Origin of the sequence: Sphingobacterium multivorum (genome assembly GCF_900457465.1) — a bacterium.
Classification (GTDB): Bacteria; Bacteroidota; Bacteroidia; order Sphingobacteriales; family Sphingobacteriaceae; genus Sphingobacterium; species Sphingobacterium multivorum.
On record NZ_UAUU01000002.1, the window covers coordinates 346,029 to 576,714 of the forward strand.

Consider the following 230,686-nt stretch of genomic DNA (forward strand, 5'->3'; position numbering starts at 1 on the left):
GATTGTTCTTTTAACATTTCAAACTGTATTGACATAACTTATCCCTATTTAACTTACAATGAAGATGATATCAAAACGAATCAAACCCACTATATGTAATGTAATAATAATATAATTTCAACAAAAGTTTTCCACATTTGTTAAATTGTGGAAAACTTCAACTATTGTGGAAAACTTACTTCTTATCTAAAAAACTTGCGTCATCGATTTCATTACCGTCTTTGATAAAACGTTTGAACCATGACAATAATCCTTGCTCCTTTTGTTGCTGTTCAGAAACTTCTTTTGTTGTCACCGTAGCGGCCTGCACTTTTTTAGATGGGGCGTGCATTTCTCTCCGGCTATCTTCCTCTTCCTCGTGCGACTGGATTCCCTTGATCAACAAGCCGATACTTGTTGCATACAACGGACTTTTCAATTCTTCAAACAACGGTTTTGGTAAAACCTCATTCTTAGAAAGATATTCATTCGGAAATCCGATACGACAATCTATTCCAGTAATATATTCAACAAGTTGTACCAAATGTTTTAATTGAGCACCACCACCGGTAATCACAATACCACCGATCAGTTTATTTTCATATCCAGAAGATTTGATTTCATAATACACGTGCTCAATAATTTCCTCCATTCTAGCTTGGATGATATAAGCTAGGTTTTTAACAGAAATTTCTTTTGGTTCACGACCTTTTAATCCGGGCACGCAAATCACCTCATTTTCTTTGTTTTCATCAGCTAAAGCTGATCCAAAGCGAGTTTTCAACAATTCAGCTTGGGAACGCAAAACAGAACATCCCTGACGGATATCTTCTGTGACGATATTACCACCTAAAGGAATCACGGCTGTGTGACGAATAATTCCTTCATGGAAGATGGCAACATCTGTGGTTCCACCACCGATATCTACTAATACAACACCAGCATTTTTTTCGTCTTCATCCAATACAGCTTCTGAAGACGCTAAAGGCTCGAGAATCAATTCAGCAACTTCCAGATTGGAATTATCAATACATTTTTTGATGTTTTTAATATCAGTTACACGTCCCGATATAATATGGAAATTTGCTTCAATACGACGCCCCGCCATACCGATAGGTTCGCGAATCCCCGGCTCGTTATCTACCGTAAATTCCTGTGGTAAAACATGTATAATTTCTTCTCCTGGAGGCAGTACCAGTTTATACATATCAGAAATCAGTCGTTCGATATCGCGTCGAATGATTTCGTCGTCACCATCGGTTTTGGTAAATATTCCACGGTGTTGAATACTTTTGATGTGTTGGCCAGCAATTCCCACATTCACCACTTTAATATCCACATTGGACTGTGCTTCGGCTATCTCAACAGCCTCTAAAATACTTCCCACAGTTTTCTGGATATTAGCAACTACTCCGCGGCTTACACCGGCAGAGTCCGCTTTCCCCACACCTAATAATTCAATTTTGTTTCCTGAGCTACGTCTCCCAACCGTAACACAAATTTTGGTAGTACCAATATCGAGTCCCACGATAATTGGGTTTTCTCTTTCAATTTCTGCTGCCTTTGAGTTCATAATTTCCTGTATTGTTGCTGTATTACTATAATGTATTATTTGCTACTTTTTTTGTTTGATCGCCTGAAAAACTCCAGTTTCCTCGTTTTTCACAGATGATCTGACCTCCATATTTCACATTGACAACACCGTAAGCATTTATACCTACCTTTGGCATGATCTGCGCATAAAAGGTCTTTAATAATTCAAATTTTTGTTCCAATGAATCTGCCGATCCAACAATTAATTGCTGTGTCCCTACACGAGGTACAAGTTCAATATCCTTATCCGAGTTCACATATATCTGCACAACCTGATTACTCCATAATTCGTCATTTTTGATAAATTCAACGACCTTAACCAAATCTTTAACCAATGGTGTTGCTATGGTATCCAATGCTTCATTATATCCTTCTGCAATATTACCTGTAGCAACCATGATGTGCGGTATATACTTCAACGTTGTCGGTATCTTCAATCCTTTGGGGTCTACATAAAATTCCTTGCCATTTTTGTTGATGATCCGCATGACAGCCTCGCGCTGATTAATGTTAATTCTGATCGTACCATCCATATCGGCATGTATACTGGCATCGGAAACATACGGTAATTTGCGCAAGGTTTTTTCAACCTTCTGAAAGGGGATTCCATTGACTTTCTTCCCCACGAAACTACCATAGTTCTGTTCGATCAATTTGGAGATATCAGCCTGATCAATAAAAGCTTCTGTGCCTTCAATGACAATCTTAATATCTTTACAAACCTGCTGCTCATCACGTTTCCCAACAATACTCATAATCACGACGACGACTATTACGCCGATAAAAAACAGCGTAAAGTAGAGGACACGATTCCATTGTATGTTACGTAATTTTTTAAGCATGCTCTAAAATCGCCTGTAACGGTTTAACCAATTTGTCAATATCACCTGCCCCAACTGTAACAATCAGTTCCGGCTTTTCATCGCGTGCGAATTCCAGGACTTCTTCTGCTGTTACAAGCTGTTTTTCCGTTGCCGTAATTTTATCCAATAACCAACTCGAATTGATCCCTTCAATGGGGAGCTCCCGTGCTGGATAAATTTCCATTAACAACAGCTTGTCAGCCATGGACAATACCTCGGCGAAACCATCCACAAAATCCCGAGTACGCGTAAATAAATGCGGCTGAAAGACCACATTTAACTTTTTCGTAGGATACAATTTCCGCATCGAAGTTAAAAATGCACGCAGTTCCTCTGGATGGTGCGCATAATCATCAATATACACCGCTCCAGGTTTACGGACAATATATTCAAACCTTCTTTTCACGCCTTTAAATGTCGTTAACGCTTTCTTAATAGCTTCGTCTGCAATTCCAAGTAAACGGGCTACCGCAATCGCAGCTACCGCGTTTTCAACATTGTGGATACCAGGGATACCCAAATGAATATCATCTATTCGTCCGTTGGTATCTTGGTAATCAAAAAAGAACTCTCCATCGCGTACATGCACATTGGAAGCATATGCATCAGCGATTTCATGGCCTGAATAACTTATTTGCCCCTCAAACTCGAGGCCTTTTTTTATAATACGTGTACCTCCTTCAACAACTTTATCCAAGAACATTTGGAAGGATTCAAGCAAATGGCTCCGATCGCCATAAATGTCCAGATGATCCGCATCAGAAGAAGTTACTATTGCGATATTGGGGTGAAGCGTCAGGAATGAACGATCAAACTCATCAGCCTCAACCACAACTGTATTATTATTTCCATAAAGCACATTGGTACCGTAGTTAGAACTGATTCCACCCAAAAAGGCCGAACAGTCGTAGCCCGAATCTTTCAATACATGTGCCACCATTGTAGAAGTTGTCGTTTTACCATGTGTACCAGCAACCGCTACTGTAAATCTACTTTCACTAATGATCCCCAAAACTTGAGATCGTTTATAGAGCGTATGTCTTTGTGATTCAAAAAAAGCTTTAATCTTCGAATCTTTAGGAATAGCCGGTGTAAAAATGACTAATGTCTCCGTCGTAGGTACGTTAAAAATAGCATCAATCGTGTTGATATCATCCTGATAGGAGATCGCGATCCCTTCCTTGACTAAGGTTTTAGTCAGCTCAGTTTCTGTACGGTCATATCCATTCACCTCACAGCCCAAATGCTTAAAATAGCGTGCAAGGCCACTCATGCCTATACCACCTATTCCGATCAAGTAAACTTGTTTTATTGCATCTAGATTCATACTTCGTCTATTTTTTTTTAACCAATTTATACACCTCCTCGGCAATCTGCACGTCAGCATTCAACTTACCGAGTTTTTTAATATTCCCACTTAATTGTGCGACATGAGCTGCGTCTTTTAATAAAGTTAAAGCAGCAGGTATTAAGTCTCTTTGTGCATCACTATCCTTCACCAGTAATGCAGCGCCTTTATTGACCAATGCCATTGCATTTTTGGTCTGATGGTCTTCGGCCACATTGGGTGAAGGCACAAGGATAACAGGTTTTCCAATCACACAGAGCTCAGAGATGGTACCGGCTCCAGCACGGCTAATAATCAAATCTGCCGCAGCATAAGCATAATCCATGCGCTGAAGAAAGGCCAGCATCTTGATATTACCTGGAAGTTTACCTGTCAACTCCGCGTGTAGGTTTTCAACATAGAAACTACCGCATTGCCAAATCAGCTGCACTTCTTCCTCCTTTAGCTCATTCAGGTAAGCAACAACACTTTCATTTAATGTTTTAGCCCCCAAACTACCGCCAAGTACCAAAATTGTTTTTTTGTGTGGATCTAACGCAAAGAACGCTAAGGCCTCCTCTCTTTTTCCTGCTATCGCAATAGACTCGCGTCTTATTGGATTGCCGGTGAGCAATACTTTGTCCGCAGGAAAAAATTGCTCCATCCCCTCATAAGCCACACATATTTTTGCTGCCTTAGCACCAACTTTTTTGTTGGTTACACCAGCATAGGAATTCTGTTCTTGCACGACTGTTGGCACCTCCAGCTTATTGGCCATCATTAGCAATGGACCTGAAGCAAAACCACCTACCCCTACAGCCACATCCGGTCTAAAATCCTTAATTATGCTTTTTGCTTTATTTAAACTTTTCATAAGCTTAAACGGCAAAAAGATATTCTTCCACAGCTGCTTTCTATTGATTCCCTGAATGTCGAGTCCAACAATCTTATATCCTGCTGCGGGCACTTTATCCATTTCCATCCGGCCATTGGCACCCACAAATAGAATTTCATTTGCAGGATCCATTGCCTTCAACGCATTTGCAATTGAAATCGCCGGAAAGATATGTCCTCCGGTTCCACCACCACTGATAATTACGCGAATTGCCATGCTTAATTTATTATTATGCAGGAATAGATCCTATAACCACTTTTTTCGGTTTAGGCTTTTCATCCAGCTCTTCTTTACCTTTTAATTCTTCAATATTTCTACTCACACTCAGGATGATTCCCAAGGCGACACTCGTAAATAAAATCGAGGTTCCTCCCATACTCACTAGTGGAAGCGGAACCCCCGTTACTGGTCCCAATCCGACGGCAACAGCCATATTGGCCAAAGCCTGAATTGTCAAACTAAATCCCAAACCCGCAGCCAGAAAAGTACCAAAAGCTTTGGGACTCATCGTGACAATACGTATACATCGATACATAAATGCCAAATACAGAAATAGCAGAATTACCCCCCCGACTGTTCCATATTCTTCAATGATAATCGCGTAAATAAAATCGGAATAAGGGTGCGGCAACACATTACGTTGCACACTATTTCCCGGTCCTTTTCCAAAAAGCCCACCAGTTGCTATAGCAATTTTCGCATTGTTTGCCTGATAATTTTTATCATCCTGGAAGGATACCGTTTTATCCACTTTTTCAGTATGAAAAAAAGATTTTACCCGGCTGATATAAGTCGTTCTACGGGGACCAAAGAAGATAACCATCATAAGGAGCACCCCTCCGCCACAACAAACAATGGCAATCTGCTTAAAACTAATCCGTCCGATCAAGAGCAATAAAACACTCACGCCAAACAGCATCAATGCGGTAGATAGATTGGCCAAGGCAATCAGAATAAACACACCACACACCGACCCCATAATGGGTAAGAACGATTTTTTCACATCTTTGATCTCTTCCTGCTTCCGGGATAACATCCTTGCAAGAAAGACGATAAGTGACAACTTTGCTAAATCCGATGTTTGAAAGGTCAAACCTATACCAGGGATAGTCAACCAACGACTAGCTTCATTAACTTTACTTCCGAACAACAGCGTAAACAACAATAAAGGGATTGTAATACCCATCATTATTTTGGATATACCCGCATAATACCGATAATCTAACTTGTGAGAAAGATACATCAGGACAAAGCCTATGGCAATAATAGAGAAATGCTTTAACAGATACATTTCAGTCCCTTTCCCTTCTTTATAAGCCAAGGTACCCACCGAACTGTATACAGCCAAAAGTGACCATCCCGATAAGATAATCACAATGATCCATATCCATCGATCACCCTTCAATTTAGACATTATATTCTGTAGCATATCCTTCCTCCTCTTATTGGGTTACACCATTTATAATTCCATTACAGCAGCCTTAAATTTATCGCCACGATCTTCATAATTCTTAAACCAATCAAAACTAGCGCAAGCAGGAGACAATAAGACGGTGTCACCTTTTTGAGCTAAGTGGGACGACAATACCACGGCATCTTGCATGGAGGTACTGTTGACAATAATCTCCACATCTTGTTCAAATGCTTTATGAATTGCAGCCGTATCTTTTCCTAAACAAACGATAGCGCGCACCTTGTCTTTGACCAAATCAGCAAGCATACTGTAATCGTTTCCTTTATCCACGCCACCCAACAACAACACGATTGGTGTAGAGAAACTTTCCAAAGCATACCATACCGAATTTACATTCGTCGCCTTTGAATCGTTAATGTAATTTACACCGCCGATACAGGCTACATGTTCAAGGCGATGTGGAATATTCACATACGATCCCATACTTTCTTTCATCACTTGATTTCTCAATTCCTGCACTTTCGCAATTAACCCAGAAGCCATGCTATTATAAATATTATGCTTCCCCTGCAATGACAATTCCTCAGCTCTCATAGTGAATGTATCGTTATTTGGTGTATTAATAATTATTGTTTTGTTGGCATTTAAATAAGCCCCCAATTCAACAAGTTGTTCTTGTGTAAAAGGCAAATAGGTCCCTTTACTATGATGTCTTTCCAATCCTTTAACTGTTTCCGGATCGTCCAGGCAGTATATAAAATAATCCTTCTCCGTTTGATTCTGAATCATTCTGAATTTTGAATCCACATAATTTTCCATTTTATGGTCATAGCGATCCAAATGATCAGGAGTAATATTCAGTATAACAGCAACATCTGCTCTAAAATGGTACATATCGTCCAGCATAAAGCTCGATATTTCCAATACATAGCAATCGAACTGTTCTTTAGCCACCTGCAATGCAAAGCTTTTCCCGATATTACCTGCCAATCCGACGTTTAAACCGCCATGCTTAAGCATTTCATAAGTCAACATCGTCGTCGTAGACTTTCCGTTTGACCCTGTAATACAGATTAACTTTGCATCCGTATATTGCGCCGCAAATTCAATTTCTGCAATCACAGGTATATTCTTTGCTCTCAATGCAACGACCAATGGTACGGTCGCTGGAATACCAGGGCTTTTTACAACCAGTGCAGCATTCAAGATACGGCCTTCGTCATGTTGACCTTCTTCGAAAGCTATTCCCTCCGCTTTTAGTTGTTCCTTATAGTGGTCTGCAATAAGCCCTTTATCTGACACAAATACATCAAATCCCTTTTCTTTCCCAAGAATCGCCGTTCCAACACCGCTTTCGCCTGCCCCTAAAATGACCAGACTTCCAGATTGAGGATAATATGTTGTTGCAATATTTGACATCATTATCTAATTTTCAATGTTACAATAGTAAGAATGGCCAATATGATTCCTACAATAACAAAACGTGTTACAATTTTCGCTTCATGATACCCCTTCTTCTGAAAGTGATGGTGCAATGGTGACATCAAAAAGATCCGTCTACCCTCACCATATTTCTTCTTCGTGTATTTGAAATACGACACCTGAAGAATAACCGAAAGGTTTTCCAACAGAAACACACCACACAAAATTGGGATCAATAATTCTTTCCGGATCAAAATAGCAAAGGCAGCAATAATACCGCCGATCGCTAAACTTCCCGTATCACCCATAAAAACTTGAGCAGGATACGTATTATACCATAAGAAACCTACGCAAGCGCCAACAAATGCTCCAGCGAAAATCACGAGTTCTCCGGAATTGGGGATATACATAATATTGAGGTAATCTGAAAAGATCACGTTACCCGACACGTACGCTAAAATGGCTAAAGTAACACCAATGATAGCGGATGTACTCGTGGCTAAACCATCGATACCGTCCGTAATATTTGCGCCGTTTGAAACTGCCGTAACGATAAAAATAACAACAACTAAAAAGACGATAAAAGTCAGATAATCGCTCTGTAGTCCAAATATTTTAAACACCTTGGCATAATCAAACTCATTATTTTTATAAAACGGAATATTCGTCTTCGATGATTTTACGTTTTCAGCGTAGGTCTTCTCACCTGTACCTTCATTGATAACCACTTCAACAGGCTTGGTAGAGGTTGGTTTATCGACCCCTTTTCGAACTACGATATCTGGATGAAAGTACATCGTACAAGCAATTATTGCTCCCAAGCCAACTTGTCCAACAACTTTAAACTTACCAGCTAAGCCTTCTTTATTATGTCGAAAGACCTTGATATAATCATCTAAAAATCCAATTGCGCCCATCCAAAGTGTTGTCACAATCATGATAATCACATAGATATTCGTCAATTTAGCAAATAACAAGGTAGGGATAAGAATACCTGCAATAATGATGATCCCACCCATTGTCGGCGTACCAGCTTTCTTTTTTTCTCCTTCAAGCCCCAAATCACGAATTGTCTCTCCAACTTGCTTATTATGCAAGAATTGAATCAATTTTCCCCCAAAAACCGTGGTAATAATCAATGAAGCGATTACAGCCATAGATGTCCTAAAAGAGATGTATTGAAACAAACCTCCTCCAGGTATATGAATATATTCGCTAAGCCACGTAAAAAGATGGTACAACATATTTCTATTGTTCGTTAAATGTATTCTCTAAAACTTCTTTATCATCAAAATGATGTTTTACACCATTTATATCTTGATATTTCTCATGCCCTTTTCCTGCAACCAGGATAATATCCCCAGGATTAGCCAGCTGATATGCTGTCCTTATCGCTTCCTTACGATCAGCTATAGAAAGCGTCTTCGCCTTTTGGTCTGCTGCTACACCGGCTTCAATATCTTTAATAATCTGATAAGGATCTTCTGTACGCGGATTGTCGGACGTAATCAAAAATCGATCACTATAACGCAGAGCCGCTTCAGCCATTTCAGGTCGTTTAGTTTTGTCCCGATCGCCTCCGCATCCCAATACGGTAATGATTTTTTGTTCCGGACGTCGCAATGAGCTAATGGTCTTCAACACATTTTCAACTGCGTCAGGAGTATGCGCATAGTCCACAATTCCAAAAACACCAGAAGTCGATTTCATCGTTTCAAACCGCCCCTCTGCCCCCTTCAAGGTACTGAGTGCAGTCAATACTTTCACCGTTTCCTGCTCAAGCAAGATAGCGGCACCATAAACCGCCAAAAGGTTATATGCGTTGAAATCGCCGATCAATTTTACCCATACTTCCTGTCCATCAACACTCATCAACATACCATCGAAATGGCTTTCGATCACCTTTGCTTTAAAATCCGCTCCAGAACGTAAGCCATAGCTTTTCCGATGTGCCACTGTATTTTGAAGCATGACCTGACCATTTCTATCGTCAGCATTCGTCAAAGCAAAAGCATTCGCATCCAGATCGTCAAAAAACTTCTTTTTCGCTTTAATATAGTTATCAAAAGTTTTATGGAAATCCAGGTGATCATGCGTAATGTTCGTGAATATTGCACCCGCAAACACCAAGCCTGCAATACGTTCCTGAACGACAGCATGCGAACTAACCTCCATAAACGCATAATCACAGCCATCATCAACCATATCCCGTAACAATTTATTCAATTGAACAGGGTCTGGTGTTGTATGCGTTGCTGGTATAATCTTTGTTCCAATTTGGTTTTGTACTGTAGATAATAAGCCTACATGGTAGCCTAGCTCAGTAAACAGCTGAAACAACAATGTGGCTACTGTCGTTTTACCATTCGTACCGGTCACCCCAACAAGTTTCAACTGCTCAGCAGGATTTTCGTAGAAATTAGCCGCAGCAACCCCTAAAGCATAAGCAGAATCAGCCACCAAGATATAAGCGACAGAGTCTAACGTCTCTTCGGGCAACTCCTCTACAATAACGGCTCTTGCTCCCGAGGTAATTGCCTTGTCTACAAACAAGTGACCATCTGTTTGAACACCCCGCACTGCGATAAACAAACTTCCAAACTCCACTTTTCTGGAATCAAAGCACAAAGAGTGCACATCAACCTCTTCGAGGTTCCCTACAACCTGCTGTACAGGGATAGCATGCAATACTTTTTTTAAATCCATCATTTACTTAAGTTCTAAATTTATCGCCGTTCCAAAAGGCAGTTTTTGCCCCGCAGCTAACGACTGTATTCCAACTCTTCCTTTTCCCGTCACGTGCGCCTTAAATCCGGCATTCTCCACAACATATAAAGCATCCATCAAACCCATGCCAACCACATTCGGAACAATTCCTTCTTTATATTTTAAATCCATAAATGGCACGCCTCGTGTAGAGGTATCCACCTCTCCCCGGGCAATTGTATCCCAATTCACGGTATTAATTCCCAACCTATCGTACACTTTTTTACTAGCTTCCTTCGAACCCTGCAAAGTCAATGGCATTCTTCCGCCTACATTGACCGCTTTAAACGTCTTTTTCCCCTCCATTTCCATATCGTTTGCATATACCATGTCTGCAAGTTCTTTAAACACGGGCCCTGCAATCGATGCACCATAGTATCCATTTCTCGGGTTACGGATTACCACAATAATGGAATATTTTGGATCTTCCGCAGGAAAATACCCCGCGAATGAAGATTGATATCGTCTGGCACCGTACCCCCTCGAACCATCAGCCATCTGTGCTGTACCTGTTTTACCACCAGAGCTATATAACGGACTAGCAACACTTCTACCTGTTCCTTCAGTCATAACACCTTCCATCATTCCCCTCACCTCTGCTAAAGCATGATCCGAAGCGATCTTTTCGTTAATCACTTTCGCTTGAAAGGTTTGAATAGTATTTCCTAAATGCCGAATTTCCTTAACAAATAGCGGCGCTATCAACTTTCCGTTATTTGCGACAGCATTATAAAATGTCAACGTTTGCAATGGTGTAATTTTCATTTCATAGCCGTAAGCCATCTGTACCAACGATAACCCACTCCAGCTTTTGCTTTTCGACGTTTTCACCAAAGGCACACCTTCCCCGGGAATCTGTAGATCGAGCGTCTTACCAAAACCAAAAGAATGTAGCTTTGATGTAAACTGATCCGGGTTATCTTTATAGGCTTGATATACAAACTTCGTAACACCCACATTCGACGACTCCTCAAAAGCCCTTTTCGCTGAAATTATAGACTTCTTAGGCGCATGTGAATCACGAATCGTATGCTTATAAATTGGCCAGTTACCATTACCAATATTCACAGTTGTACTCGAGTCTATTTTCTTATCATCGATCAAAGCCAGATAAGAAGCCAACTTAAATGTTGAACCTGGATCTGCACTTTGTGCTATTGCAAGATTGAACTTTTCACGGTAGACTCCGTCTTTATCGCGCATAAAATTAGCCACCGCACGCACCTCGCCTGTTTTCACCTCCATCATCACAACACAGCCCTCATCCGCATTACTCGTAATCATCTGCTTCTCCAGAGCCCTTTGCGCCATATCCTGCATATTCACATCAATAGTAGAGATAATATCAGACCCATCAACCGGGGCAACCTCAATATCTTTGTTAACAGGAATCCATACCCCACCAGCAATACGCTGCATTAACCTCTTTCCGCTTCTTCCGTCGATATATTCGCCATATGCCCCTTCCAAACCAACATGAATATTTTCTTTCACATTTTTATAACCGATGGTTCTCGCAGCGAGATTGACAAAAGGTAAAATACGCTTATTCTGCCTATCTGTAATCAAACAACTTGGAAAACGTTCTTTATTGACACGTGCAGATTTAAGTAAAGGGAATTGTTTTACCCGCTTTAAATCTTGGTGTGACACATTACGTTTGAGCAACAAGTAGCGCTGCTTTTTATTCCGTGCCTGTTTTAATAATGTCAAATACTGCCGAGATGATTTATCTTTAAAAAAATCAGCAAGTTTAATAGCCAAGGAGTCAACTTTCAAATTGAAATACTCTTCATCTTCTTCGGGAATCGCCATTGCATCAAAACGAAGCTCATATTCAGGCACCGAAGTAGCCAATAAGCTTCCGTCATTTGAATAAATATTACCACGAGCAGCTTCCACCTCCCGTTCCTGAATAGAAAGGCTATCAGCTAAAGCTTTCCAATGCTCTCCATCGACATATTGCAACTTGGCCATTTTTCCAAATACCAAAAACGCAAGTAGTACGATAAGCCCAAAAGCAAAATAGACACGCACAAGAATCGTATTTCTGATACTCATAACTCTTCCTATTTATCTTCTTTATTCTCTATAACTTCAACCTTGATCGGTGGTTCCACACGCTCTTTCAACCCCAAAGAATCGACACGTTTGGCAATTTCTGTCTGTGTAGACATTTTCATCAGTTCGGCAGAGAGAGACTTATGATCCCAGCCCAATTCCTTTACCTCTTTACTCACTTTATCGATACTCCGAATAGTTCGCTCTGCAAAATGACGATTGGAAATATACAGTAACATCAGAAAGGCAATAAAAGCTCCGAAAGGCAAGTAATGCAATATTTTATTTAACGAAAGGTCTCCAACGGTAAAAAGCGTTTTAATAAACGCTTCTGTTTCTTCCGCCTTTTCCTCGACAGTTTCTTGCAGTTCCTCCTGAACTTCTTCACTCAATTCTTTCTGTCTTATCGTATTTCTGCTCATCCTCTCGCTCCATTTTTAAGACAAATTCAACTTTTCAGCAATACGCAGTTTCGCACTGCGCGATCTATTATTTATCGCCAACTCTTGTGCAGATGCCGTAATTGCTTTACGGCTCAACACATGAAATGGCTTAATTTCATTTCCAAAAAAATCCTTTTCAACTTCCCCTTTAAACTTACCTTTGGCCATAAAATTCTTAACCAAACGGTCCTCCAAAGAGTGATAGGACATCACAGCCAATCGGCCCTCAACACGGAGTACATCAACTGTCTGCAACAAAAATTCCTGCAACGCCTCCAACTCGCGATTCACTTCGATACGAAGAGCCTGAAATACCTGTGCATGGTACTTATGTTCTTTACCCTTTGGAACCATACGTTGAATCACCTCTTTCAATTCAGCAACAGTCTGGATCGGCTGTGACAAACGCGCAGTAACAATTGTTTTCGCAAGCGATTTAGCGTTCATGATTTCACCATACATACCAAAAATACGATGCAGATCCTCCTCCGAATAGGTTGCCAAAAGCGACTTTGCATCCAAATCGCCCACCTGATCCATACGCATATCCAAGTCTGCATCAAAGCGAATAGAAAAGCCACGATCTGCAGCATCGAATTGATGCGAAGAAACACCTAGATCTGCTAAAATACCATCTACAGAACGTACACCTTCCAAACGAAGGCTATTCTTTAGAAACCTAAAGTTTTGGTGTATCAACGTAAAACGAGGATCGTCAACTGCATTTTCCAATGCATCCGGATCCTGATCAAAAGCAAACAACTTCCCCTTCGGCCCTAATCTCTTCAGAATCTCTCGAGAATGGCCACCACCACCAAAAGTCACATCCACATAAATACCATCCGGCTTAATAGCCAAAGCATCCATGCATTCTTGTAACATTACCGGAACATGATATACATTCTCCATACGCTTATAGTCCAAAATTAATATCTCCCATTACCTCCGCAGCCAAAGATGATATATCCTCTACACCGCCATCACCCATCAATTCCTCATACCCTTCTTTTGACCAAACCTCAATCTTATTAAACTGACAAGCCAAAACCAGCTCAGTGCTTATTCCTGCAAATTCCAGCAAACTTTTGGGTAACAAAACACGACCCGCAGCATCCAATGTCAATTCCGTAGCGCCACGCGTAAAAGCACGGACAAACGCCCGAACTTTAGGATCGAATTGATTCAATTTCGCCAGTTTAGCCGTCATCAAATCCCACTCTTCTCTTGGATAAAATACAAGATGTTTCTCAAAACCGCGATTCACCACAAGACCATCCCGCTCTACATGAGGCATTTGCCTCTTGAGCGCAGCTGGTAACACCATTCTTCCTTTGGCGTCTAACTTGCATTCGAATTCTCCGATCAACTGAGTCATGTCGTCAATTATCCTATTCTAATTTAAATGTAAAAGTATACACTTTCTCCCACTTTCCCCCACTTTATAACATAAAAAAGTTTTCCACATCAACAAATCGCTACAACAAACAGAAGTCGACTTCAAAAAAAACACATGTAAAACCTTATTTACAAGCAGTTAAAAGCCAATTTTCCTGAAAAATAAGCTATTACGCCAGAAGTGATTTTTTGCTCTTTTTTTTATCAAAATCAGCAATGAATTGTAAAAATTTCCTCTTTAGAAATTTAATTTTAGCCAATTTTTGCCCCAAAAGGGGGCAAAGTGGGAGGAGTCAAAAACAGAAACAAAAGATGTGGCAGAAAGTGGGAGAAGGCTCCTCAAATAACCTGAACAGAATTCGTTATTGTCGAGTAAAACCAATAATTTTGCGTCAAATATAATTTTCATAACGATATGCACAGAACACACACTTGTGGAGAATTAACACTAGCTGACTTAGGGAAAACGGTTACCCTAAGTGGATGGGTTCAAAAATCGCGCGATTTGGGCGGTATGACTTTCATCGATGTTAGAGACCGATATGGTATCACACAATTAACGTTCAATGCAGATGATGATGCGTCCTTGCGCGCAAGTGCCCGTGAGCTCGGAAGAGAATATGTCATCAAGGTAACTGGAGAAGTTATCGAACGCTCTAATAAAAATGCTAAAATCTCCACTGGAGATATTGAAATCAAGGTTTCAAATCTTGAAATATTAAATGCCGCTAAATTACCTCCTTTTACAATAGAAGATGAAACAGATGGTGGTGATGATATCAGAATGAAGTTCAGATACCTGGATTTACGTCGTAATCCTGTACGTGAGAACCTAATTTTACGTCATAAGACCTCTCAAGAGGTACGCCGTTATCTTGACTCCCAAAACTTTCTGGAAGTAGAAACCCCCTATCTGATCAAATCAACTCCAGAGGGAGCACGCGACTTTGTCGTACCTTCCCGTATGAATCCTGGAGAATTTTATGCGTTACCACAATCCCCACAAACCTTCAAACAATTATTGATGGTTTCAGGTTTTGATCGCTATTTCCAAATTGTAAAATGTTTCCGTGATGAAGATTTGCGTGCAGACCGTCAACCAGAGTTCACGCAAATAGACTGTGAAATGTCTTTTGTAGAACAGGAAGATGTGTTAAATATCTTTGAAGGTCTTGCAAAACATATCTTCAAAACAATCAAGGGAATTGACCTAGGTACCGTTCCACGTATGACTTACGCAGATGCGATGCGCCTATATGGATCAGACAAACCAGATATCCGTTTTGGAATGCAGTTTGTCGAACTAAACGACGTTGCCAAAGGAAAAGGTTTCCCTGTATTTGATGCAGCGGAGCTAGTGGTTGGTATCAACGCGGAAAATTGCGCGCATTACACCAGGAAACAACTGGATGCATTGACAGATTTTATCAAGCGTCCACAGATTGGCGCAACAGGCTTGGTATATGCGCGTGTGAATGAAGACGGTTCAGTGAAGTCGTCCGTTGATAAATTTTTCACACCAGAACAACTGTCGGCAATTGCAGAAGCGTTCCACGCGAAACCTGGCGACCTATTGTTAATTATGGCTGGTGGAACAGACAAAGTTCGCAAACAACTCAATGAATTACGCCTTGAAGTTGCGTCACAACTTGGTTCCGCAACAAAGAAACCTTTGCTCCATTATGGGTTGTTGATTTTCCACTATTGGAATGGGACGAAGAAAGTGGCCGTTTCCATGCCATGCATCATCCATTCACATCTCCAAAACCGGAAGACATCCCACTTTTAGATACCAATCCTGGAGAAGTAAGGGCAAATGCCTATGACTTTGTATTAAACGGTGTAGAAGTAGGCGGTGGATCAATCCGTATCCATGACAGAGACCTTCAATCGCTCATGTTCAAACATTTGGGATTCAGTCCTGAAGAAGCAAAAAAACAATTTGGATTCCTGATGGAAGCCTTTACCTATGGGGCTCCCCCACACGGCGGATTGGCTTTTGGCTTTGACCGACTCGTATCCTTATTGGCAGGTTTAGATTCCATCCGCGACGTGATTGCCTTCCCAAAAACAACTCGGGAAGAGATGTTATGATTGACGCACCGTCAACCATTCACCAAGAGCAACTGGACGAGCTAAGCTTAAATATTGCGATAAAAGCATAAATTATTTAACTCGATTTTCGAGAAACAATTTATTAACAGTATATTTAAAAGTTGGTAATTTTTACCAACTTTTTTTTGTGAAAAATTAGCAGATTAGATGACAGAGAGTACCGCTAATACGTTTATTAAGGAAAGTGCGCAAAAAGCATTTGACACCAAACACCGCGATATTATCAATTACAATATCGACAAATACAGCATGGCTTTCGAAAAAGGCAAGAGCAAATTTGCGGACCTTGAAAATAGTAAGATAAAAGCGAACCTGATCAAATGGAAGGTCATGGAAAATCTCGATCGCTATTTGTTGCAATTTGAAGCAAACTTCACGGCTCGAGGCGGAAAAGTAATCTGGGCCAATGATGCTACGGAAGCCTTGGACGAAATCTATTCGATCATTGCACGTAAAAAAGCAAAATCTGTCGTAAAGTCAAAATCGATGGCGACAGAAGAGATCGAGCTTAATCATTTTCTGGCCTCCAAAAATATTGAAGCCATAGAAACTGATCTTGGCGAGTATATCATCCAGCTGCTGGATCAAAAGCCCTATCATTTTGTTACACCGGCTATGCATTTGAGCCTGGAAGATATTGCCAAGCTTTTTCACGAGAAATTTGACACACCACTAGATGCATCTGCGGAGCAACTTACAATGAAGGCCCGTGAATTACTTCGAGATCGTTACCTATCGGCAGAAATTGGGATTACTGGAGCCAATTTCTTAATTGCCGAAACTGGAAGTATAGCAATTACCGAAAATGAAGGAAACGCCCGATTGACATCGACCTTCCCCAAAACACATATCGCCGTCGTTGGAATAGAAAAAATCATTCCCAATGTACAAGATTTAGAAGTCTTTTGGCCACTCCTGTCCACACATGGCACGGGTCAAAATCTAACAGTATACAATACGCTACTCACTGGGCCAAAACAGCCTTATGAATCAGATGGGCCCGAAGAAATGTATGTTATACTGCTTGACAATGGCCGCAGCAAGCTCTTAGCGCAAAAAGAACAACGTCAGGGTTTGTACTGCATTCGTTGCGGAGCCTGTTTAAATGTATGCCCAATCTACCAGAACATCGGTGGACATACCTATGAAACGACTTATCAGGGCCCAATTGGATCGCTCATATCGCCACATTTAAATGGCATGAAGGAATTCAAACACCTGAGCTACGCCTCCACACTCTGCGGAAAATGCACCGAGGTCTGCCCCGTGGGTATTGACATACAGCGCATGCTTCTCGTTAACAGAAAAGATTCAGTTGATCAGGGTCTGGCAACAAAAACGGAACAAAAAGTCTGGCAGTGGTTCACCTACGGGATAATGCGAAGAAAACTGATTGATTTCTTTGGCGGAAAATTCAAGAATTTCTTCCTCAAGAAATTCTTTCAGAAAACCTGGGGAGATCAACGAGAGCTACCCAAATTGGCCGATAAATCTTTCTCTAAACAATGGAAAGAACATCAAAAAAATAAAGAATAACAAAAAAGAAAGAGGGAACCAATGGTTCCCTCCTCTACTAACACTCACCACTATTTAATATGAAAACTATCCTTGTTTAATTGTTATGAAGCTTTTACTTCAGCATCATTTGTTTTATTCACTTCTCCTTTTCTAAAGTCCTTTCTTTTCAGCTGTCTGTCTCTTTTCCAATGTTCTTTGTGCATTTTACGATTTTCAGCATAGGAATCCTTTAACGTTTTTTGTTGCTCTGGAGTTAACATTCCCATCATTTTTTCATGTTCTGCCACACGTTGTTTTTTCACTTTTGCTCGATATTCTTTGGCGTTCAGCAGCTAATTTCTGATGGTCCTTTGCTTGCTTCAAATTAAAAGCATAGATATCTTTACGCTGTTTATCTGTAAATTTCAACTTTTGATCCATGCGATCAGTTTTCATTTTAGCAACTTCCTCTGGAGTTTTATTTTTAAAACTATCGTGCATTCTTCCTGTTTTATGTTTATGCATAGAAGCTTGCACTTCTTTCATTTCTGGTTTAACATCTTTTTTTTCTTGAGCGAAACCGGCTAAAATCAATCCAGATAGCGCCAAACTTAACATCAACTTTTTCATTTCTTTATTTTTTATAAAACCAACAATCATTCTTTTTAATAAGTACTCATTTTCAACTTATTTATCAGTAAGAGTCGTCTCGGCTATCGAAAGTTTAATTGATGATCTGTTAAATAAAGTTAAGAAGCATTTATTGGGAGACAGCACTTAAACGAATCGGTAAAGTATACGCTACACGTACTTTAAGCCCGTTTTGCACTCCTGGTTTCCATTTTTTCGCTTTCTTCAATAAGTTTATAGCAGCATCTCCCGTACCAAATTTCATATCACGTTTAACAGCAATATCTGTCAGTGATCCATCTTTCTCAACGACAAAAGAAACCTCTATAACACCCGAAACTCCTTGGTCTAAGGCCTGTTGTGGAAAGTTGTAATTCTCGGCGATCCACTTCATAAAAGCAGGCAGTCCCCCCACAGGTGTTGGCATAATTTCTACTGATGTAAATGTATTGTTAGCATTATCATCAGTTCCGCCTCCCGATAATGAACCATCTTTATAACCAGTAATATCACCATCTCTTTTTGAAGAACCAAATTCACCGCGCGCAATATATGTCCCCGATGGACTTGCTTTCAATGTGATCCTTGAGGTCATTGTATTGGGGTTTTTCAACTCATCCTGACTCACAAGCTCTTCGGTAACTCTGCTCGCTGCGGTCACTTTTATATCGGGCATCCGAACCAAATCAAATTTGGATACATCTTGGGCAACCTGCTGCGGGGCTTTTTCCTGCATCATAACAGGTTCTTCAGGAACCTCCTCTTTTTCCTCCACCTTCTTTTGAATTTCTTCCAGCATGTCGGGTCCAATATCTCGTACTTCATAAATCACGGCCGGAACAGTTTGCTTAAAATATTTATTATATGTATAGGATCCTGCAATCAGCAAAACTGCAAAAGAAACAACAATTCCTAACCCCATATTTGTTGCTCTATCAGAGAGATTTCGCAACTCGTAAGCACCGTACATTTTGTTGCGACCAGCAAAAATAACGTCCAGCCATTCTTTGCGGTAGATATTCAATTTAGAGTTCATCATAACATTAAAGTTTAAATCTTTTCATTATGATGAGCGAAAGCCTTATATTTCACAAAAAAATTCAAAATACTTATGAAGTCACTTTTTTCAGCTATTTTTCTACTTACATTGTATGCTTGCGGGAACAATCAAAATCAATCCAAAACTGCAATCAAGCACGAAAACAAGGAAAAGACTATTTCGCCATATTTTGGTTTTTTAAGCCAACAAAAAGATTCGCTTATCGCTTTACCTATGGATCAAGCGATGGAAGGACCTGAAAAATACAACTATGTGATTGTGGAAAATCAGGTAAGCCCGCTAGAATTTGTTCAGAATAAAATGGACAACAAAGAGAGTAACGGAAGACAGACCGCCCAGAACTTTGCGAATAGTGAAGGTTCGTTATTTAAAATTAGTGACGCGATCAAGTCTGGCGAATTTGGTATGCTTGTCAACAAAGCTTTTATAGATCAGTATAAAATTGAGAAGTTTACAAAAGTTCAAAAAGAAACTTCTCCAGAGATCAAGGAGCAGCTTGAAAAGAAATACAATAGGAAGATTAATAAAAGTACGACAGTTGCGATCCTCAGTGATCAGTCCGAGTTTAATCTTACGGTGTTTGAAAATCAACAAGACTCTGCTTTAGCTGTATTTTCCTACGCAAAGGACGAACAGCTGATCAATTTGGATTTCCCGGCTTTATACGATGATATCAGCACTTGGCGTGTTGATGATGGCGGTCAGTTTGACAACGAGGCTTTTCAGATACTAACCGTATTGCGTTCTGAGCAAGGAATTAGTTTTATCAGCATTTTTTGGGGTGCTGAGGGTTATGAACTGAACTTTTACCAGCCAAAGAAAAATTTATTTACCTCTGCGGCACAAGCTTATGGGTACAGTTCCCCCTTATAAATAAACAAGTTTAAGTTTCCCCGGCACCGAAGGACAGTGTCCGGGGAAACTCATATACCCGTATTAACTACAGATGCATCCTAGCCATAGGAGCAACGTCCTGACCAACGAAATCTTTCTTTAAAAACTTGTGATAACCTGCAATAGCAATCATCGCTGCATTATCGGTACAATATTCAAATTTTGGAATAAACACCCTCCAATTGTATTTCTCGCCCATTTCAATTAAGCTTTGCCTCAGGCCAGAGTTCGCCGAAACGCCACCCGCGATGGCAATATCCTTAACACCAGTTTCCTTTGCTGCTTTCTTCAATTTATTCAGTAGGATTGATACAATACGCGATTGTACACTAGCACATAAGTCGGCCATATGGTGTGTCAGAAAATCTGGGTTCTGCTTCAATTGATCTTGAACCAAATACAATATCGCAGTTTTCAATCCTGAAAAACTAAAATTAAGACCTGGAATCTGTGGTTCGGGCAGCTTATAAGCGGCTGAATTACCTTCTCTTGCAAATTTATCGATAAGCGGTCCACCGGGATAAGGTAGATTCAGGATTTTAGCTGTTTTATCAAAAGCCTCCCCTGCCGCGTCATCCAATGTTTCTCCCAAAAGTTCCATTTCAAAATAATCTTTCACCAATACAATTTGCGTATGACCACCAGAAACAGTAAGACATAAAAACGGAAAATTCGGCTTCGGATCCTCAATAAAATGAGCCAGGATATGCGCCTGCATATGATTTATGTCAATTAAAGGGATATTCTGTGCAAGTGCAAATGATTTTGCAAATGATGTTCCAACCAAAAGTGCACCTAATAATCCAGGCCCCCGCGTAAAACTCACTGCATCTATTTGATTTTTGCTTACTTTTGCTTGGCGAATGGCTTCTTCCACTGTTGGAATAATATTTTGTTGATGAGCACGTGAAGCAAGCTCGGGAATCACTCCACCATATTTTGCGTGGATTGCCTGAGTTGCAATAACATTTGAATGAATTTCACCGTTAATACAGATAGAAGCGGAGGTTTCATCACAAGAGGATTCAATCCCTAAAATAATAGCCATAGCTTGAGGTAATAAATTTTAATACAAAAGTATCAAAAAAATAATTAAAATAGTGTCAATAGTCCTTGGTAGTATATTCATTATACTGCTTGCATTGGCGTTATCACTACAGTTGAAACCGGTACAAAATTATGTTGCCCCAAAAAGCTGTCGACTATTTATCCAACGAACTAAACACTAAAATAAGCCTCAAAAGCATCTATTTCAAACCTTTTAAATCTATTGTAGTAGAAGATTTTCAACTCTATAGTCCACAAGGAAAAGAAATATTAAAATCAGGAAGGTTAGAAGCCAACGTCAACCTTTCTCAATTCATTGAATTGAACAAAATTGTGATCAACAAACTAACCATTGAAGATACCGAAGCCACTTTTGAGCAATTTCAGGACAGCTCCAATATCTCATTTTTAATCCGTTACTTTAACCCACCTAAAAAAGAAAAAAAGAAAAGTTCAAAAAAAATCATCTTCGATATAAAGGAACTGATTATTAAGAACAATACATTTAGCTATGTTAACCATAGACGTAAGCATTACAATAAAGTGGTCGATTTTGGAGATTTAGGTATTTCCAAACTTAACGCCCATTTTGATAAGATAAAAATAGATTCCAATCAAATTTCGGCGAACATAAAGACATTCAATCTGCGCGAAAAGAAAGGTCTAGTGATCAAAGGTCTTCTTGGACAAACGACAGTAAGCAAGACAAGCATTGAACTCAGCGAGCTTATGCTAGCCACCAACCGTTCTACATTCAAAAATTACATCAAGCTTAGCTACAACAGCTTTGACGATTTTTCGGACTTCATCAATAAAGTTCATGTAAAACTTCGTGCTCGGGACTCCCGTATTCACTCCGAGGATATTGCTTTCTTTTCCTCTCCTATGCACCAAGTCAAATTTGACGTGAATATCAAGCGCGCAAATTTAGAAGGAACGGTATCTTCCATCAACGCATCACAGGTCGATTTAACAATTGGAAAAAAAACCAGTTTGGCAGGTAAGCTTCAGATTATCGGTCTACCTGATATTGACAAAACTAAATTTATTGTTCCCAGTGTAGTAATTTCATCTGAGCACAAAGACTTAAATGACGTTATTAGCGATCTCGGAAATCTAAAAAATTTTAAACTCCCTGAAATTGTCCAGATATTCGACAAATTTTCATTCAAAGGTAGCCTAAATGGCCTATACAATAAATTTAAGACCAAGGGAGTATTCACGACTGCAATCGGTAATGTTGAGGCGGACGCCTTATTGGATATCCAGAAGGAAATAAAATATGCGGGAAATTTTCAATCTAAAAAGTTCGATGTAGGTAGGATAACAAAACTAAAAGATCTGGGAACTACAGGCTTCAACCTACAGGTTGACGGAACAGGTATCGACCCCAAGAAACTGAGCTTAAAGATAAAAGGAGATCTCAGCAATTTCAATTTCAAGAATTACAGCTATCAATATATACAAATTGAAGGAAATACAGCTAAACAGTTAGTTCTTGCTTCAGGGCAAATATATGATCCAAATTTAAAACTACAGTTTACCACAGATATCGATTGGTCTTTCAAACCCAACTATCACTTGGATGCTGATATCCAACAAGCTAATCTAAAAAAACTCAACTTCTTTCAGGGGGATTCCATCAATATTATTAACACGAAATTCCACACCAGTTTAATTGGGGACAACATCAATAATATTACCGGTGAATTTAAATCAGACAGTGTCAATTTCACTTCCTCTAAGGGTCAATTCGTCATCCGCGATATCAATTTCCTTGCCGAAGGAGATGAAAATGCACGCTCCCTTACCTTGCAGTCGGCTATCGGACACATTGATCTCAAAGGAAGAATAGACCTCAATACAATCGTTCCTTATTTTAAAGCTTTAGCCATGCGATACGCTCCGGCAATCGGGTTTGAAAACAACATTTTTAATCGCCAGGACTTTGACCTGAATATTAATATAACTTCTTTTAAACCAATCGCAACATTCTTCCGAAAGGACATTGCTTTAGACAGCGGCGCTACACTCAATGCAAAATTTGAAAGTGAAAAACAAACGGCCAGTTTTAATTTTTACGCACCCGAATTCAAATACAATGGTATTCGACTAACTCACCTGATTGTGGATCAAAATGCCAATTTGAAAAATATGGAATTGCAGACCTCCATCGATCGCATCAATTTCACCGACAGTACCTATATTAAAAACGTCAATATTTCAAATACCTTGGCAAACGACAGTTTACAATTTAACATCAAAATGTCGGAACTTGAAGCAAGCAATAGTCTGGATCTTAATGGCGTCATACGCTTTGCCCATGCCAAACCTGCTTATATCAATTTCTATCCATCGAATATCTTAATCAATAGAGAGCGGTGGCTTGTCAATAATGATGCGCAATTGAAAATATCGAAAGGAAAATGGTACTTTGAAAAAACTGACGCTGAGTCATGACGAACAAAATGTTCATATCGATGGCATCCTGTCAAACGAAGTCAGTGATCAGATCAATCTCAAATTTCAGGACTTTAATCTTACATCCTTAAACGGTATTACCAAGCCCCATGGTATCAATCTCTCCGGCAACTTAAACGGAAATATTTGAAGTTAATTCTGTATTCAAAGCTCCATTTGTTGTAGCCAATATAAAAACTTCACCTATCCTCTATAACAATATTCCCATCGGCTCACTAGCCCTGAGTGCCAACTACGACCCCGAGAATCAACTGGTAAAACTAGACAGCAAGATAGAGGAAGGAAATAAATTAATTCAGTTACAAGGTTCCTATAACCATTTAAGTGAAAACAATAAGCTTAATCTCAAAGCTAAACTCGTAAACACAGATGTGTTTGTTTTCCAGCCCTTTTTACGAAGCCTGGTATCCAATATTCAGGGCAAGGTCAATGCAGACCTCGATATCGAAGGCGATATCCTGAACCCCAAAATTACGGGTTCCGGAAAATTGGATAATGCTTCGATGGTTATCAATTACCTCAAAACACCCTACCGACTTTCTGACGAAATTGCGGTTACCAATAACCGAATTTTTTCTCACAGGGCTAAAAGTATACGATCCCAAAAACAATATAGCAACCATTGATGGCGTTGTAGATCTCAACAAACTGAGTGATCCCGATATCGATGTAACTGCAGAGACGAAGAATTTCCTGGTATTAAATACCACAATAAAGGACAATAATGTATATTATGGCACTGCTTACGCTTCGGGCACTTTTTCAGTTTAAAGGACTAACGTCTGCCATGAATATCAATATACGGGCTAAATCCGAAGAAAACACCGTTATTAACATTCCCTTTAATAGTGCCAGTACAATATCAGATACGGAGTTTATCTACTTTATTGAGAAAGACTCGACCAAACGAAGAAAAAACGTTAAGAAACGAGATTTCAACGGTCTGACGATGAATATGGACCTCTTTATCAACCCGAATGCAGAAATAAATCTATTCTCCAGTATGGGCGAGTTATCAGGAAGGGGAAATAGCAATCTCAACATGCGGATATCTTCATTGGGAGATTTTGAAATGTTTGGGGATTTTATTATAAACAGCGGAAAATTCAATTTCACCGCTCAAGATTATATCAACAAGATTTTTGATCTCAAAGAAGGCGGAACAGTACGATGGGCGGGAAACCCAACTGAAGCGAACATTAATATCAATGCCATCTACCAACAAAGAACAAGCTTAGCACCGTTGTATAATGCTGCAGGCCGGGAAGAAAACCCTGAACGTGTATTGGCACAGGCCGATATGATCCTAAAAGGGCAGTTAAGTCAGCCGGAAATCACGTTTGACATCAACTTTCCGCAAAACCCCGGAGTTAAGGATGAACTGCAGGGATACTTTTCAGATGCCAACAATGTCAATCAACAGGCGCTTAGTCTAATCGTGAGACGAAGTTTTACACCTGGCACACAGACAGACTTTGGTAAAGAAGTCAATAACACTTTGCTATCTGCAGGAACTGAAATAGCATTCAACCAAATCAACAACATCATAGCCCAATCGCTAAACATCAATTTCTTTGATATTAATATCAAATCTTTAAATGACGCATCTGCCTCACTACGTTTATTCAACGACAGACTTGTTTTGACAGGCGGTATCTCCGACCGTAGAAGTCAGGCGCTAACAGATTTGAATGTGTTTTCGGATCGGGTCTCAACCGATGCCGAGGCTATGTTTTATTTAAGAAAGGATGGACGCTTGGTCCTACGTGCTTCCAATCGCCTAAATACACGCAACTTTCTTCTTAGCCCCAATGACGGCGAATATATTAGTGCTTTCGGACTACTCTATCGGCAAGAATTCAACACCTTCTCGGAGTTCTTGAAAAGGCTATTCCCTTTTGGTAAGAAGACGATTACAACAGCTCCTGTTGAAACAAAGAAAAGCAAGGTCAATTAAGCTTGCTGAATAATCCCTTTGCTATTTCAATAGGTCTCTTGCCATTCCAGTAGGCTTCTTTCAATTCTGGCAGTCCACCTTTAATCCCAACCGCATTGCCCCTATTCTGAGCTCTGCCTCGATTCCACCAGTCGACCTTTCCAGCTCCATATAACTGCCGACACTGGCGGTCGGTGGATAATCTGAACAACTATAAACGAATTGTGCATAAGCCGCTACCAGGCTGCACCGCAATAAAAAAAGTCCCTCCAAATAAATGGAAGGACTTTTTTTTATTTAAAAAATTCGCTTATGCTAATTTCTCGAATTCTTTGTATTCAATGTCCGTAGCGTTCAATTTCACTAAACCTTTCAAGTGATCAAATACTTTTAAAGCTTTAGCTTCTTCGAACAAACGATTACCTTGCTCTCTATCTTGCAACAATTGAATTGCAAATTGGTTCAACTGCTCATCAGAAGGTTCTTCGTTGATGTTATACATCTTGATTTGCGCGTAGATACGTTCTTTTGCTAAATTGATAACTTCATCATATTTAACTTCAAGACCATTTTCAGTAACAACGCGGTTTTCGATGATTGTCCATTTCAAGTTGTTCAAGAAGTCAGCAAAACCTTCGTTCAATTCTTCTTCAGAAATGCTTGGGTTAGTTGCTTTCAACCATCTTTTCAAGAATTCTTCAGGGAAAGATACATCAACTTTCTCCATACCAAAAGTATACATATCATTACGTAATCTTTGATCTGAATTTTGTTTGAATAAGTTCTCAACTTCTTCTTTCACTTTTTCTGTGAATTGAGCTTCTTCTGTTACTTCACCTTCTGCGAATAATTTATCGAAAAATTCTTGGTTAAGATCAGCTTCCTCTAAACGGTTGATATTCTTAACAGTCAATTCAAATTTAGTGACGTCTAAAGCAGTTGCTTCCTCTTCAGTGATACCTAAGATACGTGCTAAATCTTCAGTTTTGAATGCTTTTTTAACATCAATCTTAACAACATCGTCCTTTTTAAGACCAACTAATGATTTTTTGATCTTAGCATCTTCTACGATATCTGTGCGGATAGAAGTTGTTTTTTCTAGACCTTCCTCTTTATCTTGTTTCAATGTTGCATATAATACATCACCTTCTTCAGATACTTCTGGATTAGTCATTTTTCCATAGCTACGACGCAAGTTCTTGATACGATCTGCCAATGTCTCTTCATCAGCTTTGATTTCGTACGAAGTAAATTCAGTCTCAGCAGTAAAAGGCAATTCAAAAGCAGGAGCAAGACCAATTTCATATTTGAAGTTGAAATTGTCTTTATAATCCCAGCTGTATTGTGCATCATCTTCCAAAGGAAGTGGTTGACCTAAAACTTCTAATTTATTTTCAGCAATATAATTGGTGATTTTCTCATTCACTAATTTATTGATCTCATCAAATAAAATAGATTTACCATAAGTACGTCTGATATGTCCCACAGGAACTTGACCTGGACGGAAACCTGGTAATTTTGCTTTTTTAGCTTGCGCTTTAATCTCTTTGTCGACTTGAGGATTATAATCTTCAGGTGCTAATGCGACGTTGACTACCGCATTGATTGCATCTACATTCTCGTGTGAAATATTCATACTCTTTTTAGCTATATCGCATTCATAAAAAAATCCTCCCGAGGTTTTAAGTTCGGGAGGACATCAAGTGCGGAAGAAGGGACTCGAACCCCCACGCCTTGCGGCGCCAGATCCTAAGTCTGGTGCGGCTACCAATTACGCCACTTCCGCATTAGGATTTCTTTTGATGCCACAAAGATAGAAACCAAACCTATATCCTGCAAGTATTTTCTACTCTTTTTTTTATTTTTTTTCAATATTCTCCCAACCCCTTGCATAATTCATTATTATTCATTTACTTTGAATATCAAAGTACTTTTATGGAGCAGAAAGATTTATTTAGAGAACTTGGACAGATCAGATCATTAATGGAAAAATCGTCCAAATTTGTTTCAATAAGCGGATTATCAGGTGTACTCATGGGCTGTTATGCTTTGCTGGGAACACTATTGGGATACTATATTCTACAGCAACCCGAAAGTACCGCGCTACTCTTGGGCGAAAATCTGAATAAGCCCCTACTGTTTTTAATGATTGCGCTCATCGTCCTCTTATCATCCCTGGTAACCGGCTGGCTAATGGCACGTAAAAAAGCGAGAAAAAATAAGCAGTCGATTTGGAACATTACAAGCAAATCTCTTTTATTTGCAGTTTCAATCCCCTTACTAACGGGTGGCATGATTTCCTTGTTGTTTTTTGTCCAAGGCTACTACCAGCTGATTGCTGCTATGCTCCTGATCTTTTATGGACTGGCACTGACTGCGGGTAGCATATATACCTTTGCCGAAGCAAAAGGCCTGGGTATACTGGAAATCTGCCTGGGTTTGATTGGTATATGCTTCCCGGACAACGGCTTATTATTGTGGGGATTAGGATTTGGTGTGCTACACATCATCTATGGTTTTATCGTTTACAAAAAGTACGAATCGTGAAATTAGATCTTTCCTTATATGACAAAATATTTGAAAACAGGGTTCGCCTCCAAATTATGAGTGTTCTCGCTGCCAATGAAGAATATGATTTTAATTCATTGAAAGAATTGTTGGATGTAACCGACGGTAACCTTGCTTCCAACCTAAAAACATTGGAAAAAGAGGAATACATTAGTGTCGAAAAAAGCTTTGTAGACCGGAAGCCGAACACCCGATACAAAAGAACGACAAAAGGACTTAAAGCCTTTGAAAATCACCTTATTGCACTTGAAAATTTAATAAAGCAACAATACAAATAATTTTTTTATTCATTTACTTTGAAAATCAAAGTACTTTTAAAACATGATTAAATGAAAGGAATTCGATTAAAACTGATGCTGCACCTCTATAATTGGTCTTCCAAAGTATATGCAGACATCTTTAAATGGAACAAAAAAGCTTGGGGAATATCTAAGGCAAATTTTATGACCTACCCCGTTGGAAGCATTGGCCATAATCTGGGGCTCTTTTATGAAAGTAAAGGTTTCGATGTCATGCCCAAACTGGAAAATCACGATGTATTTCATATCCTGACTGAAACCGGAACAGAGATACAAGATGAAATTGCCATGCAATTCCTCTTACTTGGTAATGGAAAGATCAGCCTCTATCTTATGGCAATGATTTTTATTGGCGGAATCTTATTTCCCGAGCATTTCGGTTATTACAAAAGACATTTTCAGAAAGGTCGATCGCTCCAAAACTTCCATCATTTAGAATTTAAAGAAATCCTTCATTGGCAATTAACGGAGCTTCAAATTGCCTTATACAGTAAAAATATTCAAATAGATTTAAACAACTAAAATCATGGACTACAACAATTCATCACCGATAGAGCAATCGTCATTTTTTGAGAAAATCAGTAATTCCACTGTCCTAAAGTTATTTGTCATTTTCTTTCTTTCCCTGATATTGCTCATTCCACTTTCGTTAATAAGCGATTTAACAGAAGAACGGAAAAATAGGGAACAGGAAGTTTCTGGCGGTATTGCATTAAACTGGGGAAAGGAGCAGGTTATTTCCAGTCCTGTGTTGGCTATCCCCTATCGCGAGACTATACCACTTTCTGCCGAAAAAGCCGAAAAATCGAACCTTAGAGAGGAGCTGAAATGGATATTTGTCTCACCCAAAACATCCAATATCACAACCGATATAACGCCACAGCATCTCTCTCGAGGTATTTATAATGCCGTAGTTTACAACAGCAACATCACATTAGACGGTTCTTTTGACAAAATATCCCTAGAAAAACTCGAGATCCCAAATGAGCAAATTGACTGGAAAGGCAGTAAGCTTATTTTCGGCATCCAGGATTTTAAAGGCTTAGGCAAGCGCCCATCCTTGAATTGGGATGGCAATGAATTGACTTTCGACCCAGACTTTAATAATCTCAAATTATTTACGCAAAATTTAGTCTGTCCTGTACCTTTGGATCCGCAGAAAACAGACAATCGTTTTAAGATAAAACTAAATCTAAAAGGATCCAAATCATTGAATTTTCTTCCGCTGGGTGATCAGACAAACATCCAGGCTAAGGGTAACTGGGCTAATCCAAGTTTCACAGGTGCATTCTTACCGGGCAAACGTAATACCGAAACCTCCAATTTTCGGCTTCCTGGGAAATCCCTTCTTTCAGTCGGAAGCTGCCGCAACAATGGACAGGCGATGCCCGTTCGATCTTTCAGTTCGATAACAACCTCGAAAATGGAAATGAGGGCAATGAGCAAAAGCCAGCACAAGCCGTCAGCACTACAATTGCCTCTGCAAATAACCTATTGGATAACGCAGACATGATTACAATTAACTTCCTACCAGATATCAATAACTATCAAAAAACAACACGGGTCGCCAAATATGGTATTTTAGTTATCATCCTGACCTTTACTTCGCTCCTATTCACCGAGGTGATCAAGAAAAAACGGATCCATATCATCCAATATATTCTGATTGGAGCAGCGATGGTTCTTTTCTATACATTGCTGCTCGCGCTATCCGAGCATATTGGATTTAATCTAGCTTACTTAACGGCTTCAGTCGCTACAGTTATGTTGATTGGCAGTTTCATTAAATCAATTACCAAAGACCAGAAATCGGCGCTATTGCTGAGTTCTATTCTGGCTTTATTTTATCTTTTTATCTATATCCTCATGCAACTTCGGGATTATTCCCTTATCACTGGAACAATTGGCATCTTTATCATTTTGGCGATTTTGATGCGCGTTTCAACAAAAATAAACTGGTATCAATTTGATAATAGCCATGTGGATCAATAAACAACGTCTTCGACTTTATTGGGTATTAATTCAGATACTATTAAAAAAATAAGAATTTACAATTCTAATAGGCCATTTCTAAATGAAAGAGATGGCTATTTTTTTACTCGACTTAGCATTTATGACCAAATTCTGTAACTTGCGAAGAAATTTTTCAGCGGCATAGATATGTTTAAACAGATGAAAAAACTTACAATACTTACATTAGCGATTATGGCGTGTAACCTAAGCAATGCGCAAGAAAGCAAAGACGGAAAAAATAACTCCAAATTAGTGTCGGAATCGCCACAACCGATCAACCCAACTACACTTTGGGACCTTGGTCGTGTTTCGGCCGAAGGACTTTCTGCAGACGGCAAAACATTGGTATACGGTGTTTCCAATTATAATCTGGAGAGCAATTCAAGTGAAAAAAATCTCTATACAGTTTCACTCACAAACGGGACTGGCAGTCAGTTCACCGACCAAAAAGGTGGTGAAACAGTCGTTCAGATCGAACCAAATGGCGACGTCATTTATTTGTTAAAGGGGCAGTTATGGAAGAAGAACCTATCTAAGGGTGAAGCAGTTCAATTGACGAATGGCGATATTGCTTTAGAAAATGTAAAGTTTTCTCCTGATGGAAAACAAATACTCTTCAGCCAGTCCGTGCTCGTAAAAAAATACCACAGCACAGATAAATATCCCGAACTACCAAAGTCGGACGCTTATATCTATGACAACTTAGACTACAGACATTGGGATACCTTCAATGATGGCAAATTCAGTCATCCTTTTGTGGCGAGTTATATTGATGGTAAAGTTGGCGAGCCGGTAGACCTATTAAAGGATCAAGCTTTCTACAGCCCTCAGGCACCATTTGGTGGCGCAGAAGATTTTGCCTGGTCTCCCGATAGCAAGGCAGTGCTCTATGTCTGTAAAAAGAAATTCGGAACAGATTATGCTGTCAGTACCAATACCGATATTTATCGCTATGATCTCGCTAGCGGAACGACGTCTAACCTGACAGAAGGAATGAATGGGTATGATACAGCCCCAACCTATTCTCCCGATGGGAAAAGCCTAACGTGGCTCAGCATGAAGACCGATGGTTATGAATCGGACAAAAATGACATCATGCTATTTGATAAGAATAGCTCGATTCGACTTAACCTAACAGCACATTGGGATGGTACCGTCAATAGTTTTATCTGGAGCAATGACAACCGGAAAATCTATTTTACAGCTGCAACGAAAGGCACAGTTCAATTATTTGAACTTGAAGTACCGACCAATATCAAAGCTAAAAGTTTACCAAAAATACATCAAATTTCAGAAGGTGACTTTGACATCACCGGTATTGTAGGCCAAGTAGCTGACAAATTAATCGTTAGCTCGACAAAGTTTACCCGTGCAACAGAAATCTTCAGCTTTGATCTAAAAACCAAATCTTTAACTCCGGTCACTAAAGTCAACGATGCAAAATATGCAAGCATCAGCGAAAACAAAATTGAAAAACGTATCGCAAAGGCATCCGATGGAGCAGATCTGTTTTCATGGGTAATCTATCCGCCAAACTTTGACCCTGCAAAAAAATATCCAACCATACTTTACTGTGAAGGTGGCCCTCAATCTGCCCTGACGCAATTTTACTCCTTCCGTTGGAATTTACAATTGATCGCATCACAAGGCTATATTGTCATCGCTCCAAACCGCAGGGGTATGCCTGGCTGGGGTGTAAAATGGAATGAAGCCATTTCTCAGGACTGGGGCGGTCAGCCAATCCGAGATTACTTGACAGCGATAGACGATATCTCCAAAGAATCCTATGTAGATACAACTCGTCGTGCGGCGATTGGAGCTAGTTATGGTGGGTACTCGGTTTATCAGCTAGCTGGCGTGCATCAAAACCGTTTCAAAACTTTCATTGCGCACAATGGTTTATTCGACATGAGAAGCTGGTACGGTACCACAGAAGAACTCTTTTTTGCCAACCACGAACTGGGTGGGGCGTACTGGGATAGCAAAAATGAGAAATCCTATACCGCATTCAACCCCATTGAAAAAGCAAATAATTGGCACACGCCAATTTTAATCTTTCAAGGCGGAAAAGATTATCGTGTTCCAATCGGACAAGGGTTAGCGGCATTCCAATTGGCTCAACTCAAAAAAATTAAGAGCCGCCTGGTCTATCTACCTGATGAAAATCACTGGGTACTGTCAGGACAAAACGCACAAGTTTGGCAAAGAGAATTCTTTACCTGGCTTAAGGAAACTTTATAACGAGGTGTGCAAAATCCGCTTGTAAAATCAGGTATTTTCGCAACTGACAAAGTCGGCCTTCACCTGTTTAAATTCCAAAAAGCGTTACTCAGGGAGTGTACATATAAAAACAAAAAGCCTGCAATATGCAGGCTTTTTTATGTATCCTATTTGATCTGATTGCTGAAATCTATTTCTCGCCTTTTTTTCCAAAGATGGAAAGTTTGATATATTTCCCGGGTTTCTCTTTCACATCCTTCATCAAATTATCCATTTCCTTTGAAGCATTATTGAGATTATTATATAACGCTTCGTCATTTAACAATAAACCAATAGATCCTTTACCACTATTGATTTTTCCCGTGATCTCCTGAAAATCATTGACTGCGGCATTTACTTTGTTCATGGTATGTTCAAAATCCAATCGGGCGGCCTTATCGGTAATATTATTCAGATTAGACATGATCGCATTGATTTTCTCGCCATTTTGTGAAAAATTGGATGTAATTGATTCGAGATTGGCCATGATTCGATTGAGTCTCCCCTTTTCATCCCCCACTAGACCTTCGACATCTTTGGTGATGCCTTCTACATTTTTCAAAGAAGTAGAAATACTATGAATACTTCTTTTAAAGTCATCCTGAAACTGTTTGTCTAAGACATTATTGACAACCGATAATGTTGAATCCAGTTTAATGGTAATTGTTTCGATCCGTTTTTGAATGGGTTCAACTTTATCCATAATATTCGGTTGGACACCTGAAGCTAAAAAGTCCCCATCCTTTGCCAATTCCTTACTGTTGCCCATTTCGAAAACAATGGCCTTACTTCCCAACAAATCTGTGCTTGAAATCCGCGCAATTGTATTCTTTGGAACGTCATAATGGGAGTGTATTTTGAACTCTGTCTTTATTTTGCCATCAGGTAGGAGAATCATTTTTGATACACGACCGATTTGATAACCATTTACTAAAACAGGTTTTGATGGAGTTAGGCCATCGACAGCTTCATAAGTTGTGTAATATGTGTTGTCGCTGCTAAAAACATCATTTCCTTTTAGAAAGCTATAGCCAATAAATAATAAAACTATCGCAACTGTTGCTAATATGCCGACTTTTGTCTCGTTTGAAATTTTCACAAATAATCTATTTAGTAATGATCATTAATTTAAGTTTAAAACAGCATAAAAGCAAATCTGTTTAGCGTTCTACAGAATTTTTATAAATTTTCAGAGCCGAAACTAAATTATTGACAATTTCCTGTTGCCCTTCATCAGACAATAGGTAGCTCTCTTCTTCTCTATTACTAATAAAGCCAATTTCTGTAAGCACAGCGGGCATACCTGCTTCAGCCAATACAGCTAAGCCTTTCTCCCAGAATCCTCTACTATATCGCCCTGCCTTCACATACTCACCTTCAATCATCTGCGCCAGACGAATACTTTTTTCACGGAATCGGTTTTTCATCAAGGAGAAGATGATAGCACTTTCAGGGTCTTTTGGATCAAATCCCTGATAATTTTCTTTATAGTTTGATTCCAGTAACAAGGACGCATTTTCACGAACTGCAGCATCTTGCTGTCCCAAACGATGCGAACCCGAGACCAATGTTTCGGTACCATGTGCGCTAGCACCACTGGAATTACAGTGTATTGAAATAAATAAATCTGCTTTATTGGCATTCGCCAAGCGAATACGTTTGTAAAGCTCAACAAATTCATCCGTCGTTCTCGTGTAGATGATCTTGATACCCGGAATATCTTTCTGAATCTGCTTTCCCAATTTTAACGCAACTTCAAGTGCTACATTTTTCTCCAACGATCGCCGCCCTTGTGCTCCGGTATCTTTACCGCCATGGCCCGCATCAATTACAATCGTTTTTATTTGGTAGTCTGGAGGCACTGCTTGCCCATTGTTTAATGTGAAAGAATTCAATAAAAAAAATCCCAAAGTAGCGAACACAACGCTACACCATTTTCTAATTCTTAAATCTGATTTCATTGAATAATTATTTGCTCTACTATAAACGAATCAAAATGCGTCAATATTATTTCTTTAATAGATAACGATATTTAACATATTTTCTATTGCTTTTTTGACTAATTTTGTCTCTCGAAGTTTAACATTATTTCACAAAAATAACATTTGTCTTTAATTTTGAAGTCGTTAATCAACATTTTAACACTATTTATCATTCTTGCAATGAGCAATGCTAGCTTTGCTCAAAGTAATATTCCATTAAAACAGAACGGACTTCAACGTAAAGATCCTATTTCGGCGACCAATAAATCGCAAGATACGAGTAAATCGAAAACTGCAGATACGACCAAATCTGTAAACGATACAACCAAGAAAAAAGAAAGTGGCTTGCAGGCCGAGGTGAGTATTATTGCGGTTGACTCGCAGAAATCTGAAGTTGCCAAGAATATCAGTCACCTTTATCGCGGCGCAAAGGTAAAGTATCAAGATTTTGAACTTTCTGCCGATTACATCCGTCTTGACCGAAACAAGAAAAAGATTTTTGCTTCGGGGATCTATGATAAAAGTGGTAAATATGTGGGGCGTCCGATCGTCATTATGGGAAATGGTGAATCACCGAAAACCGTAGATTCACTCTATTACGATTACGAAAAACAAGAGGGAAATACCTACGGTATTATGACCGAAGTTGATGGTGGATTTATCCAGGCCAATATTGTGCGAAAGAATATCTACGACGAAATGTCGATATACAAGGGATTATATAGTACCTGTAATCTACCCTATCCACATACCCATTTTGGCATTCATATCACCAAAGGAATTGTCACTAAAAACCAGATTATTTCCGGTCCGGCTTATCTTGTGGTGATGGGTGTACCTATGCCGGTGGCATTTCCATTTGCGTTTTTCCCAAAACCAGATAAAAGAGCATCTGGTTTTCTCTTCCCATCTTTTGGGGAAGATTATACCAGAGGATTCTCGATGCGGGATATCGGTTGGTATTTGGCCTTCAACGATTACTGGGACAGTGAGATTAGAGGTTCCTTGTATTCTAAAGGTTCATGGGAAGCGTCCATCAATACGCGCTATACCGTCAACTATAAATTTAACGGTGGTTTTAATATCCGTTATGCCAATACCAAAACGGGTATTGAAGGAACATCTAATTATGGCTCCAATAAGGATTTTAATGTCACTTGGAACCATACTCAACGCCAGGAAGCCAATCCAGGAACATCTTTCTCTGCAAGTGTTAACTTTGGTACAAGTTCTTTCTTTCAAAATACCGGAACCGGAAGTACACAAAACACCTATGAAAATCTTGCACGTAACCGTATGGGATCGTCCATCAGTTATGGAAAAGTATTTGCCGATGGCAAGGTAAACCTCACGGCCAGCTTAACGCATAATCAGGATATGGCTACGCGCAGTATACAGATGAGTTTACCCAACATCAGCTTAAACGTATCCTCTTTCAATCCATTTGACAGCAAAGACCGTGTCGGTGAACAAAAATGGTATCAACGCATCAATGTCGGTTATAGTTTCCAAGCACAAAACTCGGTAAGCACCATTGATACATTGTTATTTAAACCAGGGGGGTTCAAAAAATTCCAAAATGGTTTCCAACACAATATTCCAATCAGTTTATCACTCAATGCTTTTAAATATTTTCAGTTCAACACCAGTGTAAACTATACCGAGCGTTGGTATTTACAAAGTACACGACAAAGCATCGACAATACTGCCGCAGGTTATAAACAACGTATCGATACCGTTCAGGGATTCAATCGGGCATACGATTACTCTGTTTCGACCGGACTTTCGACCAAGGTTTATGGATATTACTATCCGAAAATCGGTAAGCTTCAGGAGCTCAGACACGTCGTTACACCGTCGATCAACCTGAACTATAGACCCGATTTTTCGGATCCAAGATATGGTTTCTATCAGCATTATAACGATCAATATGGAAACAGAAATGTATACTCAATCTTTAGTCAGGGTGTCTACGGATCTCCTTCTGCAGGAAAATCTGCAGGGATAGGTTTTTCCATTGACAATAACATCGAAGCAAAGGTCAAAAGTAAATCCGACACCACAGATGGTGGCTTAAAGAAAATCCCAATTCTTCAAGGTTTGACGTTCAGCGGAAATTACAACTTTGTGGCCGACTCGCTAAAGTTGTCCCCAATTACATTCTCTGGCCGTACAGCTTTTTTCGACCAAAAGATGAATGTAAACTTCAACGGTACATTTGATCCTTATTCGGTCAACGAAAATGGTGTCCGTGTCAATCGCTACGCCATTAAAGACGGTAGCCTTGCGCGCCTGACAAACTTTGGTCTTTCCTTTGACTATAGTCTGAATCCTAAGGCTGCGAAATCACGTAATAACAATATTGATTCTTTAAGAAAAGAAATGACAGGAGCGGGTATGACTCCCGAACAGGCACAAGCCTTAGCTCGAATCAGCTCAGATCCAAACGCATTTGTGGACTTTAACATCCCATGGAACCTTGCGGCATCGTTCAGTTTCACTATGGCAAAATCGTTCAACTCCAGTACACGAAGAATGCAGAGCCAGATCACAAGCACATTGAATTTACATGGCGACTTCAGTGTTACGCCAAAATGGAAAGTCACCTTTCAATCGGGGTACGATTTCAAACAGAAGGAAGTGGTCATGACCTCTTTCAATATCTATCGCGATCTGCATTGTTGGGATATGTCATTTGGCTGGATGCCTTTTGGGCGGTTCCGAAGCTACAACGTCACCATTCGTGCCAAGGCATCGATCTTACAAGATCTTAAGCTCACAAAAAGAGCCAGTTCAGGAGGCAGTTATTTTTAAAATAACTGCTTTTTTTTTGAAATGTTATATTCATATTGGCCAAAAAGAATTTTCAGTTTCTTTTCAAAAAACTTCTTCCATCAAATACATCTTAAACATTTCGTTGAGTCGCAATTTTATGTAAGTTTATATACTGAATCTTCTGGGATTGAATTTTCATTTTTTAGGCGCCAGCGTATGGACATTTTAACACCAGAAGATTGAGAAAATCAAACACGATACATACCCACATATGTATTTTTCACCGTAGGGATGTGTCGCATAATTATTTTAAAGATGAAAGCAGAGATTATTACCATAGGCGATGAGATTCTCATCGGTCAGATTATTGATACCAATTCAGGCTGGATTGCCAAACAACTGCTCCAATTCGAAGTCGATATCGTTCAAATGACATCGATCCCTGATACTGAAGAGGCTATTTCAACGACATTGAAAGAGGCTTCAACGCGGGCAGATCTTATTTTAATCACTGGAGGCCTGGGCCCGACGAAAGATGATGTGACAAAAAAAACCGCCGCAGCATATTTTGGAACCACCTTGATCCGCGATGAGCATGTACTTCGGCATGTGACCAACATATTTGAATCGCGCAATCTAAAAATGCTCGACATCAATCTACAGCAGGCCGATGTTTTAGCAAATTGTGAGGTCCTATTTAACGACTATGGAACCGCGCCCGGCATGCTGGTCCATCAGGACCAAAAGAAGTTTATTTTTATGCCTGGCGTGCCCTTTGAGATGAAATTTCTGATGGAAAAACATGTGCTGCCCCTATTAGCCAAACAGGATCCTGACTTATTTATCTGTCACGAGACCATTTTGGTTGGCGGAATCGGAGAATCATATTTGGCAGAAGAAATAAAGGATATCGAAGCAGAACTTCCTTCCAGCATAAAATTGGCCTATCTACCAACCTTGGCCTTTATCCGATTGAGACTCTCTGGAAAAAGCAGGAATAAATCTGACATTATGCTCCAGGTTGCCCTTTTTAAAACAAAGCTACTCCATCGTTTACAACACCATGTCATCGCGGACTATGACACAAGCATCGAGCCCTATCTGATTAAAGAGCTTGGCCGCCGAGGTGCTACATTGACTACTGCAGAAAGTTGTACCGGGGGTAGCCTCGCCGCTTCAATAACCGCTGTAGCGGGAAGCAGCACGATATTCCTTGGTGGTACCATCCCCTACTCCAACGCGTTAAAACAACAATTGTTGAACGTCGAGGAAGAAACACTAATCCAATATGGAGCAGTAAGTGAGCAGACTGCTATCGAAATGGCTTCCGGTTCAAAAAAGGCATTTTCTTCCGACTATGCTATTGCGACAACTGGAATAGCGGGACCAGGTGGTGGAACAGCTGAGAAACCAGTTGGCACTATTTGGGTGGCTGTTGCCGGGAAAAAAGAAATTTTAACCAAGAAGTTTCAATTTGATAACGACAGACTGATCAACATCGAACGTACCCGTATGAATGCTTTATTACTTCTATGGAAGTTGCTTGTAAAAGAAAAAGAACAGGATACACAATAAAGTAAAATAATATTTCAAAAAACACGTTATTTAAGGAATAATATTTTAAATTGTTGAAAGTAAACCACAATTTATTTAACTTCGTTTTTCTATAACGAGATTGCTAAAAAATATGGCTTTATATAAACTCTTGCTCCCAAAAATGGGAGAAAGTGTATCCGAGGCAACAATCACAAAATGGTTAAAACAACCTGGTGACCTGATTGAGGAAGATGACACTTTATTGGAAATTGCAACTGACAAAGTTGATTCAGAGGTACCTTCCCCTGTAAAAGGTGTTTTAAAAGAGCATTGCTATACCGTAGACCAGACTGTCCAAGTTGGTGAAGTCGTTGCAATTATAGAAATTGAAGGCGAAAATGAAGAACCTGCGATTCAAGCACAAGAAAATATCGCTCTTTCAGCGGCAACTCCCGAAGAGATCATAGCATTGAACATCCCAGGTGTAGACCAGCTGCCCAATGTAACAGCTGAAATTCCATCTTCTTCATACGAAAATACCCTTCGCTTCTATTCACCTTTAGTGAAAAATATAGCACGTCACGAAGGATTGTCCCAGGATGAACTTGACCGTATCCAGGGTACCGGAGCAGAGGGAAGAGTGACTAAGGAAGATATTTTAACGTATGTATCGCATCGGGATTCCTCCTCAAAATTGACAAAAGCCATTCCGGAAGAGCACACGAACACTAGCACGGGCATGGGTACGGATTCTCCAAAAATAACCTCCGCCGCTCCGTCGCATGTTCACACCGTTGCCAATGGCAGTGATGAAATCATTGAAATGGACCGTATGCGGAGATTGATAGCAGACCATATGGTCAAAAGCGTACAGACCTCTCCCCATGTATGTTCTTTTGTTGAGGCAGATGTCACCAATTTAGTTTTGTGGCGCAATAAAGTTAAAGATGCCTATAAAAAACGCGAAGGAGAAAACATCACGTTTACCCCTTTGTTTATCGAGGCTATTAGCAAGGCGCTCAAAGATTTTCCATTGGTCAATATATCGATCGACGGTTACAATATCATCAAGAAGAAAAACATCAATATTGGTATGGCTGCAGCATTGCCTAATGGCAATCTCATCGTTCCGGTCATCAAAAATGCTGACCAATTAAGCTTAGTCGGGTTGAGTAAAAGTGTCAACGACCTCGCACAACGGTCACGGGCGAATAAATTGAAGCCTGACGATACCCAAGATGGTACATTTACATTCACCAATATCGGCGCTTTCGGTAATATTATGGGAACGCCTATCATTAACCAACCGCAAGCTGCAATCTTGGCTGTCGGTACCATTACGAAAAAACCAGCGGTTATAGAAACAGAGTATGGCGATATGATTGGTATTAGACATATGATGTATCTGTCACTCTCTTACGATCACCGTGCAATCGATGGTGCTCTCGGAGGTACTTTCTTAAAACGTGTGGCCGACTACCTGGAAAACTGGGATAGCAATAGAGTAATCTAACAATCAGAATAAAAAAACGGCTCTTAACAGAGCCGTTTTTTGTTATTTAGTATATACGTTTTGTTACTTAAACATACTTTGTTCGAACTGTATTTTTTTCTTCTTAATCACCAATTGAAACCGCAGGTACAGTAAAAGCGAAGAGCTTAGCAGGCCCAGCGTTAACCCATACCAAATCCCCTTGATACCCCAGTTAAACACAACGCCCATGAGATAGCCGCTTGGTAGCCCAATAATCCAATAAGCGATAAATGTGATTAGGGTTGGTATATTCACATCCCCCATCCCACGTAAGACTCCCAGACCGACAACTTGCGTACCATCAAACAATTGGAAAAGGCCCGCAATAATCAACAGCTGAGAAGCAATAATCACCACGGCATGATCTGAGGTAAAGATATAAGGCAAATAATCATTCAATAGCGCGAACAAAGACGCCGTAATCACCATAAAGATCAACACCAATTGATACGACGTGATGGCAAATCGTTCGAGACGAAAAAGATTTCGATTACCATAACTATTCCCCACCTTGATTGTTGCAGCAGCAGCAATACCACTCGCCATCATATACGTCATCGCGGCCAGCTGTATGGCTACTTGATGAGAAGCTTGCGCTGTCGCACTTATGGTACCCGCTAATAAGGATGCCCCTGCAAAAGCCCCAATTTCAAAGACATATTGCATAGCCACGGGTGCCCCGATCCGTACGATCTTCAACAATCGCTCCCGATCGACCAATGTCACTTTAAAGTATTGAATATATCCTTTAAATTTCTGCGATCGCAAGACATAGGTCATCATCACAGACATCATTAACACACGGTCGATCAATGTACTGTATCCGACTCCCTTGACCCCCATTGGGCTGATGCCAAACATCCCTTTGACAAAGATGATCGCCAAAATAATGTTCAGTACATTCCCCCAAATAGTTACATTCATCGCTTGCTTAGTAAACCCCAGGCCTTCAGCAAATTGCTTAAAGGTGCTAAATACCATTAATGGAAGCATCGATAAACTCAGAATAAGCAAATAAGGCTTTGCCTCCTTCACCACAGCCGGATCTTGGTTGAGGTGATCGATCGCCAACATTGAACCAAAATAGACCAATGCGAATAACAAGAGTCCTGCAATAATATTTAACCAAAAGCTATTAGACAACAAAATGGCACATTCTTTTTTATTATCACGACCATTCTCCTGCGCAATCAACGGCGTGATGCCATACGCTATCCCCAAACCAATGACCATAACAACCATAAAAACAGCATGTACCAACGAAACTGCCGCCAATGGAATGGTTCCTGCAAAATGTCCAACAATCACACTATCTGCGGTATGCACCAGCGTATGTCCCAATTGTGAGATCACCACTGGCCCCGCCAATACCATCGTACTTTTGTAATACGGTTTAAATGTTTTAAATTTTCCCAACATAATCGATTTCCCCAAAAAATAGCCACAAAAATACGAAGATATTTCCGCCCTATCGTCATATTAAAAAATATTTAGCAAAAATATAACAATTTACACCCATCAAATAACCGCACTTTGTTAAGTAATTTTTATGTTTCAAATACCTTAAAATTATCTTAAATTTACTTTTGGGTCTAAGAACTATAGAAATATAAATGTACCTTAGCATCTAGTTAGTAATCAAAAGAAGAGGAAAAAGAGTATGTACAATCCAGTAATAGCATTTCTAAACATCGGAACACAAGAGATGATCTTAATTGTGTTTGCAATCTTGTTACTTTTTGGAGGCAAAAAACTTCCTGAATTGGCGAGAGGTTTAGGAAGAGGAATACGTGAGTTCAAAGATGCATCAGAAGGTATCAAACGTGAAATTTCAGATCAGATCAATAATTTCGAGAAAGACATAGACGTTAAAACAGAAGTAAAAGAAGAAGTTGTTCCTAATGATGTTCGTTTGGCTGAAGAGCAGGCTCAAGCAGCACACGAAGAAGGGGCTAAGCCCCAGGAAGCCGTAGAAGGTTCAGAAACAGATCAACCAAAGAAAAAATATGAATTCACAACACCTGCCGGTGTCGTCGAGCATAACCCACATAAACAACCCGATTATGGCGAAGAGCCATCTCACATCACGTACGGGTATAACGATCATTTTGCTGAAACGAAAAACAACGAGGTAGAAGATAAAAAAGTTCCTGAGCAGGACAATACCAGTAAACCTGCTTAATTTTACTACTTTAGTTTATAATTAGATATACTTAGAGCTGTTGAATCACCATTCAACAGCTCTACTTTTTAAGATTAAACCGACAATGAGCTTATCAACACACGAAATTACCATTGCTAATGAGCTTTCTATTAGCGAAAAACAAGTTCGCACGACTATAGCACTATTAGACGAAGGTGCTACCGTTCCGTTTATCTCACGCTACCGTAAGGAAATGACGGGTAGTTTGGACGAAGTTCAAATCACCACGATCAGAGATCGTTTCCAGCAGCTGCGTGATTTAGATAAACGTAAAGAAGCTGTTCTTAAATCGATCAACGATCAGGGAAAATTGACACCGGAGCTTGAGCAGCAGCTTTTGGGTGCCGAAACCATGGCCAGTCTCGAAGATATCTATTTGCCTTACAAACCCAAGCGTAAAACTCGCGCCAGTGTGGCACGTGAAAAAGGTCTGCAACCTTTAGCGGATCTCATTTTAGCACAAGAAATAGGAGATTTCCTCCCCCTTGCCGACAGTTTAATAGATGAAGAAAAAGGCGTTAAGAATACAGAGGAGGCACTAGCAGGTGCCCGCGATATCATCGCAGAGATCATTGCGGAAGATGCGACAGTGAGAGCCAAAGCGAGAGCGATATTCCTCGAAAAAAGCACATTTGTTTCACGGGTAGTTCCTGGAAAGGAAGAAGCTGCACTAAAGTATAAAGATTATTACGAATGGTCTGAACCGTTGAAAAATGCACCTTCACATCGTGTGCTGGCCATGCGCCGCGGAGAAAAAGAGGAATTACTCTATTTAGATATCGATATCAATGAAGAAGAAATTCTACCAGGTATCGAATCCATCTATATTAAGGGTTCCAACGATGCCGCAACTCAGGTAAAACTCGCCTTGGTCGATAGCTACAAGCGGCTGTTAAAACCTTCTATGGAGACGGAAATTCGTGTATTGACACGTCAAAAAGCCGATGAAGAAGCCATCAAAGTTTTTGCCGACAATGTGCGTCAACTACTTCTAGCCGCTCCACTAGGGCAGAAAAGGCTGCTCGCGATCGACCCAGGATTTCGTACAGGCTGTAAAACGGTTGTTCTGGACGAACAGGGACAGCTTAAAGAAAATACGGCCATCTTTCCGCATACAGGAGCCAATGGACTTGCAGAAGCAAAAAAAACAATTCAGTATCTAGTATCAAAATATGATATCCAAGCCATCGCAATCGGCAATGGGACCGCCGGTCGTGAAACGGAAGAATTTGTACGGAGACTCGGATTAAATAACGTTACCATCGTAATGGTCAATGAAAGTGGAGCCTCTATTTATTCGGCTTCCGAAACTGCCCGTGAAGAATTTCCAGATCAAGATGTTACGGTACGCGGCGCAGTATCTATTGGTAGACGGTTGATGGACCCATTGGCTGAACTGGTTAAGATCGATCCAAAATCGATCGGTGTCGGACAATATCAGCATGATGTAGATCAAAATAAACTCCAGACTTCATTGGATGATACCGTCATCAGTTGCGTAAATGCTGTCGGTGTCGAATTGAATACGGCCTCCAAACAAATTTTATCCTACGTTTCCGGTCTTGGTCCATCCCTGGCACAACAGATCATCAAATACCGGAATGAGAACGGTCCTTTTGCCTCCAGGCGCGAACTGAAAAAAGTTCCTCGCCTTGGCGATAAAGCCTTTGAACAAGCTGCAGGCTTTCTACGCATCCGCCATGCCGCAAACCCACTGGATTCGTCGGCGGTACACCCCGAGCGTTATGCATTGGTCGAACAAATGGCCAAAGACCTTGGCAAAAAAGTAGAAGATCTATTGACTGACGCTGACTTGCGAAAATCGATCCCTTTGAAAAACTATATCTCAGAGGAAGTTGGATTACCGACATTGAATGATATTCTCAATGAATTAGCGAAACCCGGATTAGATCCAAGGGAAAAGTTCGAACCATTCTCATTCACAGATGGCGTCAATACCATTGGGGATTTAAAAGTGGGCATGAAGCTGCCAGGAATCGTGACGAATATTACAAATTTCGGAGCCTTTGTTGATATTGGCGTACATCAAGATGGCTTGGTACATCTAAGCCAATTATCGAATCGCTATATATCGGACCCCCATGAAGTCGTCAAAGTACAGCAACACGTCATGGTAACAGTAACAGAAGTAGACGAAAAGCGTAGTCGTATCGCATTGTCAATGAAAACAGATGAAAAACCTGCGCTACCCAAAAACAAAAAAAATGAACCTAAAAAGCAGGCCGAGCCACAAACGGATATGGCCAGCAAGCTCGCTGCATTGGCGAGTAAGTTCAAATAGATAGTTGTAACATCCTATCGAAAAGCTGACCATTCGCCGGACTGCCCCTCATAAAAGTGCTTAACATTTTTTGGCGGCGCTGCGGCGACTGGTCAGCTTTTTTTTGATTCGATTAAATCCAATGTCCGTCATTCGTATCGCTGTTTTATTTTGTATCTTTAGAGGAAACAAGTTTAGACCCGTTATGAAAAATTGTACCTTACTATTCTTCCTATTTTTTGGAATTTATTTTTCTAAAATCCAGGCACAGCAACTTCACGACGGAGCCTATCTATACCAGGATGGCATCAATAAACACTTAATGCTCGTTAAAGATCATTATATCTCGTTCATAAGTTACGATGATGTCAGAAAACGTTTTCAACATACCTGGGGTGGGCCACTTGATAAACAGCCTAATCTGATCAATATCGCCATTGAGTATAATTCACAGGATTCATCTGCCATCGGCAAAACAACTCAATTGCCGTATCGGAGTGAAGCAGACTCCCTTCGCCTAAAAATAGCCAATAGCTATCATCTCTATATTAAACAGAAAAAAGTCCCGCAGGACCTGGACGCACTTTGGCGCATCACTGGTCGCCAACAAGGAGAAAAAATGCAGGATATTCCGAAAGCAGACCGTAAAACAATCAAAATATTGGTTGATGGCTATTTTCAATGGATAGCGATTAATCTTGCACAAAAAGGTTTCTATGGTACTGGCGGGGGCAATTATCAATACGATAACAATCGGTATACTGAAAAAATACAATTCTTTTCGAGAGACAATAATCGAGTTGGGCAAGAACTGGCCTTTGACGGTGAAATTGTAGATGGCAGATGGCAGCATAGAGGAAAAAGCTCGAAAGGAGACGATATTTATGAAATTTGGAGCAAAGAAATAACAGAATAAAAAAATATGACAATAGAAGAATTTCAATCACTTGAAAGTCCACTTCAGCATTGGACAGCGGTACAAAAGTCACTTTGGTATGATCTGAAAGGAAATTGGAAAACCGCGCACGACCTCATCGATCAATTGGGGGGAACTGACGCAGCACATGTTCATGCTTATTTACACCGCAAAGAAGGTGATCAATGGAATGCAGAATATTGGTATCGCCGCGCCAAACAAAATGTATACAGAGGCAATCTTGATGATGAGTGGAAAGAACTCTTCAAGTGTTACGTTGTGTAATAACAATTACCCTATTTTCGGACAGGGGCTGTTCTCTTTTATATACACATGCGGAAAGTTTGCCCAATAAAATAGGCGAAATTTTACCAAAAATTAACTCAATGCTTTTTCAAACTACTTAACATCTTTAAAAACATAAAAATATTACCAAATAAGATATAACATCAACTAAATCAAGTGATATTACGTAACAAAAATAACACAAAGAAAAATAGTATAAAACTAACGAGTAGAATGGCACAGATATTGAATATAGTCTACTATACTTGAGAAAGTATACTTTTCATAAATTTAGGTTAATAATTGGTTAGGTTAAACACTTGAAGTTCCCCACTTCAAGTGTTTTTTTTTAATCAATGCTTACCATCTTAACCCCACGCACCGCTTTTCTTTTTTAAGGGTCGTACCGCGTCACTCCCGCCATTTTTTCCATTAATTTCTGTCGGAACAAATGGGTGTCAAAGAGCGATCAAATTCGTCTTTTTCACAGTGCTTGTTCAGTGATTGTTCAGTGATCGCTCAGTGTAGACTGAATAAGTAATGATTAAAAACTGTATCAATACTGATTGAATAGTGGGATTAGGTATACGTTGGTATTTGCATGTATCAAGATTAATATTTACCTTAACTATTTGTAATCAAGCAATTGTGACAACCATCACAAATAGTTTGAGGCCCAAATTTTCACTCAAAGGTCCGGCAAAGACGAACACTATGCAGCATAACTTGCGGTCGTGGATGGAAAAGTGGCCTTTACTATTCGTCAGCGTTACTATTGAAACTCAGAAGTCTATTCACCATTAATTATGAAAAGAACCACCGTATTATTGTTCCTCGTAGGAACCCTATCAAACCCCGTCCTCAAAGCCCAGGAATTCACTCCTGTTCGTATGGATAGTCTCATGTCCGTCATGGACAAAAATAACGTCTGGATGGGCAGTATTGCGATCAGCAAAGGTGATCAATTGCTTTATCAAAAGACAATTGGATATGCCGATCTGGCGCAGAAAAAGAAAGCGACCATAGATACCCGTTATGGCATAGGCTCGATCTCCAAAACATTCACCGCAACACTTGTTCTAAAAACAGCTGAACTTGGAAAACTCCAATTAAACCAAACATTGTCCGTATACGTTAAGGGTATTCCCAACGCCGAAAAGATTACTGTTCGTCAATTGTTAAATCACAGCAGCGGAGTTCACAGCATCACGGACGACAAAGATTATTTGACATGGAACACTAAACCGCAAACAGAACAGGAACTTGTCGCACGCATCATCAAAGGCGGAGTTGAATTTGACCCCGGCAGCAGGCATGTATATAGTAATTCAAACTACATTCTACTTACTTATATTCTGGAAAAAGTATGGAAAAGAGACTATGCTTCTTTATTGAAAGAGTATATCAGCCAGCCACTAAAGTTGGAACAAACCACATTTGGCCGTCCACAAAATAACGGCAGTGATCTGAGCGAATCTTATCGGTATACACAAGAATGGACCCTTGAACCACACACGGACAACTCAGTTCCGCTTGGTGCTGGCGCAGTGTGGTCAACTCCGGCAGACCTGGCCAGATTTTTCAATGCATTATTTAGCCATAAAATCATCAATGCTGCAAGCCTGGAAGAGATGAAAAAAATAGATCAGGGCTATGGGATCGGCTTATTCCAATTGCCCTTCTATGAACATGTAGGCTTTGGCCACACAGGCGGTATAGACGGTTACTCTTCTGTCGCTGGCCATTTTGATGATGGCAATTATAATGTCGCTATCATTAGTAATGCCAACAATTATACTAATAATGAAATTTTAAAGTTCAGTCTGGGCGAACTTTATAAAAGGCCCTTTCCACTTCCTGATCTTGCGGAATTACAATTGACGGAGGAAGAAATTTCAAGTCTCATTGGCGAATATAAAAGCGAGCAACCTCCTATTCAGATAAATATTACGAGAGAGGGCAACAAGGTATTTGGACAGGTCGTTGGTCAATCTTCATTTCAGCTAAAAGCGAAGGATAGAAACACGCTGGTCCAACCGCAATTTGGTGTAAAGATCGTCTTTGAACGTAACGAAAACAAAATGACACTCTATCAAAATGGACATACACTCGTTTTAAGGAAATAAGGAGATACTGCCGTTAACTACCGCAACGATTCATGGCCCTTATTCGGCACTATCTGAAATTTTTAATTAGGTAGTTATGAAGTTATATCGACATCCTCCATGCGGACCGATGCCCTCGTCATCACGCAATATCGCTAAAAGAGCTGTGGCTGAACTAAAACCACTGCTCTTTCAACTAACGTGTCTTACAGTTTTTCTAAATAGAAATCATCACCATACACAGTACCGCTCAAGGGTTTATAGAAATAGACCGTAGCCGTAGTATTATTGGCGCCAGTTGTAAAAGTAACCGAAGCATTGGAATAGCTGGTCGTACCAATAGTCGCATTGACTGCAGTTCCACCAAAGTTTTTGACGCCGATACTAACTGACTGGCCAGCTGTAGACACTTTGGCGTAGCCACCGAACCGATAGGTCGTATTTGGCGTTAAACCGGTCAGGTATTGTTCAATGGATGTCTCCCCGCCCGTTTCGCGGATGCATCTGCTTCCTGTCCGGGCGTCGGTGAAAACGACCGATGATCCGCCACCCCATGTTGTCCATGGATAGATGGTACCACTTTCGAAATCGCCATTGCTAAATAAAGGTAGCTTATACACACGTACATAATCAACCTGCATACTAAAGGGCAGGTCAGCATTTGTGATCGCTCCTGGCCATCCAGCTCCACCGGCCTGATTTAAAATCAGATAAAAAGGTACGTCAAATGGCCATTGTTGCGTTCCGCCACCAGAAACCCTTGCGTAGGTATATTGCAATACATTGTTGACGTAAAATCGAATGTCGTTTGGACTCCAGATCATCGTATATAAGTTGTAATCTGTCGTATTATAAGTGGCCGCTTTTGAAGCGGTGCTTCCACCATTTGCATTAGTAACCGAGCTATTATGGATCGTATGATACATCACACTTTCGTTGTTGACATGCTCCATAATATCAATTTCACCACAGGCTGGCCAGCCTCCATACGCCGCAGCCGGTTCGGGCATCATCCAAATCGCAGGCCAGGAGCCTCTTCCTTGTGTAAACTTAGCCCTCACTTCAACTTTACCATAAGTCATACTAAATTTTCCCATCGACTTAACTCCACCCGCATGATAGGCAACAGGATCTCCGGCTACAACAGCATTATCCATACGCAATACAAGATTGCTCCCGTCTTGGGATGCATAAGCCGGCAAGGAGGTCATATACTTATTCCATGCGACAGTGCCCCTGTCTGCATAAGACCATTTTGTGGAATCAAATCTCCCGTTACTATTAAACTCGTCCGACCAGATCAGTTCGTAATCTGTTGTCGCTACGGCAGTAGCATTGAATAGCTTAGTCGAGGCCTTCGCCTTACTGACTTCCGGAATCGAAGTTTTTGTTGTTGTCGAGTCTTTTTTGCAGGCAAAAATAGACAGGCTAGTTGCGATTAGGCTCAACACCAGCCAAAATCTGGTTTTTCTCATTTAGTTTTGGATTATTGGTTTTAATTAAGTTTATAGCGTTATTTGACAGCCTGTGGAGCAAGCTGCATTAGAAACGAAGATTCATTTTTTCTTTCATTTCTTCCTTCCTGTTTTAACCAAAAGGAAGAAATGAAAGAAAATGTGTATTATTTCGATAACACGATGTGCCTGATTATTTAAAATTTACTGGCAGAAAGACAATTTTCCTGTAATTCTCTTTTTCAAATAGAACACCGAGTTTATTTTTATTTAAAAGTACTAAATCGGAATAAGCAGCATAATCCCCTTTCACACCTTCCGGAGCTTTGGCAACGACCTGATTGAAATACCATGTTTTGCCCTGATCTTTACTTAAACGAACGGTTAGATTGTCCCTTCTATGGGTTGATGCAGCATTACAAACAGCCAATACATATTTCCCTTTCTTTTGCCAGGAAAGTACCGAGCCCTGGTTGACTGGATCGGCCAGATTTTTATCATAATAGGTTGTATCCCAACTGACACCACCATCACTGGAATAGGACACAATCCTCGATTTTACGTTACCTTGTTGATTACGGGAATTCATATACAGTTCTGTATGCGATATTTGCGCGGCCATGGTTTCATTTGATCCTTCAAATTTCACGCTCGCCCCTATCTTGAAGGTCTTTCCATGATCGTCCGAGTAATACGAATGCGCAAAATAATCCTTGCCATTTTCTTTCGGATTTCCTTCAGAATGGTTGGCAGGAATATAAATGCGTCCTTTATACTTACCAGAATCAAATTGTAAAGCATGCCCAGGTGTATTCGCATAGGTTCGCCAATCGTCCTTGAAGGTATATTGCGCATTCACTGACGGTTGATTGGGGCGATGTGTCTCGAGCGTAATATTCTGTGGCTTGGACCATGTTTTACCGCCATCGGATGAACTAATTGACCAACATTCCCGCAAGCCATTCCCTTTGCGCACTTCTCCCTCATGATTATTCCCCGTATTGTAAAAAAGTAAGAGACGTCCTTGAGGATATGCTGGATCCAATAGATCAACTACAGGTGCCGGATTTCCGACCTGTAAATTATCGTTGTCCACAGCGACTTGCAATGGCCCCCAGGTCTTTCCATTATCCTTACTGGTTTTATAAACAATATCCACATTACCAAAATCGCCGGCATGATCCACCCGACCTTCGGCAAAAGCAATTAACTGCCCATTTTTATCCTTTACAATGGCAGGTATGCGATAGCTTTTATAGCCCTCTTCGCCTGAAACAAACACATTCACTTCCTGTGCATGGCAGATACTGGCTAACATTGCAAATACCACCATTGTTCCTAATTTCTTCATATCGATATAAGTTTATTGTTACTTTTCTTTAAAATTTCATCTGCATTCATGCATTGTGATATACGATTTACTGCTCCCTTTCAATCGGGAGGCAGGTAAACATCCATTTTAGTGGATTTTGCCAGTCTTTCCCTTGTAATTTCCCCACAGGCAGTTTGACTACAATGGTATTCCATCCCTTGCGCAATTGAATCATCGTAGGACTTCGGTAACTGTATCCCTCATCAATTAAGGGGACTTCCAAGTCTCCTTTTTTGCCCGCCTGTTGCCAATCTGGCGGAAGCACTTTATGTCCATTGACCCAAAGTGTGCTCATTCGATCGTCCCAGGTCCCCAAATGTGGTGAATCACTGGCATACGAACGCGAGAGATCATTAAAACCGATCCAAAAACCTTGGTTGCCCCCTTTTTCACTCCACACTTTGCTCAGGGCATACACGGTACTATTTTCAAGTGGACGGTCAATCGCCCCTTTAACAACATCAGCCCACCAATGGCGCAATACAATGGTACCTCCGTAAAACTCGCCGATCTTTTTCAAAGCGTTAAAATCTCCTGCAGCTTCATTTTTTAAGGCCATACCCAGATCGCCTTTATTTTCCACAGGCCCGTATAATATCCATTTTTGCCTACTTTGTTGGTGGTAGGGAAAGATAAGACCATTAAAATACAGTTGTTTATGTGCAAGTAAACGCTTTTCAAATTCGACAAAATCAGCCAATCCTTTCACATCCGTTTTGATATTACTACGCCATGCAAAATCCCCTCCCCCTCGCCAGCTGCGCTCCGCAAATGTCAATAAAGCGGGGTAAACTCCATTTTGACGAAATAGATCGTTTTCATTCTTCACCGCGCGATCGGGCCATGAACATAGCGTCGCACCCATTAACTTTTCATTTTCTGAAGACTGTCCGCCCAACTGCCTATAGAACAAGGTCGTCACCGTTTCTAAAGGATCCATGTGATTGATGTACAAGTGCTTTGAATCAATGACTTCAAAAGGCGAATCATTGGTAATAGCTTTTGGGCCACCCATCCAAAGCTGCCGGATTGTGTTTGGCTGCAAATTGCCGCCGGGTTCCCAACCAATAGTTTTTAGACCCAAATCCTCCGTCCATATTGTCATCATCGGTAAAAATTCTTGATTATGAATTTTCACCTCATCCCCCCCAATATGCAGATAAGGTAGTCCCGGATAAGTGTTTGCAAATTCCTTAACCAGTTCCTTGAGGATAGCTATGCCGCTATCGCTCTGCATATCAGTTTTAAAATAACGGCGAAATGCTGCTGAATGTCCCGGCAAATCAATTTCGGGTACAAGTTGGATATGCCGATCACGACAATACCGAATTAGTTCTTGCATTTCCTCAACGGTATAATACTTTCCCTTCCAACGCTCCATATTCGTCGAGTCGGTCAAACCGGGATATTTTTTGCTGATCAGTCGCCAAGCAATATCCTCAGTGAAATGAAAGTGAAAAATATTCAGTTTATAGCGCGCCATGACATCGATCTGCTCCTTTAGCACATCCATTGACTGAAAATTTCGTCCGACGTCTACCAAGTAACCGCGCCAGCGAAAGGAAGGATAATCGGTAATGGAGCAATAGGGCAACTTGCCATCACTGCGTCTGAGTTGACCCAGAGTTTGTAAGGCATAAAAAACACCGGCACTCGTTCTGGCTTCGATCTGTATTCCCTGTTCATCTACGTCGATCCGATAAGCCTCCAATGATGCCGAAGGTAAAACCAATTCGTGATCACAAACAATGGTGATATTTTTATTCTTGAAGTTGTCGAAAATAACCTGAGTTACATTCCAATCTTTCAACAAGAGGCTTAACATCTGCCTATCAGCATTTTCAACCTCCCCTTTGATATGCACATGGACAAGATCCGGCAAACAATAACGCCCTGTTTTCCAGCTCACAGCATGGGGCATAGGAAGCAAAGGAGGTTTGATTGAATCCGGTAGACAGCATAAAGGACTGATTAAAATAAGAATAACCAGCAGACCGGATAGCAATGTACATGTAATGGACTTTTGGTGCTCCATAATCTTCTACTTAAGGGAATTAAATTCCTTTAAAGTTTGCATACAATACCATTCTTGGCGAGGGAGATGGAAAGGACCTTTAAACAAATTCCCTTTTGCGGTTTGGGCAATCTTCCCATCACGATGGAGGTAACCATACCACTCACCATTGATTTTATCGTGAAAATGATCATAGGCATACTGATTGATCTGCTGATGCCAATTTTTATATTTCTCATTCCCAGTCATCAGGTAAGCGAGTAATGTTGCGATAATCGTTTCATTCTGCGGCCACCAAAATTTCATATCTTGCCAATATTCTTGTACTGGCTTTCCATAGACATCTCGAAAATAGAGTATACCACCATATTCTTTATCCCAGCCCCGTTCCCACATATAATCCAACATACGACAGCCTAGGTCAATCAAATGCGGATCGTTTCCCCGGGATCTAGCTTCATGGAGGATAAACCAAGCTCCTTCGATAGCATGTCCGGGATTGAGTGTACGACCGTCAATATGATCGACAATTTCACCTTCAGGTCCTACTTGTTCCATCACGCAGCGAATATCGTCCTTAACAAAATCACGTTCAATCTGTGCGATACAATCACTGATGACACGATCACAACGCGGATCCCCAATGGTCTCACGAATCTGCTGTGCCGTATTGATCATAATCATCGGCACACCTATTCCCTTCATTGGCCTTGTGGCTTCATACTTTGGTTCGATCAATTTTTCTCCATTTGCATACGCGAGGCAAATTCCCAGCAGATGTCGTGCTTCATCTGCTATCTCCTCATCTCCAGTCGCTTTTGCATAGGCTGCAAAGGCGATTGCTGCGAAAGTCTCCGAAAAGAAATAGCGACGCATACGAATAGGATCGCCTAGGCGGTCAACATGAAAATACATTTTTCCATTAGCGTCAAAACAATGCTCTTTCAAAAATTCATAGCCGATTCGGGCTCCTTCCAGCCATTCCTCTTTTTGTTCAACCGTATTGTAAAGTGTGGCCAGCAACCAGCATGCCCTTCCCTGTATCCATACGGCTTTATCGGTATCTATCAAAGTCCCATCCTGATCGCGCATGAACAAATATCCGCCATATTCATGGTCAATGGACCGTGGAAACCAAAATGGTACAGTGTCTTTTAAAAGCTGATCACGATAGAATACTTCCAAATCCTTCAAGTAATCCCTGTCTATTATTTTTGCGGTATCTTTTATACTTATCTGTTTCATGTGTTTTACTACTTACATCAATTCATTTCTATTTATTGAATCTTCAAAGCGAAAGTGGATACGGGTGTTCCAATTTCATTTTGAAGATTTGCTCTACTGAATGGTTCGAATCCATACAGGATTTTGGTGATTTGGAAATTCGGTTTAACGATCTCGATGGTATTATCTGATAGGATATTTGCGTTTACATTGAAAATCCGTCCTTTATTGTCCATCAGCTGAAACCCTCTTACCGCTGTATTTTCCTGAGTTTTTAATTTTTTACATTGATCAAATATCAATACCAGCTTATCCTCATGAAATGCACAACTGACCGGCTCAGGATGATCGGCATTCAGTTCAACGTTATAAAAGTGTTTCTGCACTAAATTTGCCAAGCGCTGGCCTACTGTAATCTTTTCACGGGGATGTACATCCAAAGAATCACCTACATCGAGCGTTACGGCCATGTATGTACCTTTAATACCCTTCTCCAATAAGCGTTGTGCGTTTCTAAAATCTCCCCATGAAGGCCTGTCTATACTTGAGAGCTGCGCGAAGAAAAAGGGCAGTTCTTGGTGAAAATTCTTCCGCCAGGAAGAAACCAATGTTTTAAAAAGACGTTCGTAAAGTTCTATATTATGCGCATTGCTTTCACCTTGATACCACAGTATTCCTTTCAACCCGGTGTTTAACCATTTGCTGACGCCAGCTTCAAAATTGTAAGCTGGTTGATACGGATGACGTTGATTTTTCACGTTCGAACCAGCGAGATTCTGACCCGCACGTTCCCGACAGAACTCCTGCACAAAATCAGATTTTTGCCAGTTATGAATATAAGAAGCCAGCAAATCATCGTTTTCCAATGATTTACGGTCAATCCACGATTCGGTATTGGATCCACCGACAGACAGATCAATAATGCCAATAGGAATATGTTGCTCATTGGCAATCTGTTCGGCAAATGAATAAGCAACTGCAGAGAACTGTGCTGCTTCATCTTCATTCGCTTGCCTCCAGCTGCCGTTGAAATAGGCCAAATCGTTTACTTCCCTTAAGGTTACGGTATCCCATGCAACGGCATTGGTCTCCACAAGGTTGCGGCACTTAAAAAGGCGCAGATTGTGGAGTCTACCGGCATTTCTGATCAACGGATCACTGTTTGTGGCACGGCGAAGTTGAAAAGCCATATTCGATTGTCCCGAAGCGAGATATACATCGCCAAAAAGAATATTTTTCAACACTACTTTCTGTTTGCCAGAACTTACTTCGATGTCATAAGGTCCCCCAGCTTCCATTTTGGGTAACTTGATTTCCCAGGAACCATCAGGATTGACCTTAGTCTTATAGCTTTTCTTATTGAAAACGATGTTGATCTCAGCGGCAGCAGTGCCCTTACCAAAGATGCTATTCTCCCAATTACGCTGGAGCACCATATCCGAACCGATGGTTTCGGCCACTTGTAGTTTTTGGCTAAGAGGTACCAGTGCATTAGCCACCTGTCTCGCAATCATTGTTGCTCCTTGCTTATTTGGATGCAAGTAGTCGTCGAAAAGATCTATTCGATACCGAAGCGGGGTGTTGAGATCAATCAGTCCGACTTGATTATTTTGAGCAATCTGAGGAATCAATTCCTGAATCTGGTTGTACCAATCGCGGGTTCCTGAGAGAAAACGCGGATGACCGCTAAAGATAGGCGTCAATCGACAGATGTAAATTTGCATTTTGGGATTAACGGATCGTATGGAATCAATCAAATCCGCGTAATCTGATGCAAAGGAGTATTTATAATTTGGCCAGTTTCTCGGATCGGTATCATTGAGTCCCAAATGTATAATGGCAACATCGGGTTTAAAATCCAAGGCCTTCTTGTATTCCTCTGTTTTAAAGTAAGGTCTATGCCCCTTACGTAAAAGAGTGGCTCCTGAATGGCCAAAATTCCGTACTTCAAACCGCTGGCCCAACAATGACTGAAGCTGCCCTGGATAAGAATCCAGCCTAGGATTGCCGAGGCCATAACCAAAGGTTACGGAGTTACCAATACAAGCTACCTTTGTCCGGGGCTGTCCCAAGGAAATTAAGATGGAAAGGATCAAACAAAAAAGTAGGCCTCCTTTTTTTGAAATACTGATAAGCATTATGTGGATGAAGGGTTTCATATTCATGATCTATTCATTCAGGATATAGCTGCGGTTACTTTTCCAGTGTTTTCGGTTTAAGAAATAGGATTTGCAAGAGAAGTGCTAACAGTACCGCAGCCCCCAATAATGCAAAACCTAACCCAAAATGGCCTTCATCCTTAAATCTTCCCAGCCATTGTGTGATGACAGCTCCAGCAAATACACCTACCATATTCATAAAGCCATAAGCGGTTGCCCGCAAATTTTTGGGAACAACCTGACAAAGAATAGGCATATTGTTGGCATCGAAAATACCAAAGCCAATTCCAAAACAGACTGCCGCCCCCACAACTGCAGGTAAGGTCTGACCTAACCCTAAAAACAATAAAGCCGGTATAGTCAGTCCAAGGCCAATGGCACTGGTATAGATGCGACCGCGGATATGTTTTTGCACCCATCGGTCACTGAGTATTCCGCCGACGATAACCCCGATAAAGGATGAGATCGCAATTGTGATTGTCGACAATGGACCTGCGCTGGCCATTGGAATATTTAGGCTATCTGCAAACAATGTTGGCAGCCAATTTTTGATGGCCCAACCCGGTAAGCTTGGAGCGGCGAAATAAAACAATAGAATCCAGAATGCTACATTGGAAAATAGCAGCAGTAAGCTTTTAAAGAGGGGTAATTGATCTTCTGAAGTACGCTCATCAGTTGACGGTTCGTGCTTCTTCTCCAGGAGCAAGACTGCAAGTAGGAGGGCATAACATATTCCGATAATTCCAAACCAATGAAAAGCAGTATGCCATCCTTTTGAAGCGGCTAATGTTGCACCAAAACCGCCTAAAGCCTGCCCCGTATAGAGTCCTGTCATATGTAGCCCAATGGCCAGCGATCGATTCTTTCCAGTATGGTAATCGGCGATCAAGGAAAGGGCTGTCGGGATATACAGCGCTTCACTAAACCCCATAATAGCCCGTAGTACCAATAGTGTTGTGTAATCGTGCGCCATCCCCATACCATAAGTTACCGCTGACCAAACAAAAAGACTGCCTACGATCAGCCATTTTCTATTGCTACGATCGGCAACGATACCCGCTATCGGACTCATAAGACCATAGATGTAAAGAAACACGGCCATCAATACACCAAAAGTCTCAGCACGCTGCAATTGTGGAATATCGACCTGCATGGCTTCGCGCATAGTTGATAGCATCTGCCGGTCCATATAATTCAGCAGGGCTACCCCCCAAAGGAGTGCTACAACGAGCCACGGGTAAAAAGATTTATGTCGTAAAGAAGAGATCATCTTAAGCTTTATCAGGGTTATATGAATTTTTTATATCTTATTTTTTCAATCCTATTTATTAGAAAATGTTGCTACTAAAATCTCAGGAGTACGAACGCCTGCCTTAATTTCGCCGCTAGGCAAAATGATCATGTCGTCCCAGACCACCGCTGTCGTGGTCACCGGCCCATCCGATGGCAGATCCGCCATCCGGCTCCATTTTTTAAGATTCAAATCATAGCGCCATATTGCTCTACCGAAACCAGGATGATTGATTTGCAATTTGTTTTTAGCATCAATAAGTTGCTGTCTCTTCGATGGATTCGCTTCCTTTTTAGCGTCAAAGATCAACGATTCCACCCGATGGAAGGTATCACCCCGATCTGCGCCCAGCAACCATATTCCTTGGTCGGGTAATAAACATGCGGTTCCTGCCGCAGCAGGAAAAGGAATGTCTGCCTGTTTAGACCAGGTACGACCATCATCGGTAGAGCACCATAATTCATGGTATAACGTTGAAGGGCTCTCAGGATGAGCCTTTCTTCCACCCAGTAGATAAAGATTATTTTGGCTATCAGACAACAATTGTAAATGGGAGACGGCATAGGGTAATTTTCCCACACAGCCCCATCCTTTTTCAAGATGCGCCAGATCCAATTGCAACACTTGGTCCGATACCGTATCCTGCTTTTCACCACCGACGATGACGAGTTTATTCCCATGAACTACCGCTCCCATATTGGCAAGCGGAAATGGGAGATCCGGAAAGTCTGACACCGAAATTTTCTTGTTAGAGCCATCGTATTTAATTAGTCGACAAGCGGCTGTTTTTCCTTCAGGAGTCTCTCCACCGATAACCAGCAATCCATCGGGTAGACTCAGGCTGGCAGCGTATGCAACCGCCATAGAAAGACTATCCTGCGCTGCTAAACGTAGTCTTACCCCTTCTTTTCTGTAAATAAATACTTCTTTTTGGATCTCTTTCGCACCGCCTTCCCAGGGTGGTAAATGCGGGAAATTCGCTCCACCGGCAATCAGAAGACAATCGCCTGTGACACCAGCTATTGGTCCTGCCAAACCAATATGCGCCTTTCCATCTTGCATAGCCGGCAACGTAATGCCTTTATGCCATTCCAATTGACCGACTTGCGCATCAACAGCTCCTGTAAACAGTATTCCCACGATAACTCCCATCCAATGTTGTTTTGTCATATCTATTTATTGTTGAACATACTCGCCAAGCTATTCTTAGTTATCTCCTGAGGGAAACACGTTAGCCCACAAGAACAAGTGAGCTAACTTAATGTGCGCAAAAACCCTGAAAGCCAACTTTTACCGCATCTTCCGTAAACAGTTCAAACTGCTCAACAGACATATTTTTCACGGGCAGTCTAAATGCTCCGCAGTCAAGCCCAATTAATTTCATATACGCTTTCCCTACTGAAATACCACCATACTTCCCTAACAACGTGATCATATCGATAGATTGCTGCTGCAAAGCATTAGCTTTTTCAAGCTCTCCCTTATCATAAGCCTCCATAAGTGCAAGGTATAAAGGTGCTGCGTAGTTATAGGTACTTCCGACCGCTCCTTTGTTACCTAATACCAAAGCGGACAGCATATTCTCATCTCTTCCCCATAACATATCATACTTGCGATCTGCATAATTCATACAGCTTAGAAAATCCATAAAATCTTCGTGTGTATATTTGATTCCCTTAAAATTGGGTATCACCCCATCAATCTGCTTCAACAGGTCGATCATCTGGAAATTTCCGCCGGTCAATACAGGAATATGATAATAATAGAAAGCCGTATTCGGTGCCGCTCGTGCAATTTCCACGCAACATTTTGCCAATTGATCCACATTAGCAGGTTTGAAATAAGATGGTGCAGTAAATGACACGACATCGACCCCTGCTTGCTCGGCCAGCCTAGCCAATTGTTGGCATTCTCTGATATTCGTTCCGCCCAGAAGCATCATGAGTGTAAATGCATCATCCTCTTTTGTCAATCTGGCCCAAGCTGTCATCACTGCAACTTTTTCCTCAAAAGTCAACGACACCCCTTCTCCGGTAGAGCCACAAATAAAGGCTCCCGTGACGCGGTTGCGCTTTAACATCGCATAGTATTGCGGAATCAGCTCAAGATTCAATTCTCCGTTTTCATCGAAAGGAGTAAATGGCGCTGCAATTAATCCTGAGATTTTTTGATTTAGCATATGGTATTTTATATAAAAAGTTAACAATATCCTGTCTCAGACCTTCGCGTGGGATTGAGACAGGATATTCGTTTTTAGGTTCCCTTATAACCTGGATTTTGCTGATCATTTAATTTGGGATCTACAGTAAGTGTCCCCAAGTCTATTGGCCATAAGATTTTATGTTTCTGACCATCAATATTGTTCAATACGCCGACTAAGTTCAAATCTTTACGAAACACCAATGGTTTTCCAGCAGAATCCTGCATGCGTCGCAAATCGAACCATCGCTTGCCCTCGGACACAAATTCCTTTGTACGTTCATAGAAGATCGCTAATTCGTTTGCCTCAAAACTGCTATTTATAAACAAAGGTGCTTTTCCAGCGTATGCCCGATTACGTACAGCCATGATTTCAGCAGTTGGATCCTCTCCCAATTTATTCTTAATTTCCGCCAACAATAAATAGGCTTCCGATAGACGATAAACAGGATAATCATCAGAATAGTTACGAACGCCGTCTATCAAAGTTCCCAAGAATTTTCTAAATACTATAGCAGATGTATTTCCTTTATTAAAATTAAGGAATGTTGCATTTGCCCTCGTATCAGCCTTTTCATATAATCTGTAGAGGTCCATTTTATACTCGTAACGGATCAAACCCGTGGATCCAGCCTGAAGAGGATCTTTTGGAATTGCCTGCCCATTATCATCTACATAGCCTGTGATATCATCACTTGCCGCATAAATGAAATTACTGAAAAATGAAGTCGCTTCTCCATTTAGATAACGAAGTACAAAGATCATTTCAGCATTACCTTTCATCGCTGGTACACTGGCAGATTTAAAGGCCTCTGCAAAATTGCTGACAAGCGTATATTTAGGAATTACTTCTTCTATAGCGGCTTTTGCAAGTTTTAATTCCGCAAGACTATTCTCTGGGGCCTTTCCATCCACATCAACTTTGGCCGACCATAAATATACCTCCGTTTTTAACATTTTTGTTGCCGCCAAAGACCATTGTGCTTTTTGATTTTTAGTCTCGTAGTTTCCTGAAAACGATTTTTCCGATTTATCAACTTCCGATTTGATAAAGTCTAAGGTTTCTTTTTCCGTTTCTGTTCGCGCCTTATATGCTTCTTCTGCCGAGGTCGGGGTATTAATTGCTGCTTGTGGTTCTGTCACCAAAGGCACCCGGCCATAAGTTCTAAACAAATAGAAATAATAAAAAGCACGCAGTCCGTAGGCTTGCCCCAAATAGTAGCCCTTTTGCAGATCTGTCAAATAATCGGCTTTCTCAACCTGATAAATAAAATTGTTTACCTGAAAAATTGGCGCGTACAATCCAGCCCAGCCCGATATGCCAGGAGAACTTTCACGAATATCCTGTGTAATTATCCCTGCTGAGTTCAATGATGCTGTTCCTGTAAAACTGGTACCATCTCTTAAGGCTCCCCCACGCAGTTCACCCAAATTCCATAAGTTTTGCTGTTGTCCACGTAACTGGGTGTGGAGTCCCAACATAGCACCAGCAACCTGCTCGTTGCTTTTCCAGAAACTGCCGCTGGCAAAGTAATCCTCGGGACTAAGGTCTAAGTCAATTTCTTTGCAAGAAGAAAACAGAAAAACTGCAAGACCTATATATATAAATATCTTTTTCATAATTTGGAATTAAAATGTTAATTGAAGCCCAAGTATAAATGTTTTAGGAAGAGGGTATCCGCCTCCATTTTGTCCCACACTTCCACTTTCAGGGGAGAACAATGTATTTTTTGACCAATAGTGTAAATTTTGGCCTGTGGCGGAGATGCTTAAATCTTCCATTTTTAATCGGTTAGCAATGGATTTAGGCAAGCGATAAGAGACATTAATCTCTCTAAATGCCAGATAATTTCCTTTATTATAAAACATGCTACTTTCCCGACTCGTATTATTTTTAAATAATTGATCTGCCCAATAATAAGTGGGATATTTTGCATTTGGATTTTCAGGTGTCCATGTATCAAATACACTTGTTGTCGTATTGAATGTTCCCTGCATCATTCCAAGAAACCAGGCTCTCGGTCCGTCATAAGCAACATAGCCCAATGCGTAATCAAAACGGGTACTCAAGTTAATATTCTTCCAGCGCAAAGCTGCACCAAATCCGCCCGTCCATCTCGGCACTGTATTTCCCATATACACCCTATCATAAGAATTGATTATACCATCTCCGTTTACATCCTTCCACATAACATCGCCTAAAGCTAATGGATAGTATAAATTCTTCTCACTACTGGACAACGCATTATAGACATCCGGATGTACCAATGTACGTGCACCGATCAGATCCTTCAATTGCAAGGCATAGCTATCCAACTGTTCTTTTGTCCGAATGATCCCGATGGCTTCATAAGCATAAGCAACATTCGGGTCTTGCCCCTCCTGATTGCCTCCTACCCAAATGAGTTCTTTGGATTTTGGATCATAAACCTGTAAACCGCCTTGTCTGTTATTTTCAACGCCATTAAAAGGCAATTTTAAGATCTTGTTCTTATTATACGCCGTATTCCAATTAAAGCTTAGATCCCAATCTTTCCTTCTCAGCATTTGATAATTCACCCCAATTTCGACTCCCTGATTCTGCATATCACCATTGTTGGTCGTAATTGTAGTAAAACCGGCTGAAGCTGGTAATGATAAACTTGCAATCTTATCTTTAGTCGTCCGATGATAATAGGCAAGACTCAAATCAATCTTATTTAAGATTCTGGATTCAAGTCCGACTTCTTTTGTAATCAAACTCTCCCATTTGAGGTTTGGAATTGAAAGCGTGGACATGGTGTACCCCACTTGCCCATCATACTTGTTTGTGCCATATGAACCTTGAAGTGTATAAGATCCGATTCCACTGACATTACCGTTCCCTCCATAACTAGCGCGTAATTTTAACGTATTTACGACTTTATCAGTGCCTAAATAATCCTTCAGGAAATCTTCACGGTGTAGAGCCCAACCGACTGAAACTCCAGGAAAGGTTCCCCATCGATTATTTAGTAATGTCGAATAACCATCTCTACGTGCAGTCAATGTCAAAAGGTATTTTTCTTTATAGTCATAGTTTACTCGTCCAAAATAGGACATGATACGTTGTCGATCATGGTATGAATCGATACTTCTTTTATTGGCCTCTGGACTCGTTAATCCAAGATCCATAAAGTCGTCTGTTGGAGCTCCACTTCCCGCAGCTGTAAATCCATTGTTATACGTATCAAAAAATTCCGACCCCAACATCGCGTCAATATGATGCGAACTCGCGATTTCAGTTCTGTAATTTAAGACTGCGTTATAGGTTTGATTATATATTTTATCATAGGAAGCCGAGGAATTTCTTGTGCGAACATAATTTCCTGGGCTGGCTATATAATCCTTATTAAAGGACTCCGAAGTAGACTGGTTAAAAAACCAGTTTCCACTGACGCGTAAGCTAAGATTCTCCAAAAAATTAATTGTAAAAGCTTGGGTAAGCGTAAGCTTCTGATTTAGATTTTTACGAATGAACTTATCATCATTTACCAGAGGGTTCCCATCTTGATAATCACGACCAACGAGCAGATCTCCATTGGCATTTGTACCACGCATTGTTGGAGGGGCCCCCAGTGCCCGCGTCATATAGTTTCCTTCTCCGTTAATAGCGTCACGCCATTTCGTATACGCGAAATTCACCCCTGACAATGAATGTAGCCAAGGTTTAACTTTATATTCGCCATTTAACACAAAAGTTGTACGATCATAAAAAGTATTGATTGGCATCCCTTTCTCGTTATACTTCCCCACACTTCCATAATATTTACCTTTATCGTTCCCACCTTGTAATGCGATATTATAATCTTGCGTCAAACTAGCATCACGAAGTGCATATTTAGCATAATCAAAATCTTTAAAAATTAGTTCTTTTCCAGTTACAGGATCAATCATGGTCTGCCATCCCTGTTGCAACAATTCACGATTGGTATCATCGAGCAACATGGTACTCCACACGGCATTGCTGGTAAGATTACCATCTAGGATATTTCCTTTATCATCCTTATATTTATTCCCCGTACCAAAGGGGCCCACACTCGTTAATTGATTCAATTGGGACGGTTGATATTGCCCAGATACCTGAACACCTTTTCTACTCCAGTTTAAGTAATCTTTGGCACTTAGGAAATCAAAAGGGTTGTTCAATTTATTGACACCAACTTTAGACGACAATGTAATATTGGAAACACCTTCTTTTCCCCTTTTTGTGGTTATCAATATCACACCGTTTGCAGCCCTAGCACCATAAATTGCTGTAGCAGAAGCATCTTTTAAGACATCTATCGATTCAATGTCATTTTGATTAATGTCATTAAATCCATTTCTAATCAAGCCGTCAACAATAACCAATGGCGTGCCACCGCCGCCATACGTAGTCCCACCTCGAAGCACAACCGTGGGTACAGCTCCCGGTCTTCCTGAAGTTTGCTGCACTCGAATACCCGGTATCGTACCCGCTAAAGCAGAAGCTGGGTTCGAGCGAACTCCAGTTTCAAGCACTTTTTTATCCAAGCTGCTTACAGACCCCGTTAAATTCGACTTCTTCATTTTTCCATACCCCACCACCACGACTTCATCCATTTGCTCAACCTTGGACTCGAGTTTGATATCCAATTGATTTAATTGCCCAACTTTCACTTCATATGGTCTATACCCCGTAGACGTGATGATTAATACGGTATTGGGATTCGTGCTGATCGAGAATGTTCCATCAGCGTTTGTCTGCAAAGATTGGCTGGACCCTTTGACTTTTACAGTCACATTGCCAAGCAATTCCCCTGTCTTTGCATCGGTAATTTTACCCCGCACGGCATGGTCTTGTGCTTGCGCTAAGAGCATGTTGCCCATCAAAATAGACAGGCTGAGAAGGGTTCGTAATTTTAGGTTTGAATACATATTGGTTTGTATTAAGTATTACATATATGCAAATATATAAATTACAAAATGTAAAAAACAAATTTTAATTAAATTATGTATAACATATTAATCACATTTATTAATTATCTTTGCCTTAACGCGCCTAATGCGCTATTATGTAATATATATGGAACCGAATTCTTCGCTCATAGAACATCTGAATACAATTGATACTTCTTCTCTTGTAGATCGTGCCGAAAAAGAAATCATCAATCTTTTTGTCAATCAAGGCTTAAAGGTTGGAGATGCTTTACCTAAGGAAATTGAGCTGGCAGAAACCCTTGGCGTAAGTCGTACGGTGGTTCGCGAAGCCATGTTGCGGTTGCGTATGGTCGGATTGATCGAGTCCAAAAAACATCGCGGAGCTGTTTTAACGAGTCCAGATCTTATAAAACCCCTACGCAAATCACTTTATCCGACCATTATGGAAAACAAGACCTTACAGGATCTTTTTGAAATGCGTATGGTTCTGGAGATAGGTATGGCGGATATTCTCTTTGAACATATACAAGAAAAGGACATTGAGGAATTGGAAGCGATCGTTGCAAAAGAACCTATAGATGCAGATAATACTATTTTCGACATTGAAACTGAAATTGCCTTCCATGGTAAGCTTTACGAAATAACTGGAAATACGATTCTCAAAGACTTTCAGAACATGCTTTTACCTGTTTTTCAGTATGTGCACAGCAGTGGCTTACTGACCAGTCCCAGCTCCTCGAAAAGCTTTATCTCACACCGAGGCCTAGTAGATATATTGAAGGTGGGCAATGCTGAGGTGTTTCGAAATGCCATGCGCAAGCATCTTGATAATCATTATCAGCGCCTCTTTTTATATAAGAAATCTATTGGATAATCTGTTTAACAGGATTGATTCACTTTACTATAGAAAGACCCGATTATATGATTGGGCTTTAAGCGTCTACTAAAGCGAAGAGTATACACTTAATATTGCCTTAAATCCCATAATTGTCCTATAAAAAAGATCTGATCTATCCTTTATTCTCATTGTAATCCGAATCAATACATAGCGGCAATGCTATGAAAAAGTAAATTCACTCATTTAATTATTTTATGTAATACATAATAATCATTATCTTAGTCAGCATTATAATGCTTCGCTAAAGCTATACTATTTCAAATCGCATAGCTTAAAAAAGCTTGATTCATTCAATTTAAACCGAAAACAAAATGAAAGTCAGGATCTTTTTATTTGCTGTAATCGCAACATTTCTGCATAAAAATACATTTGCACAAAAAAAGCCCAATATCATTATCATTATTTCCGATGATCATGCCTATCAGGCAATAGGCGCCTATGGTTCGAAATATGGAAAAACACCACAGATAGATCGCATCGCTGCTCAGGGTGCTCTATTTAAAAATGCGTTTGTAAACAATTCCATCTGCGGACCATCCCGGGCTACATTATTGACGGGCAAGTACAGCCATAAAAATGGATTCAAAGACAATGAAACTTCTGAATTCGACTTTAGCCAAGATCTTTTTGTGAAACAGCTCCAAAACGTAGGTTACAATACCGCTTGGGTGGGTAAAATTCACTTAGGAGACAAACTTCAAGGCTTCAACTATTATGATATTCTTGTTGGTCAGGGAACCTATTTTAATCCGGATTTTATCAGCAAAGAGGGCCGCAAACGCACTGAAGGGTATGTATCCGATATCGTAACCGAAAAAGCAATTGATTGGTTAGATACCGTAGATGCTGAGAAGCCATTTTGTCTAATCATCGGTCACAAAGCTACACACCGTACCTGGATGCCGGATCCAAAGGACTTTGGGAGCTATGATTCTGTAAATTTCACCTTACCGGCTACTTTCTATGACAATTACCGAAGTAGGCCGGCAGCAGCATTGCAGGAAATGTCCATTGACAAGGACATGAAAATGGGCTACGATCTCAAAATGTTCAATTCGTTGGAAGACATGATGGCCGACGGTAATTTCAAGCGGATGAACCAAGCTCAAAAGGACAGCTATATCGCCTATTACCGTCCTATTTATGAACAGTTGAAACAGGGTAATTTGACAGGAAAACAGCTCGCTGAATGGAAATTTAGACGATATATGATTGATTATCTCAATACTGCCCAATCCATGGACCGCAACATCGGGAAAGTATTGGATTATTTAGATCGAAAATCCCTCGCTGAAAATACAATTGTGATCTATCTTTCAGACCAAGGTTTTTATATGGGTGAACACGGTTGGTTCGATAAACGTTGGATGTATGAGGAGTCTTTTCGTACACCAATGGTCATGCGGTACCCAGCCCTATTACATGCAAAATCAACAATAAACGCTAAAATTGTCAACGCCGATATCGCTCCCACGTTATTGGAATTAGCTGCAATCAAAAAACCGAAAGACATGCAAGGTGAATCTTTTGTGCATGTCCTGAAAAATAACAAAGAGGAACATCGGAAAGATCTGTTCTATCATTATTTCGAAAATGGCGAACATGCCGTGAGCCCCCATTTTGGTGTTCGTGATGATCGGTATAAATTGATCCGCTATTATAAACGGATCGAAAATTGGGAACTCTTTGACCTTCAAAAGGATCCCAATGAACTCCATAATGTCTACAAGGATCCTGCCTATCAAAGCGTCGTCAAACGGATGAAAAAGAAACTTATCACGCAAATGCGCCAATTTGATGACAAAGAAGCAGAAGCAATTTACAAAATCAACATCGACCAATAATGCCATGAGGGTATCCGATCTACTGGATACCCTCATTTTAATACTATACCCTTCTTCAAATTGCTTATCGAAATGCTAGCTATATCGTGAAGCACAATATAATCATCGCAAAAAAGATTGCCCTTCAAACAAATATTGTAACAAATAAAATCCGCAATCGATTGTTTTTTTTTTTTTTTTTAAATAAATTTTCATTTATAGTATAAAATTCATTTCTTTAATATTGTATTAAAATGATTTACATTTAATCATTTTGACCCTCAATATAGCCAAGATATACGTACTTAAATTTTATGAAAATTTACTTATTTTTAATTTTATTACTAACCACAACTATAGTTATAGGCCAATCGAAGGGAAAAGTTCTCGGGACGGTATTTTCTCAAAACGCGGAACCATTAGAAAAAGCAACTGTAACGATTCTCAATTCAAAAGACTCTTCCGTGGTTTCCTATCTCCTTACTGATACAAAAGGTAAGTTTGAATTTGTTAAAATTCAAACAGGCACCGCACTAACACTTTTTATTTCACATGTCAATGCAAATCCCTTTCGTCAAGAATTCAATATTCCTAACGGAGAAAATTATGATTTCACTCTATTAAAGCTCGATTCCAAAAGTCTCGATGAAGTAGTCGTCAATATCGTTCCCCCCGTGCGGATGAATAAAGATACGTTAGAATATAACACCAACTTCTTCAAAACTCGCCCCAATGTCAACGTAGAGGAATTGCTCAAAGAACTACCTGGTCTGCAGGTCAATATGGATGGTTCGATTTACTATCAAGGAAAAGAGGTTTCAAAAGTAAAAGTAAATGACAAGGATTTCTTTTCGAGTGATCTCCGTATTGCTACACGAAACCTGGACGCTTCGCTTATTAAAACTGTACAGGTGTACCGTGATAAGGGTGAAACAAAAAAGGATAATGAAGACGAAGATAAACTGCCGATCACGATTAATTTAAAATTTAAGAAAGATTCGCTCAGAGCGAGCTTCGGTAAGCTCTATGGCAGTGCCGGTACCAGGAGTAGATATGAGGCTGGCGGTTTATTCAATACATTTAAGGATACACTCCAGCTGAGTTTAATCGGTTTCGGAAATAACATTAACCGCCAAAGTTTTGACTACAATGAATTGAACCAAGAAGCTGGGCTTGGTCGTTCCGAAAATTATGGTTTTGATAATTTTGGAGGTAGAAACTATTCAGGTAAAGCCAACGATATAGGCTTAGGATTTAACCTCAACAATGACTGGGGAAAGAAAACCAAGTTGAATATCATGTATATGCTGAAATATAATAAAGCCGAAAATCAGAATACAGGCAATCAAATTTCTTTATTCGACCAGGAAAAACAATATTCAGAATCCAATTACCAACAACAGGAGAGATCTGTAGGGCATAATATCAAAACCCTGCTCCGTCATCGCATGGACACCACAGCCTACTTTGAATTTACACCGAGTTTGGGTATCAATACAAAAAACAGCTCAACCTTAGGAAGGAACCGCTCCTATACGGATCTCAAAAAACTAAATGACGCAACAGGTACAGGAGGAAATAATGAAAATACACTAAACTATTCACATGGTTTCTATATCGAAAAACAACTCCATAAAAATCATATTGTATCGTTTAGAAATACGGTTTCCATCCATACCAATGAAAAGACCGACAGCTCTTTCCAGCTTACCAATATTTACGATACAGCGAATCCTCAAACTAGTCTATGGCATAAAAACCTAACACAAAATAATTCCAACAATCTCTATTTTAGTGCTGCCTATTACAATAAAACTATTAAAAAACTCAACTTTGATTATTATTTTACCTATGTCACCAACCGGCAGGGACCACAGGAGAGTGTGTACATCAACCGCGACAGTACTGGAGAAGTACATGCTGCTCCCTATGAAAATAGTTACCGTTACAAATACCAGGATTATATTACGGGGATTATATTTTACTGGAGACCAACCAAAGATTTCAACGTAAAATTTGGAACAGCCTATCAAGTAAAGGCAAATCATTTTGATTTACTTAAAATCAATTCGGTCGAGAAATCATCTTTAGGCTACTGGCTTCCCAATATTAACATCCGTTATAAAGATCTAAACCTCGGCTGGTACAAAGATCTCGAGTCTCCCGAACTCTACGGAATTCAACAGCTCGTCATGGATCTAAATCCATTGTACACGCGAAAGACATCTTTTATATTCAACAATATCGAAAAACAGAATGTTAGTATATCGTACTATAAGTATACCTCGAAATTGCAGTTTAATGTCAATGGGAATATCAATTATGTCAATAACAGCATCGGGAGCCGTAGCTGGCGAAACAACAATACAGGACAAATGACCACCCAGATGTTTCTCGCTGGCTCAAAATATAACTATAGTGCCTATACTTACCTGATATACAACCTAAAAGCTAATAAAAATTGGTCATTCTATCTATCGCAAAACAACAATATCTACACCTATGAAAATTATAGTTCCATCAATGATGTTGATAATAAAGGGACCAATATAGGGATTAATGCCAGCCAACAATTTTCCGCCACGTGGAAAAACCTGGTGACGATATCACCACAGTACACTTATTCTTGGAACAAAAACATAAATTCGGTAAAAGATAACCCCGACTTTATTGAATCAACCTATTCTACACATAAAATTGGCGCAGGATTGAATATTAATCCGATCCACGAGTTTTCATTGGAATCTACCTACTCGCTAGATAACCGGGCCAGCGGATTGAGTGGAAGAAAAAACTACCATATCTTAAATGCTTCAGTCTATTACACATTGAAAAACAATTCACAGCTAAAATTGACTGGCTTTGACATATTGAATCAGAATACCCAAAATTATTGGGGCAGTCAGGGCAACAGGACGTATTTTGGAAATTCACTAACATTAAAACAATATTTTATGGTAGGTTATATTCACAAGTTTAATATTGTCAAAACAAAGAAATAGATCAGGTAAAGAGCTGAAGCTTGTTCATAACAACGATAAAAATAATCATTACAATCTTTCAATATTCGATATCTTACTTTTCATTTCTTCAAGTTCAGCTCGTGATAAACGTTGCTTTTCAGAATAGCTATCTGCATGTTGCTCGCGCAATTTGCGTAGGCCCTTTCGGCTATCCGCTTCATAATCGTTTAGGTCAAAGGTAACAGAGTCTTTCGTTAAATTGGCGATGCGATAAAGCGTACGCATGGTTTTTCCATCTTTTGTATAGGAAACCTCATACACATCGCCAACCTTTGGATCTTTCAGGTATTTTTCCTTCTTTTTTGCGCCGGAAATTCCTGCTATAACAATAGCGGATACAAAAAGTCCAATCAGAACTAAGCCCGCAAAATATCCAATAGGTGTTTTACGGATAGTTCCCGAGGATATGGACTGAAGTGTTTGTGGGTCGATTTCACGTTGATAACTTAGCTTTTTGCAATGGGTACACATGGTAATAATCTCCGAGGCATATGGAAATAGGGGTATCCAAAAAATATGAATGTACTTCACTTGTCTGTATGCAAAAAGAGACTGAGCAGTACCACAATATGCACAGTTGCCAATCGCCGATTGCGATCTGTTAGCTAATACCTTTGTTCTTGTGCCAAAAATAATCATTGCGTTATACGTTTTATTACATGGAATGGCTGAACAAGAATGTTGCCCTTTCCTATTTAAGAATACAAAGATTTACAATTCGTGCGTCGCCGTTTATGAATCGTATCCGCCAATCAATATTCTGATAGGCAACATATTGCATAGAATATATGAAGGTATTCCGGAAAGAAAACGAACTTGATTATTTAGCCTCCCCGCTCCTTTAACGACCACATCTCATCATTCTGACTCAAAAATTACAAAAAACAAAAAAACAAAGTATAGTTATCAGGTAGATTTTATATATTTGCATTAACATTTTTTAACACATGAAACAGCATACAGATAATATCCTTGAAAAACGAATGTCCTAAGGGGATGTTTTTACAGGTAAATTTCAAATATCTCCTATAACCCAACTCAAACAATAAACTCACAATTATAATTAATATGGCAAAAAATAACATAAATTTTGTCGTAATGGCCGCGCTTTGTCTTAGTACTGGCGCGCTATACGCACAAACCACTATAAAAGGAAAGGTAGTCGACAACAACAACAATCCTATCCAAGGGGCTACAGTTACCGAAACAAGCAGTAAAAAGCAGGTTCAAACAGATGCAAATGGATTATTTGAGTTCCCTTCGACCGGAAGCTCACTCAACATCAGCATTCAATACATTGGCTTTGAAACTAGGACTGTTCAAACCAATCCTACAGGTTTCACGACTGTTCAACTTCTGCCAATGACTTCACAGCTAAATGAAGTCGTTGTGACAGCCTTAGGTATTTCCCGCGAAAAAAAATCATTGGGTTACGCCGTACAGGAAGTTAAATCTGTTGAACTTCAGACGCGTCCCACCAATGCCCTCAGTGCCTTGTCTGGAAAAGTTGCAGGACTTCAAGTAACGACCTCAGGTGGAAATATGGGTGGATCTTCCCATGTTTTACTGAGAGGTATTAACTCAATCGCGGGGAACAATCAACCTCTATATGTCATTGATGGTACCCCAATTGATAATACCGATCTAAACTCTTCTTCTACTATCAACGGAAGTGCCGGTAAAGACGTTGGTAACATGATACAAGATATCAACCCAGACGACATTGATAATATTTCGGTATTAAAGGGGCCTTCTGCTGCTGCACTTTATGGTTCTAGGGCAGCCAATGGAGTTATATTGATTACCACCAAACGTGCATCAAAAGGTGAAAAAATAGATATTTCCTTAAATACTGGGGTTGATTTTGAAAATATCGTTCGATTACCCAAAAGACAACATCTCTATGGTCAAGGGTATTCTACAAGCTTTCAAACCCAAAACATCAACGGAACAGACTACAAAATAGTCGATTACGCCGCAGACGAAAGCCTGGGGACCAAAACTGGACGGCACGCCTGTGCTTCAATGGTATAATCTAAACCCTGAAGATGAGGCCAACTATTTAAATCCTTCTCCGTGGATTTATCCTAAAAATGATGTTAGTTATTTCTTTCGGACAGGTGTATCCAACACCAACAATTTTGCCATAGCAGGAAATAGCGGAAATACAAATTATCGCTTTTCCTACACTAATAAAAATGTAACGGGAACAACACCTAACTCCAGTTTGGGACGTAATACGTTTAACTTCTCAGGAGGTACACAATTAGGTAAACTGAAGATTAATTCGAATTTCAACTATATCCGTAATGCATCAGTAGGCCGTCCATGGACTGGTGCTTCCAATAGAAATATTATCCTGGAAGCATTCCAATGGGGAGCTGTACAAGTCGATTACAAAATACTGGAAAACTACAAACGTGAAGACGGAACCCCGTTAGCCTGGAACCGAACGGGATGGCAAAATACGCCTGCCGCCGAGGCGACCCGCTTTATTGATAATCCCTATTGGTCAGCCTATGAGTCGTACATGGAGGACAATAGAGATCGTTTCTACGGTAATATTGGTTTACAATATGACTTAAACAATTGGCTAACTTTAGGAGCTAAAGTACATGGAGATATTTATTCATTCCAATCCCAAGATCGAATTGCGGTATACTCACGAAGCACTTCTCAATACGAAGAAGCGAACAATAAGTTAAATGAATACAACTATGAATTTTTGGCTACCGCCAAGAAAAATTGGGATAAATTCTCCCTTATAGGAAACGTAGGCGCCAATCTCCGTGACCAGCAGCGGAAGCAAGACTACGCGATTACACAGGGTGGTTTGATTATTCCTAATTACTATAACCTGAAAAATGCCAATGCAGTTAAAATTGACAACTTCCAATACCATAGACGCATTGCATCAATCTATGGTAGCTTTTCTTTGGGATACAACGATTTTCTATACTTAGATGGAACAATACGTAATGACTGGTCATCTACATTGCCGACCAACAACAATTCATTTATATATCCGTCCCTAACAGGTAGTTTTGTTTTTAGCCAACTGGAAGCATTTAAAAAATTGGATTGGCTTAGTTTTGGTAAAATCCGCTTGGGATGGGCTCAAGTCGGAAATGATACAGATCCTTATCAATTGTATAAAGTCTACGAACCCGAGCAATCCTTTGACGGACAAGCGTCCTATGGGCTTCCAAGCACTAAACCAAATGCTAATCTAAAACCTGAAATTACCAGCTCTTGGGAGACAGGCCTAAATCTACAACTATTCAAAAATCGACTAGGATTTGATATAACCTATTACAACAACAATTCGAGGAATCAAATCCTGCCAGTCCCTGTTTCTTCATCATTCGGGTATGCCGGAAAAGTATTCAATGCTGGAAAAATCAATAACAAAGGAATTGAAGTCGTCTTAAATGGTACCCCTATCAAACACGAAAATTTCACTTGGGATGCGACAATCAACTGGGCTAAGAATAAAAACAAAGTCATTAAATTGGATGATCAGGTCAACACTTTGAGCTTAAGCAATTCCTTGGTCGAGCTCGTTGCGCGTGAAGGAGAATCCTATGGCCAATTTTTGGGTTACGACTTTGTCTATGCTCCGGACGGACAACGCGTTGTCCAGGCAGATGGCACCTACATGAAAACATCACAGTTGGTTCCTTTAGGGTCAGTACTGCCCGATTTTACCTTCGGTATCCAAAATACCTTCCGTTACAAAAACTTTAGTCTAGGCTTTTTAGTCTCGGGTCGAGTGGGTGGAAAATTCTTCTCACAAACCTATAAAGTTGGTATGTATTCTGGTATTTTGGATAAGACAGCTGCAAATAATATTCGTGAAACGGGTGTCGTCCTGGATGGAGTTAAGGGAGATGTTGCATTCCATAGTGATGGTTCGTACGATGTGAGTAACATCCAACAGAATACCACTAATATTACTGCACAACAATGGGCGCGCAATGAATATAATGGTCCGACAACATTTTCAATCTTCGATGCAACATATGTTAAATTAAGGGAAGTTACTCTGGGTTACAATTTCAAATTGACTAATCCCAAAATTATCAAAAACATTGGCGTGAATGTATACGGACGTAATCTTTGGAACATTTATACCAAGAGTAAGTATATTGATCCAGAGTTCACATCCAGCGGTGGAAATGTTCAGGGTATTGAAGGTGGAAATATACCTCTTCCGGTTACTTATGGTTTTAATGTTAATCTTAAATTCTAGAAGATGAAACTCATCATGATTTACCCCATAATGTTAGACCGGATAAATCTGATCGTTCATCAGCTTTAAAAGATAACCCAAGTGCAACAGATTCATCGATAATCAGAACAAGCACTTATAAATAAATATACACAGATGAAAATATCAAACATACTACATACTTCATTCATCGGCCTATCGCTTATTGCTACTTCGTGCTCCAAATCCACATTTAGCGATATCAATACAGACCCAAATCGACCTGCTTCTGTTACAACGCCAACGATTCTAGTGACCGCCGAAAAACAGCTAGTCAATGCGTTACGAAGTGAAGAAGTAAGCCTACGAGGTGCTCAATTATTTGCACAGTATTTCAGTCAGAACATTTATACGGACCAATCTCGTTATCAAATACCAACAAGCTATTCAGACAACTATTGGACTGCGACCTATAAATCGCTTAATAATTTAAATGAAATTATTAAGCTTAATACCAATGAAACCACCAAAGCGATTGCCGCAGCGGGAACAGCTGGTACAAATACCAATCAGATTGCGATAGCAAGAATACTCAAGGCCTACGCTTTTCAATCGCTAACAGATGTTTTTGGTGATATTCCCTATGAATCCTATGGCAATAAAGATGCAGATTTTGAAGCGCTACAGCAGGATCCGGATAACCTAACGCCAAAATATGCAAGTCAAGAGAAAATCTACAAAGACATTCTCAATGAATTACAGCAGGCAGCTGATACATTAGCAAAGCATCCAACAGCCACGACTTTCGGAACAGCTGATATTATTTATAAAGGATCAAATAGTAGCTGGGCAAAATTCGCCAATTCGTTACGTCTACGTGTTGCGAATCGGATCAAAGGCAAAGATGCCGCTTTGGCAACGACACATATCGCCGATGCCATCAAAAAAGGTGTATTCACCTCCAACAATGATAATGCGGTATTTAAATACTCCAAAACATCACCAAATGAAGCACCATTGTTTAGAGCAACGGTAACTGCCAATCGAAAAGACTTTTGCAATTTCTAATGTGATTATTGAGACTTTACAGGGCAGTCGTGGCCCCTTTAAAATTGCAGATCCACGTCTATCAAAATTTGCTAAACCGACAAGCTCAGGAAATGTTTACTACGGCCAACCCTATGGTCTCCCCCTAGCAGCGGGCAATCTATTTCCTGTAGACAAAATATCACTACCGAGTGACATTATCAATGCTGCAGATTACGGGGAAGTACTTGTAGAATATGCGGAAGTTGCTTTCATTTTAGCTGAAAACAACAACTGGGATCAATCTAATTACGAAAAGGGTGTTCGGGCATCTCTTGAAAAATGGTCCGTGTCTTCTGATGAAGTAGCAACCTATTTGAGTAAACTTCCTGCTGCGAATAAGGAAAATGTGCTTTCTCAAAAGTACTTAGCACTTTTCAACCAAAGCATCGAATCTTGGTCCGAAATCAGAAGAACAGGGTATCCGTTATTCCTAATCAAAAAAGGTGATATTACATGGACCGGAACAGTAGAAGGCAAACCTGTTACATATACGTTCACTCCTGAGGTAGGAAACACAATCCCAAGCCGTTTGGTGTACCCATTAAAAGAACAAAGTACCAATAAGACGAATTATCAAAGTGCACTTTCACGACAAGGAGACGATGTGATAAGCACCAAATTATGGTGGAATAAATAAACTTAGTTATTTCAATCAGCTCACACCTGAGGCTTAGGCTTCAGGTGTTTTTTATTATTATATTTCTTATCTTCGTATAGCACTCTAAAGAATAAAATGTTATGGACGATCAAACATTAGACAGAATAGACCAACTTAGCGAGGAAGGAAACATCCAATGTGATGAAGGCAACTACCAGTCGGCGATCCGGGTGTGGACCGAAGCACTTGATTTAGTCCCTAGTCCACAACATGTTCATGCGGAAAGTCTTTGGCTCGAAGCTTCCATAGGAGATGCCTTTTTCTTACTGGACGATTTTGACAATGCCCTCTCTCATTTTGAAAAGGCAAAACAAAACATTATCGAAAATGCCTACGAAAACCCCTTTATCATGCTGCGCTTAGGACAGTGCTATTTGGAAGACAATAATAGCGAGTCTGCCCAGGAATATCTTCTTCGCGCCTATATGATGGAAGGAAGAGACATTTTCGAAGATGAATCGCCTAAGTATCTTAAATTTTTAGATGACAATATCGATTTGGATTGATCATAATCCGTTAAAACGAATCGATTACTTCACCGACTTCCATAGGGAGATCCGACTCAAGAACGGAGGCTCCTTCCGCAAATATGGCCCTATACTTTTCGGCGCGTTCTGTCTTTGTCTGCAACTTATCGTAGGTAGACGCCGCTGAAATCATGCACATCACACCTTTGTTGTTGAAGAATTGATACATCGCCTGATTGGAATCCTTTAGTTCTGGCCCAATATAGACAATCATACGGTCGTAGGGTAATCCAGAAGATTTAAATTTTTCCAATGCAGCCTGATCTTTAATATGCATGGACATATACTGTTCTCGATTCTGCGCCAAATAAAACGCTGCCTGTTCAGTATTATGTGCCGTAACCCATACCCAACTGTAGGCATTGTATTTTTTTAGTATTGCTGCTGTGGCCGCCAATGGTAAGTCTTTTTTATCTAAGTTGAGGATGGTTTTACCCTTTGCCCATTGAATGACTTCATCAAGTGTGTTAATACCATACCGGGTAATATTTCCAGCCTGATCCTTTAATTTCAGCTTATGCAGTTCATCCCAGGTATAGTCAGATACTTTTCCTTTTCCATTTGTGGTTCTATCCAATGTCGCATCGTGCATCAAAATAGCAACACTATCCTTGGTGTAACGCGGATCGATTTCAAAAATAGCCGGTGTTTTTCGTAATACGGCTTCAAATGCCGCAATCGAATTTTCAGGAAGTCCAGCCTCCATCGTTCCCCGATGACCACTTACAATTTTTTTATCTTTAGCATAGGTAAAATAATCACGCATCGCCTTTGGAGAAGCAAACTCAAGTGAATGGATTTTTTGTCCGACGACTACTGAATACGACGAAACAAAAAGAAAAAAAGCAAAAAATGTTCTACTCATTAATTTATAATTACGTTCAAATATATAAGCTTGAGCCACAAAAAATAACATCCTAAATTAATCAACCAAGATCAATAAATCGTTAACAAAACATTCAATTCATATCAACCACCAATCCACGTATAAACATAACCTTAAGGAATCAAGCTTTTACTGCAATATCAAATTCTCCTGAAAATCACTGTATACCATCTCTAAAAATTAAAAAAAATATAATATAGCTGTTGGCACAACTATAAAATAAACTATATTTGCGCATTAATTTATATTTGATCTAAATAAATTACCATGAAAAACAGAACACGATATATGATGTTCAGCAGTGGAATTCTTTTGCTTTTAAGTGCTCAGCTACATGCACAAGAATTATCCCTTATCGTAAAAGACAGAGACAATAAACCATTAAGCCAAGCGAATATCAAAGTTGACGGAAAAAGCGTCGGCTATTCTAATCAACTTGGACAATTCATTTTTGCCAAAAGACCTTCGAATAATCCGATTCAATTGCGGGTATCATATACAGGCTTTTCAACGGTTGAAAAAATGGTCAATTTAGATACCGTTCAACGTCCATTGTCAGTTCAGCTTAATTCTACCCAAGTGTTAGATGAGATTATCGTAACAGCAGGACGTAAGCCGGAAAGCATCTCCACTGTCCCTTCTTCAGTAACGATCTTGACCACAAAAGAAATTGAGGCCCAAAGCCAAATCAGCACCAATCTTTCAACAATTTTAGGGAATACTGTCCCCGGTCTTGGAACATCGACCAATAAAGCGACAAACTCCGGACAAACACTTCGTGGGAGATCTGTGCTTGTTTTGATCGACGGTATTCCACAATCAACGCCTTTGATGAATGGACAACGTGATCTTCGGACCATTGACCCGAGTGTCATCGAACGGGTTGAGGTTATCAAAGGTGCTACATCTATCTATGGAAATGGCTCCGCAGGCGGTATTATCAACTACATTACACGCAATCCATCGAAAGACGCAGCTCCGATACAAGGGATCACAAGTGTTAGAACTACTTTCAATCCAGTTCATAGCGCCGGTACCATGGGCTATCGCATAGGACAAACTTTATACGGACAAAAAAATAAATGGAATTATACCGTCAGTGGATCCGCCGATTACGTTGGTCTGCAACGCGATGGTGACGGGGTTCCCCTCGGTCAGACAGACGGTCTTTCGAACACCTATCAATACAATGCGTTTCTAAAAGTCGGGTACCGTATCGATAGCAGTTCCAATATTACGGCAGTATACAACTTCTACCGAAGTAACCAACACAACAGATACATCAGCCAAACAGGTGTATATGGTCAAACGCCAACGATAGGCGTGAAAGGCGAAGATCCAGGTAAACCTGCTGGAACTCCATATAACCACAATGCCATGTTGACCTATACTAAAAGTAATCTATTCGCGTCGACATCTTTAACTGCTTCTGCATACTACAATACATTTCGATCCATGAACCGTTATGTCGAGAAAGCTTCTGCATGGTATGGTCCAGGACAAACACAAATCAATTCGGAGAAAAAAGGCTTACGCGTTAACTTAAACACACCTTTTCAGGTATTGGGTTCAAATGCAGATATCACCTATGGTGTAGATTTACTAAATGATGTAACAGATCAAAATCTGACCGACGGCAGGGTCTATATTCCCTATATGAACATGTTAAACGTTGCTCCATACGCCCAGGTAAAAATTGATTTCCTAGAAAACTTAATCTTTAAAGGCGGTGTACGTTATGAAAATGCAACAGTCAAAATAAAGGATTTCAATACCATTGCTACAGGGCCCAACAACGAAGGAAGTATTGCCGTAAAAGGAGGTAATATCCCCTACAAAGGAGCGACCTTCAATGCAGGTTTGCGTTACAACAAATTCGCGATCTTTAATCCCTTCGTAAGTTTCTCACAAGGTTTCGCAATCAATGAACTCGGTCGTATTGTACGTCGGGCAACAGATAATGATTTAGATAGCCTAAAAACCGACCCTATTATCACCAATAATTACGAAATCGGTTTCTCAAGCAATTACAGCATTTTCCAGCTATCAGCATCTTATTACTACAGTACTTCCAAAATGGGCGTTGAACTAGTGGATATTGGTGGTTACCTGATGCCACAACGCCTTCCAGAAGATGTGTATGGGTACGAAATTGCATTGAGCGCTAATATTTCGCCTCAATTGACCATCGGTGGAACCTATGCCTATGTGGAAGGAAAGTCAAAAAAAGACGATGGATCAAAATCCTACCTCAATGGCTCACGTATCTCGCCAGACAAAGCAACGGGATACATCTACTATACTCCGATAAAACCCTTAACCTTTCAGCTTTTTTGGGTGCATACCGGGTCCCGGGATCGCTTTCTTCCAAACGATAAAGGCGTATACAAAAACAGCGAAGGCCCCGTTAAGACCGTTGACCTATTTAACTTAAACGGAAATTACCAAGTAAACAAACAATGGTCTATCGGCATGGGGGTAAAGAACTTATTCAATAAAAACTATTACCCTGTTGTCAGTCAATACCGTGCCTTAAATGAAGAATACGTCAAAGGACAAGGTATGCTGGCCTCATTTAACATCAACTACAAATTCTAATATGTTTAAAACCGTCATTCTTTGGTTGCATAAATGGCTCGGAATCATCACCGGAGTTGTGGTATTCATCCTAAGCCTGACGGGCAGCATATACACCTTTCAGGATGAGCTCAAGCTCTGGGCTTATCCTGAAAAATATTTTATCTCCGATACAACCAACCACTCAAAAACTCCGCTACCTTTAAGCGCACTTCTTTACAGCGCACAGAAAAGCCTCGAAAAAAATCAAAAAATCACGCGGGTTGATCTCTATCCTTCGAAGAATCGTACCTGGGTATTTCGTGCCATAAAAACGGACGAAAAAGCATTTGGCCATTGGAATTATTACCGCTATTACAAACGCGTTTTCATCAATCCATATACTGGTCAAGTACAGCAAGTAGAAAATTCAAAAACAGAATTCTTTCAACTGGTGCTTCAGCTTCACCTAAACCTCCTCTTGGGCAAGCAATATGGCCATCCTATCGTCGCCTGGTCAACGGCCATTTTTGTCCTTATCTTACTTAGTGGCATTGTTCTTTGGTGGCCAAAAAAATGGAAGGGCAAGAATCTTAAGCGCAGTTTTTGGTTAGATACCAAAGTAAAATGGAAGCGACTGAACCACGACCTCCACAATGTCATCGGATTTTACAGTTTATTTATCGGATTGATTTTTTGCCATTACGGGCCTCGCTTTTGCTTTTCCGGATTTCAAAAAGACCTATATCGCAACATTCAATTTATTGCAGTCGCCAACAGCTTCTTCCACACACAGCTCCCCTATCCCCTTGCCTCCTGTGGAAAAGAAATTTCAGGACAATGCGCTACGGTATGCCTTGACAAATTATCCGGATGCTGAAATGATGTCGATCCGACTAAAAAAAGAAACCGAAACAGCGATGGATATACAGGTGAGACATCATGAAAAACGAAGCGGTGTATTTGATTGGCTTTATTATAATAAAGAAGACAGCAGTCTTACGGCAGTCAAATCCAGCAACGAATTGCAGTATGGGGATAAGCTCGGTGCACTTAACTATGATATTCATACCGGTGGCATCGGTGGACTCACAACAAAAATTATCGCTTGCCTAGCTAGTCTCTTTTGTGCTTCCTTGCCCATCACAGGATATATCATCTGGATGAACAAAAGCAAAAAGAAGAAAAAGAAAGGTTATCAACATAATGTTAATAAGTACTGTTAATAACTGCATTTTTCTTTTAAACAGGTTTTCAACAGCGTTATTAACATAATGTGGAAAACTAACCCTTACCCTATTTACCGACACCATCTCTTGTGCAATTTATAGGAATGCGATACACCATCTGAAAAAACAACATACAAGACAAAAAGACGACAGTCTTTAAACCGAGAAGATCCCAACGCTAAGCCGCGCAAACAGGGCAACACTAAAAAAAGGAAGCATTCTTCAACAAAAGGAAGCAAAGCACACAGCCAAAAAAGAAAGTCGCGTGAGAAAAAAAGAAAATCCGATACACAGAAGTGCACCGGATCTCTTCAATAACAAACCAACAAAAACATACTAAAGATTCGGATTTCGCACCGTCTCTTCGTATGGTATAGCAAACAAATAATAAGGACTGTTTTCTACAAAATTAGAACCATCAGGAAATTTAATAATCCGGTGCCCTTGACCATTAACCAGCTTAGGCTTACCGTCTGCACCCACAATTTCTACTTGAATAGGTTTTCCCTCAGCATCAAGATAGGATTTACGCACAACCTTTCCCTGAGTCCGAAGAATATCCGACAAAGCAAATCCTTCACCCCAAAGTTCCTTGCGTCTTTCAACAAGAATGGCAGCAATTAATTGTCCATTATCATTTCCTGAAAACAGCTTAGCGTTTCTAGCCGTCCGTAATTTATTCAGCGCTGCTACCGCTTTATCGTTTTCACCAGCTCTTGCATAACCTTCAGCCGCAATCAAAACCATTTCAGAAGCACGCATGTATACAATATCTCCAATTAAATTGGACTTAAACTTAAACTTCTTATACCGTAGGAAACCTTCCCGACCAGGTAAATTATCCCATTCAAATAAAGCGTAACGCACATCACTGGTATCGAATAAATCTTTAAAATAAGGATCGGCCATAAAACTATAGTAATAAGATCCAGCTGACGACACATCCAAATAATGAAATGTATAACTTGCCACATTTTGCTCGTTAGTCTGCTGATGTCCCCAAATCCACTCGCTATTTCCAAGATCATTAAAACCTGCCTGATAATCTGACGGAGTCATTAAATTATACTTCTGAGCTGCTTTTTCAGCATATTCAGCGGCTAGCTTCCATTCGCCTACCTGCAAATAGGTTCTCGCAAGCAGACCATACACGACATCCGCATTGATTTCGTATTTATCCGCTCTACTAGCAGAAGCCAACAAGCTTTCACTGTCTTTGAGATCTTTCAAGATAAGTTCATACACTTCTTCCTGTGTTGACCTTGATTTTCCTTCAGTCGACAATGTACTGGGTTCGGTATAGATCGGAACAGACTTGGCATTTTTATCTTTCAGATAACTGAACTGGTAAAAAGTCGCCAGGTTTAGATAAGAAAACGCGCGCAATGCTTTCGCTCTTCCCTTCAATACATTCTTGGTTTCGACAGATCCCTCAGCTCCATCCACTTTCGCGATCACATTATTCATATTATCGATCACTTTATACAGCATTATCCAAAAAGAATTAACGCGATTAGAACGATTGTTTGTTAATTCGGTAAATGCATACGCATCGCGATAACCATATTTGGTCGTCACCGCAACATCACTTCCCATTGCATCACTTGTACGCATTACCGCCGTATAACCTGGATTGGCATAAGTAAAATAGGTATCATTTAAATACCTCCAGGTACCATTGATCACCGTAGCAACATTGTCGGTATTTTTAAACACTTCACCTTCCGGCACAGAAGTGGTCGGATCCAACTCAAGCGCATCCTTACATGATGCATTCACTAGAGAGAGCGCCAATATGATATATATAATTTTTAGTTTCATGATTTTCATTTAAATTCTCAGATTAACAATAAGGCATTAAAAAACAAGCTGAATACCACCAGAGATTGTTCGCATTGCCGGATAGCGAAAATAGGTCGCCCCATTCACCGTCTGTTCTGGATCCATTCCTTGATGACCATAAAATGTCAATAGATTTTCGGCAGTTGCAAAGACACGAAGTTTTTCTACACCTATCCGCTTCAATAAATCCGAAGGTAATCTATAGCCCAAACTCACATTTTTAAGGCGTGCATAAGTGCCACTGTAAAGAAAACGTGTGGACGAAGAAGTCCAATTCAAGTTATCTGTTGTCAATTTAGGCACATCGGTCTGCGTATGCTCAGGCGTCCAGCGCTCGAGGATCTCCTTGGACCAAGCACGTCCCGGATTATTACCGCTATGCATAAGCTGAATATAATCGTTATCTAATATCTGTCCACCCAAACTAAAACTCAACAAAGCAGACAAATCAAAATTTTTGTAAGTGAAACTGTTTTGAATCCCACCGACAAGATCTGGCAATGAAGTCCCGGCAATAAAATTACCGGCCTTACTGTATTCCGAAGTTTTTTCACCTGTTTTATTACCGTCCTTATCAGCGGTATACCATTGAGGCAGACCGTTATCTGGATTTACTCCAGCCCATTCCGGCAGATAAAAATCATAGATACTTCCGCCTACACGCAAAAGCTTATTCCCCGTAATGATCGGTTTGTTATCTTTTGGCAAAGCTGTAATCTTGTTTTTGTAATGCGAAAGATTGACGTCTAAATTCCATTTAAAATTTTCATTTCGAACCGGGACAGTACGAATATCCACGTCGATACCGGTATTTTTCAGCGCTCCAATATTTGCATCATAGCCCGTATAGCCTGTTGAATAAGCCATCGGCATGGTGAACAGCAAATCCTTACTCCGACGGTTAAAGTACTCCACACTCAATGAAACCCGGTTTTCAAATGCAGATACATCGACACCTACGTTCAAATTGAGGTTCGACTCCCATTTTAGATCTGGTGTAGCCAACCTACCGGTATACGTTCCGCCTTTACCCAAACTATTTGCAATGGTATAAAGTCCTTTATAAGCATAATAGGTACCTAAATTATCGTTTCCTTGTCCACCATAACTTGCTCTTACCGTCAGCTGATCAATCGTTGTGTTATCCTTCAAAAATTCTTCCTGTTTCAGCTTCCAAGATCCACCCACAGACCAGAATGTTCCCCAACGTTTTGCTGGCGAAAAGCGCGACGAACCATCAGTACGTAACGAAGTCGATAAATAATATTTGTTATCATAATTATACTCCGCTCTTCCCAAGAAACTCAATAGCCTATACCCAGCACTTGATCCCGTGAAGTTATTGAGTTGTGATGCCGCAGCAGGTTCATCAAAGTAAGGGAGCACAAATTGCTGTCTGCTACCGTTGATATTGCTACTATTAAAATCATAGTATTCCTGACCGGCCAATACATTGAGGTAATGTAAGCCAAACTGCTTCTCATAAGTCAATAAATTGTTCCAGGTCTGCGCTACGGTACGCACATTTGAACGATAAACATACCCGCCCGTATTCACACCGTCTCCCAACAAAGGATTGGTATAGTCGTGTGTATTCCCGTTGATATAATCAACATTATATGTCGACTTAAATTTTAAATTTTTGGAAAACAACACTTCCAGATAAGTCCGGGCAGATAGATTTTCCCGACGGATATCATTTCTGTCCAAAGGAAGAGAAGCAGCTAAATTATTACGTGGTGTTGCACCACTTGGACGATATTCTCCAAAATCGTAAATCTTATTTCCGGCTCCATCAAGCACAAATGAACCATCCGCATTGCGCTCATAGTATGGATAAAAAGATGGCACCAGTCTCGTAAAATTTATAATGTTTGCCGTATTGCTGTCCTCAGACTGCGGATATTTTTGTTGTGTACTGCTACCACCTATATTGAGACCGACATTTAACCAGGATTTCACTTTGCTGTCAAGATTTGCGCGCAGGTTGTACCTTTTAAATCCAGATTCAATCGCTATCCCCTGATCGTTCAGATAACCACCCGAAATATAATAGGTGCTTTTGGCACTACCACCACTAAACCCTAGATCTGCTTGTGTACGCACTCCCGTACGTTGCAATACGTCGGTCCATGGATCATCCCATAGTGTCTTAGCTCCGGCAACCAACTTACCATCTACTCCGACCGGCTGCGGGTATTGACTGCCATACGGATTGATATTTAAATCTGTCAATACGGTCTTACTTGCGTTGGACGCCGCTTGCTCTGCTGTAAGGCCATTTGACAGGTTTTTGTTTCTCAAAGCTTCCCAATAGAGCTGAAAATATTCATCGGTCGATACCTGGTCATAGTCACGAACTGCACGGGTTGAATAGCCCTGTGTAAAATTGAGATTAATCTTGGTGTTGTCGGAAGACACACCAGACTTAGTAGTAATAATAATCACACCATTCGCCCCTCTGGATCCGTAAAGTGCACTTGATGCTGCATCTTTTAAAACAGAGATAGACTGAATGTCATTCGGATTGATGGAGTTAATATCCCCGGCATAAGGACTACCATCCAACACGATCAGAGGTGAACTGGAGGCATTAATGGAGCCGATACCCCTAATACGGATGGCTGCTTCAGTACCTGGCTGTCCCGAGGACGCTACGGACTGTAAGCCCGGTACCTGTCCCTCCAGGGCCTTCGTAATATTTGATACCTGTCTATTTTCAATAGCTTTGCTGCTCACCGTACTGACCGACCCCGTTATGTTTGTACGTTTGGCAGTACCGTAAGCCACCACCACCACTTCTTCCAGATCTGTACTGGAGGGTTTCAAGGACAATGTTAAGTTTGTACTTGTTGCTTTTAGCTGTTGAGATTCATAACCTACAAAGGAAAATTCCAATACAGGTAATACGTCACCTGTGACATTGATTGTAAACTCTCCTTTTGAATTCGTTAAGGTTCCTTGATTTTGCCCCGAAATGCGAACATTTACTCCAGGAAGTAGGTGACCGGTTTTGGCATCAACAACTTTTCCTTGTATAGCCCGCTGCTGAGCATACAACCTGTTCATATTGACACCTGATAATGCTATCGCAGCAATAGGAATGTATTTAAGTTTTGCGTACATCGTAAGAATGCTTTACTAAATAAGTTAAGTGTGATTAAATACAAAAAACACAGTGGCTCCTTGCATTCCAATAAAATCTACTGAATAAGTAGTTTTTATTGGAACGCAAATATATAACAAAATCTATTGAATTAATAGATTTTGTTTCGCTAAAACACAAAACACTATAAATAAAGTACTTAAAATTAAAAACTAAGCTTATAAAAGTCATTTAGTAAGCTAACTTACTATTATTGATCAAGCCATTTTTGAAACTTCGGAGATCGTTCCTCACTAACAATGACTACAATTCCCGCTGGAGTTGAGGGCATTAACGCTAATTTGATTCTATTTCGACTAATTTTTAACATGGATTGAATCGCATCTATTCGAACAAGAAATTTACGATTGATCTGGAAAAAAACTGTTGGATCTACCTGTGTAACGAGATGAGTGATGGTATCTTCAATAATATATGCAATTCCAGATCCTTTTTCTACAGCATACAACTCTTTGTCTTCTGCCATAAAATAAGCAATATCAGCAATGGCCAGCGACTTTAAAAAATTACCATATTTCACTAAAAAACGCTGTTTGAGCCGAGGTTCTACTTTAGGTAGTAGCGGTTCGATACGTTTCATGACCTCAGTCAACTCGTCGCTGTCGAAAGGTTTTAACAAATAGGCATACCCTCTATTTTGGAAGGCCTCCAAGGCATATTGTTCGTAAGCCGTCGTAAAAATAAGCGGCACATCGATAGATACCTGCTTAAAAATTTCAAAGCTCAGCCCATCCATCAGGTGGATATCCATAAAAATCAGATCGAATTGATTTCTATTGATTGTCACCACCGCTTCCTGAACCTCTTTTGCATTGGTAAAGGTCAGTTCACTTTCTCCATAGCGCGCAGTTAACATCTCCTTTAAGCCTACAAAAGCCCAGTCTTCGTCTTCGACAATCAGTATTTTCCATCCCATGGGTTGAATGTAATAAAAAATCCATTTCCTAAAAAGAAAATGGATTAATATATATAGGATTTAAAAAAATAGATTATTTCAACAGATCGGGATTATTATTGATTGCTTCCTGTGGATAACGTATCACATAACGAGGATCGTTCTGCTGCAGTGTTACCGTTCTGCCGAAACTACTGTGTGTGATCGCCGGTCTTGTCGTCCGTTTTAGATCATACCACCGTAATCCCTCTAGCGCCAGTTCACGCTTGCGTTCCAGCAGAACCGCATCTAGCAATTGCTCCTTTGACAAACCTGCGTCAGCCTTAGTTTCTTTGGCATAGGCATCTGCGGTAAATCTGTTTTTCTTTAAAGCAGACAGATATTTTAATGCTTCTGCTGTATTTCCCAGACGAACATAACATTCGGCCAACGTCAAATAAAGATCAGCATTTCTAAAACTCACATTAAAACGGTTGTCCCCACCTTTGAGGGATACATAATCGCCCCCACTTTTTTGGAAGTAACGACCTTTTCTCAAATCGCCTGCAGAATAACTGTCTAACAAGGCCGGTGAAATAAAGGAACTTGTACGTACTCCAGGAACAGATACTTTTTCCAAAGCCATAATCATCTCCGCTGATTCAAAATCATTCGGAAGTAGGCTTCCAGCAGCATTGAGATCAACCAATTTGTCATTTATAACCAAAGCTTTTTTAGCGGCATCAATTGCTTCTTGCCACTCACCGCGATATAAATGAACGCGTGAGGCCATGGCAAAAGCAGCGCGTTTGCTAAAGCGATAATTAACACCTTTTGCCTGATCATCCACAGTCAGTAAAGCTGTCCCTTTTCCCATATCAGCCAGGATCTGCGCATAAGACTCTCCAATGGTCACAGGTACAAAACGTTGTTCCAGGTCAATCTTTGTCGATAAAGGAACGCCCCGAAGCCCTGCATTACTCGCCGAATAGACCTCGCTGTAGAGATTTAATAACTCAAAATGAGCATAAGCACGCATCAGATAAGCTTCTCCTTTGATTTGGTCCACTGCTGCATTGCTAGCCAACTTTTCATCGATTGTACTAATGACCTGATTGGTATAAAAAATACTACTATAAAATGTCAGATAGGGATAAGCAATTGTTGTCGGATCAGGATTTTGATCGTTCCAAAGATAAATATCTTTGGTTCTAGCGGCATCAGTCGAACTTTCATCCAACAATAGCTCATCTGTCCGCAAGGACAAATAGGACTTATGTGCAGGAAAGTTTGCATAACTGCTTGTCATTAAACCTCTAAAATCACTTTCCGAAGTAGGGATAACCGTCCCTACCGGTTTTATATCTAAATATTTATCGCAGGAATTCAATGCACTGGCTGCCATGATCATTCCAAAATAAACTATCTTTTTCATGTTATAAATCAATTAAAAGAATTAAAAACTCGCTGACAGACCGAAGGCAAAAGACTTGCTGATCGGTTGTGCATAATAATTACCGTAAGTTTCAGGATCAAAATATCCGTCATAATTTGCTCCAAAGACAAATAGGTTACGTCCTTCTACATTCACGCGTAAATTGCTTGTACCAATTTTTTTACTTAATGCAGCAGGGAGTGTATAACCTAAACGAATGCTATTGATGCGGACATAGCTCATTTTCTTTGCCCAGATATCATAGAGATTGAATGATTTAATTGGATCATTGCTTTCCAACCAAGCATAGGCCATCCAGCGATCATTGAATTCAGAACTTATGCTTCCCAAAGCAGGCATATTACCACCCTCTTGCAGTGCCTTCAAAAGATCTGTTGTATAATTCTGACCACGGTCTACCAGAGCCGGATTATAAGTCGGTGTACGGCTTACCCAACGCTCCAAATTAAACACAGCAGAAATTGCGAGATCAAAATTAGCATAACGGAAACGGTTGGTCATTCCGCCGATAAACTTCGGATCTTTACTACCCTTGTATTTAAATTTAGAACGGTATTCTGCAGCGGTCATATCGGTTTGCGAAATATAACCTGGCAAAAACTCCGCCCATGGATCATATAATCCAAAAAACTGTTCAAAGCTCGAAACGGATCCATCCTGATTTCTGAACTGCATCACCCCATCTTTATCCAAACCAGCCGTTTCCAATACGTATAGGCCATTAATTGGACGCCCTTCCTGTGTTTCAAGCGCATAGGCTTTTGGATCAGCGAGTACTTTTAATAATTTATTACTATTGTGTGCAATATTAAAGTCCGTTGACCAGGAGAATTTATCCGTTTGGATCTGACGGCTTGATATCGTCAATTCCACGCCTTGGTTTCTTGCTGAGGCCCAATTAACTTTTACGTTTTGGAAACCGTTTTCCAAAGGTATTGCACTATAATCGATTAAGTCGGTACTCTTTCTGTTATAATAATCAACCGTAATATTTAATCTGTTTTTCCATAGGCCTAAATCAATCCCAGCATTATAAGATTGGGTCTTTTCCCAGCGAAGTTTATCATTAGCAGGCATCTCAACAAATACAGTTCCTTCATTATTTCCTGGCAACATGGTAATGTTATTATAAAAACCAACAATAAAAGGATAAGTATTGCGATCAATATTTCCTTGCGTACCGTAAGACGCGCGCACTCGGAGATCAGACAAAGCGGTTTTTCCTTTAATAAACTCTTCCTCTAGCACATTCCATGATCCCGAAACAGACCAAATCGGTAGAAAACGATATTTGGGATCAACACCAAACATATTAGAACCATCTTGTCGAATACTTGCATATACATTGTATTTCCGATCAAAAGTATAGGTCGCATTCCCATAGAACGAGGCATATGAGCTTTCTACAAATCCTTTTTTATACTGTACAAACCTTGAGTCATTTGGTAGTTGCTATTTGGAAAACAAGTGTTTGCGTCGTCAATGTTGCCGGATTGTACCCGAATCCCTTCGTTGTTACGATTTCACTCTTGCTCCGTCTCAGTTCCGTTCCTCCCATCAATTCCAGCTCATGGCGATCGTTCCAGGTTTTGTTGTACTTTAAATAAGTTTTCCAATTGTATTGGAAAACGCTATTATTGGAATTTTCTATTGTCCCACCAGTAGGCAAAAAATACTTATTTATCTTGCTGGCGGCATCGTAGTAGCGGGTCGCAGCACGCAATTTTCGGGTGTTATAACTTTCCTGATCTGCAAATTTTTCAGTTTTATTTTCATCAAATTGCAAACCAAGCTCTGTTCTCAGGATAACTGTGGTAAAATAGCGTATTCCAAATAACTGATTGCTTTCAGTGCTTTATTTGTTAACGTGTATTTGGTATTATCGCGCTCTTCAATTGCGTTAAATGGGATATAAGTATCTCTTTCAAAGCCCTCGATATCTGGATCATAGTTAAATTTCCCAGATTGATCATAAACTGAAAGATATGGATTAACCGAACGCACATAATAACTTGGGTTCGTGAAAGCATCACGATCCTGAATCGGATTTTGTCTATTCGAAACTGATCCTAATATATTAATACCAGCTTTAAACCGATCGTTGATTGTAAAATCGTTATTTAATGTCAATGAATAACGACGAAGATCTACCGCTTTTGTAGCACCTTTTTCATCGTACAAACCTGTTGACAAATAATAGCGATGCCCATCATTACCGCCTGAAATAGACGCGGAATACTGTTGATTGACCGCCTGACGGTATAATTCATTCCCCCAATTCGTTTGTTGCGTGCGCAATTGACTGATCGACTGCTGTACTTCCGGTGACAAAGCTGCTAAACCACCGGTGCGATAAGCATCCAATGCATTTGCTTTATTTAGTATCCGCATAACAGCGCCCTTATCCGTACGATAATTGAGATCCGTACGATTGGCCATCAATAACTCAAAATTCACTTTTTCATTAGCATCCATCAGATTGAGTTTACCGAAATCCGGACGTTGCGTCACAAAGGTATTTGCTGACACCTGCAATTTTGCGGGACCAGATTTACCTCTTTTTGTGGTAATCACAATGACCCCATTTGCGGCCCGGGCACCATAAATTGAAGTCGCCGCAGCATCTTTTAAAACGGTAATATCGGCGATATCATCGGGATTGATGCCTGCAATAGGAAGATTTGTCAAGCTATTAAGATCATCTTTCTCTATTCGGTTTGGCATTGCCGTACCTTCAATCGGCAGTCCGTCAATCACCCATAAGGGATCTTGTGTGCCATTGAGTGATACAGTACCACGAATACGGATCTGTGGAGCACTATTGGGGCCGCCATTAAAATTGCTCAACTGCAAACCTGCCACCTGACCAGCAAGCATTTCATCGATCGATGCAACCCCCGTCTGTTTGATGTCCGCTACATTGATTTTATTGTAAGCCGTCGTATTCTTACGTTTTTTGATATCCGTATAACCTGTTACGATCACTTCATCCAAGGACTCACCACTTGGCTGAAGCAAGATTGTCTTATGATCCTGAAATACCGGCACCTGAATACGCTGGTACCCGACATAGCTAATCGTTACATACTTTAAATTACTAGGCACTTTTAAGCGAAATTCACCAGCCGCATCGGTCAATGAACCCAATGCCGACTGCTGCACCTGATTAGGTACACCGATATCTTCTGCTACTGCCGAACTTTCAACGACAACCGTCGCCCCCACGACCGGTTTTAACGTGACCGCATCCAAAACCTTTCCTTTCAGTTCCCTGGATTCCTGCGCATGCGCAACGTGCACACACATGAAGGTCAACGGTATTAAAAACTTATTCATTTTGGTAGATGTTAATATATTAGTTTAATTCTAAGGTATTTGCAATACGTAGTAAAGATCCATGTAATGCGATTTTGTAGTCGCGTCACCTGTCCGCTGCTTTTGCTTCAACAACTGGTAGATCTCATATAGTTCAGCACGTTTATAGGTCAACATATCGGAAGTGCGTATCATACCAGTGACATGTACATTCCGAAGTCCCGTTTTTGAAGAGGATGCATGTTGTGGATGTAAACATAGATCAGGTTGTATCGCTTCAACTAGCTGCTCAATGCCTGCCAGCTTCTTCGCATTTAATTTCTCCATGGATTTGTTTGTAGATACCATCAGAACATCCACATAGTTTTGTTGTAGCATCCGTGTTTTAAGGTCCAACGATTGTCCACTGATGGTTTTAGCAAAGATCGTCTGACGTACAGAAGTTAGAAACTCAGGTGCACTCCATGCTTTTCTACTTCCAAAAAGATTTTCCATCTCAACCATACGCAGCAAACGTTCATCATTGACCAGTTTATACAACATGGCATACTGAAATTCACGTTGTAAGTTATAAGGAGCATACTCAAATGGTCCTATTGGAGAATCTTTCAATGGAAAAGTTTTTGCCATCAGCTCTGGGACGAACAACCACTCGGGCATGTAAAAGACATTCTTCTTGAGGTATTCCAAAGCACGTACTTGTTTGTCTGTTGGTACTGGACTATAGGCATCTTTTTGATCGCCCAAAACAGCATTTTCCAGGTATATTCCCCCGATATTATTTAAGACATGGTCAGCATACGCATACCATTGTCCGACTACACCCATATATAATTTACCGGCACGGTAGTAATCATCACCTACATTAGTGGTCCAGTTGATAATATTAGGCATCATACGACGCAGATTCCGCATGCCATATTCACCAGCTTTCATCGCGTCGTCACCAAGATCTTCCGATTGAGCCCGCGGATCAACGATATTTTTAGAATCTTGCTGTTCACCGTAATGGTAAATAGGATCATGTACATGGCTGTCAATTTCCTTTCTCAGCAAAGGAATTTCATCCCAAGGTTGCGTTTTGCCATACCAACGGTAAGCCCAGCCAATGGCATACTTGTCGTAAGCACCGATCACGGGAGTGATCTGTTCCACACCATCTTCGGGTTGTGCCACATAATTGAAACGAGCGTAATCCATAATTGAAGGAGCAGTCCCCCCCATTTTAGCGGTGAAGCTTTTACTACGCAATGAATCAACAGGAAAACTTGCCGAGGAGCCCATGTTATGCATAAGACCCAAGGTATGCCCAATTTCATGGGAAGAAACAAAGCGAATGGCATGTGCCATTTTTTCATCCGAAAACACATTGGATCGTACCGATGTATCTACTATACCTGTTTGTATACGCATCCAGCTATTTAAAATCGTCATGACGTTGTGCCACCAGATCACATCGGCTTCAAGGATCTCCCCCGAGCGCGGATCGACCACAGAAGGTCCCATGGCATTAGCCTGAGCAGATGCTGCGTAAACGATCGAGGATACATTGGCATCATCGGGATCAAATTTGACACTATCCGGCTGTTGTTTGGCCAGAATTGCATTTTTGAAACCAGCAGCTTCAAAGGCAACCTGCCAATCATGAACTCCATCGATGATCGCTTGTCGCCACTGTTTTGGTGTCGCCGGATCTAAATAAAAGACAATCGGTTTCTTTGGTTCGACCAACTCCCCTTTCAGATACCGCGCTTTATCTTCGTCACGCGGCTCTAAGCGCCAGCGATTGACCAGATTTTTCTTATCCAGTTCCTGTTGTTTATCATTAAAATACCAACGTGGTGAAGTAAAGAAACCTACTCTTGGATCTGCAAACCGCGCAACCATAGGATTTTCAGGCAGTTCGTAAAGATTACTTGTAATTTCTAAAGAAACCGGTACAGATTCATCACCTTCAGTGACCTTGGTAGAGAATACAGACTTCACAACGATATTATTCGCATAGGATTTAATGTCTTCAACGGTAGATATACTCGTTTTAGGTGAAGTTCCCAAACCCAAAGACGTAAACACATCCGTAAAGCTTTTTTCTGAACCGTCAAATACTTTATTGACTTTGATCACCACGGCACTTGAATCCTTTGAATAGCTTTCAATCTTAAACGATTCAATATAAGAAGGGCGATAATTATCATATACCGAAGCGGCTATTGCGTCACCCTTAGGTACTTCGACCTGCGGTTTAATCTCCGAAACCCACACTTCTTTTTTCTCTTTACGATGGGTAAAACGAATGACCTTATTTTCATAATTCATCCCTTTGTTTACCCCAGCCTCATTCAAGGCCAACGGTACAGAAGATAGCTTTTGGATCAACAATATATCTTGCCCCATCTTTTTCAATGGAATTTCAAAGTAGTAGTTGTTTTCTTTACGGATCACAGTAAACATTCCACTATCCACACGCGCATCTTTCAACAATTTGTCGTATGCAGCTGTAGAATCTTTCTTTGCCGTAGAATCTTTGGCAGAAGTAACCGTCTCTTTTTTTCTTAAACCTACGGTTTGCAATATAGAACAAGATTGCATTAGACCCGCCGAAAATAAAAGACCAATGGCTAGCTTAGTATAAGTGTTTTTCATCAAATAATTATTTTTGAGCTCGCTTTCAAAGGCATAAATGAGCTCGTGGCATTCTATTTGTTTTTCACTGGTGACGACGTAACATCAACCGAAAATCCATTATTGATCCTAAGCCTGTTTTAGCTTCGGATTTTGTATCAGAAAGTAATTGCATCTATTCCATGGAGGTCAATCATAAGTTGCACTTTATAAAGACCTTGGCATTTTATGGGATAAGATTAGGCTAATCACAAACTAAAACCGCTGGATTAAGAGCCAAATTTGTTAAAAATATTGTACAGAATAATACATAAAGGGATGAACACGTAGTTCAGAATGATGAACACGCACTATAAAAACATGAATACGCAGACACCTCCAATTTCATTATTCATATACAGCATTATGCGAGTGGTAATCGCACAATAAATTGCCCCGACTCTAACCCGAAATGAAAACCTGCCATGGCATAGTAATTATAGATGGATGACAAATATTTGAGCCCGTACCCCTCACCTTCAAGCTCTGCCCCCTGTCTGGGCTGCCAGTTGTTGCTAACCTCCAGCAGGTTGGTTTCGGGTATATAGATTAAATGAATAGTAAGCGGATTCTCTTTCGAAATGCGTGTATGCTTTATCGCATTCTCGATCAGCATTTGCAAACCCAAACGTGGAATTTTCTGTTCTAATAATTCTCTTGGAATATTTATATCCATATCCTGCAATGCCGCGCCGAACCGCACCTGCTGCAAAAAGAAATAGGCTTTGGCCAATTCCAGTTCCTCCCTTAGCGTAGACCATTCTGCCTCATCTGTACGCAACATTTTACGATAAACCTTGGTCATCTTTCCAATAAAAGACTTGGCCAGTTCATCGTCTTTTCCGATCAGGTACTGAAGCGACCCAAATGTATTGAATAGAAAATGTGGATTGATCTGTTGTCGCAAATGTACTAGACGCATCTGTGTATATTCATTTTTCTGCTTCAAAGCAAGCAATTTCAATTGTTGAATCTTGCGTCGCTCCATAACATTGAAATAGATCAATACCATCGCCACCAACATTAACCCCACACCGAGCAAGATACTATAGGTCAACAATTCCTGGATTTCTTCTTCGATACTCAACAAGAGAACATACACCTTGATTTCACCACCAACAAACAGAATGTTACAGGGATAGGAATTAACCATCACGTCCAGCTGCAGAAAATCTGACTGGACAATTTGCCCCTGTTTTGACACAGCGGCAGTATTTCTCTTTCCCCATTTTCGATTATCTGGAGAATATACACAGATGCCGCGGTCATCATAGATCTCAAAATAAGCCCGCCTTCCGAAATTGAGCTTCGAAAAATAAGCATTCAGCCTTTCGATATCCATATAGATATGATATAGCCGATGATTTATTGTTCGTGTCCGTAACAATGTTAGCATCCTATGGCTTATATAATCAGGTTGGCCTACCGGGATAATGACCAATAAGGAATCACCACTTTCCTTTGGATCAAACGTGGGTTGTTCCAATATTTTTTTCTCAGAAAGGTACAGATCCTGCTGTAGCAATTCCAATTGCTTTTTGACAAGAAACATATTCTCATCCGCAAAATCGATCAATATTCTTTTCTTAAGACGATCAACTTTATGATGGATAACACCGAGCAATCCCCCTCCTACCAGCAGCAGCAACAACAAACAGACAATTAGGATAATACTATTTTTCTGTTCGGCATTTTTAAATCGAAATTTCACGGCGCAAAAATACATCAAAATTTTCAAAGCTTTAGCAAACAAGTTCATAAGAAAGCTCTAACCCAGCCTTTTGTCAATGAAACACGACATATTCCAAGAGCTAACCAAAATAAATGGGGCATTTAATAAAGATTAATAATAATTTTCTGATTTTTGTAACCACAAAAAATTACAAAGTGTCAAAAGCAACATTTATAAAAGTTGTGAAACGTATCGCTATCGTTTTTACAAGCATCGTCGTACTACTCGTTATCAGCATATTATCTATTCCCTATATATTCGAAAATGAAGTAAATAGCAAGGTCAAATCACTCGTAAACGAGCATATTACTGGTGAGTTAAATTATTCAAAAGTAAGATTAACCTTCTTTGATCAATTCCCTTTGCTTACTGCATCGATGGATGATGTCTTACTAAAAGGGGCCGAGCCTTTTAAAAACGATACGCTGCTTGCCGCGAAAAAAGTCAGTTTTGGCGTGGACCTTATGAGTCTCCTCAAATCTAAAATTGTCATCGACAAGTTTATCGTGAACAACGGAAAGATCAACATCTTGGTTGATTCTTTGGGAAATGCCAATTATTCTATTTATAAATCCACCCCGTCAGATTCAACAAAAACACAAGATAATGCAGAAAGTAGCGCTTTGGCTTTTCAATTAATTAAACTTGAAAAAACAAATCTCCATTATGAAGACCGCTCCATTCCGCTTCAGATAGAGGCAAAAGATCTCGAATATGAGGGTAAGGGAGATCTGATGTCAAATATTTTTGACTTGAACACACGTGCAAAAATTGCATCCTTTTCATTTTCCTTTGACAATGAATTATATGTGGACAAAAAGTCGATCGATGCCAATTTGCTAACACGGATCAATACCAATACGTTATCCTTCGTATTCGAACGAAATGATATTAAAATAAATCAATTACCAGTTCGTTTCCGTGGATTGTTGTCTTTTATTTCCCATGGTTATCACCTAGATTTTAAATTAAAATCACAGGAAAGTACCTTGGCCGAATTACTTTCATTAGTCCCAAATAACTACGCTTCTTGGATCAAGGACCTCTCCGTGAAAGGTACATCTGAGGTTTTTGTTAATCTAGAAGGTGATTATATTGTCGACAACAACAAAATGCCTAATCTTTCACTTGGGCTCATGGTCAACAATGGCTTTCTCGCGTATAAACAATCCACCAATCCGCTAACAGACTGGAATGCAAAATTACGGATAGACTTGCCGGCACTGAATCCAGACTCACTACAAATTGATCTTAAACAATTTGACTTTAAAGTTGCTTCAGGCTATTTCAATGCACAGGGCAACATTGCAGGTTTACACCCTGTAACCGTGCATGCCAACATAAAAAGTGATCTTAATCTCGATAAACTCCATGCCTCGCTACAGTTTCCCGATTTTTCTTTCGGTGGAAAGTGGAATCTTGACGCGAAAATCGACGGCACATACGCCAAAGCTATTCGTCAGGTAGGGCTCCAAAAACGCGAACAGGAATACGTCGCATCCATTCCTACTTTTGATATCAAAAATACACTCGTAGATGGTAAATTCAAATTGGCTAAGCTCCCACAGGGATTGGACAAAATTGCCTATCGTCTGGAAGCAAAGGATCCCGATGGCCAGTTAAAAAGTGCATCAATAGCAATACATGATATTTCTGTTCAAGCACTTAACAATTATATAAAAGGATTTATTTCAATAACGGATTTTAATAAAATTGCAGTCAATTCCGATTTAAAGGCATCATTTAATTTAGCAGATATCAAAAAATTCTATCCAATTAAACAAGTCGAATTGGCCGGATTGGTGGATGTCAACCTCATAGCAAAAGGTTATGTAGATCTCAAACGAAACATTTTTCCCGAAACCAATACGTCCATCGTGATGAAGAATGGATTGATCAAGTCAAATGATTATCCTATCCCGATGGAAAATATTCAGGTCGAAGCTTTTTGTCAATAGCGAAAAAGGTTCACTTCGAGATCTGAATGTCAAAATCCTACCGGTATCGTTTACATTTGCGGGTGAACCTTTTTTCTTGAATGCAGACCTCAAGAACTTCAATAACATCAAATACAACATACAGTCCAAGGGTAAGCTCAATCTCGGCCCTATTTATAAACTCTTTGCATTGGATGGTACCAATGTCGATGGCTTTATCTATACAGATTTCAGTTTAAAAGGCTTACAGAGCGATGCCACCAATGGTCATTATAACCGACTTCAAAATAGCGGTCGGTTAAGTATTGGAAATATCCAGGTTCAGTCCGACATGCTTCCACAGCCTATTGCAATTCGAAGTGGGAACTTCAGTTTTAATCAGGAGAAAATGAATTTCGATAAATTCCTGGTTGCCTATGCTAAGAATGATATTTCCATCAAAGGATATCTCAACAATATTATTAATTATGCAACAAGTAGTCAAGCACCGTTAAAAGGTCAATTTACACTCAGCAGCAAGAAAATCAATGTGGATGATTTCATGGTTTTCGGATCACCATCTTCCTCGACAGCTACAGGCACGTCCGAAAGCGGTGTGGTTCTTCTCCCCAAAAATTTGGACGTTCAGGTCTTAGGGCTTGTCAACGCCATATCATATAACAAAATGAATATCAAAGATTTCAAAGGAGACCTACAGGTAAAAGAAGGTAAGATGACACTTAATAAGACAAACTTTGAACTTGCGGGACTGAAAGTAGATATGAACGGAAGTTATCGTCCCATAAATCCACGTAGAGCAAGTTTTGATTATGCGGTGAAAGCCGACAGCTTTGATATTCAACGCGCTTACAAAGAGATACCGATGTTCAGGGAAATGGTTAGCTCTGCCAAAAATGCTTATGGTCTTGTTTCATTGGATTACAAATTGGGTGGCCTATTGAATGGCAATATGCAACCAGTAATGCCTTCTATCGTCGGCGAGGGATCCTTAACGCTAAATCAGATTAAGTTCAGAGGCTTCAAACTACTCAATGGAATTAGTCAATCTACTTCCAAAGAAAAATTGAAGGATGGCGAAGTAAAAAAAGTTGTTATTAAATCCCATATCAAAAATAATGTGATGACCATCGAACGCACGAAAATGAAAATGATGGGATTCAGGCCTCGCTTTGAAGGCCAAGTAACCTTAGACGGACGGATGAACCTGGGTTTTAGACTGGGCTTACCTCCTTTTGGAATCTTTGGGATACCTATGCGAATTACGGGCACTCCAGATAACTTTCATTTAAAAATGGGAAAATACAAAGAAGAGGATCTCGACATGGACATGGATGACGAGGACAGTAAAGTATATAAAGAATCTCAAAAAGTGCAAGAAACACAGGCTAAGTAAACGCGTAATTAGTTTTAGTAAATTCAGTCGACACAATAGTGCTGAATTAAAAACGTTATTAAGTTAACAGAAAGATTTGTTAACTTAATAACGTTTTTAATTGTTGAAAACTATGAGATATATACTAATTATACCGATTGCGGTTCTATCCATCTGCAGTTGGTCCAGTTTCAATACCGTTAACGATCAGAAAAACCCCTTATATGGGAAAGTATTCCGTGAGATCAATGAAATTGCTGAATTAAAATCTTATACCTACACAACTGGCGCACTTATTGAAACCGACAAGAATGCACAGGGCGATTATCGCTTTGCTGCCGGCTATTTTACAAATGCCAAAAATGGTGTTTGTATTTTAGAGGAATTGTTACCCGATGATAGCAAAGGTAAAGTCAAATACAAGATTTTGGATACCATCAATATCCAAAAACTGAAGTCCAACGAGCAGCTTAGCTTATGCAACTGCAAGCAAGGAGACAAACCAAACAGTGAAATTATAGCCATTAGCCGGGTCGATGAAAGCAAAGAATATTTCGACAAAATCGTCAAGGCATGGCGTATGGATACCAAAAGCCAGAAAATTATACCTTTAAAAGACACAAAAGGTATAAGCTGTCTCAATGAAGGCTATGGCATCTAGTAGCGACAGGGTTTTTAAATCAATCCGTCAGCCTTCAACTTGTCAAACACATGCAAAACGCCAATGACCTGGATCGGTTCTTCCTGGTACTCTTGGTGTGAAAAATAACGAACGGCACCAATCTCATTACTGGGTTCGATCTGCTCTGTTAATGGATACAGAAAACAATCTTGTTCCATGATAACCTCTGGCACAAGCCCGTATGCCGGGGCTGTAACATGGCAATAATAGGAGATTTTATCCGGATCCAGATTGATATTTAGCTCCTCCAAAATTTCACGACGAAGGGACTGCAGAGCTTCCTCCCCCGCATCAATCTTTCCACCCGGCAGATACCATGCCTTTCTATTGTTGCTATACGCTAATAATAATTTATCCTCCTTAATACTCACTAAACCCGCTGTAGGCAAACATTTTGTTGTTGTCATGAAATCTATTATAAACTATTACTGATTAAATACGCTAGATGTGAAATTACTTCTTTTACGACATTTATCAAAGCGCGACAGCTAATTTGGAGAATCCTTCATTAAAACTTTGCACAAAATCAATAGAGAGGCTAATCAATATCCCGAAACATCATAGGCTAGTTTCTCTTTGAGCACAAGCTTCCGTAGGCTCTTCAAAAAAGTCTCCGCATGATTCATGGTAAAACACAGCGGCGGTAATAAACGGAGCGTATAGCGTCCTGCATATCCTGTAAAAATCTTTTCAGAAAACAGCAGTTCTTTGCGCAGATGTCGAATATCGTTTTCAAACTCTACGCCAATCATCAAACCTTGCCCCCTAACTTCACTCACGCCATGAATTTTTCTTAATTCTGTCAACAAAAATTCACCTACAGCTGCGGCATTATCAATCAATTGCTCCTTTTGAATTACATCAAGTACAGCCAGAGCTGCCGCGCAGATCACATGACTACCACCAAAAGTAGTTCCCAATTGCCCTATGACCGGCTTTATCTTAGGCGAAATAATTGTTGCCCCCATCGGCAGCCCATTTGCAATCCCTTTGGCCACCGTAATTAGATCGGCTTCTATCCCTGCATGCTGATGTGCAAAGAAAAGTCCCGTGCGCCCATACCCGCATTGAATTTCATCCAAAATAAGCATGGTCCCAGTTTTCGTGCAAATTGCTCTTACTTCCTGTAAGAAACTAGTACTTGCCCGATGAATTCCCCCGACACCTTGAATAGGTTCAATAATGACCGCACAATATTCTTCCGTTTCCAATTGTTTTTTCAAACTGGAGATCTCGTTGAAAGGTGTAAAGACAAATTGTTCACTTTCATTTAATGGTGCACGAATTGACTGGATATCCGTTGCCGCAACCGCAGCTGAGGTTCTCCCATGAAACGCATTGGACATCGCCAATACTTTCCTCCTTCCCGTATGGAACGAAGCTAACTTCAGTGCATTTTCATTTGCTTCAGCTCCCGAATTACTGTAAAAAATAGCATAGGTCGGATAGCCACAGGCACTGCCTAAGCGTTCGGCCAAACGATCCTGAAGATCGTTTGTAACTGCATTTGAATAAAATCCGATCTTGTTCATCTGTTGTATAGTTTCCTCAACAACATGCGGATGGCTATGCCCAACAGAAATAACGGCATGACCACCATAGAGATCTAGATAGGCCTGCTGCTGTTTATCATAGACAAAGCAACCAAGAGCTCGTTCGATCGCAATATCAACTTTCTCAAAAACGGGAAATGGTTTCATGAATGACTTAGAATTAGTAAAACTCAAAAATCCACTTAAATCCCCTTTCATTCCTAGTCCAAGATGGTTATTTATTCCTAGTCCAGCCGACACAGGCAATAAACAAAATAACTCATCTTAAATAGAATAGCGCAGCACTGCTCATGCGCCATCTATCGAATGTATTTTAATCCTGCAGAACAATTGTATATTTGAACAATTACCCGATACAACAGCCTCATGCTTAGACCTTGGAATTTAACGATAGATATTGACAGATCCTCTTCAAAAGCGATTTACATCCAAATAGCGGATAACATTGCTGCTGATATTCAATCAGGTAGATTGCCGAAGGGAACGGCCTTACCGAGTAGCAGATCTCTTGCAGCCCAACTAAAATTAAACCGAAACACGGTAATTGATGCCATACAGTTGCTGTTGAGCGAAGGCTGGCTGGTTAGTCAAGCACGTAGAGGTATATTTGTAGCGGCCCAATTACCTTATGGCTCGAACCTATATGTTGCACAAAAGATCGAATTATCTGATCTTCAGCCTCCAACACGTATTATATTCGATGACGGTAATCCAGACAGTAAGATTGCCCCGGTAGAACAGCTCGGACGGGCTTATCGCCAAATTTTTAAACGCAGCGCACGTTGGAAAATGATGGGATATGCCGATCCCCGAGGTCATCTAGATTTTCGTGAAGAAATCGCCAATATGCTCAACATCGAACGCAACATGCACATCGATAAAAATAAGCTATGCATCAGTCGTGGAAGCCAAATGGCCATGTACCTGGTCGCCCAATGCCTATTACAGCACGATGATTATATCTTTGTAGAGTCCCCTGGATACCATTCAGCCTGGAAGATCTTTGAAAAAGCCGGCGCGAAATTGATTCCTATTCCTGTCGATGCCGATGGTCTTCTCGTTGAAGAACTGCTGCCTCATTTATTGAAAAAGAGCAATATTAAGGCGCTGTACCTTACCCCACATCGACAGTATCCAACCACCGTCACATTAAGCAAAGAACGGAGATCACAATTAATAGCATTATCCAACCAATATAACTTCACGATCATCGAGGATGATTACGACTACGAATTTCATTTTGAACAAGCTCCCTATTACCCGCTCGCTTCACAGCAGGAGCTGATCAATACAGTTTACATTGGTACGCTGAGCAAAGTTGTCGCACCAGCACTCCGTATCGGTTATCTTGCGACGAGAAACGAACATTTGCTCCAGCAGATTACCGAACTTCGCTATATCATCGATATCCAAGGTGACAATATTATGGAGCAAGCTGTACTGGAACTCATTCAGGATGGAACAATTCGTAGACATATCCGAAAAGCAACACAGCTTTACAAAAGGAAACGTGATTTTATGATCGCCCAATTGGACAAACATCTGCAGGATCATGTGAACTACACTTCTCCACAAGGGGGATTGGCGGTTTGGCTATCTTTTAAACATCAAATCGACTGGGCATTTTTATTCCAAAAATTAAAGGAAAGATCAGTACATATACCGCATCCCGAAAACTACAGCAGAGAAAATGTTTTTGGCGGAATACGGCTTGGCTACGGATCCTTATCAGAGGAATTGATCGAAGAAGGAATAGTCATTTTGGCTGAACTTTTGGAACAGGCAAAACTCTCCACTTAATGGTTTGAAACACAAAAAGCAACTAGACTATTTTCCAATTCGGACGGACTTCATTAGATTAAAATTCTGAAAAAACAAGCACATTCAATATTTAATTCCGCCCCATAAAGACCGATTAAAAGATTAGTATAGGTAATACGTAAAAAACAGTTAAAAATGCTGATAAAACGTAATTGTTTTGTCAAAAATCAACTTTTTCACTTATTAATCGCATAAATTAACCGTAGTTTTACGGCGCAAAAGACACACGAGTAATTCCTAATAGGATAGCTATATAATAAGAGAGAGAATAGAGTACATTAATTTATGACTGAGAGAATACCCAGCAGGCCATATGCAGCAATAACTGGTATTGGCGGATATATTCCACCGAATAAAAGATCGAATACAGATTTGGAGCAGTTTTGCGATACATCCGATGAGTGGATTATCAAACGCACAGGTATTAAGGAGCGGAGAATTTTAGAAGAAAATCTTGCCACATCAGACATGGCTGTAAAAGCTATACAAGATTTGGCAACACAATATCATAAAAATCTGAACGATGTAGATGCCCTAATTGTGGCGACTTCTACACCTGATATGCCTATGCCGGCAACAGCAAATATCATTTTAGAAAAATTAGGTCTTACCAATGTTTGGGCTTTTGATGTCAATGCTGCTTGCTCAGGATTTTTATATGCCTTAGATATGGCTTCTGCTCTCGTTGAGACTGGACGTTATAAAAATGTACTCGTAGTCGGAGCCGACAACATCAGTACTTATGTCGATTTAAAAGACCGTTCAACCAATATTCTTTTCGGTGATGGCGCTGGTGTGATATGGCTTGAGCCATCTTTAGAAGGTGGAATTATGGATGCCTATCTATGTAGCAATGGAGCGGGAAAAGAATTTTTAAAAATTGAAGCCGGCGGTTCTTTGTATCCAATCGACAGCAATCTTCCTGTTAACGACAACAGATTCCTGAAACAAGATGGTAAAACTGTATTTAGACATGCTGTGCAGTCTATGAGCGATGCCTGTAATACGGTTTTGCAACGCAACAACCTACAGATTGAAGATATCAATTGGTTAATCCCACATCAGGCTAATCAGCGCATCATTGATGCCGTTGGGCGTAGTCTTAATATACCAGAAGATAGAGCGTTAAGTAATATCGAATACCTAGGAAATACCATTGCTGCCACGATCCCACTATGTATCTGGCAAAATATTAAAAAATTAAATACCGGTGATTTAGTCATGTTAACCGCCTTTGGTGCCGGTTTCTCTTGGGGAGCCAGCATATTTAAATGGATGATTTAAGCGATCAAAAACTTTAGTCGTCATAAATTCACACTAAAATAAAACCCCAGGAATCAATGATTTCTGGGGTTTTTCTTTATTTCCCGCCACCAAAAACAGGATCGCCATTGCGCAAGAAGAATCGAACCTATCCTCTTTTTACAGGCAGCACCGTGAAGAAGAAAGGAATAAATAATGGGGAGTTTATAGGGAGCTTATACGGACCTTATAGGGACCTCATTCGGATGAAAGCGTCTAAAGTCCGATTTAATTTCCAATGAAGTCTCAATAAAGTTTGTATCATTTCAGAAGATGTCCTCCATTTATTCTCTCTTTTAATGGCAAAAGAAAAGGGGGCTTTGCACTGCAAAGCCCCCTAACTCAAATAAGATCTACGCTTTTAATAATTTAATGACAGGCCCACACCAAACCCCATATCACTATCATAATGCGTTCTAAACGCCATATTTTTGGTGATGACATAATTTAGTCCGGCCATATATTCAAGGTCCGAGTTGACCATAAAATCACCACGGATTCTTCTAGCGATCGGAATATCTTCGCGCATCAGCTGCAATCTGACAATACCATCGTGATATACCTCCGCCTGAAAGTTGACCAACATAGGTAAAGTATACATAAAACCTAGACTCAAAGCTTTGCGACTATCTTTTTTATTGGCCTGTCCAAAGATATTTTTCTCATGTTCATCCTCCCCCATACGGCGATAACGATAATCAAAACCTACAAATGGCATAAACCATTGCATCTTCCCAAAGTATCTACCCAGGTGGGTTTCCACCTCATAGCCATGCATATCGTTATACCCTAATCGCCATTCGGAACCGAGCTGCCAACGCGCATTCTGAAACATGGCCTGACCGTCATTTCCATTGGTCGCAAAATCATTTTGCGCCATAAAATGGGTCATATTACTTTCCATTTGCAATTCCTTGTAGGCTTTGGCTTTGTCTGGAAGATTGGGATTTTTATAATCATCCACAGCAAACACACGATTCATCCCAGCCATCATATGATACAGGATGTGGCAATGAAAAAACCAGTCCCCTTCTTCATTTGCTAAGAATTCGATCGTATCCGTCTCCATTGGCATGATATCTACCACATTTTTCAATGGCGCTTTTGATCCTTTTCCATTCAACAGTCTAAAGTCAAAGCCATGCAGATGTATTGGATGACGCATCATCGAATTATTATAGATGGTAATGCGCAATACCTCGCCCTTTTTTACCGGTATCTTATCCGTTTCCGAGAGAATTTTATTGTCCATGCTCCATACATAACGGCTCATATTTCCCGTAAGCGTAAATTTAAGATCTCGTATCGGCGCTTCTTTAGGCAATTCAGTCGCTTGAGGAGACTCCAGCATCGCATAGTTTAGCGTTACAATATCGCCCAATGCATTGGCATTATAACGATTGGGATCTTCTTCCATCTTCATTTGTCCATGATCCATACCGCTATGTTTACTGTGATCTTCTTTTTTCTTTCCATCACCTGTAATTTCGGGATACATCACCACATTCATATCCATCTGATTCAGACTCATCTTCATACCCATATCATTGAGATCCCCATTCATCTTCATCATATCGTTCATCATCTTCATGCCTTCAAAATATTTAAGGCGGGGAAGTGGAGAAATCAACTGTTTAATACCATTTCCGACAAAATAACTTGCAGATTGTGTTCGATCTTCTGTTGTTGCCATAAATTCGTAAGCTGTTCCTTCATTTGGAATTGTTACAACGACATCATAAGTCTCCGATACGGCAATCATCAATCGATCGACCTCCACCGGTACCACATCATTCCCATCATTGGCAACAACGGTAATTTTGCCACCTGCATAGCGCAGCCAAAAATAAGACGAAGCACCACCATTGGAAATTCGCAAACGCACTTTATCTCCTGCTTTCAAAGCTTTACCGTTCACCGATTTTAAATCCGTGGAATGAGCCCCGTTCATCAAGACCTTATCATAATACACATCACTGACATCCATTGCCAGCTGACGTTTCCATTCATTCGTAACTTTAGTTTTAAACTTTCCTTCTTTAATAGCTTCAACGTACGATTGTGTAGCGCCTTTTTTTATCGCGGCCCAATCGTTGGCCGTGTGTAGCATCCGCTGAATGTTATCGGGGTTATAATTTGTCCATTCGCTCAATATGACCGGAATCGTGGGTAAATCATCAATTCCTTTGCGAAAAGTCTTATCATCTGCACGCTTGTTGAGAATAAGACTACCATACATACCGATCTGTTCCTGCAGACCGGAATGCGAATGATACCAGTGTGTACCGTGCTGGATTATCGGAAAGCGATAAGTATAAGTCGAATTCGGCTTTATAGGTTCCTGCGTCAGGTGTGGCACTCCGTCTTCTTTGTTCGGCAGAAAAATACCATGCCAATGTAGCGACGTGCTCTCCTTTAACTCATTGTGAACAACAATTTCCGCCGTATCTCCTTCAGTAAAAGTCAGGGTAGGCATCGGAATCTGTCCGTTTACAGCGATTGCCCGTTTTGATTTACCGGCATAATTGACAATGGTATCCCGTACATAAAGGTCATGACGAACCACTTTCTGGGCCAGCACTGTCAGTTGTGTCATCAATAATAAAACAACCGTTAATATATTACTCTTTTTACGCATGTTCATTCATTTAATTGATTAGTATTCCATTTCCCATCGGTCCTACGCCATATTGATAGACCAGTCTAGCCCCGTGATGTCCTGTGACAAATAGTGTCACCGATAAACTTATCAACAAAATCAATATCAAATAGTTTATCCAGGCACCTGTATCTTTCCGCAAACTAACAAAATGCAGGACTGTTGTACTACTTGCAAGCCAAAAGCTAGTTAAAGGTTTAGATTTTTAATGTAATTTCGATAGTTTGCTTCGTTTTCAAAATAGGAAACTTCACCCTGATCGCCGGTAATTGCGATGGAAGCCATCGCCTTATCCACTTCTTTTTTTGAAAAAGGATCAATAGCCACACGTATCGCAGCTTCTTGGGGTATGCGCTTTTTACACATTTCACAGCAGCCATAATAATCCTTACCCTCGTGTCTGACCAGCAATTGTTTTTTCCCCATAAAAGCATCATTCACCATGCAAACTTGTGCTGTAGGCACAAGATCGCCCACCTTGTATTGAACGGACTGTACAGGCAAACCGATAGCAGGATCAGTAGAAGCTATTCGATCTTCAGCTTTGGTATTCGTTTGTGAACTACCACAGGCCGTTAAAGACAACACAACAACCGATAGGATAGCTAGGAAATAATTCATAACTCAGCCGATTAGTTTAACGTTTCTACTGTACTTCCACAACTGATCATTTGTACGCCAAAGAATGGGTTTTTCACGGCATTCTCCTTACTTAACCAATGCGCTCCCTTGCCTTCATTAAACATGGGGCAGTGCTGATAATAAATAGGTCCATCCACTTTACTCACCTTCAGAAGCTCATACAACGTAGTTGAAAGAGATGCAAAAGCCACACGTTGCTTAGCCACATCTTTATTTTTAGTTATACCTGCCGCATCGGTTGCCAGCTTATTCATAACCTTCATCCATACCGTATGTTCATCATGGCTAAGTTTATTCATATCGACAGCTTTGATTGCTGCTTGAAATGCCTCTGCCTGAGCTGCAGCTGCCACCGCATCTGTCTTCACCAAAGCATCCTTTAGCGCAAAATAAGGATTTGTCAACAGCGCAAACGCGGTCTTTTCATCGGCTGATTTTGTATTCGCCGAAGGTTGAATTATCGTTTGTACGCCCTGGCTATGATTCGTATGATCGACCTGATGTTCAGTGCCATTTTTTAATGCGGGTTTTAAGATTCGTTCATATTGTTCAGCTTTTGCCAATTGAATATAAGCATCATCTGGAGCCAGAAATTTTTCATTGTCGAACCCCGCCAATGCAATACGCTTAAGGACCTCATCCGCGCTTGTTTTTGAAGAGTCGTAGGTAACAACCGCTAGCTTGGTTGTCTGATTCCAGTCAACTTTAGCAAATTGTCCGTCCTTACCTTCTTTTTCAATGATCGTTTTAACAGCCGGAGTATTTCCAAAAACCTTTACAGTCGCTGTCTTTGCATTTTTAATTTGTGCATGTGTATGTTGGGTGGATAGTAATACAGGGATTACCAAACCAAGTAATGAAATTAATCTCATGATTATGATATGTAGTATATAAAAGAATACTGACGAAAAACCCTTCTACAGCGATTTACTGTATTGGCGTATTGAATCCGATAGATTCAAAGGGGATTTTCATAAGCTAAATAAACGGGGTTTTGGATAGAGAAACCGATCCAAAAAGACATAGCATGGGCTAACAGTCTAACTTTAAGCGATCTGAGGAGGTTGCCAAATGGAAAAATAGGCATCTGCGCAATAAGGTTGTTTATAACGCGCATAAGCGTTTAATGCATCAGCATGCAAGGGTAAAATAAGCTGAGCTTCGATTACTGAAACAATAGGATTACATTGCAGCGAGGTGCGGCATGATTTTTCGCCACAATGTTTACCACAGTCATCCCCATGGTGATCAGATTTTGGCGATTCAGCTCTTTCATCTTTACAACAATCTTCTGTTCCGACATCTTTTATATGTTGTCTTTCATCAAGACAACAGGATTTTTCTTCCTGTTTTGGCTTTTCGGACGGTTCGTGGCAGGCAAATAACCTATGGGGTGCTAAAAAAAGCCCCAGCATACAGATTATAAATACGATATTGCGTTTTGCCCACATAACGGATTAAATTTGATAAGTAGAGATGTGCTACTTTGGAGGTAAATTTCGGTAGAATTTACGAATGTACAATTGTAATATTTCCTATTTTGTTTATAATATTTTGATTTGCTGTATTTCCGATTCTCGGCCTGACCACATAAAAACTATTTTTCGAGTCCTTTGATCCAGTTAAGCATCAACAGACAGCCGGGTGCATACACTCCTCCATGATCAAAACCCTGCAGTTGGTACAACGAGGTTTTGGGATGCCCAACCTGTTTTAAGATCGCTGCCAAATGTGCGTTTTCCTCAAACCGTGCGGCCATTTCCAATTGTTGATCGCCAGTGATCAGGAGAATTGGCGGTGCATCCTTCCGTGCAAAAGAAAGTGGTGCAAACTGATCAATCTGGGGGATCACCATAGATTGACCACGTTCCTTTTTAATTGTATAATGCGTATTTGTTTGCCCACTAATCGGCGCCAGCCCTTTTATATTATTTGCATCAACACCAAATTTTTGAAGGTAATGCTTATCCAAACCAACCATTAAAGCCAGGTATCCGCCTGCAGAATGCCCCGACACATAAATTTTTGAGGGATCTCCACCATAGCTGGCAATATGTGAAAATGTCCATGCAACAGCCTCAGCAGCATCTTCAATATAGCTCGGCGATTTCGCTTTGGGGCTTAGCCGATAATTTACCGCTACAACCGCTACACCTTTCTCTTTAAGTTCAAGTGGAATAAATTTATTTCCCTCCTCTAGTCCACCTCCATGAAACCATACGATGGTAGCAAAATTTTTACGATCAGTCGGGATATAGATATCCAATTTACAACGTTCTTTCTTATAAGAATCTGGTTCATCAGGTTTACAATAGGCAACGTCGGTTGTCGTTTTATATTGCTGCGCAAAAATCAAACTCGGTGAAAACAGAAAAAAGAAGATAACAAGCAATTTGGAGGACATATAAATCGTATTTAAGTGTTAAATAGCTTAAAGTTAACAAAACTCAATCAAAACTATTTAGTTGAGCTAAAATAAGTTTCAACTTTACACTTTTTATTTTATATTGATAATTATCTGGCGATAGATATAACAAAACCCAAATTTTCCTGTTATTAACTTAGAAAACATCATACATTATATGGAACAGATAAAGATTGAAACCCATATCAACGTACGCGTAGAAACGATCTGGAATGCGTATAACTCAGCCGAGGATATCATGCAATGGAACCATGCTTCAGACGATTGGCACTGTACAAGTTCAATCAATGATTTACGCATTGGCGGAAAGTTCAAAAACCGCATGGAGGCAAAAGACGGATCTATGGGCTTTGATTTTGAAGGCAGCTACACCGCACTTGAACCCTTTAAAAAAATAGCCTATGTTATGCCTGATGGCCGTCATGTTGAAGTCAACTTCAATGCAAAAAAGTCTGCTACGGATATCACGATAATTTTTGATGCAGAAACGGAAAATCCAATTGATATGCAGCGTAATGGATGGCAGGCCATACTCGAAAATTTCAGATCCTACGTTGAAAACACCTATGCAACGACACAACTCGGGTAATCGTATGAATGATGAACAAACTTAGCTTGTCTTTTCATGCGATCATCTTTTAAATAAAGGATATGCTTAGGATTCTTAAAAGTATAGTTATATTTAGCCACTAATTCATCTTCCCTTCTCCATTAAAAGCGGGGAACGATACCAACAAAACGCGATAAAAAGATTACATATGACAATAATTAACAATTATGAAGAGTACAAAGCCTTTGAAGGAAAATCATTAGGCGAATCCCAATGGCATGTTATTGATCAAAAACAAATTAATCAATTTGCGGATGCAACACTAGACCACCAATGGATTCATTTAGATAGCGAAAAGGCCAAAACGGATAGTCCTTTCAAATCAACTATTGCCCACGGCTATCTGACCTTGTCCCTTATTCCTTATTTATGGAAACAAATTGCTGAAGTAAGAAATGTCAAAATGGAAATCAATTATGGGATTGAAAACTTACGTTTTGCACAACCCGTTTTGGTTGACAATGCTGTACAGCTACATACACAAGTAAAATCGGTGGTCAATTTGAGAGGGGTTGTTAAAGTTACCATTGAAGCTACATTGAAAATCAAAGACAGTGCAAAACCGGCTTACGTGGGTGATGTTATCTTTTTATATCATTTCAATTAATTCCAACATTAGACTATAGGCCATTGGCGAATTCTTATACATGCGCAATAGCTTTCAAATAAAACTTATTACAAATCATAAGGATTATCCTTATGATTTGTTGCTTTTAGCAGACGAAACCATTCATGCAATCGACAAATACCTCTATGAATCGATGGTTTATGTTGTCTATGAAATGGTAAAACCTATCGCTGTTTTCTGTTTATATCCGGTCAATACGGAAACATTAGAGATTAAAAACATCGCCGTATCACCAGAGTTTCAAGGCATGGGCCTCGGAAGTCAACTACTTGATTTTATCAAGGAGAACTACCAGCAATACCCGAACCTGATTGTGGGTACCGCAGATTGTGGTCTGGCTCAAATTCGTTTTTATGAACGAAATGGCTTTGTTAAATACGCTATCCGTAAAGATTTTTTCATCGAAAATTATGAGCTGCCTATTTATGAAAATGGTCAACTGTTGAAAGATATGATTATGCTGAAGTATACGTTAAATGCCTAAAGGCAAAAATAAATATAGACAAGTACCGGTATTGATAATCCCAACCACAGCACTACTCCTTGTAGTATTGCTTTAAAACCTACTGCCAACAAAACCTCCCTAGACAAACTTGCTCCAATTAAAAACAAAGTTAAGGTAAGCCCCATCTTTGAAATATAGACGACATAGCCTCCTATATGCTGAAAAAAAGGGATATAACTTGTTAAGATAACCGCCAATACAAATAGACCAATAAAATATGGTATTTTAATGCTCGTCCCTTTGGTCTTGAATGCTACAGCACTTAAACAGGCGATCGGAATAATCCATAAAGCTCTAGTTAATTTTACGGTTGTCGCGACCTGTAGTGCTTCATTACCATACTTACTCGCTGCACCAACGACAGAACTGGTATCCTGTATAGCAACCGCGCACCATAAACCAAATTGCGTCTGGCTGAGATCAAGCAAATGACCGACAACAGGAAATACAAATAAAGCAATGGCATTCAGTACAAATATGGTCCCTAGCGCCACGCTTACTTGCTTCTCATTGGCTTTTATAGTTGGTGAAACCGCCGCAATAGCACTTCCACCACAAATGGCCGTGCCGACAGAAATCAAATAAGCGGTTACCTTTTCCAACTTGAGTAACCTACCCAATAGATAGCCCAATGATAATGTTCCGAGAATAGAAATAACGGTTAACACAAACCCTTGCTTACCCGTTTGGATAGCCGTATCGATATTCATTCCAAAGCCAAGTCCAATGACAGAAATCTGTAACAAAATCTGTGTTGCCCTGTGATTGACTGCCAGAAAGGGATGACCGATCCATTGTGCCACAATAATACCCAAAAGTAAGGCAAGCGGAGCTGAAACAAATGGGGTAAGACACAATACAAATAAGAGTATAAAAATGATTTCCCGAACGGAGATCTTTCGATTGAGTAGCTGCTTATAACGAATTGTCGTATTTATTTTTTTGTCCATGACAATGATACATTGATTTGGCACAAAATTGAATAACTCTCAATTATTTTAAAAGACACAATTATAAATGAGTCATAACAATTGGTTATAACAAACAACTACATTTTAGCCAAAATAGCTAAAGAATACGTTATAAAAATGAAATAATCCTTATTGTTAGAACATTAAAATATTACGATAAATGATTATATTTCAAATAGGTTACTAAACAGATGGATTAAACTCGACTTAATAATTATATACCGATGAAACTGACAGCCATTCACCCCAAACTGCCCATGCGCAACAAAACCCTCACAAAGGATTTTTATCTACATAAACTTGGATTTTCATTATGTGGCACTGCCGACTATGAAGGGTATCTGATGTTGAAGAAAGATGATATTGAAATTCATTTTTTTGAATTCCAAGAACTTCCACCCGAAGATAATTATGGTATGGTTTATATACGTACAGACGATATTGATTGTCTGTATGAATCTTTTCAAGAAAATAACGTTGAGATTCATCCCAATGGTAAACTTGAGATGAAGCCTTGGGGTCAGCGTGAGTTTTCGATTTTAGATCCCGACAGCAATCTACTAACCTTTGGCGCCGATGCTTAGACATTGAAAAGCCCACTAAAGATTGCTAAAAATAAGCGAAGATCCGTAGTGGGCTTGGTATTGTTCGTATGGGTTCTTAGCCAAAAAGGTCTGAACTCAAATAACGATCACCTCGGTCACAGGCAATAAAGACAATAAGGCCTGCTTCGATTTCATTTGCAATTTTAAGTGCTCCGGCAAAAGCTCCGCCGGTACTCATTCCGGCAAAAACACCTTCGCGCTTGACAAGCTCCCGCGCAAACTCGGTTGCTTCCTGTTGGGATATATCGATGACACGATCTACCCTGCTCGGATCAAAAATCTTGGGCAGATATGCTTCGGGCCAACGCCGTATACCTGGTATCGAGGATTCCGGAGTAGGCTGGCAACCTACAATCTGAATAGCTGCATTTTTCTCCTTCAGATAGATGGAGTTTCCCATAATTGTACCTGTAGTACCCATAGCGCTTACAAAATGTGTAATCTTTCCGTCTGTATCACGCCAGATTTCAGGTCCCGTTGTCTTGATATGTGCTTCGTAATTATCCGGATTTGCAAATTGATTCAATATAAAATAACCTTCTTTTTCGGCCTTTTCTTCTGCATAATCGCGGCATATTTCCATGGATTCCAATAAGGTGACTTTAGCGCCATAAGCCTCCATCGTAAGTGTTCGCTCCCGTGTTGAAGAAGCCGGCATCACAAGCTCAAGGTTAAGTCCATATATACCTGCAATCATAGCCAGTGCGATTCCGGTATTTCCACTCGTTGCCTCAATCAATTTGCTATCTTTTGTAATGTCACCGCGCTCCATCGCCGAGCGGATCATATTTAGTGCCGCACGATCTTTCACCGAACCAGCAGGATTATTCCCCTCCATTTTCGCAAATATCCGCACCTTGGGATTTGTATGAAATTGTGTTATCTCGACTAAAGGCGTATTTCCTATGGTATCTATGATATTTCCCATGGTATCTATATTATTGGTTTCGAATCTATAAATTTTGATGTGGCCTGATGATATACGGTGGTATAAGGCTCTACAGAACTTGTCAACCAAACATTCCCGCCAATGACCGAATGATGGCCGATGTGTGTTTCACCGCCGAGGATGGTGGCCCCTGAATAGATAATGACATGATCACCGATTGTCGGGTGGCGTTTTACATTGGAAAACACCTTATCAACACTCAGCGCGCCCAAGGTTACACCCTGATAAAGCTTCACGTAATTACCAATGGTGCAGGTTTCACCGATGACTAATCCGGTGCCATGATCAATATGCAGATGATGGCCTATCGTTGCTCCGGGATGGATATCAATACCTGTTTTAGAATGGGCATGTTCCGTCAATATGCGCGGTATCAAAGGAACACCCAAGCGATGCAGTTCATTGGCCATTCGGAAGATACAGATGGCAAAGAAACCGGGGATAAGTACGTACGACTTCTCTTTATTCTGTGCTGCTGGATCCCCATCCATCAATGCGTCTGCATCCCAGCACATCAATTCATAAAGCTGTGGAATCCGTTCAAAAAACTTGTGCGCTACTTCTGAGTGATTGCAGCTTTGACAAGCTTTGGATTTGCTCAGGAGTTGCTCCAGTTCTAATTCAAATTGTTCCAAAAGCGAGCTTCACATCATCGACCGATTTCATCTCGCTAGAATTTCGTTCGGGGAAGAGCACATCCACAATTCGGATAGCCCAGCCGCAGATCTTCTTGTTAGAAGGCATTTCTAGAACAGCCAATTGCTGTTCATAGATATGTTGATAAAAATCATGCATCTTCACTAGTTTATTAAAACAAATATACTATACAATATTGATAGATTAAGCCTTATTATCAAAACTTAGCCCCATTGCCGATCATTGAGCTCATTTGATGAGCAGAGCATATCTTTTAGCTTAGCGAACCAAGCGTTCAAACAGCTCGTTCAATGTTGCTTCGGGATCCTCACATAATCCGGGGTGTGATGCCGAGCATTGAATCAGGGTACTCCGCTTCGCTGTGAGCCAACGAAACCGTTCAGTGATATCTAACTCGGCAAGTTTACCGGCATCTTTTTCGCCGTGGCAGATTCGCTGGAAGGAAGACAGATGATTTTCGATCAACTCCAACTCGATATTCGGGCAAAGAGCACGCACTTTTTGTTCATTGACCAGATAAACCATCTTCGCAAAACGATACTTACGACAATAAAGAGCTACGCCTACATTGATAAATTCCTCTCGCTCCACTCGTGGTATCAAACGTACCACAGCATACTCATATACGGTCTTTTCTGGCATCTTCTATTTGTTTTTACAAAAATGGATGAATTGGCTACACGTTGTTTCAGGAAAGAAACATACACTTCGCGCGCATCGGCTGCGGAGAGCTCAACGTTCGGCATCTTCCAGCCATTCATCGGGTACCACCGCCAATATTCCACGAAATACCGCTTCCGTAAAAACGGAACGATATTCCTGATCTATTTTCTCCACCATACTCGCATTTTGAGCAGTACGTGATCTTTAATCTGAACAAATGGTTTTAGGGATTGTTCTTCCCAGTTATCCCAACTGTGATGAAAATATAAGGAAGCGCCGTGATCTATCAACCAAAGTTCTTTATGCCATATCAGCATATTTGTATTCCGAACGGTACGGTCAACATTCATCAAGAGAGAATCCAACCAGACAATTTTCGAAGCTTCCTCCGCGCCGATGGCATCAACATTCGCATCAAATGTGATGGCTCCACTCAGAAAATGAAGTCCCAGGTTTTTGCCTACACTAAATTTGAGCAGATCCTGAATTTCTTCATCGGGTTCTGTACGGCCAAAGGATTCGTCCAGCTCCGCAAATACAATTTCGGGAACCCTCAATTTTAGAAATCTTGCTAGCTCTCCACCGATCAGTTCTGCGATCAATGCTTTTCGTCCCTGACCTGCCCCTCTAAATTTTATAACATAACTAAAGCCGTCATCGGCATCGACTAATGCGGGCAAAGACCCTCCTTCCCGAAATGGCTGAACATATCGGATGATCTCTACATCTCTAATAACAGGTTGTTTAAAATCCATGAATTATATTTTTACGATCTTCAAAGTTGGCAATACCATGCAAACTGATCAAAACTTATCTAAAGTTACCTATATTTAAACGTTTGCAGCTATAGGAAACGAGAAATTCACGTCATGTACTTGCACAATGCCGCTACTCTTTGTCCCTGCGAACTATTAAGTGTGGTAATATCCAAAATTATTGCTTATATTTTAGCAATAAAGCACAAATTGTACATTCATTTGACCGTTGGAAGTATTATTTTCTAATTATATTTGTAGTGTAATCACAACTTGTCTCATCAAGTTTCTTCAATCAACGATATGGATACCATTCAGGAATATAACAATGTTATCAAACATTGTCAGGATTTATTTATTAAAAAAACAAAAGATTATGGAACGGCCTGGCGGATTATGCGCCTATCTTCCATTACAGACCAGATTTACATTAAAGCACAACGTATACGCACGCTAGAAATCAAAAAAGGTTTCCAAAGTTGGCGAAGGCATTGTCGACGAATATATCGGTATTATCAATTACTGTGTCATGGCCATGATTCAGATTGATTTGGGTGAAGATGGTGAAGAAAATCTGGATCCAACTTTTGTGAATCAGAAATATACCGAAAAGGTTACCGAGACCAGAGATCTCATGCTTGCCAAAAACCACGATTATGGTGAAGCATGGCGCGATATGCGTGTTTCTTCCATGACAGATCTGATCTTGATGAAAATTCACCGCGTTAAACAAATTGAAGATAATGATGGGCAAACCCTTGTTTCTGAAGGCATCCATGCCAACTATCAAGATATGCTCAACTACGCAGTTTTTGCATTAATTAAATTAGGAATTGCACAACAATAATCGGATTATGACAGCCACACAGCAGCGTACCAAAACAAATTATCTTTTAGGATTTTGCCGGATTTTTACGGGACTTTTGTTCATATTCTCCGGTTTTATTAAAGCAAATGACCCGACAGGGTTTGGCTATAAGCTTCAGGAATACTTTGAGGTCTTTCATCTCACAGCTTTTAATGAATACGCCACTGCCATGGCCGTGGTGATATGTGGTTTTGAAATTTTGTTAGGCGCACTTTTATTACTTGGGGTTTATGCAAATACAGTTGCCTGGGGCCTGCTGCTGCTGATCCTCTTTTTCACCTTTCTAACCTTCTATTCGGCATTTTTTGAGGTCGTGACCTCATGTGGCTGTTTTGGGGATGCCATCCCACTCACACCTTGGCAATCATTTTCTAAAGATCTGGTGCTCTTGGCCTTGATCCTTATTATATTTTTTAACCGCAAACAATTACGATCAATTATCAAAGGATCAGGCAATCAATTCGTTGCTACTGTGATTACAGCGATCATCTCCTTAGGTATTGGTGTTTACACCGTAAACTACCTTCCCTTTATTGATTTCTTACCCTACAAGGTTGGCAACAACTTACCTTCATTAATGGTATTACCTGAAGGCAAACAAGGCGATGTCTTTGAGCAAATCTATACCATGAAAAACAAAAAGACAGGCGAAACCAAAAAGGTCAATGACAAAGTCTATATGGCTGACAAGCTATGGGAAGATGAATCATGGGAAATTATAGGTGAGCCTGAGAGTAGATTAGTAAAAAAAGGATATGACATCCCTATTCCTGATCTCTTAATTACAGACGCTGATGGTGCAGATCATACACAGGAAATCATTGCCAACCCGTATTATAACCTTGTGATCGTTGCAAAAGATCTTTCTTCGACCAATATTGATGCTATCCAAAAGATCAATCAGACAGCCATTCAGTTAACAAAAGATTATAATGGACTGCGCGTTGTTCTATTGACTGCTTCTGCATCCAAAGACGCGCAATATCTGAGTGATAAAATGCAATTAATTGCGGAGATATTCTATGCCGATCTCATTCCTCTGAAAAGCATGGTGAGAGCAAATCCTGGTGTACTGCTCCTAAAAGGAGGCAACGTCGTCGGAAAATGGCACTATAATAATTTTCCGGATGCCAAAACCATTGAAGATAAATTTCTAAGTAAAGACAAATAGTACCTATGCCTAAACCTATATTTTGATTGGTTATATGGGAAGTGGAAAAACTACCCTGGGTAAGAAACTTGCCACCAAACTCGAGCTCCCTTTCATCGACACTGATGAGGAAATCGTCAAACAAATTGGCATGAGCATTACCGAATATTTTAGTCAGCATGGTGAAGACGCCTTCCGGACATTAGAACGCGAGCAATTGCGTAAATTTGCGGAGAATGCTGCCGTAATATCTACGGGTGGTGGCGCCCCCTGTTTCTTTGATAACATGGAATGGATCAAGGCGAATGGTTATGCCGTCTACTTACAGATGTCGCCCAAAGCACTTTTTGACCGTCTTTCTCAATCTAAATTACACAAACGGCCCATTCTGATCGGAAAATCACCGGAGGAACTAAGGCTATTTATTGAAGAAAAGTTGATCGAAAGAGAACCTTATTATACACAGGCACATTTGACGATTGACCAATTAAACACGAGTGTCGAGACACTGGCCGATTTGATTAATCAGTACAATAGATAGACAATGAATATACGTACCCCCCACTACTTCCTTTTATTGATCTGCTTTATCGTAAGCAGTTGCTTTCGTAATGGAGCCAATACGGATGGCTTGCCGGTGGGTAAACGTATACAGCTCCAAAATGTGGAGGAATTATATCAGTTTTTGACCTATGATGATAATCGTTATCCATTAGTCAGTTTGCATCGTGGGGCCCCGCATCCGGATACCCGGAGAATGCAATCGAAACTTTTTCCTATAACGCGAGCTTACAGCCAGTCCTTGTTGAATGTGATGTTCGTATCAGTAAAGACTCAGCATTAATATTAATGCATGATAATACGCTAAACCGAACAACCACAGGTAGAGGGACTGTGAACGCCAGCACATTGGCTGAGCTCAAAAGTCTTCGTCTATTGGACAATAACAAAAAGATAACGCCCTATAGGATCCCTACGCTGGAAGAAGCACTTGCTTGGGGAAAAGGAAAGGTAATCTTCACCTTAGACATTAAAAATGATGTCCCTTATGAAGCCGTTATCAACGCTATTCGCAAACAAAGAGCAGAATCCAGCGTAGTCATCATTACGTATAGTGCCAACCAAGCGGCCAAAGTGCACAGTCTGGCGAGCGACATCATGATTTCGGCTTCGGTCAATAACATTGAGGACCTTGCTCGTCTAAATGAAAAAGATATACCCGACAATCGCTTGTTAGCTTTCGTCGGAACACGTGAAGCAGATCCAGCATTAACCAAAATACTACATGACCATGGCATCATGTGCATATTGGGTACACTGGGGAACTTGGACAAACAGGCCGACAAAAAAGGCTTTCAAGTTTATGCTGGGTTTATTGATCGCGGCGCAGACATATTAAGTACAGATCGACCTACGGAAGCAGGGCGAGCGCTGAATTTCTACATCAAGAAAAGAGGAATTACTTCGAAATTTATTCAGTAAGACTGATAACATCATTTCTCCACCTCAAATCACTACAGAAATCATTTCGCCATCAAATATCGCACTTGACACTGCATCGCATCATGAGCTTAGGCTGCCTTTCAGCTAATCGCTGTTAGTGTAAATTTCAAATCCTAATCTTATATTAAGATTTATCAGATTTTCTTTGAACTGAAATTCTCCGGATCAATTTATAAACCTCAAACCATAAAACGGATACTGCAGCCACGGACAGCGCTATTCCCAATTCATATCCACTTAGGGCTGTTACAGCAAAAAATTGGGCAACAGGAGCAACATATAATATCACCGCTAAAAATAGAAGCACAGCGATCGAAATCCCAACGAGCAGCAAGTTTCGGTTTTTAAAACTCTCCAGGATACTATAATGGAAAGATCGATTGGCATAACTCAGTAAAATATTGGCAAAGATTAAAGTAGCAAAAACCATAGCCCTTGTTTTTTCCTCGGTTCCCCCTTCTGAACAGCAAATTGATAAACAAAAAGAATTCCTATGGTGATTATCAGGCCTTGAACAATGCTGATTCCAAGCTCATTTATACTCAAAAAAGTATCGCTCATAGCTCTAGGAGGCCGCTTCATGGTATCCTTTTCAATAGGTTCATTTTCATATACAATCGAGCAAGTAGGCCCCATGACCAATTCGAGGAAAATCACATGCACAGGGCTAAAAATCTGCGGAAATACCCAGCCTAAAAACAAAGGGAGTGATACGGTCAAAATAATGGGGATATGAATAGAAATGATGTATTGAACCGCCTTCTTGATATTTGCGTAAATTCTTCTTCCAGCGGCTATACCGATTATTAACTTTTGTAAATCGTCGTTTGTGATAATCAATGCCGCGGCTGATTTTGCAATTTCAGTACCTTTATTGCCCATTGCCACGCCGATATGGGCTGCTTTTAATGCTGGGCCATCGTTCACCCCATCGCCAAGCATCGCCACGACCTCGCCTTTCTTTTTCAGGGCATTTACAATGGCCAGTTTAGCATCCGGAAACATTCTGGTAAATAGCGTTGTTTGCTCTGCTATCGCCATAATTTCAGCTTCGGACTTGTTTACGATTTCACTGCCATTGACCGGCGCAGACAAAATACGAATTCCGGCCTGAGCTGCTATTGCTTGAGTCGTATCGGCATTGTCGCCAGTAATCACATTGACTTTAATCCCCGCATCATAAATATCTTGAAACACGTCCTGAATACCCTTTTTGGGCGGATCATAAAATACCGTCAACCCTAAAAATTGGAACTCAAATTCCTGTTGATTCGCAGGGAAATTATTGCCTTCGAATGTCGCTTTCCCCACACCTAATAAGCGAAAACCCTGCTCTCCATAGGATTTAACAATAGCCCTAATTTTATTTTTCTCCTTATCGGACAGATTGGATACGCTAAGTATAGCCTCCGGCGCCCCTTTGGCAGCAATAATCCGATCTTTTCTTGTATTTTCGAAAAGATGGGTCATCATCGGCGGTTTACCCTCTAAAGGATATTCATGAAATAGTGCATATTCCTTTCTGAGGTCCCGCTTTTGCGTTTTTTCATATATTTTATGTAACGTAATTTCCATGGGGTCGAAGGGCACAGGCTCACTGCTCCACATCGCATAATCGATAAGCTCTCTTAAATCGGATTCATCAAACCTTTCCTGATCATAAGATGAATCCGTAGCATAATTATAGAGGTATTTCAATTGCATGGAATTCTCTGTAATAGTCCCGGTCTTATCGGTACAAATAACCGTCGTACTGCCCAAAGTCTCAACAATACTGCTTCTTTTGATGATAATCCCCTCACGCATGAGCTTCCATGCGCCAAGCGCCATAAAAGTCGTAAATGCAACAGGAATCTCTTCTGGCAACACAGACATCGCCAACGTAAGTCCATTGAGCAAGCTCGCCACCAAATTACCACTATCAATAAAACTGTATATACATACGAATAAAAAAATGAGTATACCGACAATGGCCATTGCTTTTACAAACTTTTGGATTTGCACCTGCAATGGCGAAATTTCTTCTTTGATATTCTTTATCGATTCACCGATTTTCCCAACACGTGTCTCTTTACCGATTTCAGTAACTTCAAACACGGCTAGGCCCGAGACCGTAACTGTCCCACTGTAGACCAGATTATCCTCGGACTTACTGTCCTTAAAGACCGAAAAACTTTCCCCTGTCAGCGAAGATTCATTGACAGAAAAATCGTTACTATGTAAAATACGACCATCAGCGTTTATAATTCGACCTTCCTCTGTAATACAGAGATCGCCCACAACAATCTCATGTGTTGGAATTTCACTAACCTTACCATTTCGAATCACAGTGCTTAATGGTTCATTCAGCTTTTCAAGTTCCTCCAGGGCTTTTTTGCTACGATTGTCCTGATAAAAGGAAATTGCCGTAACGGCAACAATAGCGACAAACATAAATACGGCCTCTCCGTAATTCCCCACAAAAACATAAATCATCGAGATGATAATCAATAGAATCAGCATAGGCTCCTTCAAAATATCCACAAGCAGTTCAAACCATGTATTCTTGTGGCTATCGCTCAATTGATTCCAACCATATTTAGCTCGGGAGGCATGCACCTCAGTTGCGGAAAGACCTTTCAGATTCTCGGGAATATTATATGACATATCGAATGAACTAGGTTGATTAAATATAATGAATAATTCTGGTATACAGGGATTAAAACATCTGTCAGCTATCGTCTCCCTTATCCGTAACATCATGTTACAATCTTTAATTTTCAGCCTTTACTTTTTGTAAAAAAGGAAGGATACAAAACTCATCAACAACAGATTAGCATAAAATTTACCTTCTACTGCTTTTCTTTTATTGAATATTTCTATTACAATCCTATATTTGCGCAGAAATTCACTTGGGGACATTGAATTTCATATTAACCGAAAGCAATTTTGCGATCATTTTCCAATAATACCAGGACAGCTTCTTGCTATTGAAGTCCTTCTTTGCTACCTATGTTTTCAGACCATGTAAAACACAAACAGAAGCTGAAAACTAAACATATATTGTAAAATATTCTGTACCTATCGTCAGGATATGGAATAGGATCTAAACTTGTTGTGGCCTCCATAGTAGTATATTAATAATAAAAATAAGATGGTCATCTTAATTGCAGAAGATAATGAGTTGATATTACGGACAGTTCAATACAAACTGATCAAGGCAGGTCATGAGGTTATCACTACCACCAATGGAAAAGATGCAATTGAAAAGCTCAATACAATGGATCTCGATTTGATCATTACCGACATTATGATGCCGTTTGCTTCAGGAATAAAAGTACTTTCTTCCATAAAAAAGCTCGAGAAAAAAATCCCCGTCATTGTACTTTCCAACATGGGACAAGAAGAAGTCGTCATTGAAGCTTTTGATCTTGGCGCTTCAGATTTTATGGTGAAGCCGTTTAGCCCGGAAGAACTCCTATTGCGGGTCAATCGAGTGACAAGCTACAATCGCAACTAAATCCTTCCCGGATAGCTGGCTCTAAAGGGCAGGGTAGCTGTCTTTATTGAAACACCGTTTCAATTGACTAAATCCATTTCTTCAATAATTTAAAAACCTTGTTCTTTTTAGCATAGGGTGGATAAATCAACGTAGAAACTGAAAATTTAGACTGAAACATGACAGCTCTTTCATGTGAAAATGCCTTAAAGCCAAACTGCCCATGACAGCTGCCCAAGCCACTGCCATTGACACCACCAAAAGGCAAATGAGGGTTGGAAACATGAATCAAAACGTCATTCACACAAGCACCTCCAGAGGCCACCTGTTGGAGGAAATATTGAATATTGGACTTGTTATTGCTAAATATATACAAAGCCAAAGGCTTTTCAGCACGATTAATCAGTGCTAGAGCCTCTTCTTGGTCTTCATAGGTTATTATAGGAAGTATGGGGCCAAATATTTCTTCCTGCATAATGCTGTTATCGGCCCTCACATCGATCAACAATGCAGGGCTTAATGTCAGATCATCGGCTAATTGTCCGCCTTCGCGCAGTTTTGCCCCACATGCTATTGCATTGGTGATTAATGAAACAAGACGACTAGCGTGCCTTTGATTAATGATCTTCGCGTAAACTGTTCGATCCAGCTGCCCATCCCCGGTGAAAAACATACTTTTAACCGCCTTTAGATAATAGTTTACAAACTCATCCTGCTTATCTTTAGGCAAAAGAACATAATCTGGCGCAATGCAGGTCTGCCCCGCATTGATCAATTTCCCCCAAGCAACTTTGTGGGCAGTCATTTCCAAATCTGCAGTCTCATCTAGTATAACGGGAGATTTTCCACCAAGTTCCAGGGTCACGGAACTGAGATTGCGGGAGGCAGCCTGCATAACCAGTTTGCCTACCGCCGGACTCCCGGTGAAGAAAATATGATCAAAAGGAAGCGCTAATAGTGCTTCGGAAACATGCTGTTCACCTTCAATACAGGCCAATTCCCGTTGGTCAAATCCTTTGGTCAAGATCTCCCCAATAACTGCCGATGTGAATGGGCTATGTTCTGAGGGCTTTAAAATCACACAATTACCCGCTGCAATAGCTGAAATCAAGGGGCTCATGGTGAGCTGAAATGGGTAGTTCCAAGGCGATATAATAAGCGCTGTACCCTTAGGCTGGTAGGTAATTGTGCTTTTAGCAAGAAAATTGGTCATTGAGCGACCAACCTTTCTAGGCTTCATCCATTTTCGTAAATGTCGTATTGCAAATGCTATTTCACCGTAAATAAACAATACTTCGCTTATGACGGCTTCACTTCGTGACTTCCGTAAATCTTTTTCGAGCGCCGCATAGATTAAATCCTCATGACTTTCAATAAGCGCCCTTAGCTTGTAGAGTTTCTTTATCCGTTCCTCTGCACTGCTAGACCGTAATTCATATTTAAAAAGCTGCTGCTGTTCAAATATTAAACCGATCTGATCGGTTGATGTCTCTTTGTTCATACCAATTGAAGATCAATATTATTATTTTTTTGACGGCATATTATCGATCCATTGACGAATCAGATCCACACCTTCTTGATGTATTATACTTCTGGCCAACTCCGGCATAGCTGTACCCGGTTCGACACTATTCATCCGATAAAGCAGAATTGAATGCTTGGCATCTCCTGGAACCACATCAAAATCCAAGCCACCTGCTCCACCTCCAGCTGAAACAGGAGCTTTACCAATACCAAGGTGTGAAGGAATTTTCACATCATAATCCAGGAAAAGCCCTGTATTATAAGCGTCTCCCCCTTTGGTGTGGCAATGCGCACAGTTCACATCTAAATAGGCTCTTGCCCGTTGTTCCAAACTGAATTTGTTTTCATCAGTCCATATGGGCAATTGCGGTACACTCTTTAGATTGGGCATATTGACCATCCGACCAAGAGAAACCCATTTGGCGAGTTGATTGATCGAATCGCCTAATCGCACAAAATTGAGGTTTCGGGCTTTTGGACCTATGGGCATCAGCTTGGAGCTATTGTTATGGCAGCGTTTGCAATCGTTGGTATTGGGTACCATGTAGTTTGTCGTATGCTTGTTGCCAGCATGATCGATCAATGTAATCGGTAGTTTAGCACCACGAATGTGTTTCATCGCATCAGTCTGCGCATCATTCCACAGATAATTCATCACTTTCCAGGCATGATCAGCTGGATCCTTCACCAGTAAGCGCGTCTCTATCAATACTTTTTGCTTTTGTTCATTGATGTAGGAGAAATTCTTTATAATAATTGTTGAGTCGGAAAAATCTAACGGACCATGTTCTGTATAGCCCATTTTCCCCCCTTTTGGCAATACAATAAAGCGGTCTTTAACGGCATAATCAGAAAATAGAGGTGTACTCAGATCGTAGCCCAAGATATCGGCTCTTGCGATTAATTGATTTAGTTTTCCAGTAAAAAAGCCGTATTCGGAAAGTCGTTCTTTAAATTCAAAAGAAACAACCCCATGGTCTGATGATTTCTTTTGTCCCTGCCGACAGCTCTGTTGCAGCACTAGCAGGATCACGCTCAATATTCCGGTACAGACGAGGGCAAATTTTGTTGGTTTCACGGTTAATTGCATTGAAAAGGTTGTACATTACTTGAGGGTTTCCACTTCGCTGGTTGACCTGCGTGACTAAAATCTGCGGCTACAAACATATTCTCACCCGGCTGATTGATACAGATGGAATCTGGGTTTTGAGTGCGACCATTCGTGATCACATTACTGGTGATACCATCATACAATATGGCTGGAATTCGCTTATTTTTTCGATCCGGCTCAACGCTATTTAACTGGGCTTCGGTAGCAATAATCAATTGACCGATACGATGCTCATATGCTGCTTGCGGGAATTTATCCCCCATCTTAATGGTGTTTCTATAAATTTTAACATGTGTGGGTATTGGAGAGTAATTTGCATTGATTCGTTCTCCAGCTTTTTCATCGACTGCAAAGCCTGAAGCGATCGTAATCGCAGAGGTATTGTTTTGTTCGATAACGTTATCGTAAATTTCAATATTTGATGTCGAGAGAATAATGATACCACTTCCCGGTGATGCATTCCCTACCCCCCAGAAAGTTCCGAAGCTCCCACCTTTGGCAAAATTTTTAAAATTATTAGCATAGATTTTATTGTGATACGCCTTTACTCTTCCACCCCGCTGTGAAAGTTCAGGCAGATCAAAAATCAGAAATCCGGCTGTATTTCCATAGAATTCATTATCATAAACTTCAGCATCTGTTGTATTTTCAATTTCACATCCAGCCACATTTTTCGTTGCCTTGCATTTACGCACAATAACACCTTTTGTCTGTCCCACATAAATACCGGCATCTGAAGCCCCTTCGGCATAACAATTCTCGACAAGCACATTCTTACAGAGCACAGGATAAATCCCATATCCACCACTCGTAGAATCGGCCGAGCTCCATATACTATGAAGGTTTGAAATGACAACGTCTTGACTATTGTTTATCTTCAACAGATCTCCTTTTGAATCACGAATGGTCATATTTCCAATCGTTAAACCTTTCACATCGGTAACCCGTATTCCCTCTCCCCCCTGTGTCTGACCGGAAAAATCAATAATTGTCTTATCATAGCCCTCACCTTCAATTTTAATATGATTTACTTGTGCGATACTCAAATTATCGAAGGAGTATTTCCCGGCTTTTAGCACGATGTTGGTGCTATCTTTAATGGAGAGGAAAGCTTCCTCAATAGCCTCTTCCTGTCCAGGAGTAAACGTTAGGACTTTGTAACTGTCTTTCGATTGGTCGGCACAACTGTACATCAAGAGAGCTGTGACCGCAATACCGATCAATTGTTTTAGATATCTTTTCATGGTCTGATTTATTTAATTTTGATTAGAAAATATTATAAGCATAAGTGACATAATATACTGCACCTATACGTGGATTAGCAATACCTGTAGAATAGTATTTGTTTGTGATATTGGTTCCGCCAATGCGAATTCCGGAACGAGCCTTAACAAACTTATAGCTCACTTGTGCATCGATCACCGCCGAGCTTGGCACTTGGCCTGCGGCAAGCCCCCCAGACACGACATAATAGTAGCCCGGTTTATAACGTAAGGAAGTACTAAACGACCAAACTTGTTTTTTTCCAAAGCCACTATTCGCGAATTCAAAATTAAAGTGATAGTGTGGTGTATTGAAGTTGTTAATTTGACTATTGTTTTTATTTTTTAGGTAGTCAGAATAATAATTGGCCTTGGTTACAAAATTCCGACCTAGATCCAAACTAAGACTCGCGGCGTATCCATAGGTATTTACGGTCTCTCCGCCATTAAAGGCGATATTATACTGCACATAGGTTGCATGATCTTTAAACGCATTGTAATCATTGCTTCCAGGAGTATTAGCAACATTGGCATAGCCAATAAAATTCTTCCAAGTTGAAAAATAGCCTAACACATCGATCATCACCCGCTTACCCAACATAGCTGCATAACCCAGTTCGAAAGCATTAACCGACTGCGGTTTAATATCATCAAATTTAAATTTCTGAAGTACGGTTGGATCGTTCGATTGCTGAAACTTCTGCACGCTTTCCAAGGTATAAGGAGGATAGCGGTCAAACTGATAATTATCGATCAACAGCAGCGATGAACCACCGGAGGAATAGCTATTATAACCATTTAAGGTATTTTGTAAAGCTTGTATATTGGAGGGGAAACTATACGCATTCTGATAAGAAAGGCGTAAATAATTCTGATGAAACAGATCAAACACCAGTGATGCCCGTGAAGTTAATTTTGGTTGAGCAAACAACGTATTTTTATCGTAACGGAATGAGGTAGCAATATTCAAGCGATCGTCCAATACTTTTTTGGCGAGTTGCAGGTATGCACTGTACTCTTTTACATGAATTGGCTTATCCTTATCTGGGAATAATGTATTTTTTGAATTTAGATTGTACAAACGCCAATTGACACCTGCAATCACCTGCATAAATTTCACGAGATCTGAAAAATTATATTGTGCTTCGGCATTGTATAATTTACTGCGGTCCAAGAACAGCGTTCCGCCCTGCGATATTGGTGTATTGCTGATACTGTCTTTCAGTCTATTGAACAGTGGTGTTCCGAGTTCTGCACGTCCTTGGTCGGCTAGCGTGCGCGCTGCTAAATGAGCGTCTGTGAGTGAAGTACCCGAAGCAAGTGCATTTAAGAGACCAGCAGTATATTCAGGATACCAGCCACCTGTTCCTCCATCGTAACTTGTTTTCCAAGATTCATTGATATATTGTGCTGTCGGCCCTGCAACCAGTGTTCTCCCTGAATTTTCCTGGGTTGTGTACGTTCTGAAAAACCATTTATCCCCACGAAGTTCCAGCCGATATTGCCCAACTTTAAATCCTTTCAGCTAATAACGCGTATCGTTGGTATACACAATATTACCTGTACCAAAAGTGGCTGAAGCTACGGCTTCAATATTTGTGGAAACCTTGTAACGGAATTCACCATTGATTTTAAAGAGCTTGGCTCTATTATCGAGATAGCCATATTCAGGATATCCAGTCCGGGCAACATAATTCGGATTTTTCAGTAAGGGTTCGATTAAGGGGGCCAATTCCGGATTTCCCTGCTGTGCACCTTCCAAAAAGGGATTGATATCGGTCGAAGTCGCTCCACCATACAGGTTAACTCCATTATAGTTTGGATCTGTCAGCGCTGTCCCCGGACCATTTTTGTTGGTTTCATCGTTGGCTACCCAATCTTTTGCCTGTGTATACTGGCCATTGAGCTTAAAAGCAATTTTATTCCCCATTTGTTTTGCGTAGCGGATAGCCCAATCATAGTAAGGTGACGTAGGCACCGGATCATTGTTTTTTTTAGGATTAATATGGTTTACACCTTGAGTTACCAGTACACTTAATCCTTGATATTTAAACGGATTTTTGCCTGTGGCCACCATCGTACCATTCAATCCTCTTGAACCATACAGGGCCGAAGATGCTCCAGACAGCACCTCTATATTATCGACATCAAGCTGGGTTAGCCCGATGACTGACCCGAGCGGAAAATTCAGACCGGGCGCCTGATTATCCATCCCGTCTACGATCTGCGTAAAGTTGGTATTCCCACTGGTATTAAATCCCCGCGTTGTAACACTGGTAAAACCAATACTGGATACGGTAACATCGACTCCCCTCAAACCTTGAAGCATATCCATGTAATTTAATTGTGCAACATTACGAATGTCTTTGCTGCTCATTTGCTCAATTGTTACTGGAGCGGATAGTTTACTCTGTACGGTTCTACTTGCAGAAACAACAACCTCCTGCCCCAAAATGGGGGACAAATTCAACGAAATACGCAAAGGCGATGACAGGTTATTCACCAAAACTTCTTTCGATTCATATCCAATAGCGGAAATATAGAGCGTAATGGGTAGTAGTTTGTTTGTTTTCAGCTGAAAACGCCCTCATCATCTGTAAAAGTACCTTCCTTTCCGTCTTTTACGTGGATCGAAACGGCATAGGCCGGCTCGGATGTCGAGCTATTACTGACCTGCCCATTGATGATCTGTTGTGCAGACAAGCTAAATGGCACACAGATACAGAGAATCTGGATTAATAAGGCAATTTTTTTCATGTTTATATTGGTTAGCGTATTATTATCGCTTCAATGCTTCACCTTACCCACCATGATTCTCCTAAATGGACAATCGAGAATTAGATTCTAAGTCCCCTAAAAATTAGGCCGACTAGAAATTTGGTATCCCGAAGACTTTGTGCATAGTCAATTTCGACCTGCCGCTTCAGTATTGCCTGTTGTTCTGTACTATGTTTTAATGCATTAGCAAAATTTATAAGTACAGAAGCTATATTTTCAGGATCTGTTAGATCCAATTTTTCATGTGCAATGGCTTGCGTAAGAAGCTTCGTAAGAAAAGCTTTCTCTTGCACCATCATGGCATCATATAGTTCAAAAAAACGAAGGTAAAATCTTATCAAGTGATTTGACAGACACCCTGTTCATATTGAGCACATTGGTATAATAGTTCAATCTCGATTCTAAATAAAAAGAAATCTGATTCTCCACGCCCTTCTTTTTCAATGTACTTTTTTGTAATGTATCGATAAAAGATTGTCCCTCTCGTATGGCTACTTCAATAAAAATATCCTCTTTGTTCTTGTAATAATAATAAAGAGACGTTTTGTTCAATCCCACAGTTTTAGCAATGTCTTCCAAGGTTGTTTTTTCCAATCCATAACGCTCGAAACATTCCATGGCCGCCTGTCCAATTCTTTCTTTGACCTGTTCCTTTTTGTTCATCTAAAATAAAATTGAAAAATATATTATGATGCAAAACCAACACTGTTAAAAGTCAGCCACATACAGACTTAACATGTTACTCCAAACATAGATAAATCGATTTTTAAATAAAAGAAGTATGCGATCTTATTCAGATAATTCGCTATAAAACTGTCTTTACTGTCAATTTTTAAAGGTTCAGTCTTCTTTTCATCAACATATCTCTCGTTTTTAGGTTTCGAGAGCATAAGATGGTAATTAAATTAACCCAACTGTTAATTTAGCTAATGTACGCTGTAAGAGTCCGATTAGACTGAGAAATTATCCTACTATATCCAACTAACCGACTCTTTCCAATGTATATTGGAAGACTTCTGCTATAAATACAAAATACTACCACACATCACGATTTGATGCCTTAAGGCTTTCCCGAGCGTAATTCGCTACTTCATCATTTTCGTCTCCGGTTTTTAAACGTACCTGCAGATTTTCTAGCCAGTCGGCTAATGCATCTAAAGCCGTTTCACCGTTTCCGAAAATGCCTTGATGCGGATCGGGCCCCAGTAAACACCAATACGATGTTTCTTCTTTAAAAACAACAGGACGTAGCTCACGAATTTCAAAAGGTAATTCTTCTGAATCAAAATCCAGTGGTACAATTTTATCTTCAGGTATTTTCATCTGTTCCATAACCCATTTCTATTTTTTTTAAATCTTCCTCTGGCCAGGTAAGCAGCTCCTTCAACAAAAATATTTTTGGTCCTCCATCTGCTGTATCATCAGCAAACTGTTGTAGAAATCCCTGTAGATCACCTTCAACTTTAATTAATTTTCCATCCTGAAGAACATCATATCCCGCTGCAATCCATTCTTCAATCTTTTCGGTATTGATTTGTAGTTTCTCCATTTTCCGTATTTTGTAGCATCTTACATGCTGTCTTATAACATCTAATAATAGTTCATCGATAAAAAATAGTCCAGCGCACTAACTATACCTTGAAAAAAAACAGACTTTCTGTGATTAGAACACACGCTAGCAAAAACGGTTGGCTTTATTTTTAGATTATGCACAAAAAAAGACATTAAAAAAGAAGCAGTTACAGATCATTTATTGTTTATCAAAATATTAAAAAAATCTTTGGCAAACTATTTGTTTGAACAGCGAAAGTTTTCTAATCGAAAACGCACAACTAATATTTTTTTAAATTATCATGAAAAAAGTAATTCTACCTTTTCTAACACTTTTTACACTACTATTTGCTGCTCATCAGCAAGCAAACGCACAAACTCCCTATCGGACAGCCATTGGTCTTGGAATAGACGTCGGCGATGGTCAAACGCTATTCGGTCCACAGATAAAACACAATTTTGGCGGAAATGACGCCGGAAATGCACAAGTATTATTTGGAGACAATATTACTGTTATCGGTGTGGATTATTCATACAATAAACGTATTCCTGGATCTCGAGGTCTTTCATGGTACATTGGTGTTGGTCCACAAGTTTCATTTATTGATTATGGTAAATGGCACGACGACTGGTATGATGACTACCACTGGAAAGATGGGAAAACACATACTGACTTTGCGATCCGTCCAGCCTTGGGTCTAGAGTTCAAAATACCTTCGGCACCATTAGCCATGCATTTCGACTGGAAACCTTGGTGGAATCTTTCTCATGGTTCTAATTTCGAACCATCGCGTTTTTCTTTAGGATTTAAATTCGTTTTGAAATAGTATAACGCGGATACAAATAACAAAAATCCTGCTCATCGTTCGTATGGCAGGATTTTTTGTTTCACAACTGCAATTTCACCATTTCATGAATGATTAGATTAGCCTAGAAATCAGTATAACATTATCCCTCAACCTGATATTCGATCGGTTGTCCGGTAGCGATCTCCCGTTCCAATATTTGTTCCGGAGAAAGATGTTCCAAAAACATAATCAGTGCCCTAAGGCTATTGCCATGCGCAACAACAAGTACATTTTTGCCTTCTTTCAGTTTAGGTGCTATAAAATGTTCATAATATGGAATAACACGTTCGTATGTATCTTTAAGACTTTCCCCTCCTGGTGGCGGAACATCAAAAGACCTACGCCAGATATGCACTTGTTCGGCACCATATTTTTTGGCCGTTTCAGCCTTATTCAAGCCCTCAAGTTGTCCGTAACCACGTTCATTCAAAGCAGCATTTATAACAATGGGGACGGAAGGATTGCCCATTTCATGTAAAATAATCTTTAATGTATGCTGTGCTCTCATAAGCGCTGAAGTATAAGCTATATCAATTCGTTCATTTGCCAAAGCCTTTCCCGCCTGCCGAGCTTCCTGTTGTCCCAATTCGGTAATATCAATATCTTGCCAACCCGTAAAGCGATTTTCCAAATTCCATTGCGATTGTCCATGCCGTACTAAAAAAAGTTTTGCCATTATTTATCCTAAGTTTTTTTAAAACTGTCGCCCACCACAGGGCCAACGCCATATATAATAACGATACATTCCATTTTGTTTTATTTATACTTTGAATGCTTTTCTAACCGTCTAAACTAAGTATCAAACTACAGCTATAGGCTACCACAGATTCCTTAGCTGAAAAACTACAAGCACATATTCGCCCTCATATTTGTGTATACTTACCGTTTGTATATGCGAATTGACAACTAATTGTACGGCAAAATCATCCTCACCCTTAAAACAAATAACTTAAACAGCTATAAATCAACAAAATAAATTAATCTAAATTATTTAACACTTTTTAATTCTACACAATGTAGAATATATTCTATATTTGTAGTATGAATAAATTATCAGCTACGGAAGAACAATTGATGGGCTACATTTGGGACATGAAAAAAGCTTTTATGAAAGATCTTATGGAAGCGTATTCTGAACCTAAACCGGCGCCAACAACTGTTGCTACATTATTGAAGAGAATGACTGAAAAGGGGGCGATATCTTATGTGCTTTATGGAAATTCGAGGGAGTATTATCCACTAATCGATAAAGACAACTATTACTTAGCACATGTAAATGATATTGTAGAAACCTACTTCGACAATTCAGCATTAAAATTTGCTTCTTTTTTCACTAAACAATCTCAGCTGAGCAAAGAGCAATTGGAGGAACTGAAAAATATAATTGATTCCGAAATTAAAAATAAAGAGACATGATGCTATATATTGGAAAACTGATAGCCTGCTCGGGTTTACTGTATCTCATTTATTGGTCAGTACTACGCAACCAGAAGTCGTTGCTATTCAACCGCTGTTATTTACTTGGGATTATCCCCTTATCTGTCATCATTCCAATGATCCAGATCGCTGTCCCATATGATGTTTTTAGCTTATTGAATGACAGAGACAGCGATGCAATCCCGGTCGGACCGATTATTACACAGCCCGCAACGGATTCAGCACTCTTCAATAATGATTATGTCGATTGGTACAACCTCGCTCTGCTAGTTTATGTAATTGTCGCCATTGCATTACTCTTGAAACAGATTTGGTTGTACCGCAAATTCCTGTATTATATCCGAAGTGCCACACCGACTCATGAACAGTCTATTTATTGCATACGTGGTTTAAAAACACCTTTTTCTTTTTTTCAAAAAATTTATGTTCCCAAAGAGGCCTATCAACAGGGCGATATTGATCAGTCAATTCTAACGCACGAACGGGCCCATGCCAATCAACGCCATTCAATGGATGTACTTTTTATACAGCTCTTGGCTATATTTTTTTGGTTCAATCCCTTTATTTATCTCATTCAAAAATCGATCCGACAAACACATGAATACCTTGCAGATGATGCAGTAGTCAAGATTCATGAAAAGTTAAGATACCAACATTTAATTATCGAGTGGAGCATGTCCACCCCTGATATAAACACATTACCGGCCAGTAATTTTAATTTCTTAACAACAAAAAAACGATTAATTATGTTACAAAAAAGAACGACCCGAAGTAAACTCTTGTTAATGCCTGGGCTTACTTTATTACTGACAGTAGCGATATCCACGTTGTTTTCAACACATGTGGAGGCACAGAAAACAACGCCGACTACGCCAAAAAAAGCCGCGACAGCCAACACTGCAATAACACCGCCTGCATCACGGCAATCGGAGGCTCCTAAAACTAGTGGAAGAATTCCTAAATCACCAACAAAAGAGATGGCTCCACCAATAAAATCCCAGCAGAGGTCTTCTTCTCAACAGGAAGGTAATGTACGTTTCCCGGAACCTCGGAAAAAACCTGCCCCACCTCAAAATTCCCCAAAAATAATCGATGAGGTACATGTGGAGCGAATCAAATTTGCGGAGCCTCGAAAAGAGTCTACACCATCAAAAAGAGTTTCACCGATAGCCGAAGAAGTGCAAGTAGCCCCTAAAATAGAGGAAGTATGGGTCGAAGATATTCAACCGCGTCAACCAAAGCGGATCAATCTTTCTGCCAATGCCAATGTCAGTTCAAATCAAGATCAAAAAGACATTCAAGTTAAGGAGGAAAAGCCTATACGGATTTCCCTAAAAGTGAAACCCGAAGTGGAAGTAAATACAGTGAATAAAAAATAGCGAGCGGAATTCTTCGAAATGCAATAAGAGGAATACAATTCCTCTTATTGTGATATATCCACTTCTCTCGACTACACACCTATAAACCAACATGTTGTTTAGATTATTGAGAATCTAATCCAGCAACTCTTCTTATGGATAGTGATATCCATCTAAAATCAAAAATCACCATTTTCCAAAATGTATATGGATTGGATCGTAGTAAAAAAAACGACAAATTCCACCATGATTTATTTTTAAAGCAATCGTTTGCGTAAAAAAATTGTATAAAAACCAAATAACAAATCGGTAACATTGTAGAAGAGTACCAACAGTATACTTGTAGTATTCATCTGCTATCATTAAGATAAGACTACTGCTATACGGTACGATATCCAATTATTAAATTCCGATCAGGAGGAATTTGGTTATAAATACAAGTTTAAATTATGGAGGCATGTAAAAATGATGAGTTGGCGTTACTGCACGCTCTTAAGTCAAGCAATCATAAGGCATTTGAGGTGCTCTACTACCGCTATAGCCCTAGACTTTACCGTCATATACTGAACTTAGTCAAAGTACCTACCTGTGCAGAAGAAATTCTTCAGGATGTATTTCAGAAATTATGGGAGAGGCGCGGTGGCATAGACACTGAAAAGTCCTTTCAGTCTTATCTATTCACTATTGCTAAACACCTCGTGTATGATTTCTTTCACAAGGAGATCAAAAATCGAAATCTAAAAGAATTGATTATTTCCATTTCAACATCAGACTATTCCCACATTGAAGAGGAATATGCATACAAAGAATCTAAAAAAATTGTCAATCAAGCTATTGAAAACTTATCTCCAAAACGCAAACTCATTTATACCTTATGCAAAATTGAAGGGAAAAGCTATGAGGAGGTCAGTAGCTCCTTAGGTATCTCCACTTCTACGATCAGTGATCATATCGTGAAGGCCACAAAACAGATTCAGAGTTTCTGTTTGAGCAAGGAAATTACACCGTCCCTGTTAATTGCTCTTATCAGTGCCGTGTTAAATCAAAAATAAAACACTCCCTGTTTTTATAGACAAACAGATCACCTCCATCAGTATTCAAACAGCCCATTTTAAAGCCTTTTAATTTTTTTACTTTTTTTTTAAAATTAGAGCAGAGGACAGGCTCCTATTTTCCGTATTATCTATAAATAGCCAATCAGTGAAAGATTCAAAACATATAAAATTATTATTTGAAAGATATCTCAATAACCGCGCTTCAAGAGAAGAGACGGCGGAGCTATTTCAATATTTTCAGGATACGAATAACAAGCAGGCGCTTGAACAGATGATCGAGAACCAACTTGAATCTCAAGATAAAGAAGAACTTATAGACAAGATGATTTTAGACCGTGTTTTTAGTAAAATTGATCTTGACGTCGAACCACAAAAAATCAAAAGCCCTACATGGTATAAGATTACAGGTGCGGCAGCTGCTATAATACTGGTTATCTCTATCTCTTATTTATTTCTTAACAGCAGCACATACAATGATCATACAGCTACTATCATCGAACCTGGTCGCGATAAAGCAACACTTGTGCTTTCTTCCGGTAAAACGATTGTACTGGAGGATGTTGCTAATGGAAAATTAACTGAAGAGCTCGGCACAACAATTGAAAAAACAGAAAATGGCGGAATTAATTATACGGTTGAGGGAAATACCGATGTACGCGTCGCCACGAATCTTTTGAATGTACCAAAGGGCGGACAATTTCAGATAACCCTTTCTGATGGCACAAAAGTTTGGTTAAACTCAAATTCCAGCCTCAAATATCCAAGCGCATTTTCAGCCTCTGAACGCCGGGTAGAACTGACGGGTGAAGCCTACTTTGAAGTCTCAAAAAATAAACAAAAACCATTTATTGTCGAAACTTCACTTCAAAAGGTCGAAGTTTTAGGGACTAAATTCAATATCAATGCCTACGATGACGAATCTTCCACACAGACATCCCTTGCAGAAGGATCCGTAAGAGTGAGTTGCAAAAACAATACAACCTTACTAAAACCAGGCCAACAATCTACTTTAACAGATCAAAATATCGCAGTAAGATCAGTAAACCTGGATCAAGTATTAGATTGGAAAAATGGTGATTTCAATTTTTCGAATAATAATTTAAAGGAAATCATGCGTAAAATTTCGCGCTGGTATAACATTGAAGTAATTTTTGAAGGTCCTATTTCACAGGAAACCTACTTCGCTCAAATTTCTAGAAAAAAACGATTAAACGATGTACTAAGAGCACTTCAGCTTTCCGGTTCCATCAAGTATAGTATACGAAACAATAAGCTGTACATATCGCAATAACTATAACACACATTAATAACCACAGATTATGAAAGAAGCCAGCCCAGCCTAAACATTTCTTCCAAAAAAAATAGCCGAAAATGCCTGCCAGCACTCTCGACTAATTTTTTACTTGGAAAACAAGAATTCATTTCAACATCAAACCAGTTAACCAATTTATAAATATATGCATTATTATTTATGTAGTAAGTATTGTATTGTCTTTTTTATTAAAGCTATGCGATACATCGGATCATTATGCAACACATCTACAAAAGTTGTGATCCTCTTAACAGCATTTATCTTTTTCACACATGTGTCCTCTGCTCAAAATGTTACCCTTAAACACAAGCAGATTACATTGTCCGAAGCATTTCAAGAGATCAGAAAACAGACAAACGTCGATTTTATCATTAAGACCAGCCAACTCGACAAAGTAAGGCCTATTCAAAATATAGATATCCAGAATAAGCCACTGAAACAGGCCCTTGAAAAGTTATTGGAACATCAGCCTTTGGTCTTTACAATCGACAATGGCATTATTGTGATTTCGGACCGAGAAAAAAAAACGCCCCTCGCCCCCGTCGTTCAAAAAAACGGTAAGGTTGAGATCGTGGGCACGGTGAAAAATGACGGAAACAATCTTTATGGTGTTAGTGTCAAAGTTAAAGATAGCCCGTCAATCGGGACAACAACAGATGGCAACGGAAGATACATTCTTGTGGTTCCCACAAATTCAACACTAATATTCTCCTATGTCGGTTATGCCAATCAGGAAATTGCCATTGCCGACAAACGTCGTATTGATGTGCAGCTAACTCCCGATCAGAGCTTAAGTGAAGTTGTTGTTGTCGGTTACGGAACACAGAAAAAAACCAGTGTTGTGGGCGCATTGGAATCTGTAAAACCGGAAACCTTACGCATCCCCACTGCCAACCTTTCCAATGCATTGGGCGGAAGACTTTCGGGTGTAATCGCGGTACAACGTTCGGGCGAACCTGGTGCAGATGGGGCTAGCTTTTTCATTCGCGGTGTATCGACATTTAGCGGAGCTACCAATCCCCTGATCTTATTGGATGGTGTAGCAATCTCTAAAGGTGACTTGGACGCATTGGCACCAGAAGTTATCGAAAGCTTCTCCGTCCTTAAAGATGCTACTGCCACCGCTGTGTTTGGTACTAGGGGAGCAAACGGCGTGCTAATTATCACCACCAAAACAGGTAAAGACCTCAATAAACCTCGTATTTCAGCGCGTGCACAATCACAAATCTCAAGACCTACTTCCATCCCAAAATTTGTTGATGGTGTAAGTTATATGGAGATGTTCAATGAGGCAGTTACAGGTCGCGGTACAGGTGAAATTTTATATTCCCAAGATAAAATAAACGGCACAAGATTAGGCTTGGATCCCTATGTATATCCTAACGTTGACTGGTATAATGAAATGTTTAAGTCCCATACCATCAACAACGAGCTCAATCTAAATGTGCAAGGTGGTGGCAGCAAAATAGGTTATTTTCTCAGTGCAACCGGCAACATTAGCAACGGTTTATTGCGCAAATTTGACCTCAACTCTTTTGACAATAATGTCTCTGTCAAACGTTATAGCTTTCAGAACAATATCAATGTCAACCTTACTTCAACTACCAAAATAGCGTTAAAGCTCAATGCACAACTTCGTGATTACTATGGGGCTGGTGTGGATGCTCCAAGCGTGTTTGGCGACATTATGAATGCTAATCCCGTGGACTTCCCTATTATGTTTCCATTTACCGGTATTGACAGAAGAGACGTTCAATACGGAGGAAAAGCTGGTGGTACAGTCAACAATGGATTTGTCAATCCCTTTGCCCGCATGGTCAATGGCTATCAAAATGGTTTCCAGAGTACCCTATTGACTACCATTGACGGTGCTCAAAAACTTGATTTCATTACAAAAGGGCTAGAATTTAAAGCCTTGGTTTCCTTTAAAAACTGGAGCAACACGACAACAAAAAGAACCAGTGGTTACAATCAATACATGATTAACAGTTATGCTCCCGATCCTGCAGGTGGATATAACTATGATCTAGTCATGGTGGGGCAGCCACAAAATCTTTCCCTGGGAACCGAAACGGGTACTAGCGGTGATCGCGAAATCTATTTTCAGCCTTCCATCGAATACAACAGAACATTCGGCAATCACACCGTATCGGGATTATTTCTTTACAATACTACCGATTTTAATGTCAATAATCCAGCTGATCTAATCAGCTCGCTACCACGTAGACGCGAGGGTATTACTGGACGTGCAACTTATGGCTTCGCCAATAAATATCTTGCCGAAGTCAACTTTGGCTACAATGGTTCCGAAAACTTTGCCACTGGGAGTCGCTTTGGTTTCTTCCCTTCCGTTGGTTTGGGCTATGTACTCAGTAATGAAAAGTTTTTTACCGATTTATTTCCTGCTGTCAGTAATTTAAAAATTAGAGGTAGCTGGGGTAAAGTTGGTAATGATCAGATTGGCGGCGGACGTTTCCCTTATCTTTCAGACCTCAAATTGGATGGAGCATCGTTTACAACCGGTATCGATCAGAATACAACTTATACAGGCCCTACATACCTACAATTTGCAAACCCATTGATTTCATGGGAAGTTGCAGAGAAGAAAAATATTGGTGTGGACCTGGGTATTCTTAACAATAAGTTTAATATTGTGTTCGACCTATACCAGGAAGATAGAACCAATATCTTCGTTGACCGTTCGGCAACAATCCCTAACGTATTTGGTACTGCAGGAACGAAAGTGTATGGCAATGTTGGTGAGGTAAGAAATAGGGGATTTGATTTCTCCCTAGAATGGAATAAAAGCGAAAAAGATTGGGGAATATCGATGCGTGGAACCTTTACTTATGCACATAATACCGTTCTGAAAAATAATGAACCGGCCTTTACCAAATACCGCAACCTATCTCAAATCGGGTATTCCATTGGCACAAACCTAGGCTATCTTGCCGAACGGTTATTTATTGATCAGGCCGAAATAGACAACAGTCCATTACAACAGCTAGGCGGTTTTGTAGCTCCTGGAGACATCAAATATAAAGATCTAACCAATGATATCGATGGTCTAAATCTGATCAATAGCGATGATAGAGTTCGCATGGGTTATCCAACAACACCTGAAATCGTCTATGGTTTGAGCACTTCTATCAATTACAAAAAGTTTGATTTTTCCTTTTTATTACAGGGAGTTGATAGAACTTCTTTTATGATCAGTGGTTTTCATCCATTTGGAAATCAAGGTGTGCGCAATGTATTGCAGTTTATTGCCGAGGACCGCTGGAGTCCTGAAAACCCTAACATATTTGCTGCTTACCCACGGCTGAGCAAATTGGACAATCTCAACAATACCGAAGCTTCTTCTTATTGGCTGAGAAATGGGGCATTCCTAAAACTCAGAAGTGCTGAGATTGGATATTCACACAAATTTGCACGCATTTTTCTAAGTGGTTATAATCTATTGACCTTCTCCAAGTTCAAACTTTGGGATCCTGAACAAGGTGGAGGCAATGGTTTGGGATATCCGACACAGCAAGTATTCAATCTCGGAGTCCAACTTCGTTTCAATTAGAACAACTTCGAGATTAAAACTATCAGTAGAATTTTAAAATGATTTATCAGATGAAAAGAAAATATATAGGCTACTTTGCATTATTTGCATGCGCGACTTTTTTGACCACCACTTCCTGCAGCAAATTCTTGGATATCGTCCCAGATGAGCGTCCTTCCGAAGCAGATGCCTTTCGTGATCCAAATTCAGCCAAAGGTTATTTGTACTCCTGCTATGCGTGGATTCCGAATTCACGGGTAGGGACCTCTTCCATTGATTTGATGACTTCTGACGAGGTAACGACTGCTTTTGAACATGAAACCTTCGCCCGATTTCCCCGTGGGCAATATACGGCCTCAAGTCCTGTCATTTCCTACTGGGATAACCTTTACAAAGGAATAAGACAATGCTATATCTTAATTCGCAATGTAGATAAAGTCCCTGGGATAGATCCACAGGAGGCGGCACAATATAAAGCTGAAGCCAATTTCCTGATCGGCTTTTATCATTTCTTACTGGTCCGGATGTACGGTCCAGTCGTTATTGCAGACCAAGAGTTTGACGTCAATGCCCCTTCTTCAGCGTATCCCAAACGTTCGACTTATGATGCCTGCGTTGATTTTATTATCAAAAAGCTGGATGAGACAGCTGGACAGTTACCTGCTCTTCGTGCTGCGGATGAGTGGGGTCGTGCTTCCTCGGTTATTGCCAAAGCGCTAAAGGCTAGGGTATTGCTTTATGCAGCATCACCGCTCTTTAATGGCGGTGGAGGTGATAAACAGAGCTTCTATGCCAATTTCAAAAATTTGGATGGCACAGCATTGATCAGTACTACCTTCGACAAAGAAAAATGGCGCCGTGCAGCCCTAGCGGCTAAAGAAGCCATTGATGCAGCTGAACAAAGTGGGGCTTCACTGTATAAAAACAGCACCTACAATACCGTACTACCAGCTAATCCTATTGAAAAGGACTTACGCCTTACTTTTATTGACAAAGCCAATACCAAAGAAGTGATTTGGGCGGAAACACGTCGGGAAGGTCTCTACGATTTTCAAAATAAATCTACTCCCTTTCTTAGCGGCGCACAAGGTGAGTCGTATAACGGTGTATCCCCGACCCTCACTCTGATCGAATCGTTTTATAGTAAAAATGGTTTACCGATTGACAAAGACCCTAATTATGATTATAATGGACGATACGCTGTAACAAGTACACCCAATGGCAATACATTATCGTTAAATCTAAACAGAGAACCGCGCTTCAATGCTTGGATTGCATATCACAACAGCTACTATGAAGTGGTTAGAGGGAGTGCCAATCAAATCCTTGTTCAGTTTAGGAAAAATGACAATTGCGGTATCCAAGGACGGTCTAATAACTACTCACCAACAGGATATCTCAACAAAAAAGGTATTGCACCTGAATTGAACCAAAGCAGATTGCAGGTCTCCGTCAATTATCCATGGCCTGTGATACGTCTAGCAGAATTGTACCTGAACTACGCGGAGGCGCTGATCGAATACGGTCAGGATCTGAATACGGCCAAACAATATATTGACCGCGTTCGGGTCCGTGCGGGCATCCCAACAATTGATGTCGCATGGGCTCCAATTGGCGGGGCAACGAATCAGGCAACACTACGTTCCATCGTCAGACAAGAACGTACTATTGAACTTTACTTGGAAGGCCATCGCTTCTGGGATTTAAGACGTTGGATGATCGCCGATCAATACCTCAACCAACAGGCGAAAGGAATGAATATACAAGGAGCTACCGATACAGAATTTTTCAAAATAACAACGGTCGTTTTTCCACGTAGTTTTAGTCAGCGTAATTATTTAATGCCTATACCACAGGAAGAGATCAATAAAAACGAGGAATTGGTACAAAATCCCGGTTATTAATTAATTTAATGAATTGCACAAGATGAAATACAATATCGGAATATTCGCTCTACTCTTTTTAGCAATAGCGTGTAAAAAAGACGAAATAAAAATGACCAAGCCACCACAACTGGTTTCGATTGAAGCTGAACCACGTATTGGCGGGACTCTCCTGAAATGGAAACTTCCTTCAGATAATAATTATCTTTATGGACAGATCACATATAAAAAAGTGGGATCAAAAGATCCCGATAAAATCTATAAAATCAATATAAGTTCTTTTGCCGACACCATGCGGATCGACGGATTGATCAACAAATATGAATATGTCTTCAACGTCCAATTGTTCAATCAAGACAAGAAAACAAGCATTGGTGGAGATATCATAAGCAGCAATAGTGTTCGGCCAATTGTCAGGCCTTCGGAAGTGACCTATTTCCCGAACGAGTTAATTAAAATACAGGTGACCGATAATATGGTAGAAACCTACACGCAGGAAAACAGCGAGGGACCCAAAAAGAATTTATTTGACGGCGATAAGAATACATATTGGCATACAGCTTGGTCTGCAAATACAGCCCCTCTTCCGCACTGGATCCAATTAAATTTTCCCCAAGAAGAAGAGATTGGCGCCATAAAGTACTTCTTCAGACAAAACAATAGCGACGAAGCCGGACGTCCGAAACAATGGGGAATAGAAATAAGTTCAGACGGCCAGCAGTGGACAAGAGTGTTTACATCAAAGGATAATCTTTCCACATCAAATGCAGCTGAAGAGCAAAGTTTGGCTTTTGATAAAAACTATAAGGCCAAATTTTTCCGGCTAATGATCCTTAAAAACGGCGGGAAAAGTTATACCCATCTGGGTGAAATGAATGTCTACCGGATGCGCTCTTCTATCATCGACAAAGAAAAGGAAGCTGAAGATAATTATTGACCATCATCACAAAGATTTTTTTTCTAATCATCAATGGTGCTCAAAAGAGCACAACGACGGAGGTAGAAATACCTCCGTTTTACTTTTCGCTCTAGTATATCATCAACATTCAAACAAGCTCCAAAATGCTCTGAGGTCAAATTTCCGCTATAGCATCAGCCTATGTGAAGAAGCGATCCCCAGCAAAAAAATAAAAAACTTTTTTATTACCTTAGATAAATAAATCGAACAAGAAAACAACTTGTTTTTTCATTAACTATAGTTTACATATATGAAATTATATGCCTTTGTATTGGGAGTAGGTTTACTTCCAGCCGTAGGATTATGTCAAAAGACCGTCACCCCTGGGAGCAGCGATATCAATACCAACTATATAAAACCAGAAAAATCACTGTATACGGTCTATTATGTTAAAGACAACAATTGGGACAAACAAGGATCACTGACCTACGATATTGTAGCGGCCAACAATCAGCTGACCTTAACCAATACCTATGTTCCGAAAGACAATGCCTGGACTTCGATACGCACGACGACTGCCGACGCAAAAACACTTCGGTCTATCAGCTATTCTAGCGATGGCAAGGAAACAAAAGTAAACCTCAACTTTGGAGAAACAATTACAGGTAATTATTATTCGAAGAAAACGAAAAAGGAAAAAAAGATCAACTTACAGCCAACTAGACCTTTTGTGGATTTTAACTGGACAGATCACCTGATTTCAACTCTCCCTTTAGACCTAGGGTATAAAGCGCGCATCCCGCAATTTTATTATAATAGTGATTCGGACATTTTCGTCGAAGACTATACCATCAAGGAAGTAAAAAGCTACAGTTATGGCTCCCCAAAAACAGGTAAACACGACAGTTGGCTGGTTACACTTTTAGAAGAAAGTACCGGAGCCATCTATAATTATGTCATAGATAAGAAAGATCGCCGATTATGGCAAAGGGAAATGTCCATGGGAAACGGCAAATGGGAAATTACCGTAAACGAAGAACTGGACTATCAACCTATTAAAAATAGATTTAACAAAGAACAGGCTGCCCAACAGATTTCCCAGGGTAACAGTGTTATTATCGGGACGGCTTACGCTCGATCTAGCTCCGGAAAAAAACTTGGCGGACTCGTGAATACCGCCAAAAAGCAATATGCCCCAAAAGGTACAGAAATTACGCTCTTCGCCAACTCCGCCTATTACGAAGAATGGCTGGAAGTCAATAAAAAGATCCGAAAACAGAAAAAGGTGCAGGAAGTTCCATTGGATCCCGATTTTGGCTATGCTATTAAAAAAGCAAAGGTGTATGATGATGAGGGGCATTTCGAATTTGCAGATCTCATGCCAGGTGCATACGTGATTATGGCGAGCTTCGATTTTACCAATTCTTACAACTATTCCTATGTATCAGGCTACACCAATTATTATAACTATTGGGGTTATACAGGTTCCACGACAAATTATGGTACGGCAAGATCATCCTATGTCGACAAAGCCAATGTTGAAAAGCACGTCACCATTGACAAAGACGGTGAAAAGAAAGAGGTAAATTTAAAGGAAATGTAATCAAAAAAATGGCGTTAAGCTCCTTTGTTTGACGGCATTTTTTATGCTTTTTAAAACGTATTTCTAAAACGATCAAATCTTCGACCCTTCAGTTACCCATCCATTTACTTTTTTCGAAGTTCAATATACCGGTCTATGCTAATGGGAAAGTTATCGGCAGTCCGCAGTAGAAAACAGGCAGCCGCTCCTACCCAGACCGAATAATCGAACGTCGATTTAATTCCTAACGAGAGGGTCATCACCACCCCAAAGCAGATCAGTAGAATCCCGGCAACGAATGCAGTAAAACGCAGTTTATAGCCGATCAGCAATAGGATTGCTAAGACAACCTCTAATAATGTTGCGCCGATAGCAAGTATATTACCGAAAGTTTCAGGCACAAAAAATTAAGGGTATTTGAATAGGCTACAAAATTGGCCCAATTTCCCCAGGAAACATGTGATGCCCCCGGTACCCCCCACAGCCCCAAACGATCTGCGACAGCAGACAGAAACGCTGTAGATACAGCTAAACGTACAAAAAGTTGACTATACATGGTATGAATTATATAAATAGGGTATAAACGATATAAACCAAATTTAAAAGAACAAAAACAGTCCAAACTTAAACCAGTTTAAGAAATTTGTTTCAACCATCCCATACTCACAAAGACTCCCCTCGCTGTAATACCCGTGTTGTACCTTCACTTCCTCGCTCATCGTTCGGCGATTACCTTTGGTCAAACCCATTGCACAGTTAAATCAATAAGGCTGCCAGCACTCATGTGCTGTACAGCCTTATACATCAATTAATACGAATAAGAATTTAATATCATGTGTCTACCCCAGTAAATGATAACACACTGTTATAATGACGACCAAGATGCTCAATAGTCCCAATGGAAATAAAAATTATAAACAAAAAAATAATATCGTCATAAGATGATCGATCTATCACAACTGCCATGTTTTACTGCTAATTGCTCACAATAGCTATATCGCATGTCAACAAACCAAAGTACAATGCTATATTTCAATAAGTCCATAGAAAATTTACTACAGCTGCAGGGTTAATTCCTGCTGCTGTTGGTTTCTAAAAATGAACACCTTCGGCTGGTCAGCGTGTACATGCTTTTTTATCGCTTGTTGCAGGTCTATTAATTGATTTATTTTCTCGCCCTGATAATTCAATACAACATCGCCGACACGCAAACCGCTTTTGTAAAGATTGCCTTTTTCATCCAACTCGAGCAGCAGCACGCCGTTTATCGCGGGTAGGCCTGCGGCCGACTGCTCCCCCAAAGTCTCCACTGATTTAAATACCCCCGACTTCCAGGACCATCTGCTCCCCTGCTCCTTTGCTTCGGATTGGATCAACTGAGGTATTTCAGGACTAGCGGCTAGAGTTTTAAGTTTTTTACTGGTAACGCCAAAATGCAGCATGTCAAAATTTTTAAAATCCTGATCCTTCCAGTTTTTCAACCGGAAATCACCATGTGCGGGATTCGTAAAGTTCAATTGAATAACCCGACCATGTTTTTCTATGCCTTTCGCTCGATCTTTGTCGAGGTCATCCTGCCGTCCGTAAATATTATGGTCTACCTCTTCCCCCCATTACTTGACCTGTATATCCTGATGGGACTCCATCACGATATTATTACGGAATACATCGTGACTATGCTGAAACCATACATGAGGATGAAAACCATTGTTGATCATCACGTTGTTGTACACTTTGCGATAAAACACTTCTCTTAGTTTTAGTCCTCCACTTAAACAAAGGTTATTGTAAATTTCATAGTTGGAAGATCCGTCATCCAAATCAATATCCCAACCGTGATCACAGCGAAATCTATTATCATGAATTTTGGTTGTTTTGACTGCGTCCAGCAATATTAAATTGGGATGTTTCCCCGTCAGTTCATCCATCTCCTTTCGATTGGGATGCCAAAATCGGTCGCGCCCCCATGAGTTGAAGGCACCGTGATCGCTGGTTTCCAGGACTGTATTAAAAACATCATTGTAAGCGATCTCATGACCGCCCCAAGTCCCATCACCTACATTAATACCTGCTCGAGAACATTGTAAATGGTATTGTGCAAAATTCGTAGCGATTCAGCCATGGAGACCTGTATACCTGCCACTTGTTTTTCGATCAAGCCAATGTCATGGATCAGGTTGTCACTTGCCTCACAGTCCATGGGGTAATTATTGGTTTTTGGCCCTTCGATGGTATCCATTTGGTCAAATGGGACAAATTTTTCATATCGAAATTCCGGTGAGCGTACTGCCGCTGGATCTCCTACAAAATTGATCGCTCCGGCACCGATCTGTTCAATCCGGTTGCCTTCGATTTTGACCCCGCGATTGTAATTATTAACAAATATTGCATTGCCGCCCAAAGCGATAAAATCATTCGCGCGGAAGATACAGTTTTCCGCACCTTCAATCTTTACTGCTCCCTGTCGATAGATCGTCCAATCACTACGTAAGAGTGGTTCGCTTGTTTTCATAAAGGTAGGAGCAGTATACATGAAGCGAAGGCCACTAACCTCAATATCATGCACTGGACTGAAAGATGAACCTGAAAGATAGATTAGATTTTCCAATTGTGGCGCTACAAACTTCAGCTGGTTGGGATTAATTCCTTTAGCAGGCATATAATATAAGCGTGCCTTCTCCACATCCAAATACCACTCCTGAAAGGTATCGAGTTTCTTCAAAGATATTTTCTACAAAGCGATAGGTCTCGTGCATTTTGCTGGGACGATTATTTTGCTGTCCACCTTCAAGTGTAACAGTTGATAATCCGTCTTTTCCTGTAATCTGATAATGGAACCCTCGCCAGCGACCAGCATGCAAAGCATGTACAATTCCCCCCTTAGGGTTCTTCCAGGTTGCTACACGTTCGGGACTTAATGCATCTGCAGCATAGCCTTGAAATGGCAAGACTGTAGGATCGTAGTTTGGATAACGTGCCCGGACAAGATGCTTATCATTTGCATATAGACTTTGGAAGTTTACTCCACTTGGGACCTTAGCCTCCCAAATACCATGATCGCCCTGTTTCCATTTGAGGTTAAGCGATTTGGCACCACTCAGCGTAACTTGTGCTCCTTCCTCAGCTTTGATCCGCAAGGGTTGTCTTCTTGTGCCCGATACCCCGGCAGACAATTCAATCGGTTTATCCAGCTGGTAGGTGCCCGCCATAAAGATGATTTCGATGTCTGGTGTATTTTTTCCTTGTTTCTGTTTTTCTACCGATCGCAGTGCGGCTTCAGCTGTGGCATAGGGACTGCCCATGGTTCCTTGGTTTCTATCACTTCCTTTTGTACTGATGTAAATACGTTTTACCGAGCCAGACTGTTGCCCATGCACGCTAAGTGAAGCGACACCGGTAAGGCCAATAAATAATAATTTTGGAAATAACATACAAGATATCTTCATAATTTTAATCGTTCATATAATATTAGCTGGATTATATCAACTATAAACCAGCTATATAGTAAGGTCTATAAGTCAATAAACAGCAAATTCGCTCAGATTAGTTCTTTTTTCGCTCTGCTGTTGCTTTCAACAAAATTTCTTTACTGGCAGCCGGCACATTTCCGTTAGCATCAGGTCCAATATTGAGCAGCAAATTCCCGCCTTTTTCATTTATCTCGCGCAGCTTAGTATTTACTTCTGTAGGAGATTTCCAATTATTATCTGATTTTTTATATCCCCAAGAATTATTCAAGGTATAACAGGCTTCCCAATCGTAATCCAGTAACGTTCCAGGATGTTCTTGTTCAGGCGTTCCAAAATCACGCTTAAATTGATCCCGCTTTGCTACGCGGTTATTAATGATTAGAGTGGGTTTTAATTTGCGTAGATATTGATAAAGATCTTCTCCCGCGGCCATATCCCACCAATTCACCCAGTCCCCATCAAACCACAGGATGTCAGTATCATACTTAACAACCAATTCTTTCAATTGATTTTTCATGTATTGAATATAAGCGGCTTTCTGTTCCGGCTTAATGAGAATCTGGCCCCAGTCGCCTTTACCATTGGGATCAACATATTGCGAATCGTGATGCCAGTCGATAATACTGTAGTAGGTACCAAATCTAATCCCAGCTTTCTTACAAGCTATGGACAACTCCCGCACGAGATCTCTTCCTTTCATTGGCGTCGAAGCGATATCATAATCTGTATAGGGGGAATCCCACAGACAAAACCCCTCATGATGTTTGGTCGTCAGGACGATATATTTCATTCCAGCATCCTTAGCCAATTGAACAATACGATCCGCATTGAAGTCCTTAGGATTCCAGGTGTTGATCAGTTCCGAATATGCTGCCTTCGGAATATTCATTTCCGATTGTATCCATTCGGCATATCCCTTGGTTGAATCCCCATTATACATCCCTCCAAGTTGACTATAAAGCCCAAAATGAATAAACATTCCGTACTTTGCTTCCCTAAACCAATGCATCCGTTCATCAAAATCCTTTTTGGATTCCAGCCAATAATTAACTTGGGCTTTTCCCATGTTCATAAACAACATGGCTAGTAGAGAAAGAATACAATGCGTTGCTTTTATCATATTTATTTTAATTGGTTAATCCAACAAGCTCAAGCAGCTGTCAAATCTTCTGTTGGTGCCACACATACATTCTGCAAAATGCTAAACCATTCTGCTATTGCAAAATAAATATAAAAAATATGGAGAATACTTTTTATTTATTTCAAATAAGTTACGCGTAATGGACAGGTCTATACCAGTCACAATTTTATAAGAAATAAATACTTTCAAAGCGGCTTATCAAACAAGCTATCTACTATAAAATTTAATGTAAATTCATTCCAAAAAGGATTTATATTTAGTAAATATTTCATTTAACACCATACTATAGATTAAAATTATGAGTTTAAAAACCTTAATCACAAAAAGTGCTGAATATAACAACTGGGTCGTTAATAAATACATCAATTGGTTGGCTGATAAATCAGATGACCAACTTAACCAAGAGGTACCTTCAAGTTTCCCGACCATTTTGAAGACCTTAAACCACATCTTGCAGACACAGGAATATTGGTGGAGCCACATTACGGAAAGCAATGATTTTGATTTTGAGAAAAAGCGAGCCACAAAAGAAGAAATATTTGAAGCACTACAAAGAAGTTCAGCTCAACTCGTGGATTACATACACAAACTAACCGAGCTGGATCTTGAAAAAAATATCAAAGTGGAATCACCATGGTTTCAATGCGACTTCACGAAGTATGAATACATACAACAGCTTATCCTCCACGGAACATATCACAGGGGACAGATTGTTACAATGGGCCGAGCTATTGGAATAACGGATACTCCAATGACAGACTTTAATTATTGGAATATTTATAAAGATCAACAATAGGGATTTGAACACTGCCATGGACAAAATTACCAGTAAAGTACAGATCCGAGAAATTGTCGCAGCGGCGAAACAGCAAGGACAGCAATCCGGTATAGAATCCTTTATGTTAAGCTTACAAGCGTGTTTACTGAAAAAGAAAGTTCGTTTTCCCCTTCTGGAGTTTGCGGCCAGGGAAATTATGCTATTCCTACCTGAAACCGAGCAGTTACACTTAACAGATCGTCTCATTGCCACAACAGAAATGGGAAGTTATGTTTTAACGGGAATAATTCTCCAGCAACGTCTCCCGGAACACTTCGAACAATCCATCCATAGAGCCTGTACCTATATAACCATAGGTAATCAATGGTACGTCTGTGATATCATCGGCGAACGCGTACTTGGTCATGCGCTGTTGACTTTGCCTAAAAAAGCAATACCTCTATTAGAAGAATTAGCTCATCATTCTGACAAATGGATTGTCCGAACAATTGGTGTAGCTACACATTATGCCGTAAAAAAAGGCCTATCAGCCACATACGTAAACATTTTATTGAAGCTACTGATTTCATTGTCAAACACAACAGATTTTCATGTAAAAAAGGGAATTGGCTGGGGAGCCAAAACAATAGCAAAATTCCATCCCGATCTTGTTGCTTGCTACAGTAAAGCAATTGAATCGCCAGAAACCAAACAATGGTTTCGGACAAAAATTACGATTGGTCTCAATCGCCACAACTTGAGAACTAAACAGAATCGGCAGGAGGATACGACGATTCATCTTAACCAATGAAATGAATGCGTGATTTTCTTTGCGATAATTATACATCAGGAAAGAACTATACAGCAGGAAAGGCGAAGTGTACAATTAAACCTCGCCTTTCTATAAACCTTTAGTCCATATGTAACCGCGCCCTCAGTTGTTGGTCTTTTTTCATTGTTCCTTTTTCACGGAGGTTGATATGCCAGCTAAAAGCCTCTTCTAACAAATGTGGTGTATGCCCCCCTCTCTCACAAGCGCGGTTATAATAATCTAATAGCTGCTCTTTGTAATCGGGATGTACACAGTTCGCTATAATTACTTTCGCTCGCTCACGAGGCGCTAAACCACGTAAATCTGCCAAGCCATAATCTGTTACCAAAATATCGACATCATGTTCGGTATGATCCACATGGGAAACCATAGGAACAATATGAGAAATTGCATCTCCTTTAGAGGCCGCCTGTGTGACAAAGATGCTCAAATAAGCATTGCGTGCAAAGTCACCCGACCCGCCGATACCGTTCATGATATTTGTTCCTGAAGTATGGGTAGAATTTACGTTTCCATAAATATCAAACTCTATGGCTGTATTAATTGCTATAATCCCCAAACGTTTGATCAGTCCAGGTGTATTGGAAATATTCTGTGGGCGCAATACAATTTTATCACGGTATCGATCCAAATGATCGAACACTCTTGAATAACACTCTTCGGAAACAGTAATTGAAGAAGCAGAAGCAAAATCCAGTTTTCCGGCATCGATAAGGTCAAAGGTGCTATCTTGCAACACTTCAGAAAACATCGTTAGATTACGGAACTTACTATGTATAAATCCCGTCAGAACAGCGTTAGCTACTTTTCCAATACCCGCTTGAAGTGGCATCAAGCTTTCTGACAAATGGCCTAGCGCTACCTCATTTTCGAAAAACTGCAAAATATGCTTCGCTATCGCTGTTGTTTTGGTATCCGGTTCAGCAATATCGGCAGGGCTATCAAGATCATTCGTAAACACAATTCCCACCACCTTGCTCGCGTCCAAAGGAATAGTTTTACGTCCAATTTTATTTTCTGGAGCTACGATTGGAATAACATTACGCCGAGGGTAATCTTCGGCTTGGTAAATATCATGTATTCCTTTAATAGTCACCGGTATCGCAGTATTGACTTCCAAAATAACCTGCTTAGCCAATGCAGCAAAAGTTGCCGAATTTCCCACAGAAGTCGTTGGAACAATACTTCCATCCGATTCTATTGCTGCTACTTCCAAAACAGCAATATCCACCTGAGGCAAATTCTTATTGTGCAGCAATTCGGCCGTTTCGCTTAGATGCTGATCAATAAACAACACATCTCCAGCATTAATTTTATGACGTAAAATACGATCCACCTGAAAGGGCATCCGCTTGGATAATGCTCCCGCTTCCGCCAATTTACCGTCCGTTCCGTGTCCCAACGAAGCCCCAGTAATCAAGGTTATTTTCAATGGATCCACTTTTGCACGTTCAGCCAAGGCAGGTAACACCACCTTACTGTCTCCAGCCTTGGTAAAACCACTCGACCCAACGACCATTCCGTTTTGAAATAGTTTAGCAGCTTCTTCTGCTGTAATCACTTTATCATGTAAGCTTTGAACTTTTATTCTTTCGTAAGCCATATTTTTATAGTTTGATTTTATTCCATTATTGTAAACTTAAGAAATTGAAATCTATATATTTCCCTTCGCTGAAAGTTCTTTGTTATAATTTGCAACCTCTTAACCAAACAATTTTAGTACTTTTTTCAACTGCATATTTATTATCATTTGACACAAAATTATCCAAAGGCGACTAAAAATACGCAACTAACTACAAATCAAAAATATACAACAAATCATAATAAAAAAATAGTTTATATCACACGCATATATAATATATATCACACTGAAAACAAACAACTTACAACAATAAAAATAAAACCAAAGTAAGTAAAGACTAACTCGCTAGTCGATTAATCGCCATTTTAACGTAAGCATACACTCACTTTCAAGAAGTAAAGGCGGGGTCTAGTAAAAAAGTCTTACCTTTGTGACATCGTATTATAGGTTAAAATGAATACACAAGATATAAGTACAGATGCCAAATATGTCAACCGTTATTATATGACGGAAGTAGACTCATTTGAAGATAGCATTTACTGTCACCACGCTATTATAGCAGAGAACCATATTTCCGAACATTGCCATGATAAGGATCAATTTCTATATACAGAAGGCGGTGTCGTATTTGTTAAAACAGAGGAAAAATCGTATTTTCTACCTGCCCGTCATTATTTGTGGATTCCTGCTGGCATAAAACATAGTATTCATCCAAGTACCCCTGAGGTCGTTATGCGTAATTTATATTTTCCCAAAGCCGCTAATGACGCCCCCTTCTACAGTAAAATGGGGATTTATCCAGTAAATGATCTTTTGATAGAGCTGATTATGTTTACCAACCGCTGGAATGGCAATATCTTTCCGGTCGAAGAACCTAAATATAGTATCGCTACAGCATTCAAGCTTATCCTGCCGGAACTATCGCTGCATGAGCTTCCATTAGCCTTACCCTATCCTAGTCATCAGAAATTAAAGGATATTGTAACTTACCTCGAAGAAAATATAGAGGAAAATGTCAGCTTTAAAAAACTTGCCGGATTATTTAACATTAGTGAACGCACATTGGCTAGACTATTTCAAAAGGAATTAAATATGTCTTTTATCCAATACTACACGATCCTCAGAATGCTGACCGCTCTTAAGCTCCTTTTGGACGAAAAACTAAGCGTAAATGAAGTTGCGCTCAAAGTTGGATACAATAGCCTTCCCACATTTAGTAACACATTCAATAAGGTCGTCGGCATCCGTCCAAGCGAATATGTGAAACAAAAAGAATTGCTTATTTAAAAATGTTTGCCTAATTTAGGTCAATAAACCTAATTCAGGATGAAATTCAAACATATCATTTACAGTGCTGGAATCCTATTGCTTAGCACTTCTTTATTTGCCAAATCTCAAGATAAGAAACCCAAACCCATTCAGTTATTTAATGGGAAAGACTTGAAGAACTGGACTCCAAAAATCAGAAACCACAAAGTTGGCGATAATTATAAAAATACATTTCGTGTAGAAGACGGTTTACTCAAGGTAAGATATGATGGTTATGATAATTTCAATTTTCAGTATGGCCATCTGTTCTACAATAAAGAGTTCTCAGCGTATTTGTTGCGCGTAACTTACAGATTTGTCGGTGAACAGGTAAATGGTGGAGAAGGTTGGGCTTGGCGTAATAGCGGAGCCATGCTACATGGACAGGATCCTAATACCATGGGTGTGGATCAAGACTTTCCAATATCTATCGAAGGGCAACTGCTGGGTGGAAATGGCAAGGACGAACGGACCACAAGTAATCTTTGTACACCAGGCACAAACGTTGTGATCGACAATAAGCTATTCACACCACATTGCATCAGCTCAACATCAAAAACCTATGCTGGAGATCAATGGGTAACTGCTGATTTCTTGGTGTTGGGAGACTCTCTTGTGCAACATATCCTTGAAAACAAGGTCGTATTACAGTATACTAAACCCCAAATTGGTGGCGGCAATGTAAGTGGTTTCGATCCCAAAGTGAAGAAAGATGGACAGCTTTTACACAAGGGTACTATTTCACTTCAGAGTGAGAGCCATCCCATTGATTTCAAAAAAGTGGAACTTTACGATTTAGAACCTTACATGAAAGATCCCAACAAATTGAAAAAGATCATCGCAGAGCTACTTCCAAATTTACAGCAATAAATACACTGCAAATTTCAGTTTTAAAATAAAAAAGCATCGGTATTCGATGCTTTTTTATTTACTATTCGCTTGGAAAGAGAAATCCAAAGTATATAACATAAAGAAAAGGGATACAGCGAACTGCACCCCTCTATATCTATACGAAAAGCTTACGCTAAACCGTTAACAAATTTTGTTAACTTCGATTTGTTGTTAGAAGCTTTTTTCTTGTGGATCACATTTTTCTTTGCCAAACGATCAAGCATAGAAATTACGCGTGGTAACAATGTTTTTGCTTCTTCTGCAGAAGTAGTATGACGTAATTTTTTGATTGCGTTACGTGTAGTTTTTGCTTGGTAACGGTTTCTTAAACGTTTAGTAGCGTTTGCTCTAATTCTTTTGATCGCTGATTTATGATTTGCCATTTTTTTTAGCTAATTTTTATTCAATTTTTTCTTGTAATTCGGACTGCAAAAATAACACCTTATTTTCAATATTCAAAATCTATTTTATTTTTTAGGTTTAGTATATTTGCGACATGCAAAAATTATCGATGGATGAACTTCAACGTACAGACGTTGAATCGTTTAAAAAACAAGAAAAAACTCCTATCACAATCGTTATGGACAATGTACGGAGCATGCATAATGTGGGCTCGGCCTTCCGTACTGCAGACGGATTTGCTATTGAAAAAATATACCTGTGTGGCATTACCGGCACACCTCCTCATCGTGAAATCGAAAAGACTGCCCTCGGGGCAACCCAATCGGTCGCTTGGGAATACCACAGAGATACCTCAGCTGTTGTAGATCAGCTTCGGACAGAAGGCTATGTCATTATTGCCATCGAGCAAGCAGATGATAGTGTTATGTTACATCAGTTTGAACCAGAAAATGACAAAAAGTATGCGCTGATTTTTGGAAATGAGGTTAATGGAGTAGATGAGGATGTCATGGAAAAAATTGATACCTGCATCGAAATCCCCCAATACGGGACCAAACATTCCTTAAATGTATCTGTCGCAATTGGCATTATTCTTTGGGATTTTATCCAAAACGCAATTTCAATTAAAAATTTATCAATAAAGGTCACATTCCTATTCACATTGCTTCCATTTTAGAAAGCAAAATAGTAGATTTGTGTGCAAAATTTAAAGAAGAAATGAGTGTATTAGTTAATAAAGATTCAAAAGTAATCGTTCAAGGTTTCACTGGAAACGAAGGTACTTACCATGCTACTCAAATGATTGAGTACGGAACAAATGTAGTTGGTGGTGTTACTCCTGGTAAAGGTGGTCAACAACACTTAGACCGTCCTGTATTCAATACTGTGCAAGATGCAGTAGACGCTACAGGAGCTAATGTTTCTATTATTTTTGTACCTCCAGCATTTGCTGCAGATGCGATCATGGAAGCTGCCGCTGCTGGTATCGAAGTGATTGTTTGTATTACAGAAGGTATACCAACAAAAGATATGATCCAAGTAAAATCTTACTTGAGCGACAAAAACTCTCGTTTGATCGGTCCTAACTGCCCAGGTATTATCACTGCAGGAGAAGCTAAAATCGGTATCATGCCAGGATTTATCTTCAAAAAAGGTAATGTGGGTGTTGTTTCTAAATCAGGAACTTTAACTTACGAAGCCGTAGATCAAACTGTAAAAGCAGGATTAGGTATCACAACAGCAATCGGAATTGGTGGTGACCCTATCATTGGTACGACAACGAAAGAAGCTGTTGAATTATTAATGAACGACCCTGAAACTGAAGCGATCATCATGATTGGTGAAATCGGCGGTGGAATGGAAGCTGAAGCTGCTCGTTGGATCAAAGAACACGGTACTAAGCCTGTTGTTGGATTTATCGCAGGTCAAACAGCGCCTCCAGGACGTCGTATGGGACACGCTGGTGCAATTGTAGGTGGTGCAGATGACACTGCTGCAGCAAAAATGAAAATTATGCGTGAGTGTGGTATTCGTGTTGTTGAGTCTCCGGCTGAAATTGGAAAAGCAATCGCAGAAGAATTGGCTAAATAATTAGACCATCGAACATATAAAAAAAGGGAATCAAATTTGATTCCCTTTTTTTATACCTATATAATTACATTACAACATCAACTAGGCATTGCTTCGTCTGCCGATGGTCCATATAAGCCCGGTACAGCAATATCCAATAATCGCAAATAAACCGTCAACTCGCCACGATGATGAACAATATGATTATTGACAATAAAACGTATTGCTCCGGCTCGTGGTAAACGTGCAATGAGATAATCACCCGATTGTAACACCCAATCTTTAAACCAGTCTTCTTCCTTTATGTCTTCAATTGCGGCCTTATTATTTTCCAGGCCTATTGTTAATATCTCTTTTAATTCTTCTACAGAAGATACTTTAATGGGCTGATAATCCACTTTAAAATCAAATACATCTTTTGGTATTGCTTGGTGTACCCAATTATGTAGTCCAACAATGTGAGCAGCTAGTTCTCCCAGACTCATCGATTTTTCGTGTGGACGCCAATCCAATTTATCGTCTGGTATGCGTTCTAGAATACGTTTGGTATTTTTTGTTTCGTGATCCAATTCGATCAAATAGCTCTTTTTGATACTCATATAAATATTAATTCATGAATTGAAAATCTTTTAATACGGTAACAGCATAGGGTGATTCCACAGCCTTATGTGCTGCTGCTCGCGCAATTTCTCCCTCTACATAGGTTACCTTGAGCGGTAAAAATGTATTGTTGAGTACATTTTCATGAAATAACGCCTCGTACCAGGTACAGGCAGCAACGAAACGTCCGTAGTTCAGATTTAAGTGATAGCCATCACGTGTAAAATGATCACCTATAAAACTCGAACGCGCATTTTGAACAGCTGTACCCGAAGGAATCAAAAGATCGAAATTACCCCAGTTAAACACCTCCTGCGAAGTGTTGGCAATAGCCCTATACATGCTATCTTGGCTACGGTTATAGCGAACAAAACCTTCATGTGATGAACCGTTCTGATACGCCCAGGTTTGATGTAATATATACTTGGTTTCAGGAAATAAAATATGTTTTGTTACATAATCATATAAGAGCGGCAGATCCTTCGCATACGAATCATAATCTCCTGATAGCGGACTTGCTTGCTGAAAGCTAATATAATCCCAAGCCTCATCTACAAGCGCTTCAGATAAGCGCTCATTTGCTTTCTCCGACATCTGCCCGTCAAGATTGATTTTACGGTAGCGATAAGCCGGCTTATCCTCTTTTGCGTTGCTAACATGTAAACTTAAGGGAGCCCCCCCAATATAGAGATTGCCGATTACTATCTTTTTTTTCCCAGCTTTCGCCAATTCATATAAATTCTGTTCAATAGCATCTTCCGAGAAACTATTACCGATGGCCAATATTCGTAGCACACCATCATCTAAAGATTTATTTTGTGCATTTAATCGATTATTCTTCAAAAAAAACACGATTAAAAAACCGAACACCAATACCTGTCTTACTTTTATCATAATATAATGCAATAACAACTAAATTAGATAATATCTCGTAGAAATGAGAATGATATCCCCAGAAAGAGAGATTTTATCCCATTTGCAAGCTATCAGGATAACAGTTCGGACAAGGTAGGCTAATGGTCATTACAAGTAGCTTTTGTGCGACCGTTGTCCACTTGGCTTACAATACCCCGTGACTATGACGCTACAGCATACCAAATGTGGCCAATAATACTTCTAGCAATATAAAAAAAACTCAGATACGAAAGTTTTGAAACAGACGCTACACAGTACCGCTAGATCACAGTGACGACTGCATACCCCTGCTGGCTACGTCGATTTACCATACGATAGACCACGGTGACGGTTGCATGCCCCTGACTCCGAGGATGCTCCATACCATTACAGCACAGTTGTAAACTGAACTACAGTCATCGATGGTCATGCTACTGCACCATCCGCTGTTTTAACAATAAAGGCTAGAGGGCAGGGCTGGTCGGGGAAGTACAGGCAGGTAGCTAAACGAAAGAAGCCCTTGACTGTTTCCAGCAAGGGCTTCCGTGTAAAAAAAGGCACCGACCTACTCTCCCACCTGTTACGGCAATACCATCGGCTCTGGCGGGCTTGACTGCTCTGTTCGGAATGGGAAGAGGTAGACACCGCCGATATAGGCACCTAAAAATCTTTATTGGATGATCTATGATATTCTTATCATGTGATTCATGCCAATGACATATTTATTGAAAGAGGTTCGTTTCCTGTTTGTTATTCTTTTCGTTTCTAAAAATTAAAGAGGAAGACAACAGTGTTATCTGCTTGAGAAAGCTTCGGGCTATTAGTACCACTTGGCTTTGGTCTCTCAACCTTTACACCTATGGCCTATCAACGTAGTCATCTTCTACGACCCTATAAGGAAGTCTCATCTCGTGGCTAGTTTCGCACTTAGATGCTTTCAGCGCTTATCTATTCCAGACGTAGCTACCCTGCCGTACACCTGGCGGCATAACAGGTTCACCAGAGGTCTGTCCAACCCGGTCCTCTCGTACTAAGGTCAGATCCACTCAAACTTCCAACGCCCACAACAGATAGGGACCGAACTGTCTCGCGACGTTCTGAACCCAGCTCGCGTGCCACTTTAATGGGCGAACAGCCCAACCCTTGGGACCTTCTCCAGCCCCAGGATGTGACGAGCCGACATCGAGGTGCCAAACCTCCCCGTCGATATGAGCTCTTGGGGGAGATCAGCCTGTTATCCCCAGCGTACCTTTTATCCTTTGAGCGATGGCCCTTCCATACAGAACCACCGGATCACTATGTCCGTCTTTCGACCCTGTTCGACTTGTCGGTCTCACAGTCAAGCAAGCTTATGCCATTGCACTCCGCGTACGGTTACCAAGCGTACTGAGCTTACCTTTGAAAGCCTCCGTTACCTTTTTGGAGGCGACCACCCCAGTCAAACTACCCACCAAACAATGTCCTCGGAAATACCGAGTTAGAAACCGAATACAGAAAGGGCGGTATTTCAAGGTTGATTCCATGACTCCTGGCGAAGCCACTTCAACATCTCCCGCCTATCCTACACATCCTGTACCCAATCTCAATGTTAAGCTATAGTGAAGGTGCATGGGGTCTTTCCGTCCCGTTGCGGGTAATCGGCGTCTTCACCGATACCACAATTTCACCGAGCTCATGGCTGAGACAGCGCCCAGATCGTTACACCATTCGTGCAGGTCGGAACTTACCCGACAAGGAATTTCGCTACCTTAGGACCGTTATAGTTACGGCCGCCGTTTACTGGGGCTTCGATTCAATGCTTCTCTTGCGATGACATCCCCTCTTAACCTTCCAGCACCGGGCAGGTGTCAGGCCTTATACTTCATCTTGCGATTTTGCAAAGCCATATGTTTTTGTTAAACAGTCGCCTGGGCCTTTTCACTGCGGCTGCTCCTCTCAGAGACAGCGCCCCTTCTCCCGAAGTTACAGGGCCATTTTGCCGAGTTCCTTAGCCATGACTCACTCGAGCACCTTAGGATTCTCTCCTCGACCACCTGTGTCGGTTTGCGGTACGGGTCTTCATAACCTGAAGCTTAGCGGGTTTTCTTGGAAGTCTGTTTACCTGCTCTATCAGCGCCACCGAAGCTTTGCTGTACTATTGGGGTTCAGCTAGAGTTGCGGATTTGCCTACAACTCCAATACCTACGCCTTTCAACGAACTATTCCGTCAGTTCGCGGCAGTGTCACTACTCCGTCACCACATCGCAGTTATGAAGAGTACTGGAATATTAACCAGTTGTCCATCGGCTTGCCCCCTTCGGGTGCGCCTTAGGTCCCGACTGACCCTGATCCGATTAACGTTGATCAGGAAACCTTGGTCTTTCGGTGGGCGGGTTTCTCACCCGCCTTATCGTTACTTATGCCTACATTTGCTTTTCCATAACCTCCACACAGCATTACCACTGTGCTTCCCCGGCGATGGAATGCTCCCCTACCAGATGCATATCTTTCAATGCAAATCCATAGCTTCGGTACCGTTCTTGATGCCCGTTTATTATCCACGCCCGGCCGCTCGACTAGTGAGCTGTTACGCACTCTTTAAATGAATGGCTGCTTCCAAGCCAACATCCTAGCTGTCTGGGCAACCGGACCTCGTTAGTTCAACTTAGAACGAATTTGGGGACCTTAGCTGATGGTCTGGGTTCTTTCCCTCTCGGCCTTGGACCTTAGCACCCAAAGCCTCACTGCCGGCTATATTTGATAGCATTCGGAGTTCGTCTGGATTTGGTAGGATTTGACTCCCCCGCACCCAATCGGTAGCTCTACCTCTATCAAACTCTACGCCGACGCTGTTCCTAAAAACATTTCGGGGAGTACGAGCTATTTCCCAGTTTGATTGGCCTTTCACCCCTACCCTCAGGTCATCCGGAAACTTTTCAACGTTTATCGGTTCGGTCCTCCATTACATGTTACTGCAACTTCAACCTGCCCAAGGGTAGATCACAAGGTTTCGCGTCTACCTCATCTGACTATGCGCCCTATTAAGACTCGCTTTCGCTTCGGCTGCGTCCCTGAAGGACTTAACCTTGCCAGACAAGAGTAACTCGTAGGCTCATTATGCAAAAGGCACGCTGTCACAGGACCTGCCTGCTCCAACCGCTTGTAAGCACACGGTTTCAGGTTCTTTTCACTCCCCTGTTCGGGGTTCTTTTCACCTTTCCCTCACGGTACTGGTTCACTATCGGTCTCTCAGGAGTATTTAGCCTTACCAGATGGTGCTGGTGGATTCCCACAGGATTTCTCCGGTCCCGCGGTACTCAGGATACCACTATGTCAACATTCTTTACCTGTACGGGGCTCTCACCCTTGTCGCGCAGTTTCCCACCTGCTTCCAGTTCATAGCGCTGTACAATGTCGTGGTCCTACAACCCCGTCTATGCCGTAACATAAACGGTTTGGGCTCTTTCCCGTTCGCTCGCCACTACTTGGGAAATCATTGTTATTTTCTTCTCCTACGCCTACTTAGATGTTTCAGTTCAGCGCGTTCGCGTTTTATACGACTATTCTTCAAATAGTCAGGTTGCCCCATTCGGAAATCTACGGATCGGTTCGCATTTGCCAATCCCCGTAGCTTATCGCAGCTTATCACGTCCTTCTTCGCCTCTGAGAGCCTAGGCATCCCCCGTGTGCCCTTATTTACTTTCTTCACCGGCATAGCCTTTTGCTACTATGCGGCTGCTTTTGATATATATACCCATATGCTACGTAAAGATTCGTTCGGCATTCACCGAGGGTCTCCTCTCTACATCAAACACATACACGTATTGTCTCTATACTGTTGTCTTCTCTTGTAATTTTTTTTCTCTTTCAATATGTCAAAGAACTCTTTTTCCGGTTTGTTTCTTCGGAGCATCTGTCGATGTTCCTCCCGGAGATGTGGAGAATAACGGATTCGAACCGTTGACCCCCTGCGTGCAAGGCAGGTGCTCTAGCCAGCTGAGCTAATTCCCCTTAACTTTTCGTAGTCCCGAGCAGATTTGAACTGCTGACCCCTACATTATCAGTGTAGTGCTCTAACCAACTGAGCTACGGGACTAGCTATTTCCTGTTCATCTATCTCTCTCGGTCCTGCTCCTTTCGGGGCGGGCACTTTCTTCTGATGTTTTTCTTCTTGCAATCATATGTAACGTGACGAGCACCGATCTTCGATACTCTAGAAAGGAGGTATTCCAGCCGCACCTTCCGGTACGGCTACCTTGTTACGACTTAGCCCCAATTATCGGTTTTACCCTAACACGCTCCTTGCGGTAACATGCTTTAGGTACCCCCAACTTTCATGGCTTGACGGGCGGTGTGTACAAGGCCCGGGAACGTATTCACCGCGTCATTGCTGATACGCGATTACTAGCGAATCCAACTTCATGGGGTCGAGTTGCAGACCCCAATCCGAACTGTGAATGGCTTTTAGAGATTAGCATCATATTGCTATGTAGCTGCCCGCTGTACCATCCATTGTAGCACGTGTGTAGCCCCGGACGTAAGGGCCATGATGACTTGACGTCGTCCCCACCTTCCTCTCTGTTTGCACAGGCAGTCTGTTTAGAGTCCCCACCTTAAATGCTGGCAACTAAACATAGGGGTTGCGCTCGTTGCGGGACTTAACCCAACACCTCACGGCACGAGCTGACGACAGCCATGCAGCACCTAGTTTCGTGTCCCGAAGGACGAGTGCGTCTCTGCACTCTTCACTAACTTTCAAGCCCGGGTAAGGTTCCTCGCGTATCATCGAATTAAACCACATGCTCCTCCGCTTGTGCGGGCCCCCGTCAATTCCTTTGAGTTTCACCCTTGCGGGCGTACTCCCCAGGTGGATAACTTAACGCTTTCGCTGGGACGCTGGCTGTCTATCGCCAACATCGAGTTATCATCGTTTAGGGCGTGGACTACCAGGGTATCTAATCCTGTTCGATCCCCACGCTTTCGTGCATCAGCGTCAATACCAGCTTAGTGAGCTGCCTTCGCAATCGGAGTTCTAAGACATATCTATGCATTTCACCGCTACTTGTCTTATTCCGCCCACTTCAAATGGATTCAAGCCCATCAGTATCAAAGGCACTGCGATGGTTGAGCCACCGTATTTCACCCCTGACTTAATAGGCCGCCTACGCACCCTTTAAACCCAATAAATCCGGATAACGCTCGGATCCTCCGTATTACCGCGGCTGCTGGCACGGAGTTAGCCGATCCTTATTCTTCCAGTACATTCAGCTAAATACACGTATTTAGGTTTATTCCTGGACAAAAGCAGTTTACAACCCATAGGGCAGTCGTCCTGCACGCGGCATGGCTGGTTCAGGCTTCCGCCCATTGACCAATATTCCTTACTGCTGCCTCCCGTAGGAGTCTGGTCCGTGTCTCAGTACCAGTGTGGGGGATTCTCCTCTCAGAGCCCCTAGACATCGTCGCCTTGGTAGGCCGTTACCCTACCAACTAGCTAATGTCACGCGAGCCCATCTCTATCCTATAAATATTTAATCAACCGAACATGCGAACTGTTGATGTTATGCGGTGTTAATCTCTCTTTCGAGAGGCTATCCCCCTGATAGAGGTAGGTTGCTCACGCGTTACGCACCCGTGCGCCACTCTCACCATCTTCGAGCAAGCTCTCCGATGGATCCCGTCCGACTTGCATGTATTAGGCCTGCCGCTAGCGTTCATCCTGAGCCAGGATCAAACTCTCCATTGTAAAATGAAGTTTTTGATTCCAACTATTTATAATAATCAGAATTCTTTTTTTATATCTCTGATCTTGGATCGAATTGAACAATTACTTGAATTTGTTCATGACTTTCGACTTTCGTCTGTCTACTCGTCACGCTTACATGATTGTGTTTTCTTAAAGAACTTTGTCGCTTCAACTTCCGTATCCGCTATATTCCGAGGGCATTGCGCCGTCTTTATCTTTTTTGTTTTTCCCTTCGTTTCCGTTGGGACTGCAAAGGTAGAAATCTTTTTTGAACTTCCAAAAACTTTGTGAAGTTTTTTTTCTTTTCTCTTTTTCCGATTTCCGCGTTTAAAATAAAATCAGCGGGATTTTAAATCCTGCCCGACCTACTCAAACCCTTCTTTTTTCATGGTTCCCTGCTCTCGCGGTAACCGTCCCTCCCTTGCGGAGTGGTGCAAAGATAGGGAGTTTACTAACAAACTTCCAAGCCTTTTGTTTATTATTTTTTAATATTTAGGTTAACTAACTGTAACATTGAACGATTAATTTATGATAGCTATGCGTTAAGCCGTCCTATCAGGTAAAATCAACCAATTAAACGGCCAAGCTGCTTGCTATAAATTTCAGTTCGCCCCTTTCCTTAACAAGCAATTTCACCGCTAAAAGAGCAAGCTAAATATATTTTTACGACCTTCTTCAATATCAAATAAGGTCGCTATAGAAACAAAAAAGGTCCAGACGAATGTCTGGACCTTCCTATATAAAATAATCGAGTAACGATTAATCTTCTTCTTTCGAAGCCAACAATTGATCGTACTCCTCGCGAGAGCCCACAATTAAATTGCTGTATTGACGGATACCTGTACCAGAAGGGATCAAGTGACCAACGATTACGTTTTCTTTCAAACCTAATAAGTTATCACGTTTACCTGCGATAGCAGCTTCGTTCAACACTTTTGTGGTCTCTTGGAAAGAGGCAGCAGAAATGAACGATTTCGTACCCAATGAAGCTCTGGTAATACCTTGTAACAATGGACTTGAAGTTGCCGGAATTGCTTCACGAACTTCAACAAGTTTTAAGTCACGACGTTTCAGACTAGAATTCTCTTCTCTCAACTTACGTAAAGAAACAATTTGTCCCGGACGTAAGTTATTGGAGTCTCCTGCATCAACGACAACTTTCTTGTCAAACAAGGAATCATTTTCTTCCATGAAATCCCATTTGTTAACCGCTTCTTTTTCTAAGAAACGCGTATCTCCTGGATCTTCGATGTTAACTTTTTGCATCATTTGGTGAACGATCGTCTCGAAGTGTTTATCGTTGATCTTCACACCTTGCAGACGGTATACCTCTTGGATACCATTCACAATGTAATGTTGCACTGCTGATGGACCTTTGATCGACAAGATATCCGCAGGAGAGATCGAACCATCTGATAATGGCATACCAGCTTTCACAAAGTCATTATCCTGAACAAGGATATGCTTAGAAAGAGGTACCAAGTATTTCTTGATTTGACCATCACGAGACTCGATAGACATCTCACGGTTACCACGTTTCACACCACCCAATGTTACCACACCGTCGATTTCTGTTACAACAGCAGGGTTAGAAGGGTTACGTGCTTCGAATAACTCCGTTACACGCGGTAGACCACCTGTGATATCTCGCGTTTTACCCGTAGAACGAGGGATTTTAACAAGGATACCACCTTCTTTTACTGTTACACCATTAGCAACTGCAACGTGAGCGCCTACTGGGATATTGTAGGTACGAATAACCTCGCCCGATTTATCAAGAATCTTGATGGATGGGTTTTTCGTTTTATCACGTGTTTCAATAATTACCTTCTCTTTGTGACCAGTTTGCTCATCTGACTCCTCACGGAAGGTAACCCCTTCGATGATTGCATCAAATTCAACTTTACCGGCAAATTCAGAAATAATTACTGCATTATATGGATCCCATTCCACCAATTTATCACCTTTAGCTACTGTACCGCCATCCTCAACGAACAACTGTGAACCATAAGGGATATTTTGTTGGAATACAATTTTATTATGTGCATCAATAATCTTAACCTCACCAGAACGTCCTAAGACTACCTGATGTGTACCATTATCATTTGTTTGCGAAACAGTACGTACGTTTTCAAATTCGATTTTACCATCGTATTTAGAAATGATACTTGAATCAGCAGCAATGTTCGATGCCGTACCACCCACGTGGAATGTACGAAGTGTTAACTGTGTACCTGGTTCACCAATTGATTGAGCGGCGATAACACCCACAGCTTCTCCTAACTGAACACGCTTACCTGACGCCAAGTTGCGTCCGTAACAACAAGCACAAACACCACGCTTAGACTCACAAGTTAATACCGTACGAATCTCAATTCCTTCGATACCTGCTTTTTCGATAGTTTCAGCAATTTCCTCAGTGATATCTTCATTTGCGGAAACGATCAATTCGTCAGTATCCGGATGAAGAACATCATGCAATGGTGTACGACCCAAAATACGATCGAACAATGGCTCAACAACATCGTCATTATCTTTCAATGCTGTTGTATAAATACCACGTAAACCACCACAATCTTGTTCCACAACGATCATATCTTGCGCTACGTCATGTAAACGACGGGTCAAGTACCCCGCATCCGCTGTTTTCAATGCTGTATCGGCAAGACCTTTACGCGCACCGTGGGTAGAGATAAAGTATTCCAATACGGACAAACCTTCTTTAAAGTTTGACAAGATCGGGTTTTCGATAATCTCACCACCAGAAGTACCTGATTTTTGGGGTTTCGCCATCAAACCACGCATACCACATAACTGACGGATCTGCTCTTTCGAACCACGGGCTCCAGAATCCAACATCATGTAAACTGAGTTGAAACCTTGATTATCATTCGAAAGAATATCCATAACGTGCGCCGTCAATCTGTTGTTGATACGCGTCCAGATATCGATGATTTGGTTGTAACGTTCGTTGTTTGTAATGAAACCCATGTTATAGTTGTTCATTACTTCTTCAACCTCGTTAGTTGCTTGCTGAATCAATTCAGCTTTCGCAGCAGGAATGTTCAAATCTTCCAAGTTGAAAGAAAGACCACCTTTGAAGGCTGTTTGATATCCCAATTCTTTCATATCATCCAAGAACTGTGCTGCACGGGCCATACCCGTAGTCTTCACAATTTCACCGATGATATTACGCAACGATTTTTTAGTAAGCAATTCATTGACAAAACCCATTTCATCAGGAACAACTTGGTTGAAGATCACGCGACCTACTGTTGTTTCTAACAAGGTATCAACGATGCTACCATCTTTTTGTCTAACTTTTGTTTTTACTTTAATCCAGGCATGAAGGTCAATTTGCTTCTCATTTAAAGCGATGATAACCTCTTCAGCCGAATAGAAAGTCATATCTTGACCTCTTACGGTGTGATCGCCAGCAGTTCTACGGCCTTTAGTAATATAGTAAAGACCCAATACCATGTCTTGAGATGGTACTGTGATTGGAGAACCATTCGCAGGGTTTAAGATATTGTGCGCGCCTAACATCAAGATTTGGGCTTCCAAAACTGCAGCATTACCAAGAGGTAAGTGGACTGCCATCTGGTCACCGTCAAAATCGGCGTTGAACGCTGTACACACTAATGGGTGTAATTGAATAGCTTTACCCTCTACCAATGTAGGTTGGAAAGCCTGAATACCCAAACGGTGAAGCGTAGGTGCACGGTTTAGTAATACAGGGTGACCTTTCAATACATTTTCAAGGATATCCCATACCACAGGATCTTTACGATCCACAATTTTCTTAGCTGATTTTACTGTTTTTACAATACCACGCTCGATCATCTTACGGATGATAAAGGGTTTGTAAAGTTCAGCAGCCATATCTTTAGGAAGACCACACTCGTGTAATTTCAAGTGAGGACCTACAACAATTACCGAACGAGCCGAATAATCCACACGCTTACCTAACAAGTTTTGACGGAAACGACCTTGTTTACCTTTCAAAATATCAGATAAAGACTTCAATGCACGGTTACCTTCTGTCTTAACAGCGTTCACTTTACGTGAGTTGTCAAACAAAGAGTCTACCGCTTCTTGAAGCATACGTTTTTCGTTACGTAAGATTACTTCAGGAGCTTTGATTTCGATCAAACGTTTTAGACGGTTGTTACGGATAATCACACGACGGTATAAGTCATTCAAATCCGAAGTCGCAAAACGACCACCATCCAAAGGCACTAAAGGACGCAATTCAGGTGGAATGATTGGAACGATTTTCACAATCATCCATTCTGGACGATTCTCGATATTTTCACGTGAACTACGGAAAGCTTCAACCACATGAAGGCGTTTTAACGCTTCATTTTTACGTTGTTGCGAAGTTTCGTTAGCAGCTTGGTGACGTAAATCGTATGACAATTGATCCAAATCAATACGTTTCAACAAATCTTCCAATGCCTCAGCACCCATCTTAGCAACGAATTTTTGAGGATCGTTATCGTCTAAATATTGATTTTCTTTTGGTAGGGTATCTAAAATATCTAAATATTCTTCTTCAGTCAAGAAGTCCATAAAGTTGATACCATCTTCTTCCTTAATACCAGCTTGGATAACCACATAACGTTCGTAGTAAATGATCATATCCAATTTCTTGGTAGGAAGTCCCAATAAATAACCAATTTTATTAGGAAGAGAACGGAAATACCAAATGTGCGCAACAGGAACTACCAAGTTGATATGTCCCATACGCTCACGACGTACCTTTTTCTCTGTTACTTCAACACCACAACGGTCACACACAATACCTTTATAACGGATACGTTTGTATTTACCACAGTGACATTCGTAATCCTTTACAGGACCAAAAATACGCTCACAGAATAAACCGTCACGTTCCGGTTTGTAGGTACGATAGTTAATCGTTTCCGGTTTTGTAACTTCACCACTTGAGCGTTCCAAAATAGTTTCTGGAGAAGCCAAGCTGATCGTAATCGAAGTGAAGTTGCTTTTAATTTTATTATCTTTTTTGTAAGACATACTTATTCAAAAGTTAAAGCTTTATAAAGAAGCTTTGAAGGACTGAGCCCTTCAAAGCCCTAATTGCTTAATTAATCCAATGTGATATCTAGACCCAATCCACGTAGCTCGTGTACCAATACGTTGAACGATTCTGGTACCGATGGTGTCGGAAGGTTGTTACCTTTTACGATAGCCTCGTAAGTTTTGGCACGACCAACCACGTCATCCGATTTCACAGTCAAGATTTCTTGAAGGATGTTAGATGCACCGAATGCTTCCAATGCCCAAACCTCCATCTCACCGAAACGTTGACCACCGAATTGCGCTTTACCACCTAGAGGTTGTTGTGTGATCAATGAGTACGGACCGATTGAACGTGCGTGCATTTTATCATCAACCATGTGACCTAATTTCAACATGTAGATTACACCCACTGTCGTTGGTTGATCGAAACGGTCACCCGTCAATCCGTTGTACAAATATGTACGTCCTGATTTCGGTAAACCAGCTTTCGCAACCCAATCCTGTACCTGATCCATTTCAGCACCATCAAAGATAGGTGTAGCAAATTTCACACCTAATTTTTGACCAGCCCAGCCCAATACGGTTTCGTAGATCTGTCCCAAGTTCATCCGTGAAGGTACCCCGAGTGGGTTCAACACGATATCAACTGGTGTACCATCTTCTAAGAATGGCATATCCTCATCACGTACAATACGTGCAACGATACCTTTGTTACCGTGACGACCGGCCATCTTATCCCCTACTTTCAACTTACGTTTTTTAGCAACGTAAACCTTAGCCATCTGCACAATTCCTGATGGAAGTTCATCACCGACAGATACTGCGAATTTATCACGTTTGAACGAACCTAACTCTTCATTAATTTTAATGTTGTAATTATGAAGGGCCATTTTGATCAACTCGTTTTTATCTTCGTCAGTTGTCCATCCCATTGGGTTGATGTTGTTGTAATCTAATTCAGCTAGAATTTTTTGTGTAAACTTAGCTCCCTTAGCAACCAACAACTCTTTATAGACATTGTATACCCCTTGGCTAGTTTTACCATTCACTACAGTGAATAATTTTTCAACCAAGCGGTCTTTCAATGATTTAACTGCTCTATCGTGAGCAACCTCTAGTTTCTCTAAAGTTTTACGTTCAACCTCTTTAGACATTTTCTTCGCACGCGAGAATAACTTCGTATCGATAACAACACCTTTTAATGAAGGCGGAGTTTTCAATGAAGCATCTTTCACGTCACCAGCTTTGTCACCGAAGATTGCACGTAACAATTTCTCTTCTGGAGAAGGATCAGATTCACCTTTAGGTGTGATTTTACCAATTAAGATATCACCGCCACCAACTTCAGCTCCGATACGGATAATACCGTTTTCGTCCAAATCTTTTGTCGCTTCTTCAGATACGTTAGGAATATCAGCTGTTAACTCTTCTTCACCACGTTTCGTATCACGAACTTCAAGTTCGAATTCTTCAATGTGAAGAGAAGTAAACCAGTCTTCTTTCGCTACACGCTCAGAAATTACGATCGCATCCTCAAAGTTATATCCTTGCCAAGGCATGAACGCTACTTTCAAGTTACGACCTAATGCCAATTCACCATTTTCAGTCGCATAACCTTCACATAACACCTGTCCTGGTTCAACTCGTTGACCTTTCTTAACGATAGGCTTCAAGTTCATACATGTATTTTGGTTGGTTTTCTTGAATTTGATCAATTTATACGTTTTGACATCATCATCAAATGATACAAGACGATCATCGTCGTTTCTGTCGTAACGGATCTTGATTTCATCAGCATCTACATACTCTACTACACCATGACCTTCCGCATTGATCAATGTACGTGAATCTTTCGCAACACGACCTTCAAGACCAGTACCTACGATAGGAGCTTGCGGACGCAATACAGGCACGGCCTGACGTTGCATGTTCGATCCCATCAATGCACGGTTGGCATCATCGTGCTCCAAGAAAGGAATCAATGAAGCCGCAATAGATGTAATTTGGTTTGGAGCAACGTCCATATAATCAAGCATATTAGGCTCGATAATTGGGAAGTCACCCTCATATCTGGCTTTCACTTTCGCATCTTCGAAATTACCTTTGTCATCATACAAAGCATTCGCTTGTGCGATTGTTTTACCATCTTCATCCTCGGCAGATAAATATACGACCGGCTCATCAACCACAACAACCCCATCTTTTACCTTACGGTAAGGAGTCTCGATAAATCCTAAGTGGTTAATTTTCGCATGTACAGCCAATGAGGAGATCAAACCGATGTTTGGACCCTCAGGAGTTTCAATTGTACAAAGACGACCGTAGTGTGTGTAGTGAACGTCACGAACTTCGAAACCTGCACGCTCACGAGAAAGACCACCTGGACCTAAAGCTGACAAACGACGCTTGTGTGTAATTTCAGCAAGAGGGTTAGTTTGGTCCATGAACTGCGACAACTGGTTCGTACCGAAGAACGAATTGATTACAGACGAAAGTGTACGTGCATTAATCAAATCAGTTGGCGTAAACACCTCATTATCACGAATATTCATACGCTCACGATTGTACGGGCCATACGCGATAGACCTACACCAAATTGAGCATATAATTGTTCACCTACAGTACGTACACGACGGTTTGACAAGTGGTCAATATCATCTACTTCGGCTTTAGAGTTGATCAAATTGATCAAATACTTCACAATTGCGATGATATCCTCACGGGTTAATACTTTCGTATCATCCGGAGTTCCCAACTTCAATTTACGATTGATACGGTAACGACCTACATCACCCAAATCATAACGTTTGTCAGAGAAGAATAAACGATCGATGATACCACGAGCAGTTTCCTCATCTGGTGGTTCAGCGTTACGCAATTGACGATAGATATGCTCTACCGCTTCTTTTTCTGAGTTGGACGTATCTTTTTGTAAAGTGTTATATATAATAGAATAGTCTGCATTGTTTGACTCATCATCTTTCGCTAAGATAATCGACTTAACGCCAGCTTCGATGATCAAATCAATGTGATCTTCTTCTAGAACAGTTTCACGCTCAAGGATAATTTCGTTACGGTCGATAGATACTACTTCACCTGTATCCTCATCCACGAAATCTTCTACCCATTTTTTCAATACCCTAGCCGCAAGACGACGACCAACATATTTTTTAAGACCAGATTTACTAACTTTTACTTCATCCGCTAAATCGAACAATTCCAAGATATCTTTATCCGAATCGTAACCGATAGCACGCAATAAGGTAGTCACTGGGAATTTCTTTTTACGGTCGATATACGCATACATGACGTTGTTTACGTCAGTTGCAAACTCGATCCAAGATCCTTTGAAAGGAATTACCCTTGCAGAATAAAGTTTAGTACCATTTGTGTGTCTACTTTGACCAAAGAAAACGCCTGGTGAACGGTGTAATTGCGATACGATGACACGCTCTGCACCATTTACCACGAAAGTACCTTTAGGAGTCATATAAGGGATAGTCCCTAAATATACATCCTGAACAATAGTTTCGAAATCTTCGTGTTCTTCATCATTACAAGATAACTTTAACTTAGCCTTTAAAGGAACGCTATAAGTCAAGCCGCGCTCGATACACTCTTGGATATCATAACGTGGTGGATCAATGAAATAATCCAAAAACTCTAGCACAAAAATGTTTCTTGAATCAGAAATAGGGAAGTTTTCCGAGAATACCTTGAACAGCCCTTCCTGATGGCGGTTGTCAGAAGTAGTTTCTAATTGAAAAAACTCCTTGAAAGATTCCAATTGCACATCTAAGAAATCTGGATATTCCAATACTTTCTTACTTGTTGCAAAGTTTATTCTTTCTTGTTGAATATTATTGTTTGCCAAGGGAATATGAATTTTAGTTTTAAAAAAACTGCGCTTACATTTATGCTGTAAACCACGTGTCCACTGTGCCCAGCATATACACAGCATAGTGGCGTATTGATATAAATAGGAATAGACTCTGACGAAAAATCGTCAGAGTCTAAACCTTTTCGGGCTAATTAGTTGAGATTATTTAATCTCAACAACAGCACCAGCTTCTTCTAATTGTTTTTTCAAAGCTTCTGCTTCGTCTTTAGATACACCAGCTTTTAATTCTTTAGGTGCTCCGTCAACTAAATCTTTAGCTTCTTTCAAGCCTAATCCAGCTAAATCTTTAACCAATTTAACTACAGCTAATTTTTGACCACCAGCTTCTTTCAAGATAACGTCAAATGAAGTTTTCTCTTCTGCAGCAGCAGCACCACCTTCAGCTGGAGCAGCAGCTACAGCAACAGCAGCAGCAGCAGGCTCGATGCCATACTCGTCTTTTAAGATATCAGCTAATTCTTTAACTTCTTTTACTGTTAAGTTAACTAACTGTTCAGCAAGTTGTTTTAAATCTGCCATTTTATTTTGAATTTTTGAATGTACTTTATAAAAATTGTTAATTAAATTGTAACGAATGTTTCTGTTCTAGAGGATTCGTTAACCTCTTTCTTCTAAAGCTTTTACTAAACCTGCAACAGTATTTCCTCCTGATTGAAGAGCTGAAATAACATTTTTCGCAGGAGATTCCAAGGCTGCGATAACATCCGCAATAAGCTCGTTTTTAGATTTAAGATTAACTAATGCAGTTAATTGATTATCTCCAACGAATGCAGTTGCTTCAATGAAAGCCGCTTTTAACAACGGTTTTTCACCTGATTTACGCAATTCTTTGATTAATTTCGCAGGTGCGTTAGCGACTTCTGAAAACATCATTGTAGACGCTCCTTTAAGCGTTCCAAAGATTTCTTCTTCATCAACACCAGCTTCGATTAATGCTTTCTTGATTAAAGTGTTTTTTACAGCTTTAATTTCGATGCCTTGTTCAAAACATTTACGACGAATGTTATTCACTTTTTCAACTGACAACTCAGCAGTATCGGTAATATAGAAGTTACCGTAAGATTTAATCTGTTCGGCCAAAGCTAGAACAATTTCTTGTTTTTCTTCTTTTCTCATGATTAAATACCTGCTACTGATTTAGTCTCAATATGAATACCAGGACTCATAGTTGAGGAAATGTGAATACTTTTAAAGTAAGTTCCTTTAGCTGCAGATGGTTTCAAACGAGCTAGAGTTTGTAATACCTCTAGTGCGTTATCATATATCTTATCTGCATCGAACGACGCTTTACCAATAGAAGTATGGATGATACCGGTTTTGTCAACTTTGAAATCGATCTTACCACCTTTTACATCTGTTACAGCTTTACCAACTTCTGTTGTAACTGTACCAGTTTTAGGGTTAGGCATCAAGTTTCTTGGACCTAAAATACGACCCAATTTACCAACTTTAGCCATAACACTAGGCATAGTAATAATGATATCAACGTCAGTCCAACCACCTTCAATTTTGCTGATGTAATCATCTAAACCTACGTAGTCTGCACCTGCCGCTTTAGCTTCTTCTTCCTTATCAGGAGTACATAAAACTAATACACGAACAGTTTTACCAGTACCGTGAGGTAATGTTGCAATACCACGAACCATTTGATTTGCTTTACGAGGATCTACGCCCAAACGAACGTCGATATCCACAGAAGCATCAAATTTGGTCAATGAGATTTCTTTAACTAAAGCCGAAGCTTCTTTCAAAGAGTATGCTTTACCAGCTTCAATTTTGGATAGTGCCGCTTTTTGATTTTTTGTTAATCTAGCCACTTTTCTTAAATTGATTTCTTAATTAATTGTTCCAAGGAGCATTACCTGATACAGTAATACCCATACTACGTGCTGTACCAGCTACCATTCTCATAGCAGCCTCTACAGTAAATGCATTTAAATCAGGCATTTTATCTTTAGCGATTGTCTCAACTTGTTCCCAAGTGATAGCCGCAACTTTTTTACGGTTAGGCTCGCCAGATCCACTTTTTAATTTAGCAGCGTCTTTCAACTGAACTGCTACCGGTGGAGTCTTGATGATAAAATCGAATGATTTATCAGCGTAAACTGTAATGACAACAGGTAATACTTGACCTGGTTTGTCTTGCGTACGAGCGTTAAACTGCTTACAGAAATCCATAATATTCACACCTTTAGCACCTAATGCAGGTCCTACTGGAGGTGAAGGATTCGCAGCTCCGCCCTTAACTTGTAATTTTACTAACGCACTGACTTCTTTTGCCATTTTGTTTTGAATTTAATTTTGTTAAATGTCTGTTAGTAAGTTGGAAGCAAATAACGTAACATTCATCGGCCAGGACGTAACACCCCAACCGAGGTGCAAAGTTAATAAGAAGATTTGAATCCTGCAAGTATCTAACTTTTAATTTTTCAGGAATTTATGTTTTTTTTATCCCTACCTAGACCCGACATCCTATTACAAAAAAATAATCTTAGCACTTTTCTAAAAATTAAGGCTAAAAAAATCGGTTTTAACGAAGTCACATCAGCTCTACTGCCTTTTAATAATCTTCAACACCTTATCCAATACCGGATCTTTCCCTTTGAATACATCATCAACATTTCGTACAATGGAAACATCCGGCATAACACCCCGTCCAGCTTCGCTTACATGATAATAAGGCTTCACGTCCATTAAGCCAAAGCGCCACCTTAAATGGGAGTTTGGCAGTTTCAGTACAGGAAGAACTCCCGCAACAGTACCACTAGCAGCCCCGCCAGTCTCTTCACCAAAGAAAACAGCACGTTTCCCAACTTTCAGATTTGTAGCAATCAAACTCGCTGCAGAAAAAGTCCCGCCATCGATCAATACAAATAAATCACCGCGATAGCGATTCGCCTTTGATTTTTCAATTTTGCTTCCCGTAAGATGGGTATAATTTATACCATCTTTGGAAAACGTCTTTGCCCAAGATACTACAGCACTTGGTATAATAAATGGTGATAAAACGGGATAAGACCAGCCTGGCAATCCTTTTACCTGATAAAATGGCAAGTTGAACTTTGAGCTGATCACTGCCGGCTGAACAAACTGGAATTTATCCGCTTCTACCAGATAGCTATATAGTTCACGAACATCGGACAAACGTCCGCCCAGATTGCCACGAAGATCCAAGATCAGGTATTGAACCGAATTAAGCTCCAGTCGATCAAAAATCCTTCTATAGGCTTCTTTTGGACGCCCATAGGAAAAATCGACCACCTTCAATAAAGCAATACTGCTATCGCCTTTGACAGGGAAAGAGAGCTGTTTGCTCATTCTTTTTAGATTGGTATTATAGCCGAATATCTTGCGCTGCTTTTTCGTATCGGACTTCTTTTCGATTTGCTTATCCTTCTTTTCCGAAGGCTTTTTATTCGGTTTTTCCGTAGCCGCATGGTTTGTCCCGACCTTTCCCTTCTGTTCAGGTGCTTCAAATCTTCTGACAACAAACCGCTCATACGTACTATCAGCACGAGAAAACACCACAGCAATAGAATCTCGATACCCCAATTCCAATTGGTAATACCGCGGTAATAAACGTTCAAAAGCCTGATCTATAAATGTTGTATTATACCCATCCGAGGTAAAGGTTGGGCGATATTTTGTGTACAAATTTTGTGGCTGTATCCCTTCAATAGCTAGAATTTTTGAACCGACAATCAGCGTTGAATCTGCCGTTCCATTTTTTGAAAGATACAATGTATTTTCTTGCCAATGAAATCCCAATTGTGAGAAGGGGCCCTTACTTTTTTGGTAACGTACTTTATCCTTACCTTTCGGGTCAAATTTGGAAATAAGTGGGCTTAAGGTCATATGTCCCTGCCGAACTTGAGACAGAACAGCTGCTAATGCCAGCTGAAACTGGTTGGGCAGTAAGGGTTGACGGATCGTAGAACGGAGGCTATCAAACTTAGTCTTTAATTGATCTTCCCCTATATACAAAAAAAGGTCCGGATGCATTTTCCATAAGTTACGCTCAACATAGTTGATATCTTGCTGCATAGCTTCCACTGCCAGGGGAGTCTCGATAAATCGATTATACTTCTCGACATTTGCACAGCTCAGCAATGTCAGCACATAAAACAATGCGAATAGATAAATACCTGGCCTTTTCATTTATGGTAAGATACAAAAAAAAGCCTTCCAATTTTCATGAAAAGCTTTTCTCTATCGTTAATTACTAATCTTACTCTTTTTCTACTTGCATGTAGTTCAGTTCAAGTGGAGTCTTACGACCGAAGACTTTCACCATGACGATTAATTTCTTTTTATCTTCGTGGACTTCTTCGATCTCTCCAGTAAATCCGTTGAAAGGACCATCGTTTACTTTCACTGTTTCACCCACATAGTAAGGAACGTTAATGGTTTCACCTTGTTCTGCCATTTCATCCACTTTACCTAAGATACGATTCACTTCTGCTTGGCGTAAAGGGACAGCATTACCAGCTTTATCTCCCAAGAAACCAATGACGCTATTGATATTTTTGATGATGTGCTCCAACTCACCGTCAAGAGCTGCTTCCAATAAAACATAACCAGGGTAGTAGTTACGTTCTTTAGCAACTTTCTTTCCATCGCGCATCAAGTAGTATTTTTCCATTGGAATCAACACCTGAGGAATCAAGTGCTCAATACCTAAACGGCTAACTTCGGCATCAATATATTGCTTTACTTTCTTTTCTTTACCACTTACAGCACGAACTACGTACCACTTTAAACCTTGATCTGCCATAAATAAATACGATTGAAAAATTAAGAAGCAATACCGTACAAGAATTCTAACCCTACACTTGAAGCTTTATCCATTACAAAGACAACCAATGCAATAAGAAGAGACGCAACAAGCACAATAACAGCTGAACTTTGTAACTGAGACCATGTAGGCCAAGTCACTTTCTCAGTGATCTCTACATAAGAGTCTTTAAAAAAATCAAGTACTTTTGCCATTTTAGTTTATCTGTTTTTATAAGCACGGGCACCAGGACTCGAACCCAGACCAAAGGTTTTGGAGACCTTCGTTCTACCTTTAAACTATGCCCGTGTATTTCTTATTTTGTGATGCAAATATAGTGTTTTAAACCACTTTCTGCAAATCTTTTTTTACTTTTTTTTATTTTAATCCGATAAATCGCTTATCGAAAAAATAAGCTAATCAACCTCAGTCGATTAGCTTATTCTATGTGATTCTGAATCTTTATTAAAGACTAGATAATTTCAGTTACCTGACCAGCACCTACTGTACGACCACCCTCACGGATAGCGAAACGTAGACCTTTTTCCATTGCAATAGCAGAAATTAATTTCACGCTGATTGTAACGTTATCACCTGGCATAACCATTTCAGTGCCTTCTGGTAAAGAGATCTCTCCAGTTACGTCAGTTGTACGGAAATAGAATTGAGGACGGTATTTGTTGAAGAATGGAGTGTGACGACCACCTTCAGCTTTTGACAATACGTAAACCTCAGCTTTGAAATGATCGTGCGGAGTTACTGAACCTGGTTTACAGATAACCATACCACGTTTGATATCAGTTTTCTCAATACCACGTAACAATAAACCCACGTTATCACCAGCCTCACCGTAATCTAAGATTTTACGGAACATCTCAACACCTGTTACTGTAGATTTCAAGTTCTCAGCACCCATACCTAAGATCTCAACTGGATCACCAGAGTTGATTACACCTCTTTCGATACGACCTGTAGCAACTGTACCACGACCTGTGATCGAGAATACGTCTTCTACTGGCATCAAGAAAGGTAAATCAGTCAAACGTGGAGGAATTGGAATGTAGTTATCTACAGCATCCATTAATTCCATGATTTTCTCAACCCACTCAGGCTCACCGTTCAATGCACCTAAAGCAGAACCTTTGATTACAGGGATATCATCACCAGGGAATTCGTAGAATGATAATAACTCACGAACTTCCATTTCAACTAAGTCTAACAACTCAGGGTCATCAACTAAGTCAGTTTTGTTCATGAATACTACTAACGCAGGAACACCTACTTGGCGAGCCAACAAGATGTGCTCACGAGTTTGAGGCATAGGACCATCAGTCGCAGCAACTACGATGATAGCACCGTCCATTTGAGCAGCACCAGTTACCATGTTCTTAACGTAGTCAGCGTGACCTGGACAGTCAACGTGTGCATAGTGACGGTTAGCTGTAGAATATTCTACGTGTGCAGTATTGATTGTGATACCACGCTCTTTTTCTTCAGGAGCAGAGTCAATTGAATCAAATGAACGAGCTTCTGACAAACCTTTATCAGCCAATACTTTAGTGATAGCAGCTGTAGTTGTAGTTTTACCGTGGTCAACGTGACCGATAGTACCAATGTTTAAGTGTGGTTTACTACGGTCAAATTTCTCTTTTGCCATGTTTATGCGAATTAGTAATTATAAATTATTTCTATTTGTTATATACTCTTGCTTAACTTTTACACAAGTACGAGCCAAAGATGGGATTTGAACCCACGACCTCTTCCTTACCAAGGAAGTGCTCTACCCCTGAGCTACTTCGGCTTACTAAAAAACCTTATTTACGTATTAATGCCCCCACCTTTAGATACATTATTATCAAAGAAGATAGAGACTAAATTTAATACTTGAAAAATTTGAGCGGAAGACGAGGTTCGAACTCGCGACCTATAGCTTGGAAGGCTATCGCTCTACCAACTGAGCTACTTCCGCTTAATAATTAGAAACTAGAGTAAATCTAACACCCTAATTAAAATAAAGTGTGGAGGGAGAAGGATTCGAACCTTCGAAGCCGAAGCAACGGATTTACAGTCCGTCCCATTTGACCGCTCTGGAACCCCTCCAGACCTGTAACTTTCGTTACATTTAGAGCCTCTTATCGGAATCGAACCAATGACCTACTGATTACAAGTCAGTTGCTCTACCAGCTGAGCTAAAGAGGCTTCTAATATCTTTATTTAAACTTACATTCTATCAACGTCTGACCAAGTATTTCTACCTTTTCAGCGAGTGCAAATATCGAATTTACTTTTGATTTCTGCAAGTTTATTTTTTATTTTTTTTCATTTAAAGAACTAAGCAAACTTTCGTTGTTTTGAACCGTTGTTCCCTTGTTTGCTGATGCAAAGATAGACACAAAACTCACTTTACAAAAATATTTGTCAAAAAAAAAAGACAGTTTTTGGCAATTATACTGATATGCAGCACAATAATTTTTGATTGCATATTTACCTGTTTTGGTTATTTGGCTAATATACTATCTTTGGGCATGCAAATTTTACCGCAATCACTTTCAAAACTTACCCGATACTCCGTACTATTTACGGTACTTTTAATGGGATCGGCCGAATTGAAAGCTCAAAATATTATTCAAAAATTGAGTAAAAAATTTCTTTCCGCTGAAAGAGATTCTACACGTTCCGGTAGTTTTATGGTTTTACCGGCCGTTGGTTATGCGCAGGAAACGGGCGTTGAATACGGCCTGGCGAGCGCTTATAATTTTTATCTGGACAAATCTGATCCCAAAATCCGCACCTCTACGGTCATGGTCATGGGAACCTTTACATCCAATAGTCAGTCCAATTTCAAACTGCAGACAGATCTTTGGACTAAAAACAACGACTACCATCTGATTAGTGAAATGCGTTACCGTAATTGGCCCTTTAACTATTATGGCGTCGGTATGGACACCTGGAAGGCAGATGAAGAACGCATTGATCAAAAATTATTTCGCGTCAAACTCGAAGCTGAGAAAAAAATCAGCAACAACCTCTATTCGGGCATCAACATTCAATACGACAACTTCACCATTCGTACCGATAGTGCCGATCGTATTTTCAATCATTCCGATCTTATTGGAAAGCATGGCGGGCAACAGCTACTTGTAGGTATTTCGCAATTGTTTGACAATAGGGATAACGTTTCTTATACAACAAGGGGGTATTATGCTAAATTGCGACTGGCCTATGCTCCAAAGTTATGGACAAGTACTGATTTTACGGGGGCAAACCTCGACGTGGATCTGCGTGGCTTTATTCCCCTGCACAACCAAGTCACACTGGCCCTGCAAGGAATCTTTCGTTCCACATTTGGAAAAACCGTCCCATTTTACAACTACCGTGAGCTCGGTGGAGACATGATGATGCGCGGATATTACCTCGGACGTTACCGGGACAAGAATTACCTTGCCTCCCAAGCTGAACTGCGTTATCGCTTTCATCCACGCTTTGGTATTGTTGGTTTTTCAGGGCTAGGATCAACCTTTTCAAAGGAAAATAGCAGCCGATATGTCGCAAGTTATGGCGGTGGCTTAAGATATTTCTTTAGTCTCGAACACAATAGCAGCATACGCTTTGATTATTCCTTTGGCGAACAAAGACCTGGAGAAAAACGACAATCGGGTTTCTATCTGTCCCTAAGTGAAGCTTTTTAATAAACAAGAGCATCCATAAATATATGGATGCTCTTGTTTATTCTTGCCGAATGACAGCTACCTGTTCCTCTTCGCTCTCCTCTCCTGTATCCTTAAACTTCAGATAAAATATTTAATGCCTTAGGGAACGTGGCCCATGACTGCCTATCGACAGCCAAAAAATGGTCGAAACAGTAGCCTAAAATCGTATCAGAAAATGCTCTTTTCGTTGTTCTTTTCTAAAGTAAACCAACCCAATTCGGTATAGATCTATGGTAACCACAACACGATTATCCTGTTTCAGCTTGTTCCAGTAGGCTTCCCTTTTCGCTGACACATGGGGTTCGTTTATAATCAATAGATCTCGATCGCCAACATTTCCCAAAAAATTCAGGTCAAGATCGTCCAGGTCGATATAATAAATATGTCGGTACGCATAGCTTCCGCATTGGTCCTGCAGAAGACTCTGATAACTTCCGATCGGACGATCGGCCCAATAACTAAAATTGTCGTAGGCAAATGTGTTTAATAACCGATCGATTAATGCATACTTTTTCTGCTCTACCTTGCTTCCGTTTTGAATAGTTTGCGGTAATTCCGAAACGCTCTCCTTGGATGTCTTTTGATAGATCACTTCGTCTACCAATTTATAAACAAAAGGAGAATGGGTCCCATGGCGACTATGGGATACAAAATAATGCCGCCAATACTTAAGCATGTAGTTCATTTCGCTGCAAACATCGCTAAATTTTATGATTTTTCACATGGAACATCAGGTTTAATTCCACTGAATACATACGGTTAAATTAGCTAGGCTACATAATATCTTTAAAACTGGAGAACAAAAACACTCCCTTTTCCTTCCGTACTATTGAGGAAAATAGTACCCTTGTGCAAAAGCATGATCTGTTTACTTAGGGTCAAGCCGACTCCTGTACCCGTCTTCTTTGTTGTAAAAAATGGTGTAAAGATCTGCTCCTGAAGATCGGCAGGAATTCCTGCCCCGTTATCTTCAATCCGAATCTGCACCTTGCCGTCCACTTCAAGAGCAGATAAACTAATATAGGCTTCTTCCCTATTTTTAACCGCATCTATCGCATTCAACATTAAGTTAATAATAACCTGTTCGATCAAATTGACGTCGGCAGATAAAATAAGCCTTGTATTTTTTAGGATAATATCGACATCAATATTTTTCTGGATCAAGGTTGGTTCAAGCAGTTGATAGATATGTTCAAACAGCTGTGAAATTTGAATCGGTGCTAGCTGAGGCTGATCGACTTTATTGATCATGCGATAACTCTTCGCAAAATGCAAAAGTCCTTCGCTACGACGTTTGATGGTGGAAATGCCTGTTTTTAGATCATCAATATCTTCAGTTCCTTTGAAATGGTCCAAACGACCGTTTAAGGTTTCAGCCAGTGAGCTGATCGGAGCAATGGAATTCATAATTTCATGCGTCAGTACGCGCAATAATTTGTGCCATGCCTTTGTCTCAGTTTCATCAATTGCTTCATTGATATTTTGGTATACAACAATGCGAAACAAAGCATCCTGTGTCTCAAAGCTTGAGCTTTGAATCAATAATTTAATCTTCCCTTTACTTGACTGAACGGACTCCATCTGCTGCTGTCCGTTTTCAAGTAACATGGTTTTTTCATAAAGATCATTGTTTTTTTTCTTCAGTCCCGTGATGTTTCCAAGATGTGGCAAATGAAATAGCTGCTTGAAAGCATCATTCACCCACATGACCTTACCGCTATCCATCTCATAAAAGATAATCGCCGAATTCAGCATATTGATCACACGGTCCAGGTATTGATGCTGAATTTCCTGCTTAATACTGATCTCCTTATATGTTTCGTTGATCTGATTAAAGGCAAGGAAAAGCTTTCCTTCTACTGATTTTGTGTTTTTCACCAAAAAACGTCTGGTAAAATCACGGTATTTGACCGCTTCGGAAAATTCAATCAACTGCTTGGCCAAAAAATTATATTGTGCATATAGGTTAAAACCCAGGTAAAGCATCACACAGAAAATCAAAGCCGCCTGTACGTATTCACGTTTTAGTAGCAAATAAGCACTCACAAGAGCAGCTATCAACAGTAATATAATCTTGATCGCATTTAAGATTTTTCCGTGCCTCATCGACTAAATATCATATTTCTCCAAACGTCTATAAAGCGCAGCTCTTGTCAGTCCCAATTCCTTTGCTGCCTTACTGATATTTCCGTTGTAACGCTCAATCGCAGATTTGATTGCTTTACGTTCCAATTCTTCCAAATTTTGACTGCTAGCGCTAGTTTCAACAACGTGGTTATCTACTTGCTGTTCGATCGGTGAGAAGAAAAGGTCATTTCCGGCGATACTAAGCTGATCTGCCATAATAACAGCACGCTCGATGCTGTATTGAAGTTCCCGGACGTTGCCCGGAAAATGATATGCGCACATTTTTTTAACCGCATCCGGTTCAAAGCCTTCAATCCGTTTATTGTATTTTTTCGAATAGATATCGAGAAAATGATCAGCCAATAGCTTGATATCCTCTCCCCGTTCACGCAATGGTGGTACCTGAATTTCCACGGTATTGATCCGATAAATTAAGTCTTTTCGAAAACGGCTTTCATCTGCAAGCTGTTTCAACGGCACATTGGTTGCTGAGATTAAGCGAATATCCACCGGGATTGGTTGATAGGAACCCAACGGTGTCACCTGTCTATTCTGGAGTACGGTCAACAATTTAGCTTGTTGCTGCAAAGAGATATTTCCAATTTCGTCGAGGAACAATGTCCCTCCATTTGCCGCTTCAAATCGCCCTTGACGGTCTTCACGTGCATCCGTAAATGCCCCCTTTTTATAACCGAAAAGCTCACTTTCAAACAATGTTTCTGTCAGCGCCCCGACATCGACCTTGACATAAGTTCGATCTGAACGCAAGGATCTTCGCTGAATGGCTTGAGCAATGAGGTCTTTCCCTGTCCCATTTTCACCTAATATTAAAATATTGGCATCTGTCGGCGCTATTTTCTCCAATTTATATTGCAGTTCGTCTATAACAACAGAGTTACCAATCAAATCAGGACTGTTCGCACTACTGAGCAGAGAACTTTTACTTTTCTTTTCTTTGTTTTTTGATTCAGCAAGCGTGCTTTCGATCGTCGCCAATAAATGCTCATTTTCCCAGGGTTTCACGACAAAATCTGACGCCCCCTGTTTCAGCGATTTTACAGCGAGATCTACAGCTCCATAAGCGGTAATCATAATGACATGTACCTGTGGAAACTTTTCTTTAACCCGGGACAACCAATATAATCCCTCATTACCAGTATTAATTGTACTTTTAAAATTCATATCTAAAAGTACCAGATCATAAGGTGTCTTCTCCAGATGTGCGATTAAGTTCTCCGGATTGGGTTCAACTTGAATATGACTAACTTTAGGTTTAAGCAAGATTCTTGCCGCAGTTAATAAATCCTGGTCATCATCAACGACTAAAATAGATGCTTTTTTCATACTTACTGACTTCATTGAAGATACTAAGATAATTATAAATTCAATGAGCCTGCGTAATAATCATTGATATATTTTTGCAGCAGCCATTCATACTGCTTGACGACCAATTGAATCTGACTGTTGTCGAATTTCGTTTTTGCGGTCAAAAAAATCACTGAATTACTGTTTCCCAATTCGAAAACGACTTTGGCTATGCGAAAAGACTCCGCGTAGTTTTCATTTTGACTACGTAATTGTGTAATCATGTTACTTGCGTTCTGCAAATTAAAAACCGCATTGGACGTCGCCGACCGTAAAACATTTTGTTGGATCTCTTTCTGAAATTTAGCAGCTTGTAGATCTAATTTTGCCAGGCGGACGTTGTTATATACTTGCAAATGATTAAAAATGGGAATTGAGAGATTTAGAGAAATAGATTTTCCCACGTTATTACGCATTTGGGACCAATACGTTCCTTGAATCCCCAATTTTGAATAATTTGATCCTAAGCCAGCGCTCAGACTCAAAGACGGGTAATAGTATGATTTCGCAATCTTAATATCCCGCTCCGCCACTTTTATCCGATAATCCAAAGCTTTAATATCAGGCAATTGGTCGACAGCCATATCATATAATTGCTTCTCATCCAAACGCTGTCCTGTCTCATTTATTCCGATATTGTCCAATTCCCCTAATTGATTTTCCGCCATATTCAATAAGGCCGCCAGTTTCACCCGGCTACTGTATAGTAACTGACGATTATTTTCAATCGTGTTGACATCATTTGCCAGTTGTCCTTTCAAATCAAAATAATCCCCAGGGTTAATTGCGCCTTCCTTATGCATGCTCTCCGCACGTCTGACCTGCTCTCGGGTTACTTCAGTCTGCATTTCGGATTGCCGCAATATATCCTGGGCAGTCAAACTTTGAATATAAGCGGTAATAACATCTAGTTTTAGGTTATTAATCTGCGTATCAAAAGTCAATTTACCAGCTGTCTTTGCATCAGCACGCATCCGAATTTCGTTAAATAGACGAAACCCTCTAAATAACGGCAGGCTGGCTCCCAAAGAAAAATTCCCTGTTGAGTTGTTGGATGAAATATATTGAAGGGTCGAGTTATCCTGCGATCTACCTGAGGTCAGGCTATGTTGTAGGCTCGCATCGACATCGGGAAGTCTATTCGCTTTAGCCTGTGCCAAATTCACCTCGGCACGCTTCACATCGAGTTCATTCTGCAATAAGGTTGGATTGGCCTTTATGGCCAACTGGATACACTCAGCTAAGCTCCGCTTGGCAATTTGTTTATCGTCGACCGCTGCAATTGTTGCTGTCCCCGACACTCTTTCCGTTAGTTGCTGCTCCGTCTGTTGCGCCCCTGCCTTAGCATAACTCAATAAAAAGCATAATGTACTATATATATAAACTCTCTTCATATCCAGTTTTTATTCTCTTGCTGACCATCGCCATGCCAAACAACAAAAACACTAACTATCAAACAGATACAAAAAACATATTTTCAAAAATGTTCATTAATGAACAGTCGGTGTGCGTAGTTGGACAATAAAAATCCACAAGAGTATAAGTAGGAACATGATGGAAATCAAGTTCAGTATTTATTCGTTTATTCAATGGATATACATCGGAGTTTCTTCGGTTTTTATTCGCTTTCATCCGAATGAGGTCCGAATAAGGTCCCTATAAAGTCCGTATTAGTTCCGTGCAAATTAAGAGAATTGATATATTTAAATTGAAGATTCTTATCCGTTGCAACTTAATAAACTATACATAAATCAATGTGTACTCCAATAGAACTAACGTACCTTACCACAACCTGTGGTTATATTTGCTCAAAGCACTTCAGTTGCCACAATAAACAGCGAAAAACTTCCAGTTGTACGTCTTCGTACAAGAAGTGTCCGCTATCGAACACCGAGCGCCAAACAAAACAAAATAAACAACTATAAATCAGTAAATTAAATTATTGGCACAGCTTTCATAGTTACATACAAAATTGATATTAAATTATGGACAGACCTTTAGAAAAGAAGAAGTGGAATAGCAAACGTATCATGACTATTGTGGGGGTTGCTGGCTTAGTTGGCTTAATCAGTGCCAGTTTCTATTTTACCTCCGGCAAAAGCAAACTGAATGTTGAAGCTGACCGCATCTCTATTGTCGAAATAAAAAATGGAAACTTTCAAGAATTTATCCCGATAAATGGCACCGTGCTTCCTATTAGTAGTATATACCTCGATGCTTCTGTTGGCGGACGCGTCGAAGAAAAATTTGTAGAAGACGGGGCTATCTTAAAAAAAGGGGATGCAATCATGCGTCTTTCCAATACCGATCAGGAGCTTACCCTGGTACAACAAGAAACGCAAGTGCTCAATCTATTGACACAGTCACAAATTGCGCAGACCAATGCACAACAAGCATCAATTAACAACCGCAACCAAATGGCTGATGTAGAACAGGCCTATCGGGAAGCGGAGCGGATCTATAATCTAAACAGAAAATTACTTAACGAAAAAGCCATTGGTACACAAGAGTTCGAAAAATCAAAGAACGAATACAACTATCAAAAAGAACGGGTCAACTTGACCAAACAGATCCTGAAACAGGACGAAATCTCCAATGCACAAAAAACCAATCAGGACAAACAAACTTACCAACGCACGCAGAGTGCATTGGAACTGATGAAAAGGAAAATTGGCGACTTGATTGTTAGGGCACCTGTTGACGGGCAATTGACCGCCTTCGATGCAGAGATCGGGCAAAATAAAAACGCCGGGGAACGATTGGGACAAATCGACGTCTTAACAGGATTCAAAGTGCGCGCTGACATCGATGAACATTATATCAACCGTATTTTCCCAGATCTACAAGGGGAGTTTTCTATCGGTGAAAAAACCTACAAACTCCGTATCAAGAAAGTCTATACACAAGTCACCAATGGCCGATTCCAGGTTGACATGGAGTTTATCAATGATGTTCCCAAAGGGATCCGCCGTGGACAGACTTTACAAATACGTTTGGCATTAAGCGATGAAACCAAAGCGTTATTGCTGGCAAAAGGCGGTTTTTATCAACAGACCGGTGGTAACTGGATCTTCAAATTGGATAAAAATGGAAGTACAGCATATCGTGTCGATATCCAATTAGGAAGACAAAATCCGGAATATTATGAGGTTATCAAAGGTCTACAACCGGGCGATAAGGTTATCGTATCGAGCTATGAGACCTACGATAAGGTGCAAGAGCTAAATATTAAAAAGTAACATCCTAGCGGTTATCGAGCACATCATATCTCTCGATAACCGCTTTTATCATACGACTTAATTATGATTAAAAACTTTATTAAAACCGCACTTCGCAACCTTTGGAAAACCAAGGGGTACAGCTTTCTTAATATTTTTGGATTGGCGGTCGGTATCGCTGCGGCATCGTTGATTTTTTTATGGGTTGAAAGCCAGTTGGGCTACAACGATAATTTCGCCAACAAAAAGAATATCTATGTTGTCAAATCAAAACAGACTTACGATGGTGCTACTTATGTATTCGAATCGACACCTGGACCATTTGCCCAAAGCGTAGCAAAAGAAATACCCGGTATTAAGCATGCCGTTCGCATGAGCTGGAATTCGCCCATGTTATTTTCTGTAGGAGACAATAATATATTTCAGACAGGGGTATATGCCGATGGCTCCATTGCAGATGTGCTTTCCTTGGATTTTTTGGAGGGTGATCGAAATACCGCCTTCGATCAGGTCAACAATATCGTGTTATCAGAAACAGCTGCCCATAAATTATTTGGTAACCGCCCGGCATTGGGAAAAACCGTCAAAACAAACAATACTGAGCCATTTATTGTTGCAGGGGTAATCAAGGACCTACCCAAAAATAGCAGCTATGATTTTCAATGGCTGATTCCTTTCAAAAAGTTTGAAGCTGGTCAGGATTGGTTGGAAAACTGGGGAAACAATGGCGTACAAACATTGGTTCAGGTCGAAGATAATGCCAATGTTGACCAGATCAACAAACAGATGATGGATTTTGTCAAACGCAAAACCAATGGTGAAGTCACGTTCTCACAAAATTACCTCTATCCAATGGAACGTTGGATTACGTACAACCAATTTGACAATAGCGGAAATGAAATAGAAGGCGGTATTAAAAATATACGTCTATTTACCTTTATTGCTTGGGTTGTTCTATTAATTGCCTGCATCAATTTTATGAATCTCGCAACAGCAAGGTCAGAAAAAAGAGCAAAAGAAGTGGGTATGCGTAAAGTTGTTGGCGCAAGCCGCAAATCTTTAGTGACGCAATTCCTAGGGGAATCGCTCGTATTGGCAACCATCTCTTCCTTGGTAGCCTTGTTGCTGATTTACATCTTTATCGGTCCTTTCAATGCAATGATAGGCCAAGAGCTGAAGGTTAATTTATCGGCACCTTTACACCTCCTTTTTCTGTTGGTAATTACCCTTGCCTGTGGCCTATTTGCAGGTAGCTATCCCGCATTTTTCCTATCCGCATTCAAACCACTAACGACAATTAAAGGTGCGAAGCAAAAAGCCGGAAGCGGAAGTCTTGTACGCAAAGGATTGGTGATTTTACAATATACAGCATCCGTCGTTTTGATTATCTGTACCATTATTATCTACCAACAGATTCAGCACAACAAGAACAGGGATCTCGGATTTGATAAGAGTCAGGTGTTGACAACAGCGCTACAAGGCGATATGGCCAAACATCTCCCACTGATTAAAAATCAATTATTGGCAACAGGAGTTGTGCAAGAGGTCGGTGTCAGTGATATGAGTATACTCAATATCAACTCCAATACGTCCGGTTTTAGCTGGAATGGAAAAGATCCAAATGCTAGTATTTTGATTGGCATGTTACGTTCTGATGAAGGTCTTATTCCAGCTTTGGATCTAAAGCTTTCTGACGGTAGAAACTTCCATCAAAATTTTGTAGGTGATAGCACCTCGGTTATCATCAACGAAGCATTTGCAAAACTGATCAAAAAAGATGGCCTTGTGGCCGGTAATATCATCAGTTACGGTGAGGAAAAGTTCACCATCGCCGGTGTCGTCAAGAACTTCGTTTATAACAATGTGTATGCCGATCCTGAGCCGATGCTATTTCTACCGATGAATAGAGATAATGGCATCATGACCATCAAGACAAAGGCTGGAGTAGATTTACCAGATGCCATTCAACAAATCGAGAAGGTCATCGTCAAAAATAACCCGGGCTTCCCCTTTGACTATAAATTTTTAGATGATAGTTTCAATAATAAGTTTAAAGCTGAGCTTTTTGTACAGCAACTATCCAGTGTATTTGCACTGATGTCTATCATTATATCCTGCCTAGGCCTGTTTGGTTTAGCCGCCTTTGCAACAGAGCAACGCGCAAAAGAAATCAGTATTCGTAAAGTCCTGGGGGCCTCTGTTTCGGGACTTATCCAAATGCTCAACCGTGAATTTGTTACGCTTATAGCGATCTCCTGTATCATTGCCTTTCCTATTGCATGGATGATTATGAGCAAATGGTTAACCAACTATGCACATCATGTAGAGATTTCCTGGACCATCTTTGTCATCAGTGCTGTAGCAGCAATTGTAATTGCCCTACTGACGATCAGTTCACAGGCGTTTAAAGCAGCGATAGCCAATCCGACGAAGACTTTAAGAGATCAATAAACAATTAAATAAACAGAATTTAATAACAGAAATAATAACTGTCCAAGGCAATATCGCCAAGGATCCAAAACATAAAAACCATGAGCACAAAAAATATGATCAAGATCACAAACCTTCAAAAGTATTACCGCACTGAAGAAGTTGAAACCGTCGCATTAAACAACCTAAACATTCATGTCAAAGAGGGCGAGTTTGTTGCTGTAATGGGTCCTTCGGGCTGTGGAAAATCGACTTTACTCAATATTATCGGATTGCTGGATGATTTGGATGAAGGAAGCTATCTGTTCAACGAGATTGAAGTTGCCAAATTCAAAGAACGTGGTCGCTCAGATCTCCGCAAACATAACATTGGTTTTGTATTCCAGAGCTTCAATCTAATCGATGAACTAACAGTATTTGAAAACGTGGAACTTCCACTGGTTTATACCAATGTTCCAGCTGCAGAACGCAAAAAGCGTGTAGAAGAAGTTTTGGAAAAAGTCCAGATCATGCACCGCCGAAATCACTTTCCACAACAGCTCTCCGGAGGTCAGCAACAACGTGTGGCTGTTGCTCGCGCTGTCGTGAATAATCCAAAATTGATTCTTGCCGATGAGCCTACGGGTAACCTCGATTCCAATAATGGTAACGAAGTCATGCAACTCCTGACTGAATTGAACGAAGCCGGCACAACCATCGTCATGGTAACACATAGTGAACACGATGCAAAGTTTTCTGACCGTGTAATCCGCATGCTAGACGGGCAAGTGATTATGGAAACAACTTCGGTATAAAGACACACATATATAACCAAGATATTTATCCTAATAACCTGTAAATGATGAGCACGATTAAATTAATTTTCAGACAACTATGGCGTAACCGTCTTTTCACATTTTTAAATGTATTTGGGCTTGCCATCGGAATAAGTGCCTGTTGGCTTATTTTCCGTATCGTCAATTATGAATTTAGTTTTGATCAGCATCATCCGAAAAGTGAGCAGATTTACAAGGTCCATACCTCCTATGAAGAAAAGGATAAATTAGATCATTTCGATGGTGTTCCCGCACCATTACCGGCATATATTAAGGAAAACTTTGTTAGTGTTGAACTGACTGTACCCATCTTTAAACAATACTTCGAACGTGTCAGTAATATTGGCGGCACGCAGAAAATAGAGTTTGAAGATCAACCCGATATCATCGGTACCACGGGAGACTATTTCAAAATGACACCTTATGTTTGGTTAGCTGGCGACCAAAGGAATATACTAAAAAATAGCCATGAAGTCATCCTGACAGAATCGCGGGCTAAATTGTATTTCCCAAACAGGTCAATAGACCAAATCATAGGACAGACTTTGTCCTATGATAGTACATTATACAATGTCACCGGCATTGTAAAAGATCTAGCCCATCCAAGCAGCTTTTTGGGTAAAGAATTTATCCAGATTCCAGAAAAGGAATGGAATAGCACAAACTGGAACAATTCAAATTCAAATTGGCAGCTCTTTATTAAGGTAAAATCATCGGCTTCCCTTCCTAACCTCATAAAGACAGCCGATAAAAAGGCCTATGAGATGACGCATGCCGAATTTGACAAGTTTGGGTTTAAAATGCATGTAAACACAGTACCTTTAAAAGACTTACATTTTACTTCTTACGCGCAAAATAATGTTAATAAGAAAATAATGTATGGCCTAATCGGCATAGGTATATTTTTGCTTCTACTCGCCTGTGTCAATTACATCAATCTCGCTACCGCCCAAATCCCACAACGCGCGAAAGAGATTGGTATCAGAAAGACATTAGGAGAAAGCCAGAAAAGAATTACAAAGTCCTTTTTGTTGGAAACATTTTGCATTACAGCTTTTTCGGTGCTTTTATCTTGGCCTTTACTTATTCTCATTCAAACAGTTTTAGCCTCCTATATTCCCGATCAGCTCAAGTTGTATCCCGATCCATGGGGAGTATCGCTATTTTTAGCAACACTTACAATCACGATTACCTTAATTTCCTCAGGTTACCCGATTTTATTAACAAATAAAGTAAAGATTGTTGAAGTCATTAAAATCTCAAATGCGCAAAGTCTCAAATTTGGCAATCTTTCTTTTCGGAAAATGCTCATTATATTTCAATTTTTGATTGCTCAGCTGTTTGTTATTTCAACTTGCATTATTGGTCTACAGTTGAAACATGCGCTACAGAATAACTCCGGCTTCGATAAGGATGCGATTATTACCCTACGTTTCCCGAGTAAAAGCTACCAGGACAGTAATGTTGATCCTTTTGTTTTTAAGCAAGCGATTAAGCACATAACAGGTGTAGAGCAGGCTTCCTTGGGGCATCTGCCCATGAGTAACGATCATTGGGGAAATGCCTTGTTTGCGAAAAGTGATACGGGACAGGTACAAGCTGATGTACAAATGAAATTTGTCGACCAAGATAACTTTAAGCTCTATAATTTTAAAATGCTTGCTGGCCGCCCGCTGCAGTTGGCCGATACGAGCACTGGCATCGTGTTAAACTTAGCCACCGTTCAAAAGTTAGGCTTTAAATCTGCTGAAAATGCTGTAGGTAGCTTTGTCACGTACACAGACAAACAGCGGCAGATTGTGGGTGTAACCGACAATTTTCACACAAAAAATCTGCATGCAGCCATTCAACCTGTTGTCATGCTGAGCTCTATTAAAAAATGGGAATTAAACAGACTAAGCGTCAAACTCAATAGTAATTCAACTACCTGGCCGGAAACTTTAAAACAGATTGAGAAAGAATGGAAAAAATATTATCCAAAAGCCCCATTCAAATATGATTTCTATGATCAGCAAATCAAAGAACTCTATAGCAGTGATCTAAAATTCTCGAAGATTATCAATCTATTTACATCGACGACAATTCTCATCAGCTGCCTGGGATTGATCGGTCTGGTTACCATCACCACGGTACAACGTACCAAAGAAATCGGTATTCGAAAAGTGTTGGGAAGCACGGTATTGGGGATTATTGGATTATTATCAAAAGATTATATCAAACTTATACTCATTTCTATTTTGATTGCTACCCCAATTGCTTGGTGGGCGATGCACAAATGGTTGGATGATTTTGCGTATAAAATAGAGCTATCCTGGTGGATGTTTATTATTCCGGCTGCCGCAACCTTACTTATTACATTTTTTACGATGAGCTACCAATCCATAAAAGCGGCACGTGCAAATCCAGTACATAGTTTAAGAGATGAATAAGATGATAAAGAAGCTCATTAATGAACAATACAACTAACACCTGTCCCTATGATAAAGAATTATTTAATAACCGCAATTAGAGAATTAAGGAAAAGAAAATTCTATACCGCTATCAATATATTAGGTCTGTCGGTCAGTCTTACTGCAGCGATATTAATTATTTTTTGGGTACAGGATGAACAGAGCTTTGATAAATTTCACCCAAACTATGAGGCAATATATACCGTAAATTCCCATTTGGATCCAGAACATAACGGCGCAATTTGGGGCATAACTCCCGGCCCTATAGGCAACTATGCCAAAAATGCACCCGACGTAGAATTTGCAACGCGCGTTTCACAGGATTATAATGTTACCTTGGTCAACGATAAGCTGAAACGCCCTGTAACGGATATGAGTATCTATTATGTTGATGGCAGTTTTTTTAATATGTTTCATTTTCCCTTACAAGAGGGCTCGCTTGTAGGTTTTCAGGAAAATTATAAACAGGCACTGGTCACAGCATCAACAGCAGAAAAACTCTTTAGCAGCCAGCAGGCCATTGGAAAGACCTTCCGTTATGGTGCAGATCTGTTCACCGTAGCCGCTATCTTAAAAGATGTTCCACAAAATTCCTCGATGCAATTCAATGTGATCATTCCATTAGGTTATCATGCACAACGGTTTACAAATTGGGGCGGTAATGGAAAATGGAAAACAATCGATGAAGACTTAGGCAATTACAGCTTCGCTACCTACGTCAAAGTAAAACCAACGGCTTCTCCTACCCTCATTGGAAAATTTATCTCGGAGAATTATACCAAAGCCCGCGATGGTGAAAATTCAACCATCTTTGTTTTAGATCCTTTAAAAACCATGCACTTAATCGCCCCGGACGGCAATAAATCGACACTTCGCATGGTGCAAATTTTTGGGATCATTGCAATCTTATTATTGGTTATTGGTGCAGTAAATTATGTCAATTTGAGTACTGCACGGGCATTGGACCGGGCCAAAGATGTTGGCATCCGAAAGATAATCGGTGCTAATCGTCTCCATCTATTCTTACAGTTTATCACCGAAACGGTTGTTGTATTCTTTTGCTCGCTCGTAATAGCTTTCATTCTTATCCTTGTACTTCATACTGGATACAATCAAATTGCACAAAAATCAATCAGCTACTCCTTCCAAAACAGTACAATATGGTTATATATAGGTGTTGCGATTATCGGCACACTAGGCTTATCCAGTATATATCCTGCGATACAACTTTCCTCATTCAATCCCATTCATTCGTTAAAAGGAAAATCAGTTAAAGGAGTTTCCTCAACGACCATGCGTAAAATATTGGTAGTTTTTCAATTTACACTTTCTGTAACACTGATTGTATGCACCTTGGTTATCCGCAATCAACTGGATTTTATCCAAAAGATCAACCTCGGATACGACCGAGATCATGTCATTACACTCGGTCTTCCTGAGGAGGCCTACAAACATATGGACGCCATACAGACCGAACTCAAAAATAACGACGCAATACAAGGAGTCTCTCTTTCAAGTGTTTACAACATGACGGATTTCGGAAATGCCACGGGCGATATAGATTGGCCTGGCAAATCCAAAGACAACAAGCTAATCGTAGCGCAAGCCAAAATTGACAAGGATTTTATTCCGTTAATGAATATACAGTTCGTTGAAGGGAAAAATTTCACAGGCCTGCCAGCGGATTCTTCCGGATATATTATCAACGAGACCTTAGCAAAACAAATGGGGTTAAAGCCGCCATATGTGGGATCCAATATGAGTTTCCACGATTTCCCTGGACAAATTATCGGTGTGGTGAAAGATTTTCACTTCAAATCCATCAAAGATAAAATAGGTCCAATGGTCTTCTGGACGCGCTGGGGATCGGGCACGCTTTATGTAAAAACAAGTACCACAAAAGCCGCTGAGGCCATCAAAGCCTTAGAGAAGGTTTATAACCGCTATCCATCAGACGCTCCTTTCAAATATACTTTCATTGATCAACAATTTGATAGTCTATACAAATCCGAACAGCGTACAGGTTTGTTGTTCAATGTTTTTGCAGGTATTGCCATTTTTATATCTGCTTTAGGTCTGTTTGCATTGGCAACTCACGAAGCGCAAATGCGTATAAAAGAAATCGGCATCCGTAAAGTTCTTGGAGCTAGCACCTTTGGTGTCGTCCGGCTATTGGGAAAAAATTTCGTGCTACTCGTTTCCATTTCCATTCTGATAGCCTGTCCCATAGCGGTTTACCTGATGAAACAATGGTTAAGCAACTTTGCATATAAAACAGATCTAGAGCTGCAAACATTTGTCTTCGGTGGTATTTTGGCCTTGCTGATCGCCATTGTTACCGTCAGCTACCAGGCTGTTCGGGCAGCTTTATCCAATCCCGTAGATAGTTTAAGGGACGAATAAAAACGAATATAAGAAATTGGATGATTGGCATGTATACATTGGCACTTAAGAAATAAAGCTATGATCAAGAATTATATAAAAATAGCCTGGCGCAATATCCAGAAAAACAGAGGATACTCGACCATCAATATCATTGGCCTTGCAATAGGTTTGGCCTGTTGCCTATTGATCGCAATTTATGTTCAGAACGAACTTTCCTACGATAAATATCACGTAAACAAAGAGCGGATTTACCGCATCGTACACGACTATAAAGATGTTAGCAGCACAGAGCAGCATCAAATCTGGGGCAATGGACCTATTGGTGAAGCTATCAAAGCAGACTTTCCAGAAATCGAGAAAGTTGTTCAATTCTCGGGTCAAACATCTATCCTGCTCAAACAGGGCGATAAAAGATTCCAGGAGGAAAATGTATTTTTCATGGACTCCACTGCATTTGATGTCTTCAGTTGGAAGGTTTTGGCCGGCGATCCTCATACAGCTTTAAAAAACGCCTATTCTGTTGTATTAACAGAAAGTACCGCAAAGAAATATTTCGGAGATCAAAATCCCATTGGCAAGACGCTGGAGGGAGGTTTAGCTGCGGGCCGTGCTGACGCAGGTCTATATACTGTAACGGCAGTAATGGCCGATGTACCTGCTAATTCACACTTTACGTTCGATGCATTGCTTTCGATGAGTACATTCCGAAAAGCACGGCCAGACGTATTTAATAAAGAAGGCTGGGATTATGTAGACTTCTACACGTACTTTCTCGCTTCAAAAGACTTTGATCCTGTAAAGTTCGACCAGAAAATACCGGAGTTTCTCAAGCGGCATCTCCCAACAAATGAAAACCCAAATGCAAAATACAATTTCCATATCGAGCCACTTCTGCAAGCTTACATGCACTCGTCTGCAGATCGTCAACCCGGTACCAATGGAAGCTATCAGAATTTATACATATTCAGCATTATTGGCGGATTCATCTTACTGATCGCCTGTGTGAACTTTATGAATCTGGCTACATCAAGGTCAATGGAAAGAGCAAAGGAAGTAGGCGTACGAAAAACCATAGGAGCAAGCAAAAGCAATCTGATCTTTCAGTTTATGTCTGAATCATTGGTTCTTGTATTCGTCAGTAGTATTTTGGCTATACTGCTCGTTATGGCCTTTCTCCCCTTTTTGGAAGCATTCTCGGGCAAACACCTCAATTATTCATCCCTGAAAAATGGGACGACCTGGGCAATATTCCTATTCACTACCATTTTTACGGGACTTCTTGCCGCCAGCTATCCCGCGTTGATTCTAGCAAATTTCAAACCGATTGCAGTACTTAAAGGAAGTTATAGCAACAGCAAAGGTGGTACATTATTACGTCGCGTATTAGTTGTTTTCCAATTTTGCCTTTCTATTGCGCTCATTGCAGGTACAGTCGTCGTCTTTTCTCAACTAGATCAATTACAGCACCGAGATCTTGGATTTCAAAAAGATCAACGGCTTGTGATAGATTATAATTTCGATGATAAGGTAAACAATAACCTGGAAGCGATAAAATCTACACTAGCAAAAGATAAAGATGTTTTGTCTGTCACTGCATCACGTACGGTACCGGGAACATTTTTTCCAAATGCAGGAACAGAAATCATGTCAGCAAACGGAACGATGAGTCAATTCGCTCCTTTCTTATATGAAGTCGATGTTGACTTTATTCCTAATATTGGTCTGCAAATGGCCGCAGGACGTGCCTATTCCAGAGATTTCCCAGCGGATACGGCCCATTCACTTGTTATCAATGAATCTGCTGCAAAACAATGGGGCTATTCAAATCCACAAGATATTATTGGCAAACAATTTCGTCAATGGGGAAGAGAAGGAACGGTTATCGGTGTAGTGAAAGATTTCAATTACCTTTCTTTACACCGTAAGATTGAGCCTTTAGCTTTGCGACTTGAACCAAGCAGCAGCCGGTATTTAACCTTGAATATCCAACATGTAAACCAGCCTGAGACCGTTGCCAGAATCGGCAAGCTGTGGAATGAACTTGTACCAAACCGTCCATTTTTATATAGCTTTCTCGACGACAATTTCAATCGACAATATGAAGCGGATTTTAATTTTAGAAGACTTTTTACAGCCTTCTCCGGACTGGCACTTTTTATTGCCTGTTTAGGTTTATTGGGACTTGTTACGTATACAGCCCAACAGCGTACCAAAGAAATCGGTGTACGGAAAGTTCTCGGTGCATCCATCTATAATTTAATCCTCCTGCTCTCTTCCGACTTCATCAAGTTATTGGCTGTAGCGCTCCTCATCGCGACACCGCTATCTTGGATGGCGATGAAAAAATGGCTTGACAACTTTGCATACCATATTGAACCACAATGGTGGATGTTTGTCTTTGCTGGTTTTGCTACAATCACTATCGCATTAGTAACGGTGAGTTTTCAAACACTCAAGGCTGCCAAGGCAAATCCTGTAGATAGTTTAAGAGACGAATAACAATATAATTTAATCCCATCACGATATTCCAGCTATGAACAACCTCCTATTAAAATCGGCAATTCGACAACTTTGGAAGAATAAACTATTCTCCCTATTAAATATTATTGGACTAGCCATCGGTATTACGTCATGTTGGGTCATATTTAAGATTGTCAATTATGAGTATAGTTTTGAAGCTGGAGTTCCTCAGCTTGAACGAACCTATAGGATCATTTCTCAGTTTAAAAATGATGGCAAGGATAATTACAATGGGGGATTGGCCAAGCCGTTTTATCAGGCCATCCGAAAAGAAATTCCGGGCGTGGAACTGGTCGCTCCAGCATTCAGAAATTATCAAATGGAATCTGTCACAATTAACAAGGGACAAAAAAATCAAAAACTTGTCGAGGACTTTGATGGGGCTGAAGGCAATGTGACGGAGACTACCAGCGACTACTTCAAGCTCGTTGGCTACAAATGGTTAGCAGGTTCACCAGAGAAAGCATTTTCAACTGCCAACGACATCGTATTGACAAAAAAAAGGGCAGCCATTTATTTCCCAAACCAGGCTGTCCAGGGCTTAATCGGCAAAACCATCTTTTATAACGACAGTATACCCAAAACAGTAACTGGCATTGTTGATGACCTTGGCTTCAACACGGAGTTCAATGGCACAGAATTCGTCTTGCTTAAAGAAGAAGTCTACCCACTGAATGTCTGGACGAATACCAATGGTACTGACAGACTTTATATCCGATTAAAAGATGGTGTAAAAGACCTTCCAATCCAGGCAGCTATCAATAAGATCGGACAAAAAAAATGGCAGGAATTCAGCCAGGAAAAAAAACCGAAGTTTGACTACAACCGTAAGGTCGTAGTCATGCCACTAAAAGATTCCCATTTTGCAGTACACATAAAAGAATGGTACGCCGAAAGAACAAGCAAAACCGTTATTTATGGGTTAATTGCCGTAGCTGCTTTTCTGATGCTTTTGGCCTGTATCAACTATATCAATCTTAGTACGGCACAAATACCAGCGCGGAGTAAAGATATTGGTGTCCGTAAAACATTGGGAAGTAGTCAGGGAAAATTGGTTAGCCAAATTATTTTTGAATCGCTTTTAACCATTGCTATTGCACTTGTTTGGTCGGTCTTTCTGACGAAACTGGCCTTTTTCTATTTTCAGGAAATGATTCCGGAGAAAGTAAAGGATTTTACAAGTTCGACGACATCCATGCTGTTTATCGCAATTTTACTGACCGTAACGACTTTAATTTCCTCGGCATATCCTTCTTGGTTAATTAAAAAGGTACAGCCTGTCAACTTATTTCGTGCCGGCAAGCAGTTCCAAATCGGAAAAACACAAATCAACCTTCGGAAAACATTGATTGTATTCCAATTCTTTATTGCTCAATTTTTTACGGTTTCAGCACTCATTATCGGTCAACAACTCTCCTATACCCTCAACAAAGATATGGATTCGACAAAGATGCTGTTGTTACCTTCGATCTACCTTCCAAGCTCATCAACAAATTTTATGAGGAAAAAACTGGATCAAAGTAAGAAACAAACACTCCTACATGAGATCCAAAAAATAAAAGGTGTTTCGGCAGCGTCAATCGGCAGCAAGCCCTTATCAAATAATTATTCATCATCTTGGTTTCATCGACAAGACCCTACGTTAAAAGAGAAAATTTCATCCGATATTTTCTTTAAAAATGCGGATGCGAATTATATCGCTGTCTATGACATGAAGTTAATTGCGGGCACCAATCTACCACAATCCGATACTGTCAATGCTTATATTATTAATGAATCTGCTGTCAAGGCGTTCGGTTTCAATTCGCCTCAAGATGCTATTGGGAAGTCAATTGGTCAAGAAGACAGTACCTTCCCGATCGTTGGCGTTATTAAAGATTTTCATGCCCAGGAATTCTATAAAGAGATCACACCTTTGGCTTTGCGCAGTTTTAGCCGTGGTGCCTATACCTTCAATATAAAACTATCGGGAAACAGCAAAGAATGGAAAACCAGTATTGAAGCGATCAACAAAGTATATACGCAGTTTTTTCCGGAACTCCCCATAGAAATAAAGTTCTACGATGAAACGATTGCGTCACTCTATCAAAAAGAGCAAAATCTGGCCAAATTAATTAACGTGAGTACAATTGTTGCTGTTTTGATCGGTTGTTTGGGCCTCTTTGGGCTGATTACCCTTGCGGCTTTCCAACGCAGCAAAGAGATCGGTATCCGTAAAGTTTTGGGTGCAAGTATTCCAAGTATCTTTCATTTATTGGCTAAAAACTTTGTACAGCTTATTTTAATCAGCATTCTTATTGCCGCACCCTTGACCTGGTGGACCTGTAGCAAGTGGCTGGAAGATTTTTACTACCGCATCGATCTTACGGCAACACCTTTTCTATTAGGCGCTGGGCTAGCACTATCTGCGGCGGTACTGACCATTAGTTTTCAATCGATCAAGGCAGCTATCCAAAATCCCGTAAATAGCTTACGGGACGAATAGCAACACTAGAATATCAAATTGGGGTTAACAAAAAACGAAATAACAATGATTGGAAATTCACTTGAAACAGCCTATCGTTTTTTAAAAAAACATAAGTTGATCACGTTTATCAATATCACCAGTCTCGCGATTGGCATTACGGCGACGCTGGTTATTTTCTTAATGATCCAATACGACTACAGTTTTGATAAACACGTTCCAAATCAAGAACAGGTCTATCGTGTTGTCAATAATGGTGAATTTAAAAATGCCGGTGTTTACGTACCATTGGTTCGTACCATGGAATCGGAATTACCGAACTTAGAAGCAGTAGCCCCCATTTATCGAAGCCATATTGCCAAACTAAAAGTTTCAACCGCGACGGATAAATTCCAAACTTTTCCAAAAGAGCAAAAGATGGCTTTCACCAACAGTCAATACTTCGATATTTTCCCTTCGAAATGGTTGGCTGGAAGTCCTAAGGCTTTGAATTCATCCGGAAATATTATCCTTACACAGAAAACACTAGAAAAGTTTTATGGAAAAGAACTGCCTGCAAATGTAATTGGCAAAACCATCATCTATGCAGATAGTATCCCACTTCAGGTCGCTGGTGTAATCGAAAATCCACAACATAATTCGGATTTTAATTTTGATAGTTTCATCGCTGATGCGACCATCGTCCAAGACAACAACCTAAAGAAGATGTATAGTTGGGAAGCTTGGAACAGCATCTCTGATTCACATCAGGTACTCATCAAGACAAAAGCACACAGCAATCCGCATCTTTTGGAACGAAATATTGCTAATCTCCTTAAAAAATATAAATACAAAGAAGGTGAAAAAATCAACGATAAACTTGAATTACAAGCCTTATCTGATGTTCATTTCGACACGCGATTTAATTATGAAGCGACTCATCCAGAAGCACTTCGCAACCTCATTTTACTGGCATTCTTCCTGTTAGCCCTAGGGGCGGTAAATTTTATCAATTTATCCACAGCACAATCCATCGAAAGAGCTAAAGAAGTGGGTATTCGCAAGACATTGGGTAGCTCTAAGGCAACATTAATTAAACAATTCTTACTAGAGACATTTCTGATTACCTTATCCGCGACAATACTCGCGGTTTTATTGCTTCCTTTGTTCTTACATGTCTTTGAAGGATTTATTCCCAAAAACTTAAGTTTAGACCGTTTAGACAAAACCGTTATTCTTTTATTCTTGTTCGGACAGCTTATCGTGGTCACCATTCTTGCGGGGTTTTATCCAGCTTGGGTATTGACAGGATACGCTCCTGTATTGGCACTCAAAAACCAGCTTGGAAAAAACACCAATCTTTCCCGAAGTGTATGGGTCCGCAAAGCACTGACTATTTTCCAATTTGTCTTAGCTCAGGCTTTTCTGATTTGTGTACTCGTTGTCGTGCGGCAGATCAATTACGTCTCCCATCGAGACATGGGTTTTCAGAAAGACGCGATCGTCAACATCAATATTCCTGGAGCTTTCCAAAATTCTACGAAAAGTCTCGTGCTTAAAAATGAGCTCAAAAAATTGCCGGATATCAAAGCGATTAGTTTTGGGAACATTGCACCCGCGATGAACGGCTGGATGACCACAGGAATCACTTATGATCAGTCGCCAACAAAGGAATCGCTAACATTCGATAGCCGCTCAGGTGATGAAAATTATTTGGAAGTCTATCAAATTCCACTTCTGGCCGGAAGGAATATACGTTTACTGGATTCAACCAGTGAAATGCTGATCAATAGAAAAGGACTTGAGCTACTGCATATCAAAGATCCCCAGGATGCCATTGGTAAAACTTTCGAAAATGGGCAGAATATCATCGTTGGTGTAATGGAGGATTTTGATCTAGCCTCTGCCCGACAGGCGGTTAAACCAGTCTTGTATACAGGCAGTAAGGAAGGATACGTACTCCATATTGCATTGGACCAATCGCATCCCGAAAACTGGAAAAATACCATTGATAAAATAACGGCTAATTATAAATCGGTCTTTCCAGACGACGAACTGGATCTGAAATTTTTGGATGATGTCGTCCAAAATTTCTACACCCAAGAAAAACAGCTTTCTAAGCTTCTATCATGGGCAGTAGGGCTTTCAATCCTGATTGCTGGCCTAGGTTTATTTGGATTAGCCATATTTACGGCAAATCAACGCACAAAGGAAATTGGAATCCGTAAAGTATTGGGGGCATCTGTTTTCCAGATAACCTTTCTACTGCTTCGGAATTTGCTATCATTGGTTGCAATAGCCTGTCTAGTAGCCTTTCCAATTGCTTATTATTTTATGCAGAGCTGGCTCAATGAATTTGTTTATCGAACCACGATAAGTCCCTGGATTTTTGGACTGTCTGCACTGGGCTTGATTGCATTTGCAAGTCTTGTATTATCAACCAAAAGTGTCTTTGCAGCAAAAGCAAATCCGATCAATAGTCTAAGGGATGAATAAATCAGCGGGTAAAAGCAATAAGCGTACTCCTGTGCATAACATATATTAAGAACTTAAACCCCCATAACAATGATAAAGAACTTCATCAAAACCGCGTGGCGAAGTATTTTTTCTAATAAATTCTACAGCGCCATTAATATTTTAGGATTAACAGCAGGAATGGTTGTGGGGATATTCTTATTGCTGTGGATACAAGACGAGTTGTCCTTTGACCGGTTCCATAAAAATCAGCATTCCATCTACAAAATTGGAATAGAAGGAGGAACTGGGATATCAAAACGAATCTTTGGATCCATCATTGCTCCCGTAGGAAGTTTCGCAAAAAAGGAAATTCCTGAAGTCCAGGATGCAGTCCGTATTTTCAAAATTGGAGATGCTGCACTTAAATATAAAGAGAAGAGATTTAATGAAAAGAACTTTGCATTTGTAGACCCCAGTTATTTTACGGTTTTCGATTTTCCACTACTACAGGGCAATTCAAAACAACCCTTCCCCGACAACAATTCCATTGTACTTACGCAACGTACGGCACGTCGGTACTTCGGTGATGAAAATCCAATTGGAAAAACTGTGACATTGGGTATCGAGGACCTTTGTGTTGTATCAGGTGTCATTGCTGATTATCCAGAAAACTCTACTTTTCAATTTCAGGTTCTGCTCCCCATTTCGAGATTTAACGAACAGGCTTACATTAAAAACAAAACGACCTATGATAATAAGACCTTTTTATCTTCCATGGATGAAGATTGGTCCAATTTTTCATTCGAAACTTATCTCCAACTGAGGCCTGATGCAAATCTTGCCACAGTTTCAAAAAAGCTACAGGCGATACACGAAAGGAATAAACCTGAGGATGCCCCTGTCCCCTACGTTACACAAGCACTCGCAAAGGTGCATCTCTACCAAATGGATGGTAGTGATGCAGGAATTGACAATGTTCGAGTTTTTATAGGCGTAGCGATTATGATTCTTGTTATCGCAAGTATTAACTATATCAATCTTTCTACTGCACGGTCGTTGTCGCGCGCAAAAGAAGTTGGGATACGTAAAGTTATCGGCGCTGGTAAAAAGGAACTTTTTTTCCAATTTATATTGGAAACAACCATACTATTTGTCATTGCATCAACATTGGCACTTGCGCTAGTATTTATTGGCCTCCCTTTGTTTAATAATTTCTCGGGGAAGCAGATTTCCCTACAGCTCTTTAATCCTACGTTATGGATAAGCGTACTGCTCATGCTTTTAGGAACACTTGTACTTACAAGTGTATATCCTGCCCTGCTTTTATCGAGATTTGATCCGATTAAAGTACTTAAAGGCCGGTTTACCATAAAAAATTCCAGTGCACGAAAAATACTGGTTGTCCTGCAGTTCACTGTTTCCATCATCCTTATCACTTTAACAATTGTTATCGGTCGCCAATTGGATTTTATAAAACATCAAAATTTAGGCTACGAAAAGGATCATACTATTTCCGTTGCTATGGCACCAAAAATGTCCAAACATTTTGATGCTGTCAAAACCGAACTTCTAAAAAACAAGGATATTGATGATGTTATCCGTCTTGGCCGGGATATGGTTTATGGTGGAGCTTCAACTGGAGACAACGATTGGGAAGGAAAGCCCAGCAAATCCAATCTCTGGTTCAATATGACCTATTCTGATCAATCTGCACTCAACTTTTTTAAGATAAAACTAACACAAGGTCGTAATTTCACAGGCTCCATAGCAGATTCAACACATTTCATTCTTAATGAAACGGCAGTACGGGAAATGGGTTTAAAAGATCCTATTGGCACACGTTTACGCATTCGAACAGTTCCGGGAACTATTATTGGGGTTGTAAAAGATTTTAATTATGCGAGCGCTAGACAAAAGATCGAGCCGATGGTCTTTCAATATAGCCCAAAAGATTGCTGGCAGCTATACATCAAAACAACAACTTCTGGTACAAAATCCGCATTAAACTCCTTGCAACACATCTGGAAAAGTTATTATGATGATATGCCAATGAACTACAGCTTCCTGGACGAAAGCTATCAAAAGCAATATACGAATGAGCAGAAACAAGGCTCTTTATTCAATTTTTTTGCCCTGATCGCCATCGTCATCTCCTGCTTAGGACTCTTAGGACTATGTACCTATACTGCACAAGTTAGGACCAAAGAAATTGGTATCAGAAAGGTCCTTGGCGCAACGGTATTTAGCATTATACAATTATTAAACAAGGAATTTCTACTCTTAGTCATTTTGGCCAATGTCATCGCAATACCAATTGCTGTATATTTCAGTATAAATTGGCTCGATGGTTTTGCCTTCAGAACGACGCTCCCATTCACCATATTTCTATATGCGGCGGGGATAACCATTGCTATTGCATTATTTACGGTGAGTTTCCAATCCATTAAAGCGGCATACGCCAATCCTGTGAAAAGTTTGCACGATGAATAGTTTATATTTGAGAACCAAAAACAACAGCATAAAATGATTCGATTATTCCTAAAAACAGCGCTGAGAAATTTGAAGCGCAGTCCCTTAAACACAACAATAAATATTTTGGGATTAGCACTGGGGTTTACTGTTGCCCTGATAAGTACATTATGGGTACTGAAACAATTTTCTTTTGATAAGCATTACAGCAATTATCAACATATTTATCAGGTCATGATGACTGGAACCTTCAATGATGAGAAATCTACTGATCGCTCCACCCCTATTCCTTGGTCAAAACAATCGCGTCTGATTTCAAAAATGAGATGGCAGATGCCACTTTGGTCACCAATATGGAAAGCAACAATCTTAAAGTAGGTGATAAAAAGCTTAATGCACCGGGATTCTATGCCATGGGAAAATTCGCCGAATTATTTTCCCTCGAATCTTTAGAAGGAAATAGTACCACACCGGGCAATCCATCGACCATCATAATTTCCGAATCCTTAGCAAAACGACTGTTCGATCAGACAAGTGTTATCGGGAAAACGCTCCAATTGAATGGTAAAGAACAATATACTGTTCAGGGCGTTTATAAAGATATTCCTGAAAACAACACTTTTTATGGCTTAGATTATGTATTGCCGTTTGTCGATTATCTTGCTAAAGACCAAGGTATTGAAGAAAGCTGGTCCAGCTGTTATTTCAGCACTTTCGCTAAGATCGAAAATGCTGCCTTTGTTCCCGCTTTGGAAAATAAACTAACAAATATCATCAACAAAAAACTGACGGATATAAAACCTGAAATCCTGTTACATCCGATGTCCAAATGGCATTTATACGATTCATTTAAAAATGGAAAGAACGTCGGCGGGCAGATTCAGTATGTATGGATGTTTGTTTGGATAAGCGTATTCATTATTTTATTGGCCAGTATTAATTTTATTAACTTGAGTACGGCGAGAAGCCTGAAAAGAGGAAAAGAAATCGGGGTTTTAAAATCGGTTGGTGTCAACCGCCGGCAGCTTATTGCAGGCTTTCTTGTTGAGTCAATCCTAGCGGTAGCCTGCGCATTTTTGATCGCTGTTCTATTCGCTACATTGCTGTTGCCTTGGGTCAAAACGATTACACACACTTCATTGCATATACCTTTTGCGGATATTCGTTTTTATGGCTATTCTTTATTAGGAATAGGCGTTATAGGGCTTTCAGCGGGTATGTATCCGGCATTATTTCTATCGGCCTTTAATCCTATTCTTGCACTTAAAGGTAAGATCAACAACCGAAAAGGCGGATCAAGAAGTAGAAAGGCAATGGTCGTCGTGCAATTTGCGATTTCTATTTTCCTGATGATATCCACTTATCTGGTGATTCAACAACTGCATTATACCAAGGACCGCCCAATAGGTTATAAAGGTTCAAATTTGATAAACATTACTTCATCCAATTCAACTATCGTCAAAAACTTTGATGTCCTTAGAAAAGAGTTGATCGGTCAGCGTTTAGTTAAAGATGCTTCCCTTTCTTCCAACTTTGTCAACCACCTATCCTTAACGGGTGGTGGCTTTAATTGGCAGGGCAATGATACCAGGGACGGTGCGATCATGGGGATCTTCACCGTGGATGAAAACTTTGCTAATACTGTACAATGGAACTTTATAAAAGGACGCAATTTTTCAAAAGATTTCAAAACAGATTCAACAGCTGTTATTCTGAACGAAGCTGCGGCCAAATTTATGGGAGTTACCGACCTAAACAGCAAACAACTTTCACGTGCCGGTATTGATTACCATATCGTGGGTATTATCCAGAACACGCTGTCCGAATCGCCGTTCAAATCCATTACACCGACGGCTTATTTTCTAAAATTTTTACCAAAGAATAAAATCACGCTTCAACTGGATGAAAATCAAGATGTCAAACAAAACCTAAAAGCTATTGCCACAGCATTCAACCGCATAGATCCTGATCTTATTTTTGATTATACCTTTACGGATCAGGAATATGCCAAAGAGTTTCAACAGATGGAAATGATCAAGAGCTTAACCAGTTTATTTACAGGGTTGGCCATACTCATTTCATGTCTTGGTCTCTACGCGCTGGTTTCCTTTCTTACGGAGCAACGAGAAAAAGAAATTGGCATTCGTAAAGTATTGGGCGCATCAGAACTTGGCTTGTGGCGACTACTTTCCACAGAATACATTTGGCTCACAGGCATTGGCTTTTTACTCGCAGCCCCTTTAGCCTATCTGCTAATGGAATCATGGCTCGAAGATTATGTCTACCGCATATCAATTACATGGACGGTCTTTGCTATCACAGGCTTAACCGCCCTAATCATCACCTTATTAACCGTTAGTTACCAAGCGATTAAAGCAACATTAGCAAATCCTGTAAAAACCTTAAGAAGCGAATAATACCAATTTGTTCGGGGACGGACAGTATAGTGTCCGTCCCCGAACATTTAAAACCGCTATAAAAACACAACAAAAACCTAAAAATCAATACATTATATTTATGGCAAACGAATTGAACTACTTGGCTTTGCTATTTTTCGAATAACGGAGCCTTCTACTAAAGCGAGCTAAGTGACAAGAATATAGCCTAATTAACAGTATAAATGCTCATAACCATGTTAAAGAACTATTTTAAAATTGCTTGGCGGAATATCAGAAAAAACAAAGGATTTTCTCTTTTAAATATGTTTGGCCTCAGCATCGGAATAACATGTTTCCTATTGTTGGCAGCGTACATCTATCATGAATCCAGTTATGAGCGTTTCCTTCCCAATGCGGACCGCCTGACTTATATTAGCCTCACTTATAAAGCACCCAATAGCACGGAAGAAGTAAATTCTGCGGTAACACCAACAGGTTTAGCTCCTGCTTTACAAGCTGAATTTCCGGATGTAGAACAGGCAACCAGATTCTACAGCTATTCCAAAGGCGGTAAAATAGAATCCAAAGAGGCACTAATAACTGAAAAAGGCCTACTTTATGCTGACCAAAATGTTTTTAAAACTTTAGGTTATACCTTTCTCGAAGGTGATTCACGATCAGCCTTAGCAGAACCAAATCAGATTGTCTTAACAAAAAAGCTCGCGGCGAAATATTTCCCCAATCAGTCGGCCATCGGTCAGACACTATCCATTGACAAAGTCAACTGGAAAATCACAGGTATCATTGCAGACCTGCCCACAAATACACAGTTGAACTTCTCTGCACTCCTTTCCAATAAAGGATTAGAACGCTACAAAGAAATGGCTTGGTCATCTGCAAATGATATAACCATAGCGCTCCTCAAAAACAAAGATCAGTTCGGTTCGATCCAACAGAAATTGGACCAAATGACAAAATCAAAATTCGCCGAAGCATCAAAACAAGGCTATCAATTTCGATTTATCCTAGAAAAGCTGACGGATATCCATCTTCACTCCAAAGCAGCAGGTACAGGAAACATTACTTATATCTATATTCTAATGGCGTTAGGTGCTGCGCTTATTATTTTAACCTGCATCAATTTTACAAATTTGGTATTAGCGCATGCGCTTGAACGCAAGAAAGAAATCGGTGTCAAGAAAGTTCTGGGTGCAGCAAAGAAAACGATATTCTTTCAGTTCTTTTTTGAATGTAGCCTCATGGTTTTTCTAGCCGTTGCTTTTAGTCTTCTGACGACAGTGCTTTTGTTACCCGTATTCAGTTCATTTATGGGTACCGAAATGAAATTAACCGTATGGACAGACCCTCGGTTTTATACGATTTTACTTGTTTTCATAGCCTTGTTGACGCTTCTGTCGGGTGGCTGGCCTGCCTATTCAATTGCTAGTTCAAAACCTATTTCCATTTTTAAGCGAAAACTAACTGAAAGACAACATGGTATATCATTAAGCAAGGTGCTCGTTACTTTTCAATTCAGTATCTCTATATTTTTTATTATCTGCACCTTATTTGCGGGTAGACAGATGGATTTTATCCAGTCTAAAAACACTGGATTGGATCGCTCTGATATGCTGGTCATTGATGGCCGAGGATGGCAAGATAAAGAAAGGCAGCTATTAAAAGAAAAGTTAATGCAGCTCAATAGTGTCCAGGGCGTTACCGCTTCGTATGACAATCCCGTCAATATCCAAGGAGGCTACAGCATTAGGGAGGTAGAAGGCCAACCCAATGATTTTGATATGGATGTCACTGCAATTCCGATTGAAAAAGATTTTGTATCCGTTTTTCATATTCCATCCGTCGCAGGTACACCGTTGTCAGATGCGGACATTTTACGCGCGCAAGACACTATTTCACCAGAATATGGGTTTGTAGTGAATACACTTGCGGCATCCGCCATGGGTTTTACTCCTGAACAGGCTATTGGAAAGAAAATCAACTTGAATGGGCGTAAGGGCAGCATGAAACAAGTCGTTGCGAGTTTTAACTTTGCGTCATTACATAACGAAGTCAAACCAATTGTGCTTTTTCCTGAATATGATTATTTCGGTAATATTTTCATTCGACTCAATCCGACGTCGCCGATAAAAGATGCTCTTGCGCAGATAAGAGCTGTCATCAAAGATATTGATTCAAAAAACAGCTTTGAATATCATTTTCTCAATGACGATTATAACAAATTATATCTCAAAGATCAGCAAACAACACGGGTAATGCAGTTATTTTCCATCATTACAATTGCTATCGCTTGTATGGGCCTTTTTGCCCTATCAGGTTATGCTGTACAACAACGCTTTAAAGAGATCGGTATCCGTAAAGTATTAGGTGCTTCAACGATCAAGATTGTCAACATATTGAGTGTTGACTTTATGGCCCTGGTCCTGTGTGCTGTATTGATCAGTGTACCCTTAGGCTGGTATGCCATGCACCGATGGGTAGAGAATTTTGCTTACCACATCACGCTAGACTGGTGGGTATTTATTGTGGCGGCGATAAGTGCATTATTGGTATCATTTATCACCATTAGTTTTCAAACCATAAAAGCTGCGATTCTAAACCCGGTTGATAGTTTAAGAGATGAGTAATTGTTTTAGTAGCTATTAAAATAAAGACACCTGATAAATAACAAGCTGGACCTTTAAAATTCAAGTTTTTTCTATTTAGCAATAACCAATACGACAAATATGCTTAAAAATTATATCAAAATAGCATGGCGCAACCTGATGAAAAACAAATCCTTCTCTTTGATTAACATCATCGGATTGGCGATCGGTATGGCCGGAGCATTACTTATAGCACTTTGGTTGCAAAACATGTTAACCATGGACCGCTTTCATGAAAAGGGTGATCGCCTGCATGTATTGAGTAATCGAGACGAATTTCAGGGCGATAAATCAGCTTGGGCCTTCACTCCTAAAATATTAGGTCCCTCCTTGTCCGCCGATTTTCCAGATATAGAAACTTTTACCAGATATAATGAGAGCGGCCAATTTCTAACGACATTCAAGGATAAAAAACTGATCGCAAATACTGTTTTCATCGATCCCGGTTTTTTCAAGATGTTTTCTTTGCCTTTTGTGAAAGGAGAACAGAATATTAGATTTGATAACCCTAAAGGCCTTGTTCTCACAGAAAGCTATGCCAAGGCTTTATTTGACAGCGAAGATCCCATTGGAAAATCAGTTCGGATAGACTCTGTTAATCAGGTCTCCGTACAGGCGGTACTTAAAGACCTTCCGAGTAATTCAAGTTTCAAATTTGATATTCTCCTGCCATTTGAATATGCAAAAATAATTGGTTACGTGGATGATAACTGGAGCAATAATTCATTAACCACCTATGTACTCCTAAAAAAAGGCGTCTCACTTACCGCATTTAACAGCAAAATCAGAACCTATCTGAGAGATCATATCAATGCCAGTAATAAAGCTGCCGGTTACCAATCGGCTAGAAATACGGGTGAGATCTTTGCTTTTCCCTATCCCGATTCGTTTCTTTACAATAGTGGAAAAGGAGGAAATTATACGTCCGGACGTATTGATATCGTCAAGCTTTTTGCCTGGATTGGTGTTTTTATTTTATTGGTGGCCAGCATCAATTTTATGAATTTAAGTACTGCACGTTCCGAACGCCGCGCAAAAGAGGTCGGTGTCCGCAAAGTAATCGGCGCGAATAAGACAAGCTTAATGGCGCAGTTCCTCGTTGAAAGCATATTGATCAGCATAATCGGCATGGTACTCGCGACGATTCTTGTTTTTATTGTCCTGCCATTCTTTAACGAGCTTGTCGGAAAACAGCTTAGCTTATCGTTATTAAACTTACCCACCTGGTTGTTTTTAATTGGCTTTGCTTTATTTACAGGTATATTAGCAGGTACCTACCCTGCCTTTTTCCTTTCTTCCTTTCTACCTATCAAAACGTTGAAGGGGAAATTCGTTTCTAAAACGAGGGGTCTTAGTATTCGCTCCATCTTAGTGGTCATTCAATTCAGTCTCGCGATTATATTGATTATCGCAACGGTCATTGTCGCCAAACAAATCCAGTACACTAAACAGCGCGACCGTGGTTATAATGAAAATGGGTTGCTTTACAGCAGTATCAAAGGTGACTTAGAAAAGAATTATAAAATTTTACGCGACGAATTACTAGCCAGCAACGCAGTTGTTTCTGTATCAAAAAATATGTCGCCGGTAACCGATTTCTATAGCAATGGCTGGGGATTTACCTCCGGCACACCAACGGAACAGGACAAACGCATTTCCTATAACCGTTTTAGTACCGATGCCGATGCCGTAAAAAATCTAGGCCTAACACTTATACAGGGGCGGGATATCGATATTTACAAGTTTGCGACAGACAGTACTGCCTTGATTTTAAATGAATCCGCGGTAAAAAGTTTGCACCTCAAAAACCCAGTCAATAGCATTGTGGATGGTGATGGAACAAAATGGACCGTAGTTGGGGTGGTCAAAGATTTCATAATGGGATCGCCATTTGGAGACAATAAACCTATGGTGATATTAGGACCGCAAGCCTGGTTTACAACGATCCATTATCGTTTAAATCCAAACAATGACATCGCAGACAACTTAAAAACGATTGAGTCCATCTTTAAAAAGTTCAACCCAGAATATCCTTTTGAATATCAATTCATTGACAAGACCTATGAAGAAAAATTTAAGGAGACAAAAGCTATAGGTACACTGGCCATGATCTTTGCTGGATTGACGATCTTTATTTCCTGTCTGGGTTTACTGGCATTAATCGCCTATATGGCCGAAACACGTATGAAAGAAATTGCTGTCCGCAAAGTTCTTGGAGCAAGTGTCACCCAAGTAACCTCTTTGCTTTCGATCGATTTTATTAAGCTTGTTGTGGTCGCAATTTTTATCGCCACACCTATCGCTTGGTGGGCCATGGATAAATGGTTACAAGATTACAGTTATCGAATTGAGATACAGTGGTATTATTTTGTCATTGCTGGACTATTGGCTATTCTGATCAGTATGGCCACGATAAGCTATCAAGCAATTAAGGCTGCATTAGGCAACCCTGTTGACAGTTTACGCGATGAGTAGCCCAAAGTTTAACAACATTGTTTCGTATAGTTTTAAACCATAAAGAAAGGAATGAATTCATTCAAACTTACTTTTCGCAGCCTCATTAGCAACCGACAATATACCTGGATCAATATCTTGGGCTTAAGTATTGGTTTTTCCTTGTGCCTTCTCGTATTTGCTCTTGTCATTGAAGAAAATTCGTATGACAAAAGCTGGAAAAATTCGGATCATCTCTTTCGGATTGTGACCATAGATTCAACGGCTGGCCTTGAACGCCAAATGTCCAGAACATTCGTTAATTTAAGTACGGAACTCAAACAAGTATTCCCGGAGATTCAAAATGAGGCTCGGATAGAATCCAGAAAATATTATTTAAAACCGCATGCAAGCTCAGCACACCCCATAGGCATACAGGTTTTGGAGTCGGAAATAAATATCTTGGATATGTTGAGCATCAAGGTTCTCGAAGGCAATCCCAAACAGCTGGTCCAAGGAAAAACAAACTTGCTCATCGGCAAAGAATTCAAAGAAAAGTACTTTAAAAACGAAAATGTCATCGGCAAAGTCATCCAAAGTGCCGACCCCGATACCGATAAACCATCCGATTATATCATTACGGGTGTTATGGATAATCTTCCTTATAATTCAACGCTTAGAGCTTCCGCCATTGCTTTAGTCCCCAAAATATCGATGGAATTAAGCAAAGATGGGTCAGGCTACTACACCGAACAATTTGTACAACTAAAACCCGGAACACCAAGAATAGATCTTGAACAGAAACTAAATCATTGGTATAAAGGATACCTCAGTCCCAACACAAAACATGTGACTTCCTTTCGCCTGCAGCCTATTCAGGATATATATATGGAGCCATTAGGCAGTGCAGATATCAGCGGCAACCAAAAAACAACAAATATATTTGTGGGTGTTGCCGTTTTGGTCTTTATTATTTCCTGTATCAATTTTATTAATATCTACGCTGTAAGAACAGTTAAAAAATTAAGAGCGCTTCATATACATAAAGTATTGGGGGCCAGCCGAGCCCAGATGATCAGACGAATGCTGTTAGAAACAATCCTACTGTTTTTTATTTCGGCATTATGTAGTTTGGTACTCTTTAGACTTGGATTGTCCCAACTGGAACACTTTATAGGCTATGATCTCGCTTATATTAAATCCATACAGCTCCCGTTGCTATTGGCCTTTATGACGACAGCAATTGCCCTTGGCGTGCTAATTGGTTTTTATCCAGCATGGCTGATCTCCGGTATTAAGAGTTCAGATGCCTTAAAAAATAAGCTATCAAAAATTCCCAATGCAGAAGTCTTTATCAAAAAAATGCTTATCACAACACAGTTTAGCATTGCCATTATCGTCATCATTGGCCTTATAACAATCAAGTCCCAACTCAGTTATATGCAAGCAGCTCCCTTGGGAATGGAAGTCAAAAATGTGCTAAACATCGATTATTTCAACAAGGGTACACAAAATACAAATATAAAAGATCGAATTGGTGAACTTACCGGGGTTGAATCGGTCAGCGTCGCTGCCTGGACGCCGACAATCGGGTCAGGCTACCTTGCCAAGACAATCGTTGACAAGGACGATCCAGGGAAAAATATCCAAGTCAGTTTCATCGGTGGCGATGTCGATTTGCCCAAGACTTTGGGAATCCAGCTGGTTAAAGGTCGATTATTGACTCCTGAAGATTATACGCATGTTGAAATGGATATGGGAGAAGACGAAGGTATCAATAATGCCCTTGTGACCGAAAGTACGGCAAAAAAGCTTGGGATAAACAAACTCGGTATCCTGTATAAAGACCTTCAAATTATCCCCGTCGGAATCATTAAAGATTTCCATAGTGAGTCTTTTCGTAGCAAAATAGTACCAACAGTAATTTTGGCAAAAGATTTTAACGGAAGCGGCAATATTCTGATAAAAGTAGGGAAAGGACAAGAACAACAAATCTTTCGATCGGTATCTCAAATTATACAAAATACCTATCCTGATAAACACGTTTCCTTCCATTGGATAGATGAGTTGATTGCAAAACAATATGAAAAAGAGAACAAGCAAGTGCAATTATTTATCCTATTCAGTGCATTGACATTGTTGATCTCCGCCTTAGGAATTACAGGATTGATTATGCAAAATCTCGAACAGCGTACTAAAGAAATTGGCATACGCAAAGTACTAGGCGCTACAGTGTTTGACATATCACGTCTCTTTTCAAAAGATTATCTCATCTTATCCACCTTGGCTATTTTTATTGCCAGTCCAATAGCGGGGTATTTTTCAAAAAAATGGCTTGAAGATTATGCGTACAATGTGGGCGTGCAATGGTGGTTCTTTATCCTTGCCGCGCTTGCCATCTTTTTGATCAGCATCATTACTGTCAATTTCCAAACAATACGTGCCGCACTAAACAATCCAGTAGATAGCTTACGAAACGAGTAAATATTCATTTATAGTAATAGAGGGGGCCTCAATATGATCAAGAATAATTTAAAAATAGCATGGAGAAATTTAACCCGCAATTTCTCTACCTCGTTTATCAACATCGTTGGGTTGGCCATGGGCATTGCAACCTGCCTTCTGATCAGCTTATATGTGACCGATGAATTTAGTTTTGATCGTTACAACGAGCATGCAGACCGTATTGTACGTGTTGTTTTCAGAGGAACAGTTAAGGGCGGAACGATCAATGATGCACATGTAATGCCACCTGTAGCTTCGACGATGAAGTCAGAGCTGCCCGAAGTTGAAGAAACTGCACGACTAAGAATAGGTGGATCGCCTCTATTTGTCGTCAATAATAAAGTTTTTCACGAAGAAAAAATGGCTTTCGTGGATGCTTCTTTCTTCAAAATTTTCACACTCCCTTTTATTAAAGGGAATTTGTCTACAGCTATTTCTTCCCCAAATTCTGCAGTGATATCCGAATCCACCGCCTTAAAATACTTCGGCACAAACGATGTTGTCGGTCGAGACCTCATCATCAAAGACAATACAAATATTCTCAAAATCACTGGCGTAATTAAAGATGTTCCTCAAAACTCCCATTTTCATTTTGATGTATTTACCTCTTTGGATGCACTGGAATTTTGCATACCGTATTGAGATGCAATGGTGGATGTTTGTACTAGCAGGCGCGCTAGCCGTTTTTATTGCTTTAATTACAGTAAGTTCACAAGCGATACGCGCAGCCCTAACAAAACCTGTCGACAGTCTACGTGATGAATAAAATAGACTCGTCTGTTCAGCTATGGACAAAGCACTGTCCGATATCGAACAGCGAGTAAAAGAATCAGGAATGCAATCCGTTAATGATCAACAGGATAATTACTTGGCCAAACATTTGTATTTTTAATTTTTTAAGTAGAGCACAAGCTATCAGCAGCTCCACGACCAAAATAAATTCATATTTTAAGACAATGAACTTTACAAACTTCAAGATTGCTTGGCGAAATATCGGAAAGAAAAAAGTACAAAATCTGATCAATCTAATTGGATTGACCTGCGGTATTACTTTTCTATTACTTGTAGGTGCTTATGTATGGGATGTACATCAAGTGAATAGCAATATCAAAAATATTGATCGGCAATTTTTGTTGCAAAGCAAGTATAAGAAAGAAGGATTTGGTATTGACTTAACTACATTAGGGGCACTCCCCAAAGCTTTACATGAGGAGTATCCCAACCTGGTCTCCAATTATTATCGGATTGATGGGTTGACCGGTATCGTAGCGAACGGAGCAACAATCCATGAAGAAGGCATGTCTCTTGGAGATCCCAGTCTATTGACGATGTTCGGATTCCAGATTTTAGCAGGCAATGCCAATACCGCTTTGAATAATCCCTTTTCAGTAGTCATCAGTGACAAAGCAGCCATAAAATATTTCGGAAATGAGGATGTACTTGGCAAATCGCTACAAATAAAAAATTTCAAGGGTGAAAAACATGATTTTGAAATTACAGCAATCATTAAATCTGATGTCCAAAACGCCATTATGGATCTCTCAAAGAATATGCATGCAGACATATTTTTACCGATCATCAACGAGCAATTCTTTGGCCGATCGATAGACAATTGGGATAACCCTTATATTGCCGGTAATATCGAATTGAAACCAGGTGTAAGTGTGGAGCGCGTAGATGCCGCCATCGAAACGCTGGTAAGAAAGAATACCGATAAAGAGTTTTCCAATCAATACAGCCCTAATTTAAAACCATTGAAAACCTATTATTTGGATGACAACCAAGGGGCCGTCCGCAAAATGATACAGACGTTGGTTTGGACTGCCATTTTCATCTTGATCATGGCCATCATCAATTTCATCAATTTTAGTATCGCTCAGCACATTACGCGATTAAAGGAAATCGGTGTTCGCAAGATGATGGGATCATCTCGCATGCAACTTATTAGACAACTGATGACCGAATATATCCTGATTGTGGCCATAGCAGCATTGATCAGTCTTCCAATTTACATCATCACGAGTCCAATCTTCGAACATGTTTTGATGCGTAAGCTACCCTCGTTGGTGGAATTGCCTATTTACTTTTTTGGTTTACTGATTATAATGACGTTGTTCATTGGTCTACTAGCGGGGCTCTATCCAGCCATTAAACTTTCCAATGTCGCGATACTTCCGGCAGTCAAAAGCCAGTTTTCGACGCTGGGGGGCAAACAACTGGTGCGAAAAATTCTTTTGTTTTTTCAATTTGGGGTAGCCTTGCTCCTGCTTGTCTGCACATTGATTATTTCCAAACAAGTGGACCTATTTCTCCATAGCAATCTAGGTTACAACAAAGACTACTTATTAACCGTTCAGGTACCTAGAGATTGGTCCGAAGATGGTGTTCGCAAAATGGAGACTTTACAACAGGAACTCAGCCAACAGCCAGAAGTAAAATCAGTAAGCTTATCTTATGAAACTCCTGGATTGCTGGGGTCCAATATGCAGCCTGCATTCGGGACGACAGACGACAGAGAAATCCAGGTACAACGGATTACAAGTGATAGTCACTTTTTGGAAACCTACGAGATACCGCTAATTGCAGGAACTTTTCTTCCTAAACATTATGCAACGAATGCGGATAATAGACCAGTTGTCATCAACAAGAAGGCTATGGATGATTTTGGCTTTAAAAATGCCGAGCAAGCAGTTGGTCAGCAAATAGCAATAAATGATCCTAATTACAAAATCACTATTGTGGGCGTTGCTGAAGATTTTGTAGCCAACTCACTGCATCAGGCATCTCCGCCTATTATCTGGATGGATGTACATGAGAGTCTTCAATATCGATACCTTAGCATTCGATTGAAGCAGGGACCTCTTTCCAATGCAGTACAACAGCTCGAAAAAAAATGGAAAACGTTGCTACCTGATGCACCATTCGAATATAAATTTATGGATGAACGCATCAAAAATCTATATGAAAATGAGCTGCAACTGCATCGCGCTTCCCAGATTGCTACGTTTGTTTCGCTGCTGATTGTTGTATTGGGACTTACCGGATTAATATCGCTTTCCATCCATCTGCGCAATAAAGAAGTCGGCATTCGTAAAGTACTAGGGGCTTCACTAGCACATTTGATGTTGCTCTTTTCAAAAGAGTACTACGGAATCTTCCTATTTGCTGCGTTTACGACAGTTCCACTGAGTTATCTATTGATGCAATACTGGCTACAAAATTACATCATCCGCGTAGAAATCAATGCATTTACTTACTTGTTACCATTGGGTACATTGATTGGATTGCTGAGTTTATTGGTTGGCATTATTGTATTTCGATCAACTCGGTTTAATCCCGTTGAAAAATTAAGAGATGAATAGAAAAATGAGCGTTGTACCCATCCAGTTGGTGTTCGTTGCGAACAGCTACTGGATGGGTAACTCCTTATTCCTTTAACCTTCATAGCTTTTCGATAGATAAACAAATCCATATTTTGATTCTTTCCGAATAAGTTTAAGCTCATCAGACCGATTGAGCAAATCTTCAAGTATCTTCATCAAGTTTTTAGGTTTTACATATGTATCGAGTATCATACAAACCAATTTATGTATCTCATAAGGACTCCTATTTTTATTAAAATATCCCGTGCCAACCTGCGCTTCGATGATTCTCTTGACCTTCCGAAGCTCATTCAACGTAGAAGGTTCATTTGGATCAAAATTATGGCGGATGTCCATTATCTTAAATTCGATCTCCTGTACCCCTTCTTCAATGGATAATCTATATAAATGGTAAATAACCTCCTCAGCCAATGTATTAACGTGCAACTCATAAGCATACTTTTGCTTGGATAAATTCATCCCTAAAGGCAACATGGCATGTATACTCCCCACTTCTAACACACACAAAAAATATAGTAATCAATAGCAAGAATCGTTTTAATTTTGAAAGACTCAACTTTGCTTATAAAATCCAGTGCTTTTCCCATTAAAAAAGATACTTCTTCGGGTGAGAGACCATTTGAAATACGCTGTAATATCATCCGATAAAAGAACTGCATTTCCAACGGTTGACAACGATGCTTATACACCCGTTTGAACACTTTAAAATTATTTCTCATTATAGCTCATATAGTTATTCCATACAAAGAAATAGAAATAATTTAAAAATTTAAAACATTTGTATAAATAAAAATAACATTTTGTATATTTATCTATACAAAAAAAAGAGCATACTAAATCATAACTATGACAAAACTAGGTGAATTTTTAGAGAAGAAATCCGTTAATAAATCGCGAATTGCGCGAAAAACGGGTTTAAGTAAGGCAAGAATCAATGAGTTAACGATGACCGAAACGGCCAAATTACGTTTGGATGAAATGTACCTGATTGCATTGGCTATTGATACAGATCCAGCTAAAATGATGTTCGAATTATGTGATCATCTCCAGTTGAAAGAGATTGAAGAGTAAGCAATTCTCCATTTTTCGCCAGTGCTTAGCTCGTCTGTGCGATACTGAACGCCAAACTGTTCGATATCGTACAGACGAACTTTTCAATTTTAAAACAAGAAACTAATTATCAACACATTAGCAAAATGGCAACGCAATTGATTTCAGCTTAAACGCCTGTTTTGATTATAACTACCAATCATTCAGGCGTTAAAAAATTCTGCTATGATAGGAAATAATCTCAAAATAGCTTGGCGGAATATGGCAAAAAACAAGCTATATTCATTCATCAAGATTGGCGGCTTTGCCTTTAGTATTGCCATCTGTATTCTTATTGTTTTATATATAAAACATGAGACGAGCTATAATAAGTTTTATCCGGCGATGGATAGAGTTTACCGTTTGGTCGTTCAGTTACCTATTGAGCATAAAATCGAGCGCTGGGTTTCACTTTCTGCCCCTGTGGCGCCGACCCTGAAAGCAGAAATCCCGTCCGTTGAGCAAACGGGACGCATTCTACCAAACCCTTTATTCGGTGCGGGCAGTAACCAATTGTCATTAAATAACAGCCCTGATAGCCATTATGATGATGGATTTGTCTATGTCGATCAGTCCATTCTCGACATGTTTCCTATGCCCATGGTTTCGGGCCAGCTGTCCCACGCACTTGACAAGCCCAACACATTGGTAATCACCAGAAGCAAAGCCGAAAAATATTTTAAAAATAATCCAATTGGACAAACGATCTATCTCAACAACAATAAGTCGAAAGCCTATACCATCACTGGGGTAATTGAAGATATGCCCAACAATTCGACCCTTGCCGGTTATAGTTTTTTTATGTCGCTCGCTGGAGAGCCTTTTTATCAAGGTGAACAGACTGCTTGGCTCAATAACAATTATACCGTCTATGTCAAATTAAAACCCAACGTAAATGTTGCACTGGCAGAAAAAGAAATTTCAAAGAATTACTTAGAAATACATTATCTCCCTGAATATCTAAAATCTGGACGTAAACTTAATCCGCTTTTCAAGCAGGCAAAAATAACCCTACAGAATGCCCTCGATATGCATCTAAAATCTGCGGATGTAAGCGACGATAAAGTGAGTACATTGAACAGAGGGGATATTCGCATGGTTTGGACCTTCGCAACTATAGCCTTATTTATTTTGTTCATTGCCTGTATTAACTTCATCAACTTATCGACAGCAAATGCAGCAACAAGAGCAAAAGAAATTGGTATCCGTAAGACTATTGGCTCCTCCAGGAAGCTGCTTATTGGACAATTTCTTGTTGAAGCAATCTGTTATAGTGTACTGTCACTGATTATCGGGCTCTTTCTAAGCTGGCTACTACTACCCGTATTCAACCAACTAGCCAACAAATCATTGACCATTCCCTGGATAGCGGCATACTTCTTTCCTTCTCTTTTGGCGGCTATATTGGTGATCGGCGTCCTTGCCGGAATCTACCCAGCATTGTACCTATCCAAATTTAAACCAATCACTGCACTGAAAAACAACGTCATTGGTGCCAAATCTTCGCTTTTTAGGAATAGTTTGGTTGTCTTTCAATTCGCAACCTCAATAATCCTTATCGTTGGCGCATTGGTGACCAATAAACAGATAAACTACATATTAGACAAAGATCTGGGATTTGACAAGGACCAAGTTGTTGTGCTTCGCGGAATTGGAACATTATCGAAACAGCTTCCAAGTTTAAAAAATGAGCTAAAAAGCCTCCCAGATGTTGCTTCAGTTTCCCTGAGTGATTTTCTCCCTGTACCCATCGATGGTGCCAAACGAAATGGCAATCCGTTCTGGATTGATGGTAGAAGAGATCTCGATATGGCTACACAGGGCCAATTTTGGGAAATCGATCAGGATTATCTGAGCACATTCGGTCTTCATTTAAATAAAGGACGAAATTTTGATCCCACGAGAGCCACCGATAGCAGTTCGGCTATTATCAATCAAAAGTTGGCCGACGAACTTCAATTAAAGAATCCCATTGGTGCAAAAATCACCAATGGCAATACCTGGACGATCATTGGCGTAGTAGATGATTTTATTTTTGAGTCGTTGAAGGAGAAGGGGTATGCAGGACTTTGTATGACATTACAAGGCAATCCTTCCCTACTCTCTATTAAGGTAAAATCGCAACATCTCAAAGAGACAATCGCTGATATCACAGCAGTATGGGACAAATTTGCACCAAATCAACAAATTAACTACAGCTTTTTGGACGAAGGTTTCGAGGCCCTTTATCAAGATGTGGAACGGACCAAGAATATATTTACTTGTTTCGCTCTTGTTGCCATTTTTGTCGCTGCACTCGGGCTTTTCGGCCTTGCAACTTATGTGACACAACAACGAACCAAAGAAATTGGCGTACGTAAGGTACTTGGAGCCAGTGCGATCAGATTACTCCGATTATTGTCTGGAGATTTTATAAAATTGGTGTTTGTAGCCTTGGTCATTGCCACACCTGTTGCGTGGTGGGCAATGAACCAATGGCTTACTGATTTTAACTATCGAATCGAAATAAATTGGCTATACTTCATTGTTGCAGGTATGAGTGCCATTTTAATTGCTTTAGGCACAATCAGCTATCAGACTTGGAAAGCCATTCGCGCCAATCCGGTGGATAGCCTGCGTGATGAATAAATACAAAAACTGTAAAAGAACTTTATTATGATAGGAAATAATTTAAAGATCGCTTGGCGAAATATGGCCAACAACAAACTTTACTCGATCATCAAGATCGGCGGGTTCGCTTTTAGTATTGCCATTTGCATTCTTATTGTACTGTACATTCGCCATGAAACCAGTTATGACAAAATGTATCCCGACATGGACCGTGTTTTCCGTCTTATCGTTTCGGCACCCGATGGTGATAAAGTGAGGCAAACCTTTGCCTTTCCTGCCCCAGCAGCTAAAACCTTTCAAGAGGAAATCCCAAGTGTAGAATTAGCCGGCCGCATTTTACCCAATACCTTATTTGGTGCCGGAAGCAATCTATTTACGGTAAATGGCCGCGCAGAGAATTACCTTGATAAAGGATTTGTTTATGTCGATCAGTCCATTTTGGAAATATTTCCACTTCCGGTCGTACAAGGACAGCTATCACATGCGCTGGACAAACCCAATGCGATAGTCATTACCAAAAGTAGGGCTGAGAAATATTTCAAAGGAAATGCTGTAGGGCAGACGATCTATCTCAACAATAATAAAAGTATTTTATATAACATAACGGCTGTCATCGATGATGTTCCGAACAATTCCAGCCTCTATGGTTATGATTATTTTATATCCCTTGCAGGCGAACCATTTTACCCGGGTGAACAAAACAATTGGGGCGCGACAAATTACATTACCTATGTAAAACTGAAGGAGAATGCAGCTATTGCCAACGCACAGGGTAGCATTTCAAAAAACTATATTCAGGACCATTATATTCTGATTAATAAAAAAATGGAATGAAAATATCGCCCGAAATGATGCAGTCAACCGTCTTACTTCAAAACGCCCTCGATATGCACCTGCGTTCTAAGAATGTGTCGGAATATGGCATGGCTACGCAATATCAAGGTGATATTAAGATGGTCTGGATATTTGCTGGCATCGCATTTTTTATTTTATTGATCGCTTGTATTAACTTCATCAACCTATCCACAGCGAATGCAGCAACGCGGGCAAAAGAAATCGGAATTCGCAAAACCATTGGATCCAATCGAAAGACACTGATTATCCAATTTATGACCGAAGCGATATGTTACAGTCTTATTTCACTTCTTATAGGGTTATTATTAGCCTTCCTGTTATTACCACTATTTAACAATCTAGCCAACAAAGCGCTGTTTATACCGTGGACAGTCTGGTACTTTGTGCCTTCGCTGATTTTGAGCATGTTGATCATCGGTATCCTCGCTGGCTTATACCCAGCGTTCTATTTATCAGGATTTCAGCCGATCAACGCATTAAAAAGCAAATCGGTTACGAATCCTAAATCTTCATTATTGCGCAATGGACTGGTTATTTTCCAGTTTGCAACATCTATTATATTGATCATCAGCGCACTCATTGCAAATCAGCAAATCAGTTTTATGCTTAATAAAGACATTGGCTTTGATAAGGATCAGGTCATTGTACTTCGTGGTGTAACGGGAATTGCCTCCCAGGCGAAAGAATTAAAAAATGAATTAAAAGCCATTCCAACAGTTCGTGATGTCTCTATTGGCGACTATTTACCGGTTCAATTGGATGGTGCAAAAAGAAATGGAAATCTTTTTTGGGCCAAAGGCAAGGAAGATCTTGAATTAGGTGAAGGTGGGCAATTCTGGAATATCGACGAAAGTTACCTTTCCACTTTTGGTCTGAAGCTAATAGCCGGCCGAAACTTCGATCCACATATCGCATCGGATAGTACAGGTGCTATTGTTAACAAAAGAATGCTTGCTGATTTAGGCATCAAAGGAAATCCCATTGGTACACAAATTACTAACGGCAGGACATGGACCATTATCGGTGTCGTCGATAATTTTATCTTTGAATCAATGAAAGATGAGGGCTACTACCCCGTTTGCATGACCCTTGCCAATAGTCCTTCCATGCTTTCTATCAAGACCAAATCGACGGACATGTCCAAAACATTAGCCGACATTAATACCGTTTGGAATAAGTTTTCGCCGAATCAAAAAATCGACTATAATTTCCTTGATGCCGGCTTCGCTGACCTCTATCAGGATGTCCAACGGACTAAAAATATCTTCAGCTGCTTTGCCTTTGTAGCCATTTTTGTTGCCGCCCTGGGACTTTTTGGACTAGCAACATATGTGACCCAGCAACGTACAAAGAAATTGGTGTCCGTAAGGTTCTCGGTGCCAGTTCCATCCGATTACTCAAATTACTCTCCGGAGATTTCATAAAATTGGTCTTTGTAGCCTTAGTCATTGCTACACCTGTTGCATGGTGGCAATGAATCAATGGCTGGCGGATTTCAATTATCGCATAGAAATCAATTGGTTCTACTTTGTTCTGGCAGGAATAAGTGCAATCTTAGTTGCTTTTGGGACGATTAGTTATCAAACTTGGAAAGTCGTCCGTGCCAATCCGGTCGATAGTTTAAGGGATGAATAAAGTCAGAAGATCTTAAAAATTGGTGTTTGTTGCCTTGGTAATTGCCTGCCTGTTGCGTGGTGGTCATTGAACCAATAGCTTAGGGGAATGAATGTTCGATTCTGGACGTAAACTGTTCGAAATCGAACATTCAAAAACAAAACAAAAACACGATAAGTTATTTATAATAAAACTATTACGACACTGGCAAGGGGATTGTAATTTTAATTGAGTGAAATAGATCTACTTGGTTTAAGCATACCTATCCAGCGTAAGATGACAAAAAATGATTTCAAACTAGCTTGGCGTAAACTCTTAAAAAACAAAGGATTTACTCTTCTAAACATCATTGGATTGACCTTGGGTTTTACCGGTTTTATCCTTTCCTATCAATACATCAATCGAGAGACCAGCTACGATAAATGGAATCCACATTACAAGGATATCTACCAAATTGGCCTTGAAGCAGAAGGTGCATTTACGGACGAAACTTCACCTTCTCTGGCTCCATTGCTAAAACAGAATTTACCTGATATCGTCTATGCAGGTCGAAAAATAGTTTACAATTATGGAAGTTATCCCCTTTTTGGTGAAAAAACAGTCCTTATTAAAAATGCTGCACTGATTGACTCCTCAGCCGCACGAATCTTTCAAATCGAAAATGCGACCCGGACCGCTCTACAAAAACAAGGATCAAAAGGATGCGACCATGGTCAAAAGCCATATTGCCGAACAACTATTCAAAAAAGAAGACTTAAATTTTGACAATCCCCATTCGATTCCAGCTCTAAGTCTACAAATTGGAATGAAGGAAACAATCTACGGTACCATCAAAAAGCAAGGTCTGTCCATGATTGACTACGATCTCCTTTTTATCCGTGAACCACAGGATCTCTTCGCCAATAATAATCCTTTTTTGTATCAAACTTATATTCAAGTACGTCCCGGTACGGATATCACGAAGTTGACCAATCGCATCAACGCGCTTTACCAGAAAGAAATTGCACCGAAAGATAAAATCCGCTCCTCGAGTTATGCCAAAGGGAGGATCTACCTAGACCCACTGTCCAACCTTCACCTTCGGCCAAAAACAGGAAGTAACACGGCTTATATCATCACGTGGATTATTGGTATTCTCTCCGTTTTGATCCTCTTACTCGCCTCTGCCAATTTTGCCAATATGATTATGGCACAAGCGGATCAACGCATTAAGGAACTCGCGCTCAAAAAAATATTGGGAAGCTCACGTTGGGCTATCGTCAGGCAATTGGTACTGGAAGTATTTATTCTGACTTTCAGTGCTGCAATTCTAAGTTTCGTTGCTTTGGCCCTCACAGGAAATATCCTCCAAAAATGGTTCAATGATGATCTTAAGGGCTATATTCTGCGTTCAGAAACAATCGTCCAACTTGCTATTGCCGTACTATTGACAACAGTTCTATCGGCAATATACCCAGCTATCGTACTCTCTGGCTTCAAATCCGTTAATCTCCTTAAAGGTGGACTGACTTCCATTCTCAAAAAGGGCACATTTCGAAACGCACTACTAACTTTTCAGATCAGTATGGCCATCCTATTTATATCGGGCATGCTGGTTATTAGGGCACAGCTAAATTATATGCAGCAGGCGGATAAAGGATTTGAGCCTGCACAGGTTGTTAATTTCAAAGGAATAGGCATGTATTATGATTCCAAAATTGATGGTTCCTATCAACAACTAAAACGTCGGTTAGAAAATGATCCAAGTATTGCCTCTGTTGCATCAGCGACAAATATTCCAGGGGAAGGCGAACAACCTCCCAAAATGGATTTTTCCTATGCTCAAAAAAACGTTTCGTTTGCACATGTCGGTATTGATCCTGGATACTTCAAGACGCTAAATATCTCCAGTATACAAGGAAACACCACTGTTTCAATAGATCAACTGCTTCACGATTCCTTGGCCAACTATGCTATTATCAACGAATCTGCAGCCAAAAATTTAGGACTCGAAAACCCGATAGGTGCTAAAATCAAAGGCTGTGATGTCACCTTTGAAATTGTTGGCCTAGTCAAAGATAGTAAAGCTTATGGCTTTGAAAATGTAGTTCAGCCGAGCCTATATTCATTTAAAAACGAATGTGGTACTATGCGCTTTCAGACAACCCTCATGGTCAAAACAAAACCGGGAATGGTTGATCAGGCCATCAATACAGTCAAAGCAGAATGGGAGAAAAATCCATCCGCAAAAGATCTGCCTCTTGATTATTCCTTTATGGATGAGCAATATGCTTTGCAGCACAAAAAACAGCAAGAATTGCAGACTGCTTTTAATAGTTTCACCAGCCTTTCGGTTATCATCGCGGCCTTAGGGCTATTTAGTATGGCGGCGTATCAGGCGGCATTACGAAAAAAGGAAATGAGCATCCGTAAAGTACTGGGAGCCTCGGTACAATTGCTCTTTATTCAATTGAACAAACCATTTTTCAAGCTCTTTTTAGTCGGGATCGGCATAGCCCTTCCAATAGCCTATCTACTCATGAATAAATGGCTTTCCAATTTCGCCTATCATATTCAGCTGTCCTGGTGGTCGTTTTTGATCCCAATATTTTGCATATTTATCCTCATATTGGTTTCCATCAGCTTCCAATCTATAAAAGTCGCAAAAACAAATCCAATAGATAGCCTGCGCGATGAATAAAAGATAATTTGAGCGGTAAAGGGCCCTATTCCCCAGTCGAACAGTAATTATGATGACTAATAAAAATATAAAACAAGAATATCTAAGATCTCAATACTAAAAAATGATACAATTAAAAAATTTATTCAAGTGGTATAACGTAGGTGGTACACGCTCATTCGT

Annotated in this window: 176 protein-coding genes, 8 tRNA genes, 3 rRNA genes and 5 pseudogenes (2 of these 192 only partly in view); 87 read left to right on the forward strand and 105 right to left on the reverse strand. The window is 40.2% G+C overall.

The window, feature by feature from the left end:
• From ftsZ to mraZ, 13 genes are all read right to left on the reverse strand, one after another.
• Positions 1–35, reverse strand: partial view of a cell division protein FtsZ gene (gene ftsZ / locus DTA23_RS01680; protein WP_046673976.1) — the beginning only. 1,663 nt of this gene lie to the left of the window's left edge; the window shows 35 of its 1,698 coding nt (coding positions 1–35); it begins with the start codon at positions 33–35; its stop codon lies off the left edge, out of view.
• 140 nt (positions 36–175) lie between these two features.
• Complete coding sequence (ftsA, locus tag DTA23_RS01685; RefSeq protein ID WP_070564959.1) at positions 176–1,552, reverse strand: cell division protein FtsA; 1,377 nt, start codon at positions 1,550–1,552, stop codon at positions 176–178.
• A gap of 25 nt (positions 1,553–1,577) precedes the next feature.
• Entirely contained in the window at positions 1,578–2,414 is an 837-nt protein-coding gene (locus DTA23_RS01690) for a cell division protein FtsQ/DivIB (RefSeq protein ID WP_112373650.1), read from the reverse strand.
• Entirely contained in the window at positions 2,407–3,762 is a 1,356-nt protein-coding gene (gene murC / locus DTA23_RS01695; protein ID WP_112373651.1) for a UDP-N-acetylmuramate--L-alanine ligase, read from the reverse strand. Before murC ends, DTA23_RS01690 begins: the two co-directional genes overlap by 8 nt.
• A gap of 7 nt (positions 3,763–3,769) precedes the next feature.
• Positions 3,770–4,873 carry an undecaprenyldiphospho-muramoylpentapeptide beta-N-acetylglucosaminyltransferase gene (gene murG, locus DTA23_RS01700; protein ID WP_112373652.1) on the reverse strand — a complete coding sequence of 368 codons (1,104 nt, stop codon included), beginning with the start codon at positions 4,871–4,873 and terminating at the stop codon, positions 3,770–3,772.
• A 13-nt stretch (positions 4,874–4,886) separates the two neighbouring features.
• Positions 4,887–6,086 carry an FtsW/RodA/SpoVE family cell cycle protein gene (locus tag DTA23_RS01705; RefSeq protein WP_046673971.1) on the reverse strand — a complete coding sequence of 400 codons (1,200 nt, stop codon included), beginning with the start codon at positions 6,084–6,086 and terminating at the stop codon, positions 4,887–4,889.
• Positions 6,087–6,116: 30 nt separating this feature from the next.
• The gene (murD, locus tag DTA23_RS01710) at positions 6,117–7,490 is read right to left on the reverse strand and encodes a UDP-N-acetylmuramoyl-L-alanine--D-glutamate ligase (protein WP_070564947.1); all 1,374 of its coding nucleotides are present in this window, start codon (positions 7,488–7,490) and stop codon (positions 6,117–6,119) included.
• Between the two features lie 2 nt (positions 7,491–7,492).
• Positions 7,493–8,737, reverse strand: a complete 1,245-nt coding sequence (mraY, locus tag DTA23_RS01715; protein WP_046673969.1) for a phospho-N-acetylmuramoyl-pentapeptide-transferase — start codon at positions 8,735–8,737, stop codon at positions 7,493–7,495.
• Between the two features lie 4 nt (positions 8,738–8,741).
• A complete protein-coding gene (locus DTA23_RS01720; protein WP_112373653.1) occupies positions 8,742–10,202 on the reverse strand; it encodes a UDP-N-acetylmuramoyl-L-alanyl-D-glutamate--2,6-diaminopimelate ligase in 1,461 nt (486 codons plus the stop codon).
• Complete coding sequence (locus tag DTA23_RS01725) at positions 10,203–12,320, reverse strand: PASTA domain-containing penicillin-binding protein (protein WP_112373654.1); 2,118 nt, start codon at positions 12,318–12,320, stop codon at positions 10,203–10,205.
• Positions 12,321–12,328: 8 nt separating this feature from the next.
• Positions 12,329–12,742, reverse strand: a complete 414-nt coding sequence (locus DTA23_RS01730) for an FtsL-like putative cell division protein (protein WP_112373655.1) — start codon at positions 12,740–12,742, stop codon at positions 12,329–12,331.
• Between the two features lie 15 nt (positions 12,743–12,757).
• Positions 12,758–13,672, reverse strand: coding sequence for a 16S rRNA (cytosine(1402)-N(4))-methyltransferase RsmH (rsmH, locus tag DTA23_RS01735; protein ID WP_112374039.1), 915 nt, complete (start codon positions 13,670–13,672; stop codon positions 12,758–12,760).
• 4 nt (positions 13,673–13,676) lie between these two features.
• Positions 13,677–14,138 carry a division/cell wall cluster transcriptional repressor MraZ gene (mraZ, locus tag DTA23_RS01740; RefSeq protein WP_070564930.1) on the reverse strand — a complete coding sequence of 154 codons (462 nt, stop codon included), beginning with the start codon at positions 14,136–14,138 and terminating at the stop codon, positions 13,677–13,679.
• Between the two features lie 435 nt (positions 14,139–14,573).
• Between mraZ and aspS the strand changes: the two are divergent.
• Together aspS and DTA23_RS01750 are read left to right on the forward strand one after the other, a co-directional pair.
• A pseudogene (gene aspS, locus DTA23_RS01745) lies at positions 14,574–16,323 on the forward strand (aspartate--tRNA ligase).
• A gap of 97 nt (positions 16,324–16,420) precedes the next feature.
• A complete protein-coding gene (locus tag DTA23_RS01750) occupies positions 16,421–17,809 on the forward strand; it encodes a LutB/LldF family L-lactate oxidation iron-sulfur protein (RefSeq protein ID WP_112373656.1) in 1,389 nt (462 codons plus the stop codon).
• Between the two features lie 83 nt (positions 17,810–17,892).
• On the opposite strand, the gene DTA23_RS01755 is transcribed toward DTA23_RS01750, so the two are convergent.
• From DTA23_RS01755 to DTA23_RS01765, 3 genes are all read right to left on the reverse strand, one after another.
• The gene (locus DTA23_RS01755; protein WP_146752992.1) at positions 17,893–18,078 is read right to left on the reverse strand and encodes a hypothetical protein; all 186 of its coding nucleotides are present in this window, start codon (positions 18,076–18,078) and stop codon (positions 17,893–17,895) included.
• Positions 18,065–18,430: a DUF4890 domain-containing protein gene (locus DTA23_RS01760; protein ID WP_112373658.1), complete on the reverse strand. Its 366-nt coding sequence runs from the start codon at positions 18,428–18,430 to the stop codon at positions 18,065–18,067. Before DTA23_RS01760 ends, DTA23_RS01755 begins: the two co-directional genes overlap by 14 nt.
• A 100-nt stretch (positions 18,431–18,530) precedes the next feature.
• Positions 18,531–19,439: an energy transducer TonB gene (locus DTA23_RS01765; protein ID WP_112373659.1), complete on the reverse strand. Its 909-nt coding sequence runs from the start codon at positions 19,437–19,439 to the stop codon at positions 18,531–18,533.
• 72 nt (positions 19,440–19,511) lie between these two features.
• On the opposite strand from DTA23_RS01765, the gene DTA23_RS01770 reads away from it, so the two are divergent.
• Positions 19,512–20,333: a hypothetical protein gene (locus DTA23_RS01770; protein ID WP_112373660.1), complete on the forward strand. Its 822-nt coding sequence runs from the start codon at positions 19,512–19,514 to the stop codon at positions 20,331–20,333.
• Positions 20,334–20,400: 67 nt separating this feature from the next.
• Here the strand turns inward: DTA23_RS01770 and tsaD are convergent, their stop codons facing one another.
• Positions 20,401–21,402, reverse strand: coding sequence for a tRNA (adenosine(37)-N6)-threonylcarbamoyltransferase complex transferase subunit TsaD (gene tsaD / locus DTA23_RS01775; protein ID WP_046673959.1), 1,002 nt, complete (start codon positions 21,400–21,402; stop codon positions 20,401–20,403).
• A gap of 131 nt (positions 21,403–21,533) precedes the next feature.
• Between tsaD and DTA23_RS01780 the strand changes: the two genes are divergently transcribed.
• From DTA23_RS01780 to DTA23_RS01795, 4 genes are all read left to right on the forward strand, one after another.
• Positions 21,534–23,861, forward strand: a complete 2,328-nt coding sequence (locus tag DTA23_RS01780) for a hypothetical protein (RefSeq protein ID WP_112373661.1) — start codon at positions 21,534–21,536, stop codon at positions 23,859–23,861.
• The gene (locus tag DTA23_RS27005; protein ID WP_172462291.1) at positions 23,836–24,012 is read left to right on the forward strand and encodes a hypothetical protein; all 177 of its coding nucleotides are present in this window, start codon (positions 23,836–23,838) and stop codon (positions 24,010–24,012) included. The genes DTA23_RS01780 and DTA23_RS27005 overlap by 26 nt, the downstream gene beginning before the upstream one ends.
• A 365-nt stretch (positions 24,013–24,377) precedes the next feature.
• Entirely contained in the window at positions 24,378–24,653 is a 276-nt protein-coding gene (locus tag DTA23_RS28310; protein WP_112373663.1) for a translocation/assembly module TamB domain-containing protein, read from the forward strand.
• The gene (locus tag DTA23_RS01795) at positions 24,616–25,839 is read left to right on the forward strand and encodes a translocation/assembly module TamB domain-containing protein (protein ID WP_172462292.1); all 1,224 of its coding nucleotides are present in this window, start codon (positions 24,616–24,618) and stop codon (positions 25,837–25,839) included. The genes DTA23_RS28310 and DTA23_RS01795 overlap by 38 nt, the downstream gene beginning before the upstream one ends.
• On the opposite strand, the gene DTA23_RS01800 is transcribed toward DTA23_RS01795, so the two are convergent.
• The 3 genes from DTA23_RS01800 to DTA23_RS01810 form a co-directional block, all read right to left on the reverse strand.
• Entirely contained in the window at positions 25,832–26,029 is a 198-nt protein-coding gene (locus DTA23_RS01800) for a hypothetical protein (protein ID WP_112373665.1), read from the reverse strand. The genes DTA23_RS01795 and DTA23_RS01800 overlap by 8 nt on opposite strands.
• 99 nt (positions 26,030–26,128) lie before the next feature.
• Positions 26,129–27,454 (reverse strand): trigger factor, encoded by a 1,326-nt coding sequence (locus tag DTA23_RS01805; RefSeq protein WP_046673958.1) that lies wholly within the window; start codon positions 27,452–27,454, stop codon positions 26,129–26,131.
• A 68-nt stretch (positions 27,455–27,522) separates the two neighbouring features.
• Positions 27,523–27,604: transfer RNA gene (locus tag DTA23_RS01810), tRNA-Leu, on the reverse strand.
• 149 nt (positions 27,605–27,753) lie between these two features.
• Here DTA23_RS01810 and DTA23_RS01815 point away from each other — a divergent pair.
• The 5 genes and pseudogenes from DTA23_RS01815 to DTA23_RS01835 all read left to right on the forward strand — a co-directional run bounded on the left by DTA23_RS01815 (position 27,754) and on the right by DTA23_RS01835 (position 32,939).
• Entirely contained in the window at positions 27,754–28,365 is a 612-nt protein-coding gene (locus DTA23_RS01815; protein WP_070564906.1) for a hypothetical protein, read from the forward strand.
• Positions 28,362–28,664, forward strand: a complete 303-nt coding sequence (locus DTA23_RS01820; RefSeq protein WP_046673956.1) for a winged helix-turn-helix domain-containing protein — start codon at positions 28,362–28,364, stop codon at positions 28,662–28,664. The genes DTA23_RS01815 and DTA23_RS01820 overlap by 4 nt, the downstream gene beginning before the upstream one ends.
• Positions 28,665–28,715: 51 nt before the next feature.
• Positions 28,716–29,207: a hypothetical protein gene (locus tag DTA23_RS01825; protein ID WP_070564903.1), complete on the forward strand. Its 492-nt coding sequence runs from the start codon at positions 28,716–28,718 to the stop codon at positions 29,205–29,207.
• Positions 29,208–29,211: 4 nt separating this feature from the next.
• Positions 29,212–30,677, forward strand: a pseudogene (creD, locus tag DTA23_RS01830) (cell envelope integrity protein CreD).
• Between the two features lie 180 nt (positions 30,678–30,857).
• Positions 30,858–32,939: a S9 family peptidase gene (locus DTA23_RS01835; protein ID WP_112374040.1), complete on the forward strand. Its 2,082-nt coding sequence runs from the start codon at positions 30,858–30,860 to the stop codon at positions 32,937–32,939.
• A gap of 169 nt (positions 32,940–33,108) precedes the next feature.
• Here DTA23_RS01835 and DTA23_RS01840 read toward each other — a convergent pair whose 3' ends face one another.
• Positions 33,109–34,056: an MlaD family protein gene (locus DTA23_RS01840; protein WP_046673953.1), complete on the reverse strand. Its 948-nt coding sequence runs from the start codon at positions 34,054–34,056 to the stop codon at positions 33,109–33,111.
• Positions 34,057–34,117: 61 nt separating this feature from the next.
• A complete protein-coding gene (locus tag DTA23_RS01845) occupies positions 34,118–34,918 on the reverse strand; it encodes an N-acetylmuramoyl-L-alanine amidase family protein (protein WP_046673952.1) in 801 nt (266 codons plus the stop codon).
• A 201-nt stretch (positions 34,919–35,119) separates the two neighbouring features.
• On the opposite strand from DTA23_RS01845, the gene DTA23_RS01850 reads away from it, so the two are divergent.
• From DTA23_RS01850 to DTA23_RS01860, 3 genes are all read left to right on the forward strand, one after another.
• Positions 35,120–37,753 (forward strand): putative LPS assembly protein LptD, encoded by a 2,634-nt coding sequence (locus DTA23_RS01850; protein WP_239468806.1) that lies wholly within the window; start codon positions 35,120–35,122, stop codon positions 37,751–37,753.
• Between the two features lie 276 nt (positions 37,754–38,029).
• Entirely contained in the window at positions 38,030–39,289 is a 1,260-nt protein-coding gene (locus DTA23_RS01855; protein WP_112373666.1) for a competence/damage-inducible protein A, read from the forward strand.
• A 112-nt stretch (positions 39,290–39,401) separates the two neighbouring features.
• Complete coding sequence (locus tag DTA23_RS01860; protein ID WP_112373667.1) at positions 39,402–40,763, forward strand: dihydrolipoamide acetyltransferase family protein; 1,362 nt, start codon at positions 39,402–39,404, stop codon at positions 40,761–40,763.
• 63 nt (positions 40,764–40,826) lie between these two features.
• Here the strand turns inward: DTA23_RS01860 and DTA23_RS01865 are convergent, their stop codons facing one another.
• Positions 40,827–42,203, reverse strand: a complete 1,377-nt coding sequence (locus DTA23_RS01865) for an MATE family efflux transporter (RefSeq protein WP_070564888.1) — start codon at positions 42,201–42,203, stop codon at positions 40,827–40,829.
• Positions 42,204–42,444: 241 nt separating this feature from the next.
• Between DTA23_RS01865 and DTA23_RS30070 the strand changes: the two genes are divergently transcribed.
• The 5 genes from DTA23_RS30070 (at position 42,445) to DTA23_RS01890 (ending at position 48,595) form a co-directional block, all read left to right on the forward strand.
• Positions 42,445–42,966 (forward strand): Sec-independent protein translocase subunit TatA/TatB, encoded by a 522-nt coding sequence (locus DTA23_RS30070; protein WP_070564886.1) that lies wholly within the window; start codon positions 42,445–42,447, stop codon positions 42,964–42,966.
• Positions 42,967–43,051: 85 nt separating this feature from the next.
• The gene (locus DTA23_RS01875; protein ID WP_112373668.1) at positions 43,052–45,289 is read left to right on the forward strand and encodes a Tex family protein; all 2,238 of its coding nucleotides are present in this window, start codon (positions 43,052–43,054) and stop codon (positions 45,287–45,289) included.
• 184 nt (positions 45,290–45,473) lie between these two features.
• On the forward strand, positions 45,474–46,184 hold the full coding sequence (locus DTA23_RS01880) for a hypothetical protein (RefSeq protein WP_112373669.1): 711 nt from the start codon (positions 45,474–45,476) through the stop codon (positions 46,182–46,184).
• 6 nt (positions 46,185–46,190) lie between these two features.
• Positions 46,191–46,469: a hypothetical protein gene (locus DTA23_RS01885; protein ID WP_070564877.1), complete on the forward strand. Its 279-nt coding sequence runs from the start codon at positions 46,191–46,193 to the stop codon at positions 46,467–46,469.
• Between the two features lie 806 nt (positions 46,470–47,275).
• Entirely contained in the window at positions 47,276–48,595 is a 1,320-nt protein-coding gene (locus DTA23_RS01890) for a serine hydrolase domain-containing protein (protein ID WP_112373670.1), read from the forward strand.
• Between the two features lie 185 nt (positions 48,596–48,780).
• On the opposite strand, the gene DTA23_RS01895 is transcribed toward DTA23_RS01890, so the two are convergent.
• The 10 genes from DTA23_RS01895 to DTA23_RS01940 form a co-directional block, all read right to left on the reverse strand.
• Positions 48,781–50,049, reverse strand: coding sequence for a family 16 glycosylhydrolase (locus DTA23_RS01895; RefSeq protein WP_112373671.1), 1,269 nt, complete (start codon positions 50,047–50,049; stop codon positions 48,781–48,783).
• Between the two features lie 172 nt (positions 50,050–50,221).
• Entirely contained in the window at positions 50,222–51,379 is a 1,158-nt protein-coding gene (locus tag DTA23_RS01900) for a sialidase family protein (protein ID WP_112373672.1), read from the reverse strand.
• A gap of 67 nt (positions 51,380–51,446) precedes the next feature.
• A complete protein-coding gene (locus DTA23_RS01905) occupies positions 51,447–53,435 on the reverse strand; it encodes a family 20 glycosylhydrolase (protein WP_112373673.1) in 1,989 nt (662 codons plus the stop codon).
• A gap of 6 nt (positions 53,436–53,441) precedes the next feature.
• Positions 53,442–54,659: an AGE family epimerase/isomerase gene (locus DTA23_RS01910; protein ID WP_112373674.1), complete on the reverse strand. Its 1,218-nt coding sequence runs from the start codon at positions 54,657–54,659 to the stop codon at positions 53,442–53,444.
• 32 nt (positions 54,660–54,691) lie between these two features.
• Complete coding sequence (locus DTA23_RS01915; RefSeq protein ID WP_172462293.1) at positions 54,692–56,776, reverse strand: GDSL-type esterase/lipase family protein; 2,085 nt, start codon at positions 56,774–56,776, stop codon at positions 54,692–54,694.
• A gap of 55 nt (positions 56,777–56,831) precedes the next feature.
• Complete coding sequence (locus DTA23_RS01920) at positions 56,832–58,067, reverse strand: MFS transporter (protein ID WP_112373676.1); 1,236 nt, start codon at positions 58,065–58,067, stop codon at positions 56,832–56,834.
• Between the two features lie 51 nt (positions 58,068–58,118).
• Positions 58,119–59,258, reverse strand: coding sequence for a hypothetical protein (locus tag DTA23_RS01925; protein WP_112373677.1), 1,140 nt, complete (start codon positions 59,256–59,258; stop codon positions 58,119–58,121).
• Between the two features lie 88 nt (positions 59,259–59,346).
• Positions 59,347–60,267, reverse strand: a complete 921-nt coding sequence (locus DTA23_RS01930) for a dihydrodipicolinate synthase family protein (RefSeq protein WP_112373678.1) — start codon at positions 60,265–60,267, stop codon at positions 59,347–59,349.
• A 74-nt stretch (positions 60,268–60,341) separates the two neighbouring features.
• The gene (locus tag DTA23_RS01935; protein WP_112373679.1) at positions 60,342–61,907 is read right to left on the reverse strand and encodes a RagB/SusD family nutrient uptake outer membrane protein; all 1,566 of its coding nucleotides are present in this window, start codon (positions 61,905–61,907) and stop codon (positions 60,342–60,344) included.
• A 9-nt stretch (positions 61,908–61,916) separates the two neighbouring features.
• Entirely contained in the window at positions 61,917–65,204 is a 3,288-nt protein-coding gene (locus DTA23_RS01940; RefSeq protein WP_070564845.1) for a SusC/RagA family TonB-linked outer membrane protein, read from the reverse strand.
• 148 nt (positions 65,205–65,352) lie between these two features.
• Here DTA23_RS01940 and DTA23_RS01945 point away from each other — a divergent pair, with 148 nt between their 5' ends.
• From DTA23_RS01945 to DTA23_RS01955, 3 genes are all read left to right on the forward strand, one after another.
• On the forward strand, positions 65,353–66,081 hold the full coding sequence (locus tag DTA23_RS01945) for a FadR/GntR family transcriptional regulator (protein ID WP_112373680.1): 729 nt from the start codon (positions 65,353–65,355) through the stop codon (positions 66,079–66,081).
• Between the two features lie 335 nt (positions 66,082–66,416).
• Complete coding sequence (locus tag DTA23_RS01950) at positions 66,417–67,949, forward strand: sulfatase family protein (RefSeq protein ID WP_112373681.1); 1,533 nt, start codon at positions 66,417–66,419, stop codon at positions 67,947–67,949.
• A gap of 293 nt (positions 67,950–68,242) precedes the next feature.
• On the forward strand, positions 68,243–70,930 hold the full coding sequence (locus tag DTA23_RS01955; RefSeq protein ID WP_112373682.1) for a carboxypeptidase-like regulatory domain-containing protein: 2,688 nt from the start codon (positions 68,243–68,245) through the stop codon (positions 70,928–70,930).
• 48 nt (positions 70,931–70,978) lie between these two features.
• Here the strand turns inward: DTA23_RS01955 and DTA23_RS01960 are convergent, their stop codons facing one another.
• Positions 70,979–71,590, reverse strand: coding sequence for a zinc ribbon domain-containing protein (locus DTA23_RS01960; RefSeq protein WP_112373683.1), 612 nt, complete (start codon positions 71,588–71,590; stop codon positions 70,979–70,981).
• 429 nt (positions 71,591–72,019) lie between these two features.
• On the opposite strand from DTA23_RS01960, the gene DTA23_RS28320 reads away from it, so the two are divergent.
• The 5 genes from DTA23_RS28320 (at position 72,020) to DTA23_RS01975 (ending at position 77,414) form a co-directional block, all read left to right on the forward strand.
• On the forward strand, positions 72,020–72,985 hold the full coding sequence (locus DTA23_RS28320; protein ID WP_256602612.1) for a TonB-dependent receptor plug domain-containing protein: 966 nt from the start codon (positions 72,020–72,022) through the stop codon (positions 72,983–72,985).
• Positions 72,969–75,203 (forward strand): TonB-dependent receptor domain-containing protein, encoded by a 2,235-nt coding sequence (locus tag DTA23_RS01965; protein ID WP_256602614.1) that lies wholly within the window; start codon positions 72,969–72,971, stop codon positions 75,201–75,203. The genes DTA23_RS28320 and DTA23_RS01965 overlap by 17 nt, the downstream gene beginning before the upstream one ends.
• Before the next feature lie 135 nt (positions 75,204–75,338).
• Positions 75,339–76,229 carry a SusD/RagB family nutrient-binding outer membrane lipoprotein gene (locus DTA23_RS28325; protein WP_256602615.1) on the forward strand — a complete coding sequence of 297 codons (891 nt, stop codon included), beginning with the start codon at positions 75,339–75,341 and terminating at the stop codon, positions 76,227–76,229.
• A gap of 1 nt (position 76,230) precedes the next feature.
• Entirely contained in the window at positions 76,231–76,887 is a 657-nt protein-coding gene (locus DTA23_RS28330) for a SusD/RagB family nutrient-binding outer membrane lipoprotein (RefSeq protein WP_256602616.1), read from the forward strand.
• Positions 76,888–76,988: 101 nt separating this feature from the next.
• Complete coding sequence (locus DTA23_RS01975) at positions 76,989–77,414, forward strand: tetratricopeptide repeat protein (RefSeq protein WP_088160377.1); 426 nt, start codon at positions 76,989–76,991, stop codon at positions 77,412–77,414.
• 10 nt (positions 77,415–77,424) lie between these two features.
• On the opposite strand, the gene DTA23_RS01980 is transcribed toward DTA23_RS01975, so the two are convergent.
• Complete coding sequence (locus DTA23_RS01980) at positions 77,425–78,300, reverse strand: glycerophosphodiester phosphodiesterase family protein (protein WP_112374042.1); 876 nt, start codon at positions 78,298–78,300, stop codon at positions 77,425–77,427.
• A 288-nt stretch (positions 78,301–78,588) separates the two neighbouring features.
• On the opposite strand from DTA23_RS01980, the gene DTA23_RS01985 reads away from it, so the two are divergent.
• The 3 genes and pseudogenes from DTA23_RS01985 to DTA23_RS27410 all read left to right on the forward strand — a co-directional run bounded on the left by DTA23_RS01985 (position 78,589) and on the right by DTA23_RS27410 (position 82,103).
• The gene (locus DTA23_RS01985) at positions 78,589–80,919 is read left to right on the forward strand and encodes a TonB-dependent receptor (RefSeq protein WP_112373684.1); all 2,331 of its coding nucleotides are present in this window, start codon (positions 78,589–78,591) and stop codon (positions 80,917–80,919) included.
• A gap of 1 nt (position 80,920) precedes the next feature.
• Positions 80,921–81,508, forward strand: a pseudogene (locus DTA23_RS28335) (PepSY-associated TM helix domain-containing protein); the annotation flags it as partial.
• A 115-nt stretch (positions 81,509–81,623) separates the two neighbouring features.
• Positions 81,624–82,103 (forward strand): PepSY-associated TM helix domain-containing protein, encoded by a 480-nt coding sequence (locus DTA23_RS27410; RefSeq protein WP_256602850.1) that lies wholly within the window; start codon positions 81,624–81,626, stop codon positions 82,101–82,103.
• A 339-nt stretch (positions 82,104–82,442) separates the two neighbouring features.
• On the opposite strand, the gene DTA23_RS01995 is transcribed toward DTA23_RS27410, so the two are convergent.
• The 9 genes from DTA23_RS01995 to DTA23_RS02025 all read right to left on the reverse strand — a co-directional run bounded on the left by DTA23_RS01995 (position 82,443) and on the right by DTA23_RS02025 (position 97,131).
• Positions 82,443–83,927 (reverse strand): RagB/SusD family nutrient uptake outer membrane protein, encoded by a 1,485-nt coding sequence (locus DTA23_RS01995; protein ID WP_088163455.1) that lies wholly within the window; start codon positions 83,925–83,927, stop codon positions 82,443–82,445.
• A 36-nt stretch (positions 83,928–83,963) separates the two neighbouring features.
• Positions 83,964–87,074: a SusC/RagA family TonB-linked outer membrane protein gene (locus DTA23_RS02000; protein WP_088160373.1), complete on the reverse strand. Its 3,111-nt coding sequence runs from the start codon at positions 87,072–87,074 to the stop codon at positions 83,964–83,966.
• Between the two features lie 230 nt (positions 87,075–87,304).
• Positions 87,305–88,030 carry a LytR/AlgR family response regulator transcription factor gene (locus DTA23_RS02005; RefSeq protein ID WP_075991239.1) on the reverse strand — a complete coding sequence of 242 codons (726 nt, stop codon included), beginning with the start codon at positions 88,028–88,030 and terminating at the stop codon, positions 87,305–87,307.
• Between the two features lie 73 nt (positions 88,031–88,103).
• Positions 88,104–89,423: a RagB/SusD family nutrient uptake outer membrane protein gene (locus DTA23_RS02010; protein ID WP_088160372.1), complete on the reverse strand. Its 1,320-nt coding sequence runs from the start codon at positions 89,421–89,423 to the stop codon at positions 88,104–88,106.
• A gap of 21 nt (positions 89,424–89,444) precedes the next feature.
• A complete protein-coding gene (locus DTA23_RS28340; RefSeq protein WP_370445044.1) occupies positions 89,445–90,755 on the reverse strand; it encodes a SusC/RagA family TonB-linked outer membrane protein in 1,311 nt (436 codons plus the stop codon).
• 127 nt (positions 90,756–90,882) lie between these two features.
• A complete protein-coding gene (locus DTA23_RS28345) occupies positions 90,883–91,230 on the reverse strand; it encodes a hypothetical protein (RefSeq protein WP_256602619.1) in 348 nt (115 codons plus the stop codon).
• 14 nt (positions 91,231–91,244) lie between these two features.
• Positions 91,245–92,780 carry a TonB-dependent receptor plug domain-containing protein gene (locus DTA23_RS28350; RefSeq protein WP_256602620.1) on the reverse strand — a complete coding sequence of 512 codons (1,536 nt, stop codon included), beginning with the start codon at positions 92,778–92,780 and terminating at the stop codon, positions 91,245–91,247.
• Between the two features lie 30 nt (positions 92,781–92,810).
• Positions 92,811–95,402 (reverse strand): zinc-dependent metalloprotease, encoded by a 2,592-nt coding sequence (locus DTA23_RS02020; protein WP_172462294.1) that lies wholly within the window; start codon positions 95,400–95,402, stop codon positions 92,811–92,813.
• A gap of 382 nt (positions 95,403–95,784) precedes the next feature.
• A complete protein-coding gene (locus DTA23_RS02025; protein WP_172462295.1) occupies positions 95,785–97,131 on the reverse strand; it encodes a sensor histidine kinase in 1,347 nt (448 codons plus the stop codon).
• A gap of 176 nt (positions 97,132–97,307) precedes the next feature.
• On the opposite strand from DTA23_RS02025, the gene DTA23_RS02030 reads away from it, so the two are divergent.
• The 3 genes from DTA23_RS02030 to DTA23_RS02040 all read left to right on the forward strand — a co-directional run bounded on the left by DTA23_RS02030 (position 97,308) and on the right by DTA23_RS02040 (position 101,122).
• Positions 97,308–99,110 (forward strand): AsmA family protein, encoded by a 1,803-nt coding sequence (locus tag DTA23_RS02030; protein ID WP_112373686.1) that lies wholly within the window; start codon positions 97,308–97,310, stop codon positions 99,108–99,110.
• The gene (locus DTA23_RS02035; RefSeq protein ID WP_112373687.1) at positions 99,058–100,482 is read left to right on the forward strand and encodes an AsmA family protein; all 1,425 of its coding nucleotides are present in this window, start codon (positions 99,058–99,060) and stop codon (positions 100,480–100,482) included. The genes DTA23_RS02030 and DTA23_RS02035 overlap by 53 nt, the downstream gene beginning before the upstream one ends.
• Positions 100,483–100,594: 112 nt before the next feature.
• Positions 100,595–101,122, forward strand: coding sequence for a hypothetical protein (locus tag DTA23_RS02040; RefSeq protein ID WP_112373688.1), 528 nt, complete (start codon positions 100,595–100,597; stop codon positions 101,120–101,122).
• Positions 101,123–101,136: 14 nt separating this feature from the next.
• Here DTA23_RS02040 and DTA23_RS02045 read toward each other — a convergent pair whose 3' ends face one another.
• Together DTA23_RS02045 and DTA23_RS02050 are read right to left on the reverse strand one after the other, a co-directional pair.
• A complete protein-coding gene (locus DTA23_RS02045) occupies positions 101,137–101,550 on the reverse strand; it encodes an NUDIX hydrolase (protein WP_088160369.1) in 414 nt (137 codons plus the stop codon).
• Between the two features lie 135 nt (positions 101,551–101,685).
• On the reverse strand, positions 101,686–102,843 hold the full coding sequence (locus tag DTA23_RS02050) for an aspartate aminotransferase family protein (RefSeq protein ID WP_112373689.1): 1,158 nt from the start codon (positions 102,841–102,843) through the stop codon (positions 101,686–101,688).
• A 219-nt stretch (positions 102,844–103,062) separates the two neighbouring features.
• On the opposite strand from DTA23_RS02050, the gene pdxR reads away from it, so the two are divergent.
• Both pdxR and DTA23_RS02060 read left to right on the forward strand, forming a co-directional pair.
• Complete coding sequence (pdxR, locus tag DTA23_RS02055) at positions 103,063–104,496, forward strand: MocR-like pyridoxine biosynthesis transcription factor PdxR (RefSeq protein ID WP_112373690.1); 1,434 nt, start codon at positions 103,063–103,065, stop codon at positions 104,494–104,496.
• A gap of 306 nt (positions 104,497–104,802) precedes the next feature.
• Positions 104,803–105,801 carry a beta-ketoacyl-ACP synthase III gene (locus DTA23_RS02060; protein WP_046673918.1) on the forward strand — a complete coding sequence of 333 codons (999 nt, stop codon included), beginning with the start codon at positions 104,803–104,805 and terminating at the stop codon, positions 105,799–105,801.
• 379 nt (positions 105,802–106,180) lie between these two features.
• Here DTA23_RS02060 and DTA23_RS02065 read toward each other — a convergent pair whose 3' ends face one another.
• From DTA23_RS02065 to DTA23_RS02085, 5 genes are all read right to left on the reverse strand, one after another.
• Entirely contained in the window at positions 106,181–108,457 is a 2,277-nt protein-coding gene (locus DTA23_RS02065) for a multicopper oxidase family protein (protein ID WP_112374044.1), read from the reverse strand.
• A 210-nt stretch (positions 108,458–108,667) separates the two neighbouring features.
• Complete coding sequence (locus DTA23_RS02070) at positions 108,668–109,099, reverse strand: hypothetical protein (RefSeq protein ID WP_112373691.1); 432 nt, start codon at positions 109,097–109,099, stop codon at positions 108,668–108,670.
• An 11-nt stretch (positions 109,100–109,110) separates the two neighbouring features.
• On the reverse strand, positions 109,111–109,992 hold the full coding sequence (locus tag DTA23_RS02075; protein ID WP_112373692.1) for a DUF3347 domain-containing protein: 882 nt from the start codon (positions 109,990–109,992) through the stop codon (positions 109,111–109,113).
• Positions 109,993–110,166: 174 nt separating this feature from the next.
• Positions 110,167–110,535 (reverse strand): hypothetical protein, encoded by a 369-nt coding sequence (locus DTA23_RS02080; protein WP_146752993.1) that lies wholly within the window; start codon positions 110,533–110,535, stop codon positions 110,167–110,169.
• 182 nt (positions 110,536–110,717) lie between these two features.
• On the reverse strand, positions 110,718–111,524 hold the full coding sequence (locus DTA23_RS02085) for an alpha/beta hydrolase (protein WP_088160362.1): 807 nt from the start codon (positions 111,522–111,524) through the stop codon (positions 110,718–110,720).
• A gap of 178 nt (positions 111,525–111,702) precedes the next feature.
• Between DTA23_RS02085 and DTA23_RS02090 the strand changes: the two genes are divergently transcribed.
• The 3 genes from DTA23_RS02090 to DTA23_RS02100 all read left to right on the forward strand — a co-directional run bounded on the left by DTA23_RS02090 (position 111,703) and on the right by DTA23_RS02100 (position 113,267).
• Positions 111,703–112,134, forward strand: coding sequence for an SRPBCC domain-containing protein (locus tag DTA23_RS02090; RefSeq protein WP_075991220.1), 432 nt, complete (start codon positions 111,703–111,705; stop codon positions 112,132–112,134).
• A 169-nt stretch (positions 112,135–112,303) separates the two neighbouring features.
• The gene (locus DTA23_RS02095; protein ID WP_046673910.1) at positions 112,304–112,762 is read left to right on the forward strand and encodes a MaoC family dehydratase; all 459 of its coding nucleotides are present in this window, start codon (positions 112,304–112,306) and stop codon (positions 112,760–112,762) included.
• Between the two features lie 40 nt (positions 112,763–112,802).
• Positions 112,803–113,267, forward strand: coding sequence for a GNAT family N-acetyltransferase (locus DTA23_RS02100; protein ID WP_088160361.1), 465 nt, complete (start codon positions 112,803–112,805; stop codon positions 113,265–113,267).
• On the opposite strand, the gene DTA23_RS02105 is transcribed toward DTA23_RS02100, so the two are convergent.
• Entirely contained in the window at positions 113,264–114,238 is a 975-nt protein-coding gene (locus DTA23_RS02105) for a YeiH family protein (protein ID WP_112373694.1), read from the reverse strand. The two genes, DTA23_RS02100 and DTA23_RS02105, sit on opposite strands and share 4 nt — an antisense overlap.
• A 245-nt stretch (positions 114,239–114,483) precedes the next feature.
• Here DTA23_RS02105 and DTA23_RS02110 point away from each other — a divergent pair, with 245 nt between their 5' ends.
• On the forward strand, positions 114,484–114,843 hold the full coding sequence (locus tag DTA23_RS02110; protein ID WP_088160359.1) for a bleomycin resistance protein: 360 nt from the start codon (positions 114,484–114,486) through the stop codon (positions 114,841–114,843).
• A gap of 76 nt (positions 114,844–114,919) precedes the next feature.
• Here DTA23_RS02110 and cysM read toward each other — a convergent pair whose 3' ends face one another.
• The 5 genes from cysM to DTA23_RS02130 all read right to left on the reverse strand — a co-directional run bounded on the left by cysM (position 114,920) and on the right by DTA23_RS02130 (position 117,888).
• Positions 114,920–115,792 carry a cysteine synthase CysM gene (gene cysM / locus DTA23_RS02115; protein ID WP_088160358.1) on the reverse strand — a complete coding sequence of 291 codons (873 nt, stop codon included), beginning with the start codon at positions 115,790–115,792 and terminating at the stop codon, positions 114,920–114,922.
• A 5-nt stretch (positions 115,793–115,797) separates the two neighbouring features.
• Positions 115,798–116,448, reverse strand: a complete 651-nt coding sequence (locus DTA23_RS02120) for a serine O-acetyltransferase (RefSeq protein WP_370445045.1) — start codon at positions 116,446–116,448, stop codon at positions 115,798–115,800.
• The gene (locus DTA23_RS30150) at positions 116,435–116,608 is read right to left on the reverse strand and encodes a hypothetical protein (RefSeq protein WP_370445046.1); all 174 of its coding nucleotides are present in this window, start codon (positions 116,606–116,608) and stop codon (positions 116,435–116,437) included. Before DTA23_RS30150 ends, DTA23_RS02120 begins: the two co-directional genes overlap by 14 nt.
• 120 nt (positions 116,609–116,728) lie before the next feature.
• Entirely contained in the window at positions 116,729–117,112 is a 384-nt protein-coding gene (locus tag DTA23_RS02125) for a DUF3037 domain-containing protein (protein ID WP_046673904.1), read from the reverse strand.
• Between the two features lie 182 nt (positions 117,113–117,294).
• Positions 117,295–117,888: a HipA family kinase gene (locus DTA23_RS02130; protein ID WP_370445047.1), complete on the reverse strand. Its 594-nt coding sequence runs from the start codon at positions 117,886–117,888 to the stop codon at positions 117,295–117,297.
• Positions 117,889–118,191: 303 nt separating this feature from the next.
• Here DTA23_RS02130 and DTA23_RS02135 point away from each other — a divergent pair.
• From DTA23_RS02135 to DTA23_RS02150, 5 genes and pseudogenes are all read left to right on the forward strand, one after another.
• A pseudogene (locus DTA23_RS02135) lies at positions 118,192–118,735 on the forward strand (DUF1599 domain-containing protein).
• Positions 118,736–118,742: 7 nt separating this feature from the next.
• Positions 118,743–119,927, forward strand: coding sequence for a BT_3928 family protein (locus DTA23_RS02140; RefSeq protein WP_112373695.1), 1,185 nt, complete (start codon positions 118,743–118,745; stop codon positions 119,925–119,927).
• Positions 119,928–119,949: 22 nt separating this feature from the next.
• On the forward strand, positions 119,950–120,447 hold the full coding sequence (locus DTA23_RS02145; protein ID WP_370445048.1) for a shikimate kinase: 498 nt from the start codon (positions 119,950–119,952) through the stop codon (positions 120,445–120,447).
• Between the two features lie 3 nt (positions 120,448–120,450).
• Entirely contained in the window at positions 120,451–120,750 is a 300-nt protein-coding gene (locus DTA23_RS28355; RefSeq protein WP_256602628.1) for a hypothetical protein, read from the forward strand.
• Positions 120,669–121,388 carry a glycerophosphodiester phosphodiesterase family protein gene (locus DTA23_RS02150; RefSeq protein ID WP_256602853.1) on the forward strand — a complete coding sequence of 240 codons (720 nt, stop codon included), beginning with the start codon at positions 120,669–120,671 and terminating at the stop codon, positions 121,386–121,388. The genes DTA23_RS28355 and DTA23_RS02150 overlap by 82 nt, the downstream gene beginning before the upstream one ends.
• A gap of 145 nt (positions 121,389–121,533) precedes the next feature.
• Here the strand turns inward: DTA23_RS02150 and DTA23_RS28360 are convergent, their stop codons facing one another.
• Entirely contained in the window at positions 121,534–121,839 is a 306-nt protein-coding gene (locus tag DTA23_RS28360; protein ID WP_256602629.1) for a cation transporting ATPase C-terminal domain-containing protein, read from the reverse strand.
• On the reverse strand, positions 121,821–124,055 hold the full coding sequence (locus DTA23_RS02155; protein WP_256602630.1) for a cation-translocating P-type ATPase: 2,235 nt from the start codon (positions 124,053–124,055) through the stop codon (positions 121,821–121,823). Before DTA23_RS02155 ends, DTA23_RS28360 begins: the two co-directional genes overlap by 19 nt.
• Before the next feature lie 487 nt (positions 124,056–124,542).
• Between DTA23_RS02155 and DTA23_RS02160 the strand changes: the two genes are divergently transcribed.
• Positions 124,543–124,908 (forward strand): response regulator transcription factor, encoded by a 366-nt coding sequence (locus tag DTA23_RS02160; RefSeq protein ID WP_112373697.1) that lies wholly within the window; start codon positions 124,543–124,545, stop codon positions 124,906–124,908.
• A gap of 67 nt (positions 124,909–124,975) precedes the next feature.
• Here DTA23_RS02160 and DTA23_RS02165 read toward each other — a convergent pair whose 3' ends face one another.
• The 10 genes from DTA23_RS02165 to DTA23_RS02215 all read right to left on the reverse strand — a co-directional run bounded on the left by DTA23_RS02165 (position 124,976) and on the right by DTA23_RS02215 (position 133,111).
• On the reverse strand, positions 124,976–126,388 hold the full coding sequence (locus tag DTA23_RS02165; RefSeq protein WP_112373698.1) for an aldehyde dehydrogenase family protein: 1,413 nt from the start codon (positions 126,386–126,388) through the stop codon (positions 124,976–124,978).
• Between the two features lie 21 nt (positions 126,389–126,409).
• Positions 126,410–127,489, reverse strand: coding sequence for an SO2930 family diheme c-type cytochrome (locus tag DTA23_RS02170; protein ID WP_172462296.1), 1,080 nt, complete (start codon positions 127,487–127,489; stop codon positions 126,410–126,412).
• Between the two features lie 2 nt (positions 127,490–127,491).
• Complete coding sequence (locus DTA23_RS02175) at positions 127,492–128,766, reverse strand: parallel beta-helix domain-containing protein (protein WP_112373700.1); 1,275 nt, start codon at positions 128,764–128,766, stop codon at positions 127,492–127,494.
• A gap of 22 nt (positions 128,767–128,788) precedes the next feature.
• Positions 128,789–130,309 carry a TonB-dependent receptor domain-containing protein gene (locus DTA23_RS02180; RefSeq protein WP_370445056.1) on the reverse strand — a complete coding sequence of 507 codons (1,521 nt, stop codon included), beginning with the start codon at positions 130,307–130,309 and terminating at the stop codon, positions 128,789–128,791.
• Complete coding sequence (locus DTA23_RS02190; protein ID WP_112373703.1) at positions 130,310–131,287, reverse strand: TonB-dependent receptor; 978 nt, start codon at positions 131,285–131,287, stop codon at positions 130,310–130,312.
• Between the two features lie 68 nt (positions 131,288–131,355).
• Positions 131,356–131,541, reverse strand: coding sequence for a peptidase associated/transthyretin-like domain-containing protein (locus tag DTA23_RS02195; RefSeq protein WP_112373704.1), 186 nt, complete (start codon positions 131,539–131,541; stop codon positions 131,356–131,358).
• A gap of 80 nt (positions 131,542–131,621) precedes the next feature.
• Positions 131,622–131,861, reverse strand: coding sequence for a hypothetical protein (locus DTA23_RS02200; protein WP_112373705.1), 240 nt, complete (start codon positions 131,859–131,861; stop codon positions 131,622–131,624).
• Positions 131,862–131,874: 13 nt separating this feature from the next.
• The gene (locus DTA23_RS02205; protein ID WP_112373706.1) at positions 131,875–132,225 is read right to left on the reverse strand and encodes a TetR/AcrR family transcriptional regulator; all 351 of its coding nucleotides are present in this window, start codon (positions 132,223–132,225) and stop codon (positions 131,875–131,877) included.
• A gap of 372 nt (positions 132,226–132,597) precedes the next feature.
• Positions 132,598–132,894 (reverse strand): hypothetical protein, encoded by a 297-nt coding sequence (locus DTA23_RS02210; RefSeq protein ID WP_112373707.1) that lies wholly within the window; start codon positions 132,892–132,894, stop codon positions 132,598–132,600.
• The gene (locus tag DTA23_RS02215; protein ID WP_112373708.1) at positions 132,872–133,111 is read right to left on the reverse strand and encodes a hypothetical protein; all 240 of its coding nucleotides are present in this window, start codon (positions 133,109–133,111) and stop codon (positions 132,872–132,874) included. Before DTA23_RS02215 ends, DTA23_RS02210 begins: the two co-directional genes overlap by 23 nt.
• Positions 133,112–133,415: 304 nt before the next feature.
• Between DTA23_RS02215 and DTA23_RS02220 the strand changes: the two genes are divergently transcribed.
• A complete protein-coding gene (locus DTA23_RS02220) occupies positions 133,416–133,940 on the forward strand; it encodes a hypothetical protein (protein WP_046671657.1) in 525 nt (174 codons plus the stop codon).
• Between the two features lie 121 nt (positions 133,941–134,061).
• Here DTA23_RS02220 and DTA23_RS02225 read toward each other — a convergent pair whose 3' ends face one another.
• Entirely contained in the window at positions 134,062–134,637 is a 576-nt protein-coding gene (locus DTA23_RS02225; protein ID WP_112373709.1) for a 2,3-bisphosphoglycerate-dependent phosphoglycerate mutase, read from the reverse strand.
• Positions 134,638–135,002: 365 nt separating this feature from the next.
• On the opposite strand from DTA23_RS02225, the gene DTA23_RS02230 reads away from it, so the two are divergent.
• From DTA23_RS02230 to DTA23_RS02265, 8 genes are all read left to right on the forward strand, one after another.
• Positions 135,003–135,377 carry a BlaI/MecI/CopY family transcriptional regulator gene (locus tag DTA23_RS02230; RefSeq protein WP_112373710.1) on the forward strand — a complete coding sequence of 125 codons (375 nt, stop codon included), beginning with the start codon at positions 135,003–135,005 and terminating at the stop codon, positions 135,375–135,377.
• Positions 135,374–136,777: a M56 family metallopeptidase gene (locus DTA23_RS02235; protein WP_112373711.1), complete on the forward strand. Its 1,404-nt coding sequence runs from the start codon at positions 135,374–135,376 to the stop codon at positions 136,775–136,777. The genes DTA23_RS02230 and DTA23_RS02235 overlap by 4 nt, the downstream gene beginning before the upstream one ends.
• Before the next feature lie 428 nt (positions 136,778–137,205).
• Positions 137,206–137,808 (forward strand): RNA polymerase sigma factor, encoded by a 603-nt coding sequence (locus tag DTA23_RS02240; protein WP_112373712.1) that lies wholly within the window; start codon positions 137,206–137,208, stop codon positions 137,806–137,808.
• A 148-nt stretch (positions 137,809–137,956) separates the two neighbouring features.
• A complete protein-coding gene (locus DTA23_RS02245) occupies positions 137,957–139,102 on the forward strand; it encodes a FecR family protein (protein WP_112373713.1) in 1,146 nt (381 codons plus the stop codon).
• Positions 139,103–139,361: 259 nt separating this feature from the next.
• Positions 139,362–142,694, forward strand: coding sequence for a TonB-dependent receptor (locus tag DTA23_RS02250; protein WP_172462297.1), 3,333 nt, complete (start codon positions 139,362–139,364; stop codon positions 142,692–142,694).
• 50 nt (positions 142,695–142,744) lie between these two features.
• On the forward strand, positions 142,745–144,577 hold the full coding sequence (locus tag DTA23_RS02255) for a RagB/SusD family nutrient uptake outer membrane protein (RefSeq protein ID WP_112374045.1): 1,833 nt from the start codon (positions 142,745–142,747) through the stop codon (positions 144,575–144,577).
• A 22-nt stretch (positions 144,578–144,599) separates the two neighbouring features.
• The gene (locus tag DTA23_RS02260) at positions 144,600–145,493 is read left to right on the forward strand and encodes a discoidin domain-containing protein (protein ID WP_112373715.1); all 894 of its coding nucleotides are present in this window, start codon (positions 144,600–144,602) and stop codon (positions 145,491–145,493) included.
• 271 nt (positions 145,494–145,764) lie between these two features.
• A complete protein-coding gene (locus tag DTA23_RS02265) occupies positions 145,765–147,057 on the forward strand; it encodes a DUF3108 domain-containing protein (RefSeq protein WP_112373716.1) in 1,293 nt (430 codons plus the stop codon).
• A gap of 104 nt (positions 147,058–147,161) precedes the next feature.
• Here DTA23_RS02265 and DTA23_RS27415 read toward each other — a convergent pair whose 3' ends face one another.
• From DTA23_RS27415 to DTA23_RS02280, 6 genes are all read right to left on the reverse strand, one after another.
• Positions 147,162–147,437, reverse strand: a complete 276-nt coding sequence (locus tag DTA23_RS27415; RefSeq protein WP_204990953.1) for a DoxX protein — start codon at positions 147,435–147,437, stop codon at positions 147,162–147,164.
• A gap of 654 nt (positions 147,438–148,091) precedes the next feature.
• The gene (locus tag DTA23_RS28365; RefSeq protein ID WP_239468804.1) at positions 148,092–148,553 is read right to left on the reverse strand and encodes a PDZ domain-containing protein; all 462 of its coding nucleotides are present in this window, start codon (positions 148,551–148,553) and stop codon (positions 148,092–148,094) included.
• 96 nt (positions 148,554–148,649) lie between these two features.
• Positions 148,650–148,964 carry a hypothetical protein gene (locus tag DTA23_RS28370; RefSeq protein ID WP_256602636.1) on the reverse strand — a complete coding sequence of 105 codons (315 nt, stop codon included), beginning with the start codon at positions 148,962–148,964 and terminating at the stop codon, positions 148,650–148,652.
• A 128-nt stretch (positions 148,965–149,092) separates the two neighbouring features.
• Positions 149,093–149,758: a right-handed parallel beta-helix repeat-containing protein gene (locus DTA23_RS28375; protein WP_256602638.1), complete on the reverse strand. Its 666-nt coding sequence runs from the start codon at positions 149,756–149,758 to the stop codon at positions 149,093–149,095.
• Positions 149,685–150,467: a hypothetical protein gene (locus DTA23_RS28380; protein ID WP_256602639.1), complete on the reverse strand. Its 783-nt coding sequence runs from the start codon at positions 150,465–150,467 to the stop codon at positions 149,685–149,687. Before DTA23_RS28380 ends, DTA23_RS28375 begins: the two co-directional genes overlap by 74 nt.
• A 112-nt stretch (positions 150,468–150,579) precedes the next feature.
• Positions 150,580–151,626, reverse strand: coding sequence for an alpha-L-fucosidase (locus DTA23_RS02280; RefSeq protein ID WP_112373717.1), 1,047 nt, complete (start codon positions 151,624–151,626; stop codon positions 150,580–150,582).
• 319 nt (positions 151,627–151,945) lie between these two features.
• Here DTA23_RS02280 and DTA23_RS02285 point away from each other — a divergent pair, with 319 nt between their 5' ends.
• Both DTA23_RS02285 and DTA23_RS02290 read left to right on the forward strand, forming a co-directional pair.
• On the forward strand, positions 151,946–152,443 hold the full coding sequence (locus DTA23_RS02285; protein ID WP_112373718.1) for a DinB family protein: 498 nt from the start codon (positions 151,946–151,948) through the stop codon (positions 152,441–152,443).
• A 16-nt stretch (positions 152,444–152,459) separates the two neighbouring features.
• Complete coding sequence (locus DTA23_RS02290; RefSeq protein ID WP_112373719.1) at positions 152,460–153,215, forward strand: DNA alkylation repair protein; 756 nt, start codon at positions 152,460–152,462, stop codon at positions 153,213–153,215.
• A 100-nt stretch (positions 153,216–153,315) separates the two neighbouring features.
• Here the strand turns inward: DTA23_RS02290 and scpC are convergent, their stop codons facing one another.
• Positions 153,316–154,839, reverse strand: coding sequence for a succinyl-CoA:acetate CoA-transferase ScpC (scpC, locus tag DTA23_RS02295; RefSeq protein ID WP_112373720.1), 1,524 nt, complete (start codon positions 154,837–154,839; stop codon positions 153,316–153,318).
• A 432-nt stretch (positions 154,840–155,271) separates the two neighbouring features.
• On the opposite strand from scpC, the gene DTA23_RS02300 reads away from it, so the two are divergent.
• A complete protein-coding gene (locus tag DTA23_RS02300) occupies positions 155,272–156,105 on the forward strand; it encodes an AraC family transcriptional regulator (RefSeq protein WP_112373721.1) in 834 nt (277 codons plus the stop codon).
• Positions 156,106–156,144: 39 nt separating this feature from the next.
• Positions 156,145–156,996, forward strand: coding sequence for a 3-keto-disaccharide hydrolase (locus DTA23_RS02305; RefSeq protein WP_112373722.1), 852 nt, complete (start codon positions 156,145–156,147; stop codon positions 156,994–156,996).
• Between the two features lie 149 nt (positions 156,997–157,145).
• Here the strand turns inward: DTA23_RS02305 and rpsT are convergent, their stop codons facing one another.
• The gene (gene rpsT / locus DTA23_RS02310) at positions 157,146–157,400 is read right to left on the reverse strand and encodes a 30S ribosomal protein S20 (protein ID WP_046671646.1); all 255 of its coding nucleotides are present in this window, start codon (positions 157,398–157,400) and stop codon (positions 157,146–157,148) included.
• A 113-nt stretch (positions 157,401–157,513) separates the two neighbouring features.
• Here rpsT and DTA23_RS02315 point away from each other — a divergent pair, with 113 nt between their 5' ends.
• Positions 157,514–158,095 carry an RNA methyltransferase gene (locus DTA23_RS02315; protein ID WP_112373723.1) on the forward strand — a complete coding sequence of 194 codons (582 nt, stop codon included), beginning with the start codon at positions 157,514–157,516 and terminating at the stop codon, positions 158,093–158,095.
• 41 nt (positions 158,096–158,136) lie between these two features.
• Positions 158,137–159,009, forward strand: coding sequence for a succinate--CoA ligase subunit alpha (gene sucD / locus DTA23_RS02320; protein ID WP_046671644.1), 873 nt, complete (start codon positions 158,137–158,139; stop codon positions 159,007–159,009).
• Between the two features lie 77 nt (positions 159,010–159,086).
• On the opposite strand, the gene DTA23_RS02325 is transcribed toward sucD, so the two are convergent.
• The 22 genes and pseudogenes from DTA23_RS02325 to DTA23_RS02430 all read right to left on the reverse strand — a co-directional run bounded on the left by DTA23_RS02325 (position 159,087) and on the right by DTA23_RS02430 (position 182,124).
• Positions 159,087–159,587 (reverse strand): DinB family protein, encoded by a 501-nt coding sequence (locus tag DTA23_RS02325; RefSeq protein ID WP_112373724.1) that lies wholly within the window; start codon positions 159,585–159,587, stop codon positions 159,087–159,089.
• A gap of 7 nt (positions 159,588–159,594) precedes the next feature.
• Positions 159,595–160,482, reverse strand: coding sequence for a DUF4886 domain-containing protein (locus tag DTA23_RS02330; protein ID WP_112373725.1), 888 nt, complete (start codon positions 160,480–160,482; stop codon positions 159,595–159,597).
• Positions 160,483–161,034: 552 nt separating this feature from the next.
• Positions 161,035–161,146 (reverse strand): 5S ribosomal RNA (gene rrf, locus DTA23_RS02335).
• Between the two features lie 137 nt (positions 161,147–161,283).
• Positions 161,284–164,167, reverse strand: a 23S ribosomal RNA gene (locus DTA23_RS02340).
• A 231-nt stretch (positions 164,168–164,398) separates the two neighbouring features.
• Positions 164,399–164,472, reverse strand: a tRNA-Ala gene (locus tag DTA23_RS02345).
• An 11-nt stretch (positions 164,473–164,483) separates the two neighbouring features.
• Positions 164,484–164,557: transfer RNA gene (locus DTA23_RS02350), tRNA-Ile, on the reverse strand.
• A 121-nt stretch (positions 164,558–164,678) separates the two neighbouring features.
• A 16S ribosomal RNA gene (locus DTA23_RS02355) occupies positions 164,679–166,207 on the reverse strand.
• Together the 16S, 23S and 5S rRNA genes with 2 tRNA genes alongside form the textbook arrangement of a ribosomal RNA operon.
• A 759-nt stretch (positions 166,208–166,966) precedes the next feature.
• Positions 166,967–171,244 (reverse strand): DNA-directed RNA polymerase subunit beta', encoded by a 4,278-nt coding sequence (gene rpoC / locus DTA23_RS02360; protein WP_112373726.1) that lies wholly within the window; start codon positions 171,242–171,244, stop codon positions 166,967–166,969.
• Between the two features lie 71 nt (positions 171,245–171,315).
• A pseudogene (gene rpoB, locus DTA23_RS02365) lies at positions 171,316–175,124 on the reverse strand (DNA-directed RNA polymerase subunit beta).
• A 168-nt stretch (positions 175,125–175,292) separates the two neighbouring features.
• Positions 175,293–175,670, reverse strand: a complete 378-nt coding sequence (gene rplL, locus DTA23_RS02370; RefSeq protein WP_002992785.1) for a 50S ribosomal protein L7/L12 — start codon at positions 175,668–175,670, stop codon at positions 175,293–175,295.
• A 78-nt stretch (positions 175,671–175,748) separates the two neighbouring features.
• Positions 175,749–176,267 (reverse strand): 50S ribosomal protein L10, encoded by a 519-nt coding sequence (rplJ, locus tag DTA23_RS02375; RefSeq protein ID WP_046672239.1) that lies wholly within the window; start codon positions 176,265–176,267, stop codon positions 175,749–175,751.
• A 2-nt stretch (positions 176,268–176,269) separates the two neighbouring features.
• Positions 176,270–176,968 carry a 50S ribosomal protein L1 gene (gene rplA / locus DTA23_RS02380; protein WP_046672240.1) on the reverse strand — a complete coding sequence of 233 codons (699 nt, stop codon included), beginning with the start codon at positions 176,966–176,968 and terminating at the stop codon, positions 176,270–176,272.
• Positions 176,969–176,990: 22 nt separating this feature from the next.
• On the reverse strand, positions 176,991–177,434 hold the full coding sequence (gene rplK / locus DTA23_RS02385; RefSeq protein ID WP_028072660.1) for a 50S ribosomal protein L11: 444 nt from the start codon (positions 177,432–177,434) through the stop codon (positions 176,991–176,993).
• 267 nt (positions 177,435–177,701) lie between these two features.
• Positions 177,702–179,309 (reverse strand): S41 family peptidase, encoded by a 1,608-nt coding sequence (locus DTA23_RS02390; RefSeq protein ID WP_112373727.1) that lies wholly within the window; start codon positions 179,307–179,309, stop codon positions 177,702–177,704.
• A 70-nt stretch (positions 179,310–179,379) separates the two neighbouring features.
• The gene (gene nusG, locus DTA23_RS02395; RefSeq protein ID WP_046672242.1) at positions 179,380–179,925 is read right to left on the reverse strand and encodes a transcription termination/antitermination protein NusG; all 546 of its coding nucleotides are present in this window, start codon (positions 179,923–179,925) and stop codon (positions 179,380–179,382) included.
• Positions 179,926–179,945: 20 nt separating this feature from the next.
• Positions 179,946–180,140: a preprotein translocase subunit SecE gene (gene secE, locus DTA23_RS02400; protein WP_028072657.1), complete on the reverse strand. Its 195-nt coding sequence runs from the start codon at positions 180,138–180,140 to the stop codon at positions 179,946–179,948.
• A gap of 23 nt (positions 180,141–180,163) precedes the next feature.
• Positions 180,164–180,234 (reverse strand) — tRNA-Trp (locus DTA23_RS02405).
• 163 nt (positions 180,235–180,397) lie between these two features.
• Positions 180,398–181,582 (reverse strand): elongation factor Tu, encoded by a 1,185-nt coding sequence (tuf, locus tag DTA23_RS02410; protein WP_075991174.1) that lies wholly within the window; start codon positions 181,580–181,582, stop codon positions 180,398–180,400.
• 72 nt (positions 181,583–181,654) lie between these two features.
• Positions 181,655–181,726: transfer RNA gene (locus DTA23_RS02415), tRNA-Thr, on the reverse strand.
• Between the two features lie 95 nt (positions 181,727–181,821).
• Positions 181,822–181,894, reverse strand: a tRNA-Gly gene (locus tag DTA23_RS02420).
• Between the two features lie 50 nt (positions 181,895–181,944).
• A tRNA-Tyr gene (locus tag DTA23_RS02425) sits at positions 181,945–182,025 on the reverse strand.
• 26 nt (positions 182,026–182,051) lie between these two features.
• Positions 182,052–182,124, reverse strand: a tRNA-Thr gene (locus tag DTA23_RS02430).
• 302 nt (positions 182,125–182,426) lie between these two features.
• Here DTA23_RS02430 and DTA23_RS02435 point away from each other — a divergent pair.
• Complete coding sequence (locus tag DTA23_RS02435) at positions 182,427–183,614, forward strand: BamA/TamA family outer membrane protein (protein WP_256602649.1); 1,188 nt, start codon at positions 182,427–182,429, stop codon at positions 183,612–183,614.
• Between the two features lie 178 nt (positions 183,615–183,792).
• On the opposite strand, the gene DTA23_RS28385 is transcribed toward DTA23_RS02435, so the two are convergent.
• The 4 genes from DTA23_RS28385 to DTA23_RS02455 all read right to left on the reverse strand — a co-directional run bounded on the left by DTA23_RS28385 (position 183,793) and on the right by DTA23_RS02455 (position 188,521).
• Positions 183,793–184,311, reverse strand: coding sequence for a hypothetical protein (locus DTA23_RS28385; RefSeq protein ID WP_146752995.1), 519 nt, complete (start codon positions 184,309–184,311; stop codon positions 183,793–183,795).
• 110 nt (positions 184,312–184,421) lie between these two features.
• Entirely contained in the window at positions 184,422–185,741 is a 1,320-nt protein-coding gene (locus DTA23_RS02445; RefSeq protein ID WP_112373730.1) for a sensor histidine kinase, read from the reverse strand.
• A 3-nt stretch (positions 185,742–185,744) separates the two neighbouring features.
• The gene (locus DTA23_RS02450; RefSeq protein ID WP_112373731.1) at positions 185,745–187,106 is read right to left on the reverse strand and encodes a sigma-54-dependent transcriptional regulator; all 1,362 of its coding nucleotides are present in this window, start codon (positions 187,104–187,106) and stop codon (positions 185,745–185,747) included.
• 32 nt (positions 187,107–187,138) lie between these two features.
• On the reverse strand, positions 187,139–188,521 hold the full coding sequence (locus DTA23_RS02455) for a TolC family protein (RefSeq protein WP_112373732.1): 1,383 nt from the start codon (positions 188,519–188,521) through the stop codon (positions 187,139–187,141).
• 591 nt (positions 188,522–189,112) lie between these two features.
• Between DTA23_RS02455 and DTA23_RS02460 the strand changes: the two genes are divergently transcribed.
• From DTA23_RS02460 to DTA23_RS02535, 16 genes are all read left to right on the forward strand, one after another.
• Complete coding sequence (locus tag DTA23_RS02460; RefSeq protein ID WP_112373733.1) at positions 189,113–190,366, forward strand: efflux RND transporter periplasmic adaptor subunit; 1,254 nt, start codon at positions 189,113–189,115, stop codon at positions 190,364–190,366.
• A gap of 63 nt (positions 190,367–190,429) precedes the next feature.
• Positions 190,430–192,796, forward strand: a complete 2,367-nt coding sequence (locus DTA23_RS02465; protein WP_112373734.1) for an ABC transporter permease — start codon at positions 190,430–190,432, stop codon at positions 192,794–192,796.
• 95 nt (positions 192,797–192,891) lie between these two features.
• Positions 192,892–193,569 (forward strand): ABC transporter ATP-binding protein, encoded by a 678-nt coding sequence (locus DTA23_RS02470; protein ID WP_046672289.1) that lies wholly within the window; start codon positions 192,892–192,894, stop codon positions 193,567–193,569.
• 44 nt (positions 193,570–193,613) lie between these two features.
• Positions 193,614–196,019, forward strand: coding sequence for an ABC transporter permease (locus DTA23_RS02475; protein WP_112373735.1), 2,406 nt, complete (start codon positions 193,614–193,616; stop codon positions 196,017–196,019).
• 48 nt (positions 196,020–196,067) lie between these two features.
• A complete protein-coding gene (locus DTA23_RS02480) occupies positions 196,068–198,443 on the forward strand; it encodes an ABC transporter permease (RefSeq protein WP_112373736.1) in 2,376 nt (791 codons plus the stop codon).
• Between the two features lie 60 nt (positions 198,444–198,503).
• Positions 198,504–200,924, forward strand: a complete 2,421-nt coding sequence (locus DTA23_RS02485; protein WP_070566262.1) for an ABC transporter permease — start codon at positions 198,504–198,506, stop codon at positions 200,922–200,924.
• 34 nt (positions 200,925–200,958) lie between these two features.
• Positions 200,959–203,430, forward strand: coding sequence for an ABC transporter permease (locus DTA23_RS02490; protein ID WP_112373737.1), 2,472 nt, complete (start codon positions 200,959–200,961; stop codon positions 203,428–203,430).
• Between the two features lie 45 nt (positions 203,431–203,475).
• Entirely contained in the window at positions 203,476–205,884 is a 2,409-nt protein-coding gene (locus DTA23_RS02495; protein WP_112373738.1) for an ABC transporter permease, read from the forward strand.
• 69 nt (positions 205,885–205,953) lie between these two features.
• Complete coding sequence (locus DTA23_RS02500) at positions 205,954–208,335, forward strand: ABC transporter permease (protein ID WP_112373739.1); 2,382 nt, start codon at positions 205,954–205,956, stop codon at positions 208,333–208,335.
• A gap of 33 nt (positions 208,336–208,368) precedes the next feature.
• A complete protein-coding gene (locus DTA23_RS02505; protein WP_112373740.1) occupies positions 208,369–208,692 on the forward strand; it encodes a hypothetical protein in 324 nt (107 codons plus the stop codon).
• The gene (locus DTA23_RS02510; RefSeq protein ID WP_112373741.1) at positions 208,641–210,731 is read left to right on the forward strand and encodes an FtsX-like permease family protein; all 2,091 of its coding nucleotides are present in this window, start codon (positions 208,641–208,643) and stop codon (positions 210,729–210,731) included. Before DTA23_RS02505 ends, DTA23_RS02510 begins: the two co-directional genes overlap by 52 nt.
• Before the next feature lie 215 nt (positions 210,732–210,946).
• On the forward strand, positions 210,947–213,337 hold the full coding sequence (locus DTA23_RS02515; RefSeq protein WP_172462298.1) for an ABC transporter permease: 2,391 nt from the start codon (positions 210,947–210,949) through the stop codon (positions 213,335–213,337).
• A gap of 99 nt (positions 213,338–213,436) precedes the next feature.
• Entirely contained in the window at positions 213,437–215,830 is a 2,394-nt protein-coding gene (locus DTA23_RS02520; RefSeq protein WP_112373743.1) for an ABC transporter permease, read from the forward strand.
• Positions 215,831–215,881: 51 nt separating this feature from the next.
• A complete protein-coding gene (locus DTA23_RS02525) occupies positions 215,882–218,272 on the forward strand; it encodes an ABC transporter permease (protein WP_112373744.1) in 2,391 nt (796 codons plus the stop codon).
• Between the two features lie 33 nt (positions 218,273–218,305).
• Positions 218,306–218,935, forward strand: a complete 630-nt coding sequence (locus DTA23_RS02530) for an ABC transporter permease (protein WP_112373745.1) — start codon at positions 218,306–218,308, stop codon at positions 218,933–218,935.
• Positions 218,936–219,249: 314 nt separating this feature from the next.
• Entirely contained in the window at positions 219,250–221,655 is a 2,406-nt protein-coding gene (locus DTA23_RS02535; protein WP_172462299.1) for an ABC transporter permease, read from the forward strand.
• Between the two features lie 72 nt (positions 221,656–221,727).
• Here DTA23_RS02535 and DTA23_RS02540 read toward each other — a convergent pair whose 3' ends face one another.
• Positions 221,728–222,177 carry a hypothetical protein gene (locus tag DTA23_RS02540; RefSeq protein ID WP_172462300.1) on the reverse strand — a complete coding sequence of 150 codons (450 nt, stop codon included), beginning with the start codon at positions 222,175–222,177 and terminating at the stop codon, positions 221,728–221,730.
• 345 nt (positions 222,178–222,522) lie between these two features.
• On the opposite strand from DTA23_RS02540, the gene DTA23_RS02550 reads away from it, so the two are divergent.
• The 9 genes from DTA23_RS02550 to DTA23_RS02585 form a co-directional block, all read left to right on the forward strand.
• Positions 222,523–222,747: a helix-turn-helix domain-containing protein gene (locus DTA23_RS02550; protein ID WP_070566237.1), complete on the forward strand. Its 225-nt coding sequence runs from the start codon at positions 222,523–222,525 to the stop codon at positions 222,745–222,747.
• 204 nt (positions 222,748–222,951) lie between these two features.
• Positions 222,952–225,393, forward strand: a complete 2,442-nt coding sequence (locus DTA23_RS02555) for an ABC transporter permease (protein ID WP_112373749.1) — start codon at positions 222,952–222,954, stop codon at positions 225,391–225,393.
• A 27-nt stretch (positions 225,394–225,420) separates the two neighbouring features.
• The gene (locus DTA23_RS02560; RefSeq protein WP_112373750.1) at positions 225,421–226,209 is read left to right on the forward strand and encodes an ABC transporter permease; all 789 of its coding nucleotides are present in this window, start codon (positions 225,421–225,423) and stop codon (positions 226,207–226,209) included.
• Positions 226,210–226,223: 14 nt separating this feature from the next.
• Positions 226,224–227,654: an FtsX-like permease family protein gene (locus DTA23_RS02565; protein WP_172462301.1), complete on the forward strand. Its 1,431-nt coding sequence runs from the start codon at positions 226,224–226,226 to the stop codon at positions 227,652–227,654.
• Complete coding sequence (locus tag DTA23_RS31020) at positions 227,618–227,707, forward strand: hypothetical protein (protein WP_502263815.1); 90 nt, start codon at positions 227,618–227,620, stop codon at positions 227,705–227,707. The genes DTA23_RS02565 and DTA23_RS31020 overlap by 37 nt, the downstream gene beginning before the upstream one ends.
• On the forward strand, positions 227,695–227,865 hold the full coding sequence (locus DTA23_RS27010) for a hypothetical protein (RefSeq protein ID WP_172462302.1): 171 nt from the start codon (positions 227,695–227,697) through the stop codon (positions 227,863–227,865). The genes DTA23_RS31020 and DTA23_RS27010 overlap by 13 nt, the downstream gene beginning before the upstream one ends.
• Before the next feature lie 207 nt (positions 227,866–228,072).
• Positions 228,073–228,609, forward strand: coding sequence for a hypothetical protein (locus DTA23_RS02575; RefSeq protein WP_146752997.1), 537 nt, complete (start codon positions 228,073–228,075; stop codon positions 228,607–228,609).
• A complete protein-coding gene (locus DTA23_RS02580; protein ID WP_172462303.1) occupies positions 228,554–230,524 on the forward strand; it encodes an FtsX-like permease family protein in 1,971 nt (656 codons plus the stop codon). The genes DTA23_RS02575 and DTA23_RS02580 overlap by 56 nt, the downstream gene beginning before the upstream one ends.
• 103 nt (positions 230,525–230,627) lie before the next feature.
• Positions 230,628–230,686, forward strand: partial view of an ABC transporter ATP-binding protein gene (locus DTA23_RS02585; RefSeq protein ID WP_046672265.1) — the 5' end (the start) only. Its footprint extends 601 nt past the window's final position; 59 of the gene's 660 nt are visible here — the first part of the coding sequence; it begins with the start codon at positions 230,628–230,630; its stop codon lies off the right edge, out of view.

Coding starts and splice junctions, on each gene's coding strand:
- ftsA (WP_070564959.1), bottom strand. CDS start 1,552: ATGAACTCAAAGGCAGCAGAAATTGAAAGAGAAAACCCAATTATCGTG.
- DTA23_RS01690 (WP_112373650.1), bottom strand. CDS start 2,414: ATGCTTAAAAAATTACGTAACATACAATGGAATCGTGTCCTCTACTTT.
- murC (WP_112373651.1), bottom strand. CDS start 3,762: ATGAATCTAGATGCAATAAAACAAGTTTACTTGATCGGAATAGGTGGT.
- murG (WP_112373652.1), bottom strand. CDS start 4,873: ATGGCAATTCGCGTAATTATCAGTGGTGGTGGAACCGGAGGACATATC.
- DTA23_RS01705 (WP_046673971.1), bottom strand. CDS start 6,086: ATGCTACAGAATATAATGTCTAAATTGAAGGGTGATCGATGGATATGG.
- murD (WP_070564947.1), bottom strand. CDS start 7,490: ATGTCAAATATTGCAACAACATATTATCCTCAATCTGGAAGTCTGGTC.
- mraY (WP_046673969.1), bottom strand. CDS start 8,737: ATGTTGTACCATCTTTTTACGTGGCTTAGCGAATATATTCATATACCT.
- DTA23_RS01720 (WP_112373653.1), bottom strand. CDS start 10,202: ATGATGGATTTAAAAAAAGTATTGCATGCTATCCCTGTACAGCAGGTT.
- DTA23_RS01725 (WP_112373654.1), bottom strand. CDS start 12,320: ATGAGTATCAGAAATACGATTCTTGTGCGTGTCTATTTTGCTTTTGGG.
- DTA23_RS01730 (WP_112373655.1), bottom strand. CDS start 12,742: ATGAGCAGAAATACGATAAGACAGAAAGAATTGAGTGAAGAAGTTCAG.
- rsmH (WP_112374039.1), bottom strand. CDS start 13,672: ATGGAGAATGTATATCATGTTCCGGTAATGTTACAAGAATGCATGGAT.
- mraZ (WP_070564930.1), bottom strand. CDS start 14,138: ATGACTCAGTTGATCGGAGAATTCGAATGCAAGTTAGACGCCAAAGGA.
- DTA23_RS01750 (WP_112373656.1), top strand. CDS start 16,421: ATGACAGAGAGTACCGCTAATACGTTTATTAAGGAAAGTGCGCAAAAA.
- DTA23_RS01760 (WP_112373658.1), bottom strand. CDS start 18,430: ATGATTGTTGGTTTTATAAAAAATAAAGAAATGAAAAAGTTGATGTTA.
- DTA23_RS01765 (WP_112373659.1), bottom strand. CDS start 19,439: ATGATGAACTCTAAATTGAATATCTACCGCAAAGAATGGCTGGACGTT.
- DTA23_RS01770 (WP_112373660.1), top strand. CDS start 19,512: ATGAAGTCACTTTTTTCAGCTATTTTTCTACTTACATTGTATGCTTGC.
- tsaD (WP_046673959.1), bottom strand. CDS start 21,402: ATGGCTATTATTTTAGGGATTGAATCCTCTTGTGATGAAACCTCCGCT.
- DTA23_RS01780 (WP_112373661.1), top strand. CDS start 21,534: ATGTTGCCCCAAAAAGCTGTCGACTATTTATCCAACGAACTAAACACT.
- DTA23_RS28310 (WP_112373663.1), top strand. CDS start 24,378: ATGCTTCGATGGTTATCAATTACCTCAAAACACCCTACCGACTTTCTG.
- DTA23_RS01795 (WP_172462292.1), top strand. CDS start 24,616: ATGGCACTGCTTACGCTTCGGGCACTTTTTCAGTTTAAAGGACTAACG.
- DTA23_RS01805 (WP_046673958.1), bottom strand. CDS start 27,454: ATGAATATTTCACACGAGAATGTAGATGCAATCAATGCGGTAGTCAAC.
- DTA23_RS01815 (WP_070564906.1), top strand. CDS start 27,754: ATGGAGCAGAAAGATTTATTTAGAGAACTTGGACAGATCAGATCATTA.
- DTA23_RS01825 (WP_070564903.1), top strand. CDS start 28,716: ATGAAAGGAATTCGATTAAAACTGATGCTGCACCTCTATAATTGGTCT.
- DTA23_RS01835 (WP_112374040.1), top strand. CDS start 30,858: ATGAAAAAACTTACAATACTTACATTAGCGATTATGGCGTGTAACCTA.
- DTA23_RS01845 (WP_046673952.1), bottom strand. CDS start 34,918: ATGAAATCAGATTTAAGAATTAGAAAATGGTGTAGCGTTGTGTTCGCT.
- DTA23_RS01850 (WP_239468806.1), top strand. CDS start 35,120: ATGAGCAATGCTAGCTTTGCTCAAAGTAATATTCCATTAAAACAGAAC.
- DTA23_RS01855 (WP_112373666.1), top strand. CDS start 38,030: ATGAAAGCAGAGATTATTACCATAGGCGATGAGATTCTCATCGGTCAG.
- DTA23_RS01860 (WP_112373667.1), top strand. CDS start 39,402: ATGGCTTTATATAAACTCTTGCTCCCAAAAATGGGAGAAAGTGTATCC.
- DTA23_RS01865 (WP_070564888.1), bottom strand. CDS start 42,203: ATGTTGGGAAAATTTAAAACATTTAAACCGTATTACAAAAGTACGATG.
- DTA23_RS30070 (WP_070564886.1), top strand. CDS start 42,445: ATGTACAATCCAGTAATAGCATTTCTAAACATCGGAACACAAGAGATG.
- DTA23_RS01875 (WP_112373668.1), top strand. CDS start 43,052: ATGAGCTTATCAACACACGAAATTACCATTGCTAATGAGCTTTCTATT.
- DTA23_RS01880 (WP_112373669.1), top strand. CDS start 45,474: ATGAAAAATTGTACCTTACTATTCTTCCTATTTTTTGGAATTTATTTT.
- DTA23_RS01885 (WP_070564877.1), top strand. CDS start 46,191: ATGACAATAGAAGAATTTCAATCACTTGAAAGTCCACTTCAGCATTGG.
- DTA23_RS01890 (WP_112373670.1), top strand. CDS start 47,276: ATGAAAAGAACCACCGTATTATTGTTCCTCGTAGGAACCCTATCAAAC.
- DTA23_RS01895 (WP_112373671.1), bottom strand. CDS start 50,049: ATGAGAAAAACCAGATTTTGGCTGGTGTTGAGCCTAATCGCAACTAGC.
- DTA23_RS01900 (WP_112373672.1), bottom strand. CDS start 51,379: ATGAAGAAATTAGGAACAATGGTGGTATTTGCAATGTTAGCCAGTATC.
- DTA23_RS01905 (WP_112373673.1), bottom strand. CDS start 53,435: ATGGAGCACCAAAAGTCCATTACATGTACATTGCTATCCGGTCTGCTG.
- DTA23_RS01910 (WP_112373674.1), bottom strand. CDS start 54,659: ATGAAACAGATAAGTATAAAAGATACCGCAAAAATAATAGACAGGGAT.
- DTA23_RS01915 (WP_172462293.1), bottom strand. CDS start 56,776: ATGCTTATCAGTATTTCAAAAAAAGGAGGCCTACTTTTTTGTTTGATC.
- DTA23_RS01920 (WP_112373676.1), bottom strand. CDS start 58,067: ATGATCTCTTCTTTACGACATAAATCTTTTTACCCGTGGCTCGTTGTA.
- DTA23_RS01925 (WP_112373677.1), bottom strand. CDS start 59,258: ATGACAAAACAACATTGGATGGGAGTTATCGTGGGAATACTGTTTACA.
- DTA23_RS01930 (WP_112373678.1), bottom strand. CDS start 60,267: ATGCTAAATCAAAAAATCTCAGGATTAATTGCAGCGCCATTTACTCCT.
- DTA23_RS01935 (WP_112373679.1), bottom strand. CDS start 61,907: ATGAAAAAGATATTTATATATATAGGTCTTGCAGTTTTTCTGTTTTCT.
- DTA23_RS01940 (WP_070564845.1), bottom strand. CDS start 65,204: ATGTATTCAAACCTAAAATTACGAACCCTTCTCAGCCTGTCTATTTTG.
- DTA23_RS01945 (WP_112373680.1), top strand. CDS start 65,353: ATGGAACCGAATTCTTCGCTCATAGAACATCTGAATACAATTGATACT.
- DTA23_RS01950 (WP_112373681.1), top strand. CDS start 66,417: ATGAAAGTCAGGATCTTTTTATTTGCTGTAATCGCAACATTTCTGCAT.
- DTA23_RS01955 (WP_112373682.1), top strand. CDS start 68,243: ATGAAAATTTACTTATTTTTAATTTTATTACTAACCACAACTATAGTT.
- DTA23_RS01960 (WP_112373683.1), bottom strand. CDS start 71,590: ATGATTATTTTTGGCACAAGAACAAAGGTATTAGCTAACAGATCGCAA.
- DTA23_RS28320 (WP_256602612.1), top strand. CDS start 72,020: ATGGCAAAAAATAACATAAATTTTGTCGTAATGGCCGCGCTTTGTCTT.
- DTA23_RS28325 (WP_256602615.1), top strand. CDS start 75,339: ATGAAAATATCAAACATACTACATACTTCATTCATCGGCCTATCGCTT.
- DTA23_RS01975 (WP_088160377.1), top strand. CDS start 76,989: ATGGACGATCAAACATTAGACAGAATAGACCAACTTAGCGAGGAAGGA.
- DTA23_RS01980 (WP_112374042.1), bottom strand. CDS start 78,300: ATGAGTAGAACATTTTTTGCTTTTTTTCTTTTTGTTTCGTCGTATTCA.
- DTA23_RS01985 (WP_112373684.1), top strand. CDS start 78,589: ATGAAAAACAGAACACGATATATGATGTTCAGCAGTGGAATTCTTTTG.
- DTA23_RS01995 (WP_088163455.1), bottom strand. CDS start 83,927: ATGAAACTAAAAATTATATATATCATATTGGCGCTCTCTCTAGTGAAT.
- DTA23_RS02000 (WP_088160373.1), bottom strand. CDS start 87,074: ATGTACGCAAAACTTAAATACATTCCTATTGCTGCGATAGCATTATCA.
- DTA23_RS02005 (WP_075991239.1), bottom strand. CDS start 88,030: ATGGGATGGAAAATACTGATTGTCGAAGACGAAGACTGGGCTTTTGTA.
- DTA23_RS02010 (WP_088160372.1), bottom strand. CDS start 89,423: ATGAAAAAGATAGTTTATTTTGGAATGATCATGGCAGCCAGTGCATTG.
- DTA23_RS28340 (WP_370445044.1), bottom strand. CDS start 90,755: ATGTTTGGTGTTGATCCCAAATATCGTTTTCTACCGATTTGGTCTGTT.
- DTA23_RS28350 (WP_256602620.1), bottom strand. CDS start 92,780: ATGAATAAGTTTTTAATACCGTTGACCTTCATGTGTGTGCACGTTGCG.
- DTA23_RS02020 (WP_172462294.1), bottom strand. CDS start 95,402: ATGAAAAACACTTATACTAAGCTAGCCATTGGTCTTTTATTTTCGGCG.
- DTA23_RS02035 (WP_112373687.1), top strand. CDS start 99,058: ATGATTATCCTATCCCGATGGAAAATATTCAGGTCGAAGCTTTTTGTC.
- DTA23_RS02040 (WP_112373688.1), top strand. CDS start 100,595: ATGAGATATATACTAATTATACCGATTGCGGTTCTATCCATCTGCAGT.
- DTA23_RS02045 (WP_088160369.1), bottom strand. CDS start 101,550: ATGACAACAACAAAATGTTTGCCTACAGCGGGTTTAGTGAGTATTAAG.
- DTA23_RS02050 (WP_112373689.1), bottom strand. CDS start 102,843: ATGAAACCATTTCCCGTTTTTGAGAAAGTTGATATTGCGATCGAACGA.
- pdxR (WP_112373690.1), top strand. CDS start 103,063: ATGCTTAGACCTTGGAATTTAACGATAGATATTGACAGATCCTCTTCA.
- DTA23_RS02060 (WP_046673918.1), top strand. CDS start 104,803: ATGACTGAGAGAATACCCAGCAGGCCATATGCAGCAATAACTGGTATT.
- DTA23_RS02065 (WP_112374044.1), bottom strand. CDS start 108,457: ATGCGTAAAAAGAGTAATATATTAACGGTTGTTTTATTATTGATGACA.
- DTA23_RS02070 (WP_112373691.1), bottom strand. CDS start 109,099: ATGAATTATTTCCTAGCTATCCTATCGGTTGTTGTGTTGTCTTTAACG.
- DTA23_RS02075 (WP_112373692.1), bottom strand. CDS start 109,992: ATGAGATTAATTTCATTACTTGGTTTGGTAATCCCTGTATTACTATCC.
- DTA23_RS02080 (WP_146752993.1), bottom strand. CDS start 110,535: ATGCTGGGGCTTTTTTTAGCACCCCATAGGTTATTTGCCTGCCACGAA.
- DTA23_RS02085 (WP_088160362.1), bottom strand. CDS start 111,524: ATGTCCTCCAAATTGCTTGTTATCTTCTTTTTTCTGTTTTCACCGAGT.
- DTA23_RS02090 (WP_075991220.1), top strand. CDS start 111,703: ATGGAACAGATAAAGATTGAAACCCATATCAACGTACGCGTAGAAACG.
- DTA23_RS02095 (WP_046673910.1), top strand. CDS start 112,304: ATGACAATAATTAACAATTATGAAGAGTACAAAGCCTTTGAAGGAAAA.
- DTA23_RS02100 (WP_088160361.1), top strand. CDS start 112,803: ATGCGCAATAGCTTTCAAATAAAACTTATTACAAATCATAAGGATTAT.
- DTA23_RS02105 (WP_112373694.1), bottom strand. CDS start 114,238: ATGGACAAAAAAATAAATACGACAATTCGTTATAAGCAGCTACTCAAT.
- DTA23_RS02110 (WP_088160359.1), top strand. CDS start 114,484: ATGAAACTGACAGCCATTCACCCCAAACTGCCCATGCGCAACAAAACC.
- cysM (WP_088160358.1), bottom strand. CDS start 115,792: ATGGGAAATATCATAGATACCATAGGAAATACGCCTTTAGTCGAGATA.
- DTA23_RS30150 (WP_370445046.1), bottom strand. CDS start 116,608: ATGCATGATTTTTATCAACATATCTATGAACAGCAATTGGCTGTTCTA.
- DTA23_RS02125 (WP_046673904.1), bottom strand. CDS start 117,112: ATGCCAGAAAAGACCGTATATGAGTATGCTGTGGTACGTTTGATACCA.
- DTA23_RS02130 (WP_370445047.1), bottom strand. CDS start 117,888: ATGGATTTTAAACAACCTGTTATTAGAGATGTAGAGATCATCCGATAT.
- DTA23_RS02140 (WP_112373695.1), top strand. CDS start 118,743: ATGACAGCCACACAGCAGCGTACCAAAACAAATTATCTTTTAGGATTT.
- DTA23_RS28355 (WP_256602628.1), top strand. CDS start 120,451: ATGAATATACGTACCCCCCACTACTTCCTTTTATTGATCTGCTTTATC.
- DTA23_RS28360 (WP_256602629.1), bottom strand. CDS start 121,839: ATGGTTTTTGCTACTTTAATCTTTGCCAATATTTTACTGAGTTATGCC.
- DTA23_RS02155 (WP_256602630.1), bottom strand. CDS start 124,055: ATGTCATATAATATTCCCGAGAATCTGAAAGGTCTTTCCGCAACTGAG.
- DTA23_RS02160 (WP_112373697.1), top strand. CDS start 124,543: ATGGTCATCTTAATTGCAGAAGATAATGAGTTGATATTACGGACAGTT.
- DTA23_RS02165 (WP_112373698.1), bottom strand. CDS start 126,388: ATGAACAAAGAGACATCAACCGATCAGATCGGTTTAATATTTGAACAG.
- DTA23_RS02175 (WP_112373700.1), bottom strand. CDS start 128,766: ATGAAAAGATATCTAAAACAATTGATCGGTATTGCGGTCACAGCTCTC.
- DTA23_RS02195 (WP_112373704.1), bottom strand. CDS start 131,541: ATGAAAAAAATTGCCTTATTAATCCAGATTCTCTGTATCTGTGTGCCA.
- DTA23_RS02200 (WP_112373705.1), bottom strand. CDS start 131,861: ATGATGGTGCAAGAGAAAGCTTTTCTTACGAAGCTTCTTACGCAAGCC.
- DTA23_RS02205 (WP_112373706.1), bottom strand. CDS start 132,225: ATGAACAAAAAGGAACAGGTCAAAGAAAGAATTGGACAGGCGGCCATG.
- DTA23_RS02210 (WP_112373707.1), bottom strand. CDS start 132,894: ATGGAACAGATGAAAATACCTGAAGATAAAATTGTACCACTGGATTTT.
- DTA23_RS02215 (WP_112373708.1), bottom strand. CDS start 133,111: ATGGAGAAACTACAAATCAATACCGAAAAGATTGAAGAATGGATTGCA.
- DTA23_RS02220 (WP_046671657.1), top strand. CDS start 133,416: ATGAAAAAAGTAATTCTACCTTTTCTAACACTTTTTACACTACTATTT.
- DTA23_RS02225 (WP_112373709.1), bottom strand. CDS start 134,637: ATGGCAAAACTTTTTTTAGTACGGCATGGACAATCGCAATGGAATTTG.
- DTA23_RS02230 (WP_112373710.1), top strand. CDS start 135,003: ATGAATAAATTATCAGCTACGGAAGAACAATTGATGGGCTACATTTGG.
- DTA23_RS02235 (WP_112373711.1), top strand. CDS start 135,374: ATGATGCTATATATTGGAAAACTGATAGCCTGCTCGGGTTTACTGTAT.
- DTA23_RS02240 (WP_112373712.1), top strand. CDS start 137,206: ATGGAGGCATGTAAAAATGATGAGTTGGCGTTACTGCACGCTCTTAAG.
- DTA23_RS02255 (WP_112374045.1), top strand. CDS start 142,745: ATGAAAAGAAAATATATAGGCTACTTTGCATTATTTGCATGCGCGACT.
- DTA23_RS02260 (WP_112373715.1), top strand. CDS start 144,600: ATGAAATACAATATCGGAATATTCGCTCTACTCTTTTTAGCAATAGCG.
- DTA23_RS02265 (WP_112373716.1), top strand. CDS start 145,765: ATGAAATTATATGCCTTTGTATTGGGAGTAGGTTTACTTCCAGCCGTA.
- DTA23_RS28370 (WP_256602636.1), bottom strand. CDS start 148,964: ATGGATGAACTGACGGGGAAACATCCCAATTTAATATTGCTGGACGCA.
- DTA23_RS28380 (WP_256602639.1), bottom strand. CDS start 150,467: ATGTTATTTCCAAAATTATTATTTATTGGCCTTACCGGTGTCGCTTCA.
- DTA23_RS02280 (WP_112373717.1), bottom strand. CDS start 151,626: ATGATAAAAGCAACGCATTGTATTCTTTCTCTACTAGCCATGTTGTTT.
- DTA23_RS02285 (WP_112373718.1), top strand. CDS start 151,946: ATGAGTTTAAAAACCTTAATCACAAAAAGTGCTGAATATAACAACTGG.
- DTA23_RS02290 (WP_112373719.1), top strand. CDS start 152,460: ATGGACAAAATTACCAGTAAAGTACAGATCCGAGAAATTGTCGCAGCG.
- scpC (WP_112373720.1), bottom strand. CDS start 154,839: ATGGCTTACGAAAGAATAAAAGTTCAAAGCTTACATGATAAAGTGATT.
- DTA23_RS02300 (WP_112373721.1), top strand. CDS start 155,272: ATGAATACACAAGATATAAGTACAGATGCCAAATATGTCAACCGTTAT.
- DTA23_RS02305 (WP_112373722.1), top strand. CDS start 156,145: ATGAAATTCAAACATATCATTTACAGTGCTGGAATCCTATTGCTTAGC.
- rpsT (WP_046671646.1), bottom strand. CDS start 157,400: ATGGCAAATCATAAATCAGCGATCAAAAGAATTAGAGCAAACGCTACT.
- DTA23_RS02315 (WP_112373723.1), top strand. CDS start 157,514: ATGCAAAAATTATCGATGGATGAACTTCAACGTACAGACGTTGAATCG.
- sucD (WP_046671644.1), top strand. CDS start 158,137: ATGAGTGTATTAGTTAATAAAGATTCAAAAGTAATCGTTCAAGGTTTC.
- DTA23_RS02325 (WP_112373724.1), bottom strand. CDS start 159,587: ATGAGTATCAAAAAGAGCTATTTGATCGAATTGGATCACGAAACAAAA.
- DTA23_RS02330 (WP_112373725.1), bottom strand. CDS start 160,482: ATGATAAAAGTAAGACAGGTATTGGTGTTCGGTTTTTTAATCGTGTTT.
- rpoC (WP_112373726.1), bottom strand. CDS start 171,244: ATGTCTTACAAAAAAGATAATAAAATTAAAAGCAACTTCACTTCGATT.
- rplL (WP_002992785.1), bottom strand. CDS start 175,670: ATGGCAGATTTAAAACAACTTGCTGAACAGTTAGTTAACTTAACAGTA.
- rplJ (WP_046672239.1), bottom strand. CDS start 176,267: ATGAGAAAAGAAGAAAAACAAGAAATTGTTCTAGCTTTGGCCGAACAG.
- rplK (WP_028072660.1), bottom strand. CDS start 177,434: ATGGCAAAAGAAGTCAGTGCGTTAGTAAAATTACAAGTTAAGGGCGGA.
- DTA23_RS02390 (WP_112373727.1), bottom strand. CDS start 179,309: ATGAAAAGGCCAGGTATTTATCTATTCGCATTGTTTTATGTGCTGACA.
- nusG (WP_046672242.1), bottom strand. CDS start 179,925: ATGGCAGATCAAGGTTTAAAGTGGTACGTAGTTCGTGCTGTAAGTGGT.
- secE (WP_028072657.1), bottom strand. CDS start 180,140: ATGGCAAAAGTACTTGATTTTTTTAAAGACTCTTATGTAGAGATCACT.
- tuf (WP_075991174.1), bottom strand. CDS start 181,582: ATGGCAAAAGAGAAATTTGACCGTAGTAAACCACACTTAAACATTGGT.
- DTA23_RS28385 (WP_146752995.1), bottom strand. CDS start 184,311: ATGCTTAAGTATTGGCGGCATTATTTTGTATCCCATAGTCGCCATGGG.
- DTA23_RS02445 (WP_112373730.1), bottom strand. CDS start 185,741: ATGAGGCACGGAAAAATCTTAAATGCGATCAAGATTATATTACTGTTG.
- DTA23_RS02450 (WP_112373731.1), bottom strand. CDS start 187,106: ATGAAAAAAGCATCTATTTTAGTCGTTGATGATGACCAGGATTTATTA.
- DTA23_RS02455 (WP_112373732.1), bottom strand. CDS start 188,521: ATGAAGAGAGTTTATATATATAGTACATTATGCTTTTTATTGAGTTAT.
- DTA23_RS02460 (WP_112373733.1), top strand. CDS start 189,113: ATGGACAGACCTTTAGAAAAGAAGAAGTGGAATAGCAAACGTATCATG.
- DTA23_RS02465 (WP_112373734.1), top strand. CDS start 190,430: ATGATTAAAAACTTTATTAAAACCGCACTTCGCAACCTTTGGAAAACC.
- DTA23_RS02470 (WP_046672289.1), top strand. CDS start 192,892: ATGATCAAGATCACAAACCTTCAAAAGTATTACCGCACTGAAGAAGTT.
- DTA23_RS02475 (WP_112373735.1), top strand. CDS start 193,614: ATGATGAGCACGATTAAATTAATTTTCAGACAACTATGGCGTAACCGT.
- DTA23_RS02480 (WP_112373736.1), top strand. CDS start 196,068: ATGATAAAGAATTATTTAATAACCGCAATTAGAGAATTAAGGAAAAGA.
- DTA23_RS02485 (WP_070566262.1), top strand. CDS start 198,504: ATGATCAAGAATTATATAAAAATAGCCTGGCGCAATATCCAGAAAAAC.
- DTA23_RS02490 (WP_112373737.1), top strand. CDS start 200,959: ATGAACAACCTCCTATTAAAATCGGCAATTCGACAACTTTGGAAGAAT.
- DTA23_RS02495 (WP_112373738.1), top strand. CDS start 203,476: ATGATTGGAAATTCACTTGAAACAGCCTATCGTTTTTTAAAAAAACAT.
- DTA23_RS02500 (WP_112373739.1), top strand. CDS start 205,954: ATGATAAAGAACTTCATCAAAACCGCGTGGCGAAGTATTTTTTCTAAT.
- DTA23_RS02505 (WP_112373740.1), top strand. CDS start 208,369: ATGATTCGATTATTCCTAAAAACAGCGCTGAGAAATTTGAAGCGCAGT.
- DTA23_RS02510 (WP_112373741.1), top strand. CDS start 208,641: ATGGCAGATGCCACTTTGGTCACCAATATGGAAAGCAACAATCTTAAA.
- DTA23_RS02515 (WP_172462298.1), top strand. CDS start 210,947: ATGTTAAAGAACTATTTTAAAATTGCTTGGCGGAATATCAGAAAAAAC.
- DTA23_RS02520 (WP_112373743.1), top strand. CDS start 213,437: ATGCTTAAAAATTATATCAAAATAGCATGGCGCAACCTGATGAAAAAC.
- DTA23_RS02525 (WP_112373744.1), top strand. CDS start 215,882: ATGAATTCATTCAAACTTACTTTTCGCAGCCTCATTAGCAACCGACAA.
- DTA23_RS02530 (WP_112373745.1), top strand. CDS start 218,306: ATGATCAAGAATAATTTAAAAATAGCATGGAGAAATTTAACCCGCAAT.
- DTA23_RS02535 (WP_172462299.1), top strand. CDS start 219,250: ATGAACTTTACAAACTTCAAGATTGCTTGGCGAAATATCGGAAAGAAA.
- DTA23_RS02550 (WP_070566237.1), top strand. CDS start 222,523: ATGACAAAACTAGGTGAATTTTTAGAGAAGAAATCCGTTAATAAATCG.
- DTA23_RS02555 (WP_112373749.1), top strand. CDS start 222,952: ATGATAGGAAATAATCTCAAAATAGCTTGGCGGAATATGGCAAAAAAC.
- DTA23_RS02560 (WP_112373750.1), top strand. CDS start 225,421: ATGATAGGAAATAATTTAAAGATCGCTTGGCGAAATATGGCCAACAAC.
- DTA23_RS02565 (WP_172462301.1), top strand. CDS start 226,224: ATGATGCAGTCAACCGTCTTACTTCAAAACGCCCTCGATATGCACCTG.
- DTA23_RS27010 (WP_172462302.1), top strand. CDS start 227,695: ATGGTGGCAATGAATCAATGGCTGGCGGATTTCAATTATCGCATAGAA.
- DTA23_RS02580 (WP_172462303.1), top strand. CDS start 228,554: ATGGTCAAAAGCCATATTGCCGAACAACTATTCAAAAAAGAAGACTTA.